This window comes from Sphingopyxis sp. Geo48 (assembly GCF_949769155.1).
In the GTDB taxonomy this organism is placed as follows: domain Bacteria; phylum Pseudomonadota; class Alphaproteobacteria; order Sphingomonadales; family Sphingomonadaceae; genus Sphingopyxis.
Window position 1 is genome coordinate 56754 of record NZ_CATKPA010000002.1, and the last position, 220586, is coordinate 277339.

Sequence of the window (220586 nt, forward strand, 5' to 3'; positions counted from 1 at the left end):
AGGCGGCGACCATCGGCACGATTGCTGCCGATCCCGTGCCTGCTCCCGCAACGGCCGACATCGATGCGCTGGTCGCCGCTTTCACGGTGGCCGAAAAACCCGTTCTGGCAATCGGCCTCGGCGCCGTCCATGCGCGGGTCGAGGACCGCATCGTCGCGCTCGCCGAGCGTTTTGGCCTGCCGGTGCTGCTGACCCCGATGGCGAAGGGCATGGTGGCCGAGGATCACCCCAACTATGCCGGCGTGCTGTTCCATGCGCTGTCCGACATGGTCGGGAAAACCCATGCCGAGGCCGATCTGGTCGTCGCGGTCGGCTATGACCCGATCGAGTTCAATTATGAAAGCTGGATGAAGGACGGGCTGGCGCTTGCGAGCATCGACGTCGTCCCCGCCGATATCGATCGCGACATGCATCCCGTCGTTGCCGAGGTTGTCGGGACGATCGCCCCAGCGCTCGACGCGCTGCTCGCGCTGCCGGCCGGGCCGAAGGCATGGGATCTCCTGGCACTTGCGGAGCGCAAGGCGGCGATGTTCGCCAGACTAGTCGGCCGCGACGGGCCGTTCGGTCCCTGCGCCGCGCTCGATGTGCTGCGCGACGTCCTGCCCGACGAGGGCATCATGACCTGCGACGTCGGCGCGCACACGCATCTGATCGGGCAGCATTGGCGGACGCCGAAGCCCGGCACGCAGATCATGACCAACGGCTGGTCGGCGATGGGCTTCGGACTTCCTGCCGCGATCGCGGCGAAGCTCAGCCGCCCCGATACGCCGGTGTGCTGCGTGCTCGGCGATGGCGGCTTCCTGATGACCGCCGGTGAATTGGCGACCGCGGTGCGCGAGAAGCTGCCGCTGGTCATCGTGATCTTCACCGACAATGATCTCGCGCTGATCCGCATCAAGCAGGAAAAGAAACAGAACCCGATTTACGGCACGCCGGTGCGCGCTGAAGGGACGATCGGCGGCCCGTCGCTGTTCGGCGTTCCGGTGACGGTCGCGCGCGATCCCAACGAGTTCCGCGCGGCGCTCGAGGCGGGCTTTGCCGCCGACGGGCCGGTGATCGTCGAGGCGCTGCTCGACAGCCGCGAATATGACGAACTGGTGCTGCGCAGGGACAAGCCATGATGCATGCCGCGGTGGGCGGGGGCCGATCGCTGCTGATCGACGGTCGCTGGGAGGCGGCGGACGAGACGATGGCGGTGGTCGATCCGTGGACAGGGCGGCCGATCGACGCAGTTGCCTGCGCGGACGCCGGGCATGTCGAGCGCGCCGTCGCGAGCGCGCTGCGCGGGGCCGAGGCGATGCGCCTGCTGTCGACCGGTGAACGCGGGCGCATCCTCCATGCCGCCGCAACCGCGCTCGAAGGCGATGCCGGACGATTTGCCGCCGCGATCACGTCCGAGACGGGCAAACCGATCCGCAGCGCACGGCACGAAGTGGCGCGTGCGGTGAACACGCTGCGCCTCTCCGCCGAAGAGGCGGTACGGCTCGCGGGCGAGACGATCGCGTTCGACGGCTTTCCGGGCGGCGAAGCACGCTCGGGCCATTATGTCTATGAGCCCGTCGGAGTGATCGCAGCGATCACGCCGTTCAACGATCCGCTCAACCTCGTCTGCCATAAGCTCGGTCCGGCCTTCGCCGCAGGCAATGCGGTGATACTGAAGCCTGCCGAACAGGCGCCGCTCGTCGCGATCATGCTGGCGCGGCTGTTGCTCGCCGCCGGACTGCCCGAGGAAGCGCTCTGCCTGCTGACCGGGCGCGGCGAGGATTTCGGCGACACGCTGACGGGTCATGCCGACGTCGCGATGATCAGCTTCACCGGCGGCGCGCGCGTCGGCGAGGCGATCTGCCGCGCTGCCGGGATCAAGCGTCTCGCGATGGAACTCGGCGGCAACGGGCCGGTGATCGTGATGGACGACGCCGATATCGAACGGGCTGCCGCCGCCTGCGCATCGGGCGCATTCGGCGCTGCCGGGCAGAATTGCATCGGCGTCCAGCGCATCTATGTCCACGACGCGATCTACGATGCGTTTCGCAATGCGCTGGTCGCGGCGGCGCGCGCACTGCATGTCGGCGACCCCACCGTTCCCGCGACCGACGTCGGTCCGATGATCGGGGTAGCGGAGGCCGAGCGGATCGTCGCGTGGACGGTTGAGGCGGTGTCGCGCGGGGCGACGCTCCTGACAGGCGGCGAGCGGGCGGGGACGCTGGTTCGGCCCACGCTGCTCGAAAATGTTCCGGGCGATGCGCGCGTCGCGTGTGACGAAGCCTTTGGTCCGGTCGCCAGCCTGTTCCGCTTCGCCGAGCTTGACGAAGCCATCGATGCGGCCAATCGCGCCGATTATGCGATCCACGCGGCGGTGTTCACCGAATCGCTCCGCACTGCGCGCCATGCCGCCGGGCGGCTGCGCGCGGCGGGGGTGATGGTCAATGATTCGACCGACTACCGGCTCGACGCCATGCCGTTCGGCGGAGCAGGGCGGGGCAATATGGGACGCGAAGGCGTGCGCTTCGCCGCGCGCGAAATGTCGCAGACGAAGGTGATATGTTTTCATGACGCTTGATGCCGCCAATCTCGACCGCGCTGCCTGCGCGGCGCTCGATCGCGCCGACCCCCTGGCGCCGCTGCGCGACCGTTTCGCCCTGCCCGAGGGGATGATCTATCTCGACGGCAATTCGCTCGGCGCGATGCCGAAGGGGGCAGCGGCGCGCGCGCAGGATGTGGTGACGCGCGAATGGGGCATCGACCTCATCAAGAGCTGGAACAGCGCCGGGTGGTTCGACCTGCCGGTGCGCCTCGGCAACAAGCTGGCGCCGCTGGTCGGCGCCGCGCCGGGCGAGGTCGTGATCTGCGATTCGACGAGCCAGAACCTGTTCAAGGTGCTGTCCGCTGCGGTCGCGCTGCGCCCCGACCGCAGCGTGCTGATCCTCGAGGGCAGCAATTTCCCGACCAACAATTATATCGCAGAGGGCGTCGCCGCGGTGACCGGAGGGCGCGTGACGGTGCGTCTCTGCGAAAAGGACGAGATTGCGGGCGCCATAGACGGGGACACGATTGCGGTCGCGATCACCCATGTCCACTACAAGACGGGTCATATCCACGACATGGCGGCGATCACCGAACGCGCCCATGCCGCGGGCGCGCTCGCGCTCTGGGATTTGTGCCACAGCGCGGGGGCGATGCCGGTCGACCTGAATGGCGCGGGCGCCGACTTCGCGGTCGGCTGCACCTATAAATATCTGAATGGAGGTCCGGGCTCGCCCGCGTTCCTCTTCGCGGCGGAGCGGCACCAGGGACAGGCGCTGCAGCCCGTGACCGGCTGGTGGGGTCACGCCGCGCCCTTCGCTTTCGAACCCGGCTATCGCCCGCAGCGGGATATTCGCCAGTTCCTGATCGGCACCCAGCCGATCCTGTCGATGGCGCTCGTCGAAACCGGGATCGACATCCATCTGGCAGCCGACATGGCGGCGATCCGCGCCAAGTCGATGGCGCTCACCGATCTGTTCATCCGCCTCGTCGAGACGCGCTGCGCGGGGCACGGCTTCGCGCTCGCCTCGCCGCGCGAGGCGGCCGCGCGCGGCAGCCAGGTATCCTTCGCGCACGTCGAGGGTTATCCGATCATGCGTGCGCTGATCGCGGCGGGCGTGATCGGCGATTTCCGCGCCCCCGATACGGTGCGTTTCGGCTTCACCCCGCTCTATGTCCGCTTTGTCGATGTATGGGACGCCGTCGACCGTCTCGTGGCGATCATGGACGGCGACATCTGGAAACAATCCGAATATCAGGCGCGCGAAGCCGTCACCTGAACGGCGCGCGAGGGGAGCGAAAATGGAAGAACAGGCCTATCTGGACCGCGAAGCGGGGCTCGAGCGCGGGCTGAGCAAGGCGCAGATCATCATGATCGGCCTGGGCGGCGCTATCGGCACCGGCCTGTTCATGGGGTCGGGCATCGCGATCGGCTATGCCGGGCCGGGCGTCCTCGTCAGCTATATGATCGCGGCGCTGATCGCGGTGATCATGGTGTTCAGCCTGTCCGAAATGGCCGTCGTCCATCCGACCGCGGGGTCGTTCGGCACCTATGCCGAAATCTACCTGGGGCCGCTCGCAGGCTTCGTCGTCCGCTATACCTACTGGATCCAGCAGATGCTGCTGATCGGCAGCGAGGCGGTCGCGGTCGGCATCTATATGGGCTGGTGGTTCCCCGATATGCCGGTGTGGATGTGGGCGCTCGGTAGCGCCGCAACCGTCGTCTGGGTCAACACGCGCGCAGTGCATAATTTCGGCTCGGTCGAATATTGGCTGACCGTGATCAAGGTATCGGCGATCGTCGCCTTCATCATCGTCGGGCTCAGCCGCATCGCCGGGATCGTCGGCGATCCGATCGGCCTGCACAATGTGACCGGGCTTCCCGGCGGTTTCCTGCCCAATGGCTTTTCGGGTGTGTGGCTGGCGGTGCTGATGGCGCTCTTCTCTTTCATGGGACTCGAGTTCGTGGTCGGCACCGCGAGCGAGGCGAAGGATCCGAAGACCGCGATTCCTGCCGCGCTGCGCACGATGGCGGGACGATTGTTCCTCTTCTACATCCTCGCGCTCTTCATCATTGTCGCCTTCCTGCCGTGGACCCAGTCGGGGGCGAAGGTCGTCACCGAAAGCCCCTTCGTGAAGATGTTCGCGAGCGCGGGCATCCCCTATGCGGCGGGGATCATGAATTTCGTCGTCGCCTCGGCGGCGCTGTCGGCGATGAATACCAGCATCTACCTCGGGTCGCGGATGCTCTTTTCGCTGGCGCGCGGCGGTTATGCGCCGCGCGCGTTCGGCGAACTCAACGCGCAGCATGTGCCGATGCGCGCGACGATCGTCACCGGCATCGGCATCCTTGCCGCGGCGTCGCTGTCGATCCTGACGCCCTACGCCTATAACTACCTGTTCGGGATTGTGCTTTTCGGCGGGCTGCTCGTGTGGAGCGCGATCCTCGTCAGCCACCTGCGGTTCCGGCGCCGGCATCACGCGAGCAGCTTGCCCGTGCGGATGCCATTCTTCCCCTATGCGCAGATTTTGGGTCTCGGACTGCTCGGCGCGATCACGGTGACGATGGCGATCGACGCCGACTGGCAGGTCGCGGTGTTCGCGGGCGTTCCATGGCTGATCGCGATCACTGCGGCCTATTTCGTCTGGCGGCGACTGGCGGGCGGCTCGGCGAGCCCGTCCTGATCCTGGCCCAGCTCGGCGCGGATCTCCGCAGCGACCTCACCGACGACCTCCATGAAATAGGCGGCCGCCGCGGATAGCTCGACATTGGCGTGCATCGTCGCGCCGATTCTGGAGTTCGCGCCTTCGAGCGTCACTGGCAGCGCGACGAGCCCGGCCTGTCCGATGCCAACCTGATGCGGCATCGCCGCGAGCATGTCGGTATTTTTCAACAGGGCGTGGTTGGTCAGGATCGAGACCGATTCGATCACGTCGAGCGGCGGTTCCAGGTCTTCGTGGCGAAACGCCTGGTCGATCTGGCGACGTAGGGACGTCTGCGTCGGCGGCATCACCCACGCCTGATCGACGAGGTCGGCGAGGGTGAGCGATGCACGGGTCGTGAGCGGGTGGCCTTCGCGAACCATGATCGACACGGTGTCGAGATAAAGCACTTCCTGCCTCAGTCCCTCGCGTTCGCGATATTCGGGCAGGCGTCCCAACACGACATCGATGTCGCCGGTGCGCAGGCCCGGCATCAGCCGGTCGATCGTCCCCTCGGCCACGGTCACCGCGATCCCCGGCCGTCGCTCGCGGAGCCGCGCAAGCGCGCGCGGGAGCAGCGAGGTCGACGCCGCGAGCAACGTCCCGACATGGACGCGCCCCGACAGGCCTTCCTCGAGCGATTGCAGTTCCTCGCTGGCGTGGCGGAGCTGGGCGAGGATCAGCTTGGCGTGCTTGATCATCACGCGGCCGAAATCGGTCGGGGTCACACCGCGCGACGAGCGTTCGAAAAGCTGGACGCCGAGCGCGTCCTCCAGCTCCTTGATGCTTTTCGTCGCGGCGGGCTGGGCGATGTTCAGCGCCTGCGACCCCTTGAGAACCGTGCCCTCGTCGGCGATCGCGGTGAGCAGGCGGAGCTGGCGCAGCTTCAGTCGGCTCAGCAGGAAATTCTCGTGAAATTTAGGCATCGTGCATCTCCCGCCCCGTCCGGGACAGCTATAGCCTTTTTGTAATAGCGTGGGCAAGTCTCTGGATTATAGTTGATAGCTGAGCGGGGTTACTCACCCTCATGACCCGCGCGCATCGGCGACCGACGGGATGACCATGGGACAGGGGTGCGGCGACAATCATGACGGACGATGGCGCAAGGCAGGCGGCGGTGATCGACATGCACAGCCACTTCTTTCCCGCGATGGACGCGGCCTATCGCGCGCGTGCGCAGGCGGAGGGACTGCCCTGGCTGCGTGACGATGGGGCGGGGAAGGGCTTCATCATGCAGGGCGACAAGGAGTTCCGCCCGGTCGACGATATTCTCTGGGATCCGGCGCGCCGGGTCGAGGCGCTCGACGAGCAGGGCATCGACCTCCAGATCATCTGCGCGACCCCGATCATGTTCGGCTACAGCCGCCCGGCCGGTCTGGCGCTCGACTGCGCGCGCCGCTTCAACGACGAGGCGCTGGTCTTTTGCAGCCATGCGCCGAGCCGGATGAAGGCGCTGGCGCAGGTGCCCTTGCAGGACATCGAGCTGTCGTGCGCCGAAGCGAGCCGGGCGATGGAGAGCGGTCATCTGGGGGTCCAGATCGGCAACCATATGGGGCTGCGCAACCTCGACGACGAGGGCATCCTGACCTTCCTGACGCATTGCGCCGAGATCGGCGCCGCGGTGCTGGTCCATCCGTGGGACATGATGGCGCGCGAGCGGATGCCCAAATATATGCTGCCCTGGCTCGTCGCGATGCCCGCCGAGACGCAATTGTCGATCCTGTCGCTGATCCTGTCAGGTGCTTTCGATCGCTTGCCCAAGAGCCTGCGCATCTGTTTCGGCCATGGCGGCGGCAGCTTCGCCTTCCTGCTCGGGCGGGTCGAGAATGCGTGGAAATATCGCGACATCGTCCGCGCCGACTGCCCCAATCCGCCCTCGAGCTACGTCGACCGTTTCTTCGTCGACTCAGCGGTTTTCGATCCGCGCGCACTGAGCCTGCTGATCGACGTCATGGGCGAGGATCGCGTGCTTCTGGGCTCCGACCATCCGTTTCCGCTCGGCGAGCAGGACATAGGCGCGCTGGTGCGCGGGCATAACGGGCTGACCGCGGCACAGAAGGCGAAGATCTTCAGCGGCAATTCGCGCGCCTTCCTGAATCTTTGAACCTCAGCAGCGAACAAGGAAAGGCCGCCGGAGCGATGCTACGGCGGCCTTCGAGTTTCGAGGGGGAGGCCGCGCCTGTCAGGCGGCCGGCGGCGCGCCCTTGAAGCTCTCGGTCCCGGCCCAGCCGCGTTCGGAAACGTCGACCATCACATTCTCCGGCCCGGTCATCTTGTATTCGGCGTTGTCCTTCGCCGGATTCTTGCCAAGACCCTGTGCCAGATTGACGTCGTGGCGCGGCGCGTAGCCCGAATTTTCGAAGCGCTCGACGACCGCAGCGATGTCGTCGCACTGAAAGCCGATGTGGTGCAGCCCCGTGTAGCCCTCGGGAAACTCCATCCCGGCGGCGGGGCGGTTCTTGAAGCAGAGCAGCGCGATATTGATGTGGCCGTCGGTCACATAATAGCCGCGCGCATTGCGGCTATCGATCTTGCCGGCGAGGGTCCAGCCGAGCACGTCGGTGAAGAAGCCGACCGAATTGTCTGGGTCGGCGGATGCGATCGCGACGTGGCGGAGACGGGTGGTCATGGGTTTGGCCTTTCTAGGTTCCGATGCGGATGGGGCTGACGAGATCGTGGAGCGCGGCGACGATGCTTTGCGCGGTGATCCGGCCGGTGCCGGGGTTCTCGACAGTGGGAATATTCTCGATCGCGAGTTCGAGGCGCGCGCTGTCGGAATCGACGACGATGCGGTGCGTGTTACGTTCGAGCGCGGGGTCGGCCCAGATTTCGAGCCGCGTCCGGTCGGGGCCGATGCCCGCGAGGCCGAGCGCCGCTGCAACATTGACGTTGGCGGGAAAGGCGATGGCGCCCTCGCGCGCGCTGCCCTCGAAGATCTTGAGCGGTTCGGCGAGGGCGGTGAGGTCGATGTTGTTGCGCACGACATGCTCGGCCTTGACCAGCGACTTTACCGGCTTGCGCGTCACCATCGTCACCGAGTGGATCGTGCCGATCGCGGCGGCGCGGACGGCATCGAGGCCAAGCAGGGCGCCGGTGGCAAGGACGATGCGCCCGCCATGATCGCGTGCGATATCGATCGCCTCGGGCCATTGCATCAGCGCCGCGCCGCTGACCGTGACCAGCGTCTTGCCAGCGGCAAGCGTCGCGGTGGCGATATCGCGAAAGGCCGCCGTCGGTGCACTGTCGACGACAACGTCGGACAGCGCGACAAGCTCTTCGGTGCCGACGACCGGCACCGGACCTTTCAACGCGGTCATCGCGGCTTCGGCGCGCGCGCGGTCGCCCGCCGATACGGCGGCGAGGGTCAGCGGCGGCCCGCCTGCTTCGATATGGCGCGCGACGACGCGGCCGATGGTGCCGAATCCGGCGATGCCCACTTGTGTCATGCCGACCGCGCTACGGTGTTCGCCATATACAGGATAATATTGATTGGCGGGGGCGCTATTTCCAAAATCATATAAAGAAAGCGGTTGGGGTTAGATATATAAATTTGATTATAGATATCCCACATTTCTATCTTTGACCGCATATGCAGTGCGACGCACAAGCAAGGCCGACCTTTGGGGGAAGCCGATGCTGGATGTGCTGGACGGGGAAATGCTGACGCTCGCGGCGATGATGCTCGTCACCGGCGCGGCAGGCGGCGTGATCGCCGGCATGCTCGGTGTCGGCGGCGGCATCGTGATCGTCCCGGTTCTCGACCTTGTTCTGTCGTCGCTCGGGATCGATTCCGACATTCGGATGCATGTTACCGTCGCGACCTCGCTCGCGACGATCATCCCCACTGCCATCTCCTCGTCGCGCGCGCACGAAGCGAAGGGCGCGGTCGATCACGACCAGCTGAAACGCTGGGGCATTGCGATCTTTCTCGGCGCGATCGCCGGGGTCATCCTGGCCTCGCGCGCCTCGGGCGATACGCTGTCGGCGGTGTTCGGGATCGTTGCGCTGCTCGTCGCGATCAAGATGCTCTTGCCGCTTGAGGGCAAGCATATTGCCGAAGCGGTGCCGGGCGGTGCGGGCGGCCAGTTCATTCCCTTCGCGATCGGCGGTATATCGAGCATGATGGGGATCGGCGGCGGCACGCTCAGCGTGCCCGTAATGACGCTGTTCAACGTCCCGATCCATCGCGCGGTCGGCACGGCGGCGCTGTTCGGTCTGATGATCAGTGCGCCCGCGACCGTCGCCTTCATTGTCACCGGCTGGAATGTCGAGGGATTGCCGCCGGGCAGCCTCGGCTATGTCAACCTGATCGGCCTCGCGATCATAGCGCCGGTTTCGTACCTGACGGCACCGCTCGGCGCACGGATCGCCCATGCGCTGTCGAAGCGGCAGTTGAGCCTGATGTTCGGCCTGTTCCTGACCGTCGTCGCGGTGCGGATGCTGCTCAGGGCGTTCGGGTGAGATGCGATGCCCAGGCCCCGCAAAAACCCGCCCTATAAGAAAATCGGCCCGCTCTATGCGCAACGCATATTGGATCGCCGCGCCGCGCTCGCGCAGATCGGGGGCGCCATCGCGCTCGGCTGCGCATCGCCGGCGTTCGCCCATTCCACTGGAAAGAAAGATCGACGCATGACCCGGTTTGCCCTTGCCACTCGCGCCACGGCCGAAGGCCCGCGCCCCACGATCCAGGTCGGTGACGCCTTTCACGATCTCGTCGATGCCGCGGCGGCGCACGGCTATTCTGCCGTTGCGGGGGACGTCACCACGATCATCCGCGACTGGGACGCGCGCCGTGACGGCTTTTTCGCGCTCGCCAGCGCGGTGGGCGGTTCCTCGGCGGCGCTCGACGCGCCGAAGCTTGTCGCGCCGTTCGAGCCGCGCCGCATCTTCGCCGCCGCGTCGAATTTCATCGAACATGCCGAGGAAATGCAGACCAAGCTCGCCGCGAAGGCCGAGAGCGAGCCCTATATCTTCTTGAAGACGATAGAGAGTGTTGTCGGGCCGGGCGATACGGTCGTGGTGCCGCCGCAGGTCTCGCGTCCCGACTGGGAGGTCGAGCTGGGTGTCGTGCTCGGCAAGCCGGGCAAGAATGTCGCCGTGGATGCCGCCCACGATCTGATTGCCGGCTATACGATCGTCAACGACGTGTCGGCGCGCGACCGCACCCGGCGGACCGACTTTCCCTTCTCGCACGACTGGTTCCGCGGCAAGAGCTTCGACAGCTTCACGCCCTTGGGCCCGGTGTTTGTGCCGCGCGACTGCCTCGGCGATCCGCACGACATCCGCCTTGGCCTCAAGGTCAATGGCGAGGCGATGCAGGACGGCAATACGTCCGAGATGATCTTCAACATCTACGAACAGATCGCCTATCTCTCGACGATCCTCGAACTTCGTGCCGGCGACCTGATCGCGTCGGGGACGCCCGCCGGGGTCGGAATGGGGCGGGGCGTCTTCCTGAAGGATGGCGACGTCATGGATGCGTGGGTCGAGGGGATCGGCGAGCTGCGCAACCCCGTCGCCGCGCCGCACCTGCCGAGGGGGTGAGTGAGATGGTCGCCTTTCATCGCCGATCGCTGATCGTCCCGCTGCTCGTCGTCGCGGCGGTCGCCGCGCTGACCCTGTGGAGCGCCTTCGGCGGCAACACGCCGCAAGCCGCAAAGCAGGCGGAAGACACACGCAACGTGCAGTTCAACATGGCCTGGCTGCCGCAGGGCAGCATGGCGGGCATCTTCGTCGCGATCGACAAGGGCTATTTCGCCGAAGCGGGGATCAACGTCGAACCGGTGCGCGGCTTTGGCGGGATGCGCACCGCGAACGAGCTCGATCAGGGCATGTTCGAATTCGCCTATATCGACCCGCTGTCGGTCGCGCTCAATCGTTCGAAGGGCGGCAAGGTGCGGATGATCGGCGGTATCAACATGCGGCTTCCCGCCGGCGCCTGCTTCGTCAAGGAACGCCACCGGATCGAAAGGCCGGCCGACCTTGCGGGGCTGCGTTTCGGTGCAGGGCAAAGCTCGATGATCCAGGCGCTGCTTCCAGCTTGGCTCCAGGCCAATGGCGTCGATCCCGCGCGCGTCGAACGGATCCAGCTCGACCCCGCGATCGTCGTCTCGTCGCTCGTCGAGGGACGGATCGACGCCGCCGAATGCTGGCTCGGCAATTCGCTTGCGCTGTTCGACAAGGCGGCGAAGGCGAAGGGCGTGACGATCGGGCGCATCGGCTACGCCGACTACGGGCTCGACGTCTACGGCAGCGGCTTCGCGACGCGGGACGCGCTGATCGAGAAGGATCCCGAACTGGTGCGTGCCTTTCTGAAGGCCGCCTATCGCGGCTATGCCGACGCCGCGCGCGACCCCAAGGCGGCGCTCGCGATCATCCGCAAAGCCTATCCCTTGCTCGACGAGGCGGTGACCGAGCGCCAGATCCGCGAGACCGCCGAACTGATGACGGCCGAGGGCGGATCGCTTCGCCTGAAACCCGAAAAGGTCGAGCGCACGGTCGCCTATCTGCAGGCGAGCGGCCAGCTTCAGGGCTTCGATCAGGCGCCGCAGCTCTTCACGAACGCCTTCGTTCCGATGGGAAACCAGCCATGACCGATCCTGCTTCCTACCGCCCGCGTCCGACGCGGCTCGGCCACCTCGTGCTCAAGGTGCGCGACATCGACCGCAGCCTTGCTTTCTACACCGAGGTGATGGGGCTCGAGGTGTCCGACTGGATCGATCATAACATGGTCTTTTTGCGGGCCAGCGCGGATCATCACGATCTTGCGCTGCTCCAGCTTCCGCCAGGACATGGTGCTGCACCCGAGGGGCACTACCCGGCGGTCGAGCATTTCTCCTACCGCCTCGAAACGATCGAGGAGATGGAAAGGGTCGCCGCGATGCTGATCGCGCGCGGCATCCCGATCGACCGCGGCATTGGCAAGCACGGGCCGGGGGCGAATAGCTTCCTCGTCTTCCGCGACCCCGACGGCAACAATGTCGAATTTTACACCGACATGACGCAGATCACCGCCGACAGCCCGTATGAGCCGTCGGTGTGGGACGGGAAGGACCTCGAAACCTTCGACCGCTGGCATCTCGATCGCTTCCTCGTGCCGCCACCGGCGCGCATCCAGGCGCTGCTGGACGCGGCCGAAAAGAGGGAGGGCGACGCGTGAGCAGATGGTTCAATCGCGATACGGCGATCAGCGCGGGCTTCTTCCTCGCGCTCGGGCTGGCATGGGAATATGGCGTTCGCTGGTCGGGCGTCCAATCCTATCTGCTGCCGCCGCCGAGCGCGATCCTCGGCGAGCTTTGGGCATCGCGCGGCGCGATCCTGTCGCAGAGCCTCGTCACGCTGACCGAGGTTTTCTGGGGCTTCCTCATCGCGGTGGCGCTCGGCGTGCCGATCGCGGCGCTGATCTATTTCTCGCCCACCGCGAAACGGACCGTCTATCCGCTGTTCGTCGCGCTGCAGAGCATCCCGAAAATCGGGCTGGCGCCGCTGATCGTGGTCTGGTGCGGCTATGGCCTTGCGTCGAAGCTGATCATGGCGTTCCTCTTCGCGTTCTTCCCGATCATCATCGCGACGCTCGGCGGGCTCGCCAGCACGCCCGCGCATCTTGAGGAGCATTTCCGCGCGCTCCGCGCGACGCCGATGCATAGCTTCTGGCGCCTCCGTGTTCCCGCCGCGCTGCCGAGCTTCCTCGACGGCTGCAAGGTTGCGATGCCGCTCGCGGTGATCGGCGCGGTGGTCGGCGAATTCGTCGGATCGAACGACGGGCTCGGCAATCTCATCCTGACCGCATCGGGATCCGGGCACACGACCTTGACCTTCGCGGCGCTGATCGCGGTGACGGTCCTGTCGCTTCTTCTCTTCTACGGCGTCGCCTATTGGGAACGCTTCATCTGGTGGCGCGCAGCATGAAATCGGTGATCTCTCTCTCCGGCGCGGGCAAGCTGTTCGGTGGCCTCCAGGTATTGAAAGACGTCAGTGCCGAGATCGGCGCCGCGGAATTCGTCTCGATCCTCGGCCCCTCGGGCTGCGGAAAGAGCACGCTGCTGCGCCTGATCGCGGGGCTGGTCCCCTTCGAGCAAGGTCATATCCGCTTCGGCGGGGCCGAGGTCACCGCGCCGACCGCCGAAATGGGCTTCGTCTTCCAGACCTCGAACCTGCTGCCCTGGCTCACAGTTCGCGACAATCTGCTGCTCGGCGTCGATCTCGACCGGCAGGCGCGACGTCCCGACGAAGCGGCGATCGCTGCGCTCGTCGAGACGCTGGGCCTCACCGGCTTCGAAGCGAGCTATCCCAGCGAACTCTCGGGCGGGATGCGTCACCGTGTCGCGATCGGGCAGGCGCTCGCCCGCGACCCGCAGGTTTTGCTGATGGACGAGCCCTTCGGGGCACTCGACGCGCTGACGCGCGACCGGCTCAACATGGAGCTGCTCCGCATCTGGCAGCGCGACCGCAAGACGGTGCTGCTCGTCACCCACAGCATTTCGGAAGCGGTGCTGCTCTCCGACCGCGTGCTCGTGATGTCGGAGCGGCCCGGGACGATTATCGAGGATGTCCGCATCGACCTGCCGCGCCCGCGCGATCCCAGCGCCACGCGCGAGGATCCGGCGTTCGGCGACTATGTCGTGCGGCTCAGCAAATTGATGGGGGTAGCGTGATGGAAAGCGGTGTGCTGGCGACCGCGGGCGCCGAGATATATTGGCAGGCGCTTGGCGAAGGACCAGCGGTCGTGCTGGCGCACGGGATCGGCGGCAATCATGCGATCTGGTATCGCCAGATCGATACCCTGTCGCGGTCGAACCGCGTCATCACCTTCGACCATCGCGGTTTCGGGCTGTCGCGTGATCTCGACGGGCGCGGGCGCGACGCCTTTATCGACGATCTGGCCGCGCTGCTCGATCATCTCGGCGTGGAGAAAGCGGCGCTCGTCGGCCAGTCGATGGGCGCGGGCACCTGCATCGGCTTCGCTCATCGTGCGCCCGGCCGCGTCGCCGCGCTCGCGATCTGCGACAGTCTTCATGGCATTGCCGAGAGTGCGCAGGTCAAGGCGATCATGGACGCGGCGCGCGCGAAGGCCACGACGCTCGGCCAGATAGAACGCGTGCTCGGGGCGGGGGCGCCACCCGAGCTGGCGGTGCTCTATCGCCAGATCGCGAGCTTCAACGCCGTCGACCGGCACAGCCTGACCGGCAGCTTCGATGCGCGTCCTGCCGCCGAGCTCGGCGGCAAGGGCTTCCCGATCCTCTTCCTTGCGGGCGTCGACGACATCCTTTTCCCGATCGAGGCGGTGCGACTCGCGCAGGCCGAAGTGCCTGGCTCCTTCCTCGTCGAGGTCAATGAGGCGGGGCATTCGGCGTTCCTCGAAGCGCCGATGCAGTTCAACGACACCATATTGTCGCTGCTCCAGATGGCTGGCCATGTCGGCACGGCAGGCGCTGCGCATAGCAATGCCGCGGGCTATGTTCCGGTCGGGGGTGCGGCATGACCGGCGCTGCCTATCCCTTCTCTGAGCGCCCGGTGCTGAACTATGTCGACGGCGCTTTCGTCGAGGGCGATGGCTGGTTCGACAATGTGAACCCTGTCGATGGCAGCGTCGCGGCCCGCGTATCGCTCGCGAGCCGCGACCTCGTGGACCGCGCCGTCGCTGCCGGGCGCGCGGCGCTCAAGGGGCCGTGGGGCAGGATGTCGCAGGCCGAGCGCTGCAAGCTGCTTGTCCGCGTTGCCGAGGGGGTCGAGGCACGCTTCGACGAATTCGCCGCCGCCGAGATCGCCGACACCGGCAAGTCGCTGCATCAGGCGCGGACGATCGACATTCCGCGCGGCGCCGCCAATTTCCGCGCCTTCGCCGCGATTGCCGAGGCGCGCGCGATGCCGAGTTTCCGTACCGACCTTGCCGACGGGCGCAGCGCGATCAACTATGCGATCGCGCGGCCGCTAGGGGTTGTTGCGATCGTTTCGCCCTGGAACCTGCCGCTGCTCCTTATGACGTGGAAGGTCGCGCCCGCACTCGCGTGCGGCAATGTCGTCGTCGTCAAGCCGAGCGAGGAGACGCCCTCGACCGCGACCCTGCTCGCCGAGGTGATGGATGCGGCGGGCGTGCCGCCGGGGGTCTTCAACCTCGTCCACGGTTTCGGGGCGAAGTCCACCGGCGAATGGCTGACCGCGAATCCCGATATCGACGCGATCACCTTCACCGGTGAGTCCGCCACCGGCGGTGCGATCATGCGCGTCGCGGCTGCGGGCGTGAAACCCGTGTCGTTCGAACTCGGCGGCAAGAATGCCGCGCTCGTCTTCGCCGACTGCGATTTCGACGAGGCGGTCGCAGGGACGGTGCGCTCGGTCTTCTCGAACTGCGGGCAAGTGTGCCTCTGCACCGAGCGCGTCTATGTCGAGCGGCCGATCTTCGACCGCTTCGTCGCCGCGCTCGCCGAACGCGCGAGGGCGCTCACCGTCGGCGATCCCTGGTCGGGCGCCGACATGGGGCCGCTGATCTCGCACGATCACCGGGAGAAGGTGCTCTCCTATTATGCCTTGGCGCGTGAAGAGGGGGCGACTGTGGTGACCGGGGGCGGGGTTCCCGAACTCGGTGGCCCGCTAGCGCATGGTGCGTTTGTCGAGCCGACGATCCTGACCGGGCTCGGGCCCGATGCGCGCTGCGTGCGCGAGGAGATTTTCGGTCCCGTCTGCCACATCGCACCCTTCGACCGCGAGGACGAGGCGATCGAGCTCGCCAACGACACCGACTATGGTCTCGCCGCGGCGATCTGGACGCGCGACGTCGGGCGCGCGCACCGCGTCGCGGCGCAGATGGAAACGGGGATCGTCTGGGTCAACGAATGGTTCCTGCGCGACCTCCGCACACCCTTCGGCGGGATGAAGCTCTCGGGCATCGGGCGCGAAGGCGGCGAACATTCGCTGGGCTTCTATTCGGAGCCGACCAATATCTGCGTAAAACTGTAAGAGGAAAGTATGGCAGACATTGCCGCAATCGCTGCAAGGCTCGACGATGCCGCAAGGCAGGCGAGGGCGATCCCGCAAATCACGGGCGAGGGGGGCGAATTGCCGCTCGCCGAGGCCTATGCCATCCAGCGCGCCGCGATCGATCATCGCCTCGCGCGCGGCGCGACGCTGGTTGGCGTCAAGATGGGCTTCACCAGCGAAGCCAAGATGGCGCAGATGGGGCTCAAGGACCAGATATGGGGCCGGCTGACCTCCGACATGGTCGTCACCAACGGCGCGACGATCAACCGCGCACGCTTCATCCACCCGCGCGTCGAGCCCGAGGTCGCGGTGCGGCTGAAGGTGCCGCTGTCGGGCGAGGTGTCGCGCGAGGAGGCGTTCGCGGCGGTCGATGCGGTCGCTGCGGCGCTCGAGATCATCGACAGCCGCTACGAGAATTTCCGCTTCGCGCTCGGCGATGTCGTCGCCGACAATGCGTCTTCCTCGGCCTTCGTCGTCGGGCCATGGCTTTCCGCCGACACCGACATGTCCGATGTGGCGATGGTGATGCGCGTCGATGAAGCCGTCGCCGAAACCGGCACGAGCGCCGCAATCCTTGGCGATCCGGTCCGATCGCTCGTCGCCGCGGCGCGGCTGGCGGGCTCGGGGGGGCTGATCCTCCAGCCCGGCTGGACGGTGATGCTGGGCGGGGCAACCGCGGCGGCGGCGATCGGTTCGGCACGCACCGTGTCGCTCGACGCGGGCCACCTCGGCCGGGTAGGGTTCACCATCGAGGGGGATGCGGCATGAGCAGCGAAGGAAGGGTCATTCCGGGCAAGGCGCGCCCGCGCGGGCGTTTTCCGCACTATCGCCGCGCGGGCGATTTCGTGTTCGTGTCGGGCACCAGTTCGCGCCGCCCGGACAACAGCTTCGCAGGCGCATCGGCCGACGAGTTCGGGACGGTCAGCCTCGATATCGCCGAACAGACGCGCGCGGTGATCGAGAATATCGGCGCGATCCTCGCCGACGCGGGCGGCTCGCTTGCCGATGTCGTCGACGTGACCAGTTTCCTCGTCAACATGAACGATTTCGGCGGCTATAACGGCGTCTATGCCGAATATTTCGATGAGGCCGGCCCCGCGCGCACGACCGTCGCTGTCCATCAGCTTCCGCACCCGCATTTGCTGATCGAGATCAAGGCTACCGCCTTCATTCCGCGCCCCCCGAAAGGATGACACCATGCTGACCTATGGATTGCCCTTCAACTTCCGCGACTGGATCGAGGCGCATCGCGACGTGCTGAAGCCGCCGGTCGGAAATACGCAAATCTGGGAGGACGCCGATTTCATCGTCACCGTCGTCGGCGGCCCCAACCAGCGTACCGACTATCACGACGATCCGCTCGAGGAGTTTTTCTACCAGATCGAAGGCGACATGAACCTGCGGTTGTGGACCGACGACGGGCCGAAGGACATGCCGATCCGCGAGGGCGACATCTTCCTGCTGCCGCCGCATGTCCCGCACTCACCGCAGCGGCCGGTCGCAGGGAGCGTCGGGCTCGTCATCGAGCGCAAGCGGCCCGACGGAATGGTCGACGCCTTCCAATGGTATTGCGACGATTGCGGCCACATCGTCCACCGCGTCGAGGTCCAGCTCCAGAGTATCGTGCGCGACCTGCCCCCCCTGTTCGAGGCCTTTTATGCCAGCGAGGACCTGCGGACCTGCGGGCACTGCGGAACGGTCCACCCCGGCAAACATGGCGCGCGCGCCGAGGGCTGACGACGAGGGCGAACGCCATCACTTATTCGCCTCTCTCGCTCCCCAATCGCACGAAACGGATGTCGCCGTCCCTGCGGTGCAGGACGACGCCGCGATCCGTTTTTTCGACGCACGCATTCTCCATGTCGACGACGCCGATATCATTGGGGATTAGCGTAAGGCGGAGCTTGCCGCGGTCGGCGCCGGACAGCTCGAAGCGCGGTGCGGTAACGCCGTAGATCGGCTCGCTCACCTCGACCCAGCGCGGCACGCGATGGTCGTCTTCGGGCATCGTCCAGCCATAATATTGGGTATAGCCTTCGGCGGGATCGCCGCTGTCGAACCCGATGCGGAAATCGACTCCCGGAATGCCTTCGCCGTTCGGCCAGGTGACGAGGAGGGTGGGGATGGCGCCCTCGACAGCGATCGGCCCCCCCTTCTCGAAGGCCGGCGGCACCGGCTTGGGTTCGGTCGTCAGGCAGATGCCGTCGCCCCGCGCCTCCCAGCGTCCCTCGGCGCGTTCGTCCAGCGCGCCTGCCGCGAGCGCATATTGGAAGCGGCCGTCGCTGCGGATCAGCAGCCCGCCGCCGACGTCGGGCCCTTCTGCGATGCCATATTCGCCGACGAAGGCGTTGTCCTGTGCGATCGCTGGAGCGGCGAGAAGGGTGATGGCGAGGAGAAGCTGGCGCATGGTGCGATACTGCGCGTGGCGACGGCATCGCGCCAGCCCCTTTCCACTTGCCCCGCACCCTGCTAGGCGCCCGCGCCATGTCCAAGCATCCCGACCGCCGTACCTTCGCCATCATCTCGCACCCCGACGCGGGCAAGACGACGCTGACCGAGAAACTCCTCGTCGCGGGCGGCGCGATCCATATGGCCGGTGAGGTCAAGGCGCGCGGCCAGGCGCGGCGCGCGCGCTCGGACTGGATGAAAATCGAGCAGCAGCGCGGGATTTCGGTAACCTCGTCGGTGATGACCTTCGAGCATGACGGGCTCGTCTTCAACCTGCTCGATACGCCGGGGCACGAGGATTTCAGCGAGGATACTTATCGCACGCTGACCGCCGTCGACAGCGCGGTGATGGTGATCGACGCCGCAAAAGGCATCGAGCCGCAGACGCTGAAGCTGTTCGAGGTCTGCCGCCTGCGCTCGGTGCCGATCATCACCTTCGTCAACAAGGTCGACCGCGAGGGTCTGCCGCCGTTCGAACTGCTCGACGAGGTCGCTGACCGGCTCGCGCTCGACGTTTGCCCGATGAATTGGCCCGCGGGCATGGGCGGGCAGTTCGAGGGGATTTACGATCTGGTCGATCCCGCGATCATGAAGCCCGGCGGCGATGCGTCGCGCATGTACGAGGGTGATCGCGTCAGCGTCACGGGGCTCGACGACGACGCACTCGCGGCGCAGCTGAGCGCCGACGCGCTCGCGCACCTCAAGGAAGAGACCGAGCTGGCGTCGGCCTGCTATGCGCCCTTTGACCCGGCGGCGTATCGGAATGGTGATCTGACGCCGGTCTATTTCGGATCGGCGCTCAAGGAATTCGGCGTCGTCGACCTGCTCAATGCACTGGCGGCGCACGCCCCCGGACCGGGCGCGCAGCCCGCCGAGCCCGCGCCGGTGCAGCCCGACGACGAGGCCGTCACCGGCTTCGTCTTCAAGGTGCAGGCGAACATGAACCCGGCGCACCGCGACCGCATCGCCTTCATGCGTCTGTGCTCGGGCAAGTTCGAGCGCGGGATGCGGCTGATGCAGGGCGGGACGGGCAAGGCGATCGCGATCAGCCGCCCGATGCTGTTCCTCGCGCAGGACCGCGAAATGGCCGAAGAGGCCTATCCCGGCGACATCATCGGCATTCCGAACCACGGTACCTTGCGCGTCGGAGATACTTTGTCGGAACGCACCGACATCACGATCACGGGCCTGCCGAACTTCGCCCCCGAAATCCTGCGCCGCGTCGCGCTCGTCGATCCGACCAAGACCAAGCAGCTTCGCAAGGCGCTCGACGATATGGCCGAGGAGGGGATCATCCAGGTCTTCTATCCCGAGATCGGGTCGAACATGATCGTCGGGGTGGTCGGCCAGCTTCAGCTTGAAGTGCTGATCAGCCGGCTCGAGGTCGAATACAAGGTCGAGGCGAAGCTGGAGGCGTCGCCCTGGGACACGGCGCGCTGGATCGCGAGTGACGATCCCGCCGCGCTGAAAGCCTTCCAGGCCGACCACCGCGGCGCCTCGGCTGCCGACCGTGATGGAGCACCGGTGTTCATGGCGAAGGATGCGTGGGAAGTCGGCTATGTGACCCAGCGCCACCCGGCGATCCGCTTCACCGCGACGAAAGAGCGCGTTTTCGCCGACGCGGGTTGATCGGGTCCGCCAAGTCCGGCACCATGACGTCAAGATCGGTCATGGCGGGGGTATCGATGCGCGGATGGATTTTGGCGCTGGCGCTGGCCGCGGGCACCGCGCCGGTGGCGGCACAGGGGATCAAGCTTCCGGTCGCGCCGGGGTTCTGGACCAACGACACAGAAAAATGCGCGACCGTCCGTCACGGTTATGTATTCGACGGCAAACGATGGGGCACCCTTTATTATTACGGTCCCGACGGCAGCATGGGGCCGGCCGCCGAACTCGAGCCGATCACGCAGGCGCGGGCTGTCGCGGGCGGCTTCACCCAGATGCAGTTCGGCGGCTATGACGGCGCGGGCTATTTCCGCATCAAGCCGCTTGGCCCCGACCGCGCACTCTATCGCGTCGGGGCGCCGTTTCAGGACGAGATACAGGAATCGGACGAGACGCTGATCCGCTGCGATTTCAGGACGCTGTCGCCAAAGATGCAGGCGGCGATCCGGCGTTTTGCGCCCGCACTGGCGGCGAGTCCGGCGGCCCGGCCATAAGCAACGCGGCGATCGACGCGGCGATCTGCTGGCCGGTGTCGAGCTCGTAATAGGAAAAGGCCGGGCTCGGATTGACCTCGAAGCAATAATAGCGCCCGTCGGGGGCGCGGCGCAGGTCGATGCCCGACAGCGACAGGCCCATGGCTGCGGTCATCGCGACGCAGCGTTCGGCGATCTCGTCGGGAAGCGTGATCGCCGAAAGGTCGGTGCGGCCGCCGCGCTGCGATGCATAACGATAGTCGACGCCGTCACTCGCGATCTCGGTCGCGTGCACATCCTCGCCGACAACATGGACGCGAATATCGGTTCCCGCGACGCGCTGCTGGAACTGCACCGGGCACCAGCGAATGCGTTCAAGCCGGTCGCGGTCGGTGACGTCGAGCTCGGCGACGATCGAGCGTACCCCGCTGATCGATTTGTAAATGAGCGGGCCGTGGTCGGCGTGGAAGGCGCGCACCGCATCGGGATCGTTGCTGATCAGCGTTTCGGGAATGTCGAAGCCGTGGCGGCGCACGATCTGCCCCTGAAAGGGCTTCGACATGTTCGATCCCTGCGGGTCAGACCGGTTGACGATCCGCGCCGGCGCAACCTCGAACCAGCGGTAGAGCGCGTCGTGGAGGGCGCGCGCGCGGCGGCGCGGCGGGGCATCGGGCGCGAGCGCCTTGACCTCCGGCAACCGGTTATCGTCCATCATCCGATGATAGACGGCGGCGATGTCGCCGAGCGCGATGCGGTCGCTGCCCAGGGTAAGCCTGCCGTCCAGACCGCCGTCGTCGATGTGAAAGGCGAAATCGCAGACGGCGACCTCGCGCTGGTTGAACAGGCGATAATCGGCGCCGCGCGCGTCGAGTGCCTCGCGGACGAGGCGGAGCGGCGTTTCGCTGGGGATGCCGGCGAGCAGGATCATGACGCAAAGGCCGCGTCGATGGCGTCGACCATCGGTTCGCCGCCCGCGGCGAGATCGGGGAGCAGGTTGGCGCCGACGAAGCGCCAACCTTCCGGAATGGCGTCGTCGGGGATCAGGCGCACGCCGAGCAGGCGGACGCCCGCCGCGCGCGCGAGCGCGATGCAGCCATGCTCGACCGCCGCAGTCAGATCGATCGTGGCGGGCCAGCCCGGTTGCACCAGCCGGCCACCGACCGCCACCACGCAAATCTCGCCGGGTTGCTCGGCGATCGTCCAGTCGCGTTCGGGCTCGCCCGCGCTGTCCTGCCGCCACGCCACCACGGGCAGTCCGGCCGCCTGCGCGAGCATCGTCCACGCCGACGGATGGCGCCAGTTGCCTGCGAGCCCCTGCGGCGTCGGCGGATTGAGGATGGGGGTGGGGAGCGCCGCCATCCAGCTCAGGAACAGCGCATAAAGTTCGCTGCGCGCATAATCCTCGTCTTCGCCGCCGATGCGCGCGAGCAGTGCGAGGGGAAGATAGTGGAGGCGGTTGACCACGCCGCCGCAATCGTCCGGCGACAGGGTTTGCCCGTTCGAATGGGTGAGGATGAAATCGACGCCGCCCGCGCCGAGCCGGTGATGCCAGCGCAGCGTTTCAGCACCGAGCGTCGCGGCGGTCAGCGCGCGGACCGCGCGGCCGCGGGCGCGGAGCCTGTCCGCGAGCCATGCCGCGGACAGGTCATACTCTTCATACAGGATGAGCAGGGGCTTCATTGCCGGTGCCTCCGCCCCGTGTCAGCCGCTCTTGTCCTTTTCATTCTTGAGCGCACCCTCGCCCAGGTCGGGACGTTCGGCGCTTTCGATGAAGTGCCGGACTTCGACGGCGGCCTTTTCGAGCTGTTCGAGATGCGCCTTCAGCGCCTCGATCTGGAGCACGGGGTCGAAGATGTCGCCGGGATTTTCGACGAGTTCCTTGCCGTCCTTTTCCTTGATCGGCTTTTCGCCATGCTCCTTGAACTCTTTGAACTCCTTGAATTCCTTGTGCTCGATCTTCTCGTTCTTGTTCTCCTTGAGCTCATTCTTTTCGAGCTTTTCGTGCTTCAGTTCCTTGTGCTCGATCTTTTCGATTTTCTCGATCTTCAGCTCCTTGTGGAAGTTCTTGCCTTCCACAATTTCGATCTTTTTCTCGAGTCTTTTGGGTTGCTTGGCCATGATGTCTCTCCAGTTTGTCAGAAAACCGGACGTGCTGCCCTTTGAGGGGGCGGGCAGCGATGCGACCTCATGATCGTCCGCGGCGAGGGCTGCGCTCCGCCCCTGGCCCGGTCAAGGCAAAGACAGGGTCGGCGTGCGCTAATCGCGACGAGAATCGGCGTTAATTTCGCCTTGGCGATAAAGGCGGCCAGCGATGGCACACTATCCCGCGGCGGGCGATCGCGGGGTGGATGTCAGAGCAGGCTGAGGAGATCGGCGGGTGCGGCTTCTGCCGCTTCCTCATCCTCTTCGCCCTCGAATTTGCTCAGCGTGATGCCGAGCAGCCGGATGCCTTGCCCGGTCGGCAGCAGCGCGGCCAGGATCGCCTCGCCTGCGGCGAGCAGCGCCGTGCCGTCGACGATCGGCGCGGGAACGGTCCGCGCGCGCGTAATGGTCTGAAAATCGGCGTAGCGCAGTTTCAGCGTCACGGTCCGCCCGCGCGCGCCTTTCTTTGCCGCGCGGTCCCACACCACGGTGCAGACATGCGCCAGCGCCTCGCGGATCTCGGTGTCGGTGATCAGGTCGTTGAAGAAGGTGCGCTCGCCGCCGAGCGACTTCAGCGGCCGGTTCGATTTCACCCGCCGATGATCAATTCCGCGCGCCAGATTGTGGAGCCACGCTGCGCTGTTGCCAAAATTCTCGGCAAGCCAGGCCATGTCCTTCGCCGCGAGATCGGCGCCGGAAAAGATGCCGAGTCCCTCCATCTTCGCCGCGGTCACCGGGCCGATGCCGTGAAAGCGGCGGATCGACAGCGTCTGCACGAAGGCCGCGCCTTCGCCGGGGCGAATGACGGTCAGCCCGTCGGGCTTGTTCTGGTCCGACGCGAGCTTGGCGATGAACTTGTTGTACGAGACGCCGGCCGAGGCGGTGAGCCCCGTCTCCTCGCGGATCCGCCGGCGGATCAGCTTCGCGGTCGCGGTTGCGCTGCCGAGTCCGGCCTTGTCGCGGCTGACGTCGAGATAGGCTTCGTCGAGTGACAACGGCTCGACCTCGTCGGCATAGTCGCGGAAGATCGCGCGAATTTGGTGGGAGATGTCGCGATAGACCTCGAAGCGGGGGGGCACGAAGATGAGGTCGGGGCATTGGCGCTTCGCGGTGATGCTCGGCATCGCTGATCGCACCCCGAACTTGCGCGCTTCATAGCTGGCGGCGGCGACGACGCCGCGCCGCGACGAGCCGCCGACTGCGACGGGCTTGCCGCGGAGTGCCGGATCGTCGCGCTGTTCGACCGACGCGTAAAAGGCATCCATGTCGACATGGATGATCTTGCGAACGGGCGGGTCGGGCCCGTCGTTGGGAACTGGATCTTCGCCATTTTTCACGCCGATGGTCTAGCATGTTGCCGAAATGTTCTCAATGTTCCGTGCAAGGGCGCGCTTGACGCCGCGCGGTCAAACTGGCAATCGCCGCCGACCTTGGAGATGCGGGTATAGCATAGTGGTAATGCTCTAGCCTTCCAAGCTAGCTAGGCGGGTTCGATTCCCGCTACCCGCTCCATCCCCTTTTTATCGTCTGAATTCCTCGCAAGGCGGCTTTGATCGGCCGCTGCGCCGTGCCGTTCCTCTGCCGGGCGTGCCACGTGGCTTGACCAGGAGCCATATTGACGTTAGTAAAACTATCATTGTGGTATCGGAACAAACATCAATTGAACCGACCAAGCCTTCGCTGCGCAGGGCGCAGACGGCGCTGACCCGCGAACGGATTTGCGACGCCGCCGCCGGGCTGCTTGGCGAGGACGGGGACCAGAGCGCCATTACGTTCAGGGCGGTTGCAGAGCGCGCGGCGGTTACCGAAATGACAGTCTATCGCCACTTCCCCAATCGCGAAGCCTTGCTGCGTGGCATATGGGAACGCATCAACTCCCGGATGGGGCCCGGGATCGGTATGCCGACGAGCGTCGGCGAACTCCGGAGCCAGCACGACAAACTCTATGCGGGTTTCGATCGGGTCGCCCCCCAGATCATCGCCGCCATCGCGACGCCGCAGGGACGCGAAATGCGCGCCGCGCTGAACGGGGAACGACAGGAAGCCTTTCTTGCCATTGTGGCGGATGCCGCGCCCGAGCTTGAAGGCAAGCGCAAGCGGCAAGTCGCCGCGCTGCTCCAGCTTCTCCACAGCGCCTATGCCTGGGCCTCGCTGCGCGAGCAGTGGGACTTGCACGGCGCCGAAGCGGCCGAGGCCACGCGCTGGCTGATCGAACTGATTCTAGAACAGATCAAGGATCCGATGAAATGATTGCTCATGTTTCGATTCCCTCCGCCGACCCTCAAGCGACCGCGCTTTTGTTCTCGGCCCTCATCGATGGACAGGCTTTCACATTTCCTGTCGTGCCGGGCGCGTGGATCGCCGTTGCGCGCGATGGGTCGGGAACGGCCGTGGAGGTCTATCCCGTCGGCATCGCTCATCATCCCGGCGTCGGGGAAGCCGACCCTCTGCTCGTTCCCGAGGAACCGGCGCAGATGCCGTGGGAGGATCAGATTATTTCCGATGGCGACCCTATGCGCCCGTCAGCCTTCCATATCGCCATCGTCACGGGCCTCGATGACGAACAGATTTTCGCGCTGGCGCGGGAAGCGGGGATTCGGGCGATCCGCTGCGAACGGGGCGGCGTTTTCGGCCTGATCGAGCTCTGGATCGACAATATGACCCTCGTCGAAGTCCTGACCAGCGTCGATGCCGCACGCTATCGCGATTTCATGAATCCGGCACAATGCGCAGTGATGTTCGGACCTGGGTCTGCGCCGGCACTGGCCGCCTGAGTCCGCCGTTGGCCAATGCAGGCCGGATCGGTTGCACGCCTTCAGCCGGTCGCGCGGTCCATCGCTTCCATATGCGCCTCGGGCGGTTCGCACGGGGCGGGTGGATCGCCTTCGGCCGTCGTAAAGCGCGCGCCGCGTTCGAGCGTCTTGTGAACGGGACAGCGTTCGGCGATCTCCATCATTCGGGTGCGCTGCTCGGCGTCGATCGCGCCTTCGATCGAGATGCGGACGTTGAAAAGGTCGGGCTGGGGATCGGCGAGCTCCTTCTGGTGGCCGACCGCGGTGCGGATGCGCGTTACCGGCCATTTCTTGCCGTCGGCATAGAGGCGCAGCGTCATCGTCGTACAGGCGGCGAGCGCGGCGGAGAGGAGGTCGAAGGGGCTGGGGCCCGTGCCGCCGCCGCCGACGCTGACCGGCTCGTCGGCCAGGAACACATGGTCGCCCGTGCTGATCGCAACCTGGAACTTTCCGTCGCCCGTCTCTTCGGCTTCGGCATCAACCGGCGGCAAGGGTGCTTCGGGCGGCGGGGTCAGATAGGGGCTCGCCCAAGCCGCGATCATCGAACCGACGCGCTGAACGTCCTGCGGGCGGCTGAGCAGATGGTCGGCGTCGTCGAGCGAGAAGAAGCTCTTGGGATGGCGCGCCGCGACGTAGATTTTGGTGGCATTTTCGATGCCGACCGTATCGTCGAGCGGGGCGTGCATGACGAGTAGCGGACGACGAAGCGCCGCGATGCGCGCGCCCTGATCCTGCGAGCGCAAATCGTCGATCAGGCCGCGCCCGACGCGGAAACGCCGCCCGGCGAGCAGGACGTCGGCGGCGCCCTCGGCGTCGATCGTCGCGATTGCCGCGGGATCGAACTGATGGAGCGTATGGGCGACATCGAACGGCGCATTGATCGTCGCGACCGCGCGGATCGCGGGCAGGTCGACCGCCGCGGCAATCGCGGCCGCACCGCCAAGGCTGTGGCCGATCAGCAGCGACGGTGCCTTGCCGTCGTCCGCGAGCGCCCGCGCGGCCGCCTTCAGATCCTGCACGTCGAACGAAAAGCGGCTGTCGGCGAAATCGCCCTCGCTCTCACCGAGACCGGCGAAGTCGAACCGCAGCACGCCGATGCCCTCGCGCGCGAGCAGGCGCGCGATCCGCACCGCCGCGCGGTTATCCTTTCCGCAGGTGAAGCAATGGGCGAAAATCGCCCAGCCGCGCACGCGCCCGCCGGGAAGCTCCATCCGTCCCGACAATGTCTTGCCCGCCGAGCCGGGGAACCGAAACGGCTGCGTGACCATGCGCCTTCTCCTTCTTCGGTGACGGGGCCATGCTACGCGTGTTGCGGCGACGGGTCACGCGGAATGCGCCGATGCCGATCGGCCGACAGGAACTTTCGGCGCGTCCTCTCGTTCTAACAGCGCACACGAATTGCAGGAACAGGCGGCGCGACGATGGATCGCCCGGCTTTTGGAGGGCCGTTTTACTGCCTCTCCGGAAGGCGGCTTTCCGTGCCCGCCGGTTAGGAGATGTCTGATGTTCAAATGGGCTTTGATCTTTGCGGTGATCGCGTTGCTGGCGGCACTTCTCGGGTTCGGCGGTGTCGCCGGGGCCGCCGCGGGCGTAGCAAAGATATTGTTCTTCGTCGGTTTGGCGCTCGTCGCGCTTTTCCTCGTTCTCGGCGTGGTCGCTGGACGCAAGGTCGTTTGACGGCGACCGGTCGTTTCGCAATCCTCGACGATCGGGACAGGCGGCATTGGTGCCGCTCCCCGGACGGAATCGACGAGCCCCACCGCGGGAAGGCGGTGGGGCTTACCCCTTTTGGGCATTTGTGCCCCCATTTCGCGCGATGGTAGGATGCCGCCTTCAAAACGGGTGAGGGGGGTGCGGTGCATAAATCTTCCGTTGTAACCATGTCGATACCGAAGCCGGCGTTCGGTGTCCCGGCGCCCTGGTTCAAGGCGCGGGTGCTCGACGGGAATCCGAAATATTCCTTCCATACGGTAGCCGGGCGTGTCGCAATCCTGTTCTTCATGGGATCGGCGCGCGATGCGGCGATCAAGGCGGCGCTCGATGTGCTTCTTTCGTCGGACCGCTATGACGATTCGCGCGTCTGCCTGTTTACCGTGACGCACGATCCCGGCGATGTGTCGTCGGGCCGGATCGCTTCAGGGCAATATGGGGTGCGCCACTTCCTCGACCACGACCGTGCGATAAGCACGATCTATGGCGCGTGCCGCGAAGGCTCGGATCGCTACGAAGCCTATATTGCCGTTCTCGACCGCCAACTGAGGGTCGCGGGCCGCTATCCGCCGTCTCAGGCGACCGAGGCGCTGGCGCTCGCAGGCCGTCTGATCGACGAGGACCAACCCGAAGACTGGGCGCCGGTGCTCCGCATTCCGCGCGTCCTCGATCGTGCGACTTGCCGGCACCTCATCGATCTCTACGAGGCCGATGGCGGCGCGGATTCGGGGTTTATGCGCGAAGTCGACGGGAAAACCGTTTCGATCATCGACCATGGCCACAAAAGGCGATCGGACTATACCATTACCGATATGGAGCTCCGCCGCTCGCTCGTCGGCCGGATCAACGACTGTGTGCGGCCGGCGATCAATCTGGCCTATAATTTCGACGCGTCGCGCATGGAGCGCTATATCGTCGCCTGCTACGACGCATCGGTCGGCGGACACTTCCGGCCGCATCGCGACAACACGACCAAGGGTACAGCCCATCGGCGCTTTGCGGTCACCATCAACCTCAACGATGACTTCGACGGCGGCGAACTGCGCTTTCCCGAATTCGGGTCGCGTACCTATCGCGCTCCGCCGGGCGGTGCGATCGTGTTCGGCTGCGGCCTGCTTCACGAAGCAACGCCGGTGACGCGCGGACGGCGTTATGCCTTTCTGCCGTTCCTGTACGACGACGCCGCGGCTGCGCAGCGTGAGGCGAACAACGTCTATCTGGGCGACGGCGTCGGAGCCTATAGCGCGGGCTAGGGTCCTGACCCTAGCCATACCGGACCGCAACGACTTGCGCCCCGATGAACGCAGCGGCCCTTTTGCGACAATTTGCGACAAAATTTCGCCCATCCGGCAATTCGCTGGGACAAATCGTAATTAGAACGCCCTTATCGGAACAGCGCTTGTTCCCGCATGAGGAGTTCGTGACGTGAAAAAGATTTCGCTTTTGACGCTGGGTGCCGCGTTGATCGCCGCACCCGTTTTCGCCGCCCCCGGTCAGGTGGCAAAGGGCGACGCCGATGCCAATGGTACGCTGACGCGCGCCGAGGCGCAGGCGCATGCGACCGAAATGTTCGCCAGGATGGACGCCAACAAGGACGGCAGGCTCGACGCCAGCGACCGTAGTGCCAAGCGCGCGGATATGCAGGCCAAGATGTTCGAGCGTCTCGACGCGAACAAGGACGGCAATATCAGCAAGGCCGAATGGGACCAGCACAGCGCCGATCGCGTGGCGAAGCGCGCCGAGAAGCGCGCCGATGCCGGTGACGGCAAGCGCGGAATGCGCGGTCATCACGGCAAGCGTGGCGGTCACGGCATGATGATGGCGCGCGCCGATGCCGATGGCGACAAGGTCATCAGCCAGGCCGAGTTCCAGACCGCAGCGCTCGCGCGTTTCGACGCGGCCGACGCGAACAAGGACGGCCGGGTGACCGCCGAGGAACGCGCGGCGCAGCGCGAGGCGTGGAAGGCGAAGGCCGGCGAATGGCGCGCGAAACGCGCCGCCGCTCCGGCTGCTCCCGCCAGCGAATAACCCCATGGCGCGGGGCCGCGGTGACGGGCAGGCTATCCTCCCCCTCCCGGCATTGCCTTTGCCGCCGGCCCCTGCCAGCATCGCCCACCGGTCGCAATCGACCGGTGGGCGAACTACTGCATTTTACGGACAGATAATGACCGACACGCCGCGCATATTGCTGATCGACGACGAGCCCTCGATCCGCGAACCGCTATCCGAATATCTCGAAGCGCAGGGCTTCGCCGTTACGGATGCCGCCAATGCTTCGGAGGCGCGTTCGGTGCTGCGCGCGCAAACGGTCGACCTTGTCGTCAGCGATATCATGATGCCCGGCGAGGACGGCCTGTCGCTCACGCGGCACCTGCGCGAGACGAGCAGTATTCCCGTCATCCTCCTCACCGCGCGCGCCGAGGATACCGAACGGATCATCGGGCTGGAAATCGGCGCCGACGATTATGTCGTCAAACCCTTCAACCCGCGCGAACTGGTGGCGCGCATCCGCACCGTGTTGCGCCGCACCCAGACGGCCGGCCGCGCACTGGACCGCAACGGCACGAGTTATGCGTTCGGGCCGTGGGTTCTTCGCGAGGTCGAGCGCGTGCTCGTCGACGAGGCGGGGGAAGAGGTCGCGCTGTCGTCGGGCGAATATCATCTGCTGCACGCGTTGGTGCGCCATCCCCGGCAGGTGATGAGCCGCGACCGGTTGCTCGACCTCGTCCGCGGGCGCGAGGCCGATATCTTCGACCGCGCGATCGACAATCTCGTCAGCCGCCTGCGCAAGAAGATCGAGGACGATCCGGCGCATCCGCAAATCGTCAAGACCGTGTGGGGCGGGGGCTATACGCTCGCCTGCGAGGTCAAGCGCCTCGGGCCGGCCGCGTGAAACTCCGTCTCTGGCCCCGGAGCCTTGTCGGCCAGCTCGTCTTCGCGGTCGCGGTGATGCTGTTTCTTGCGCAGGCGATCAATTTCGTCCTGCTGTCGCGCGGGATCAAGCAGCAGACGCTGGCGCACGGCGGCGGCATGGCGGTCGCGCGCGTCATCGACGCGATCGAGCGCGACCGGCGCGGCGAGTTTCGCGGGCCGCCGCGTGACGAAGAATCACGCGAGCGCGCGCAAAAGCTGATGATTTCCGAAACGCCGCCGCGGCTTCCTGCGGGCGCCGTGCGTCTTCCCGAGCTTTCGAACTATGTTGCGGGGCTGCTCGACGACACGAATATCCATGCCGATATGGTCGAGGCCTGGGCGCTCCCGCCGAGGTCGCGGCAGCGGCTGCAGCGCGCGGCGTTCCCCGACCGTGCGGTCGTCGTCGTCGCCAAGGTCGACGGGCGGTATTTCGCGGTGCGCTCGCGCATCGCGGCCGGGGGCAACCGTCTGTCGGGTTTCCTGGTCTGGCAGACGTTGACGCTCTACCTGCTGCTTTTGATCCCGATCATGGTGATCGCATATCGCGCGGCGCGCCCGCTGCGCGACCTGACGCGCGCGGCGCGCAGCAATCCGGCGTTGCGCGACACGACCCCGCTCGAGGAGGAAGGGCCGTCCGACGTGCGCGACCTGATCGCGGCGTTCAACGCCTATCGTACGCGCATTGCGACCATGCTGTCCGACAAGGACCGGATGCTCGGTGCGGTCGGCCACGATCTTCGCACGCCGCTGGCCAGTCTCCGCGTCCGCGTCGAGGGAGTCGAGGACGACAGATTGCGCGATAAGATGATCGCCAGCATCGACGAGATGACCGCGATGCTCACCGACATATTGGCGCTCGCGCGATCGGGCGCCGGCACCGAAGCGCAGGAACGCGTCCCGATCCGGGAACTGATCGGCGAACTTGTGGCCGATTATCAGGAGCGCGGCAAGGATGTGGCGGTCGGCGATGTCGCCGACGTCCATGTCCTGGTTCGCCCGATGCTGCTCAAGCGCGCGCTGCGCAATCTGTCGGACAACGCCCTTGCCTATGGGGCGCGCGCGCGGCTGTCGGTGACCGCTGCAGCCGGCCTGACGCAGATCATCGTCTCCGACGATGGTCCGGGTCTGACCGAGGAACAGATACGGACGCTTGTCGAGCCCTTCGCGCGCGGCGAGCAATCGCGCAACCGGGCGACCGGCGGTGCGGGGCTCGGCCTCTCGATCGCGCGCGAGATTGCCGAGGGCGAGGGCGGGGCGCTGACGCTGGCGAACCGTGCCGGCGGCGGGCTCGATGCAGTGATCGAGCTGCCGGTTCAGGCGTAGATCGCGATCGCCTGGCTACCGCTCAGCACCGGTTCGCCGGCGCGGTTCCACAACATCATGTCCTGCACCGACACGCCGCCGCGCGCATAGCCCGTCTTGGCCGAAAGCAGCCACCAGCCGTCATCGGTCGTCGGGGTGCCGCCGAGCATGTTGACGGTCCAGTTCATGGAGCTGATCGGCCCGAACTCGGTGAACAGCGCCATCGCCGCAGGCGGCAGGGCATCGCCGAGCGCGAGCAATTGGATCGCCGGGTGGCATTCGGGCTGCTCGACAAAGCGTACCCAGGTCAGATATTCGCCGACATCGCTTTTCCAGGCGAAGCGCGGACCGGTGGTCGGGCGCATGTCGAAATGCCGGACGAAAGACGGGCGCGCCTTGTGCTCGGGGACCGGCTCGAGCGTTTCGGGAGCAGGCGCGTCGGGCATCGTCAGCCGGTTGTGATCGAGGTGGCTCTTGCGCTCGCCCGAGAAGGCGAAGACCGCAGCGGTGCCAAAGCCCTGGTCGCTCGACACGCCCGCGTCGATGAAGAGGCTCGACTTCGACTGGCGCAGCACGCGGGTATTCACCGTGCAATCGCCGCCGACCGGGCCGACGAAGCTGATCTGCGCATAGCGCAGCGGCGCCTCGGTGGGATGGAGCGCCATCGTGCCTGCCAGCGCAACCGCAGAGCTGATCCCGCCATAGGCGGTGCGGCCCTGCATCCAGCCCTCGTCGATATGCGCGGTCGCGGCGTCGCCTTCGACGCGCAGCGTGGAGAGAAGCGCGTCGAGCGCGCCGGGAGAGGTCGTCATCTTTATCCTATTCTTCGATCTGGAACGTCAGTCCGGCATTGGCGGTGAGCCGTTCGATCAGCTTGTCCCCAAGCAGCGCCCCCGGCGTCCAGATACCGCCCGCGCCCTTGTTTTCGAGCAGCGCCATCCCTGTCTCGGCGAGCATCTTCGACGTCGAACCGTAGCCCGGATCGCGGTCGCCCTGCACGCTGGCGCGCACCGTCGCGCCGTCGGGATATTCGCCGATGAACAGGATATCGTAGAAGCCGTTCTCGCGCTCCTCCTTGCTCGGGCCTTCACCGGGCTTGATGCTCGGATCGAACGGGTTCGCCTTCGCCATCGCTTCGGCCATCGCCTTGCCGGCGTCGCCGATCGTCGTCATCACCATCTCGTCATAGACGAGATCCTCGCCCCACGGGTGACCGAGCAGGAAGTTGGTGCGATGGACATTTTTGGTGTTGATCGGCGCCATCACGAAGGGCGCGGTCCAGGTGCCGGTCGCGCTGTCATATTCGGGGACGAGGCCGGTCGGCTGCGACGGTCCCTCGAAGCCCGGGGTCAACGCGAAGGAGGATTTGAGCAGCAGCGCGAGCGAGGGCTTTTTCGCGATCGCCTTGAGCGTTTCGGTCAGGCTTGCGATCGTGCCGCCCGAAGCGCCGCCCGCCATCTTGCGGACGCGCCCCTTGACCCGCGGCGCGGGCTTGCCGCGACGCTTGATCGCTTCCGCCTGCAGGAAATGGACCCCGAGGTCGAAGGGGATCGAGTCGAACCCGCAGGAGAAGGTGATCCGCGCGCCCGACGCCTTGGCGGCGGCCTCATGCGTATCGATCATCTCGCGCATCCAGCCGGGTTCACCGCAAAGGTCGGCATAAGCGGTGCCCGCGCGGACGCAGGCGGCGACGAGTTCGTTGCCGTAAAGCTGGTAAGGGCCGACGGTGGTCAGCACGACCTTGGTGCTCGCGGCCATTGCATCGAGGCTCGCGGGATCGCTGGCGTCGGCGACGATCAACGGCGTTTCCTCGTCGGCGCCGATCAGGTCGCGCACCTCGGCCAGCTTGGCGAGGCTGCGCCCCGCCATCGCCCACTTCGGCGCGTCCTTGCGGCCCTTGTAGTGATGCGCCAGATATTCGGCGACGAGGCGGCCGGTGAAACCGGTCGCGCCGTAAACGACGATGTCGAGATCGCGGGACGCCATGGCAAACCCTCCCTTTACGTAAACGTTAAGTAGAGGCTAGCGCAGACGACACGCGATGCCAAGCGCGAAGCGTCAGCGGCGCCACCAGGGGCGGCGGGCGACCACCGGCGCATCGATGGCTTCGGCGCGCCCTTCGGCACGCGCGGCGCGGAGTTCGGCTTCATGCGCCGCGATCTCGTCGTGCCGCCGGCGGCGGAGTGCATCATAGCTCCAGCGCGTGTTGCCATAGCCGAACAGGCAAAGGAGGCCGCCCGCGATCGCGAGATTCTTCATCGCCGCCATCGCCTGCATCGGGTCGGTGAAGTCGCGGTGGAAGAAGAGAATGGTCAGGAGCACGAAACCGGCCAGCAGGATCGAGAAGAGACGTGCGTAGATGCCGAGCGCGATACAGATGCCGGCGATCAGCTCGAACAGTCCTGTGGGAACAGCGAGGCCGCCGGGGAGGCCCGCGGCGGATATCATCGCGTTGGTGTCGGAAACATGGATCAGCTTGTTGATCCCCGACACGACGAAAATCACGGCGATGAACAGGCGGCCGATGAAGACGGCGATCATGGACATAGGGCATCCTCCACGTGCGCCCCGCCCGCTGGTGCAGGCAGGACGCGCGGCGAAGGCAATCGGTTCCCGATCAGCGGGGTGTGAAGCTCAGACTCTCGACCTCGCAGTCGGTGCAATCGATTGCGCGCAGCATCGCGCTACCGGGGCCGGCGGGCAGATCGATCTCGGCGAGTTTGATCGTCTGCCATGCGGCGCCGGCAGGGATTATGACGCCGCGCTCGTCGATGCCGATGCGGCCGCCCTTGGCGGAGCGAACGCGCGCGGTGACGGTCCAGCGACCGGGCCTTGTGACGTCCGCGCTGTAACGCATGAATTCGCCGGTGACGAAGTCGCCGACATAGGGGCTGCCGTCCGCGGCGCGCGCGATGTCGACGCCATCGTTGCGATAGGTCGTACCGTTGTTCCACGGCGTCCGCTCGCCGCCGGTCGCGACATGATAATTGGCGTCGGCGCTGTCCTGATAGGCGACGCCGGCGGGGCCGAGGTCGTAATTGACGGCGCGGATCGTCAGCACGCCCTTGTCGAGCGTGCGCGGAGAGAAGGGCCTGTAGCTTGCGTCACGCGGCTGACGGAACATCGCGTCGATGACATCGGGCTTTGGAACATTCCGGTCGAAACGGCTGTTGCGGGCGAGCGTCATCATCGCCGCATAGGCGGTGTCGGCATCGGGCTTCCGGCCCTTGCCGGTCGCCCAGGCGACGATTTTTGCCCAGCCCGGGCCGGGGTCGATCTCGAGCGGCTGGTTGAAACCGATTTTCTTCAGCGGCCAGAAATTCCAGCCGATGCCTTCGCCTTCGACCAGCGCGATCGCGTCGCGATACCAGACATTGCTGTTCTCGCCCGACTCGCCGAGCCAGATCGGGCGGCCGTAGCTTGTGCGCAGCTTCGTGATGTCGGCGATGCTCGCTTCGTCGTTGCGGTTCCAATATTTGTGGAAGCTGATCGCCATATTGGCGTCCCACGCGGGCGGCAGGCCTTTGTAATTATTGCCCCAGCAATTGCCCTCGATGATCACGATATGCTTTTGGTCGACCTCGCGGATCGCCTTGGTGATGCGCTGCTGGAGCTCCCAGACGCCCTTGCTTGCCGTCTCGTCGCAGCCATTGCCCTTGCCGGGCGTCGCGAAGCTCCAGTTGGGCTCGTTGATCATGTCATAGGCGCCGATCCACGGCTCGTCCTTGTAGCGGGCGGCGAGCTTCTTCCACAGCGCGACGGTCTTGCGCTGGTTCTCCGCGCTCTCCCATAGCGAAGGCTTGGTCGGGTCGCGGTCCGAGATGGCGAGATCGTTGCCCTGACCGCCGGGCGCTGCGTGGAGGTCGAGGATTAGGTAGATGCCGTGCTTCCTGCTCCATTCGAGCAGGCGGTCGATGCGCTGGAAGCCTTCCTCCAGCCATGTGTCCTGACCACGCTTGGGTTCCTTGTCGGCGGGCAGGGTGAGCTGGTCGAAATGGATCGGCAGGCGCACCGAATTGAAGCCCCATTTCGCCATTTGGTCGATATCGGCCTCGGTCGTGTGATTATCGAGCCAGGCGCGATAGAATTCGGCGGTACGCTTTTCGCCGACCAGTTCGACGAGCTTCGCGCGGATTCTGTGTTGCTGCCCGATCTCGCCGAGCTTCAGCATATAGCCTTCCTGCAGCATCCAGCCGCCGAGACCGATGCCGCGCAGGATGACCGGCTGGCCGCTTTCATCGACGATCTTCGTGCCGTCAACCTTCAACCAGCCTTCGGCGTGCGCGTTGGTGGAAGATAGCAGCGCGACGAGAGCGAGCGCGACCGTGCAGAATTTCATGACCTCATCCCCATTTATTGATTTATGGGAACGTTATCAATTTTCGCAGGCCACGCAACCGCCGTTCGTCATTGCGAGCGCAGCGAAGCAATCCAGCGTGGCATAAACCGCTCTGGATTGCTTCGCTGCGCTCGCAATGACGATGAATTAGAGTTTGGGGAGCGTGACGCCCTTCTGCCCCATATATTTGCCCGCGCGGTCGGCGTAACTCGTCTCGCACGGCTCGTTGCCCTGCAGGAACAGAAACTGGCACGCGCCTTCATTGGCGTAAATCTTGGCCGGCAGGGGCGTCGTGTTCGAGAATTCGAGCGTCACATGCCCCTCCCAGCCGGGTTCGAGCGGGGTGACGTTCACGATGATGCCGCAGCGCGCATAGGTCGACTTGCCCAGGCAGATGACGAGCACGTCGCGCGGAATCCGGAAATATTCGACCGTCCGTGCGAGCGCAAAGCTGTTCGGCGGAATGATGCAGACGTCTGTTTCGCGGTCGACGAAATTTTTGGGATCGAACGCCTTGGGATCGACCGTGGTGCTGTCGATGTTCGTGAATATCTTGAATTCGGGCGCGACGCGCGCGTCATAGCCATAGGAGGAGAGGCCGTAGCTGATGCAGCCGTCGCGGCGCTGCGCCTCCACGAAAGGCTCGATCATGCCCTGATTGAGGGCGGCGTCGCGAATCCATTTGTCCGAAAGAATGCTCATGCCGCTGTCTTGTCGAGCAGCCGCGCTTCGCGCAAGCAGTCAGTGCTTCCATGTGCCCCTGCGAAGGCAGGGGCCCATCTTCTGCCGTGGCGTTCACCACCGAGCGTGCTGTAAAAGGAGAGCGCCGGTGATGGGCCCCTGCCTTCGCAGGGGCACGGCGATTATTTGACGAGCCCTAAGTCCTTCGGTCCGAAGGCGGCTGGAAGCAATTCGCTGAGTCTGTAGCTCTTCACCGCCGAGCCGTCGCCAGAGGCGCAGTGGACGAGTATGTCGGTCTTCGACCGCTCGGCCGCCTCGTTCAATATCTGGCGGCAGCGGCCGCAAGGGTTGACCGGGTCGCTGCCGATCAGATCGTCGCCGTCGGGGCGCCCGCCGACAATCGCGACCTCGGCGAGTTCGCCGATCCAGCCTTCGTTGGCGATCTTCGCGACCGCAGCCGTCTCGGCGCAGAGCGTCAGGCCATAGCTCGCATTCTCGACATTGGCGCCGGTGACGACGTCGCCGTTCTTGAGCAACAGCGCTGCGCCGACGTGAAAGCCCGAATAAGGGGCATAGGCGCGGCTCGCGGCGTCGCGCGCGGCGGCGATCAGGGCATCGCGGGTCTCGCTCATGGCGTCTCTCCTTCCGGGCGCAGCACGTTCCAGCCGACGGTGCCGTCGGCGCCGGTCAGGCGAATATAGTGGTTCGCCTGCCACATCGCCCAGGGGTGCGCGCCATAGTCTGGCTCGAAGAAATCGCGGCGTAGCCAGGTGGTGCGCGCGATTCCCTGCGTCACCTTGTAATCGCTTTCGAACGACGGGCCGGGCGCGATCAGGCTGCGCTTGCCGGTATGCGCCTCGATCTGCGCGAGGAAGGTCGCGAGCTCGGATAGCAGCAGCGCCCGCGTCGGCCGGTCCGGACAGCGATCGTCATAGTCGAGCCAGACGACGGCGGGCAGCGCGTCGGCGCGGCGCGGGACGTGGCGGATGAAGTTCGCGGCCTGATCGGTCGCAAGCTGGCAGAGGCTGTAGCGATGGATCGCGCCTGCCTGGATCCCGACCTCGCGCGCGCCCGACAGGTTGCGTGCGAACATCGGGTCGACCCCGCTCGTGCCATCTGTCGCGGCGACATAGGCGAAATCGGCGCCCGCGGCCTTGATCGATCCCCAATGAACCTCGCCATTGTCGGCGCTGATCGTCACGCCCTGCAGCGGATAGAGGTCGCGGCTCGGGGTCCAGCGCGCCGCCCACCACAGGGCAAGGCCCGCCAAGAGTACGGCGAGCAGGATCAGTCCCGCGGTGCGGCGCAGGAAATGCGCGATCGCGCCGCGCCAGTTGCCGTCTGCCTTGACCGGTCGTTTCGCTGCGCGCGTCGCCATGCTCAGCCCTTGATGTGGAGCACGCAGATCAGCGTGAACAGCCGCCGCGCCGTGTCGAAATCGACCGCGATCTTGCCGTCGAGCCGGTCCATCAGCATCTCCGCCGCCTCGTTGTGGAGGCCGCGGCGCGCCATGTCGACGGTCTCGATCTGCTGCGCGGTCGCGGTCTTGATCGCCTGATAATATGAGTCGCAGATCGCAAAATAGTCGCGGATCGGACGGCGAAAGCGGCCAAGGCCGAGGATGATAGCCTCCAGCGGCGAACCGTCCTCGCGGCTGATCTCGAAGATCAGGCGCCCTTCCTCGACCCGCAACCTCAGCCGATAGGGGCCGGCATAACCGTCGGGGTGGCCGCGCTGGGGCACGAACTTATTCTCTTCGAGCAGGTCGAAGATCGCGACGCGCCGCTCCTGCTCGACATCGGGGTTGCGCCAGACGATAGACCCCTCGTCGAGGTCGATCGAGATGATGCGCTGCTGCGAGGGATCGGCGTCGGTCATGTTGCGAAGAGCTTCTACTTGGCCGGGCGTGAAGGGCAAGGGGGCGACTTATTCACAGCAACCCACAACTATGTTAGGGAAGCGGGCATCGCTTGTTGCACCGCCAGAGGTGGCAACGCATGAAGGTCGCCATGCCAGAACTAGCCCTGATTCCCACCCCGGCCCCCGCCGGGGAAGAACGCCAATTACCCCGGAATATCGAGGCAGAAGCGGCCTTTCTCGGTGCGATCCTGATCGACAACCGAGTCGTCGAGGATCTGCCCGTGCAATTGCACGCCGCACATTTCTTCGAGCCGCTGCACGGCCGCATCTTCGCGCAGACGATGGCGCTGATCGAGCGAAACAGCATCGCGACGCCGGTCACGCTGAAACCTTTCTTCGAGAATGACGAGGCGATGAAGGCGGTCGGCGGGGTCGGCTATCTCGCACAGCTGACCGGCAGCGGCGCGGGCCTGATCGGCGCGCGCGACTTCGCTCGGCAGATTTTCGATCTCGCGCTGCTCCGCGAACTGGTCGGTGTCGGCCGCACGCTCGTCGACAGCGCGCTCGACACGAGCGAGAGCGTCGATCCGCACGCGCAGATCGAGGAGGCCGAAACCGCGCTCTATCGCGTCGCGGGCGGCGAGGCCGAGATGGGATCGGTCAAGAGCTTCAGCACGGCGAGCCTCACCGCGCTGCAGGCGGCGGAACGTGCGCTCAATTCGGGCGGCCACCTGTCGGGGATCACCACCGGCATTGCCAGCATGAACGCCAAGATCGGCGGTATGCACAATTCGGACTTGATGATCCTCGCCGGGCGTCCGGGCATGGGCAAGACCTCGCTTGCGACCAACATCGCGTACAATGCCGCCGAGCGTTTCCGCCGCGATGAAGAGGACGGTATTCCGCCCGAGAAGAATATGGGCGCGAAAGTCGCCTTCTTCAGCCTCGAAATGTCGGCCGATCAGCTCGCGACGCGCGTCCTCGCCGAACAGTCGGGGGTGTCGGGCGAGGCGCTGCGTATGGGCAAGATCAGCAAGGAGCAGTTTCAGCAGCTCAGCCGCGCCGCGCAGGCGCTGCAGACCCTGCCGCTGTTCATCGACGATACGCCGGGCCTGACGATCGCGAGCCTGCGCACCCGCGCGCGCCGCCTGCAGCGCCGTCACGGCATCGGCTTCATCATCGTCGACTATCTGCAGCTGCTCCAGGGTTCGTCGAAGAGCGGTGATAATCGCGTGCAGGAAATCTCGGAAATCTCACGCGGTCTGAAGACGTTGGCGAAGGAACTTAATGTCCCTGTGATGGCGCTGTCGCAGCTCAGCCGACAGGTCGAAAGCCGCGAGGACAAGCGCCCGCAGCTCTCCGACCTTCGTGAATCGGGCTCGATCGAGCAGGACGCCGACATGGTCCTCTTCGTGTTCCGCGAGGATTATTATGTCGCGGCGCGCGAGCCCAAGCGCCCGGTCGAGGGCGACGATGTGAAGATCCACGCCGCGCACGAGGAATGGGCGGCCGAGATGGAACGCGTCTTCGGCCTCGCCGAGGTGATCGTCGCCAAATCGCGTCACGGTTCGACGGGCAAGATTCGGATGCACTTCGAGGCGAAGACGACCAAGTTCAGCGATCTGGCGGACGAGAGTCAGGCCTATGCGGATTATGAGTAGGCGCTGACCGCTCGCTCGCAATGACGAGGTGATCAGAAAGCCGGATCGTTCGCCGGATCGTCGTCGATCGGTGTCACCGCGGTGTGGATACCGCATTCGGTCTTGTCCCAGCCGCGCCAGCGGCCCGAGCGCGGGTCTTCGCCCGGCTGGACCTTCGATGTGCACGGCGAGCAGCCGATCGAGGGATAGCCTTGCGATTCCAGCGGATGGCGCGGCAGGTCGTGCGCGTCGAAATAGGCGTCGAGGTCGTCGCGACTCCAGTTGGCGAGCGGATTGAACTTCAGACGTCCGGTGCTGCCGTCGAGCTCGAAACGCGGCAGACCGCTGCGCGTCGAGGACTGGAAACCCTTGCGCCCGGTGATCGAGGTATAGAAATCGGTCAGCGCCTTTTCGAGCGGCTTCACCTTGCGGATTTCGCAGCAGCCGTCGGGATCATAGGACCAGCGCAGCTCGGTGCCGTCCTTTGCCGCCAGCTCCTCGGCGTCGGGCGTCAGATTGACGATATTGAGGCCGAGCTTCGAAGCCAGTTCGTCGCGATAGGCGAGCGTCTCGGGAAAATGCTTGCCGGTGTCGAGGAAGAGCACCGGCATGTCGGGCGCAACGCGGCTCATCAGATGCAGCAACACCGCGCTTTCGGCACCGAAGCTCGACACGATCGCGGTCTCGCCCAGCAACCCCGCGCCGATCACGCTCACGACGACCTCCGCCGCGTCCTGGCCGCGGAAAAGATTGTTGAGGCGGATGACGTCGGCCTGCGTGAAACGCGGTGCCACGTCGATCCGGTCGCGGGTGCGGTCGCCGGCCTCGGGGGGAGAGACTTTCACGTCAGCCATGCCTTAATTTCCATATCGGCACCGCGCCGTCGGCGGCGCCCTGATAATGTTCGGGCCAGCGCGTCAGCGCCGCCTCGACATCGGCCGGATTGAGCGGCTTTTCGGGCGCGAACGTGTCGAAGCCGCAGCGCTTCATATAGGCGATCTGGTCGACGAGGACGTCGCCCTGCGCGCGCAGTTCGCCCGTATAACCGGCCTCGCGCAGAATGCGCGCCGAGCTGTAGCCGCGGCCGTCGCGGAATTTCGGGAAGGCGACTTCGATCAGCGCGAGCCGGTCGAGATGCGGGATCAGCGCGCGCGCATCCTCGTCGGGCTCGAGCCGCACCGCGGTGGCGTTCGACTGCGACAGGAAGGCGTCGAGCGTGACGCAGGGTTCTTCGCCGTCGCTATGCAGATGCTCAACCATAGATCGCCTCCTTGAAGGGGGCCATGCCGACGCGGCGGAAGGTGTCGACGAAGCGTTCGCCTTCTGCGCGTTCGGCGAGATATCTGTCGGTCACGCGCTCGATCGCATCGACGATGCCGTCCTCGTCGAAGCCGGGTCCGGTGATCGTGCCGAGCGACACGTCCTCGGCGCCCGATCCGCCGAGCAGCAGCTGGTAATTTTCGGTGCCCTTGCGATCGACGCCGAGAATGCCGATGTGCCCGGCGTGGTGGTGTCCGCAGGCGTTGATGCAGCCCGAAATCTTGAGCTTGAGCTCGCCGAGTTCCTTCTGGCGGCCGAGGTCCGAGAAGCGCGCCGCGATCTTTTGCGCGACCGGGATCGAGCGCGCATTGGCAAGGCTGCAATAATCGAGTCCGGGGCAGGCGATGATGTCGCTGATCAGGTCGAGGTTCGGCGTCGCGAGCCCCGCAGCGTCGAGCGCCTGCCAGATGGCATAGAGGTCCGCCTTGCGGACGTGCGGCAGCACGATGTTCTGCGCGTGGGTGACGCGGAGTTCGTCGTGACTGTATGTCTCGGCGAGGTCGGCCATCAGGTCGATCTGCGCCGAGCTGGCGTCGCCGGGGATGCCGCCGATCGGCTTCAGGCTGATGTTGACGATCGCATGGCCGGGTACCCTGTGCGCGGCGACATTCTGGTCGACCCAGACCGCAAAGTCGGGATCGCTGCGGTCGATCGCGTCGGGGGCAGCGGCGTCGAGCGCGGGCGGCGCGAACTGCGCGGCGATACGGTCGAATTCAGCCTTGGGCGGGTCGATGCCGAGCGACTTCACATGCGCATACTCTTCCTCGACCTGCCGGCGATATTCGTCGGCACCGAGTTCGTGGATGAGGATCTTGATCCGCGCCTTGTAGATATTGTCGCGGCGCCCGTAGCGATTGTAGACGCGCAGGCACGCTTCGGCATAGCTCAGCATGTCCTCGAGCGGTACGAAATCCTTGATCAGCGGCGCGATCATCGGGGTGCGGCCCATTCCGCCGCCGACGTAGAACGCCGCGCCGTGGACGCCGTCGCGTTCGACGATCTGGATTCCGATGTCGTGCAGCCGCATCGCGGCGCGATCCTCGTCGGCGGCGATGACGGCGATCTTGAACTTGCGCGGCAGATAGCTGAATTCAGGGTGGAAGCTCGACCATTGGCGGAGCAGTTCGGCCCACGGGCGCGGATCGGTGATCTCGTCGGCCGCGGCGCCGGCCCACTGGTCCGAGCTGATATTGCGGATGCAATTGCCGCTCGTCTGGATCGCGTGCATCTCGACCGATGCCAGATCCTCGAGGATTGCGGGCGCGTCCTCCAGCTTGATCCAGTTATACTGGATATTCTGGCGCGTGGTGAAATGGCCGTAATCGCGGTCGTATTTGCGCGCGATGTGGGCGAGCATCCGCATCTGGCGGCTGTCGAGCGTGCCGTAGGGCACCGCAACGCGTAGCATATAGGCATGGAGCTGAAGATAGAGCCCGTTCATCAGGCGCAGCGGCTTGAACTGGTCCTCGGTGATTTCCCCGGCAAGGCGGCGCTTCACCTGGTCCGAAAACTCGGCGACGCGGGCGGCGACCATCGCATGGTCATATTCGTCATATTTATACATGTCAGATCACCCAGTCGCCGGCCGTGGGATCGGCGGGTTTCAGTGTCAGGTCGGGGCGCACGGTCGGGCCCAATGCGCGGATGCGGTCCTTGATGTGCGCGGGGCGGGGGCCGTCGGCGGTTTGCTCGCCCGCAATGATATAGGGTGCGTTGACGCGGCGCGCGGCCTCCTCGATGGCGAGGATCGCTTCGCCATGCTCGCCGACATCGGCGGCGTCCTCGATGTGGAGGGACCAGTCGGCGCCGGTCCACCAGGTGACAAATCCTGTCTTCAGGTCGTTGCCCGTGAGCAGTTTCATGTGAAGTCCCTTATTTGAGCCGCGACGCCAGGTGCGCCGAGGCAATCGAGCGCGTCCGCGCGCGCCACAACCTTGCCGACGATGATCAGCGCCGGACTGGCGACCCGTTCGCGCGCGACAAGGTCGCCGAGGTCGGTCAGCAGCGTGCGAAGGACGCGCGCTTCGGCGGTGGTCCCGCGCTCGACCACCGCGACGGGCAGGTCGGGTGAAACGCCGTCGGCGATCAGCTTGTCGGCGATCGCATTGGCGGTCGCAAGGCCCATGTAGATGACCAGGGTGCGGCCATGTCCCGCGAGCCCCGACCAGTCCTGATCGGTCAGATCCTTGCACTGACCCGCGACGAAGGTGACCGCGCTCGCATCCTCGCGGTGGGTGAGGGGGAGGCCGGCCTGCGCGGCGCAGCCCGCCGCGGCGGTAATGCCGGGGACGACCTCGACCGCGATGCCCGCTTCGCGCGCCGCGTCGAGTTCTTCACCGCCGCGCCCGAAGATGAACGGATCGCCGCCCTTCAGGCGCACGACCTGTTTGCCCGCGAGCGTTTCACGCACGAGCAATTCGTTGATCAGCTCCTGCTTCATCGTATGGCGGCTGCGCTGCTTGGCGACGCTGATCCGTTCGATGGGCGCGGGGATCAGCGCGAGTACGCCGTCGCCAACCAGCCCGTCATGAACGACAAGGTCGGCGCTCTGCAGCAGTCGCGCGGCGCGCAAGGTCAAAAGGTCTGGGTCGCCCGGACCGGCGCCGACGAGCCAGAGCTTGCCCGCAGAAGGGAGAGACTTTTCCATGGCATGATAGGTGGTCCAGCATGCCGCGAATGGCAAAGCAGGCTTTATTGACGGTGATGAAGGTAAAATTGCCTCAATACGCCGTCACCCCGGATCAAGTCCGGGGTGACGAGACTGTCTCAGGGTCAGGACACTAAAGATACTTCTTGGTTACAAGCTGCGACCCTTCGGGATCGCGAAGCCCGACCCCGATCGACGCCCGCATCGCGTCGCTTTCGGCGCTCGCGACCGGGTAGGCGCAATAGTCGGCGGCGTAGAAGGCGCTCGGGCGGTGGTTGCCCGACAGCCCGATGCCACCAAAGGGGGCTGCCGATGACGCGCCGTTCGTCGGGCGATTCCAGTTGATCACACCCGCGCGCGCATTCGCCCAGAACTGGTCGTAAAGCTGCGGCGTGCCGCCGATCAGCGAGGCCGAGAGGCCGAAGCTCGTATTGTTCGCCTCGGCGATCGCGGCCTCGAAACTTTCGACGCGAACCACCTGTAACAGCGGGCCGAAATGCTCGACATCGGGCCGCTCCGGCATTGCCGTCACATCGATAATGCCGGGCGTGAGGAAAGGCCTGCCGGCGACCGGCCGCGACATATGGCGGATGACCTGCCCGCCGTTCGACATCAGGATCAGGAAGCTTTCGGTCAGATGGTCGGCCGCCTCATTGTCGATCACCGGCCCCATATAGGGCGCGGGGTCGGCGTGCGGATGGTCGACGATCAGCCGGTTCGACAGCGTCTTGACCGCTTCGAGAAGCGGCTCCGCCATGCTTTCCTTGACGATCAGGCGGCGCGCGTTGCTGCAACGCTGCCCGGCGCTCAGGAAAGCCGATTGCACCACCAATATGGCGGCGGTCGCGATGTCGGCGGTGTCCCACACCACGATCGGATTGTTGCCGCCCATTTCGAGCGCGAGGATCTTGCCCGGCTTGTCGGCGAACTGGCGGCTGAGCGCGACCCCGGTGCGCGCAGACCCCGTAAACAGCAGCCCGTCCAGCCCGTCATGGCCGGCAAGCGCCTTGCCGGCGTCGGGGCCGCCGATGACCAGGCGCAGCACCTCTTCGGGCACGCCCGCGCTGTGGAACAGCTCGACGAGTTTCGCGCCAACCGCGGGCGTCTTTTCGGAGGGCTTGAACACCACCGAATTGCCCGCGAGCAGCGCGGGGACGATATGGCCGTTCGGCAGATGCGCTGGAAAATTATAGGGACCGAGGACCGCAAGCGTGCCGTGCGGCTTGTGGCGCACTGCATTGCGTAGCCCCATGGCGCCCTCGATACGGCGGTTGGGCGTGCGTTCGGCATAGGCCTTGATCGAGATATCGACCTTGTTTGCGACCGATTCGACTTCGGTCCGCGCCTCCCACAGCGGCTTCCCCGTCTCGCGCGCGATCAGGTCGGCGAGCACTTCGCCTTCGGCCTTCACCCGGTCGGCAAAGCGGCGGAGCGCTTCGGAGCGGAAGGCAACCGCCTTCGACGCCCATGCGGGCCAAGCGCCGCGCGCGATCGCGACTTCCCGGTCGACATCGCTCGCCGCCCCGCGCCACAGTTCGTTGCCGGTCGCGGGTTCGAAGGAAAGCAGCGTGTCGCTCATGGTCCCCCGCCTCTTATCGGTGAAAGCAGATGGCGGCAACCGGCCTGACCGCGCCGATGCGACGGATGGCTTGCGCCGGGCGCGCTGGGCGGCGATAGACGCGCGAGGGGCGATGGTTGCGGCGACGAGAAGGGGACGCGCGATTTCGGCAAGGCAGGACATCATGCGCGACTGGGACGACCATTATTGGTGGTCGCACGACGGCGTCCGCCTGCACGCGCGCATCTATGCGGGGCCGAAGGGCAGCGAGGCCGCCCCGCCGATCCTCTGTATGCCGGGTCTCGCGCGTAACGCCCGCGATTTCGAGGCGCTCGCCCCGCACATGGCGGCGAAACGGCGGGTGATCGTCGCCGAATTCCGCGGTCGCGGCGAGAGCGCCTATGCCAAGGATCCGATGACCTACGTCCCGCTCACCTATGTGCAGGACGTGGTCGCGCTGCTCGACGAGCTGGCGATCGAGCGGTTCGCGACGGTCGGCACGTCGCTGGGCGGGCTCGTTTCGATGCTTCTCGCGGCGACCCAGCCGGGACGGATCGTCGGGGCGGTGCTCAACGATGTCGGGCCCGAGCTGGAAAAGGCGGGGCTCGACCGTATCCGCGACTATATCGGCGCGGGCGGCAGCCAGCCGACGTGGATCCACGCGGCGCGCGCTTATGGTGAGCTTAACGCCGCTATCTATCCCGCCTATGACATCCACGACTGGCTGCGCATCACCAAACGCACGCACCGGCTGACGCAGGAAGGGCGGATCGTCACCGACTACGACAAGCAGATCGCTGCACCGCTCCGCGTGCCGAACGGCGGCGACGCGGGGGTCGACCTGTGGCCGGCCTATCAGGCGCTCGGTGATGTTCCGGTGCTGATCCTGCGCGGGGCGCTGTCGGACATCGTGTCGGCCGGAGCGGCACGCAAGATGGCGGATGCCTTGCCCAAAGCGCGGCTCGTCCAGGTGCCGCACGTCGGCCACGCCCCGACGATGGACGAGGGCGAAGCGCGCGCCGCGATCGATATGTGGATATCGGACCTGCCGCCGACGTGACGGGCAACAGCGCCCCCGTGCGGATCTTGCACCTCCATTCCGGCTTTTCGCTGGGCGGGAAGGAGGCGCGCGCTGTCCGGCTGATGAACCTGATGGGGCCGCGTGCACGGCATGTCATCCTGTCGGCGATGCCCGACGCGCTGGACGCGCGCGCTGCGATTGACCCCGGCATCGACGTGCGTTTCCCAGCCGATGCACCTCCGCTCTATGGCAAGCCCGGGCCGTCGCGTTATCGCGCGCTCGCGCGCTATATGCGGCGCTTCGATCTGGTACTTAGCTATAACTGGGGCGCGATGGACGGGGTGATGGCGCACCGGATATTCTCGCCCTTCCTGCACCTGCCGCCGATGATCCACCACGAGGACGGCTTCAACGAGGATGAAAGCCTCCGTCGCAACCGGAAGCGCAACTGGTTCCGCTATGCCGCGCTGCCGACGACCGAGGCGCTGGTCGTGCCGTCGATGCAACTCGAACGGATCGCCGCCGACGAATGGCGCAAACGGCGGCGCGTGCAACTGATCCGCAACGGGATCGACGTTGCCGCTTATGCGCGCGGTCCCGACGTGCCGATCCCGGGGTTCGAGCGGCGGAAGGGGGAAGTGGTGATCGGCACCGTTGCCGGGCTGCGCAAGGTCAAGGATTTGCCGCGGCTCGTCCGCGCCTTCGCCACGCTGCCCGGCAATGTCCGGCTGGTGATTGTCGGCGAAGGGCCCGAGCGTGCGGCGATCGCTGCCGAGGCGGCCGCTGCCGGGATCGCCGACCGGCTGGTCATGCCCGGCTTCATGGCCGAGCCCGCACGCTGGATCGGCCATTTCGACCTGCTCGCGCTGTCGTCGCGGAGCGAACAGGCGCCGATCGCGGTGATCGAGGCGATGGCGGCAGGCTTGCCCGTGGTCAGCCCCGACGTCGGCGACGTCGCGGCAATGGTGTCGGGGCAGAATTTCCCCTTCGTCGCTGCCGACGAGGCCGCCTTCCGCAAGGCCTTGGCAACATTGACCGAAGACGCTGCGCTTCGCGCGCGCATCGGCCATGCAAACCGCGATGTCGCGGCGGCGCGCTTCGACGAATCAATCATGGTCGCGGCCTATGAAAATCTCTATGGTCGCGCGCTCAAGGGTCGCAGCCTTTTCTCCGGGGAATAGGGGGCGCCCCCATTGACTTTCATGGCCGGCTTCCGCTTACGGAAGCGGTAAACGGGGGTTCCGGCGCGACGAAGGCCGGGCGGAGAGAAAGAGGTTTAGTGTGTTCAAAGGTTTGAAGCCCATCCTTTACGGTGGCCGTGAAGTGTGGCCGCTCGTGGAGGGTGGCAAGGGCGTATCGGCGACCAACCATATGTCGAGCGGCGCATGGGCGGCGGCGGGCGGGATCGGTACCGTTTCGGCGGTCAATGCCGACAGCTACGACGCCGACGGCAATGTCATTCCGCAAATCTATCGCGCTGCGACGCGCAAGGAGCGTCACCAGGAACTGATCCAATATGCGATCGACGGCGCGGTCGAACAGGTGCGGCGCGCCTATGACATCGCGAGCGGCAAGGGCGCGATCAACATCAATGTGCTCTGGGAAATGGGCGGCGCGCAACAGGTGCTCGAGGGCGTGCTCGAAAAGACCAGGGGCCTCGTGACCGGCGTGACCTGCGGCGCGGGGATGCCGTACAAGCTCAGCGAGATCGCGGCGAAGCACAATGTGAATTACCTGCCGATCATCTCGTCGGCGCGCGCTTTCCGGGCGCTGTGGAAGCGCGCCTATCACAAGGTCGCCGACCTGATGGCGGCGGTGGTGTACGAGGATCCGTGGCTTGCGGGCGGTCACAACGGCCTGTCGAATGCCGAGGATCCGCGCAAGCCCGAGGATCCCTATCCGCGAGTCAAGGCGCTGCGCGACACGATGCGCGCCGAGGGAATTTCGGACGACGTGCCGATCGTGATGGCCGGCGGCGTCTGGTACTTGCGCGACTGGGAGCATTGGATCGACAATCCCGAACTCGGCCAGATCGTCTTTCAGTACGGCACGCGTCCGCTGCTGACCGAGGAAAGCCCGATCCCGCAGGAGTGGAAGGACCGCCTCCGCACCCTCGACGAGGGTGACGTGCTGCTCCATCGCTTCTCGCCGACCGGCTTTTATTCGAGCGCAGTGCGCAACCCGTTCCTCCGCGACCTCGAAGCGCGCTCGGAGCGCCAGATTCCCTATTCGAAGCAGGAAGCGGGCGACCATGTCGTCCAGCTCGACGTCGGGGTAAAGGGCAAGAATTTCTGGGTCACCCCGCACGACCGCGACCGCGCGCGCGACTGGGTTGCGGAGGGCTACACCGAAGCGCTCAAGACCCCCGACAACACCGTTGTCTTCGTCACCGACACCGACAAAAGCGTGATCCGCAAGGACCAGGCCGACTGCATGGGCTGCCTCTCGCACTGCGGCTTTTCGGCATGGAAGGACCATGACGATTATTCGACCGGCTACCTCGCCGACCCGCGCAGCTTCTGCATCCAGAAGACGCTGCAGGACATCGCGCACGGCGGCGACGTCGAACAGAATCTGATGTTCGCGGGCCACGCCGCGTTCAACTTCAAGACCGATCCCTTTTATTCGAACAACTTCACCCCGACGGTGAAGCAGCTGGTCGACCGGATTTTGACGGGGGATTGATCTCCCCCGTCCTTGCGAGCGAAGCGAAGCAATCCAGAGCGGTCTTGCGCCCCCCCGCGAGGCTGGGCTCAGGCCCAGCCCTCCAGCACCTGATCGGGCGGGCGATGCCCGTCGCACCAGGCGCGGATGTTGGCGATGACCTTTTCGCCCGACGCCTCGCGGCCCTCGATCGTCGCCGAGCCGAGGTGCGGCAGCAGCACGACATTGTCGAGCGCGAGCAGCGCCGGGTCGACCGCGGGTTCGTGCGTATAGACGTCAAGCCCCGCGCCCGCGATACGGCCGGTCTGGAGCGCCGCGATCAGCGCCTTCTCGTCGATGATCTCGCCGCGTGCGGTGTTGATGAGGTAAGCGGTCGGCTTCATCGCCCCGATCCGCGCGGCATTCACCAGCTCGTGCGTTTCGGACGTATGCGGGCAATGGATCGTCACCACGTCGCTGATGCGCAGCAGCGTGTCGACACTGGCGTGATAGCTCGCGCCCAATTCCTCCTCGATCGCTTCGGGCAGGCGGCGGCGGTTGTGGTAATGGATCGACAGGCCGAAGGCGCGGGCGCGGTGCGCGACCGCCAGCCCGATTCGCCCCATGCCGATGATGCCGAGCAGCTTGCCGCCGACGCGGTGGCCGAGCATCGCGCTCGGTGCCCAGCCGGCCCATTTGCCCGATCGCATCAGCTTCTCGCCTTCGGCGAGGCGGCGGGGAACGCTCAGGATCAGCGCCATCGTCATGTCGGCGGTGTCCTCGGTGAACACGCCCGGCGTGTTCGAGACCATGATGCCTTTCGCGCGCGCGGCGGCGAGGTCGATATGGTCGACGCCGGCGCCGAAATTGGCGATAAGCTTAAGCCGTTCGCCGGCCGCGCCGATCACTTCGGCGTCGATCTCGTCGGTCACCGTCGGCACCAGCACGTCGCAGTCCGCGACCGCGGCTTTCAATTCGTCCTTGGTGAAGGCGTGATCGTGCGCCGAAAGCTGGGCGTCGAACAATTCGGCCATGCGCGCCTCGACATGCGGCATCAGCTGGCGGGTGACGATGACGCGCGGGCGCTTCGGGCGGGATGAATCGGGCATGGCCGCGGGTAGAGCGCGCCGCGGCACGGGGGTCAAGAGGGGGCGGCGCGAAAAGGCTGGGGACGAACGCATCCTTTTGCGCGGCGAACGGTTGAAATGCCGGCACGACTTTGACAAGGCAGGGGTATGACCAGCCGCCAGATCCTGACCAGCCTGATGCTGCTTGCCGCCGTGGGACCGGCCGCCGCGCAATCCGACGTTGAGCTACCCTATTGGGCGTCGATCAGCGTCGACGAAGCGCGGATGCGCAAGGGGCCGTCGCCCGACGTGCCCGTGACGTGGGAATATCGGCGCAAGGATCTGCCGGTGAAGGTGATCGCGCGGCACGAGACCTGGCGCAAGATCGAGGATCCCGACGGCACACAGGGCTGGATGGCGGCACGGCTGCTGAGCCGCACGCGCACCGCGATCGTGACCGGCGAGATCCGTCCGATGCGCGAGGAGCCCGATACGTCCGCCGCGGTCGCCTTTCGCGCGCAACCGGGGGTCGTCGGCCGGATCACCGACTGCCAGAAGGGTTGGTGCCTGTTCAACGTCGGTGGCCGCAAGGGCTGGATCCAGACCGACCATATCTGGGGCGACTGATCGCGCCCCTGCGGCAGACGTCAGGCGCGCCTCGTCATTGCTTCTTCGGGGTCACCGTCACGACCGTACCGTCGTCGGCGGTGGCGGTGAAGCTGCCGTCGGCGGCGGGTTTCGAAACCGCCCAGCACATGCCCATCTCGTCGCCTTCGGGATCGAAGCAATCCTTGCCGTCGTGGGTGGCGAAGAGTCCCTTCACCTGCTTGCCCTTGGCATCGGTGTCGACATAGGTGCCGTCGGCGTTGATCGTGGTCGTACCCATCGTGCCGTCGGCCATCTTCACGTCATAGGTGCCCGGAGCCGTTCCCGAGTCGGCTGCCGGTGCCGGCGCCGCTTCGGCGACCGGTTCGGCAGGCGTTTCCTTTTTCTCTTCAGTCTTTTGCGAACAGGCGGCGAGCATCGAAAGCGCAGCCAGCAGGACGATTTTCTTCATCGGACCTCTCCCCATCCAAGGTGAGGCGAGGCTACGCCGATCGACGCGGCAAGCAAATGCGAAAAGGGCCGGACGATTTTCGCGCCCGGCCCTTCCCGATCCGCCGTCATTTAGCGCCAGCGGAACTCGTTGCGATACACCTTGACCACCTTGCCGGTTCGCACGTTGACCAGCAGCAGATCGTTATAGTGGCGGACATAGGTCAGGCCCGCACCCGCCCGCGGCACGCCCCAACGGCGGTCCCATGCGGGGCGATAGGCCGGGGCGTAATAGGTGGGACGCAGCGCCTGCCCGACCCGGAACTGCTGATAGCGGAACGGAGCGCGGTAATTCTGATAGCGCGCGTCGCGGCGCCAGTCGCGCTTGTCCTCGCGATATTCGCGCTTCGCGTCGCGCACATCGTCACGTGCATCGCGGACGTCGCCGCGATCGCCGTAGCGCTTGGCGTGGTTCAGGTCGCGCTGTTCCTGGCGGATGTCCTGACGGTCGCGACGGAGTTCGCCGGTCTGGGCCTGTGCCATCGCCGGGACCATCATCGCGGCGATCAGGCCGGCGGTGAGAATTTTGCTCTTCATTGTGCCATTCCTTTGCATCGTCAGGGGGAGGGGATCTGCCCGATGACAAGCATGGAATAGGCGCGCCGGTTTGAACCAAACCGGAATGACGCGTTTATTTTCAGGTCATTAGTGTCGCAATTTGTCGCGCGCCAAACGACGAAAGCGCGCCGTCTTGCGACGACGCCCCGGAACTTTCGCCGAAAACGGTTCAGACCAGCTCGACCGCCACCGCCGTCGCTTCGCCGCCGCCGATGCATAGGCTGGCGATGCCGCGCGTCTTGCCGTGGCGCTGGAGCGCGGCGATCAGCGTCGTGATGATGCGCGTGCCACTCGCGCCGATCGGATGACCGAGCGCGGTCGCGCCGCCATGGACGTTGATCTTTTCGCGCGGGATGCCGAGGTCGTGCATCGCGAACATCGCGACGCAGGCGAAGGCTTCGTTGACCTCGAACAGATCGACGTCGCCGATCGACCAGCCCGCCTTGGCAAGCAGCTTGTTGATCGCGCCGACCGGGGCGACGGTGAAGTCCTTTGGTTCCTGCGCATGCGCGGCGTGCGCCACAAGCCTTGCGACGGGCTTCGCGCCCTTGGCGTCGGCGACCGACTGGCGCGTCAGCACCACCGCGGCGGCGCCGTCCGAAATCGACGAGCTCGTTGCGGCGGTGATCGTGCCGTCCTTGGCGAAGGCGGGCTTCAGCGTCGGGATCTTGTCGGGCATCGCCTTGCCCGGGGCCTCATCGGTGTCGACGATCACGTCGCCCTTGCGGCCGGCGATCGTCACCGGTGCGATTTCGGCGGCGAAGGCGCCGTCGGCGATCGCGGCCTTGGCGCGGCTCAACGATTCGAGGGTATATTCGTCCTGCGCCTGGCGGCTGAGCTGATAGGCGTCGGCGGTATCCTGCGCGAAGGTGCCCATCGCGCGCCCGGCTTCATAGGCATCTTCCAGCCCGTCGAGGAACATATGGTCATAGGCGGTGTCGTGGCCGATGCGCGCGCCCGAACGATGCTTCTTGAGCAAATAAGGAGCGTTGGTCATCGACTCCATGCCGCCCGCGACGACGACGTCGACGCTGCCCGCGGCGAGCGCTTCGGCGCCCATGATCACCGTCTGCATGCCCGAGCCGCAAACCTTGTTCACGGTCGTCGCCTGCACCGACTTGGGCAGGCCCGCCTTGATCGCGGCCTGACGCGCCGGCGCCTGGCCGAGCCCGGCAGGCAGCACGCAGCCCATATAGATGCGCTCGATATCGTCGCCGGCGACGCCGGCACGTTCGACCGCCGCTTTCACCGCAGTCGCGCCGAGATCGGTCGCGCTCGCGTCCGACAGGGCGCCCTGCATGCCGCCCATCGGGGTGCGGGCATAGGAGAGGAAGACGACGGGATCGGTGGCGGTCATGGCATGAGACTCCGTAGGGGAAAACTGGATCGGCGGCGCGTTTAACCCAAATGCTGCATCTGCGAAAGGGGCATCACGCCGCCGACACCGACCCGTCAAAGTTCAGGAAAGGTCAGCCCAATGCCGATACCGTCGAATCTGTGCCGCGCGGGGTGCGGACGAATGGGTGGCGTGGCGGATCGGGAAGGGACTGTTCATCCGCCAGCTTGAAGCATGGCCGGACATTGTAGGAAAGCGGTTTTTGGGCATGGCGTTTGGGGAAGGGCGGCGAAGATCGATATGGCTTGTTGAAGGTCCGGAAAGGGGTGGTGAGCGTCACAGTCTGCCACTCTTCGTCATCCCGGACTTGATCCGGGATCCACAGCAGCGCCGAAGGCATGGACCCCGGATCAAGTCCGGGGTGACGATGATGGTTAGGGCGGCTTCCGGCCGGTTTTCGGACCGCCCGCTTTCCCCGCTTTTCCGATGCCTCCCATCGGAACCCCAACCGCAAACGCCTTGGTCACACCCCGCGCGGGTTTCAACTTGCAACTAACCGCGCGGCATGATCAAACAGCGCCCGCAGATCATAAGGGGAGACGGGTCATGGCCACCGCGATCAAGCAGGATATTGCCGGCGAAACCGCGCGTATGCACGCGGTGCTCGCGGCACAGAAGGCGAGCTTTACGGCTGCGATGCCCGAAAGCCTCGCCGTGCGGACCGACCGCATCGACCGCGCGGTCGCGATGCTCGTCGATCATGCCGAGGAATTCGCCAAGGCCGTCAGCGAGGATTTCGGCCACCGCAGCCGCGAACAGACGCTGATGACCGATATCATGCCCTCGGTCAGCGCGCTGAAGCACGCGAAGAAGCATATGGCGGCCTGGTCGAAAGGCGAAAAGCGCAAGCCGACCTTCCCGCTCGGTCTGCTCGGTGCAAAGGCCGAGGTAGTTTACCAGCCGAAGGGCGTCGTCGGCGTCGTCGCACCGTGGAACTTCCCCGTCGGCATGGTCTTCGTGCCGATGGCCGGCATCCTCGCGGCGGGCAACCGGGCGATGGTCAAGCCATCCGAGTTTACCGAACATGTTTCGGCGCTGATGGCGCGGCTCGTCCCCGACTATTTCGACGAGAGCGAGATGGCGGTGTTCACCGGCGACGCCGATGTCGGTATCGCTTTCTCGAAACTCGCCTTCGACCATATGATCTTCACCGGCGCGACGGGCGTCGGGCGGCACATCATGCGCGCGGCGGCGGATAATCTGGTACCCGTGACGCTCGAACTCGGCGGCAAGTCGCCGACCTTCATCGGACGCAGCGCGAACAAGGATCTCGTCGGCCAGCGCGTGGCGCTCGGCAAGATGATGAACGCGGGCCAGATCTGCCTCGCGCCCGACTATCTGCTCGTGCCTGAGGACCAGGAAGGCGAGGTGATCGACAGTGTCGTCAAGGGCGCGACCGCGCTCTATCCGACGCTGCTGTCGAACGACGATTATACGTCGGTGGTCAACGGGCGGAACTACGACCGTCTGCAGGGCTATCTCGCCGACGCGCGCGAGAAGGGCGCCGAAGTGATCGAGGTCAACCCGGCAAGCGAGGATTTCGCGAGCGCGAACGGCCACAAGATGCCGCTCCACATCGTCCGCAATCCGACCGACGAGATGAAGGTGATGCAGGAGGAAATCTTCGGTCCGATCCTGCCGGTGAAGACGTACAAGACGATCGACGACGCGATCGACTATGTGAACGAGCGCGACCGCCCGCTCGGCCTCTATTATTTCGGGCAGGACAAGAGCGAGGAGGACCGTGTGCTGACGCGGACGATCTCGGGCGGGGTCACGGTCAACGACGTGCTGTTCCACAATGCGATGGAGGATCTGCCCTTCGGCGGGGTCGGGCCGTCGGGGATGGGCAATTACCATGGGCTGGACGGCTTCAGGACCTTCAGTCACGCGCGCGCTGTTTACCGCCAGCCGAAGCTCGATGTCGCGGGGCTCGCGGGCTTCAAGCCGCCTTATGGCAAGGCGACGACCAAGACGCTGGCGAAAGAACTCAAGAAATAGCTTGGCAAGCGGCGGCGCTTCGCCCTAGGGGAAGCGCCGCGCTTTCGGCACCATGCCGATGCTGTGCCCCTGTGGTGAAATTGGTAGACGCGCTCGACTCAAAATCGAGTTCCGCAAGGAGTGCTGGTTCGAGTCCGGCCAGGGGCACCATTTCGGACTCATCGTAGTCCGATCCACATAAACAGTTGAAAAGGTTGAATGGAATCGTCGTTTCGGCGGTTCTAAAACCTTCTTCGCGGTTATAGCGGATTCGGTTCTCAAAAGTCAGTTTGAGTACGGCTCTCTTCTCACTTAAATCACCGAATTCCCACCGTTTTGCGGGGTTTCCGAGAAATTCCAAAGCGGTTCTATAAGTCGTATCGAAGTCGTTCAGCGGACGACCGCAATTTGCGATCATTTCCTTCATCTCAACCTTGCTCGCTTCGAGCGCGCGCAGGCGATTCTCATACGCGCCGATGAGCGTTTCCGATTCCGCGTTCACGATGCGATCCACCAGTTGTTCAATCTGGCCTTCGAGACGCAACGCTTCTGTCATGAGATGCGCACGGCTGTTTTGTGAGCCAGCCGTTTGCGCTTCCCACAAATCGCGGAATACCATCGTCGCGAGGTCGAACAATTCGGTGGTGGGCGTGATCGCGTTCAGCACATCGCGGAATCCGCTTTCCAGCACATCGCGCTTGATCGACTTGCCGTAGGAGCGACAGCCCTTCGTCTGGCAGTGATAATAGGGATAGCGTTCGCTTCGCCCCTTTGCCCAGCAGGAGGTCAGGGGATTGCCGCAATCGTCGCACTCGACAAAACCGCGTAGCGGGAAATCCTCATGGATGTCCTTGCGAGCGGGAACCTTGGCATTGCCGTTGAGGCGTTCGCGCACGGCATTGAAGGTGGCGAGGCTGACAATCGGCTCATGCTTGGCGGGCTGCATGTGAATGCCCCACTCGGGGTAATTCAGATAGCCCGCATAGTGGACACGTTCGAGCAGTTCCATGACGCGCTCAATCGTCATAGTTTCGCTACGCGAGCGCGGCCAGACGGGATGCGCGACGAGATAGCGCATGATTTCGGCGGGACCGCCGAAACGTCCCGACGCATAGCCCTCAAAAATTTCTTGGATCAGCGATGCCACAGGTTCATCGCGCACCAGCAGATTACCGTGACCAGCCACGCGCTGGAACTTGTAACCAATCGGCGCACGGAACGACCAATAGCCGTTCATCATGCGACCCCGCATCCGATTACGGGTTGTCTCCCTGATCTTCATGCGGGCGTGCTGCGACACGGACGCGAGAACATGCTCCATCAAGGAGCTGTCGGAATCTTCGTCCGAAAAATCGATGGTGGGCGATTGCAGGATGCCGCCCGCTTTCCTGATTTTGTCGCGGAGCGCCAAATGCGCTTCGAGACTGCGTGCGAGGCGCGAGATGTCGTCGATGATGACGACATGCGGCTCCTTGCGGGATTTGAGGAATGCGATCATCGCCTTCATCGCAGGGCGATTGATGAGCGAACCCGACGCATCGTCTCTGAAAATCTCGACGACCTGAAGTCCGCGATATTTCGCGAACTCTTCACAGCGCACGCGCTGGCTTTCAAGTCCGTCGCCTTCGCGCATTTGCTTCTGGCTGGAAACTCGACAGTAAATTACGGCTTTGTCCGTATGCGTGTCCATCATGGCGCACATCCTTTTTCTTCGTTCTGTTTTGGAGTGTTCGCGCCCTCGCGCCGATGATCGGCAAGGAGGTCCATTCGTTCGGCATCGTAGCCGTCCGAAACCATAGCATTTCCGCTAGCATTTTGGAAGGATTTTGAGAGCTTTGCGGCAAGCGCGAGCTGGGTGGGATCAACCCCGAACGCGGCATCGACGAAGCTCTGCATCATGGTCACGACCATGCGGATCATTTCGTCTTTGCGTTCCATCGGAACGTCGATGTGAGCGATAATCTCGCGATAACGCGCGAGCGTTTCGGGCTTGATGTCAAGCACGATCCACCACCTTCATGTCTGGCGGCTGGCGTGACTGCCAAGCCGTTCGACACGAACACTATGTTTGAAGTTAGAACCCAGTGGGGGAAACCGATGCGATCAGATCGATCTTTGGTTTCCCGCTATGCCATCCGCCCCGAGCGGATTAACACCACCCCATATACTAATTTTATTATAAAATTTTGTTCAAATTCAACACTTATCTACAACATCATGTTGTGCATTGCGATCAGCGTTCGAGGTCATGGCCCTTATCTCTCATTCGCTGCGCGACCTTCATGATCTTTGAGCACCGCGAAAAATGATCCTGTTTCACCTGAAATTTCGCAGTCCGCCACAGCCGTTCGGTTGGATTCTCATTCCCGAAATCGGGTTTGAGTTCCTGTGTCATTCCCTGTTTGGTGAGGAGGTCGCGATATTTCGCTTGCGTCAGATGTGGCTCATTTTTCTGGAAGCTCTTCGCCATGCGGCGCATCGCTTCGTCGAGACGAAATTGCACATCTGATTTTGGAGACGAAGGTTCAGCCGAGCGATTAAAACGCGGCGTAATCGACATGACATCACTCATTCGGAAATTCCTTTGTGCAGATCGCGCACGTCGCGCACTTGGGTCCGCCACGGATCGACGGTGTAATAGGGAACTGCATCGCTAATCAGCAGGTGCGGCATGGATGCCACGCGGATCACTTGACGGCTGGGGCCAAGTGCGATCACGTCGCCCGCTTGGAGAACGGGACGCTTGGTTTCGGAGAGATTGGCGTTCGCAGTTTGCACGACGCCGCCCGCGTGACTGACACCACCTTGCAGGATGGTGGACGTGCCACTCCAGAGTTCGATGTCTTTCAGGAGGTCAGGCTCCCACACCGATTTCATGGTGATGATGCCGACCTGATCTTCAATGTCTTTGACCTGCTCACGGCTCCACTGGCTTGTGAGAGCATGACGGCCTTGGCTGAACAGCCAGTAGGAAATGCCAAGACCCCGATAGAGACGCAGCGCGCGCAGGATGTTCGGTACGCGGGGCAGGTTCGCAAATTCATCGACGATGAATGTCGTGCGCACGGGGCCGCGCGCAGCGGCGATCACTTCCGTCATCATCGCAATCAGCATGGAGACCCACGCCTTTGCGACATCGATCCGATTGGCGGGGAGGATGATATAGATGGTGAGCTTTTCGCGCTTGGCACGGGTGAGATCAAACTCATGGCCTGCGCAGGAATCGCCCAAGGACTTTCCCGGCTCGAACGCATTGAAGGCGGTGGCGGCTTCGCTGCGAATGGCTTCCCATTGTTTCGGGGCTTCGATGCGCATTGATGCGAAAGATTGCGCACGGCGTTCGATGGACTCGACGCCGCATGTCGCCATCATCGAGAACGCCATCCCGAAATGTTCATCGTCGCCGTTGAGGAAACGCCAGAGGTCGGGGAGCGTGCAGTTCTCAGGGAAATAGCGCGCGAGATATTCCGCGCGCAAAACCGAGAGCTGGATAGCACTCTTGCGCGGCCAATCTTCGGTAGGGCGCGATGGTGCGGGCATCGCGATCTCGCAGATGGATTCCGCTTCGCCATCGGGAGAGCCACCTGCGCGCATCACGTCGATCAATCGGAAAAGCGGATTGATCTTGGTATTCGGAAATCCATGCAACCCGTATGGATTGAGATAGATGACTTTGGCGTCGAGCGTTTCGGCGCGATGCTTTGCAGATGAGAATGCAAGTTCTCCGTCTTTAATATCGACAACTATCAAAGTTCGATCTCGACTATGGCAGAGGGCCGGTTGAATAAGCGTTGTGCCTTTACCGCCGCCTGCGCGGTTGTAGGTCAGCAACGATTCTTCACCGTTGTGAAACAGGAATCGGCCCGTCGCTCCGAACGCGCCGAGGAAGAGGCCATTGCTGTTTAGCAGTCCTGCTTGTTCGCAATCGTCGAGATTGGCGAGCCGCCCGTCACCAAGCGCTCCCGAGGGTTTCGCATCGCGCATCGCATCTTCGAGATCGAGCGCGCGCATCCGCGCTTCATGGGCGTGATCGGCTTCCGCCCAATTGCGATGGAGCGCGAAACCGCGCTCCATCCAGTTCAGCAAGTTTAAATTGCGCATGTCAGTTACCGCGTCGATCAAAGCGAGGCGGCGGCGGAAGTTCGAGCGTCGGAATGCTATCGAGCTGACGCTGCAACGCATCGGCACTCGGAAGCTGATTGACGTAGCCCGAAAGATCGGTGCGCACGCTGTCGGTCGCCGTATCGCGCAAACGGTTAGCTGCAATCGCGCGTTGACGCTGCGCTTCGTTCAGCGCGGCATCGCCCGATTGCGGCTCCACAAAATTTTGAACCTGTCCGAACAATTCGGAGAGATTCGCGAGCGCGAGGTTCGTGCCGTTCGCCTGCATGGTCTGGCTTGACTGCCGATCCATGTAGGAGCCGCGCAGTCGATTATTCGCTTCCATCTGCTGCTGATTGAGCGCGACCGACGCCTTATAGGCTTCAAGGATTCCTTCGGCGGCACGGTTGTAGCGGATATTCTGCTGTTCGACGCCCGCGCGCACAGCGGCGGTATAGGCATCGAGTTCAGCCTGAATCTGCGCCTCATTCGCTTTCACTTCGCCCGCAACATCACCGACATACTGGCCTGTGAAATCCTGCGGTCGCCATCCTTCGGGCGCAAATGCAACGGCCCCGAAAAACAGCGCGCCGCATATGGCGACGGTGAGCGCGGTTTGCACGGAGCTGGGAAGTCTCCTGCGCCGATGCTTGGGCGTTTCGCTGCGAACGCGCGGCGCGGCGGCAACGACGATTTCTTTTCCGACCTGATGAGCGCCGTTCTCATCATAGTCGATCTTGTATTGAACATTGGACATGAAAAACCTCCACCCACGAGATTGCGAGTGGAGGTTTCAAATCATCGATTGCAGCGCGGCGTGGGGGAAACTCGTGTCAGCGCATCACGTCGCGGGCAGCGGCTGAATTGTGAATATCGGAATATCGCATTCATACGCCGTTTCTGGCCCCTTTAAGCGCGCAAGCCATCGCGCGGGCTGAATGTTCCGATCCCTGCGCCCGTCCACGTGCTAGGGCGCGCAAGCCCCAGCCCGCACCACTCATTTTCGATGACCGAGTAGGGGCGTTGCGCGCGCACAGCGGCGTGCGCCGACGGTCTCCATCAGCCCGCGCGAATGGTCGCGCGGCAACAAAAGGAGACCATTATGGGACTTGATATGTATGCCTACACCTTGCCGAAAAACCTTGATCGACCATGCGTTGATTTCGATCTTGACGACATCCCAGACGAGGAGCGCCGACGCCTTCACTATTGGCGCAAGCATCCGAACCTTCACGGTTGGATGGCGAGCATCTACTTCGAGAAGGGCGGTGCCGATGACGAGTTCAACGTGAACACCGTCGAGCTGACATCCGCCGACATCGATGCGCTCGAACGCGCGATCATCGATGGAACGCTTCCCGATACATCAGGATTCTTCTTCGGCGAAACGACAGGCGAAGAGCGCGAGGATGATTTGGAATTCATCCGCAAGGCGCGCGCCGAACTCGCCCAAGGGCGCACCGTCGCTTATTACGCTTGGTGGTAACACCAAAAACGCGGAGCGATATGATCGCCCCGCGTTCTCTTGCCTCACAGGATGTGCTTACGCTTTCGGCGGTCGCCCGCGTCGCGCCGTGGACGGCGCACGCGGTGCGCGAGGTTTACGAGGGCCATCACCTGGCTCCGCAGGTGCGCGGTTTCCGTTCATCCCTTTTTCTATGATCGACATACCGAGCAAGATCCCGCCGAGCGGGATCAGCTCGATAATCGCGCCGATGGCGAGCGCGCCCATCGTCGCATCGGGATACATGACAAGATAGGCGACGTTCGAGACGACAGGCACGTTAGGGAGCGGCTGGGATTTCAACGCTGCAATGTCGTCGATACCTTCGACGAGTGTATCTGCGAGGCCGTCGAAATTCTGCGTGATCGCGTTGGCCGCGCTTGGCGGCAAACCCGCCGCGTGCCAATCCTTGCGGATCGCGTCCGAAACTGACTGCATCGCTTCGACCGCGAGCGCATCATTCACGCCGCGCATGATGCGCTGAAACTCATCGGCATGGCGGCGCACCGCGACGAGCTTTTCATGACGGCTCATATCGGAGTCGATAGCGCGGCGCATTTCGATCAGCACGCGATCCGCACGCGCGAAAAGACGCGCGAGCTGCGCACGACTGGCAAAGACAGCAGCGCGTGCGGTGGAGCAGCCGCCCCCGATATTGGCGAGCGTGATCGCCACGCGGCCGACATCGCCGCCTTCGCGGCTAAATGCGCCGGTCGCCGCTTCCTGCGTGCTCATGGCGCGTGCGACATCGGCACAATCGGTCAGTGCAGATACGCGGTTTTGAATCGACGCCGCCGCACGGCGACGCGATTCAACGGCAGATTTCATCTCGGTAGCACCGTGTTCCATATGCGCGTGCTCGCCGGCGGACGCGGCCAACACGGATGCGGCGGCAATCGCGAGCACGAACGCGAGCAGCGCATAGGCCGCGATGAACGCGATCTTCGCGATGCGGCGCTGCGCGGACGGTAATGTCGGAATATGACGAAGCGCGATATAGGTGCAGACCGTCAGCCCGACCGAGATCGCAATCACCGCAAGGACGGTTTCAAACCATGCAAGCGGCGTCATGCCTCCCGATGTCGAAACCAGCTCGCTAATCCACACGCCCGCCATGCAGGCGGAGATCGTGTGCATGACCACATTCGCGATCAGCAATCCGCTTGTGTTCACTGTCTTGTTCATGGCGGAACTCCTTTCCGCCACCAAGCGTGACATCGATCATTTTATGTTGTGGGGGGAAGTCCGCTCAACAAGGAAAAACCCGCAATCACCTCAGCGATTGCGGGCCTCCACATTCCCGTTGAATCTGTTGTTACGGTTTCCGACTCCACCAGTTCACGCGTGCGATCATTCGCGCGACGAAGGAACGCGGCATCAACGGGAAAAGATAGGTCATGATCCACGTCGCATAGCGACGACGAATCGTCGCAGGGTCGAAAAGTAGATAAACGAAACCGTGATCGACATCGTAGGTGCGCGAGCTAAGCTCATCGCCCTTGCGGCCGATATACAGGCTGAACTGGGTATCATTCTGCATCCGCTCCTGCGGACGCATATCGCTACCCATTGATCGGTCCGTTGCGCGGTGGGACGGTTTGAGATCGTCGAACGATTCCCGAAAGCCATATCGGAACTCGTGGACAGCAGCGCCCATCGTCAAAAAGCGCAGTCGCGCGACGATGCGCCCCTGCGCACGCTGTTTTGGCGTCATCTCGCCCCACAGAACCATATCGCTGATCCACCGAAATTCGCCGTCATCGTTGAAGGCGTCATAGAGTTCTTCAACATCGATATCGAGGACATCGCCATTGGCGCTGCGCACTTCGCCGCCGAAACCATAGACGGTGTTGAGCAGCCAGTCGGGAACTTCGCGCCGTGAAAGATCGAGATAGACGATCAATCGCGCTAGCCGCTGCATGTGCCGGATGCTGCCGATGACTTTATCATCGTGCAGTTGGATAACGACATCAGCGTCGCTCTCTTTCGGTTCTCTGAGGATGGTCCAAGGTTTTGAATTCAACATATGCTGCCTCCATCATGGAAATGGAGGCAAGGCTAGGCAATCAGATTTCTATCGGTGGGGGGAAGTTGAGATTATTCCGAGCCCTTTGAGACAGCGGATTTTATTGGACGGGGCCGCTTGGAACTGAAGTCAGACCATCGCGTGCCGCGCGTGCGCGGATAACTTTCCCGTGTCGTTCAGCGCGACTCAGAATGTGATGGCAGTTTGAACGAAGGCGCTTCTCAAGTCTCCCTAGCTCTGCTGCGAGGCCGTCAGCCAGAATGGGCCATCTTTCCGCAACTGCCTTTGCGAACGCAGCTACCCCGACTTGAGCGGATTCAAGGAACAAGCGGTTTTCATCATGGACAGTCGATGGTGTTGGAATAGGTGCAGGCCATCGGTCGCTGACAGTGAATGTCCGATCATCGATTTGCAAAGTTAGCGTTTTGGCAATTCGAGGTGCGGTCAGACCAGATCGTTCCGATCCTATTTGCGCGTCTTGGTCAATGCGGTGAACCAGTTCTGCGGTTCGACTTACGAACGTTTCGATAGGTGTCACGCGATGATGAAATGGATCGTATCGACGATCAAGAGAAGTGTGCTCCGTGCCCGTATTGTCCAAAGCACCTTTGAACGATCTAACCAAATGAATCTTGTAAGCTTTGTCTGATTTCATCTCTCCTCTTTTCAGGCCATATGGGCCGATGGGAAATATATGCATAATTCACATAGAATATGTCAAGAAAACAATTATTTACATAAGCTCCCATCCTGTAGCGATGGCTATTCTTCGCCAAACTTGCTCTTGAAGTTGGGCATTGCAGCTAGCCGCGCCATCACGAATTCCCAATGATCGCGGCGCGTGGTTTTGACATGGCGGTAGCGCCACGCGCGCATCACGCGCAGCGTTAGCCCTTCGGGAGCATTATCGGCGCGTAGAATGTCTCGATCAAAATCGGCATTGGTGCGCGCCATTTCCGATATGAACTGCGCTGACATTTCCGCCGTAAGGGGAATCCAGATTTCACCCACTTTGCGCCGTGGACGACCCGGCCCCTTTTGTCGGGATGCGCGACGTTGCCGATGATATTCGCCATCGGGGAACGACGCCCATTTCGTGAGCACAAATTGCCAATGATCGGCACGGGCCTCGTGAATCTTGTTCGCGATCCAGTCATTGACCATCGCCACAGCCAATCCTGCGGGAGCGGCGGGATCATTCTCGATTATGCGCCGCGTAGATAGGCCAGTGCGTTTCCAATGGGAGCGCAGTTCCCGTTTCATCTCATGGCTTATCTTGATAATGTCGGCAGACGGATCGGAGAAATCAGGCATTGCAGGTTAAAAAAATGGGGCGGCAGGGGGTTGGAGGATTGCCGCCCCACATTAAGTTGAACAAGATAGTATCTTAATTGAATATTACTTTCGTATAAAATGAAAGATGAATTTGTTTCAAATTTTATGTATTTGTCATAATATATTAAATCAGTCCTGATATTCTCATGTCATGACTTTGGAGAGAACTTCCAACAATTTCGACATTGATTCCATCCGCCGTGCAGCGGATGCCATAGAGAACGCGGGTGCAATCGATCCTGCGATTGCCTTTGCAGCCGATGTCGAGGAAATGATCGATGATCTCCGCTTTAATCCATCGACCAACCTTGCCGAAGAGGCCGCACAGATTCTGAATTCGCCAATGGCAGCACGGTTAGATTCGGGTGTGCTTATGAATCTGCGCGCAGCCGTCAACCTTCAGGAAGAAAAACAAGAAAATGGCAGCGGCGCAATTATGCGCGGCGATACGTGGAACGAACGTCGCGAGCAGGCCGAGCGTGAGCGTAAAGAGCAGGCGCGTGTTACCGACATGGCAGACGATGCGATGGGCAATCAACTCAGCACAACGCCTGACCGCTACGGCGTAAGCCAGCGCGATTATGCGGAATTGAGTGACGAGTTCAAAACCCGCGACGGGCAAGAGCGCTTCATGAATTTCTTGCGCATGATGTATCCAAACATGAGCGATACCGAGCGGGAACGCTTTGCCGAAGATGCGCGCGTGATCGCTGCGGTTCGTTCAGGCAACGCTACCGATGCTGACCGAACCGCATACAATAATATGACCGAAGGCCGTCGCGATGACGTGTCGGGCGCATTGGGTCAGTACCAGCGAATGGATCGTCTTAACCCGACCTCGACATTGACAAACCGCGTTGACGGGCAAGCCGTTGGCGTTTCAGCAAATGCGTCAGCATTCGATCCGCGAGCTTCGACAGGCGCTAGCTTAAATTTGCTAGCCGATACCACAGGCGTAACACCAATTTCCGTTGCATCATCGGTTGATGGGCAAACCAGCATTTCGGGAGCGCAGCCCTTGCGTGTGAATTTTGCGGCGGCAAATGCAGCCACCGTGCCATTGGATCAGCCCGCATCTCCGCAAATTGTCGCAAGCGTTTCGCCGCCAGCACCATTGCCAGCTGCTAGTGCGGGATTGGATGTTTGATTATTATTGTGTTCCGCCAGCGATGGACGGGGAGAGCATTGCAACCGTGCGGGTGCCGTTAAGGCGTTCAAGTGCGGCGGGTGTATAATCGGTATCCACCATCAATGCCAAGCGCGCGGCTTCGCCATTGGCGGTATAGGTCATAAGAGACGCACCGCGCACCTCCACATTTCCAAAGAGAACAATTGGGCGACCAAGGCGGTCGCCACCGCTGCCGTTTGAAAATACGGTATTGGCCACGACCATCGGTCGTGTGCCGAGGGCGGCATTCTGATCCACCACTTGATTGAATGATCCGCCGAGATAGGCATCGCGGGGAATGGACGGCTGGCGCGCATCATATAGGCGCACGTTCGTCAAACGCGCGCGCACGCACATCTCGGTGGACGCTTCCTCGCGTGGACGATTGCCAGCAAGATTATAGCCGACGCTTCCATCAGCATTTGAGGTAATGACTTCCGCGCTTTCTGTTACGCGGCTAGCCTCTCCGCGTGCGTCACGTTCCTGAACGCCGCTTCGGTTGCCGATAATCATCGTGCGTTGGCCTTGAGCGCGAAGTGCCGCGTTCATATCGGCCATCGGGAGACATTGGCCCGCTTGAAGCTGAGGTGCCGGAGTCGATTGCGCGAGCGCAATGGTGGACGGGGTTGCACAAGCCAGTGCGCCGCTAATAGCGGTGCCTGCCACTAATTTCATCGCGTTTGATAAAGTTGCCATCGCAAACCTACTTGTCTTGTCTTTAATTCGCCTGCACGGCGTCTCGTATTCCATAGTCATTGAGACTTTTTTTTCTTGGCTATATTCGCTACGTATGGTATCTTTTCATCGTTGAATTTCGGCGGTTTTCCGTCTTGGTGAGCATCCCTCGCGGGACAAAAAGAACAGTCTCACAAAGGATGGTTTGTGAGACTCGCCAGCGAGAGGTCGCATGACAGCCAAAAACTCTAGGAAATCCCTGCTTTTGCGGGCGGATTGCGACGCCATAAGGGTGGCGTCCGCACCGTCTGAAACCCTCAAACGGGTGGGCTATGTGCGCGTCAGCACGGGGGAACAGAATACCGATTTACAGTATGACGCGCTCAAAAAGGCGGGGTGCGATCCGATCTTTGAGGATCGGATCACTGGCGTCGCGTTCACGCGCGACGGGCTGGATCGCGCCTTGGCCTATATCGGCCAGGGCGACAAATTGGTGGTGTGGCGATTGGATAGGCTTGGTCGCTCAATCCCGCACGTCATGACGATCGTGGGCGATCTGGCCAATAAGGGCGCGAGCCTTGTCAGCATCGGCGAGGGATTCGACACCGGCAACGAGGCCGGTGAACTATACTCGACAATTCTTGCCATGATTGCGCATGTCGAGCGTCGCATGATCGTCGCGCGCACCAAGGCTGGCCTCGCCGCCGCAAAAGCGCGCGGCGTCCGCCTTGGCGCGAAACCAAAAATGCACCCATGTCAGATTGCTGAGGCGGCATCGTTGATGCGCACCGAAAAGGCCGAAGCCGTTGCGCACAGATTTTCAATCAGCCGCGCGACTTTGTTTCGACATCTGCGCACTCATCGCGGCGCGCAGAATCTTCTGAATTGAATTCGTCGATGCATCCGCCAATAAGCGGCATATAGAAAGATGGGGTAATGTCGGAAGCAAACGAAACACTCATCACGCTGACTGCCGACATTGTGGCGGCGCATGTGAGCAACAACAGCGTCGCGATCAGCGACCTGCCGCTATTGATCGCGAGCGTGCACGGCTCGCTCGCGGGATTGGGACAGGCCACGGAGGCCGAGGCCCCCAAGCAGGAGCCAGCGGTCTCTATTCGCACATCGGTCAAGCCAGATCACATCGTGTGCCTTGAGGACGGGAAGAAACTCAAGATGCTCAAGCGGCATCTGATGACTCACTATGGCATGAGCCCCGATGATTACCGCGCCAAATGGGGACTCCCTAAAGACTATCCGATGGTCGCCCCGAACTATGCCGCCATGCGCGCCGAGCTGGCGAAGGTGATCGGCTTGGGCAAGAAGGGCGGTCGCCGCAAGCAGCCCGCAGCGGCAGCGCCTGCAAAGCGCGGACGGAAACCTGCCGCCTCATAAAGAGGCGGCGGGCTCTATCGGCTCAGCCCGTCAATCAATGCCTTCGGCTTCGACAACATCGAATGTGAGGCTTCCCGAAAAGAAGCCGCGCGTCCGCCGTGCCTCAGCAAGCATCGCGTGAACCTCATCGACGCTTTGGCGGACGATGTGGACATGTCTTGTCCCAAACATCGGCGCGACAATTATGGTGCCGTGCTCGCCCTTCGCGACTGACCTGATGCACAGTGTACTGAGACGGATCGTCTTTGATGGTTCAGCTTCGCACTGCATGACATTCCCCGAAACGGTCGAGTGCCCTTCATTCCTGCAATCGCACTTTGAGCGCAAGGATGAATGGCAGGCGCAATGACAACGTGTCGTTTCAATAGCCTCCGCATGAGGTAAAACAGACGTCCAACGCCGACCATCAACGTGCTTGCCAATGCAATTTGTCGTAGCACGTAATGGTCGGCGTTATTTAGATGTCCCGCACTCTCAGTCGAACTTGACGAGGTTGAGCGCAGGAAGCGGGCCACCCGGAAACTGCACGAGTTGACCGCCGATTGCGAGCGAACCCAAATCGATGCCGAAGAATCCGAGACGGTCGATCAATGCACCGATCTCGGCTTTCGCCGCTGCATCGTCACCCGAATAGAACAGCACACGTTTACCGCCTTCGGTCGCGGGATCGCCAGCAACCAGCGGCGGAGCCAGATGGTTGAAGGCTTTGACGACGCGCGCACCCGGAACGAGTTCGGCAAACACCTGTGATGACACGCGCCCGCCGAGATCAGCCGGTTTGAACAACGGCGCTTCAATCGGATTGTTCGCATCGATCACGATGCGCCCTTCGAAATCGGGAAGGCCAGCGAGGGCAGCGGGCAGTTTCGACCAGTTGACGGCGACGAAGACAATATCCTTCGAGGCCGCTTCCTCGCGTGTTCCCGCCGTGATGCTGGGACCGATTGCCGCAACCGTTTCGGTCAGGCTTTCAGGGCCACGGCTATTCGAAAGCGTCGCAGGAATATTGTGACGTGCGAGAGCTGTGGCGAATGCGCGGCCGATATGACCTGCGCCGATGATTCCAATGGTGGACATTTGATGTTCTCCTTGTGTTTGGGTTGAAAGGTTCAGGCCGTGAGACCGCCATCGGCCACGATGTCTGCGCCGGTGACGAACGCCGCTTCGTCGCTTGCGAGGAAGGCAACGACACTCGCAATTTCATGCGGTTGACCGTAGCGGCCAATGGCCATGCCGGGGCCGACAATGGATGCGATTGGACCGTCCGCCGGATTCATGTCGGTATCGGTCGGGCCGGGATGCACGGTATTGACCGTGATGCCCTTCGGCCCGAGGTCGCGGACGAGCGAGCGGTTGAAGCCCGTCACCGCGCCTTTGGTCAGCGTATAGACCGATGCGGTAGGGAATGCCGCATAGCGTGTCATCGACGAGCCGATATGGATGATGCGCCCGCCTGCCGTCATATGACGAACGGCTTCCTGCGTCGCGACGAACACGCCGGTCACATTGACCGCCAGCATCCGCTCATAATCTTCGAATTTGAACTCTTCGATGGGCGCGTTGACCGCAACACCGGCATTGTTGACGAGAATATCGATGCGACCGAGCGTCTCGACCGTTTGCGTAACGGCGGCGCGAACGGCAGCGGGATCGCCAGCATCCGCCTTGATGGCGATGGCCTTGCCGCCTTCGGCTTCGATGTCGGTGACGACTTGCGCAGCCCGGTCAGGCGAGGCGCTGTAGGTCAGGGCAACGGCGGCTCCGTCGGCGGCGAGACGCTTGGCGATGGCGGCTCCGATTGAGCGCGAGCCACCCGTTACGAGGGCGACTTTTCCGGCGAGGGGATTGAGGGATTGGGTCATGGTTTCACTCCTTTGGTTGGTTGATGGAGTGATTATGGCGCGATTATTCCCCTTGAATTAGACGGTATTGATTTGGTATCATTTCAATGATTGCTTGAAAGTAAGTGCGTGGAAACCTTAGCCAACCTTGAATCCTTTGTGCGTAGTGCGGAATATGGCAGCTTCTCGGAAGCTGCCCGCCGACTGATGCTGACGCCTGCGGCCGTCAGCCGCAACGTCGCTATGCTGGAGCGGAATTTGGGGGTTCGACTCTTCCATCGCTCGACCCGCAAGCTCACACTGACCGAGGCGGGCGAAGCATTTCGCCTCTCGATTGCTGATAATCTCGGCCATATTCAGGCGGCTATTGCGGGGATCGCCTCGGATAGCGGGGAGCCGGTTGGCACGCTGAAGATCAGCATCGCGCCCACATTCGGCATGATGCACATCCTTCCGATGTTGCCGAAATTTCTTTCGCGCTATCCGAGGATAAAACCCGAGTTTCATTTCGAAAATCGCGCGGTCGATTTGATTGCAGAAGGCTATGATGTCGCGATCGGCGGCGGCTTCGAATTGTCACCGGCGATAGTGTCGCGCACGCTTGCTCCCGCGCATATCATTGCAGTGGCGTCGCCCGATTATATGAACGGTCATGTATCTCCTAACGATCCGGCTGGGCTGCAATCGCTGACAGGGATCGTGATGCGTTCTCTACAGACAGGTCGCATTCGCCAATGGACCATGCGCAACGCGGCGGGCGCTGAAATGCCCGCGCCGTTATCCGAATCCATCGTCGTCAATGATCCCGCTGCGATGCGGGAGGCGGCATTGCTCGGCCTTGGCGTTGCCATGCTCGCGGTGCCAGACGTTCAGCCTCAACTTGAAAATGGCAGCCTTATCCGCCTTGTTCCGCGCTGGTATTCGGACGCGGGGGCGATCTCAATCTATTATGCGTCGAGGAGTCTGCTGCCCGCTAAAACGCGCGTCTTCGTTGATTGGGTAGCCGATGCGTTCAAACGGGAAAAACTGGCGGAGCGGTTCGCTGGCAGTCTGTCGTAGGAGCGAGAGGCTCATTGCAATGCTCGGTTCTATCGACTCCGCATTGGGCGAAACAGGCGTCTAACGCCGACTGCAAGATGTGTGCGTAACTACAAACTGCGTTCTTCGTTTCACACATCTTGGCAAGGGAGACGCTGCGCTCTCCCGTTGCATCCCTCTCGCCGCTGGCACATTTCCCAGCCCTATACCGCACACGGATCTGCATGACGCAGATCGGCGGCAGGGGCGTGAATGTGCCAGTGCAACCTGTGGCCGTTGCATCGCCAGTCAGGGAGCGTTCCTGCTTCCCCGACACCCCATGACCGAAGGGAGACTTCGTTCTCCCTTGGAACCCATCGACCAACCCTCGCGGATTGGATGCGCACCATCGTCATACCGATGGACCACGAACAGGAGTGTGCCTGCCCCTTGCAACCCCGCTTGATGATCCTGAATGCATGTCCGCGAACGATCTTCCTCAGCCTATTTTCGATTGGCAGCAGATGACGGTAGCGGATCGATTCATCACTCGCTAATGACAAAATCATGGCCAGCTAACGTGACCACAATTCCTTGCATTCAGGTTTTGTTCTCGTTATGTGCCAACGAGAGAGAAGTCTGACAAGGAAGTGAACTAAATATGCCATCAGCCTCACCGGAGAGTGCCTCACTTTCGCGATCAAAGCGTTCGCCGAAAGTCGTCAAGGACTGCTACGGCTACGAGGGGGCTACGGGGCATTGCGCCGCCCTGATGCATGGCGATTCGGCTAAGATGCTAAAGTCGCTTCCCGGCGACGTGTTCAATGTGGCCGTGACTTCGCCTCCCTATTTTTGGGTGCGCGACTACGGGTATGATGGCCAACTCGGACATGAGGCGTCCGTGGATGCCTACATCGATGCTCTGATGGAGGTGTTCGACGAAGTGAAGCGAACCCTCCACCCCGAAGGTGTTTTCTTCCTCAACATCGGTGACACTTATTACTCTGGGAACGGCCAGCCACACGGCAGCGATCCGAAATGCGCGTCCCGAAATTTTCTCCGTCAGAAGGTCAGGCCGGTTGATGTCAGCGGATGGGATATCCCGAAAAAAAGCATGATCGGCATTCCGTGGAAGGTGGCCTTTGCCATGCAGGAGCGCGGCTGGACACTTCGCAGCTCCATTATTTGGAATCGCTGCAACGCCTTCGTCGAACCCACAGCTCGCGACCGCCCTTATCGGCAATACGAGTTTGTCTTCATGTTCTCGAAAAGCCGCTTTTACAGCTTTGACCGATCAAAGCTTGTCGAAGAGGACGTGTGGAACATACCGATTGAGCGGAACCGTCGTGCGAAACATAACGCGGCATTCCCATCGGAATTGGTGCGCCGCTGTATCGAGGTTGGCAGCCCGCCGAACGGGCATGTGCTTGATCCATTCGTGGGAAGTGGCACGACTGTTCTCACGGCGCTTGCAAATCATCGCAACGTGGTCGGGATCGATATGAGTGACGGCTATATCGACTATATCCAAAGTGCTGTTGAGGCCGAAGGCTTCACCCCCGCTGAATGGTCGACAATCGAGAAGAGACTCAAGAACCCCTCTGCGCTATGGCGGAGTTGGGATGGAAATCGTATGAACTTCCGCAAACCGGGAACCAAAGGATAAGAATCATTCGTGCAATACTTTGACGTGTCGACCCTCAAAGGCGCCATAACGGCCCTTGAGGGGATTAGTGCGAACTGGCTTATCCCTGCGTTCGTGTTCGCAGCGAACGACGTCGGCACAAGCGATTTGGTCGATATTTCCAAACGCAAAGGCACGGATCAGTTTCTAGACCACTATTTCAATGGCGAGCTGATTGGCCTTCCGCCGTTTGCGAGCGGCAACAATCTCATGCGGCCCCGTTTGAAAGGGGTGAAGCGGGAATACCCAGATGACTACGTGATCCGTCAGGACACGAAGATGTGGGGCAACCTTTTTTCCAGTCGCGGCTATCGCGAAATGCGTCAGCGCGGGGAACTCGAAGGTGAAAAAGCGAATGTTCGCTTAACCGAAAATTTTCAAACGGCTTTCGAGCAGCAGATTCCGGCAACGTTCGAGTTTGAGGATTTTATCGTTTGGCTTTTTGCATTCGAAGGATTCCCAGACGAGATTTCGTCGTGGCAGGAGTTGTTTGACCGTCTTCTCGTTGAGAAACTTGGTCTGACGGAATTCCAAGAACCTTATCGGGGACGTTTCAAGCTAACCGCTAATCGTGATTGGCCCGCCACCATCAACGTCAGACCAACAAACGATGAGTTCCAAGCGGAGTTAGCGGCCGGCATCATGGCGGCATTGGCTGCGCCTCTGCCCCCCGTGCCTGTAACCGAAGAGACAACATCGCTCAGTCTCGATGATCCAGCATTGGCGACGGTGCAAAATGCGATTGCAAAAGATACGAGCAGATCGTTTTTGCTTGCTGGGCCGCCCGGAACCGGAAAAACCCATCTTGCACATCAGATTGCCGCAGCGCTTGCAGGCGGTGATGTCGACCGCGTCCTGTTTCTACAGTTTCATCCAGCCTTTGGTTATGATGATTTCGTTGAAGGGTTTCGCCCTGCCGAATCCAAAGGCAGCGATGGTTCAAAGGGCGTCACCTATGTCCTCGAAGATCGCCACTTTCTGAAATTTGCGGAGAAGGCCAGCAAGGCTCAAGATCAGCTTTTCGTCGTCGTGATCGACGAGCTTAATCGCGGTGACGTTGCGCGGATTTTTGGCGAGCTGCTGACCTATCTCGAACTCGATTACCGCGATAAAGAGTTTACGCTTGCAATCTCAGGACGCCCGATCTCGCTGCCGAGAAATTTGGTGGTCTTGGCGACAGCAAATCCGTTCGACCGGTCAGTGACCGATCTTGATGACGCTCTTTTGCGTCGTTTCATCGTGATTATGATGGAGCCTGATAAGGCGTTTCTCGAAGCACATCTCAAGAGTGCGGGCGTCGAGGAACGAGTTTGGCGGCGCACCCTTCGGCTGTTTGACATCCTCAACGATGCTTTGCCGGTTGGTTTCGGCCACACGAATTTCCTCAAAGTCCGCTCCATTGAAGACTTGGCGGAAGTATGGACAGGGCGTGTCCAACTCGGATTGCAGCGCGCACTTTTCCATGAGCGCCAACGGTACGAGGGGCTGCAAACCGAAATTGAGGAACTGCTCAAAATTGATGAAGCGGCGGAGGCGGCTGGAGAAGACGATCCAGCAGTCTGAGCAATGGCGCGTAATGCATGACCACCGCCGCGCGCATTGTCGAAATTCAGGAACGGGGTCAACGCTACTTTCCTCGCGCTGACCTCGTTGACGCGCAAGGTCGGTCTTTAATTCTCCCCGAAACGCGGCAACTCAGTGCCATCGAAGTGACAGATGTTACCGATGGCGCGAGACTCGTGGCACTCGGATTGATTGGCTATCTGCCGCTCACTGCCGACATCACTCTAAACATCGTTCCGAAATTTCCTATCCAGAACCTCTGGACTATGCTCGACATCGGCGGAGAAAATTATCGGAATATCCTCCCAACAATTCGACGTTACCAGACGAGCGCGAACCCCGCTCCGATCCAAATGTTGGCGCGGAGTTTTTGCCACTATCTACGGCAAGCCGTCGCCTCAGGTTTCGAGCGTAGCTATTATGCGCGACGCCAAACGGGCTATTACAAGCCGCGCGTGGAATTTGGCCCGACGATCAACCAGTTTATCTCGCGAGGCAATCCGGTCGATACCGTTTCAAACGTCTTTGAATTCGGTCTCGACAGCCCCGTAAATCGCGTCGTCAAATCTGCCTGCGTCCGCTTCGCGAGCCTTCTACCTGCTGAGGAAGCATGGAACGAAGAACGCCGCCTTCTTCGTTATGCGCTTGAGACGCTCCAGCGAGTCCAGACGCGCGAACCTTCGGCTTTGGATTTCGACACCGAAGCGTCGGTATCGCGAAGACTACGCCCACAATATTCGGGGATGCTGCGCATCTACCACCTCTTGCTGACTGGTGGTGGCATTTCGTTCACGTTCGAACCTGGTGGTAAAGAATTGCCGTCGTTCCTCTTCAATCTCGATGACATTTTCGAGCGATTTGTGAGGCGGGCAATCGCGACGGGCTTTCGCACGCACGGGATCAGCGTCCTTGACGGCAACAAGCATCAAGGGCGATTGTTCGAGGACAGTCGCGTATATCCTACCAAATCCGACATCATATTTCGCAGGTCGAAGCATGAGGTCATCGGCATTGGCGAGGTCAAATACAAACCGAAGCTCAAGGAGGCCGATCGCTATCAGATCATTAGTCATGTGACGTCTGCGAAATCGCCTATCGGCATTCTGTTTACGCCCGCCAATATCGGTGAGAGCCAACGATTGGAGCGAATTGGCCGCATGGCGACAGGAGCGCAGTTCTATCACTACCGTGTCGACATTCAGGGCGACATACAAGCAGCCGTTGACCAGATGATCGTAGACATCGCTGGTATTCTGCCTCCGGGAGCCGTTTAACAATTTTCCGGTTCAAATGATCCGACGCTTCGTTCAGCTAGCGGCCACCATTCCTTCCACTGCACCCTGAGTTTCATCCGCGAATGTGGCTGAGGCCGTCTGCCCGTCAACAGGCTGCCCGATCCATTCGCTGCGCTCCCGTGTTGCCCGTTCCGCCTGCGGCTGACTGAGCCGACTTACCCCCAGCCCGATCCCTTCGCGTCCTCAGGATACAGCGAAAGGAGATCAGGACATGACCACCTCATCACATGAACGCTTCGACGTTTACACCGCCATCACCAATCAGATCATCAACGCCATCGAGGCCGGTTCCGGCGACAATGTGCAACTGCCTTGGCACCGCAACGGCGGATCGATCCAACGCCCGACCAACATCGCGAGCCGCAAAGCCTATCGCGGCGTCAACACCGTCGCTCTCTGGGCCGCCGCCGATGCTTGCGGGTTCGAGCATGGCATGTGGGGAACCTACCGCCAGTGGCAGGAGAAGGGCGCGCAAGTCCGCAAGGGCGAGAAATCCTCGCTAATCATCTTCTATCGCGATCTTGATCCGAGCGAGTCTGCATCATCGGATAATGGCGATGAGCAGCAGAGCCGTTTCTTCGTCGCCCGTGCATCGCGGGTGTTCAACGCGGCGCAGGTCGATGGTTTAGACATTGAACCTTCGGAACCCGCCGTTGACCGCATCGACCCGTGCGAACGTGCCGAGCAGTTCATCCAAGCTACCGGCGCGACTATCATGACCGGCGGCACCCGTGCATTCTACAATACGGTCAGTGACAGCATCACGATGCCGGATCGTCATCGCTTCGTCGGCACCGCGACGAGCAGTGCATCCGAAGGCTGGTATTCGACCTTGCTCCACGAGCTGACCCACTGGTCAGGCGCATCGTCCCGTTGTGATCGCACGTTCGGCAAACGCTTTGGCGACAATGCCTATGCGATGGAAGAGATGGTTGCCGAGCTTAGCGCGGCATTCCTCTGCGGCGATCTTGGGATCACCGCAGAGCCGCGTGCAGACCATGCCGAATATATCGGTCACTGGCTTCGCATCCTCAAAGCCGACAGCAAGGCGATCTTCACGGCGGCAAGCGCAGCCAACAAAGCCGCCGAGTTCCTGACCCGTCTTGCCGACACCGAACAACGGGAGGCGGCATAGCCGCCTTTCGATATCGATACTGTCCTAACGTGGGGCCGCTTGTCGGCCCCTTTTCATTGCTGCCTCGCATTTGGGATCATCCGTTGATGATGCCGGTGAGAGTGGCGGGCGCTGATCGCCCGTCAACGGGTTGCCCGATCCATTCGCTATTCGCTCCCGTGTTTCCCGTTTCCCGCCTGTGGCGGTGACGGACGACCGACCGCGCCCGCCGCTTTGCCTCCCCGTCCACCGGACGAACCCAAACGCCAAAGGAGGCAGACATGAAAACCGACTACGCAATCATTCACAAAAACTGGAACGGCATCGAGATCGAAATTCGCTGGAACGCCGATTACGTCGCGTTCGACGATGGGGAATCAATGGCCCATCTCGAAGTCCAGAGCATCAAGCCAGCCCGCGCGCCGTTGCCGATTACCGAAACCGGCTATCGCTCGCACTTCATCCCCCGCAGCAGTGTCGATCATATGGGCGGTCCCGAAGCCTATGTCGAAGCATGGATCGCCGAGGTCGCGAATACGCCTGTATGGCGCAATGCCGAGGCCGCATCCCGCCAACTCGCGCTCTTTTGAGCGCGGGTTATCCGTTGAGCTTCGTTTCCAGTGCGGAAATCGCAGTCATCAACTCGTCGAATGAGGGCGGCGGCGTCATGAACATCTCCGACATGGCGGCATAGTCGTCCGCCAGACGCGCGCGCAGTTCGTCATTCGGGGCAAGGCGGAGCGTGCCGAGTTTCGCCGTGCCATAGGATGCCTTATTGTCCGCGAACATCAGGCTCTTGTTGAGCACGACCTTGGCGAGCAGATCAGGCTCTTGCTTGGCTGCATCGTCAATGCCTTTCGCCGCCAGCATCATCGTATCGTAATAATGGCGGGACATTTCGGGCAGCAGTTTGGTGCCGTGATGAAGGGCGTGGAGGATCGTCACCTTCTCCCAAAAGGTGCGCTCCACCGATAGCGTTGACACGGACACCGATGCATCGGGCAGCTCATCGGGAAATTCGGCTGCGAGATAGGGCGTGATCGTTCGGGTTTCCGAAGGTTCGGTTTCACCGCGCGCGCCGAATTCGAGTTTGATGCGCGGCTTGATATAGCCATCTTCGCCTTCGCCGAAGGCACCGACGCCGAAACGTCCCGACCCGAAGCCGCGACCATAGTTCAGCAGCTTCGGATAGCGGAACAGGATCGTTTGCGCGTCCCGATCATCGGGATCGAGCACCACGTCCCATCCATCCTTTGTGCCGAACGCGCGTTCAATCGCGGTCGCCATCTCGGCAAGAGCAATAGATTCGACATAGGATTGCGCGGCGGCTTTGAGCGCCTTCGTGCGGCGATCCCGTTCCTTGCCGCTTATCCCGTCCTCCATCGGCGGGAGAGTATCGACGATCAAAGGCGCATCGCGCCCGATGGTGAGGTCGATGTCCTCCGAGAAGCGTTCTATGATGCCATAGGCTTTCGAGAGAGATGTGCCGCCCTTGAAGGTGAGGTGATCGCGCAGCACCGACACTTCCATCAGGCGGCGCAGTGTCCAGCAGACCCAGAAATCCTTTTCGATGATGATCGGCGTGACATCACGCCGCGCTGCCGCCTCATTGATGAAGGCGAGGCGATCATCGGCGGGTCTGCGCGCAAATTCATCCATGTCGAACCAAACCTATCTTGAGCACCGCATCGCTCATCCAGCCCGGCATAAGCGGCTGCGCTTTCGTCAGGGCTTTGAAATCGCGGTCATCGATCTGTGCCGACAGGCGTTGGATAAGATCGTCGTCGATCTTATCTTTGCCGACATGGGCGAGCAGTTGCAGAACCGCGTTCGCATCGGGCGATGCGTCATCAAGGATCGGGGCGCGTGACCGCTTGAGCGCGATGGTGCGACCGGCGACTTTCTTGACGCGCGTCTGTCCGCTGGTTGCATAGCTTGTCTTGGCCGGAACTTGCGTGGAGATGCCGAGACGGTTGGCAGCCTGCGCACCTGAGGAGGAGAGTTTGTCACCGCTTTGCGTCGCAACCGCCTGCGCAATGGTGTCGGCATCGGGGGTGAGTGCGCCGAGCTTGTCATGCAGCTTGGGGTAATCATAAAGGCCACGCCCGATGCGCCGAATCTGGCTCGCCTGCACGAGACGGGTCAGCGCCATGTCGATGGACGCACGGGTGCCGAGGTCGAGAAAATCCTTGGGCGTAAAGGCCCAGCCGCGCCCTTTCCCGCGCACACGCTTCATGATTTTGTCGGTTACGGCAGACATTTTTCTCATCCTTCTTGTTAGATAATAGCACGTTATTTTCTAACAAGCAATTGAGCATTTGGAGCCATAAAATACAGCCGTTTCATGTGGAAAGCCTTGTCGTGAGACGGGCAGAGGCCCGCGTTGTTCAGTCCGTGGAAACGCGCACACCGCCAAGCCGCATAGGCACGGTTCGGTTGCATTCGTGTCGGGCCACATTCTCCTAAGATCACCACCGAGCAGGGGACATTCCTACCGGCATTCATTCATGGGTTTTTGACCAGCCGCGTCTCGGATCAAGGCCGCTCGCTTCCGCACTGCGTTTGTGCAGCTCCGCGCGATTGTTCGCTGCGCTCAGCCTTTGATCCTCGTCTCCATCGTCAGGTCACGAGTCTCCCCATGAAGCCGAGGGAATTATCCTTCGGCGGAAACCAAGGAGAACTGAAATGTCTGACACAAACGCAAACCGCCCGAGCCACCGCCTGTTCAACGTCATGGGTGACGGCGACAACGCCCGCTGGACCGACATCGGCGTCGCATGGGCCACCAAGGACGGCAAGGGCTTCACGCTCGCGCTCAATGCGATCCCCGTAAATGGTCGGATCGTCATGCGGATCAACGAGGAAAAGCCAGCAAAGAAGGGGAGCTAACGCTCCCCTTCGGGGCTTGTGGCCAGCGTCGCTATGGCGCTGGACCACGGCGACCGAGTTCTTGCGCGATCATCGCTAGAAGCGATTGCGCCGATGCGACGGCGGCTTGGTTCGCCGCGATGGCTGTCGACGCCTGTTGGAACAGAGCCGCAAGCTGCGATGTCGATTTGGTTGCAAGATCGTTGTAGGTGAGATTGAAGTTCATGGCTTCCTCCATTTGCTATGCGCCGCTCACCATGAGCCGCGTTGGAGGACGTGCATTTGCACATCGATTGCCGATGCATCACCTGTGATCGCAACGACTGTGGAGAAGGCCAGGGATCACGATCCCGCCTTGCATCATGTTCAACCGAGTGCAGATAGGTTCTGTCAGCCAGCGGATCATGTGGCGGTGAAGAAAGGGAGGAAGGCGAACGAGGATCAAAAACCGCAAGATCAATACGCGAGAGTATAAAATATCGCAGCCTGTAGATCTAGGTTTGCCCAGTTTGAAGACGTCGAACTCGGATTGTCATTGCAGACGAAATTTTGAATTCGGCCCGTTGTTGGACGTCCATCGTCGCCCTTTATATCAAGTTGCTGAACAAGACGGCAATCTGCTGCATCTTGGAGTTGCGTGCCGGTAGGTGCAGCTTGGAATGCGTCGCTATATCGCTCGGAAATCCAAAATAGATGTTTCCCCACCATTTGCCCCGTTCCCATTATCGAATAGGGTTGAAAGCCGATCAATCGGTATCCTCCAGCCATTGGGTTGGCGGGCTGGCCCTCGCCAAAGCGAAGATCGTTTGTGGGGGTCACATTTGAAATCAGATTGGCGGCCAAGAGATGCTGCCAGAACACGAACCGCTCGCTCGTTGCGCTTAGAGCAGCGTCATAGGGATCGTCGCCGATCCTTCTGTTTCCGTTACCTCCCACCGAACAAGGCGCTGCGGCGCAGCTCGGTAAACGGGTGCTCGGATTGGGGAGGTCGCCGGGAAGGCGGCCATATATATCTTTGAAGGTCAGACCGGCAGAGTCGAATGACTTCAAATCCTGCACGGTCTTGTTCACCTGCATATTCTCGACGAGCTTCATCCCGCCGAATGTGCCGCCGATCAGCAGGCCGATTATAATCATCGCGATGGAGATTTCGACGAGCGTGAAGCCAGTCTGATTTTTGTTATGCGCGCATTTCATGCAGTTCCTTTTGTTAAATCAAATCTAGCAAATTGAGATATTTAATTCAATATTGGCGGCTCGGCCTGTTTCGACCGATCCAGCGTACCTCACATCATTTGATCGAGCGCTGTCATGGTCTCTGCCAGTAGGCGTTTTAGGGACAACAGGCTTGCTCCCAGCGACATTTCGGGGCGTTCCGCCATCAGCATCAGCGCCTTCAGGACGGCATTGGACTCCCTCGCCAGCATGACGAGATGCACACCGCTGGGCGCATTTTTGCCGCTCAGCCAGTTTTTGGCCGTGCGCTGACTAACGCCGGTCCATTGCGTGATGATCTTAATTCCGTTTCGGGCTGATCCGAATTCGACCTTCAGGGCCGATGCGATCACTTGCGCGAACTCCGCTTCCGTCAACCCAGCGCGACCAATTGGAAATGAACTTCCCTTCTTCGGCAACATGTTACCTCTCCTTTGCTGTTAGGAGGGCGACAGCAGCCGACAGGAAAGCGAACGATCAACACCAAGGCGTATCAATGGTTATCGAGTGGAGGACAGATAAGGACGGGTCAGACGACGAAAGGCCGCTGAAACGGGCAGCCGAATATGTCCGCATGTCCACCGATCATCAGAAATATTCGACCGATAATCAGACCGCCGAAATTCGCGCCTATGCCCAGCGGCGCGGTTTCGAGATCGTCCGCACCTATGCAGATGAGGGGAAAAGCGGCCTGAGCATCGACGGGCGCGATTCCTTCCAGCAGCTTTTAACGGACATCCAGAGCGGGAACGCCGATTTTGAAGCGGTCCTCGTTTATGACGTAAGCCGGTGGGGTCGTTTTCAAGACCCCAACGAATCCGCGCATTATGCTTGGCTTTGCAAAAGCGCGGGCATCGCTCTTCATTTCTGCGCCGAGCAGGTCGAGAATGACGGCTCTATGGGGTCGTCCATTGTAACGACCGTCAAGCAGGTGATGGCGGGGGAATATAGCCGCGAGCTTTCGGTCAAGGTGTTCAAGGGGCAGTGCCGCCTCATCACCCTTGGCTTTCGGCAGGGTGGCCCGCCGGGATTTGGATTGCGGCGGATGCTCGTCGATGAGCACGGCCAGCATAAAGGCATTTTAGATCGAGGCGAGCACAAGAGCATCGCGACGGATCGCGTTGTGCTCGTTCAGGGGCCGGATGAAGAAGTCGCTATTGTCCGCGAAATCTATCGACGGTTCGTTGATGAGCAGCAGACGGAACGGCAAATCGCCGATTGGCTCAACGCCCAAGGGATCATGTCCGATCTTGAGCGTCCGTGGTCGCGCGGCGCGGTCCATCAGATTCTTATCAACGACAAATATGCGGGCCATAACGTGTGGGGCCGCACATCCTTCAAGCTGAAAACCAAGCATGTCCGCAACGATCCATCCCAGTGGATCAGGCACGATCAGGCGTTTCCCGCCATCGTGTCGCAGGACGTTTTCGATGCCGCGCGGCTCATCATTGAGCAGCGATCACAGCGCCTTTCCGATGAAGAAATGCTCGCCTTGCTCGCTGACATTTTTGCGAAGAACGGCACGCTGTCTGGCCTGATTATCGACGAGTGCGAGGATGGACCATCGAGCAGCGCGTATCAGTCGCGCTTCGGCAGTCTCCTCCGCGCCTATTCCTTGGTCGGATATGTCCCTGACCATGATTACCGCTATCTCGAAATCAATCGCGCGCTGCGCAGAATGCATCCCTCAATTGTGAAAAGCGTGATCGAGGGCGTGCGCGCGGCTGGCGGCTCGGCCATCCAAAACCTCGAAAACGATACGCTGCTTATCAACGAAGAGATCACCGCATCCATCGTGATCGCGCGTTGCAAGCTCACACGCGGCGGCAATCGCCGCTGGAAAATCCGGCTCGACGAGAGCCTTCGCCCCGACATCACCATCTGCGTCAGAATGGACGAGGATAATATGAACGCGCACGACTATTATATATTGCCGCACATGACGCTTGCCGAAGGCGTATTGCGGCTCGCGGAGCATAACGGTCTTTCGCTCGATGCTTTCCGATATGAATCGCTCGACGGCTTCTTCGCGCTCGCGGAGCGCGCGCCGTTTCGGCGGGCGGCGTGACGATGGCGCGCCCCGCACAGCGCGTCGAGATGATCCCGATTGATCGGATCACCATCGTCAATCCGCGCCTTCGCAGCAAAAAGACTCACAAAGGCATCGTCGAGAATATTGCCGAGATCGGTCTCAAACGCCCGATCACGGTGACATCGCGGCAGGGTTCGGATGGCCCCCTCTACGATCTTGTGTGCGGACAAGGGCGATTGGAAGCCTTTCGCGAGCTAGGGCAGACCGAAGTTCCCGCCCTGATCGTGACCGCGGACACGGAAGATTGCATGGTCGCGAGCCTCGTTGAAAACTGCGCTCGCCGCCAGCATCAGGCCGTTGACCTTTTGCAAGACATCGTGGGGATGCGGCAGCGCGGTTATTCCGACAACGAGATTGCCGAGAAGACCGGCTTGTCGGCCAACTACGTCTATAGTGTCGGGAAATTGCTCGAACGAGGAGAGCGGCGGCTCGTCGCCGCCGTCGAGGCGGGGTATTTGCCGATCTCGGTTGCGCTCGAAATCTGCGAGGCAGACGATCAGGGCGTGCAGGCGGCGCTTCATAAAGCCTATGAAGACAAGCTCCTGCGGGGCCGTGCGCTCATCGCGGCACGGCGCTTGGTCGAGGTCAGAAAGCGATCCGGCAAGGCATCGAAGCTGCGTGGCATGGTCGAAAAAGGCGGGGCCACAACGCCCGAGGGCTTGGTGAAAGCCTTTCAGGAAGACACCGAGCGTAAGCGCATGATGATCCGCAAGACAGAGGCGACCCGGAACCGCCTTGTGTTCATCGTCGAAGCATTGAGCCAGCTCTCGAACGACGAGACCTTCATCGCGCTTCTCGAAGACGAAGGCTTGGAATCGATGCCGAACCGCCTCGCCGAGCGAATCCAGAATGTCAGGATCAATCTCCAATGACCGGCAGCCCGCGAAACCGAAAAATCAAACTCGCTTTTGAAACCACCAGCTTGCGCATCCCGCTTGGCGACATCGAGCCGATGCGCGTCGTCACCTCGACGATCAAAAAGTCGGTCAAATATGCGCAGATCGCTGCATCGATCCGCGAGGTCGGCATTATCGAGCCTCCTGTCGTGGTGAGGGTGAAGGGCAAAGAGGATCGCTACCGGCTATTGGATGGCCATATGCGCATCGAAATCCTGAAAGAGCGCGGCGACAAGGATGTCGTCTGCCTTATCGCCACTGACGATGAGGCCATCACCTACAATAAGCGCATCAGTCGCATGGCTATCGTGCAGGAGCACAAGATGATCCTGAAAGCCCTTGAGAAAGGGGTTTCGGAAGAGCGGCTGGCTCGCGCGCTCAACGTCAATATCACCACGATCCGAGATAAGCGCCGTCTGCTCGACGGCATATGCCGGGAAGTGGAAAAGCTGCTCCAAGATCGCATGGTGCCGATCAACACATTCAGTGAATTGAAGAAGATGCGCCCGATGAGGCAGATCGAGGCCGCCGAAACCATGATCGCGATGAATAAGTTTTCATGGCCCTATGCCAAATCGCTCGTGGCGGCGACGCCGCAGCATCAGCTCGTGAGCGATAAGAAGAAGGCCGTTCGCGGCCTCAGCGATGAACAACTCGATCATATGGAGCGGGAAGCAACGAACATCGACCGCGAGTTCCGCATGATCGAGCAGAGCTATGGCACCGATCATCTCGATCTCGTTCTGGCAACCGGCTACCTATGCCGTTTGATCGAAAATGTGCGCGTGGTGCATCACCTTGCGCGGCATCATCCCGAGTTGCTCGCTGAGTTCCAGCGGATCGTGCAATTGAGAAATGCGGCCTAACCCAAGTCCAATCCGCGATCCCGTTTGGGACGCAGGGTGGCGGAGCCGTGACCACGATCTTTGTCGCGCTCGCCCTGCATACGCCGGTATGCGGCGGCGTCGCGATAGAGGCTGAGAATGCGTTCGGCTTCCTTGCGGCGGTTCTCACGGATGAGGTCTTGAAGGGCTTGCCGATCCTGTAGCTGTCGCTGGATCAGAGCCTGCCGCTCATGGCTATCGCGCTCCCGCGCAAATTTGGCTTCCATCTCATTCTGTTTGCGGGTTCGGAAATACCGCCCCGTCAGAATATCCCACGCGCCCGTAAACCCCTTGCGGATGCGGGCAGCTCGGGTGCGTTGCTCATTGTCCCAACGCGCGGAGAGAGACTTATCTTTGGCTTGGCGTTCAGCTTGATGCTGAACCTTGAGCGCTTCGCGCTTGGCTATCAGGGGTTCCATATTGGTGCGGGCGATGCGCTTGGCCTCCGCGATATAGCGCGACAGGCGCGGCGCGATGTCGGATGCGATGCGGACGCGGGCATCATCGACCGATGGCAGGCGTGATGGATCGCCGAGACGCGCGGCAACATCTTTGGCCTTGCCGCCGATCAGGCGCGAGATAGCGAACACATCGCCATCGATATTGATCGCGACGAATCCGCGCCGATCACCACGCGCCAGAAACAGGCCGCGTTCTTCGAGCGCAGCGGCGAACGCGCCGACACTATCGGCATGTTTCCAGCAATCTTGAACGGCGGATTTGAGTTCGCGCGGATCAAGCCCCGCGCGCTTCGCCTGTTGCCATTCGTCCAATGTGAAGTTGCTTGGGTTTCGCAGCTTCGGACTTTCAAAGCCCTTCGGCATCGCCCAGCCATTTTCGAGATAGAGCTGTTTCCCGATCTCATTGAGCTTGTTCTTGAAGAAGGGGAGTTCCTTCGCTGTCATCGTGTCCGCGTCGATGCGCGACCAGACGGCATGACAATGGCGACGCCCTTCCTTTTCGTGGAACACGACGATGCGCGGCTGACCGATAAGCCCCAGCCGTTCCTCAATGTCGGATAGGGCTTTCTCGAATGTTTCGACGCGGACGGATTCGAGCGCGGGCGGGCTGAGCGAAAGCGAGAAGAGATATTGCTGGCACTTCGTCCCGCGCGCGAGCGCATAGGCTTCGTTCATCGCGCCCATCACCGTGTCAGATATGAACCCCGACACTTCATGAATCTCGACATGCTCATTCTCTTCGGTTTTAAGCAGATGGAGGCCGAGCTGTTTCCCGCCGCTGCGCTGTGAGCCTTTGAGGATCATGGCATCACATCCACGCCAAGCGCCTCAATCAGCAGAGAGCGCATATGCGCCACTTCCCGCACGGCGGTCAGCAATGCGGCTTCGGTTTCAGGTGTGACGGGCAGGCTTCCCGAGTTCGCGGCTTTGGCGAGCTGGTTCATATTGTTCGCGAGGCGCGATTGCCCGAGCATGGCGAGGAGCTGCGCCAGCGCACGAAAATCCTTCACGGGAAATGCGCCGCGCCGTTGCGGCGGCGGCGATGTCGGATCGAACAGCTTCCAGCGAATATAGGCGGACAGCGACATGCCATCCGCTGCCTTTTCGAGATTGGCCTTTTCCTCGAATGTCATACGAAGGGAAATAGGATGGAGCGGGGGCTTGCTCATCTCGCACCCCCGATTTTGCGACGGCGACGAACGGGCGGCGTTGGCCTCGCTTTGGCATTCGGCAGGCTGCCGCCCGCCATGATGATCTTCGACCTTTTGAGGCCCGAGAGAATCTCGTTCCACTGATCCAATGTGCGGAACAGGACTTTCGAGTCCTCAATCGGGACTGGGTTCGAGTCCCTGTTTTGGTTCAATGGCGCTCCGTATGTGGGCACCATAATCACCGCGCAAATCCTCCATTCATCGTGCGACGAACCGCTCGTCCGGTCTGGAAAACGGCCGGGCTCATGAATCGGGCGCGCCGCCTCCTGTAACAATTGACGCCATGACGGCCAGCCAACATGCGTGGGTTTAGAGGCGGGGGCCTTGGGGCGGGTCTGCCCCTTACGGGCGCTTTTTTTGCGCCCCAGCAACAGGGTGTCGCCTCGCTTATGAATATGTTCCGGCGCTTCTCATCGGCCGCGCATGATATCGCCATCGACCTCGGGACCGTGAATACCGTCATCTACGCCCGCGACCGCGGGATCGTGCTCAACGAACCGTCGGTCATCGCGCTGGAGACGCGCGACGGCGTCCGCCGCGTCAAGGTGGTCGGCGACGAGGCCAAGCTTATGATGGGCAAGACGCCCGCCAATATCCAGGCGCTGCGCCCCTTGCGCGACGGCGTGATCGCCGACATCGACATTGCCGAGCAGATGCTCAAGCATTTCATCGAGAAGGCGGTGGGTGTCGCCGGGCCGCTCCGCTCGCGCAGCCATATCGTCGTCTGCGTGCCGTCGGCCTCGACCGCTGTCGAGCGCCGCGCCATCCGCGATGCCGCGACCAATGCCGGCGCGGCGAGCGTGCGGCTGATCGACGAACCGCTTGCCGCCGCGATCGGCGCCGGCTTGCCCGTCACCGAGCCGCGCGGGACAATGGTCGTCGATATCGGCGGCGGGACGACCGAGGTCGCGGTGCTGTCGCTGAGCGGGGTCGCCTATTGCAATTCGGTGCGCGTCGGCGGCGACAAGATGGACGACATGATCGCCTCCTACATCCGCCGCAAGCACAATATGATGATCGGCGAAATGACCGCCGAGCGCGTCAAGCTGCTGCTCGGTTGCGCGCTCCCGCCCGACGGCGCGGGGATGGCGATGGCGGTCAAGGGCCGCGATCTGGTCAGCGGCCGTCCGTCCGAAATCACCGTGTCGGAGGCGGAAATCGCCGAAGCGCTCACCGAACCCGTCGGCCAGATCCTGATGGCGGTGATGGCGGCGCTCGAGGAGACCGCGCCCGAACTGTCGGCCGACATCATCGACGACGGCATCACGCTGACCGGTGGCGGCGCGCTGCTCGGCCGGATGGACCAGGCCATTGCGAAGCGGACGGGCCTGCCGGTACGGGTCGCGTCCGACGCCCTGATCTGCGTCGCGATGGGGGCGGGACAGGCCATGGAAGAAGTCGTGTTTCACGGAGCTTTGGCTGCCGCCTGACCCGCCGCGTCGAGGCGAGTGCCCGCACCGGCCGTCATTTACCCATTTCTTCACTTAATGCCGCCGTTCTGGCGCCGTTAAATTTAGCAAATTGGGGATTTTATTCATATTCGGCAGGCAATGTCGCGGTGGGATCAGGTTAACTCGTTGATGAACCGTTAACTGCGGGACGCGACGGCGTTGAGTAATAAGAAGATTTTCGCTATGCATATGGTGGCGTTATTCATGCGTACTGAAGTATAACGATGACCTATTCCCGCTCTCCCGGCGCTATTCCGAATGAGGATGGCATGAAGAAACCGATCGCTGCCAATGCCGTGTCCCAGCCGGTCGCCGGAGTGGACGCCGATCGTCGCGGCGGCGATCGCTATCGCACCGTCTGGCGCATCGCAAAGGTGACGCGCGACGGCGACGTCGGGCTGTGGCGCGTCCGCAACATGTCGGATCGCGGGATGATGCTCGCCGCCGACGTGCCGGTTGAGGTCGGCGAGAAGCTCGAAATCGCGCTGTCGGACGCCGTCGTCGTCCGCGGCAAGGTCGTGTGGTCGGAGGGCGGCCGTCTCGGCGTCGAGTTCGACCGGGAAGTCGATGTCGCCGACGTGCTGAAGCAACTCGCCGCCGAACAGCGTGCCAGCGGCTATCGCCAGCCGCGCTTGCCCGTGCACACTCGGGCGAAGGTCACGACCGAAGAGGGGACGAGCGACATCGAACTCGTCGACCTGTCGCAGAGCGGCGCGGGGTTCGTCCACGACGGTGCGCTCGAGGTCGGCAAGGAAGTCGACCTGGCCCTCGCCAGCGGCATTCACCGCAAGGCGATCGTCCGCTGGGCGCGCGGGACGCGTGGCGGCTTGTGGCTGACCCAGCCGCTCGACCGCGCCGACCTTGAGAGCATCCGCCGTTTCCAGAGCTGATCGTTATGCCCCGCCTTTGGCGATTTTCGCCCAGGGATTGAGGTCGGGCTCGCCGATCTTGCTCAGCCGGTTATGGTCGCGGTGAAGGAAAGGCTCGTCACGGCCCTTCACCATCAGCATCGTGTCGGAGACATAACTCCACGACCCGTCGTCGTGAAAATCGACCGTCAGCTGGTAGCTGTCGGTGCGAAAGGCGAGGTCGAGGAAAGTCGTCGAACAGATGCCATATTCGGTCTGGCCGCGCTCGGCTTTCAGGACCAGTTTCCTGTCGCCGGGCTTGGCGTGGCCCGCCGCGATCGCGATCTGCCCGCGCGGGATCGCCAGCGTCTGCAGGATCACGCCGGTCGCGGCTTCATAAAGCCAGTAGCCGACCTGATCGTGAAAGGTGATGTCCTCTTCGCGCGTGTTGATATGGACGTGATAGCGCAGGCCATAGAAAAGCTGCGGTCCGTTCGCCTGCGGGTCGATCGGCTGCATCTCGATCCGCTCATAATATTTGCGCGTTTCGGGGCCGTCGGCCTTCGGATTGACGTCGACGCCGCGCTGGCCCTCCCATATGCCGGCCAGCCGGCGCAGCGGGCCGAGATTGTTCAGCGTTTCGGGATCGACGTCCTCGGGCTCGGTGAAGATATCGTCGGGTAATTCCATCGCTTGCCCCCTTGGTCGCAGTCAGATGTCCTCGACCAGCCGCCCGTAAAGCTCCGGCCGGCGGTCGCGGAAGAAGCCCATGCCGGCGCGGTGCTTCGCCGCGCGGTCGAGGTCGATCGTTTCGACCAGCACGCCGGTTTCGCTGGCGCCGAACGCCTGCGTCATGTCGCCCCATTCGTCGGTGATGAAACTGTGGCCATAGAAGTTCGCATCGCCCTCGGCGCCTATACGATTGGCGGCGATCACCGGCATACAGTTCGACACGCTGTGCCCTTGCATCGCGCGGCGCCACATGCGGCTGGTGTCGAGGTCGGCGTTATAGGGTTCGCTGCCGATCGCGGTCGGGTAGAAGAGCAGCTCTGCGCCCATCAGCGCCATCGCGCGCGCGCATTCGGGATACCATTGGTCCCAGCACACACCGACGCCGATCCGCGTCCCGAACACGTCCCAGACCTTGAAGCCCGTATTGCCGGGGCGGAAATAGTATTTTTCTTCATAGCCGGGGCCATCGGGAATGTGGCTCTTGCGGTACGTCCCCATAATCGCGCCATCGGGTCCGATCATCGCAAGCGTGTTGTAATAATGCGGCCCGTCCTTCTCGAAGAAGCTGGTCGGGATCGCGACCTTCAGCTTCGCAGCGAGCGCCTGCATCGCGATGACGCTCGGATGCTCGGCGGTCGGGCGCGCGGTTGCGAAGAGTTCTTCCTCCTCGACCTGGCAGAAATAGGGGCCTTCGAAGAGTTCGGGCGGCAGGATCACTTGCGCGCCCTTTGCCGCCGCTTCCTCGACGAGCGCCGTTACGGCGTCGATATTGGGCTGGAGGGGGCCGGGCAGGCGGAGCTGTAGCGCGGCGACGGTGATGGTGCGGGTCATGGTTCGTCCGTGGTGGCGCGAGAATCGAGCCGGAATATAGGGCGCTTCGCCCCTTATGCTAGGCCGGAAGCTGCTGGCTCGAGCAATGGAAGCTGCCGCCGCCGACGATGATCCCGCGCGCGGGCACGCCGACGGCGCGGCGATCGGGGAAGAGCGCGGCAAGCATGTCGACCGCGGCCTGATCGTTCGCCACGCCATAGGTCGGGACGACAACGACCGTATTGCCGATGTAGAAATTCATATAGCTCGCGGCCGCGAATTCGCCGTCGATTTCGACCCGGCCCGGCGAGGGCAGGTCGACGATCTCGATTCCGCCGAACGCCGCGGTCGCGGTGCGGGCGCGGGCGTCGGCATAGACATGGGCGTTGGGGTCATCGTTGCCCGCGGCAACGGGAAGCGCGAGGCGACCTTCGCCGACGAAGCGCGCGAGATTGTCGACATGGCCGTCGGTGTGATCGCCGATCAGCCCGTTGCCGAGCCACAGCAGCCGGTCGATGCCGAGCGACTGGTGCAGGCGCACCGCGATATCCTCGCGCGTCAGCACCGGGTTGCGGTTGGTGTTAAGGAGGCATTCCTCGGTCGTGACGCAAAGCCCGGTACCGTCGACGTCGATCGCGCCGCCTTCGAGCACCCAGTCCTGATCGTCGACCGGCAGGCCCGAAGCGGCGGCGAGCGCCGCGCCCACTTCCTGATCGCCCGGCATGACGAATTTCTCGCCCCACCAGTTGAATTCGAAGTTGCGCGCGCGCCGCGCAGCGCCGGTGCCTGCGATGATCGGCCCGGTGTCGCGCAGCCAGATATCGCCGAGCGGCTGGACGAGGATATGGACGCCCGTGTCGACCAGCTGCGCCGCGATCTCCGCCTGTCTCTCGTCGTTGACGACCAGCCGCACTTCTTCGCCGCGCCCGCCGTCATGGACGGCGTTGGCGAAGGCGGCGACGTCGGCGCGGGCCGCGTCGATCGCGCCCGCCCATTCGTCATCGAGGTGCGGAAATCCGATCCATACCGCCTCGTGCGGCGCCCATTCTGCGGGCATCTTGAGCGTCATGGGCGCTTGTCCTTTATCTCGTCATTGCGAGGAGCGAAGCGACGCGGCAATCCAGAGCTGCCTATACCGCTCTGGATTGCTTCGCTTCGCTCGCAATGACGAAGCTCTACTTCGCCGGGCGCGATTTGTCGCGCGCAGCGCGGAACTCGTCGCCTTCGTTCCAGTTCGGCCACGCCGTCGTCGATGCGAGCATCCGGCCGGCGGCATAATAGAGCTTCAGGTCGGCGAGCATCCCGTCCCAATTGCCGATTGCATCATATTCGTCGGCGGGTGCGTGATAGCGGTTCTTTTCATAATCTTCCGCTGCTTTCTTGCCGGCTTCCTTGCCGCCCGCGACCAGGTCATCGCCCGCGCCGAAGTTGAAGAAGGGCACGCCAAGCTTCGCAAAGCTGAAGTGATCCGAGCGGTAGTAGAAGCCCTTTTCGGGAGTCGGTTCGTCGACGATCGTGACGTTCGCAGCCTTGGCGACCTTTTCGAGATAGGCGTCGAGCTGCGACTTGCCGCGGCCGACGACGACGATGTCCTTCGCGGGGCCATTGGGGTTGAGCGAGTCCATGTTCACCCCGCCGACGGTCTGGCCGAGCGGGAAGATCGGGTTCTCGGCATAATATTTCGAACCGAGCAGCCCCGATTCCTCGGCGGTGACGGCCAGGAATACGATGCTGCGATCGGGCGCGCCGGCCTTTTTATAGGCCTGTGCCAGCGTGACGAGACCCGCGATGCCGCTCGCATTGTCGACCGCGCCGTTGCAGATGCCGTCGCCGTTCACCGGCGTGCAGCGGCCGAGATGATCCCAATGGCCGGTATAGAGCACATATTCGTCGGGGCGCTTGGCGCCCGGCAGCACGCCGATGACGTTATGCGACATCTTCTTGGCGATCGCGTTGTCGAAGCTGAAGTTGGCCTTCACGCCGGTCAGCGCGACGGGCTTGAAGCCCTTTTTCGCGGCGGCGGTGCGCAGCGCGTCGAAATCCTGTCCCGCGCTCGCGAACAGCTCCTTCGCCTTGCCGAGCTGGATCCAGCCGTTCGCGGCGGTTTCCTTGGCGCCGCCGTCCTTGCTTTCGGCCAGATAATTGGCTCCGGTGTTGCTCGATTCGACGACGTTCCAGCCATAGGCGGCGGGTTCGGTGTCGTGGACGATCAGCGCGGCGGCGGCGCCCTGACGCGCCGCTTCCTCATATTTATAGGTCCAGCGGCCGTAATAGGTCATCGCGCGGCCGTTGAATTCGCCCTTGGCTTCCTTCGTCTGCCAGTCGGGGTCGTTGACGAGGATGATGACGGTCTTGCCCTTGACGTCGAGCCCGGCATAGTCGTTCCAGCCCTTTTCGGGCGCGTTGATGCCATAGCCGACGAAAACGACGTCGCTGTCCTTGATCTCGGTCCTCGGCTGCACGCGGTAGCTGAAGGCGACATAGTCCTTCGCATATTGCGCGGTCACCGGGGTCTTGCCGCCGGAGAAGGTAAGCGGGGTCGCATTTTTCGTCGTGATCTCGACCAGCGGGACATCCTGCGTCCACTTGCCTTTGTTGCCGGGCTTCAGCCCCGCCGCCTCATATTGCTTGATCAGATAGGCGATCGTCTTTTCCTCGCCCACGGTGCCGGGCGCGCGGCCCTCATAGGCGTCGGAAGACAATTCCCTCGTGACGTCCTGCAGCGTCTGCAGCGACAGGTCGGGGAACTGGACGTCGGGCAGGGCGACGGCGGTGGCCGCCTTGTCGGCACCGCCGCACGCCGCGACGGACAGGAGGAGCGCAAAGGCTGCGGTGGTTCGGGGGAAGCGAAGCATGGAATTCCTTGGGGTTTCGTTTGCGGGCGACCGGGCTTGTGCCAGTCGTCGCGTGTCGATGCAAGGCGAACAGCCAAGCGATGAAACCGCCGATAAGGTTCCAAAGACGCTTGATAATTTCGGTGCGGGTGGCAGTCATTGCCCATAAGATTCTAACGGGGGAATATATCTTGGTTTCGCATAAATTTTTCGTTCGGGGCCTGTCGGTGCTGGCCCTGCAAGCCTCGCTTGCGCAGGTTCCTGCGGCGCAGGCGCAGGAGAATGATCTCGCGGCCCGGTTCGGCGCGCTCGAATCGATCCTCGACGTCAGCCTGTCGCCCGATGGTCAGCATCTTGCCTTCATCGGGCAGGGTGCGAAGCAGAAGCGCCAGCTGTTCATCGTCGATACGGCCGAAGGCGCGCAGCCGCGCGTAATCCTGTCGAGCGACGGCGGCGCCGACGGCAGCCTCGGCTGGTGCGGCTGGGTGACCAATGCCCGCCTTGCGTGCCAGACCTTCCAGCGCGATGTGGTGGCGGGCGACATCATGGGGGCGAGCAATATCATTGCCGTCGACGCGACGGGGGGCAACCTTCGCCTGCTCAGCAATCGTCGCAGCGATCGCTCGCTCTACGCCGATTTTCGCGGCGGCAATGTGATCGACTGGTCCTCGACCGACAATGGGTCGCTGTTGATGACGCGCAGCTATGTTCCCGAGGCCGCCATCGGGACGAATCTCGCGAAAAAGGCAGAGGGGCTGGGCGTCGATCGGGTGGATTCGGTGAACGGCACGGCGCGCCGTGTCGAATCGGCCAACCGTGATGCGACCAACTATCTCTCGGACGGGCAGGGCAATGTCCGCATCATGGAGACGCAGGGCTATACCAGCAGCGTCGGGCAATATGATCCGGTCGTTCGCTATTCCTTCCGGCCGAAGGGTGGCGGAAGCTGGCAATATCTGGCGCAGCGCGACGTCGTGACCGAAGAGGGGTTCCGGCCCGCAGCGGTCGATGCGGCGACGGATCGCGTCTATGGTTTCCAGAAGATCGACGGCCGCCAGGCGGTGGTCGCGATGGCGCTCGATGGCAGCGGGACGACGACGACCATCTACAAACATCCCGAGGTCGATGTCGACGATATCGTCCGCGTCGGGCGCAACGGCCGGATCGTCGGCGTATCCTATGCCACCGACCAGCGCACGGCCGTCATGACCGACCCCGCCATCGCGAAGATGACGAACGCGCTGTCGCGGGCGCTGGGCGGCAAGCCGGTGGTGATCGTCGACGCATCGGCCGACGAGAGCCGCTATATCGTCCGCGCCGAATCCGACACCGATCCGGGAGCCTATTATCTTTACGTTCCCGCGGCGAAGGAACTGCGGCCGCTGCTGCTGTCGCGCGAACAGCTGGCGACCGTGAAACTGTCGCCGGTGAAGGCGATCACCTATCCCGCGGGCGACGGCACAATGGTGCCCGGCTATCTGACGCTGCCGCCGGGGCGCACCGATGCGAAGGGGCTGCCCGCGATCGTGATGCCGCACGGCGGACCCTCGGCGCGCGATGAATGGGGTTTCGACTGGCTGGCGCAATATTTCGCGCAAAGCGGCTATGCCGTGCTGCAGCCCAATTATCGCGGCTCGGCGGGCTTCGGCGACCAATGGTATCAGAACAATGGTTTCCAGTCGTGGCGCATTGCGGTGGGCGATGTGACCGACGCCGGCCGCTGGCTGGTCAAAGAGGGCGCCGATCCCGCAAAGCTGTCGATCGTCGGCTGGTCCTATGGCGGTTACGCCGCGCTGCAATCGGGGGTACTCGCACCCGACCTGTTCAAGTCGATCGTCGCGATCGCGCCGGTCACCGACCTCGCGCAATTGAAGGATGAGGCGTCACGCGATGGCACCGGCCGTATCGAGGGCAAGTTCATCGGGACGGGGCCGCATATCCGCGAGGGATCGCCCGCGGAAAATGCGGGGGCGATCAAGGCGCCGGTGCTGATGTTCCATGGCACGCTCGACCAGAATGTCGCGATCGCGCAGTCGCGGACGATGAAGCGCGTACTCGAGGGCGCGAAGAAGCGCGTCGAACTCGTCGAATATCCCGACCTCGGCCACGCGCTCGAGGCGTCGGAGGCGCGCACCGACATGCTGCGGAAGATTTCGGCCTTCCTGCCGCATTGAGGCCTGCCGACTTGAGGAAGGCGCGTTAAACGAAAAGGGGCGGCCCGTTTCCGGACCGCCCCTTCTTGAATTCGATAGCGAAACCGATCAGCGCGAATAGAATTCGACGACGAGGTTCGGTTCCATCTTCACCGGATAGGGCACTTCGTCGAGCGTGGGCACGCGGACGAAGGTCGCCTTGGTGCCGTCGAGCGCCAGATATTCGGGCAGGTCGCGCTCGGGCAGGCTCTGCGCTTCGGCGACCAGCGCCATTTCCTGCGCCTTCTTGCCGAGGGTGACTTCGTCGCCCGGCTTCACGAGGCGGCTCGCGATGTTGCACTTCACGCCGTTCACATAGACGTGGCCGTGGCTCACGAGCTGGCGGGCCGAGAAGATCGTCGGCGCGAACTTCGAGCGATAGACGATCGCGTCGAGGCGGCGTTCGAGCAGGCCGATCAGGTTCTGGCCGGTGTCGCCCTTCATGCGCGACGCCTCGAAATAGTTCTTCTTGAACTGCTTCTCGGTGATGTCGCCGTAATAGCCCTTCAGCTTCTGCTTCGCGCGGAGCTGGATGCCGAAGTCCGACATCTTGCCCTTGCGGCGCTGACCGTGCTGGCCGGGGCCATATTCGCGGCGGTTGACCGGGCTCTTCGGGCGACCCCAGATGTTTTCGCCCATCCGGCGGTCGAGTTTATACTTGGCGCTCTGGCGCTTCGACATATGTCGTCTCCAATTTGCTGTGTGCCGAAGGATTTCGGCGTTTATCCCGGATCGCACCACATAGGCTTGCCATGTGCGACCACCGCTTCACCGGGGTGCGGGGTCAATCTGCGAAGGCGCGCCGTTAGACGGTGGGGAGGTAGGAGTCAAGCCCGCGTCCCACGCTGGACGGCGCGGAAAAAGCCGCTAAAGGCAGCGCGCATGACCGTCATCAAACTACCCGACGAATGCGAAACGATGATCGAGGTGCGCGCGGGGGTCGACCAGATCGACCGCGAACTCGTCGCGCTGCTGGCGCGCCGGTTCGGCTATATGGATGCCGCAGCCCGGATCAAGACCGACCGGAATTCGGTGCGCGACGAAGCCCGCAAGGCCGAGGTTCTCGACAATATCGCGCGTGCAGCGGAAGCCGCGGGGCTGGAGCCCGCACGGCTGCGCGCCGTCTGGAACGAACTGGTCGAACAGTCGATCGCCTATGAAGCGATCAAGTGGGATGCCCTTCGCCGCTGACGCCCGCCAAGACCCTGTTCCTTGCCGAAACAGGGTCCAGGGCTCAGTTGCCGCCGCCGGCGCCGTGGGTCAGGCGCGCATCGCTGCCGACGTTGGTCTGCTGCTCGCTTTCCCACTCCTGCTGCGTCTTGCAGGTCTGGCGCTTCATGCGCGAGCCGGTGTTGGTGTGGCTCTGGCAGATCTTCTTGGGCTTCTTGGCCTTGATGGTGGTCGTCGCGGGATCGGCAGGGGACGCGGCTTCGGGGGCGGCCGCGGACAGCATCAACGAAAGAACGAGAGAGAGCATCATAATCTCCGCATGAGGATGCGCTCCGTTATCGCGGCCGGGGCGTCCTGCCAAGTATCGTAATGATGCCGTGCATCATCCTGATATCATTATACGACCAGCCGGTCTTGGTGAGCGCGGTCCGCAAGGTGCGCAGCGTCGCTTCGGTGCGGTCGGCGGGAAAGAAATAGCCCGCGGCGTCGAGGTCGCGGATGAAATGCTGGATCAGCTGCTCCATCTCGCCATGCTCGGCGGGCGGGTCGAGCGGCACTTCGGGCGGACTCGCCAGCGCGACGCCCTTCGACCATTCATAGGCGAGCAGGATCACCGCCTGCGCGAGGTTCAGCGAGCCGAATTCGGGGTTGATCGGCACCGTCACGATGGTGTGCGCGAGCGCGACATCGTCGGTTTCCAGCCCCGATCGTTCGGGGCCGAAGACATATGCCGATCGGCCCGCCGTCGCGTGGACCTGCTTCGCCGCCTCCTCGGGCGTGAGGACGGGCTTGCTCACGCCGCGCTTGCGCACCGTGGTCGCGTAGATGGTCGTGCAATCGGCCACTGCGTCGGCCAGCGTGTCGAAGACCTCGGCCTTTGCCAGCACGATGTCGGCGCCGGACGCCGCTGGCCCCGCATCGGGGTTTGGCCAGCCGTCACGCGGCGCGACGAGGCGCAGCTCGGTCAGCCCGAAATTGAGCATCGCGCGCGCCGCCTTGCCGATATTTTCGCCAAGCTGCGGTCTTACGAGAACGATGACGGGGGGCGGTGCGGCCGCGCTCATTTGCCGGGCCGTGCTGCCTCGGTGATCGAAGAGGCGAATTCCTCGAAATCCTTGGCTTCGGTGAAATCGCGATAGACGCTGGCGAAGCGGATATAGGCGACATTGTCGAAGCCCTTGAGCGCTTCCATCACCATCGCGCCGATTTGCGCCGCCTGCACCTCATTTTCGCCCGAGGTTTCGAGCTGGCGCTGGATGCCCGACACCAGCCGCTCGATCCGCGCGCCGTCGATCGGGCGCTTGCGGCAGGCGATCTGGACGCTGCGCATCAGTTTTTCGCGGTCGAAGGGCTCGCGGCCGCCGCCAGCTTTCAGCACGGCGACCTCGCGGAGCTGGATTCGCTCGAAGGTCGTGAAGCGCGCGCCGCAGTCCTCGCACTGGCGGCGGCGGCGGATCGCAGCGCCGTCCTCGGTCGGGCGGCTGTCCTTCACCTGGCTGTCTTCATGTCCGCAATAGGGGCAGCGCATCGGTCAGCGTTTCACCCGGCTGTACAGTGCGATAGCGGCGCCCGCGAGCAGTCCGACCGGCCACGTGACGACCGGCAGGATCGCGCCCGCAACCGCCCCCAGCCCGCCGCCGATCAGCACCGGGCGCGTCGAGGGATGGTCCATCCCCTGCTTGCCCATCGCCTTGACCTCTTCGATCGTCAGCTCGACGAGCGTCGGTTCCTCGGGGTGCTGCCGCGCCATGGACTTATCCCTGATAGATGGGGAAGCGTTCGCAGAGCGCGCGGACGCGGCCGCGGACGTCGGCCTCGACATCGGCGTCGCCATGCTCGCCCTTGTCGCGCAGCGCTTCCAGAACGTCGGCAACCATGTCGCCGATCTCTTCGAACTCGGCGATGCCGAAGCCCCGCGTGGTGCCCGCGGGCGATCCGACGCGGATGCCGCTGGTCTTGACCGGCGGCAACGGATCGAAGGGAACGCCATTCTTGTTGCAGGTGATCGCGCTGCGTTCGAGCGCCTCGTCGGCGTCGCGGCCCGTGATGCCGAGCGGACGCAGGTCGATCAGCGCCAGGTGCGTGTCGGTGCCGCCCGCGACGACATCGGCGCCGCGCGCCTTCAGCCGGTTCGCGAGTGCCTGTGCGTTCGCGATCGTCGCCTTCGCATAGTCCTTGAACTCGGGGCGCAGCGCTTCGCCGAACGCCACCGCCTTGGCGGCGATGACATGAACCAGCGGCCCGCCCTGCAGGCCGGGGAAGACCGCCGAATTGATGCGCTTGGCGATCGCCTCGTCATTGGTCAGGATCATGCCGCCGCGCGGGCCGCGCAGCGTCTTGTGCGTCGTCGTGGTGACGACATGCGCATGCTCCATCGGTGACGGATGCGCGCCGCCCGCGACGAGACCGGCGAAATGCGCCATGTCGACCATCAGCAACGCGCCGACGTCATCGGCAATCGCACGGAAGCGCGCAAAGTCGAGCGTGCGCGGATAGGCCGAGCCGCCCGCGATGATCAGCGAGGGACGGTGTTCTTTCGCGAGCGCCTCGACCTGGTCGAAATCGACGAGATGGTCGTCGGCGCGGACGCCATACTGCACCGCATTGAACCATTTGCCCGACATGGCGGGCGGCGCGCCGTGGGTCAGGTGGCCACCGGCGTCGAGGCTCATGCCGAGGATCGTCGCGCCGGGCTTGGTCAGCGCGAGCATCACCGCACCGTTCGCCTGCGCCCCCGAATGCGGCTGGACGTTGGCGAAATTGCAGTCGAACAGCTTCTTCGCGCGGTCGATCGCCAGCGTTTCGACCTCGTCCGACGGCGCGCAGCCCTGATAGTAGCGCTTGCCCGGATAGCCTTCGGCATATTTGTTGGTGAAGACCGAGCCCTGCGCCTCGAGCACCGCCTTCGAGACGATATTCTCCGAGGCGATCAGTTCAATCTGATACTGCTCGCGCTCGAGCTCATGCTTGATCGCAGCGGCCACCGCCGGATCGGTCGCGCCGACGCCATCGGTGAAATAGCCGGCCGACTTGATGGGCTTGGCGAGCGTTTCGGTGGTCATCGGCTGGTCTCCAGAATGGGAGGGTGGGAAAGCTTGTCGACGCGGCGTGCGTGGCGGTCGCCCGCGAAGTCGGTGGTCAGGAAGGCGGTGATGCACGCCTTCGCCATGTCGATGCCGGTCAACCGCGCGCCGAGCGCGATGACATTGGCGTCATTGTGCTCGCGCGACAGTTTCGCCGACAGCGGTTCGGATACGAGCGCGCAGCGGCACGCGGGATTGCGGTTGACCGAGATCGAGATGCCGATGCCCGATCCGCAAAGCGCGACGCCTTTTTCGGCGCTGCCGCTCGCCACGGCTTCGGCTAGGCGATAGCCATAGTCGGGATAATCGACGCTGTCGGGACCGTTGGTGCCGAGATCGGTGACCTCGTGCCCGTCGGCGCGCAGCCAGTCGGCGAGCAGGGCTTTCAGCTCGTAAGCGGCATGGTCAGAGGCTATCGCGATGCGCATGGCGCGGCTCCCGTAAGGTCGAAGGGAATCGATGAGCGCGCTTTAGGCGAAGCGTCGCGAATTGGCCATAAGCCGCGATCCATTATTTTGTCACAAAGCGGGCCTGACCGGAGAGCGCGTTTGACCGGGCAGGGGACGCCGCGTAGAGCGCCGCCATGGGTGACACGCTGCTTTCGATCGCCATGCTCGGCGGTTTCGCGCTGCTCGGCGGCGCATTGATGGTCTTCCGCCACGGCGACCGCCGCCGCGCGCTCCTGATGGTGGTCGCGGCGCTGGTGCTGTTCGCCAATGTGGCGATCTGGATGATCCCGACCAAATAGCCTTATCGTCATTGCGAGGAGCCGAAGGCGATGCGGCAATCCAGGGGCGGCATTGCACCGCTCTGGATCGTTTCGCTTCGGTCGCAATGACGAGAGGAGCTGAATCAGCGGATTGGCGAATCGGGGGCGAGCCGCATATCCAGATAGTTATCGAGCGACTTCATCAACTGGTCGAGCTCATGTTCGAAGAAGTGATTGGCGCGCGGGATCTCGTCGTGATGGATCGTGATGCCCTTTTGGGTGCGCAGCTTGTCGACGAGCTTCTGGATTGCAGCCGGGGGCACGATCTCGTCCTGACCGCCCGCAACGATGATGCCCGACGAGGGGCAGGGCGCGAGGAAGCTGAAGTCGTACATGTTCGCCGGCGGTGCGACCGACAGGAAACCGCGGATTTCGGGGCGGCGCATCAAGAGCTGCATCCCGATCCACGCGCCGAAGCTGAAGCCAGCGACCCACGTCGTTTGCGCCTCGGGATGGATCGACTGCACCCAGTCGAGCGCCGAGGCGGCGTCGCTGAGTTCGCCGATGCCGTTGTCGAACGTGCCCTGGCTGCGGCCGACGCCGCGGAAGTTGAAGCGGAGTACCGCGAAACCGCGCGCGACGAAGCTCTTGTACATCGCCTGCGTGATGCGATCGTTCATCGTGCCGCCGCCCTGCGGATGCGGGTGAAGGATCAGCGCGACGGGCGCGCGCGGACGCGGCGGGGGCGAGAAACGGCCTTCGATACGGCCCTCGGGGCCGGGGAAAATCACGTCGGGCATGGGAGCACCTCTTATCTTTTTGAGCTCAAGGCCGAATCGCCGGCTGGCGGGGTGGCGGAGCGAAGATGGCGCCTATATAGAAATCGGGTGGCAAGTTGCAACTTTTGCGAATCGCTCGCAATAAGATGGCATTCAGCCGGGTTCGTTATCCCGGACTTGATCCGGGATCCACTATTCCGGCGCCGCGGCAATGGATCCCGGATCAAGTCCGGGATGACGACGATCCAGAGCATCGCTCGACACCAAAGAGATTAATGGGCAAATGCCACAGATGATTTACCTCGACTATCAGGCCACGACGCCGCTCGCTCCCGAGGCGCGCGAGGCGATGCTGCGCTGGCTCGGAGGTCCGGGGAATGACGATGGTTTCGCCAATCCTTCGAGCACGCACAAGGCCGGGCGTGCGGCGGCGGCGGCTGTCGAGGTCGCCCGCGATCAGGTCGCGGCGCTGCTGCCCAAGGGCGGGCGCGTCTTCTTCACATCGGGCGCGACCGAGGCGCTCAACTGGGCGCTGTTCAGCGGCCCCAGGGCGAAGCCCGGCGGGGTCGCGGGGCTGAGCATCGAACATGCCGCCTCGCTGCAATGCCTCGAACGGCTGAATGCGAATATTCTGCCGGTGAACGGCGAGGGACTGGCGCTGCCGCCCGACGACGCGCTGATCCCGGAGAACGGGATCGTCGCGACGATGCTGGTCAACAACGAGGTCGGGACGATCCAGCCGGTCGCCGATTTCGTCGGAGCCGCGCATGCGAAAGGCAGCTTGCTGCTCTGCGATGCGGTGCAGGGCTATGGCCGCGTTGCGATCCCCGACGGCGCCGACCTGATCGCACTCTCGGCGCACAAAATCCATGGACCGAAAGGCATCGGCGCGCTGTGGGTTCGCGACGGCATCGACCTTGGGCCCTTGATGTTCGGCGGGGCGCAGGAGCAGGGGATGCGATCGGGCACGGTCTCGCCCGCGCTCTGCGCCGGTTTCGGCGCCGCGGCGGCGCTCGCCGCCGAGCGGTTCGACAAGGATGCCGAGCATGTCGAGCGACTATGGTCGCTCGCGATGGACGCCCTCCCCGAATGGGCGCTCAACGGCGCGGGAAGCCCACGCTATCGCGGCAATCTCAACATCCGCCGCGAGGGTGTGAACGGTCTCCGCCTGATGTCCGACGCCCGCAATGTCGCTTTCTCGCTTGGCAGCGCGTGCGGCAGCGGGTCGGGCAAGGTCAGCCATGTTCTCCGCGCGATGGGTATCAGCGAAGCCGATGCGCGTGCCTCGATCCGTCTCGGTTGGGGACGCTACACCACCGAAGCCGAGTTGCGCGAGGGGCTGCAGGCGATCAAGGATGCCGCGCGGCTCCAGGGGGTTAATTGATGCGCGTCACCTTCATCCACGCAGACGGCAAGGGGCGCACCGAGGCCGAGGCGAAGCCGGGCGATATCCTGCTCGACGTCGCGCAGGCGCATCTGATGCCGCTCGAGGGAACGTGTGAGGGCCAGATGGCCTGCTCGACCTGCCATGTCATCGTCGCGAAAGAAGATTTTGACCGTCTGCCCCCCGCGAGCGAGATGGAGGAAGATATGCTCGACCTCGCCGCCGGGGTGCGCCGCACCAGCCGACTGTCGTGCCAGATCGTGCTGACAGAGGATCTTGACGGGCTGACCGTCCATATTCCCCCCGAAAGCCGCAATATGCAGGGGCCGCGCTGACAGCTAACGACCGGGGTGGACGTGAGCCCAACCTGATCCGTTCGCATCGAGCGAAGTCGAGATGCGCCTCGGGCTAGGCGCAAGGCTGCCGGATGTCTCGACTTCGCTCGACACGAACGGAATTAGGGGACGGTCTGGAATCCACCCCAAAACAGACGAAACGCCGGTCGACCCGGCCGATCTTGCATTTTATCACCATCCCCGCCATATGCGCGGCGGGAGTCGGGCGGACGCAGTCTTCGCCAACCCGGTCAGGTCCGGAAGGAAGCAGCCGCAACGAATTCGCTGCGGGTCGTTCCGGCTCCCACCCTCACTACAGTCTACCTATTCTCGTCACCCTGAACATGTTTCAGGGTCCATGGCCCCTTGCTCTCGTTCGGCGCTGCGTCGGAGGACAACGGCGCGCCATGGATGCTGAAACAAGTTCAGCATGACGAGGCAGGAGCGAGCATTCCCCTTCGACAATAACCCGCTGGCCCCTTAAGACGGGGCTATGGACGATTCCGCCGACGACGAACCGACGATGCTGGGAATGGATTTGCCGGAGACGCCCGCGTCCGCCGCATCGAGCGGCCCGTACCGCGTCCTCGCCCGCAAATATCGCCCGCAAACCTTCGCCGAGCTGATCGGTCAGGATGCGATGGTGAAGACGCTCGCCAACGCGATCGCGCGTGACCGGCTGGCGCATGCCTTCCTGATGACCGGGGTGCGCGGGGTCGGCAAGACCTCGACCGCGCGCCTGATCGCCAAGGCCTTGAACTGCATCGGCCCCGACGGGCAGGGCGGGCCGACGATCGACCCGTGCGGCGTCTGCGAACCATGCCGCGCGATCACCGAAGGCCGCCATATCGACGTCATCGAGATGGACGCCGCGTCGAACACCGGCGTCGACGACGTGCGCGAGATCATCGAGGCGGTGCGCTATGCCGCGGTGTCGGCGCGCTATAAGATCTATATCATCGACGAAGTGCATATGTTGTCGCGTAACGCGTTCAACGCATTGCTGAAAACGCTCGAAGAGCCGCCGCCACACGTCAAGTTCCTGTTCGCGACCACCGAAGTGAACAAGGTGCCCGTGACGGTGCTGTCGCGCTGCCAGCGGTTCGACCTCCGCCGCATCACCCCCGACATGCTGTTCGCGCATTTCAGCGCGATCCTGCAGAAAGAGGGCGTCGAGGCCGAGGCGCCCGCGATCTGGCTGATCGCCAACGCTGCCGAAGGATCGGTACGCGACGGGCTGTCGATCCTCGACCAGGCAATCGCGCACGCCGACCTCGATGGCGGAGGCAAGATAAGCGCCGATCAGGTGCGCACGATGCTGGGGCTGTCGGACCGCACCGCGATCGCGCAGTTGATGGCGGCGATCCTCGAGGGCGACAGCGGCGGCGCGATCGATCTCGCCCGCGCGCAATATGCGCTGGGGATCGAGCCCGTCGCGATGGTGCGCGGGCTGATGGACCTGACGCACGCCGTGACGCTCGCCAAAGTATCGCGCCACGACGATCCCGCGCTCGCCGCGAGCGACCGCGAACGCATCGGCGACTGGGCGAAGAAGCTCGGGTTCGCACCGCTCAACCGCCTGTGGCAGCTCTTGCTCAAGGGGCATGACGAGGTGCTGCGCGCGAACAATCCGCTCGAACATCTCGAAATGCTGCTGCTTCGTGTAATTTACGCCGCGTCGCTGCCCGATCCGGGCGAGCTTGCGAAGCTGCTCGAATCGGGCGGCGTGCCCGCGATGCCGCTCGGTGCGCCGCCCGCACCGACCGGGCGCGAGAGCGCGGCTGCGGCCGCACCGGTGCCGGAAGGCGCCGAAACGCCGACCTCGGCGCTCACCATCGCGCAAATCCACCAGCTTCTGGAAAGCACCGGTAATCATCAGCTTGCGCGCCAGGTTTATGACGACCTCAAACTTGTCGAGCTCGAACCCGGCTTGCTCGTCTATGCCCCCGTTCCGGCGCTCGACGGCGATTTCGCGCGCCGGCTGGGCGAGGCGCTGCATGCCCAGACCGGCAGCCGCTGGCAGGTGCGGGCGGGCGAGGGCGAGGGGCGCCCGAGCCTCGGCCAGATGCGCGCCGCGAAGCTTGCCGACAATGAGTCCCGTATTCGCGAACTGCCGGTCGTGAAGGCCGCGCTCGCGGCTTTCCCCGACGCAAGGCTTGTCGAAGACGACGCCAACCATAAAAGGCTGAACCCATGAAATCGATCGAAGAAATGATGAAGGCGGCGCAGGAAGCCGCCGCGACCGTGCAGGCGCAGATGCAGGAGGCGCAGGCGAAGCTCGACACCGTCGAGGTCGAGGGCGTCTCGGGCGGCGGCCTCGTTAGGATCACGGCGACCGCCAAGGGCCGGATCAAGGCGATCAGCATCGACGACAGCCTGATGGTCCCCTCCGACAAGCAGATGCTCGAGGATCTGCTCGCCGCAGCCTTCAACGACGCGCGCGAAAAGGCCGATGCCGCAAGCAATGAGGAAATGGGCAGGATGACGAGCGGCCTGCCGCTCCCGCCGGGGTTCAAGCTGCCGTTCTGACGGTCTTGTCCCCAGCTTCCGCCGTCCGTTCAGGCTTGCGTCATTGAATGCGCGGCAAGTTACGCCATATTAGCGATGAACCGCCTATAAGAAGGATGGCGCGCCGGGTCGCGGCGCGCGTCCAGGAGCCCTGATGACGCAATCCTATCCCCTGTTGCCGCTGCGCGATATCGTTGTTTTCCCGCACATGATCGTTCCGTTGTTCGTGGGCCGCGACCGCTCGGTCGCCGCGCTCGAAACCGCCATGGAAAGCGACAAGGAAATTTTCCTCGTCGCCCAGCTCGATCCCGGCGAGGACGACCCGCAGCGCGACGATCTTTATGACACCGGCGTAATTGCCACCGTTTTGCAGTTGCTTAAGCTTCCCGACGGCACCGTGCGCGTGCTCGTCGAGGGCAAGGAACGCGCAAAGCTGACGAGCCTTGCCGATGACGGCAAGGCGGTGATGGCGACGGTAAAGCCGATCTCCGACACGCTCGACGACAGCGTCGATACCGCCGCGCTGATGCGCTCGGTCGTCGACCAGTTCGAAAGCTACGCCAAGCTCAACAAGAAGATGCCGGCCGAGACCGCGGTGCAACTGTCGCAAATCGACGACGCCTCGCGCCTTGCCGACTCGGTCGCGGGCAATCTCAACATCAAGGTCTCCGACAAGCAGGCGTTGCTCGTCGAGGATGCGCCCGCGAAGCGGCTCGAGATGGTTTTCGCCTTCATGGAGGGCGAACTCGGCGTGCTGCAGGTCGAGAAGAAGATCCGCGGCCGCGTGAAGCGCCAGATGGAAAAGAGCCAGCGCGAATATTACCTCAACGAACAGTTGAAGGCGATCCAGCGCGAGCTTGGCAACGACAATGGCGAAGGCGGCGACGACCTCGCCGAGCTGCAGCTCAAGATCGACAGCCTCAAGATGTCGAAGGAAGCCAAGGCCAAGGCGAACGCCGAGCTCAAGAAGCTGCGCGCGATGGCGCCGATGTCGGCCGAAGCGACCGTCGTTCGCAATTATCTCGACACGCTGATCGGCCTGCCTTGGGGCAAGAAGTCCAAGCTCAAGAAGGATATCGCGAAGGCGCAGGCCGTCCTCGACGACGACCATTATGCGCTCGAAAAGGTCAAGGACCGGATCGTCGAATATCTGGCGGTGCAGGCGCGCACCAACAAGCTGAAGGGGCCGATCCTCTGCCTCGTCGGCCCTCCGGGCGTCGGCAAGACCTCGCTCGGCCGCTCGATTGCGAAGGCGACGGGCCGCGAATTCGTCCGCCAGTCGCTGGGCGGCGTGCGCGACGAGGCCGAAATCCGCGGCCACCGCCGCACCTACATCGGCTCGCTGCCGGGCAAGATCGTGACGAACCTCAAGAAGGCTGGCACGATGAACCCGCTGTTCCTGCTCGACGAGATCGACAAGCTCGGCCAGGATTTTCGCGGCGATCCGGCCTCGGCGCTGCTCGAGGTGCTCGACCCCGAACAGAATGCGAAGTTCCAGGACCATTATCTGGAGGTCGATGTCGACCTGTCGGACGTGATGTTCGTGACGACCGCCAACTCGCTGAACCTGCCGCAGCCGCTGCTCGACCGCATGGAGATCATCCGGCTCGAGGGCTATACCGAGGACGAGAAGGTCGAGATCGCCAAGCGTCACCTGATCGCGAAGCAGATCGAGGCGCACGGCCTGAAAGCCGGTGAGTTCGAGCTGACCGACGAAGGCTTGCGCGACCTCATCCGCTACTACACCCGCGAGGCAGGCGTCCGCACGCTCGAGCGCGAGATCGCGCGTCTGGCGCGCAAGGCGCTGCGCAAGATCCTCGAGGGCAAGGCGGAAAGCGTCGTCGTTACCCCCGACAATCTCGCCGAATTTGCCGGCGTGCGGAAATTCCGCCATGGCGTTTCGGATCGCGAGGATCAGGTCGGCGCGGTCACCGGGCTCGCCTGGACCCAGGTTGGCGGCGAACTGCTGACGATCGAGGCGGTCACCGCGTCGGGCAAGGGCCAAGTGCGGACTACCGGCAAGCTCGGCGAAGTGATGACCGAATCCGTGCAGGCGGCGCTGTCGTTCGTGAAGGCGCGCGCCCCGGCCTATGGCATCAAGCCCAGCCTGTTCGCGCGCAAGGACATCCACATCCACCTGCCCGAGGGCGCGGTGCCGAAGGACGGTCCGTCGGCGGGCGTCGGCATGGTCACGGCGATGGTCTCGACCCTCACCGGCATCGCGGTCCGCAAGGATGTCGCGATGACCGGCGAGGTCACGCTGCGTGGCCGTGTGCTCGCGATCGGCGGGCTCAAGGAAAAGCTGCTCGCGGCGCTGCGCGGCGGGATCACCACCGTTCTCATCCCCGAGGAGAATGAAAAAGATCTGGTCGAGATTCCGGCGAACATCACGTCGTCGCTGAAGATCATTCCGGTCAGCCATGTCGATCAGGTACTCGCCGAAGCCCTGGCGGCGCCGGTCGAACCGATCGAGTGGACCGAAGCCGACGAACTCGCCGCATCACCGCCGATTTCGCCCGGCAGCGACCCCGAATCCGCGATTCGGCACTGACCCCGAAGGGCCGGCTCGCGCCACCGGCCCTTTTTGGACCCAAATTCGTCGCATAATCGGCCTTTTGGGGCGTTTTTCGGCCTTTTTTGCTTTGACAAGGCGGGGGGAAACATCGTTAGTGGCGCGCCATGGCTTCGGGCCATGAATCGATTATCCAACCATAATGCAGGGGTTCCTTAGGCATGAACAAACAAGACCTGATCGCCGCCGTCGCTGACTCGAGCGGCCTGACCAAGGGCGACGCGAGCAAGGCTGTCGAAGCCGTGTTCGATTCGATCACCGGCGCGCTCAAGAAGGGCGGCGAAGTTCGCCTCGTCGGCTTTGGCACGTTCGCGGTCAGCAAGCGCAAGGCCTCGACCGGTCGCAACCCGCGCACCGGCGAAACGATGACCATCGCGGCGTCGAACCAGCCGAAGTTCAAGGCCGGCAAGGCCCTCAAGGACGCCGTCAACTAAGTTGGTCGGACCCTTTTGGTGAAAATATCTCGGGCCGTGGCGCAAGCTGCGGCCCGATTTGCATCGCCAGGCGAGATTACGGCAAATGGGCGTTGCATTACCGGCGCGAGCGGCTATGGCCGTCCGGCTTTCGGACGTCGGCTATCAGCGGGCATCGGAATGGGCGCGTAGCTCAGCGGTAGAGCACACCCTTCACACGGGTGGGGTCACAGGTTCAATCCCTGTCGCGCCCACCATTCCCCGAAGCGCATCGATGCGAGGCGGCAAAGGCCGCCTATCGCCTGTCGGCCCCATTCATCGCCTATTCAATGCGTTCGCACTAGGACCATGGGCATGTTCCGCATTCTGACCATAACCCTTGCATCCGCCTCGCTGCTCGCCGCGGGCACGCCCGCGTTCGCCCGCGGCGATCGTGACCAGGACAATCTGCGCGAAGCCGCGGCGCAGGGGCAGGTGATCCCGCTCAACCGGCTGGTCGCCGACGTCAAATCGCGCCCGCCCTACAGCGGCATGACCTATCTCGGCGGGCCGCAGTTCGATGCCGGCCGGATGCTCTATGCGTTGAAATTCATGGACGGCGCGCAGGTCGTCGTCGTCTATGTCGATGCGCGGACCGGCCGGATCGTCGGACGCAAACCCTGACATTTTTCGAGCGCAACGACATTTTGCGATGATCGTTGGGACTTGGTACAGAGTTGCACCATCGCGGCGCGGGACGCACCGGCCGCGCAAAGGAAAGGCGCCTGAATGCGGATTTTGATTGTCGAGGACGAACCCACGCTGGGTCCGCAGCTCAAAGCGACGCTCGAAGGGGCCGGCTATGCCGTTGACCTCGCCACCGACGGCGAGGATGGCCATTTCCTGGGTTCGACCGAAAATTACGACGCCGCGATCCTCGACCTTGGGCTGCCCGAAGTCGACGGGCTGACGGTGCTCGACCGCTGGCGCAAGGAAAAGCGCAACTTCCCCGTGCTCGTCCTGACCGCGCGCGACAGCTGGTCGGACAAGGTTGCGGGGCTCGACGCGGGCGCCGACGATTATCTCGCCAAGCCCTTCCAGACCGAGGAATTGATCGCCCGCCTGCGCGCGTTGATCCGCCGCGCCGCGGGCAATGCATCGAGCGAGCTGATTGCGGGCAATGTTCGCCTCGACACGCGCTCGGGCCGCGTGACGCTCGACGGCGCGCCGGTGAAGCTCACCGCGCAGGAATATAAGCTCCTGTCGTACCTGCTCCATCACAAGGGCAAGGTCGTGTCGCGCACCGAGCTGATCGAGCATATCTACGATCAGGATTTCGACCGCGATTCGAACACGATCGAGGTGTTTGTGACGCGCATCCGCAAGAAGCTGGGCGCCGATATCATCACCACCATCCGCGGTCTCGGCTACCAGCTCGACGATCCGCAGTAAGGCATGGCGGAGGCCGATGCCGCCCCTGCGATAGCGACCGAAGCCGCAAAGCCCGCCGCGCTGACGCGCCGTATCACCGGCTCGCTCGCGCGGCGCATGATCGCGATCGCGACGATCTGGATCTCGGTGCTCCTGATCGGCGGCGGCTTCGCGCTCGACCGTGTGCTGACCGGCGCGATCACGCGCAACTTCGACTCCAGCCTCGAATATGTGCTGATCGCGATGATCCGTTCGTCGGAGATCGGGCCCGATGGCGAGGTGCGGCTGATCGAACCGCTCGGCGACCAGCGATTCCTCGAACCCTATAGCGGCCTTTACTGGCAGATCAGCGGCGGCGGGCAGGAACCCTATCGTTCGCGCTCGCTGTGGGAACGCACCCTGAAGCCGCCGCAGCCGCATATCGACAATGCGCTCCACACGTATAACAGCAACCAGTTTCCCGACGAACAACTCCGCGTCCTCGAACGCAATGTCATCCTGCCGGGCAGCAAGGTGAGCTGGCGGTTCCAGATCGCCCAGTCGCGCGACGCGCTCGACCTGCAGATCCGCGCGGTGCGCGCGACGCTGATCCCCAGCCTCGGTCTGCTCGGGCTCGGGCTGATCGTGCTTGCGGCACTCCAGACCTTTTACGGCTTGCTGCCGCTGCGCCAGATCCGCCGCGCGATCGCGGCGATGCGCGGGGGCGAGAACCGCCGGATCGTCGCGCCGCTGCCGCTCGAGGTGCAGCCGATGGTCGACGAATTGAACGCGCTGCTTGCGCACAACGAGAAGCAGGCGGAGGAGGCGCGGCTCCACGCCGGTAATCTCGCGCACGCGCTCAAGACGCCGCTGACCGTGCTCGTCAACAGCGCGACCGGGTCGGACAGCGAGCTTGCGCAAACGGTGCGGCGCGAGGCGGCGACGATGCAGCGGCAGGTCGACCATCATCTTGCCCGCGCGCGTGCCGTCGGGCGCCGCGGCGCTGCGCAGGCACGCGCAAATGTTCGCGACAGCGTCGACAGCGTATCGCGCGCGGTGGGGCTGCTTTACCCCAACGTCCGGCTCGATGCCGAGGGCGACAAGGCGCTGGTCGTGCGCGTCGAGCGGCAGGATCTCGACGAACTGATCGGCAATCTCCTCGAAAATGCCGCCAAATATGGTGGCGGCAGCGTGTTCGTCACCATCCTGCGCGCCGGCACGATGGCCGAAATCGTCGTCGAGGACGACGGCGCGGGCATATCGCCCGCCGATCGCCAACGCATCTTCGATCGCGGCGTCCGGCTCGACAGCGGCAAACCCGGAACGGGACTGGGTCTCGCGATCGTGCGCGACGTTGCGGAGATCTACGGCGGCAGCATCGCGCTCGAAGAGAGCGAGGATCTGGGCGGGCTGCTGGTACGGTTGAGGTTGCCGGCGGGGTAGGCGGCATTGGGTGGATTCCAGACCCTCGTCATCCCGGACTTGATCCGGGATCCATTTCAGCGCCGCAGTCGTGGACCCCGGGTCAAGTCCAGGGTGACGAAGAAGGAGTTATCCTCCCTGTGGCGCAGCCATGGGGAGGGGGACCGCTCGCGAAGCGAGTGGTGGAGGGGCCGCGACGTCGGCGCCATAGCCCCTCCGTCAGCCCTTCGGGCTGCCACCTCCCCATCGCTGCGCGACAGGGAGGAGCTAATGTCCACTTCCGGTCAATCAGCGGACATCTCCCGCCCTGCCGAAAATGCTTTCCTACATTATTGCGCCGTGAGACCGTCTGCTCGGCTCTTTGAAAATGTCCGCAGATCGCAAGGTTGTCCGACGAAAGCCTCGCTAAAGCGACAAAGGCGACATTTTCACGCGCTCCATCCGTCGCTTTTGTCGCGTTAAAGGCACGAAGGTTGCAGTCCCGGCACTTCTACGCACGGCGTTTGTGATTTTAGGTCGCGCACACCACAAGCCCGCGCTGCACCGCCGGCCGCGCAAGGCCGCGATCGAGCCACGCCTGGACATGCTTGAAGCGGTCGAAGCCGACGATCTCGGCGGCGTCATAGAATCCGATCAGGTTCCGCACCCAGCCGAGCAGCGAAATGTCGGCGATGCTATAGTCCTCGCCCATGATCCACGCCCGTCCGTCGAGCCGAGCGTCGAGAACGCCCAGCAGGCGCGCGGATTCGGCGGCGTAGCGGTCGCGCGGGCGCTTGTCCTCATAGTCGCGCCCCGCGAATTTGTGGAAGAAGCCGAGTTGGCCGAAGATCGGCCCCGCGCCGCCCATCTGCCACATCAGCCACTGGATGGCCTGATAGCGAGCCCCGGGATCGGCGGGCAGGAACTGGCCGGTCTTGTCGGCGAGGTAGATCAGGATCGCGCCCGATTCGAACAGTGCCAGCGGCTTGCCGCCCGGCCCGTCGGGGTCGTAGATCGCCGGAATCTTGCCGTTCGGGTTGAGGGCAACAAACGCCGGGTCGTGGCTTTCGTTCGCCATGATGTCGACGCGGTGCGCTTCATAGGGCAGGCCGGTCTCTTCCAGCATGATGCTGACCTTGACCCCGTTCGGCGTCGGCGCGCCGAACAGTTGCAGCCGATCGTGATGCTGCGCGGGCCATTTGGCGAAAATCGGATGCGTCACGCCTCGGTCTCCCGCTTCGCCTGCTGATGGTGGCGGATCACCTCGTCGATGATGAAGCGCAAAAACTTCTCGGTGAAATCGGGATCGAGATCGGCATCGCGTGCCAGCTCGCGCAGCCGGCCGATCTGGCGCTCCTCGCGGCCGGGGTCGGCGGGCGGCAGGCCCTCGCGCGCCTTCAGCTCGCCGACCGCCTTCGTTACCTTGAACCGTTCGGCGAGCATATAGACGAGCGCAGCGTCGATATTGTCTATGCTCTGGCGGTAACGGCTGAGTTGGTCGACCATGCGCGGCTCCTCTTATGTAGGGAACGCTTGGCACCGGCGAGGGGCGCAAGGCAAGCCGAAAGTCGTTGCAAAATACCGGTCCTCCGGCCAAGGCGGCGCTTGTCATGACTGCGGAAATCCACCTCCTCCACGGCGACCGGCCGCCCTCGCTCGACCCGATGATGGCGCTCGTCGCCGCCGATATGAACGAGGTGAATGCGGTCATTCTCGACCGGATGCAGTCCGAAGTGCCGCTGATCCCGGAGCTGGCGGGGCATCTGATCGCGGGCGGCGGCAAGCGGATGCGCCCGATGCTGACGCTCGCGTGCGGCAAGCTGCTCGACTATCCGGGGCGCCGCCACTGCAAGCTCGCCGCCGCAGTCGAATTCATCCACACCGCGACCTTGCTCCACGACGATGTCGTCGACAAATCGGACCTTCGCCGCGGCCGCAAGACCGCGAACACCATCTGGGGCAACAGCGCCTCGGTCCTCGTCGGCGACTTCCTGTTCAGCCGCGCGTTCGAGGTGATGGTCGAGGACGGGTCGCTGAAGGTGCTGAAGATCCTCAGCCGCGCCTCGGCGGTGATCGCGGAGGGCGAAGTCAACCAGCTCTCGGCGCAGCGCCGGATCGAGACGAGAGAAGACCAGTATCTCGCGATCATCAACGCCAAGACCGCCGAATTGTTCGCCGCCGCGTGCAAGATCGCGGCGGTCGTCGCCGAACGCGACGACGCGACCGAAGCGGCGCTCGACACCTATGGACGCAATCTCGGTATCGCGTTCCAGCTCGTCGACGATGCGATCGACTATGTCTCCGATGCGGAGACGATGGGGAAGGGCGTCGGCGACGATTTCCGCGACGGCAAGGTCACCTTGCCCGTCATCCTCGCCTATGCGCGGGGTAGCGCCGAGGAGCGCGAATTCTGGAAGCAGGCGATCGTCGGGCACAAGACGTCCGACGAGGATCTCGCCTACGCCAAGTCGCTGCTGCTGAAGCATGACACGATCGCCGACACGCTCGCACGCGCGCGCCACTATGGTCAGCGCGCGGTCGACGCGATCGGCGGCTTCCGCGCGAGCCAGGCGAAGTCGGCGCTGACCGAAGCGGTCGCCTTCGCGGTCGCGCGCGCCTATTAGCGCGGTCTCGGGTAACGTTATGTTTCTGTGCCCCTGCGAAGGCAGGGGCCCATCACCTGCCGGTGCTATCTTGACCTACCCGGGGATGGATCCCTGCCTTCGCAGGGGGCACGGGATGGAAATGCTTCGGGGACGACAAATGCCGATGATGGGTCCAGCCGCCGAAACGCCCGACGCCTATATCGCCGCCCTGTCCGGTTGGCAGCGCGAACGATGCGCCAGTATGCGCGCCGCGATCATGGGCGCCGCGCCCTTCGAGGAAACGATCAAATGGACCAACCTCGTCTTCATGGCGAACGGTCCGTGCATCCTGATCCGCGCCGAACAGCATCGCGTGCTGCTCGGTTTCTGGCGCGGCAAGCGGCTGCGCGCTCTTGATCCACGGATAAAGGCGAGCGGCAAATATGAACTCGGCAACCTGGTGATGACCGAGGCGACCGAGGTGACGGCCGAACAGGTCGCGCGCCTCGCCGTCGAAGCCTTCCGCCTCAACGCCGAGCTGGGCAATCCCGCAGCACGCACATGACGCAGCCGCTTCCGATCGATGCCGTGCTGCCCGACATTATGGCGGCGCTCGTGCTCAAACCCAATGTCGTCGTCGTCGCGCCGCCGGGTGCGGGCAAGACGACGCGCGTCGCGCCGGCGATGCTCGACCAGCCGTGGTGCAAGGGGACGGTGTGGCTGCTCTCGCCGCGCCGGCTCGCCGCGCGCGCCGCGGCGGAGCGGATCGCCGAGGAAATGGGCGAGGCGGTCGGCGGCAAGGTGGGTTATGCGACGCGCCTCGACAGCAAGCAGTCGGCGGCGACGCGGCTGCTGGTGATGACGCCGGGCCTGTTCCGCAACCGCATCCTTGCCGATCCCGAGCTTCACGGCGTCTCGGCGGTGCTTTTCGACGAGGTCCACGAACGCAGCCTCGACGGCGATTTCGCGCTCGCGCTCGCGATCGACGCGCAACAGGGGCTCCGCGACGACCTGCGCCTCGTCGCGATGTCGGCGACGCTCGACGGCGCGCGCTTCGGCGCACTGCTCGGCGGTGCGCCGGTGGTGAAGAGCGAAGGGAAGAGCTGGCCGCTCGACTTGCGCCATATCGGCCGCCGCGCCGAGGATCGGCTCGAGGCGTCGGTGTTGGCGGCGGTGCGGCACGCGATGGCCGACGAGGCGGACGGTGACATGCTCGCCTTCCTGCCCGGCGCCGCCGACATCGAGCGCGCCGCGGCGGCGGTCGAGGCGGCGGGGCTGCCGCTCGTCGTCCACCGCCTGCACGGCCAGATCGACCCGGCGCAGCAGCGAAAAGCGCTCGTCCGCGATCCCGACGGCGGCCGCAAGCTCATCCTCGCGACGAGCATTGCCGAAACCAGCCTGACGATCGAGGGCGTGCGCATCGTGATCGACGCCGGCCTGTCGCGGCGCCCGCGCTTCGACAAGGCGGCGGGGATCGCAAGGCTCGTGACCGAACGCGCCAGCCAGGCGTCGGCGACGCAGCGCGCGGGACGCGCGGCGCGGCAGGGGCCGGGCGTGGCCTATCGCCTGTGGGAAGCCGCGGCGACCGCGGGGATGCCGCCGTTCGACCCGCCCGAAATTCACGAGAATGACCTGATGCCCGTGGTGCTCGACTGCGCGAGCTGGGGCATCATCGATCCGCGCCAGCTCGGCTGGCTCGATCCGCCGTCACCCGCCGCGATCGCCGAGGCGAAAATGCGCCTGCGGGCGATCGGCGCGCTCGGCGACGACGGGCGAATCACGGCGCACGGCAAGGCGCTTGCTTCGATCCCGTTGCCGGTACCGCTCGCGCACATGCTGCTCGATGCGGCGCGGGCAGGCGAGGCCGACCTCGCCGCGAAGCTGGCGGTGCTGCTCACCGAACCGGGGCTCGGCGGGCGCGGCGTCGATGTCGAGGCGCGGCTCGGGCGCTGGCAGGCCATGCGCGGCGACCGCTCCGAAGGCGCGTGGCGGCTGGCGCGGCGCCTCGCCGAGCTTGGCAAGAAACGCGCATCGGGCGAGAGCAAACTCGGCGAACGGTCGGTGGGTGGCTGGATCGCGACCGCCTGGCCCGACCGTGTCGCGCGCCGGCGCGCCGGCCAGCGCGGCGACTATCTGAGCGCGGGCGGCCGCGCCTACAAGCTCGACCCGCTTGATCCGCTGGCGAACAGCGAATGGCTGGCCATCGCCGACGCGCAGGGCCACGCCGCCGGGGTGCGCATTCTGGGCGCGGCGCCGATCGGCTTGGCCGAGGTCGAAACGATCTTTGCCGATCAGATCGAAAGCCGGTCGGCGAGCCGCTACGATGCCGAGGCCGACCGCGTCGACCATCGCCGCGAACGCCGCCTCGGCGCGATCGCGCTGTCGAGCGGGCAGACGGCGCGAAGCGGGGGCGCCGAGGATGATGTCGCGGTGCGCATCGCCGCGGTGCGCGAAAAGGGCCTCGGCCTGATCGGGTGGGGGCCGGTGTCGCAGGCATTGCGTCAGCGCGCGTCCTTCGCGGGGCTCGATGCGCTGTCGGCGCCCGCGCTTTCCGACAGCCTCGATATCTGGCTCGCGCCGCTGCTCGGAAAATCGCGCGGCCTGCGCGACATCGGCGACCAACGGCTCGCGGATGCGCTCTCGGGCCTGCTCGACTGGCCCGCGCGGCAGTTGCTCGAAAAGCTCGCGCCCGCCGATTTCATCACTCCCGCGGGCAGCCGCCATGCGATCGATTATGGCGCCGACGGCGGCCCGACGGTCAGCGTGCGCGTGCAGGAAATGTTCGGCCTCGCGCGCCATCCGGTGATCGGCGACCCGCCGATCCCGCTCGTTCTCGCGCTGACCTCGCCCGCGCATCGCCCGATCCAGACGAGCCGCGACATCGTCAGCTTCTGGAGCGGCAGCTGGTCCGAGGTCGCGAAGGAGATGCGTGGCCGCTATCCCAAGCATAGCTGGCCCGACGATCCGGCGAACGCGCGGGCGACCTTGCTCACCAAGGCGGCGCAGGCGCGCCGTGATACGCAATAGGCCTCTCCATCATTCGTCACCCCGGACTTGATCCGGGGTCCACCGGCGCGATGTTGGATAGATGGATCCCGGATCAAGTCCGGGATGACGAAGAGGGAGCGCACGGCTTTCCCTCTTTTCGTCTGAAATGCTTGACGCTAAGGCGACGGCAGAAGCATCCCAGTCAGGACGACCACCCATGAAAGCGCGTATCTTCCAGAAGCCCAAGAATGCGATGCAGTCGGGCCGTGCGGGCACGCAGCGCTGGTTCCTGGAATTCGCGCCCGCCGAGGCGCGCAAGGCCGATCCGCTGATGGGCTGGGCCGGCAGCGGCGACACGCAGCGCCAGCTTCGCCTCGGCTTCGCGACGCAGGAAGAGGCGGTCGCCTATGCGCAGAAGAATGGCATCGAGGTGGAGGTTATGCCGACGCCCGTCCGCAAGCTGAAGATTCAGGCATACGCCGACAATTTCCGTTGATCAAATAAGCGTCGCCCCCGCGAAGGCGGGGGCCGTTGGAGAAGTGGCGCGGAGCTTGCTAGCGGCCCCCGCCTTCGCGGGGGCGACGGATCATTCCGCCTCGGGCTGCAGCAGCTTGTGCAGGTGGACGACGACATATTTCATCTCGGCGTCGTCGACGGTGCGCTGCGCGGCGCTGCGCCAGGCCTTTTCGGCGGACTTGTAGTCGGGATAGAGGCCGACAATATCGAGGTTGTGAAGGTCGACGAAGTCGAGGCCTTGGGGGTCGCTGACGCGTCCGCCGAAAACCAGGTGGAGCTTGCTCATCTCGGGATTCCTAAGCGTAAAGAGACTGGGGAGGGGAAGCGCAGCCCCCTATTCCCGAACGAGCCAATAGGCAAGCTAGCTGTCCGCAACCTGTCCGTCGAAGCCCGGCTCAATCGTCCTTCGTGCCGCCTTTCGGCAGCAGCGAGCCGAGCAGCGCCCCGATCGCGACCGCGCCGGCGACCAGCGCGAGCGGCTGCTTTTCGGCGACGTCCTTCAGCTTGCTGTTCGCGCGCTTGGCCTGGACCTTGCCCTTCTCATAGAACTCGCCCGCGACTTCGCGCGCAGCCTCGGCCTGTTCGCGGCCTTTCGCGGCGAGTTCGCCAGTCGCGGTGCGCGTGCGGTCGGCGAGATCGCTCGTCACGGCGCGGGCGCGGCCATAGCCGTCCTGGATGCGCGCCTTCGCAGCCTCGGCCGTCGCGCGAGCATTTTCTGCGGTTTTCTCTGCAAGCTCGCTCGCTTTTGCGCGGGCTTCGTTGGCGGTTTCACTCAGCGGCTTCATCCTGATCCTCCGTCAAATCTTCGTCGTCCGTCGGCTCTTCATCTCCGACGGGCTGAAACTTCGCCATCGCCGCGTCGGCCAGCTCCTGCGCCTTTTGCACCAGTTTCGGCGCATTTTCCCTGATCGGCTCGCGAAAAATCCAGGCGAGCCCGGCCACGGCGGCGATCGCGATCGGCAGGCGGTTGTCGCGGAACTGCTGCCGGACGGTCTGTGCGGCTTCGTCGACTTTCACGTCGACATTATATTTCCCGCGCGCATAGAGCGCGGTTGGCTTGAACGCCGCCTTCGCGACGTCGAGCCGCCGATGCAGCTCGGCGCGCTGGAGCATTGAGCGCCGTGCGGCGTTGATCAGGCGGTTGCGCGTGCGCGGCATCAGTCGTCGGGCTCCTCGTTCGTCAGGTCGCGGCGTAGCGCGGTGCGGATGTCGCCATAAGCGACCTGCGCCCGCCATCCGGCAAAGGCCGCGATCGCCAGCAGCACGCCGACGACGATCAGGGTCGCGAGCAGCGGTCCGACGTGCGGCAGCAGCACCAGGATCGCGCCAAAGGCCAGCGCCAGCATCGCAATTCCTGCCGCCGACGCGGCGACCGCACCCCAGCCAGCGGTCCAGCTGACGCCATGCAGCGCCAGCTCGCTCCGCGCCTCAAGCAGCGCGATCTCGGCCTTCGCCGTCCCCGAGAGATTGTCCACGACCTCGTCGACAATGTCCTTGAGCGGAACGGGCGGCGTCGCGAGCGGCCGCCCGTCCGGCGCATAGCCGTGGCTCACGCGGTCATAGCCATGCGCATCGCCCTGCAGCGGCGTATCGGAATCGGGTGGAGGCATCGCCGGGCGACTGTAGCGGTCAGTCGCTGCTCGAACCACCCTTGAGCAGGCGGGCGAGCACGAAGCCGACCACCGTCGCCGCGCCGACCGCGATCGCCGGGTTCTTCTTGACGAGGTCGCGGGTCGAAGCCGCGAGTTCGTCGAGATCCTTCTTGTCGAGGCTCGAGGCGAGGCCGGCGACGGTCGCGGCGGCCGAGCGGGCGTAGTCGCCGTACTGCTTGCCGAACTTGCTGTCGACGGTGCCGGCGCCGTCCTCGAGCAGCTTCGCGAGGTTGCCGACCGCTTCGGCCGCCTTGTCCTTGCCCTTGGTCGCCGCATCGCGCGCCTTGGCCGAGGCCTGGCTTTTCAGCGCCGCGGCTTCTTCCTTCAGCGAAGCCGCCTTTTTCGAGGCTTCGGACTTGATGGTGTCGCGCGTCGCGGCGATTTGATCGCGGATCGGATGATCCTTGGCGACGGCCTTCTTCGCCGCGGGCTTGCGCGCGGGCGCAGCCTTGGTTGCGGCGGGCTTGGCAGGGGCCTTGGGGGCGGGTTTCTTGGTGGCTGGAGTAGCGGCTTTGGCCATCGGTCGTCCTCTTCTTCTTATGCCGGGCGTCGCATAAGCGCGGCGGTTTTTCCTCTGTCTGCCTTAATATAGCAACACGCGATGAATGGTTCCATCCCCGCAGAAAAATCCGCCGAAATTCCCGTGCGGACGGTTGCACTGGCGGCGAGGCGCCGATAACAGGCGGGCGCCTTTCCCACCCGGCCCGTCGTGGGCCGTTCAGCAGGACGATCCTCCATGACCGCCATCATCGACATCCACGGCCGCGAAATCCTCGACAGCCGCGGCAATCCGACTGTCGAAGTCGATGTGCTGCTGGAGGACGGCAGCTTCGGACGCGCCGCGGTGCCCTCGGGCGCATCGACCGGCGCGCATGAAGCGGTCGAACTGCGCGATGGCGACAAGGCGCGCTATCTCGGCAAGGGCGTGACCAAGGCGGTCGACGCGGTCAACACCGAGATCGCCGACGCGCTGATCGGCCTCGATGCTGAGGACCAGCGCGAGATCGACATGGCGATGATCGACCTCGACGGCACGCCCAACAAGGCGCGCCTCGGCGCCAATGCGATCCTCGGCGTCAGCCTCGCCGCCGCAAAGGCCGCGGCCGATGCGCGCGGCCTGCCGCTCTATCGCTATGTCGGCGGGGTCTCGGCGCGCACGCTTCCGGTGCCGATGATGAACATCATCAACGGCGGCGAACATGCCGACAATCCGATCGACGTGCAGGAATTCATGATCATGCCCGTCGGGGCCGGCAGCCTCGCAGAAGCCGTGCGCTGGGGCAGCGAGATTTTCCACACGCTGAAGAAGGGCCTGTCGGCGAAGGGCCTCGCGACCGCCGTGGGTGATGAGGGCGGCTTCGCCCCGAACCTCGCCTCGACGCGCGATGCGCTCGACTTCATCGCCGCCTCGATCGACCAGGCGGGCTTCAAGCTCGGCACCGACGTCGTGCTCGCGCTCGATTGCGCCGCGACCGAATTCTTCAAGAACGGCAAGTACGAGATCAGCGGCGAAGGCCTGTCCTTGAGCCCCGAACAGATGGCCGACTATCTCGCTGCGCTTGTGAACGATTACCCGATCAAGTCGATCGAGGACGGAATGAGCGAAGACGACTTCACCGGCTGGAAGGCGCTGACCGACCTCATTGGCGACAAGTGCCAGCTCGTCGGCGACGATCTGTTCGTCACCAATCCGTCGCGTCTGGAGGACGGAATCAAGACCGGCCTCGCCAATTCGCTGCTGGTCAAGGTCAACCAGATCGGCACCCTGTCCGAAACGCTCGACGCGGTCGATATGGCACACCGCGCACGCTACACCGCCGTCATGTCGCACCGCTCGGGCGAAACCGAGGATTCGACCATCGCCGACCTCGCGGTCGCGACCAACTGCGGCCAGATCAAGACCGGCAGCCTCGCGCGCTCGGACCGGCTCGCCAAATACAACCAGCTGATCCGTATCGAGGAGGAACTGGGCGACATGGCGCGCTATCCGGGCGCGTCGATCTTCGGATAAGGCCATACTGACGGATAAGTGCTGTTTGACGCCTTGACGCCGCGAATCAACTCTGATTCAAGGGCTGAAATGACGCAGCGGCACAAATTCCGGAAATCGATGAATCGGGCGGTTGGCCCTGCGGTGGCGCTGATCGCGGTGCTGGCGATGATCGGCTATATCATCTTCGGCCCGACCGGGCTCTATGCCTGGGGCGACTACAGCCAGTCGGTCGAGAAGAAGCGCGTCATCCTGAGCGAACTGACGAAGAAGCAGATCGAGCTGCAGAACCGCGTCAACCTGCTCGACCGGCGCCGCGTCGATCCCGACCTTGCCGACGAATATGTGCGCGAGAAACTGGGCGTAATGCACCCCGACGAGATCGCGATTCCGCTGGAGCCCGGCGCGAAGCCCTGAGCGGCATCGCTGCCTTCGCTGCATACGAAAACAGCAACATTGCTATACCCAAGCGGGCGTTGCCAAACAGGGCTTCGCGCTCCTATAGGGGAGCCCTGCCGTAACGGCTAACCGTAAAGGAAACCCGCCTTGGCCAAAGCCCCAGCGCGCAAAACTGCTGCGCCGAAAAACACCGCCTCCACCCCGGCTCCCGCGACCAATCGCGAGTCCCCGCGCGATCCCGCTCCCTATGACGCGACGCCCGCGGAGCTCGAGAAATTCTATCGCGAGATGCTGCTGATCCGCCGCTTCGAGGAAAAGGCGGGCCAGCTCTACGGCCTCGGCCTGATCGGCGGCTTCTGTCACCTGTACATCGGGCAGGAAGCCGTTGCGGTCGGCCTGCAGTCGGCGCTCGACGGCGACAAGGACAGCGTCATCACCGGCTACCGCGACCATGGCCATATGCTCGCTTACGGCATCGATCCAAAGGTCATCATGGCCGAACTGACGGGCCGCGCTGCGGGCATTTCGCGCGGCAAGGGCGGTTCGATGCACATGTTCAGCGTCGAGCATAAATTCTACGGCGGCCACGGCATCGTCGGCGCGCAGGTGTCGCTCGGCACCGGCCTCGCCTTCGCGCACAAGTACCGCGGCGACGGCGGCATCGCGATGGCCTATTTCGGCGACGGCGCCGCGAACCAGGGCCAGGTGTACGAAAGCTTCAACATGGCCGAGCTGTGGAAGCTGCCGATCATCTTCGTGATCGAGAACAACCAGTACGCCATGGGCACGTCGGTCAACCGCTCGTCGGCCGAAGACCAGCTTTATCGCCGCGGCGAAAGCTTCCGCATTCCCGGTATGCAGGTCGACGGCATGGACGTGCTCGCGGTGCGCGGCGCGGCCGAGGCGGCGATAGAATGGGTCCGCGCGGGCAAGGGCCCGGTGCTGATGGAGCTCAAGACCTATCGCTATCGCGGCCACTCGATGTCCGACCCCGCGAAATATCGCAGCCGCGAGGAAGTGCAGGCAGTGCGCGACAAAAGCGACGCGATCGAACATCTCAAGAAGCTGATGGAAGAGGCCGGGATCGGCGAGGACAAGTTCAAGGCGATCGACAAGGAAATCCGCCAGATCGTCAGCGACGCGGCCGACTTCGCCGAAAGCGCGCCCGAACCCGAACTGCATGAACTTTATACCGACGTGCTGGTGGAGCAATATTGAGATGGCCATCGAACTGAAGATGCCGGCACTGTCGCCGACGATGGAAGAGGGCACGCTCGCCAAGTGGCTCGTCAAGGAAGGCGATACGGTCAAGTCGGGCGACATCCTCGCCGAGATCGAGACCGACAAGGCGACGATGGAATATGAAGCCATCGACGAAGGCACGATCGCGTCGATCCTGGTCGCCGAGGGCACCGACAATGTGAAGGTCGGCACCGTGATTGCGACGATCGCCGGCGAGGGCGAAGAGGCTGCCGCTCCGGCACCTGCGCCCGTTGCTGCCCCGGCGCCTGTCGAAACGCCTGCACCGGCCCCGGCGCCGGCCGCCGCGCCGGCACCCGCCGCACCGGCGCCGGTCGCCCGCGCGGCCGATCCGTCGGTCCCGGCGGGCACCGCGATGGTCAAGCTCACCGTCCGCGAGGCGCTGCGCGATGCGATGGCCGAGGAAATGCGCGCCGACGACCGCATCTTCGTGATGGGCGAGGAAGTCGCCGAATATCAGGGCGCGTACAAGGTGACGCAGGGGCTGCTCGACGAATTCGGCGCACGCCGCGTCATCGACACGCCGATCACCGAATATGGCTTCGCGGGGCTTGGTTCGGGCGCCGCAATGGGCGGTTTGAAGCCGATCATCGAGTTCATGACCTTCAACTTCGCGATGCAGGCGATCGACCACATCATCAACTCGGCGGCGAAGACCAACTATATGTCGGGCGGCCAGATGCGCTGCCCGATCGTGTTCCGCGGGCCCAACGGCGCCGCTTCGCGCGTTGCCGCACAGCACAGCCAGAATTATGCGCCCTGGTACGCGAGCGTCCCCGGCCTGATCGTGATCTCGCCTTACGACGCCGCCGATGCGAAGGGACTGCTCAAGGCCGCGATCCGCAGCGAGGATCCCGTCGTCTTCCTCGAGAACGAGCTGCTCTACGGCCGCAGCTTCGAGGTGCCAGACGTCGCCGACTATGTCCTGCCGATCGGCAAGGCGCGCATCATGCGCGAGGGTCGCGACGTGACGATCGTCAGCTATTCGATCGGCGTCGGATTGGCGCTCGAAGCCGCCGACGCGCTCGCGGGCGAGGGGATCGAGGCCGAGGTCATCGACTTGCGCACGCTGCGTCCGCTCGACACCGCGACGGTGCTCGAAAGCCTCAAAAAGACCAACCGCCTCGTCGTCGTCGAGGAAGGCTGGCCGGTCTGCTCGATCGCCAGCGAACTCGCGATGGTCGCGATGGAGCAGGGCTTCGACGATCTCGACGCGCCGGTCGTGCGCGTCTGCAACGAGGATGTGCCGCTCCCCTATGCGCACAATCTCGAAAAGGCGGCACTGGTCGACACCCCGCGCGTCATCGCGGCCGTGAAGGCGATCACCAATCGCGCCTGACGCACCGGAAGCGGTAGCCTATCCGGACATTCGTGATCCGCGGGTGATGGTGGCGGTGCCGCGCGAGCGGCGCCCTGCTATCGCTGGGCTGTGGGCGCTTGCCGAACGGCTGACCAAGCTGCTGCAGGATGCGCGCGAGCCGCTGATCGGGCAGATCAAGCTCGCCTGGTGGCGCGACATGATGGCAATGCTCGCGAGAGATCCCGCGGCGCTGCCGAAGGGCGAGCCGCTGCTCGCCGAGCTTCAGACGACATGGGCGGGGCATGGGGGGCTCGACACGCTTGTCGATGCCGCCGAGGCGATGCTGCTGGCCGAGGATGCGACGGCGCGCCGCGATGCTGCGGCGGCATTCGGCGACGCGCTGTTCACCCTGTCGGGCGGCGGCGGCGGCGCCCGCTGGGGCCTGGTCTGGGGCGCGATGCTGCAGGAGGGCGAGCAGGAAGGCCGCGATTTGTTTGCCGCCGCGCGTAACCGGCCCGCGCCGCCGCGCGTATCCTTCGGCGGGAACCGTGCTTCGGTGATGCTTGACCGCTGGGCTGCCGCCATCGCCAGACATGACGGCGAACGGCGCTGGCGAGGCGAAGGGTTGTTGCTGTTGCGGCTCGGGCTGATCGGCCGCTGACCGAATAAATGCGGTCGGGACTGGAAAAGCCGCTGCCGAACATCTATCTTGCGCGGTACAGAAATAGGGTCGCAGGGGACATAGGGATGTTCAACGGGCTGATCGCCTATCTGGATTCGATCAAGGCGCGCGATCCGGCGCCGCGGTCGCGCTGGGAAATCCTCCTTTATCCGGGGCTGCTCGCCGTGGGTATGCACCGCGTCGCGCACTGGCTGTTCGAGGCGGACCTGTTTTTCCTCGCGCGTTTCGTCAATCATTTCTCGCGCTGGATGACGGGTATCGACATCCACCCGGGTGCGAAGATCGGCCGCCATCTTTTTATCGATCATGGTTTCGGCGTCGTCATCGGCGAGACCGCCGAGATCGGCGACAATGTGTCGATCTATCAGGGCGTGACCCTCGGCGGCACCGATCCCGCCAACGGCATCGGCGGCAAGCGCCACCCGACCCTGGCCGATGACGTGATCGTCGGTTCGGGTGCGCAGGTGCTGGGCCCCATCACCGTCAACCCGCGCGCGCGCGTCGGCGCCAATGCGGTTGTTACCAAGGATGTGCCCGAAGGCGCGGTGATGGTCGGCATTCCGGCGCGCTCGACCCTGGTCGATGCAGCCGAATATGCGCGCGAATTCGTGCCCTATGGCACCCCGTGCAGCGAAACCTTCGATCCGGCGACGCAGAAGCTCGAAATCCTGCAATGCCAGCTCGAGCAGATGCAGAAACAGCTCGCGACCCTGCTCGAGGAGCGCGACGCGCTCGCCGCCGAACTCGACGCGCCGCGGCGCAAGGGGAGCCGGAAAAGCGCCTGATGGGGACTGTCACGCCCCTGCCGTTCGCTAACAACAGGGCGGCACCGCAGCAGACCGGCTTCGAGCGCACCGAGCTTTTACGCATTCTCGATCTCTATGGCCGGATGGTCGCGGCGGGGCATTGGCGCGACTATGCGATGGATTTCCACCGCGACGTCGCAATCTTCTCGGCCTTTCGCCGCACCGCCGAGCGTCCCGAATACCGGATAGAGAAACGCCCCGCCTTGCGGAGCCGGCAGGGCATGTGGGCCCTTGTCTCCGAAGCCGGGGCGATCCTGAAGCGCGGGGACGAGCTTTCGAACGTGCTCGCCCCCGTCGAACGCAAGCTTATGAAGCTGGTTGGGGGCTGATCGCGCGGATCGTTGCGGGCAGCTGGTTCGCCAGATGGTCGGGAAGCAGCCCGACGACCGCCGCCCGCGCATTCTGCCAGAAGGCCGAGAGCAGCAGCAGCGCCGATCCGATCACGAACGCGGTCAGCGCGACGTTGAGCTCGACCGCGCCGAAGGTGCGGAACAGCTGCGTCATCGCGAACAGCACATAGGCGAGCGCCGAGACGAGCAGCGCGCGGCGGTCGATCGCGAGCGCGATCAGGCCGAAGGCGATATAGATGCCGACCACCAGGATCGCGGCGCCGCTGCCGATATCGTCGCCCCGCGTGACGCCGAGCAGGTGGAAGATCGGGTGGACCATCATCGGCGCGGCGAGCAGGTGGAGCCAGAAGGCGACGTCGCTGCGGCGCGTCTGGCGCAGCCGGTCGCTCTTGTCCCACCACATGGCGAGCGCGAAGACGCCGATGCCCGCGATGAGGACGAGGATCATCGGCAGCGTGCCGTCGGGGCTGGGGACGCCGGTGATCGCGAGCACCAGCGCGACCGCGGTCGCGGCGAGCGCCGCGGTGCCAGCCGCAACGGTGATCGGCACCATGAAGCGCTTCCAGTGGAACCAGGTCGCCGCCGCAGTCACCGCGGCGATCGTGCCCGCCACCACGGCAAGCGTCGTTTCGCCGGGGTCACGGCCGAAGATATCCTCGCCATGCTTGACGAGGAAGCCGATCATCGTCGCGCAGACACCCGCCGAAAAGGCGAGGACGAGGACGATGCTGGGCAGCGCCATGCGGCGCACGCGGGTGAAATATTCGGCGAGGAACCAGGCCGATCCCGCAACGAACGCGCCGGCGAGGGCCGGGTGGATCGATTCGCCGATCCACGCCACCGCGACGAGCAGGATCACCGCGGCGATGCTGACGAAGATATCGTTGAACCCGGTGATCAGGCGGAACGATTCCTCGTCCGCTCCGGGGGCGGCTCGCACCGATGCGATATGCGACCGGAAAGCCGCGGCGGCCTCCGGCGTCAGTACCTTTGCATCGACCGCGGCTTGCAGGTCGGTTTCACTATACATCGGGGTCGTCCTTCTTAGACCGATCCCCTTGCCCCGCGCGCAGTCTATCGCACCTGTGTTACTGATGCAATACGATAAATCAGCTGAAGATATGCGATGCGCTGAGCCGCTCGCGCTGCGCCGCGGTGATCCGGTCGACCAGCCGATACGCCGCCGGGTAAAGCGCGAGGCTGACGAGCGCTGCGAAGGCGCCGATCTGCTGGCCCAACGTCAGTTGTTCGACCGAATCCGGGTTCATCGACAGCCGGAACGAGATGTTCGAGGCGATGTTCGAAATCAGCCAGGTGGTCCACCAAAGCGTGAGCAGCCCTTCGCCTTGGTCGAGCTGGTCGCCCTGGCCGCCGTGGCTGGCGTTCCAGATCTGCCGCATCGCGGCGAAGGGCTTGTAGAGATTCGCGAAGGGGATGAAATACCAGCCGACCGCCCAGCCCGCCGTATAGTCGAAGCCGGTCGTTCCTGCCGCGACGATGTTCGCGGCGGCGCGGTATATCCACATCGAGAAGAACACGATGGTGACGATCGTCAGCAGACCGTCGGCGAGCGCCACAGCGGCATAGATCGCGGCACCGCTGCTGAGTTCGGCGCCTTCCTCAAGCGAAATCAGGCCCTGCAGCTCGGCGACCTGACCGATCAGGACCGCCGCGATCGTCACGAAACCCGCAATCAGCAATATCTTGAGCAGCTTCGCCCGCTGTCCCAGCAGGTCGATACCCTCGGCAAGGCCCATCTCCGCCATAGTGTCCCCCTTTGCGGGGGACGCCGCCCCGGCGTCCCCGTGGAGGGCGATGCTATCAGGCTCCGGCCAGCGCCTGCAAGGCGCGCATCACGCCCATCGACTGCTCGGCGCCCGATTGCGGGACAATCTCGCCGTTGCGGTCGATGATCTTCTCCCACGCCGCCGCGACGCCCTCGGGCGTGCGCTCGCCTTCGGGCAGAGCGACGCCGGGGGTCATGGTGACATAGGCGGCGTGGAACGCCCCCGCGCCCGCGCCCACGATCATGTTCGTCGGGGCATCCTCGCTCACCAGATACAGCGCCGCCGGGACGACATTCTCGGGCGTGAACTTCTCGAACAGTTCGGGCGGGAAAATGTCTTCGGTCATGCGCGTGCCCGCGACCGGCGCGATCGTGTTGCAGCGGATATTGTACTTCGCGCCCTCGAGGTGGAGCGTCTTGGTCAGCCCGGCAAGGCCCAGCTTCGCCGCGCCGTAATTGGCCTGCCCGAAATTGCCGTAGAGGCCGGTCGAGGAGGCGGTCATCAGGATGCGGCCATAGGCCTGCTCGCGCATGATGTCCCACGCGGCCTTGGTGACATTGGCGCTGCCGAGCAGGTGGACCTTGACGACGAGGTCGAAGTCGGCGGGCTCCATCTTCGCGAAGCTCTTGTCGCGCAGGATGCCCGCGTTGTTGATGAGGACGTGGACGCCGCCCCATTCTTCCTTCGCGCGTGCCACCATCTCGACCATCTGCTCATATTCGGTGACGCTGCCGCCGTTCGACATCGCGGTGCCGCCCGCCGCACGGATTTCCTCGACCACGGCGAGCGCCGCATCCGAATGGCCGGTGCCGTCGCGCGCGCCGCCGAGGTCGTTGACGACCACCTTCGCCCCGCGCCGTGCGAGTTCGAGCGCATAGGCGCGGCCGAGCCCGCCGCCCGCGCCCGTCACAATGGCAACACGTCCGTCAAATTTGATCGTCATGATGGTCTCCCTGGGGGGCAGCGAAAGGTTGCCCGATAAAACCGGAATGTCCTTACCCGTTCGGGCCCGGCAGGCAAGGGGTCAGGAAAATGAGTCGATGCAACAAAAATGTCATCGAAATGACGTGCAACTGTCATTCTGGTGTCATAGCGGCGCAGCGAGATTGTCACCTTTCGCAACGGAGCAAATCCCCCATGCGTCACGTCCTTGCCGCCAGCCTGCTGGCGACCACGATGCTCAGCCTGCCGTCGACCGCCCATGCGCAGGCGATGTCGGCCGACGAAGCCGCCGCGCTGCGCGCCGAACTCGGTGCGCTGAAGGCAAAGGTACAGACTCTCGAGGCGCGGCTCGACGCGGCGACGACCCCGTCCGCGCCCGCTCCGGCCGCCGTGATTGCTGCTCCGGCGCCCGCCGCGCCGAGCGTCACGGCCAAGCCCGCGACCGAAATCGCGTGGAAGGGTGCCCCCGAGCTCAAGACCGCCGACGGCTGGAGCTTCAAGCCGCGCGGCCGCCTGCAGGTCGATGTCGCCAGCATCGACGCGCCCGCGGGCGTGACCGGCACGCACGGCGGCCTCGCCACCGAATTTCGACGCGCCTATCTCGGCATGGAAGGCAAGATTCCGGGCGGTTTCGGCTATCGGATCGAGGCCGATTTCGCCAATAGCGCGGTCGACCTGACCGACGTGTATCTGACCTATGCGACCGGCCCGCTGACCGTCACGGCCGGGCAGCAAAAGCCCTTCTGGTCGCTCGACGAGCTGACCAGCGACCTCTTCACCTCGATGCTCGAGCGCGCGGCCTTCACGCAGGCCTTCGGCTTCGAACGCCGCGTCGGGCTGTCGGCGCAATATAAGGGCAAGGCGCTGCTGCTGCAGGGCGGGGTGTTCGGCGACAATGCGAACGACCTGAACAGCGATTCGAACAACAGCGTCAGCCTCGACGCGCGGGCGATCTGGATGCCGAAGTTCGGCAACACCCAGCTCCATCTCGGCGGCTCCGGCCACTGGCGCAACATCAACGACGCGCCCGCCGTCCGCTATGCGTCGCGGCCCTTCGTCCACACGACGAACAGCCGCATCGTCGACACGGGCACGTTCAACGCGACCAGCGAACGCGGCCTCGGCGTCGAAGCCGCTGCCCTCGCGGGTCCGTTCCACGTCGCGGGCGAAGGCTTCTGGCAGACCGCGCGCCGTCCGGGCTTTGCCGATCCGACCTTCTTCGGCGGTTATGCCGAGGTCGGCTATGTGCTGACGCGCGGCGACGCGCGCATCTACAAGGACGGCGCCTTCGACCGCCTCGCCCCGTCGCGTCCGATCAACGCGGGCGGCCCCGGCGCGATCGAGGTCAATGCGCGCTACGATTATCTCGACCTCAACGATGCGGGGATCGTCGGTGGTCGCCAGCGCACGCTCGGCGTGTCGCTCGTCTGGGCCCCGATCTCCTACGTCCGCCTCACCGCGAACTACGGCCGCCTGATGTTCGACGACGCGGCGATCGGCACCCCGACCGGCGACCGCGACTATTCGGCCGACGCCTTCGGCCTCCGGACGCAGATCGACTTCTGACAAGGTCGAGTTTGGGGTGGTTACCAGACCGTCCCCTATTTCCGTTCGTGTCGAGCGAGTCGAGACACCCGGCAGCCTTGCGCCTAGCCCTAGGGGCATCTCGACTTCGCTCGATGCGAACGGATTAGGTTGGGCGTCACGTCCATTTCCGGTCGGTAGCCGTCATTCGATCCAGATCGTCGGCGAACCGCCGAAATGGGGTGGATTCCAGACATTCGTCACCCCGGACTTGATCCGGGGTCCACGACTTCAACGCCGCGATGGATCCCGGATCAAGTCCGGGATGACGAAGAGGGGATGTCTAAATTGGGGTGGGGAGCGGACGTCAGCGGACATTCGCTAATGTTTGTGGCTCGTTTGGCGCCCACTTGTAGAGCGCAACGATTATCCGCCAACCGGCCAAAGCTAAGATGGCCACGCCCACTGGAACCAGCAACTGCAACAACACGTTCGGCGAAAACGACGTGATGACTACCTCAAAAAGGACCACCCATGCCAAGGCTCCGAGCAGCATGGCAATTATGAACGCAACGGCGAAACGGCGAATCCATATCCTCATTCGCGAACTATGAGCTTCAATCCGCATGCCCGCAATCGGTCGTTAGCCGCCGTCCCCCGTATCCGTTCGCTTTGAGCCAAGTCGAGACACCCATCGACTTCACGCCACGACGAGGTGCATCCCGACTTCGCTCGATGCGAACGGAGTTAGTTAGGGCCGATTCCGGCCGAAAACCTCAGATGCTCTTCCCCGCATCCAGCGCATAACCCGCCGAGCGCACGGTGCGGATGATATCCGCCGTGCCCGGCAGGTTGATCGCCTTGCGCAGGCGGCGGATATGGACGTCCACGGTGCGCAGTTCGATGTCGCTGTCCTGGCCCCACACGCTGTCGAGCAATTGCCCGCGCGAAAAGACGCGCCCCGGATGCTCCATGAAATGGCGCAGCAGGCGAAACTCGGTCGGGCCCATCGCGACGATCTGGCCGCCCCGTACCACCTTGTGCGCGACCGAATCGAGCTCGATATCGGCATAGGCGAGCAGCTCGCCCGCCAGCGCCGGGCGCAGGCGGCGGAGGACTGCCGAGACGCGCGCCACCAGCTCGCGCGGGCTGAACGGCTTGGTCACATAATCGTCGGCGCCGGTTTCGAGGCCGCGGATGCGATCCTCTTCCTCGCCGCGCGCGGTGAGCATGATGATCGGGACATTCGCCGACTTGGGGTTGCGGCGCAGGCGCCGGCAGACCTCGATCCCCGGCAGGCTCTCGATCATCCAGTCGAGCAGGACGATGTCGGGGACGCGTTCCTCGACGAGGACGAGCGCCTGCTCGCCGTCGGGAGTCTGGCGGACCGAAAAGCCCTCGCGCGCGAAGTGCCAGACGATGAGTTCGGCGATCGCCTCGTCGTCCTCGATCAGCAGCAGGTCGGGCTGCGGCATCAGCCCTTCTCCTGCCCCGAAGAGGCGGCGCTTTCGGGCGTCTCGCCGCGTTCGCGTTCCTCCATCCGTTCGCCGGTCACGACATAATAGACCATTTCGGCGATGTTCGTCGCATGGTCGCCCATGCGCTCGAGATTCTTGGCGACGAACAGCAAATGCGCGCTCTCGGTGATGTGCTTCGGATTTTCCATCATGAAGGTGACGAGCGTGCGGAAGATGCTGTTGTAGAAATCGTCGACATTCTTGTCGCGAACCGTCACGCGCACGGCGAGTTCGGCGTCGCGCGCCGCGAAGCTGTCGAGCGCGTCGTGGATGAGTTCGGCGACGTTCGACGACATCGACATCAGCAGCGGGATCGACTCGATCGACCGCGTCTGGTCCATCAGCGCGACCCGCTTCGCGATATTCTTCGCATAATCGCCGATCCGCTCGACGACCGAGACGATCTTCAGCGCCGCGATCATCTCGCGCAGATCGTCGGCCATCGGTGCGCGCAGCGCGATCGTCTGCGTCGTGAGCTGCTCGATCTCGGCTTCGAGCGCGTCGATCTTCTTGTCGTCGCGCACGACCTGCGCCGCGAGTTCGAGGTCGCCATTGTTCAGCGCGCTCATCGCCTGCAGCAACGCCTGTTCGGCGCGCCCGCCCATTTCGCTGATCAGGCCGCGGAGGCGGTTCAGATCCTCGTCGAACGCCTTGACGGTATGATCGTTGGTAACTGCCATTGCTTCGTCCTTGTTCGGCCGGGGTTTAGCCGTAGCGGCCGGTGATATAGTCCTTGGTGCGTTCTTGCTTCGGGTTGGTGAAGATGTCGGTGGTCCTGCCGTACTCGACCAACGTCCCGAGGTGGAAAAAGGCGGTGCGCTGCGACACGCGAGCCGCCTGCTGCATGTTGTGGGTGACGATCACGATCGCATATTTGCCGCGCAGTTCGTGGATCAGCTCCTCGATCTTCGCGGTCGCGATCGGGTCGAGCGCCGAGCAGGGCTCGTCCATCAGGATGACTTCGGGATCGACCGCGATCGCGCGCGCGATGCACAGGCGCTGCTGCTGGCCGCCCGACAGCGCGGTGCCGCTCTCGCCCAGCCGGTCCTTGACCTCGTCCCACAGGCCGGCGCGCACCAGCGCGCGCTCGACGATGACGTCGAGGTCTGCCTTCGACGGCGCCAGGCCGTGGATGCGCGGGCCGTAACCGACATTGTCATAGATCGACTTGGGGAAGGGGTTCGGTTTCTGGAACACCATGCCGACGCGCGCGCGCAGCTGCACGACGTCCATCGACGGCGCATAGATGTCCTCGCCGTCGAGCAGGATCGTGCCGGTGACGCGCGCGCTGGCGACCGTGTCGTTCATGCGGTTGAGCGAACGCAGGAAGGTCGACTTGCCGCAGCCCGACGGGCCGATGAAGGCGGTGACCAGGTCGGTCCCGACGTCGATCGACACGTCGTTGATCGCCTGCTTTTGCCCATAGAAGACGTCGACGCCCTTGGCGGTCATCTTGGGGTCGGCGATGGTCAAATCATCTTGGGTCATGGTCACCAGCGTTTTTCGAACTTGTTGCGAAGATAGATCGCCAGCGCGTTCATCGACAGCAGCACGATGAGCAGCACGATGATCGCGGCGGAGGTCTTCTCGACGAAGCCCCGGTCGACTTCGTCCGACCAGAGGAAGATCTGCATCGGCAGCACCGTCGAGGGCGAGCAGATGCCGCCCGGCACGTCGCCGATAAAGGCGCGCATCCCCACGAGGAGCAGCGGCGCGGTCTCGCCCAGCGCGCGCGCCATGCCGATGATCGTGCCGGTCAGGATTCCGGGCAGCGCGAGCGGCAGCACATGATGGAACACCACCTGCACCGGGCTCGCCCCGACGCCGAGCGCGGCGTCGCGGATCGAGGGCGGCACCGCCTTGATCGCGTTGCGGCTGGCGATGACGATCACCGGCATCGTCATCAGCGCCAGCGTCAGCCCGCCGACGAGCGGGCTCGCCTGGCAAATGCCGAACCAGTTGATGAACACCGCGAGCGCGAGCAGGCCGAAGATGATCGACGGCACCGCGGCGAGGTTGTTGATCGACACTTCGATGAGGTCGGTCCAGCGGTTCTTCGGCGCATATTCCTCAAGATAGAGCGCCGCGAGTACGCCGGTCGGGAAGGCGATCAGGAAGGCGATGAAGATCGTCAGCACCGACCCCTTGAGCGCGCCCCAGATGCCCGCAACCGCGGGATCGGTCGCGTCGGCGTTCTTGAAGAAGGGCCAGTGAATGCCGGTCGACAGCTTGCCGTCGCGCTGCAGCGCGTCGACCTTCGCCCCCAGCGCGCCTTTCGCGCCTTCCTTGGCGGCGATGTCGACTTCGGACGAGGCGGGGAGATGGAAGACCGTCTTGCCCTGCAGGATCGCGGGGTCGGCCTTGATTTGCTTGCGCACTTCCTTCCACGCATTTTCGCTGATCATCTTCGCGCCGTCGGCGCCCAGCGCCTCGTCGGCGGCGAAGGCGACAATGTCGGCGAGCCCGGCATTCGCGATCGCCTGATCGGCATCGGCATCGCCGAGCCGCGACGCATCGACCGTCAGCGGCATCGCCTTGAAGTCGATCGGCACCTCGACGTTCGTATAGGTGAAGCCGCGCAGGCCGTTGCCGACCATCACGAACAGCAGGAAGGCGAGGAAAAAGCCCGACAGCAGCACCGCGCCCAGCCCGAACAGCTTGAAGCGGCGCTCGGCGGCATAGCGGCCCGCGATGCGCTTTTGCATCGCGGCGCCTTTCCAGTCGGTCGGGGCGGTGTCCCTATTCATAAGCTTCGCGATACTTTTTGACGATGCGCAGCGCGACGATGTTGAGCAGCAAGGTCACGATGAACAGCACGAGGCCGAGCGCGAAGGCGGCGAGCGTCTTGGCGCTGTCGAATTCCTGGTCGCCGGTCAGCAGCTTGACGATCTGCGCGGTCACCGTGGTGACGCTGGCGAAGGGATTGGCGGTGAGGTTGGCGGAGAGGCCCGCGGCCATCACGACGATCATCGTCTCGCCGATCGCGCGGCTGACCGCGAGCAATATGCCGCCCATCACTCCCGGCAGCGCGGCGGGGATCAGCACCTGGCGGATCGTCTCGTTCGGCGTCGCGCCCAACGCCAGCGATCCGTCGCGCATCGCCTGCGGTACCGCGTTGATGCTGTCGTCGGCCATCGACGAGACGAAGGGGATGATCATCACGCCCATCACAATACCCGCAGCCAGCGCGCTTTCGGTCGAGGCGTTCGGAATGCCGAGCATCACCGCGAACTCGCGCAAGGCAGGCGCCACGGTCAGCGCGGCGAAATAGCCATACACCACCGTCGGCACCCCCGCGAGGATCTCGAGCAGCGGCTTCACCCAGCGGCGCACGCGCGGCGCGGCATATTGCGTCAGATACACCGCGGTCATCATCCCGATGGGAATCGCGACGATCATCGCGATGATCGCGCCGATCAGCACCGTACCCCAGAACAGCGGGATGCCGCCGAAGGTGTCGGGCTGCGGCGCGCCGCTGGTCGGCGCCCATTCGGTCCCGAACAGCAATTCGGCGGGCGAGACGAGGCGGAAGAAGCGGATCGATTCGAACAGCAAGGACAGCACGATGCCGAAGGTCGTCAGGATCGCCACCAGCGACGCGAGCAGCAGCACCGCCATGACGATCTTCTCGACCCGCGTCCGCGCGCGGAAATCGGGCCGGATCCGCGTGAAGGCGTAAAGCCCGCCCGCCAGCGCCAGCGCCAGCATCGCGGCGATGCCGATCCACGCATAGAAATGCGTCGCGTCGGCATAGGGCTGGACCAGCGGCGCCGCGGCGGGAATCCGCACCGCGGCCTGCGCCCCCTGCGCGACATTGCGCGCATCGCTCAGGATCGCCCCGCGCTCGAAGCCGAAGGCGGGCAGGCCCTGCGCCGCCTCGCTCGCGAGCACGCTGTTGGTGATCAGGCCGGGCGACACCGCCGACCAGACGGCAAGGAAGATCGCGGCGGGGGCGAACAGCCACAGCGCGACGTACCAGCCGTGATATTGCGGGCGCGAATGCAGCTTGGCGTGCGCGCGGCCCGCCAGCATCAGCGAGCGCGCCCGGCCGGCAAGCCAGCCGATCAGGGCAAGCCCCGCGATCAGCAGCAGTAAGGCGGCGGCGTTGAAAGTCACTGTGTCCCCGTTATCCTGTCCGGATCCCCCCGTCACCCCAAGCGGTATGACGTGGCAGTTTCATGACTCTGCGTCACAATTTCCAAAATCACCGGATCTGCCAATCCCGTTCGCATCGAGCGAAGTCGAGATGCCCCTCGACCATGCGCCGACCCGATGGGTGTCTCGACTTCGCTCGACACGAACGGGGTGGGAAGGTGACGTAAAAAGCGGCGGCCGGGGAAGGGGATGTGGGCCCCTCCCTCCGGCCACCCGCGGGGGAGATTACTTCAGCTCCGCGCCGTCCAGCACGGTCATGCCCTTGGCGTTCGCCGCGGCCTTGTCCGCGACGTCCTTCGGCGACACGACGAGGCCCTTGGCGGCGAGGTAGCCGCCCGCCGCCGCGCCCTTCAGGAATTCGGTGACATATTCGGCGAGGCCGGGGATCACGCCGACATGCGCTTTCTTGACATAGATGAACAGCGGGCGCGAACCCGGATAGCTGCCGTCGGCGATCGCGGCATAGGTCGGCGCCACGCCCTGCACCGGCACCGCCTTGATCTTGTCCTTGTTGGCGTCGAGATAGCTGAAGCCGAAGATGCCCAGGCTGTCGGGGTTCTTGTCCAGCTTCGAGATGATCAGGTTATCATTCTCGCCCTGCTCGACATAGAAGGGCGCGCCGCGCAGCGCGGTGCACACCTCTTCATGCTTGTCCTTGTCGCTGTCCTTCAGCGCCTTCATCTCGGGGTTGGCGTCGCAGCCCTTGCCGAGGATCAGCTCCTTGAACGCATCGTACGTGCCGCTGGTCGACGGCGGCCCGAAGACCGAGATCGCGACCGCGGGCAGCGCCGGGTTGACGTCTTTCCACGTCTTCGCGGTGTTCGGCTTGCCATAGGGGTTGGCAGCCAGAGCCTTATAGACGTCTTCTTCCGACAGCTTGAAGCCGGGGCCGCGCTGCGCTTCGCCGAGCGCGATGCCGTCGATGCCGACCTGGATTTCGACGATGTCCTTGACGCCATTCTTGGCGCAGGTGTCGAATTCCTTCTTCTTCATGCGGCGCGATGCGTTCGCGATGTCGGGGGTGTCGCCGCCGACGCCGGCGCAGAACCGCTCGAAGCCGCCGCCGGTGCCGGTCGAATCGATCTTCGGCACCTTGTTGCCGGTCGCCTCGGCGAACTTCTCGCCGACCGCGGTCGCAAAGGGATAGACGGTCGAGGAGCCGACCGCGCTGATATAATCGCGCGCCGCGCCGCCCGAAGACGCCTGGTCCTGACAGGCGGAAAGCGCCAGCGCGGCAGTCGCGACGCAGGCGGCGAGGGCAAATTTCTTGGCCATGGGATATGTCCTGTAGAGGGGGTCGTTACCGAACCAAGCCGCCACCCCTGCAGCGACTCGCTGACTGCCCTCTGATGGATTTGTGTGACGTGTTTGTGACAGGAGGTGTCATGGAAGTGTCACGATTAGTCCGAAGATTCTAGATTCTCTGAGAGAATGCAAGAAAGGCCTCGACGATTTCATGAACCTCAGTGCTGGGATTCAGCTCACCAGTCTTGTTTGCGTCGTCCAACGATTTCTTTGCGTTTTGAATTGCGGTTTGGGTTTTGTCAGCTAGTCCTAAGATAGAAGCTTCATCAGATTTCTTGTAGTTAGGAATAAATTTTTCAAGCTCCTTTATGAGGAGGTCGGCCGACGAATGATTCCCAGCGCCGTTGTATGGTTTTCGAGAATAGGAAAAATGCAAAAGAAGCCAATACTCAAAACAAGGATAAGATTTTATGCTCCTGAAAGTTCGATCGTTTCCTATTTTTATCTGTATTTTTTCCGCAGATTGAACGGCTTGATCGAAATTGGCATGGCTATCTCTGTCGAACACGCAATACAGAATGTCGATGCCTTGGTCTTCATTGCGGATTTGGTCCGCGTACCCAACGACGGAGCCGGGATCGGAGCCGCATTCCTTTCCCAGCACCTTTAGCTGGATATTTGCGGCCCGTAGCGCATCGAGGAACTGTCCGAAATAAATTGTCTCAGTTTTCTCGCCTTCGCAAACTATCACTATCCGCTTTGCTGGTTTGCGGGATGCTGGTTTACGATTTAGCTGGCTAGCAAATTTACGGGATCTCACGCCACAACTCTTCAGATTTTTCGAACGCCCTCACGACTTCTCCGACATAGGGAACTCCCCCGTAGCGGCCGGTCAAATATCCTTTTTCTAACGCTTCATCTTTCCTAGGCGAAAAATCAGTCAATGGAGTGAGACTGGTTTCACCGTGCTGGCTCTTGTCCACGAACCAAACTTGATCGCGCCTAAAGTAATGATCTCTCAAGAGGCTCGTGTCGTGAGAAGTGAAAACGATCTGAGCTCGCTTCCTGTTGAGGTCGGGATTCGAGAAAATGTCGATCAAAGTGTGAACGATCAGAGGGTGAATAGATGTGTTTATCTCGTCTATCACCACGCAATATCCGTTCTGAAGCGTATCAAATAGTGGTCCTGCAAGGCCAAATAGCGCATTCGTACCTGTAGATTCGTCGTTAGGCGTCATAGGCACATCCGACCCATCATCGCCAGTTCGAATAAAGGCGACCTCTCTCTCCTTTAGCTCTCCAGCCTTATTAATAAATTCGCTAAAAAGCTCCGGTTTCATCAAATCATTCAATGCCGATGTATCGAAGTCCGACTCCTTAACGTCTATACGCTTTATCCCTAGGTCTAATTTTGACAAGAACTTGGCCACGACTTCCGAATTTTTCTCAGAAGTGCATTGCTTAGTAGTGTAACCTGTCGCGGGATGAGAGGAGTCGTACATCTGAAAATACTCCGTAATCCACACATATGGATCACGAAGTGATTTAGAATTTAGAAAATTTGCTGTAGACAGATACAATGAATTGTCGGTTGTCGCGTTTTTCCAAACTATCTTATTGCCTTTAAGCTCATTTCCAAATATATATCTATAGCTTTTACCCTGAAGTTTTCTCGAAAAGATATTTTTGAATCTCTTTGATTTTTTGAGAGAGCTTAGCTTTTCTTCTGTTATTTTTTCCGAGTTAAAGCTTAGTTCGTACTGATAAATCGTTTCTTTGTACGAGAAGAGGATGCGAAAGGACGTGTCTTTGTCTCGTAGCGTTGATACAAGTCGGTTTGGATGCCATTCTATTTTATCTTTCGCATCGGATTTTGCCGAATTTTCTACCATTTTTCTTAATGTTGCCATCGCGGCAATTAGGTTCGATTTGCCTCCTCCGTTTTTGCCGAGAACAATGACGGAGGTCAAAAGTTTGATATCGAAGCCTGGCACCGCGACTTCTCGCCCCGTGCTCTTCTCCTTAAGTTTGGACGCGACGAGCGAAAGGGTCTGCTCTGCGCCAATGGAGCGAAAGTTCGATATTGAAAATTCTATGAGCATGGGAAACCCAAATAAATGTGGCAAAATTTGACAGGATTGATTTTCCCGCATTCTATGAATGTTCGGATCGATCCGCAATCGTTTTCCTGCTTCAAATGCTATGCATCAATCAAGGCGCTAAGAAGATGATCCTCATCACCGGCCACGTCATCCTCACCCCAGAGCATCGCGAGCGCATGATCGCGATAGGCGCCGAGCATAGCGCGCGGTCGCGGGGCGAGCCGGGGTGTCTGGCGCACAACTGCCACATCGATGTCGAGAACCCCGACCGGCTGATGTTCGTCGAGGAGTGGGAGAGCATCGACGCGGTGCGCACCCATTTCGCGGTCCCCGCGTCCGCCGCCTTCGTCGCCGAAATGCGCGCGCTCTCGCCGCAGCCGCCCGCGATCCGCATCTACGCCGCCGAGGATATCACGGCAAAGCTGATGGGGGCTTAGACAAGATTATCTCACGCGAAGGCGCGAAGGGGGTTGCGTGGGGTTTCTGGCGGCGGGTTTGGCCGCTGGCGGCGTCAAGTCTCACACAAAGACACAAAGACACGAAGAGGGCGGTTGGAGACGCTGAGGCCGCGTGTCGGCCGGACGTCGGCGGGATTATAGCCGGACTTTGTCCGGCCTTGATCGACGCAGCCGTCGTTCGGCAATCGAGTGGTCGCGCCCGAAAACAGCCCCCTTCGTGTCTTTGTGTCTTTGTGTGAGAAATCCCTTCCTTCTTCTTCGCGCCTTCGCGCCCCTTCGACTGCCCTGGCGGGCGCTCGGGACAGGCTTCGCGTGAGATAATTCTTCCATCACTCACGAAGCAGGGTAACGGAATGGCTTCGCCTTGCCCGCCACGCCATTGTTTGCCACAGCTTCGCAGCGCGGCGCGCGCCGCATCGGGGGGCAAATGAGCGGGTTCGAATTCATCTTTTCGCTGTTCGGGCTGATCCTCGGCCTCGCGCTCGCCGAGGGGCTGGGCGGATTGAGCCGCGCGCTGAAGGCCAGCCACCGCGTCCGCATCGGCTGGCCGACCGCGCTGCTCGGCCTGTTCGTGTCGTGCGACGTCGTCACCTTCTGGATGTACGGCTGGTCGTTGCGCGACCTGCTGCCCTTGAGCTGGCCGGTGCTGTTCGGCGGCTTCATCGTCACCGCCCTCTATTTCGTCGCGGCCAGCCTCGTCTTTCCCGACGACCCGGAGGCGTGGCACGATCTGAACGCCCATTTCGACGCGCATCGGCGCAAGGTGATCGGCGGCGTGTTCCTGTGCAACGTCGCATTGCTGGCCACCGTCGGCTGGCTGCACGGCCTGCCGGCGGCGACCAGCATCCGCACCGTCATCGTCGCTTGGAGCTTCTTTCCCGTCGCGCTGCTCGCGATCTGGACGAAGGACCGGCGCGTCGCCTGCGCCTGCCTGATCTGGCTGATCGCGCTCTACCCGCTGTCGGCGGTGTGGCACTAATCTCTCCCCTCCCATTTATGGGAGGGGTCGGGGGAGGCGATGTCGATGTCGCGCGGGAGGCTGCAGGCCCTCCCCAAACCCCTCCCTGAAGGGAGGGGCTTTCGTCATTTCCCCAACAGCGGCGCCAGATACTGGCCGGTAAAGCTCCGCTTCTCCTTCACCACCTGCTCGGGCGTCCCCGCCGCGACGATCTCGCCGCCCTTGACCCCGCCTTCGGGGCCCAGGTCGACGATCCAGTCGGCGGTCTTGATGACGTCGAGGTTATGTTCGATCACCACCACGCTGTTGCCCTGATCGACCAGCGCCTGCAGCACTTCGAGCAGCTTGCGGACATCCTCGAAATGCAGGCCCGTCGTCGGCTCGTCGAGGATGTAGAGCGTCTGCCCGGTCGAGCGCCGCGACAGTTCCTTCGCCAGCTTCACCCGCTGCGCCTCGCCGCCCGACAGGGTCGTCGCCTGCTGCCCGACCTTGATATAGCCGAGCCCCACGCGGACGAGCATTTCCATCTTGTCGCGGATCGCGGGCACCGCCTTGAAAAACTCCGCCGCATCCTCGACCGTCATGTCGAGCACGTCGGCGATGCTCATCCCCTTGAACTTCACCTCCAGCGTTTCGCGGTTGTATCGTTTGCCGTGGCACGTCTCGCACGTCACATAGACGTCGGGCAGGAAGTGCATCTCGATCTTGATCAGCCCGTCGCCGGTGCAGGTTTCGCAGCGCCCGCCCTTGACGTTGAAGCTGAAGCGTCCGGGCTTGTACCCGCGCGCCTGCGCCTCGGGCAGCCCGGCGAACCAGTCGCGGATCACCGTGAAGGCGCCCGTGTACGTCGCGGGGTTCGACCGCGGGGTGCGGCCGATCGGCGACTGGTCGATGTCGATCACCTTGTCGCAATGTTCGAGGCCGGTCAGCGCGTCGTGCGGCCCCGCGACCAGCCGCGCGCCGTTCAGCGTCCGCGCCGCGCTGGCATAGAGCGTGTCGATGACCAGGCTCGACTTGCCCGACCCCGACAGGCCGGTGACGCAGGTGAAGGTGCCGAGCGGGATCGTCGCGGTGACATTCTGAAGATTGTTCGCGCGCGCGCCCTTCAGCACCAGGTCGAAGCCGTTGCCGGGGCGGCGGCGCGCCGGCACCTCGATCTTCTTCGCGCCGGTCAGATACGCCGCGGTCAGGCTCTTCTTGTTCGCCAGCACCTGTTTCAGCGTCCCCTCGGCGACGATCTCGCCGCCGTGGACGCCCGCGCCGGGGCCCATGTCGACGACATAGTCGGCGTGGCGGATCGCGTCCTCGTCATGTTCGACGACGATCACCGTGTTGCCGAGGTCGCGCAGGCGCTTCAGCGTCGCGAGCAGCCGGTCGTTGTCGCGCTGGTGCAGGCCGATGCTCGGTTCGTCGAGCACGTAGAGGACGCCCGACAGGCCGCTGCCGATCTGGCTGGCGAGGCGGATGCGCTGGCTTTCGCCGCCGCTCAAGGTGCCCGACGTGCGGTTGAGGTTCAGATAATCGAGCCCGACATTGTTGAGGAAGCCGAGCCGCTCGTTGATCTCCTTCAGGATCGCCTTCGCGATCTGCCGCTGCGTCTCGTTCAGCTTCTCGTCGAGCGTGCTGAACCACGCGAGCGCGTCGGCGACCGAGCGCTGCGCCGACATGCTGATATTCTCGCCCGCGATCTTCACCGCCAGCGGTTCGGGGCGCAGCCGCGCGCCGTGGCACGTTTCGCACGGTTGCGCGGTCTGGTACTTGCCCAGTTCCTCGCGCATCCACGCGCTCTCGGTCTGCAACATCCGGCGGTTGAGGTTGCCGATGACACCTTCGAACGCCTTGTGCGTCGTATAGGTGCGCTTGCCGTCCTTGAAGGTCAGCTCGACCGGCATCCCGCCGGTGCCGAAGAGGATGATCTGCTGCACCGCGCCGGGCAGGTCCTGCCACGGCGTGTCGAGGCTGAAGTCATAGGCTTTGCCCAGGCTTTCAAGCACTTGCATATAATAGGGCGAGGGCGGGTTCGATTTCGCCCACGGCACGACCGCGCCCTTCTTCAGGCTCAGCGCATGGTTGGGGACGACCAGGTCGGGGTCGAACTCCAGCCGCTCGCCCAGGCCGTCGCACGCGGGGCAGGCGCCCTGCGGCGCGTTGAAGCTGAACAGCCGCGGCTCGATCTCCGCAATCGTGAAGCCCGACACGGGGCATGAGAACTTCTCGCTGAATATCAAGCGGTTGGCCGGTATTCCCGCGCCCTTCATCGCCCCCCCGGCATCTTCCTCCTCGCGCCCCGGCACCGGCCCGTCGGCCATGTCGACATACGCGACACCTTCGGCAAGTTTCAGCGCCGTCTCGAAACTGTCGGCAAGCCGCGTCTCGATCCCCTCGCGCACCACGATGCGGTCGACCACGACCTCGATGTCATGCTTGTATTTCTTGTCGAGCGCCGGGGCATCCTCGATCTCGTAGAACTCGCCGTCGATGCGGACGCGGGTGAACCCTTCCTTCTGCCACTGCGCCAGCTCCTTGCGATACTCGCCCTTGCGCCCGCGCACGACCGGCGCGAGCAGATACGCGCGGGTGCCCTCGGGCAGCTCCATGACCCGGTCGACCATCTGGCTCACATTCTGCGCCGAAATCGGCTCGCCGGTAACGGGCGAATAGGGGATGCCGACGCGCGCCCACAGCAGGCGCATATAGTCGTAGATTTCGGTCACCGTCGCAACGGTCGAGCGCGGGTTTCGGCTCGTCGTCTTCTGCTCGATGCTGATCGCCGGCGACAGCCCGTCGATATGCTCGACGTCGGGCTTCTGCATCATCTCGAGGAACTGGCGCGCATAAGCCGACAAGCTCTCGACATAGCGCCTCTGACCCTCGGCATAGATGGTGTCGAAGGCGAGGCTCGATTTGCCCGAGCCCGACAGGCCGGTGATCACGATCAGGCTGTCGCGCGGCAGGTCGACGTCGACGCCCTTAAGATTATGCTCGCGCGCGCCGCGCACCGAAATATGGGTGAGACTCATGGGAGGGGTATGTTCCAGATTTGTTCTATTGGCGCAAGAGGCGGTTCCGCGCCGGTTCGCCGGTAAGATAGGAGGCCCGGCGCCGCACCGCAATGTGGTGGCATTCCACCAACATGCCAAAGGCTTCGACCAATGCCGGGCGGCTTGCTTGACCCCGTGACGTCGCAGGCGGACAAGAATGGCCATTCGCGCCGCCTCGACCCGGCGGTGCAGAACAATCAGGAGACGGGGTAATGAAAAGCTTTCTAACGAGCGCCGCAGGGCTGGCGATCGCTGCCGCCTTGGCTGCGGCGCCTGCAATGGCGAGCGACAACACAATGTCCGCGACGCTGGTCGCCAAGGCCGATGGCGAAGGGGACGCCGCGGTGAAGGGCGATGCGTCGCTGAAAGCGCTGACCTTCGGGACATGGGGCGTCGACCTTGCCGCGCGCGACACCAATGTGAAACCCGGGGACGACTTCGACAGATATGCGAACGGCGGCTGGTTTGCGCGCACCGAGATCCCGGCCGATCAGGCGTCGGCGGGTGTCGACTATGATGTTTACAACCTGACGCAGCGCCAGCTCGGACAGCTTGTCACTGGAGCTCCCGCGACGTCGCAGGTCGGCGGCCTATACCAGAGCTTCATGGACGAGAAGCGGGTCGACGCGCTGGGCGCCAAACCGCTGATGGCCGACGTCGACGCTGTTGCGGCGATCAAGGACAAGGGCGCGATGGCGCGCTTCATGGGCTCGACGCAGGGGACGTTTGGCGCGACGATCGTCTCCGGCGGCCCCTATGCCGACACAAATGATCCGACGGTGAACGTCCTGTGGCTCGGCCAGGCGGGGCTCGGGCTTCCCGAACGCGACTATTATCTGAACGACAGTTTCAAGACGCAGCGCGATGCCTATCGCGCCTATATCGTGCGAACGATGAAGATGGTCGGCAATGCTGCGCCCGAGAATGCGGCGGATGCGATCATGGGCTTCGAAACCGAGATCGCGAAGGTCAGCTGGGCGATCGCCGACCGCCGCGACATCGGCAAGATCAACAATCCGATGTCGTCGGACGAACTCGCGGCCTTTGCTCCGGGACTCGACTGGAAGGCGTGGTTCGAAGGCGCCGGCATCGGACCGCAGAAGCGGATCATCGTCAACGAGAATACGGCGGTGCGCGACATTGCGGCGCTCTATGCAAGGACGCCGCTCGACACGATCAAGCTGTGGCAGCAATTCCACATCGCCGACAATGCGGCGCCCTATCTCTCCAAGGCATTCGTCGACAGCCGCTTCGAATATACCAAAGTGCTGAGCGGCGTCGGCGAACTTCGTCCGCGCTGGAAGCGCGGGCTGACGCTGGTCGACGGGAGCCTCGGCGAACTGGTCGGCGAAACCTATGCGAGGCAATATTTCCCGGCGAGCGCGAAAGCGAAGATGGAAGCGCTGGTCGCGAATCTGAAGCTCGCGATGGGCGATCGCATCCGCAGCAACAGCTGGATGGCGCCCGAGACCAAGGCGGCGGCGCTCGACAAGCTGGCGAAGATGGACGTCATGGTTGGCTATCCCGACAAATGGCGCGACTATTCGGGGCTCAAGATCGATCCGACCGACCTCTATGGCAATGTGAAGCGCAGCGCGGCGTTCGAATATGCCTATTCGCTGTCAGACCTGAACAAGCCCGTCGATCGCAAGAAATGGTCGATGAACCCGCAGGAGGTAAACGCCTACAACGGCGGCCTCGAGAACAAGATCGTGTTCCCGGCCGGCATACTGCAGGCGCCTTACTTCAGCGAGAGCGTCGACGATGCAGTCAACTATGGCGCGATCGGCGCCGTTATCGGCCACGAGATCTCGCATGGCTTCGATGATCAGGGGCGCAAGATCGACGCCAATGGCGCGGTGCGCGACTGGTGGACCGCGGCAGACGCGGCGCGCTTCGAGGCGCAGGCGAAGGCGTTTGGTGCGCAATACGCGACCTTTGAGGCGGCGCCCGGCGCCTTCATCAATCCCGACCTGACGATGGGTGAGAATATCGCCGATCTCGCGGGGCTGGAGATTGCCTATGACGCCTACCACCGCTCGCTGGGCGGCAAGGAGGCGCCGGTGATCGACGGTCTGACCGGCGACCAGCGCTTCTTCCTCGCCTTTGCGCAGGCGTGGCGCGACAAGGCACGCGAGGATTCGATCAAGCAGCAGGTCGCAAGCGATGAACACGCCCCGGCGCGCTGGCGGATCATCGGCCCGGTGCGCAACGTCGATGCCTGGTACAAGGCGTTCAACGTCACGCCCGACAATAAATATTATCTGAAACCCGAGGCGCGCACGCGCATCTGGTGATCAGCCGGAGACGACGGGGGCGACCGCCGGTCGCCCCCGTACCAGCATCACCGTGAGCGACAGCGCCGCGCCGATGATGACGAACAGCGCGGGAAAGCCGCCCAGCACCGACATCATGCGGATGCCGTCGAGCCCCGAGCCCGCGACGAGAACGATCGCGACGAGCCCGACCGCAATTCCCCACACGCTTTGCACGCCCATCGGCGCTTCGGGCGCGTCGGGGGTGATGCCGCGGGTCGAAAGCGCACTCATCGCCGAAACATTGGCGTCGGCGCCCGCGACATAGGACAGGAAGATGGTGAAAAGAATGAGCCCCGTCGCAGCTGGGCCGCCGCCGAGCGCGTCGAACAGGCGGAAGAGAACCGAGTCCGGGCCCTTCGCCGCGATCACCGAATAGAGGCTGGCGCCGCTCTGCTGGTCGATGACGATGGCCGAGCCTGCGATGGCGGTCATCCACAGCGCGCCGAACAGCGATGGCAGGACGAGATTCATCAGTATGAACTCGCGCACGCTGTAACCGATGGCCAGCCGTCCGAGGAAGAGCGCGGTGACCGGCGCCCAGGCGAACCAGTTGCCCCAATAGAAAATCGTCCACTGCCGGCTCCACGCGCCGTCGACGTCGAGGCCGAGATTGCGGGGAATGAAGGTGGTGAAATATTCGCCCGTGGCGCGCAGCGACAGGCCGAACATCTTGGCGGTCGGGCCAGCGACGAGTGCGAAGGCGATGATCGCGAAGAACAGCCAGGTGTTCAGCACCGACAGGCCGGCGATGCCCTTTTGCAACCCCATCGCAGCCGAGATCAGAAAACTCGCGACGATCAGCGCCGCAATTCCCCATTTGAGCGGCATTCCACCGCTGAAATGGCCCAGATTCTCCACGCCGCCTGCCAGCGCCAGGATTCCGGCGCCCATCGACGCTGCCATTCCGGCGACGAGCGCATATAGGCAGACGATGTCGATGCCCGTGCCAACCGGTCCGTGCGCGCGATTGCCGAGCAGCGGGACGAACAGCGAAGACAGGCTGAACGGCTCGCCGCGGTTATAATAGACAAGCGCGAAGGCGAGCGCCGCGACGGTGTAGATTGCGTAGGGCGTTAACGTCCAGTGCAGGAACATCGTCGACATGGCGAAGGTCGCGGCAGCATCGCTGCCCGGTTCCATTCCCAGCATCGGAGGCGGCGCGTTGAGATGGAACAGCGGCTCGGCCGCCCCCCAGAAGAGGATACCGGTCGCGATCGTCGTGCAGAGCATCACCGCGAACCAGCGCCAGCGCCCGAGCAGCGGCTTGGCGCCCGCTCCGCCGATGATCGTCTGGCCGAATGGCGACAGCGCTGCCAGCGCGAGAAGAGCCAGAAAAGCCAGACCGGCACCCGCGAAGAGCGGGCCGAAATGCTCCAGTATCCAGTCGTTGGCCGCAGCCTCAGCCGCGACGAAACGCGTGCCCTGCCAGAGGCTGAGGACGAGCGCCGCAGAAAGGGTCGCCAGCGGAACAAAAAAGACCGCGCGATTGATGGGGTGACGGGTTGAGGCTGGCAAATGTTCCGCCGTTCGGACATGGACAATGTCGTCAGCATGGCCGCTACCGGACCCGGCGTCAAATGATGTGCCGGGAACGGGATTTGCCGCAAGACGTTGGACGCACAGGTGCCTTGATGGAAGGAGAGCTTCGATGATCAGGACGATTTTCACGGCAACAGCGGCCATGGCGCTGCTGGCGGCAGGACAGGCAGCCGCGTGGCAGAAAAATCCAGACGGCACGACTGCGGAGGAAAAGGCCAATACCGCGAAGCTGAATGCGGACCAGCTGGCGAAGGCGCAGGCGGAAACCGACGCCTACAACGCCCGTGTCGCGGCTAACGCGCAGCAGGAGGCCGCCGCGCAGTCGACCTTCCTTGAGGAAACCTCGGCTTATGAAGCGGAAAAGGCGCGGGTCGCCGCCATGTCCGCCGAAGAACGGATCCAATGGGAAGCCGACGTCGCGGCCTGCAAGGCCGGCGACAAGACGCGCTGCGCGCATCCGGAATCCAAGCCCAAATAGGCCTTGTGTTTCCTAATCGCGATTTTCTGAAGGCTCCGGCGTTGCGTCGGGGCCTTTTCGTTGTCCGTCGGGGGGCGGTCCAGCCTCCGCCACCGGCGGCAGCGCGACGGGGATCACCATCGCCGGCCGCGGCAAATCGGGAAAACGACCACCATAGCGGTAGTCGTCATCCGTCCCCTCTGGCGGTGAGGGGACGGCGCCTTCGTTGACCTCGCCGAGCCGGCGGAACGGCTCGCTGAGCCGACTTACGCGTTCCGCCCTCAGCCGCGCACCCACACCATAGCTGTCGGCGCATTCGAGGCATGGCGGCGCCGAGGTCGCATCGGCGACCGCCGCCTTGGGGTTGGCGCTGAGGTCGGCAAAGGACGCCGAGCCGGCCCCCTTGCCGCTCAGCCCCTGGCCGATGACGATGAAGGCCAGTAACGCGCCGGCGCCCAGCCCGGCGACGACGACGATCAGCCCGAATGCCAGGCGATGGCCCAGCCGGTCGCGACTCGAAGGATGTCGACGTTTCCCTGCCATGGCCGAAGAAGGCCATGATGACAGCTTCGTTGCAAGCTTTCGGCCACTGGTCGATGCGGGAACGCCTTTCGTCTCCACATCGACCGCACGACCGGCCCCGTCGAACCCGACGTGCGTGGCCGTGGCAAAGCGGGCATCCAAGGATCGCGGGATGCGGGAGGATCCGGTCTTCCCCGGTTTCGGATCAGCTCGTGTCCCGCATCATCCCCCCAGATGAGAGGACTCCCCATGTTGAAATCCACCCTGATCACGATGGCGGCCATCGCCGTTTGTGGCGCAGCAGCTCCCGCCGTGGCGCAGGAAAGCGATGCGCCGCAAGTCGCCGTCCGCTACGACGACCTCAATCTTTCGACCACCGCCGGTCGCGATCGGCTCGACACACGGGTCCGCACCGCGATCCGCGCGATGTGCACCGACAGCAGCCGTCTTACCCTGCGCCAGCGAGCGGTCGCGCAGGAGTGCATGGCGCAGGCCAAGCGCAGCATCGAACCGCAGCTCGCGGCCTTGTTGAACGGCAGCACCGCCAAGTTCGCGAGCGACAAGCCGCCCGTCGTCGCTGCTCCCTGACGACATCCGGTGACGCGGCCGTCCTGAAGCAGGTGGCGGCGGCCGAAGAAGGCGATCATGCTCCGTGCATGATCGCCTTTACGTCATGAAGATAGGTGCGGCCGATGCGGTGCACGCCGCCTTCGCCCAGATCGACACTCCAAGCGCCGTCGCCGTGGTGTTTCAGCCCGACGATGCCTTCGCGGCGGATCATCTTCGACCGATGGATGCGCATGAACTGGTCGGGGTTCATGCGCGCTTCGAGTGATTTGATCGTCTGATGGATCAGCCAGCTGCGCCCGCCGACGTGGAGGCGCATATAATCGCGCTCGGCCTCGATCAGGTCGACCTGGGCTGCATCGATGCGCAGCATCTCGCCACGGTTCTGGACCCAGAACTCGCTGATCCACTTGCTTTTCGGCGCAGGAGCGCGCTCGCTGGCGCGCCATTCGCGAACTCGCGTCAGCGCCCGACCAAGCCGGTCGGGCGAGACCGGTTTCAGCAGATAGTCGACCGCGGCGACGTCAAAGGCGGCGACCGCGTAGCGATCGAACGCGGTGACGAATACCACGGCGGGCGGATTGTCGAGCTTGTCGATGGCAGCGGCGACCTGCAACCCGTCGAGATCGGGCATCGCAATATCGCAGAGTACCAGGTCGGGCGCGAGGGCGTCGACCATGCGCAGCGCGGAGGCGCCGTCGCTCGCCGTCCCGACAAGCGAGACGCCGTCTTGCTGACCTGCGAGAATCTGCAACCGTTCGATTGCGAGCGGTTCGTCGTCGACAATCAGGGTCCGAAGCGTCTGGAGCATGTCAGCACCTCTCTCGTGCCAGGGGGAGCCACAAGGATACGAAGAAGCCACCGGTGTCGGACCGGCCCCATTCGCATCCTGCGCTGGGGCCGTAGCGCGTCAGCAGCCGTTCGCGGACGTTGCCAAGGCCGAGGCCGGTGCCGGGGGCGGGGATCGGCGCCTTCGGGTCGATGTCGTTTTCTATCCGCATCACCAGCAGGCCATATTCGCTGCTCGCGGTCAGACGGATCGCGATCGTTCCCTTGCTGGGGGCGACGCCATATTTGATCGCGTTTTCGATGATCGGTTGCAGGATCAGCACCGGGACGCAGGCGTTTTCGAGCTCGTTCGGCATCGTCACCTCGACATGCAGCCGGTCGGGGAAGCGAACTTGCTCGATATCGAGGTAGAGGCGCTGGAGCGCGATTTCCTCGTCGAGGCTGACGAGCTGTTCGGGGTCGACGGCAAGGCTCGAGCGGAGGAAGGACGACAGGTTCATGATCATCGTCTCGGCCTCGCTCTTCGATCCCTTGAGGACGAGCGTCGACAGCGAATTCAGCGTGTTGAACAGGAAGTGCGGATTGACCTGATAGTGCAGCGCGCGGAGCTGAGCCGCCTGCGCCTCGATCCGGAAATGGTTCGCGCGGCGTTCGACTGCACGCATCTCGTTCGCATATCCGAAGGCGACATAAAGCGCGGCCCAGACCGCGAAGAAGAAATACCAGCGGATCGAGCTGTCGAGGATCAGCACGGTTTCCCACGATACCGGGAATTTGGATTGCACTTCGGCGATGATCTTTTCGGCGTCGGGGCCGGGAAACCAGTAGAAGAAGACGAGCAGGTTGATGGTTGCATAGACGGCGACGAGCGGAACCGCCGCGCCCAGCGCGACGGCGAGCCGCGCCCCGAAACCGCGCGGCTGGACGCGCTGGATAAGCTGGTAAAGCACGAAGGTGCAGAGGATGCCCGCGACGACGACAAGGGCGCGGCGGCCGGCATATTCCCACTGCTCGGCGCCGGCGAGGATGCCGAGGCCGGTAGTGATCAGGAAATAGAGGAACCACATGGCGAGTATCGAGCCGATCGCGACGCGCGGGTTGACGCGGGCGTCGGAGGCGCGCCAATCGGGCGCCGCGGCCAGCATCTTCGCCCGCTGGTCGCGCAGCGCCTCTTTGCGGATGGTCATGTTCATCGGGGCTGCTTTAGCGTCGGTCATCGCGCCGACGCTAGCAGACGCCGGGCCGCCAGTCGAAGGGGTGGGTGCTTTGGTCGAAGAAAAAGGCTTTGGATCCGGGAAAGCTCAGGACAAGTCGGGCCGGGTCAACGTCCGGCGCCAGTTTCCGCGCTTGTAAACTATCCATGCCATCGCCAGCGACGCGAGCGAAGAGAGAGGGAAGCTCCACCACAATATGTCGCTGCCGATGATCGGATAGCCGAAGTAGTAGATGCCGAGGCGGATCGGGAACATCGACAGGAACAGAATAATCAGCGGCGGGACGACCGATCCATTGGCGCGGAGCGTGCTGATCAGGACGATCGTCGTGCCGAAGGGCAGGAAGGTCCATGTCGCGATATACTGGATGTTGCGTGCGACATCGATCGCCTCGCTGCCGCTGCCAAGGAATAGCGACAGGGCTGCGCGGTCGAACAGCAAAAGCAGCGCGATGAGCACGCCCGTCATCGTCAGGTTGATCGCGATGCCGCTGTTGGTGACCCCGCTGACGCGGTCCCAGCGCTGCGCACCGATATTCTGCGCCGCCATCGAGCTGACGGCCGCCCCGACCGCGAGCGCGGGCATCTGGACATAGTTCCAGAGCTGAAGCGTTGCACCATAGGCAGCAGCGGTAATGAGCCCCTCGCGGTTGACGAGCCCGACCATGATCAGCCCGGCGCCTGAAATGACGAGCATCTGCGCGCCCATCGGCAGGCCGCGCCCGACAATGAATCCGAGCTCGCGCCAGTTGGGAAGAAGATAGGCGAATTCGCGGCCGCGCAGCCGCAGCACATGGTTCCTCGCATAGAACCAGCCGATCATCGCGATCAGGCTGATCGTTCCGGCGATGGCGGTCGCGAGCGCGCTGCCAGCGATGCCGAGGCGGGGCAAGGGCCCGATCCCGAGGATCAGCATTGGGTTCAGCACGATGTCGAGGACAACGGTCAGGATCATGAAGCGCAGCGGCGTCACGGCATCCCCTGCGCCGCGCGAGGCCATCGAGAGCATGACCATCAACATGCTTGCCGGCACCGCGATGAAGGTCACCCGCAGATAGTCGTGCGCGAGCGTGAAGGCCTCGGGCGGGGTTTCGAGCCAGCGCAGGATGCGATCGGACGCGAACCAGCCGATCACGGCGATGACGAGCGAGAAAGCAACCGCAAGTCCGATCGCGGCGCCGCTGGCGCGCCGGGCGGCGTCGATGTCGCCGCGCCCGATCGACTGGCCGATGAGGACCGTCGCGGCCATGCCGAAGCCGAAGAAGGCACCGAACATGAGGAACATGATGATGTTGGCGTTGGCGGTCGCAGCAAGCGCGCTTTCGCCGAGAAATTGCCCGACCCAGATCGAGTTCACCGACCCCGACAGGGTCTGGAGAATGTTCGACGCGAGCGTCGGCAGCGCGAAGAGGATCAGCGTTTTGGCGATGGGCCCGTGGGTCAGGTCCATCCGCCCGCCGCCGCGCGCAGTCTGGCGCGGCGGGACCGGGCTGGCCGCAGGATCGGCAGCCGCCGCGACGGGTGTCGGCGTGGCGGGCGTTTCGCCGTCGGTCACCCCAGACGCGCCAGTGCGGCGGTCAGGCGGTCGGCCTCGGCTTCTTTCGCGGCGTGGTCCATGCGGGCCTTCTCGACGGCTTCGGGTTTCGCGCGTTCGACGAAAGACGGGTTGTTCAGGCGCCCGGCGAGGCCGTCGCGTTCCTTCGTCGCGGCGGCGAGCGCCTTGGTCAGGCGGTCGCGTTCGGCGGCGATGTCGATCACGCCTTCGAGCGGGACGGTGATCGTCTCGCCCTCGACGACGAGCTGCGCCGATGCGCCCGCGGGGGCGGGGTCGAAGCGGATCGCTTCGAGACGCGCGAGGCGATCAAGCTGGGCTGACAGCTTGTCGGTGCGATCCTTCAGCGACGCAGGAAAATGCGCGGTCAGGCGCGCGCCGGGCGGAAGGCCCAGTTCGGCTTTCGCGGTGCGCAGTTCGCTGACGAGCTTGATCAGCCAGTCGATGTCGGCGCTGGCATCGGCGTTGCGCGCGGCGTCCGGCGCCGGCCATTTCGCGGTGATCAGCGGATAGTCGGCGCGATCGCCAAGGCCCGTCCACAGCTCTTCGGTGATGAAGGGCATGAAGGGGTGGAGCATGACGAGGATCTGGTCGAGTACCCAACCGGCAACGGCCTTGGTCTCGTCGTCGATCGCACCCTTGATCAGTTCGAGATACCAGTCGCAAAAACGGTCCCACGCGAAGCTGTAGATCGCGTTCGCGGCCTCGTCGAAGCGATAGGCGGCAAAGGCGGTTTCCATCGCGGCGACGGTATCCGCGACCTCGCCGATGATCCAGCGATTGACCGGCAGCGTCGCGGCGGGCGCCTCGAAGCTGGTAGAGGCCGCAATGCCATTGGCTTCGCAGAAGCGCGCAGCGTTCCACAGCTTCGTCGCGAAATTGCGATAGCCCGCGAGGCGCGCGTCATCCATCTTGATGTCGCGGCCCTGGCTTTCCATCGCCGCCATGAAAAAGCGGAGCGCGTCGGCGCCGTACTGGTCGATCAGGCCGAGCGGGTCGACGACATTGCCCTTCGACTTCGACATCTTCGCGCCGTCGGGCGCACGGACGAGGCCGTGGAGGTAGAGCGTCCTCCACGGGATATCGCCCATGAACTCCATCCCCTGCATCGCCATGCGCGCATCCCAGAAAAAGAGGATGTCGAAGCCGGAGATAAGAACGTCGTTGGGGTAGTGGCGTTTGAGAAGGTCGGTGTTCTCGGGCCAGCCGAGCGTCGCGAAAGGCCAGAGTGCGGAGGAGAACCAAGTGTCGAGTACGTCTTGGTCCTGCCAGAGACCAATTCTCGCGCTATTGCCGCCCGTTCCTGTGTAGGCAGCAGCCGCAGTTGGGGCTTCAAAAAATTCTATGCCTTCGCCTTGATAGTGGGCTTTGGCTTGTCGGACTGCGTCATCGTAGCTTTCGGCCACGAAAATAGCATTCTGCACTGATGCGTCGCCAACGACATAATTCGGCGTTCCATCTACAACGGCGGGCCCATACCAAGCCGGAATCCGGTGACCCCACCAGAGCTGGCGCGAGACGCACCATGGCTGGATATTCTCCATCCAGTTGAAGAAGGTCTTTTCCCACGTCTTGGGGACGATGTTGATCCGCCCGTCGCGTACCGCGGCAATCGGCGGCTGCGCGAGCGTTTCGGCGTCGACATACCATTGGTCGGTCAACCAAGGCTCGATGACCACGCCGCCGCGGTCGCCGAAGGGCGTCTGGATCGTGCGCGGCTCGGCGTCATGCTCGCCGCCGTCTTTGTCGATATGCGGGATCAGGAAGCCCTGTTCCTTCATCCGCGCCACGACCAGTTCGCGCGCGCCGTCCTTGCCGTCGCGCTTGAAGCGATGGAGGCCGAGATATTCTTGCGGGATCAACCCGTCGCTCGTCTGGATGACGTTGGCGTCGCCGTCGAGCATGTTGAGCATCTCGCCGGGCTTGAAGCCCGCGCGCTTGCCGACGTCGAAGTCGTTGAAGTCATGGCCGGGCGTGATCTTCACCGCGCCGCTCCCAAGATCTGGATCGGCATGTTCGTCGGCGACGATCGGCACCCGGCGTCCGGTGATCGGCAGCTCGACAAACTTGCCGATCACGCTCCTGTAGCGCGCATCGTCAGGGTGCACCGCGACCGCCATGTCGGCGAGCATCGTTTCGGGGCGCGTCGTCGCGACCTCGATATAATCGCGCCCGTCGTCGAGTTTCACCCCGTCGGCGAGCGGATATTTGAAGTGCCAGAAGCCGCCCTGGACCTCGTGCGTTTCGACCTCGAGGTCGGAGATCGCGGTCTTGAGCTTCGGGTCCCAGTTCACGAGGCGCTTGTCGCGGTAGATCAGGCCCTTCTTGTGCAGGTCGACGAAAACCTTGACGACGGCCTGCGTAAAATGCGGGTCCATCGTGAACTGTTCGCGGCTCCAGTCCATCGAGCAGCCGAGGCGGCGGAGCTGGCCGGTGATCTGGCCGCCGCTTTCCGCCTTCCACTGCCACACCTTCTCGACGAATTCGTCGCGCGTATAGTTGGTGCGCTTGTCCTGCCGCTCCTCGAGCTGGCGTTCGACGACCATCTGCGTGGCAATGCCGGCATGGTCCATGCCGACAACCCACAGCGCATCCTTGCCGCGCAGCCGCTCGTAGCGGACGAGCACGTCCTGCAGCGTGTTGTCGAGCGCATGGCCGATGTGGAGCGCGCCGGTGACGTTCGGCGGCGGGTTGACGATCGTGAAGGGGGTGGCGTCGGGACGGTGCGGGCGAAACAGCCCGCGGCTTTCCCATTCATGGGCCCATTTCGCCTCGATAGCGGCGGGATCGAAGGTTTTTTCCATCGGCATAGCCGCGCGCCTTTGCCAGCCGGGGGCGAAGGCGGCAAGGGGGAACAAGCCCACTACTCGTCATGCCGGACTTGATCCGGCATCCATCCCACCCGCGCGAAGATGGACCCCGGATCAAGTCCGGGGTGACGAAAGAAGGGAGCCCAGTCTTACTTCTTCAAATAGCTTCCCAGCCAGTTGAACACCGTCTGGTGCCACTGGACACTGTTCGCGCCCTTCAGCACCCAGTGGTTCTCGTCGGGGAAGACCAGAAGCTGCGACGGAATGTTGCGACGCTGGAGCGCGGTGAAGGCGGCGAGACCCTGCGTATAGGGAATGCGGAAATCCTTTTCGCTGGTGATGACCAGCATCGGGGTCTTCCACTTGGCGACATGATTGACCGGGTTCCATTTTTCATATTCTTCGGGAACCTCGAAATAGGGGCCGCCATGCTCCCATTCGTCGAACCACAGCTCCTCGGTTTCATAGGCCATGGCGCGCGCGTCGAAGACGCCGTCGTGCTGGACGAGACATTTGAAGCCGTCGGTCCACTGGCCGGCGATCCAGTTCATCATGTATCCGCCGTACGACGCGCCGAGCGCGCAGGCGTTGGCGATGTCGAGCTGCGCATCCTGCTTGCCGGCCGCTGCCAGGCCCAGCTTCAGATCTTCGAGCGGCTTGCCGCCCCAATCCTTGTTGATGCTGTCGGTGAAGGCCTGGCCGTAACCGGTCGAGCCGTGGAAATCGACGCTGACGACGCCATAACCCCGCTGCGCGAAAAGGCGCGGGTTCCAGCGCGTCGACCAGCCGTTGCCGAAGCTGCCCTGCGGGCCGCCATGGACGATGAACGCGACCGGCAGTTTGGCTGTGGCATTCGCGGGCTTCAGGATGATGCCCCAAACCTTGTCACCGTTGGCGCCGGCGAACTGCATGCGGTCGAATTTTACCGGATCGAATTCGGCGAGCGTCGCGGAGTTCACGGCCGTGAGCTGCTTCACCTTGCCCTTGGCGTCGCGGACATAGAGGTCGGTCGGAAGCAGCGCGCTGTTGCGCGTGTAGAGCAGCGCCCCGCCCGGCATCACCGTGACGTCGCCCACCGTGCCGTCGAATGCCTCGGCGGAAGCCTTGAGCTTTTCGACTTTGCCCGTCGCAGCGTCGACCTTGAACAGCGGATGGTCGAGCACATCCTGAGCGGTGACGAAAAGCGACTTGCCGTCCGCCGCCCAAGCGATCGAATCGACCGAGCGATCCCATGCATCGGTGAGCTTCTTGGTCTCGCCGTTTTCGAGGTTGCGCAGCATCAGCACCTGCCGGTCCGCTTCGTAGCCGGGACGCGCCATCGCGGCATAGGCCAGCCACTTTCCGTCGGGCGAGGGGGTGGGCAGCGTATCGGTCGCTTGATTGCTCTCGGTCAGGTTGACCGGCATCATCCGGCTGTCGACAAGCCAGCTGTAGATATCGAGATTGGTCGAGGTCGGCTCGTGGCGGTCGGCCTTGCGCAGCGTGAAGAAGACGGTGCGACTGTCTGCGCCCCACGCGAGTTCCTCACCGCCGCCGAACGGTTTCGAGGGGCTGTCACCGATCAGTCCGGCGTCAATCGGGCGCGCGACGCTGGCCTTGCCGCCTTCGAGATTGAAGACGAACGGGCGGCTATAGGTGCCCGGGGTCTCCCATGCGTCCCAGTGGCGAACGAACCCGGTGCCATCCTTGTAGAGTCGGCCGCTGCCTGGGCCGACGAGCGCGCCCTTGTCTTTCGCATCGCAGCCGAAGTCGGTGCATTCCTTCGGAATGTCGCCCCATGCGAGCAGCTTCTTGCCGTCAGGAGAAATCTTGAAGCCGGAAACGTCGGCCTGGGTGTCGGTGACCTGCGTCGCGGTGGCGCCCGCAGCAATGTCGACGCGCCAGATCTGGTCCTTGCCCGACGCGTTCGAGAGGAAATACAGGCTGCCGTCGGGCGCGAAGGCGGGCGCGGTTTCGTTCTTGCCCGGCATGTCGGCGACACGAACGGGTTTTGCATCCTTCGCATTGCGGTCGATCAGCCAGAGCCCGGTCGAGCGCTTGTAGCTCTCCTTCTCGGTATCGGTCTGCTGGAAAACGACCCAGCGCCCGTCGGGGGATGCGGCCGGCGCGGCGACGCGCTTTATCGTCGCGAGGTCGACCTCGGTCATCGGGCGAGCAAGCGCGGGGGAGGAAAGGGCGGCGGTGAGCGCGATGGCGCTGGTGAGGAGCATGGTACGCATGGACGCGGTTTAGCGATGCGGTGAGTGCGTTCAAGCCGTTACGTTGTTGAACTGCCCGTCGGAGTTCGGTTTTGGGGTGGATTCCAGCCTTTCAATTCTCGTCATGCTGAACTTGTTTCAGCATCCATGGCCGGGCCTTGCATCCGGCGCGGCGCCGAAGGAAACGGCAGACCATGGACCCTGAAACAAGTTCAGGGTGACGATGCAGGATGGGTCAGCTTCCGGTCGTTAGCTACCGATACTCATCCAACGACCGGACTCTGCCGCAACGGCCGTTAGCGCACCAACGCGCCGCCCTTCATCACATGGTCGATCTTTTCGAGCGACCTTATGTCTTTCAGCGGATCGGCCTTCACCGCGATCATGTCGGCGTAACGCCCTGGGACGATAGCGCCGACGTCGCTGCGGCCCATTTCCTCCGAAGCGCGGCCGGTCGCGGCCTGGATCGCCTGCATCGGGGTCATTCCATATTTGACCATATAGGCGAACTGCCTGGCGTTGAGGCCGTGCGGATAGACACCCGCGTCGGTCGCGAAGCCGATGTTAACGCCGAGTTCGACCGCGCGTTTGAAGGCCGCGCGCTGGGTGTCGGTCGTCTCGCGGTTCTTCCGCAAATATTCCTCGGGCCAGCCCTCCTTCCGGCCCTGATCGTCGATATAGTCGCCGTTGTAGATGTCCATCGCGAGCCAGGTGCCGTGCTTCTTCGCGAGTTGCAGCGTCGCTTCGTCGGCAAGGCTGGCATGTTCGATGCTGTCGACGCCGGCGTTGATCGCGTTCCGGATGCCGATCGCGCCGTGCGCGTGCGCCGTGACGCGTTTGCCGCGCGCATGCGCGACCTTGACGATCGCGGCAAGCTGTTCGGGCGTGAGTTCGGGCGCGCCGGGTTCGGTACCGATCGCGAGGACGGCGCCGGTTGCGATCGTCTTGATGAAGTCGGCGCCATGGTCAAGCAAATATGCGGTCTTTTCCGCCGCTTCCTCGGGCGTTGCGGCGACGCCGAGGCGCATGTCAGCGGGCAGTTGCTCATTCGGAACGACGCCGTTCAGCTCGCCGCCGCCTTTCGGAATCGTGAGATAGGCGCCCGCAACCCACATGCGCGGCCCCGGGACGTCGCCGCGGTCGATCGCGTTGCGCAGCGTCACGTCGGTCAGCCCGCGATAGGTGCCGACGTCGCGGACGCTCGTGAAACCGGCGTTCAGCGTGACCCGGGCGTTGCGCGCGCCGACCAGAGCGGTCTCGGCGGGAGAGGCCTTCATCGGGGCGGCGAGATCGGCGCTCTGACCGAGATCGGCGAGATGGGTATGGAGATCGATCAGCCCCGGCAGGACTGTATAGGCCGACCAGTCGACAATTGTCGCCCCGTCGGGCGCCTTGCCGCAAGGACCGATTGCCTTGATATGCTCGTCGAGGATGGTGACGCACTGACCGGTGCGCACCTCGTTCGACAGGCCGTCAATCAACCGTCCGGTCTGGACATAGACGGTTTCGGCGGCAGCGGGGGCGGCAGAAAGCGCAGCGGCCGCGATCAGAGCGACGCGTTGAAAGTGTCGCACTGACGCGGATCCCCCGTTTGCAGCCCGCGGCGCAGCCAGGTCATGCGCTGCTCGCTCGTCCCATGGGTGAAGCTTTCGGGCACCGGACGCTGCCCCGCCGAGCGCATCAGCGTGTCGTCGCCGATCGCGTTGGCGGCGCGCATCGCTTCTTCCATGTCGCCCGGCTCCATCACGGTCTGCCCGTCCTTGTTGCGTGCGCGGTTCGCCCACACACCGGCGTAACAGTCAGCTTGCAGTTCCATGCGGACCTGCAGCGCATTGCCCTCGGCCTGCGACGCGCGTTGCTGTGCGCGGCGGACCTGATCGGAAATTCCAGTGATCGTCTGGATGTGATGGCCGACCTCGTGCGCCACCACATAGGCCTGCGCTGCGTCGCCCGCAGCGCCGAAGCGGTTCGCGAGTTCGCTGAAGAATTCGGTATCGAGATAGATGCGTTGGTCGGCGGGGCAATAGAAGGGGCCCATCGCCGACTGCGCCGCGCCGCAGCCCGAGGTGTTTTCCTTCGTAAAGAAGCGGAGCCCCGGTTCGCGATAGCCGTTGATTTCGCTGGCCCAGAAACGGTTGGTCGAGCTGAACACCTGACAGGCGAAGCGTTCGGATTGCGTGTCGCACGCCGCGGCGCCCGCCGGTGCGCTGCTGCTGTCGACGGCGGGGTCGGACGTGCTGCTGCCGCTGAACATGCTGAGACCGGGACCGAGCAGGAAAAAGGCAACCACGCCGAGCAGCAGGATCGTCCCGCAGCCCATCCGGCGCCCGAGCAGCATCGGCAGCAAACCGAAGAGCAGGCCGCCCATTCCGCCGCCTCCACCGCCCCCGAACCCGCCGCCTCCCCGTCCGAGGTCCTGAATGTCGTCGCCGGGATCATAATCGTCGAGGCGCATGGGGCTCTCCCGCCGCTAAATGTCTGTGCGGAGGCGATTGTGGCAGCAGCGCGTTGCAATTGGAAGGGTCTTCGCGCCGTGACACATGCCTTGCAATTGTTCCTGCTGCGGTGCACAAAAGGCGAGGGTGCCGAACGCAGAAAAGGATCGTCCGAGTCCATGCCCCGCCGTGCCGCCCGCGCCTCCCTTCCGCTTCCCGATCTGGTCGTGCTCGTCCTGCAAGGCGGAGGGGCGCTCGGGGCGTTTCAGGCCGGGGTTTACGAGGCGCTGATCGATCTCGGCATCGAGCTGGACTGGGTCGCTGGCATCTCGATCGGCGCGGTCAACGCTGCGATCATTGCCGGGAATCCGCGCGACGAGGCGGTTGGCAAGATGCGGCAATTCTGGGAAGGCGTGTCGTCCGCGCTGCCGCCGCTGCCGATCGCCGACAATGATCTGCTGCGCGAATGGACGCATCTGGGCGCGGCAGCGCAGGTCGCGACCTTTGGCGTGCCGGGCTTCTTCATCCCCCGTATCCCGCCACCGATGTTCGCCGAGAAGCAGACGCCGGCAGCGGTGAGCTTTTACGACACGGCGCCGCTGGTCGCGACGCTCGACCGGCTTGTCGACTGGGACCGGCTCAACAATGGCAAGGTCCGCCTGTCTGTCGGCGCCGTGGCCGTCGAGACCGGGAATTTCCGTTATTTCGATACGACCACCGACACGATCGACGCCCGGCACATCATGGCGTCGGGCGCGCTGCCGCCGGGACTGCCGCCGGTCGAGATCGACGGCGCGTGGTATTGGGACGGTGGGCTCGTGTCGAATACTCCGCTCGAACATGTCGTCGAGAGCGCGAAAGAGGATATGCTCGTCTTTCAGGTCGACCTGTTCCCGGCGCGTGGCGAGCGGCCGCACGATCTGGAAGAAGCGTGGTCGCGCGAGAAGGACATTCGCTTTTCGAGCCGTACGCGGCGCATTTCGGACGGGCTGGTCCGGCGGCGCAAGGAGCATCGGCTAATCGACCGGATGCTTAGGAAACTGCCGCCCGAAGCCCGCGACCTGCCCGAGGTGAAGGCGGTCGAAAAGATGGTCGACTGCAAGGCGCTCAATGTGGTGCAATTGATCCACCAGCCCCCCGCCTGGCAGACCGGAGCGCGCGATTTCGAATTTTCGCGTTCGACGATGGAGGTCAACTGGGCGCTCGGCCGCGACGCGGTCGAGGCGGCGATGAAGGAAGGGCAATTGCTCGCCGAAAGCATCGCCGAGGGGCGTTCCGACAGTTTCGCCGTCCAGTCGGACATGCTGCGCCCGAAAAACGGCTGAATCTCCCCGAAAAATCCCCCCGCCTGAAAGGAAATATCATGCGTCTCCAAGGAAAGACAGCCCTTGTCACCGGATCGACCTCCGGCATCGGCCTCGGCATCGCCAAGGCCTTCGCTGCCGAGGGCGCGAACATCATCATCAACGGCTTCGGCGATGAAGCGGCGATCGAGGCCGAGCGCGCGGCGCTGGCTGTGCTGAACGGCGGCAAGGCCGTCTATGACGGCGCCGACCTCACCAAGCCCGACGAGATCGAGGCGATGTTCAAGCGCGCCGACAAGGATCTCGGCGGGGTCGACATCCTCGTGAACAATGCCGGGATGCAGTTCGTCTCGCCGGTCGAGGATTTCCCGCCCGAGAAATGGGACATGATCATCGCGCTCAACCTGACCGCGGCGTTCCACACCATCCGTCACGCCGTGCCGGGGATGCGCGAGAAGAAATGGGGGCGGATCATCGGCACCGCCTCGGCGCACTCGCTCGTCGCGTCGCCGTTCAAATCGGCCTATGTCACCGCGAAGCATGGGCTTGCCGGCCTGACCAAGACCGTCGCGCTGGAGGTTGCCGACGCCGGGATCACGGTCAATTGCATCAGCCCCGGCTATGTCTGGACCCCGCTGGTCGAAAACCAGATTCCCGACACGATGAAAGCGCGTCACATGACGCGCGAGCAGGTGATCAACGATGTGCTGCTTGCGGGGCAGCCGACGAAGCAGTTCGTCACTGTCGAACAGGTCGCGGCGATCGCCGCCTTCCTGACGCGCGACGAGGCGGCGAACATCACCGGCGCGAACCTCAGCGTCGACGGCGGCTGGACCGCCGCCTGAGCATCGCGCTTGAGCATTGACCTTTCGCCTCCTAAGCTCCGGCAAAACGCCGGGCAGGAGGCAAAGGCAATGGGGGGTCGCATCCCGAAATTTTTCATGTTTTGCGCGGGTGCGCTGGGACTCGGCGCTTGCACCACGATCGCGGCGCAGCCGCCTTCGGCCACCGATGCCCCGGCGGCCGCACCGGCGGCGGAAACCGCCGGAACCTGGCGCGCGACCGCGACCGATCGGGATCGCGAGCGCGTTCGCAACTGGTATTCGAGCTGGACCGCCGCCCTCGCCGATGCGCGCGCCAAGGGTTTTGGCGGGGACGTCGATCGCGAGGGCGTCCTGCTGCAGCCGGCGGCGGCACTGCCCAACCCGCATCTTCCCGCGGGCGATTACCGTTGCCGCACGGTCAAGATCGGGACGCAGGGGCGCAGTACGCTCGCCTATGTCGCCTATGGCTGGTTCGACTGTCGCGTGGCGTCCGAACAGGGGCTGATGAGCCTGACCAAGCTGACCGGGTCGCAGCGGCCGGTGGGGCTGATCTTTCCCGACAGTCTCAACCGGCAGATCTTTCTCGGCACGCTCGAACTCGGCGACGAGACGATGCCGCTGAGCTACGGCACCGACCGGATGCGCGACATGGCGGGGCTGGTCGAGCGGATCGGCGACAATCGCTGGCGGCTGGTGCTGCCGGCGCCGGCTTATGAATCGTTGCTCGACGTGATCGAACTCGTGCCTGCAAGCTGAACAGGGGAATGACGATGCGGATATGGTGGACCGGCGTGGCTGCGCTCGCGCTTTCGATGCCCGCGGCGGCGCAGGAGCTGGCGCCCGAGGTGCAGAAGCAGATGCCTTCGCTCATGGAGATCTACCGGGATCTTCACGCCAATCCCGAACTCAGTTTCATGGAAGTCCGATCGGCGGGGATATTGGCGGCCGAGGCGCGCAAGCTTGGCTATAAGGTGACCGAAAAGGTCGGCGGCACCGGCGTCGTCGCGGTGCTGGAAAACGGACCCGGTCCCGTGGTGCTCGTCCGCGCCGACATGGACGCGCTGCCGGTGATCGAGCAGACCGGGCTTCCCGGCGCTTCGAAGGTCCGCGTGACGACTAAGGAAGGCGTCGAGACGGGCGTGATGCATGCGTGCGGGCACGATACGCATATGACCGCGTGGATCGGCGCCGCGCGGCTGATGGCAGCCAACAAGGACAAATGGTCGGGCACGCTGGTGATGATCGGGCAGCCCGCAGAGGAGCGCGGCGCGGGCGCGCGGATGATGCTCGCAGACGGGCTCTATACCCGCTTCCCGCGACCGCAATATGCGCTCGCCTTCCACGACGCCGCGCAGTTTCCGGCGGGGATGATCGGTTATACGCCGGGCTATGCGCTCGCCAATGTCGACAGCGTCGACATCCTCGTGAAGGGGCTGGGCGGACATGGCGCCTATCCGCAGGCGACGAAGGATCCGATCGTGCTTGCAAGCCGGATCGTCACGACCTTGCAGACATTGGTTTCGCGCGAAATCAGCCCGCTCGACAGCGCGGTGGTGACGGTCGGCAGCTTCCACGGGGGCGCCAAGCACAACATCATCCCGGACGAGGCGCGGCTGCAACTGACCGTGCGCAGCTACACCGACGAAGTGCGCGCGAAGCTGCTCGACGGAATTGCGCGGATCGCGAAGGGCGAGGCGATCGCGGCTGGCATGCCAGAGGACAAGATGCCGGTGGTGACCGTCGAAAAGGACGAATTCACGCCCGCGATGTTCAACACGGTCGACTTCACGAACGAAATGGCGGGCTTCCTCAAGACCCGCTTCGGCGAGAAGCGCGTCATGCAGTTGCCGCCGGTGATGGGCGGCGAGGATTTCAGCCGTTTCTCGCGCGAAGAGAATAAGGACATCAAGAGCCTGATCATCTGGGTCGGCGGGGTCCCGCAGGCCGAATATGATGCGGCGAAGAAGGAAGGCCGGACGTTACCGAGCCTGCATTCGCCCTTCTGGGCGCCCGACGCCCCCGTCGTCATTTCGACAGCGACCGAGGCGCTGACGGCGATGGCAATGAAGCTGATGCCGAAGACATAGCGAACCCGGCGGGGCCACCAGCCGCTTTGCCGGGCCGCGCTGCCGTATTCCAAATAAATTGGGATGGACCTGTCCGTGACGCTGTGGTCAGCAAACGACATGCCTGCCCATGAATCTGCTCCCGGCTTGTCTGCATGCCTCACCGACCGGGAAATGGAAATTCTGCGCCTGTTGGCCGCCGGGCATACAGTGAAGACGATCGCCGCGCGTCTGGATCGTTCGGAAACATCGATCAACGAGCGTTTGCGCTCCGCCCGCCGCAAGACGGGGGTCGGCAGCAGCCGCGAACTGGCGCGCCTTCTGGAACCCCAAAAAACTTGTGACGAAAATATCGGTCTTTCGAACCAGCGTGCCGCCGGAAAGGATCCGGAGCACACCGCGGCCATCGGGGTTCGCGGCTCGAAAGGAATGATCGTCATGCTCATCGCACTACCCATTGCCGCTGCCGGATTGATGATCGCGGTCGCACCGTCCGCCGATCCGATCGCGAAGCGGGACACGGTTTACAGCACGGCATGGCGGCGACCGCCGCTCGCCGGAAGCTGGTCGCTGGACGCATCGCAGCTGCCGGAGGAGGAGCGCCCGCAACGGGTGACGATGACCTTCCGGGCGTCGCCAGACGGCAAATGGACGACGCGCGTCGAAATCGTCGCGCCCGACGGCTCCAGCCGTCACGCGGAATCGACCGCTGCCCTGGACGGCGTCCCGGTACCGGTCTCCGGAAATATGGAACTCATCGACAGCGTTGCGCTGCGACAGCCGGCTCCGAACACACTGGTCATGACGCTGGGAAAGGCGGGCGCGCGGGTGTCGACGCGCGTCTACACCGTCGCCAAGGATCGAAAATCGATGACGGAAACCATCGTCTGGTCCGGCGATAGTCGTCAAAAACTGGAAACCACGCATTTCAATCGCGTCGATTGATCGCAACCGCCAGTCCCCCCACTTTCGCGCTCCCGGGCTTGTCCCCGGGGGCCGCCGCTTCCCATCGTGATCGGGGCGCGGCGGAAATGCGGCGGCCGCGGGCTAATGGTCCTACTTCCCCTTGAAAGCGTCGAAGCTGCCACCGCGACCGGCGCCCTCGGTAAACTTCTTGGCTCCCGCCGCCGCGCCTTCGCGAAGCGGCGCGACGCCGGCGCGGGCTTCGTGCGCAAGCGCGGCTTCGATGTCGAAATCCCATTGGCGGTAGGCGCTGAGCCGGTCGCTGTTCATGCAGATTTGCGGGAAGGCGGCGACCTGTTTCGCGAGAACAATCGCGGCGACGAGCGCTTCGCCGTCGGGCACAATGCGATCGGCAAGGCCGATGCGCAGCGCTTCGTCGGCGGCCACGGGCCGGCCGGTCAGGATCATATCCAGCGCGCGTCCTTGCCCGACGATGCGCGGCAGGCGCACGGTGCCGCCGTCGATCAGCGGCACGCCCCAACGGCGGCAATAGACGCCGAATATGGCGCCTTCCGCCGCGACGCGCATGTCGCACCAGAGCGCGAGTTCGAGCCCGCCCGCGACAGCGTGACCCTCGACTGCCGCGATAACCGGTTTCTCGAGCAGCATGCGGGTCGGCCCCATCGGGCCGGGGCCATCGGGGTCATAGCGCGACGTGCCGACCGCGCCGAGGTCGAACCCCGCGCAGAACTGGCCCGAACTGCCGGTCAGGATGGCGACGCGCGCGCTATCGTCCTTCGCAAAGGCGGTGAAGGCCTCGCGGAGAGCCAGCGCGGTGAGCGGATCGACGGCATTGCGTTTGGCGGGGCGGTCGATGGTGACGATCGTCACCGGGCCATCAAGGTCGATCCGGACGGTCATATTTTCTCCCCAAAGCTCGGTGACCCGATAGCCTGACGGGCTAGCACGACCGGAGGGGGAGGGGCAAAGCCTTGCAACGCATCCGCCGTTACCCTATGTAGTGCGTATGCGGGCCGGGCCCCTCTGGCGTCGGCGGAAGTCTCTTCCGCCACGTGATGTCGGACCGCATCGGGTGACACCGATGCTTGGCCTACCTCCCCCCTCAATCCCGGGTCCGGCATCGGCGTCACCTGCTTGATTTTATCAATCAGGAGGCCCTTCATGACTTTCAAATCGCGCTTCTACCGGCTGACCGAACTGCATCGCCAGATCGACGATGCGCTGCGCCTCGAGCATCGGCGCAGCGGCGCCGATCCGTTCCGGCTTTTGCGGCTGAAGACGCTGAAGCTCGCGGTGCGCAAACGCCTGGCGAGCCTGTCGCGCCAGCCCGCGCCCGCCATCTAATCACCATAAGATAGAGCCGGAGACGCTGCCCCGCTCCCCGCCAAGGGAAGGGGCGGCGTCTTTGGCGCATCCCAGGGATCATCATCATGGAATTTCTCTTCGCGGACTGGCTGGGAACCCCGGTCTGGTTCTGGCTCGCCTTCATCAGCCTTGTCGTCGCGCTGACCGCGTTCGACCTCGGGATCCTCCACAAGGAGAACAAGGAGATGGGGATCGGCGAGAGCCTGAAACTCTCCTTGCTTTACATCACGATCGCGCTCGCGTTCGGCGCGTGGATCTGGATCGAGAAGGGCGGCGAGGCCGGCCTCCAATATTACACCGGCTTCTTCATCGAGAAGGCGCTGTCGATCGACAACATCTTCGTCATCTCGTTGATCTTCGCGACCTTCGCTATTCCGCCGCGCTACCAGTATCGCGCGCTCCTCTGGGGCATCGTCGCGGTCATCGTGCTGCGCGGCATCATGATCGCGGGCGGCGCGGCGCTGGTTACCGAATATGGCTGGCTGCTCTATGTGTTCGCCGCCTTCCTCGTGTTCACGGGCATCAAGATGCTGTTCGCGGGCGAGAAGCCGATGGATGTCGCGGGCAATCCGGTCGTCAAATGGCTGTCGCGCCATATCCCGATCACGCACGAACTGCATGGCGAGAAATTCTTCGTCCGCGTGCCCGATACGAAGACCGGAAAGCTCGCGCTTGCCGCGACGCCGCTGTTTCTGGCGCTGGTCGTCATCAACCTTGCCGACCTGGTGTTCGCGGTCGACAGCGTGCCAGCGATCTTCGCAATCACGACCGACACCTTCATCGTCTATACGTCGAACATCATGGCGATCCTCGGCCTGCGCGCGCTTTACTTCGCGCTCGCGGCGATGGTGCATCGCTTCCACTATCTGAAATATGCGCTCGCGCTGGTGCTGGTGTTCATCGGGTCGAAGATCTTCGTCGCCGATTTCGTGCTGGGCGGCGGCAAATTCCCGCCGCTCATCAGCCTGGGCGTGACCGTGGCGCTGATCGCGGGGGGCGTAGTCTGGTCGCTTGTGAAGACCAGGCCCGGCGAAGCGGCTGCGGGTTGATGGGGCAGGGGGCGGGCGCAGCGCCCGCCCCTTATACCGCCATCAGCAGGACGTCGTCATCGCGCGGCGCCGCGGCTTCGAATGTCGGCAACGGATCGAAGCTCGTTTCCTCGACCTCTGCAGCGCCCAAGCCATCGAGCTTGAACTGGCCGAGCCTCGGCTCCTCATCCTCGCGCCAGCTCTTGCCGAGGTTCAGGGCGCTGACGAACAGGTCGCCGTGGCGTTCGAACAGCTGGTGCGGCGCGAGGGTCATGCGGTTGCCGTTATAGTCGGCGGTCACGGTGCGGCGCCGGGCAATCGCTTCCATAATCTTGAGGCGCGTGTCGCTCATGCGCCAGACGCCCGGGAAAGGGGATTCTTGTTGTGCATCGCAACATGATGCCGGCGCCGGCCGCGCGGGGCAAGGGTAAACGTTGTCATATTCAAGTCACAAACGACGAAAATGCCCGCCGGAGGCCAAATGGCTTCCGGCGGGCAGGCTTTCCTCCCCAGGAAAGCTCGGGAGGCGCGGAGCGTTTGTGCAAGGGCTCCGCGCCAAACCGGGTGGCACGAGGGGGTGCAACGGGCCCCTCGCGCCGAACTGGTCAGGCCGCGAATTGATTCATCGTATTGTCTTTGCCCGCGGCCTTCAGGGCTGCCTCGCCGGCGAAGTATTCCTTGTGGTCGTCGCCGATGTCGCTGCCCGACATATTCTGGTGCTTCACGCAGGCGATCCCCTCGCGGATTTCCTTGCGCTGAACGCCCTTGACGTAGCCGAGCATCGCTTCGTCGCCGAAATATTCCTTGGCGAGATTGTCGGTGCTGAGCGCCGCGGTGTGATAGGTCGGCAGCGTGATCAGGTGGTGGAAGATGCCCGCCCGCTTCGCCGCGTCGCGCTGGAAGGTGCGGATGCGGTTGTCGGCCTCTTCGCCCAGCGGCGTCGCGTCATAATCGACGCTCATCAGCTTGGCGCGGTCATAGGCGCTGACGTCCTTGCCTTCCTTCTCCCACGCATCGAACACCTGCTGGCGGAAGTTCAGCGTCCAGTTGAAGCTGGGCGAGTTGTTGTACGCGAGCTTCGCATTGGGGACCACTTCGCGGATGCGATCGACCATGCCGGCGATCTGTTCGATGTGCGGCTTTTCGGTTTCGATCCAGAGCAGGTCGGCGCCGTTCTGCAGGCTGGCGATACAGTCCATGACGCAGCGATCCTCGCCGGTTCCGGGGCGGAACTGATAGAGGTTCGAGGGCAGGCGCTTCGGGCGCAGCAGCTTGCCGTCGCGGTTAATGAGGACGTCGCCGGGGTTGCCCGCGCCCTCGACCTCTTCGCAATCGAGGAAGCTGTTATACCGGTCGCCAAGGTCGCCGGGTTCCTTGGAGAAGGCGATCTGCTTGGTGAGGCCTGCGCCGAGGCTGTCGGTGCGCGTCACGATGATCCCGTCCTCGACGCCGAGTTCCATGAAGGCGTAGCGGCAGGCGCGGATCTTCGCGATGAAATCCTCGTGCGGCACCGTGACCTTGCCGTCCTGATGGCCGCACTGCTTTTCGTCCGAAACCTGATTTTCGATCTGCAGCGCGCAGGCGCCGGCCTCGATCATCTTCTTGGCGAGCAGATAGGTCGCCTCGGCGTTGCCGAAGCCCGCGTCGATGTCGGCGATGATCGGCACCACGTGCGTTTCATGATTGTCGATCGCGGCCTGGACCTGCTTGGCCTTGAGCTCGTCGCCTTCGGCGCGCGCGGCGTCGAGGTCGCGGAACAGCATGCCGAGCTCGCGCGCGTCGGCCTGACGCAGAAAGGTGTAGATTTCCTCGATTAGCGCCGGAACGCTCGTCTTTTCGTGCATCGACTGGTCGGGGAGCGGACCGAATTCGCTGCGCAGCGCGGCGATCATCCAGCCCGAGAGATAGATGTAGCGGCCCTTGACGGTTCCGAAATGCTTCTTGACCGAGATCATCTTCTGCTGCGCGATGAAGCCGTGCCAGCAGCCCAGCGACTGGGTGTAGTTGGCGGGGTCGGCGTCGTAGGCGGCCATGTCGGCGCGCATGATGCGCGCGGTGTAGCGGGCGATGTCGAGCCCGGTACGGAACTTGTTCTGGGCGCGCATCCGGGCGACGCTCTCGCCGCTGATGCCGTCCCAGGTGCCGTCATAGTCGCGGATGAGGCGGCCTGCCTGCGCCATATCTTCGGTGTAGCCCATCGTTCGAGTCCCTTGTCGAGAGGTGATGGGTGGAAGTTGGCGAAGGTGCCGCCCAAAGTGAAAAGCTTTGTCAATAATATTTGTGAAATATACCGGTTCGGTGTAAATCGTCGTGTAAAATAGTAAAGAAAGTTACAGACGATGGCGGAGCGGCGGGTGTTTGCGGGGCCGGCGGTGCGAAAGGTGCGGCGCGAGGCGGGGATTACGCAGGCCGCTATGGCCGACGCGCTCGACATCTCGCCGAGCTATCTCAACCTGATCGAGCATGGCCAGCGGCCGCTGTCGGCGACGGTGATCGTGCGGCTGGCCGAGCGCTTCGGGTTCGACGCGGCGAAGCTGGGCGCCGAGGATGTGCCGGGCGGGCTTGCGGGCCTGAGACGCCGGCTCGCCGATCCGCGCTTTGCCGACTTGGGCATCGGGCCGCAGGAGGTCGAGGAGTGGCTGCAGACCGCGCCCATGACCGCGGCTGCGTTCGCCCGCCTGTTCGATGCCGCGCCCGAGGGGCGCTCGGAAGGCGAAGGTGACGCGCCCGAAGTTGCCGCGGTGCGCCGCGCGATCGAGAAATGGCGCAACCATTTCCCCGACCTCGACGCGCGCGCCGAGGAACTGGCCGACGAGCTGCGGCTCGCGGGCGGCGACCTTTATGGTACGATTTCAGAGCGTTTGCGCACGCGGCACCAGCTCGGCATTCGCATATTGCCGAGCGACGTGATGCCCGACCGGCTGCGCTGGCTCGACTGGCACGCGCGGCAGTTGATGCTGAACGAGCTGCTGCGCCCCGCGTCGCGCACCTTCCAGGCGGCGGCGACGCTGGCGCAGATCGAGGCGAAGGACGAGATCGACGCGCTCGTCGCGGGCGCGGGGTTCGCCGAAGCGGCGGCGGCGCGGATGTTCGAGCGCCACCTGGTCCACTATTTCGCGGCCGCGCTGATGATGCCGTACAGCCGCTTCCTGCGCGCGTGCGACGCGACGGGATATGATTTGCTGTTGCTCCAGCGGCGCTTCGGCGCGGGCTATGAGCAGGTCGCACACCGGCTGACGACCTTGCAACGCGTCGGCGCGCGCGGCTTGCCCTTTTTCATGCTGCGCATCGACCGCGCGGGGCAGGGGAGCAAGCGTTATGCGGGGGCGAGCCAGTCGCCGCTGGTCGATGGCGATGCGCGCTGCCCGCTGTGGGGCGTTCACGAAGCCTTTTCGCGCCCCGGCGAGGTGATCGCCGATCTGGTCGAGCTGGAGGATGGCTCGCGCTGGTTCACCCAGTCGCGCTCGGTCGCCGCCCCCGGCGCGACGGGGAGCGGGACGCCCGCGCGCTTTGCCGTGTGTGTTGGGGTCGATGCGAAGGTCGCCGCACCTTTGATCGCGGCACGAGGGCTCGACCTGATGCGCAGCCCCGCCACGCCGATCGGGCTCGGCTGCCGGCGGTGCACGCGCAGCGGCTGCATCCAGCGCTCGATGCCGCCGCTCGGCCGCCCGCTGCGCTTCCGCGAAGGCGAGCGCGGCGTGAGCGCGTTCGACTTCGCGGGCGACTAGAAGACCAGCCAGCGCGGCGTCGCGCGGCGGAAGTCGTGGTGGCGTGCGCCAAATTCGCGGGCGAGATGCGCTTCGTCGACGCGCACCTGCAGCGCGCGGGCGATCACGAAGATTCGTCACCCCGGACATGATCCGGGGCCCACGACTTCAACGCCGCGCTGGATCCCGGATCAAGTCCGGGATGACGAAGAGGGGATGTCTAAATTGGGGTGGGGAGCGGACTTGAGGCATTGCTGTGCGAACTCATCCTCGTAAGCTGAGCATATGGAATTGAAATATGTGCATCTGGGCCCAAACGAGGCTCCCCCGCAGCTTCCAACCGGTCCACTTCGTGTGGTTATCATATCGGAAACCACAGGCGGTGATGACTGGCGAAACAGCACCGCCCGATGGTTGGTGGACGGCGGCTGCCTCTATGCGGTCGCTTGGGGTAAAGAGTGCGAAATGTGGCACGACGCTGTAGATTGGGCGGTGCTTGAGACCTTCGACTACGGCGACATTCCTGAAGATAAGTTTGTGATGACGACGTGGCACGCCGATGAGCCTCTCTCCGAAGCGCTATGGTTTGCCGGAAACTGTGCGTTCCATCCGGACGTGGCACTCAAGCAGACTATCCTCCTTCACGTTGCCAACGAAGCCAAGGAGGTCGAGATGATTGCCGCTTATGTGGGAAGCCAAATCGATAAATGACCCGAACGTCTGTTTTCGGTCGCCAGCTGCCCTGTGCGATCCCCGGCAGAGGCCGGAGCGCAGCCACGCCGGGAAGCCGAATGGCTTTGCGCTCTGGACTCGACGCATCGGGGCGATAAACAAGTGTAAAATTAACCGACAGTTGAGCGCAACCGTTAAAAACGTGCGGTTTCGGAGCCGTTTTGTAAGTGTTTTCCAGAGTCACCTTACGTTCCTTTCCCATTTCAGTACCGCCGCCGCCGACAGTTTCCCTTGGTCGCGGAGCTTCGCGTAGTACTCGACCATCTGGAACGACTGGCCAGAGATCGACGCGGTTTCGGCAACCGAGCAGCCCGCTTCGAGCAGGGCGATGACGGCGTTCTTGCGGAGGCCGTGCGGGACGAGATCGAGCCCGAACGCGGCGCAATGGCTCTTGAGCGCGATGCGGACGCGCTGCGGGCCGATGGGCTTGCCGTCCTGCGTCGTGAGGATCGTGATAGCCCGTTTCGGTGTGCGAGCCAGTTCATCGGCAAGCGCGCGGTGGATATGGATGCGCATATCCTTGCCGGTCTTTTGCTGGCTAATATGCAGCACGCCGTCGCGAATGTCTGACCAGCGCATGTTGACGACATCGCCGATCCTCTGCGCGGTGTAATAGAGCAGATGCGTTGCCAACCGGACACGCTGGTTTTCGCTTTCAAGAGCGGCGTGCAGGATATGGTCTGGCCAAGGCTTATGCTCGCCGACTTCCATCTTTTCGATGTCGCGGGTCGGATCGCAGCCAGCGGGGACATATTGCCGATGACCGGCGCGCGCCCACGAATACATCGCGCTCACTGTGGCGAGCACCAGGTTGGCCGTCGCTGGCTTGTCGCCCAGCTTGTCCATCATGCGGGCGATGTCGCGGGGCTCTACCCGTCCGGCGGGCGCGTCGCCCATCTCATGCGCGACCTTGGCTAAGTGCAGCGAATAGAGCCGCTGCGAATTGGCCGCCAGCTTCCGAAAACCCGACGACTTCTCATAGAGCGCGATCAGGTCGGTGACGCTGGTCTGCGCCTTGATACCCGCCCGCCGGTTGCGGTGGCCGAGCAGGGCTGAATAGACCCCGCCAAACTCGCGTGACTTCGGATCGGGCAGGCGCTTGTAAACGGGCTTTCCGTTCTTGACGGCGCCGGTGTCGAAGTAGAGATATTCCTTGCCGCGAGCCTTTACGCGCTTGATATATTTGAGATTATGCTGCATAAAGATTGCTCGATGCGCGCCAGTCTCCCGCGCCCGACATATCGGCAAGATGCTGGTCGATTTGCTCGCGGTGCCAATGCGGCTTCCCGCCGAGCAAGACTGGCATAGGCAGCGCCCCACTGGCAACTTCGCGCTCGAACGCCGCCTCCGACAGCTCGCAATATGCGGCAGCCGTCTTTCGGAGCATCATCGCTGGCCAGTAGGGAGCCGTCACCTCTCGCCCCCGGCATAAATGGGCACCTTATCTGTCATGGGGGATAGTCCTTGCTTTGAGGGCGGCGGACAGCAAAGCCAGCACAGGATCACCGCCCTTATGCTCGCCGCATCCGGGCCATGCTCCTTGGTGATCGCGATTGAGTCCGACCTGCGCGCGCGCTATATTGTAGATGGTCGACAGTTCCCACTCGTCGGCGGGGTCGATCAGGGTGCGTACAGCGTCGAGAGAGGCGGTGAACGGCGGGACCGCGACGGCTTGCGCGCAGTGTGGACCATAGTAGACCCGGTCGACATCAACGGCCCCATGGCCCGTGTTCTCGTTCATCGGCACCCAGTATCTGAAGGGCGCGCGATCACAGGGGACGGCGGCTAGCATAATGTCACGGTCCAACTCCCGATCCGGCCCCGTCGCCGCCTCGATCCGTTCGATGAGACTATCCACGTCCACCTCCCCAGCGTTCGCGCTGACGTTTCGCCTGCTTGACGCGGGCTACCAGCACAGGAAATTCCCGATGCAGATACTCTGTGCGGATTAGACGGGAGACTATGTAGGGCTCTGGGTGGGTCATGGGTGGTCTCCTTTGGGCGCATCGGCGTTGCCGACCGCGCTCTCGTGAACGGAACCCGTTCCGGTTTCCGCCCTACGGGCTTCGATCGCTTGCGCGATATGTCGCGACAACGCCGTATTGAAACACCAGCAATTGCCGTCGTGTGGATAGGAGCATTCGAAATCGCCACCGCATCCATATTGCTGGGATTGAATCTCGCGAAACAACTGCCCCAACTTTGCCGCATCCTCTGCATCGACCTCCCACGGACAATCGCTTGGCAATTCGTCCGCGCTAGGGACGGAAGCCCGAAGGGGCGAGACGGGAACCGGCTCGACTTGCGACGGCCCGGTCGCCGTAGGCGAAGCGCCCTTATCCATTGACCTTCCCCTTCCTACGATCCCTATCCCTCTCCCTCTTGAGGCGCATGGCTTCGGCGTCGGGGCGGAGTGAGTTAGCTTCGGCGCGCCAGTGGTTGCGGTCAGCATCGAGGCGCTTCTCACATTCATCGAGGTGCGCAATCTCCTCCCTCGCCGCAGCGAGGTCGGTGATGGCCTTCTTGAATTTGGCTTCCCAGTCGGTTTCAGGATCGACGGGCTGCTCTGACACCCGCATAAGGCCGAGCGCTTGGAGAAGGCGGTTCATGCGAGCACCTTCGCGATAGCCGCGATGCCTTCATCAGCGACTTCGGTGCAGCGCTTGGCGGTAGGGCCGTGCGGATAAGTGTAAGCACCCGGCGCGATATAGCCCTTCAGTGTGGAAATCGTGCTGGACGCCATACTCAGCGCGCGCTCTAAGGTTTCGACGCGGGACAGTACCGCTGCCATGTTCGACTGTGCGTTCTTCATTGCCTTGACGGAATCCCGTTCGCGGGCAATCTGATCTTCGGTCTTGTCGCTCATCTCTCATTTTTTCTACCCGCCGGTCCAAGGGGGCAATCGGTGCGAGCTGGACCGGCGGGGCTGTGCCGCTCGCTTGGCGGTTGAGGTTAGGCGGCCAGAGTTTGCGGCTCCGACCAGCGGATGTTGTGCTCGGCGCCAAAGGCCAGCATGTATTCGATCATCGCGCTCATCTGGCGCTTGGTCATTTGCGAGCTGCGAAAGCCTTGCGGGAAGGGGCGGCCGTCCAGACCCTCCAGGAATTGGCATTCCCAACCGCAGGCGTTCATGAAGATCGCCTTCCAGTCGTCGGGGGTGTGCATCCGGCCCATCGGCTTTTGATGGCTTATGTCGGTCAGCATGGCCCACATGCGGTCATTTTGCTCGCGGGAGCGCTTAGGCTCGCTCAAGGTCACGACATAGCCGTCAGGGGCGCGCAGGATCAGTTTCTGGGCACGCTGGCGCTGCTCGCCGCCGACAAGGGTGATCTTATGCATGTTCGCGCTCCCGCTGTGCGTCTCGGATTTGAGCGGCGCGCGGGCTGGCAGCGTTGAAAGCAGTAATGAGCGCTTCAACGTCAACCCCTCGCCAGAATGTCTCTTCCCCGACACGATGCTGCTCGGCGTGGCAGTCACGGCAAAGGCTCACCGTGCGCCAGTCGTCCGGCTTCTGCCCGATGCCTGCCCCGCTACCGAGACGGACGTGCGCAACCTCGATCGGTCGGCCGCCGCACCCCCGAACGCTGCATTCATGCGAGCGCACGAAATTGCAGTGGGCTTGCGATCGCCACCGGCTGGCGCGCTTGGGCTGTTTCGGAATGCGGCGGGGCAGCATCGATCAATCCCAACCCGGAATGTCGTCATTGAGGTCATAGGAAAGGTCGTGGTCCGTCCCCATCGCGTTCTGATTGCGATGCCGGTTGCTCGACCCTTCGCCGCTTGGCGCGCCGTCCAGCATCGTGAGCGAGCCGCCCATGCCTGCAACGACAACCTCGGTTGTGTATTTGTCGTTCCCGTCGCGGTCCTGCCACTTGCGAGTGCGCAGCTCGCCTTCGACATAAATCTTGCTGCCCTTTTTCAGATAGCGCTCGACCACGCCGACGAGGCCGTCGCCATTGATGACGACGCTATGCCACTCGGTGGCCTCTTTCACCTCACCCGACTGACGATCTTTCCAGCGCTTCGACGTAGCGATGCGAAGGTTCGCGATCTTGCCGCCGTTGGTGAAAGATTTAATTTCAGGGTCCGCCCCCAAATTCCCGATGATAATTACTTTATTGACCGAACCACTCACGCCGCTTTCTCCTTATTTGAAACTGGACCAGCGCCGTGGAAACCGGCCTTGCCGGGGCGCAAATTGAGATAGGAAAGGGGATTCATCCTCCCCTTGGCAGCCATGTCGCGAGCATTGTCCCTCTGCGTCCCGGCAAACAGGTGCGCAGGGTTCACGCACGACGGAGTATCGCATTTGTGGCAGATAACCGCTCCGTCAGGGATGCCACCGTTCGCTAGGTGATAAGCCAGCCGATGCGCCTTCCAGCGCTTGCCTTCATGCTGTACAAATCCGTAGCCGCCGCCATCCTTCGGGCCATCCCAAATCAAGCATGTCGTTTCGCCTACATGCTTGAAAAATGCTTGCGCGAGGGGGCGCTTCTTCTTTTCGACGTTGGCGCAGGCGCAGCCACAATACCGCCGAGCCGCCCACTGGTCGTGACTGTCTCGTGCGCGACGCTCGAAAGTCGCACCGCATACCTGGCAAGTCTTGCTGGCATTGGGCATTATGCTGCTTTCTTTCTTTCGTGATAGAGTACGCCGGGAACGGGCGGGCGAGCGCCGCGCGCATCGCGGTCGGCAAGGGTCTGGATCAGGTCCGAGAACTCGTCCGGCTGCGTTTTCAGGTAATGGCGAAGCGCCGCCGTCTTGTCGGTAAGCTCGGCTTCCCAATGGGTGCGCAGGCCAGTTGGGGCGCGGTCGATCTTGTTCGCGACCGCCGCCAGCTTCTTCGCTTGCTCCAATTCCTGCTCGGCGGCGAACTTCGCCTCTAGGTCATCGGACTGGCGTAACGCTTCCTGAGCGGCCCGCTGCTTCGCCTCTGCATCCTCTCGGGCCTTGCGTGCGGCCTCGTCAGCGATGCGCTGCTTTTCGACACGATAGGGCGTCAGGGCCTCTTTGCAGGCGTCCGTGCCGCGATCCGCTTTGGCGATGATCGGCTTCCACTTTTCCTGCACAGCCTTGCCCGCGTCATCGTGCGGCTTCTTTTCGGCAGCCCGCGCCTTGTCGGCGTCCTTCGACGCCTTGCGGAACTCGTCCATGAGCGCGTCGATGGCCGCTTCTTTCTCGTCGCTGTCCACCGTTCCGCCCGCGAGTGTATTGGAGAGCATCGAGAACAGGTCATCGATATGGAGGCCGAATGTCGCGTCAGCGGGCGGCGCGTTGTGCCCAACGCCGCTCACTGTGCGAACTCCACGTCATCCACATTGCCAAACTGATCGGCAGGCGGCGCGGATTTCGACTTTTCTGCAATCGCGCTGTCGAGACGCTTCATTGCATCACCGTACTGGTCCTGCGAAAGCAGCCGCAGATTTCCGACACCATACTGCTTGAAAAGCTTTGCCTCGGTGACGCCTGCGACCTTCATCTTGCCGACGAGCCGGTTATATTCTTCATCGGGCATTCCATTGGCGACGGGCGCAGATGCCTTCGGCTCTGGCGTGACATCGACAAACCCGCCTTCCGGCACTTCTTCTGCTGGCGTCGTGGAAAGGTCAGCGTCGATCATCACGACGACGTGCGCGAATGCCGAGCGGCACGCGCGACTGATAGCGCGAGTCTGCGCCATTGCGCGGATCGCATAATCGGCACGCTTCGGCAGCACCTTGCGCTTGCCATAGGACACGCTTTCGCCGCCGTACCAGGTTGGTTCATCTTCACCGACAAAGCCCTCGGCTACGGCGATGATCTGGCCATCACTCATGCGGCGGATTTCACCGACAGCGCGCACGCCCCCATCGACCTTTTCGACATCGCGAGCGCCCGCTGCGCAGCCGTGAGCGATGGCGATGGCCTGCCATCCCTCGACCGACACGAACTTGCGGCCTTGGATCGGCTTTGCGGTCTTGAGGACGATTTCGCGGCACAGGCCAGCGGCGTCGGTGGACTGGCGATAGACTTCACCGCCATTGTTAATTGGAACTAGCGCGTTCATGCGCGTTCTCCTTTCGCTAGGGGATTGAAGCGGGAACCGGCGAGACAGCGAAGCTGGCTCGATCCGAAGGACGAAAGCCCCGGTGCCCGAAGGGCAAGCGCCAAAATCATGCGTTCACCCCCACAACAGTAAGGATAACAGCCAACCCGAAGGCCATGAGGTACAAGGACCAGTGGGCTCGATAGCCGGTGAGGGGCTGGCGGCGGTGATGGTTGAAGGCGTCCATCAGTTGTCGAACCAAAAGACGAGGCGGGTCGCCTTGCCCCGACGCTCGATTTCTTCGAGCATTGCCAGCAAGCCCCAATAAGGCTCATCTATTGCCCATTTACGTGAGGCTTCCAGAACAGCGCGAAACTCGGCAGCCGTGCACCACGAATGCGAATGATGGTCTGGATGGGTGACGAACAGCTTGCGCTCGTCGGTGTATCGCGATCCGTACTCGATCCAGCTTTCAGCCTGCTCGCGGGTGCAATACCCCTCATTGTCTGTTGGTCCATCAACGATGTAGAGTTCGTTGGCGCTCTTGGATTCATAGGCGGCGTCATCCGGCATCCCGCGCGTCGGGATCATCTGGTTGCCCTCATCGCCGCGCAGGCCTGCCAGCTTGGAAAACAGGTCATAGTCTCGACCCGGGTGGCATTCGCTTGCCAGCGGCGACCAATGGGTTCCGCCTCCCTCTTTCTCAAAGAGGGCGTATTCCGGGTAAACATGAATGTCACAGCCCATTGTTTTTCTCCCCAAAGTCCGCCCCATATCGAGCGCGACAGTCTGCACGGTGCGCTTCAAGAGCGTCGGTCATTTGCTGCTCAAGAGCCTCGCTCTCGGCGATCAGGAAGTCCCAGCGATCGGCGAGCGGGGTGTCTGCCATCACGCTTTCAAAGAAGCGGATGAAGGTTGCGGGGCGGGCGATCACTTCACTTTCCTTTCCGCAAAACGGCGCTCGATCTCACTCAGTCCAGTTCCGGCGATGTTGTTTGCGATGATCGACAGGAAGTTTTCGCGCTGCTCCGAAGGCATCCGCTTGCTATCGACCAGCGTAAGCGCGCAAAGCATCGCAATGCTGTACTTGCCAGCGCGATCCCGCTGACGTTCAAGCGCCTCGTTCATGCCCGTCATGCAAGCCTGCATGAGAAAGCTGCCATCTTGGGGGCGGTCACGAAGGTGGCTGACAATTGCGGCCCCGAGTTCAGGCAAGCGAGGCTCGCTCATCGTCCCGCTCCCATCTGCATAACCCGATATTCGCCGCGCACCTGCTCCACGAAGTCACAGCGCACCCCTGAGGGCTCCATGTCCCGCATGGCAGGGTGAATAGCGTCAACGGCTTCCACAGCGTCTGCAATGGCGTCCAGATCGCCGACACGCTCGCCGGTGATGGTGTCCGTCCAGTTGTCGGGAAGCGCGCGCAGGGCGGCTAGGGCGAGGTCCACCAGCACTGCCGGATCGAGGCTCGCAAGCTGGTCAGCCTTGAACGCGCGGGTTGCTGCGTTGAGTTCGGTGAGGGCGTTCATCAGTGAGCCTCCGCTTCAAGGCGGCTGATGTAGAAGTGCACGCCGCCAGCGCATTCATCTTCCCACTTGTCCGACCAGTTGGGCGCTTCGACGCGCTCGCCAGCGGTGTAGGTGAATTTCGGATCGCGGCTGGACACAGCCTTGTCTGCGCCGAAAATCTCCAGCACGTCGGCGAACTTGGCGCGGCACTTGCGGCCGAAGGCGTGTGAGCGTGGGCTGTCCTCTGGGATGCGCAGCTTGACGATCACGTCGTCTCGGCACTTCTTCCAGCCGATGATGTCGCCCTCGGGCAAAATGCGGGTCCGAGCGATAGCGAGGCCTGCATTTTTGGCACCCGCGAGGTTGGCATCCGCGAGGTTGGCACCCGCGAGGTAGGCATCCGCGAGGTTGGCACGCGCGAGGTTGGCATCCGCGAGGTAGGCATCCGCGAGGTTGGCACGCGCGAGGTTGGCACGCGCGAGGTTGGCACCCGCGAGGTTGGCACCCGCGAGGTAGGCATCCGCGAGGTTGGCACGCGCGAGGTTGGCACGCGCGAGGTTGGCACCCGCGAGGTTGGCACCCGCGAGGTTGGCATCCGCGAGGTTGGCACGCGCGAGGTTGGCACGCGCGAGGTTGGCACCCGCGAGGTTGGCACCCGCGAGGTTGGCATCCGCGAGGTTGGCACGCGCGAGGTTGGCATCCGCGAGGTAGGCATCCGCGAGGTTGGCACGCGCGAGGTTGGCACGCGCGAGGTTGGCACGCGCTTTAACCGCCCACTTGACCGCCAGACCCAGCTTGACGCTGTAGGTCATGTCGGGGGTGACGCTGATCTCTGCGGTGAACTGGACCGCGTTGGTGAAGCGGTTCCTTACCTCGAACTTCTCAAGCGTCTCGCTGATTGCCATCTTCCATCTCCAAACTCGGCAACGGTGTTGCCCTGTCTGGAGTGATAATGCACAATGCATCACATAAGCACAAGTGCAAAATGCATCAGCGGCAAAAAAAGTTTGCCCCATCTCGGAGAAGGCAGGATTTTTAGCCTGTTAGGTGGCGGTCTCTTCGGTTGCGTAGCGCAATATCGCGCGGTCAACCGAATCTTCGTATGCCGCCCGGCGGTAGGCAGGCATTAGCGATGCGCGCCCCTTCACTATCCCGAAAAGCAGTGCCGCGCCAACTCGATCCCGAGTTTCCTGATAATCCGCATTAACCAAATTGTAGAGGCCGTCGAGCCGAAGGGGATGGATGGCCTTCGGTTCGACCTTCATTCTGCGAAGGGCATTGAGAATGGCAAGGTTTTGGAAGCCAATCTTGCCCTCGTCGGCTCCGCCAATAACCGCATTTGCGAACCAGTTTCTAATCACGAAATATGCGCCGAAACCTAGGGTTATTCCCATCAAGGGGGCTATCCCTTCCTTGATGTCTCCGTCCCCCGAGAAATAGAAAATCGCGACAATGACCGCTGCGTCAATGGCGCGGTTGGCGGCCCAAATTCTCCACGTGACGGCCCACCAGTCCCGCTTCCCAATGATATAGGGATCGTTCGCAATTTCCTCCATGCAGCCCCCTCATTCGTACCGGATCGATGCCACGACCCAAGCGATAATTTCGATCTTTTCTATCTCATCCCCCGGCTGGTCGCAACGAAAGGGCGCCTGAAACTCGGGATGCGTCGAGCGCGGCACGAGCCATTCTATCCCGTTCGCGTCGCGCTGGTATTCCTTCACCGTCGTTTCCAGCTCGCCATTGAACCGCGTCCGCTGGACGACCACGCGCTTTCCGTTGGGGATCGGTTCATCTCCCCAATAGCGCACACACTCGATCACCGTGCCTGGTGGGTAGGGAATGTCCATTGAATGCCCCTCGACCTTGAGGCCGAAGCGGTGATTGAGCGGGGCGCGAACATCGGGTGATCCGGTGAAATAGGACCATTCCTCTTCTGGATACTGCAGGCTTTCCTTCCAGACACCGGCAGCGACCGCGCCTTGAACGGGAAGCTGGGGGCCGAGCTGCACCGCCTCCAGATTGTCGGCCTTGTCGCGGCCATAGAGTAGCCATTCGGGCGTCGTGCGAAAGAAGCGCGCATAACGCTCGGCACGATTGGCGGGGAAGCCCCGCGATCCGTTTTCGTGCTGGATGTATGTAGCGATGGCAACGCCCATAGCTTCCGCTGCGCTCTTGGCGCTTTCGTAGCCCGATTTCTCTCGGGCAGCCTTGAGTCGGTCGGCGGGCGATTCCATTGGATCGCGATAGACGGTGCGATGATGCAAAAGGCACTTGCGCTTTGCTGGTGCATTATGCATTATGGGCAAATGCAGACCCATCCTGACATCATTCGCAAGGCTGGCAGTCCCGAAGCGGTCGCTGCCAAGCTGGGCGTGTCGGTTCATACCGTCCGCTCTTGGTTGCAGCGCGAGCGCATCCCAGTCGAACGCTGGGGCGATTTCGTGGACGCGAAGTTTTGCTCCACGAAAGAGCTTCTTGAGGGCCAGCCGCCCCGCAAGCAGCGGGACGCAGCGGCATGATCGTCCGCAAAGACAACAGAACCTCGGTTGGGTCGCACCTCCGAGAGGGGGCCAGTACGTCCACTGTGCTGGCCCCCGAACGTCACCTCGCCGCCCCAAAGCCAAGCGCGATTGGGGCCGAGTTCCGCGACAAGATCGGCGACAATCTCACCAATCGACCGCGCATCTTCATTCAAACGGGGACCGGCACAATCGCCGGTCTCTTCGAGTTCGTCCCTTTCATCCATAACGGAGGAAATAGCCGTGACCGTCAACAGTAGGTTGGGGGCTTCGATGCTCCTGACACAAAGTTTGCTTGAAGCCTTGGTGTCCGATGCGGTGCGCCGTGTGCAGCTTTCGACCGGCGCGACCGATCAGGACTTGGCCGATGTTATCGGTTGCAGCGCAGCCACCATCGGCAATGCCCGCAACCGCAACGGCAAGCTGTCGGCGCACACGCTGTTCAACCTGCTCGCGGTCGATCCTCTGGCGCTGGAAAGCCTGCTCGGTCACTTCGACCGCCGCAGCGTTCCCATCGTTGCCAAGTGCGACACGGACGCCCTGCCTAGCACGGCTGGCGCGGTTCACAAGCTGGCGGTGGTGACGGCGGAAGCCAGCCCAGGCGGCAAGACGATCACCGACAACGAGGCTCTTGAGTGCGAGCCCGAGATTGACGCGGCGATGGAAGCGCTCGCGAGCCTCAAGGCCCGCTGCATCGCCATTCGGAAGGCGAGGGCAGCATGAGTGATATCCTAATCGGGGTGACGATTGTCAGCCTCTACATCGCCCTGCTTTTGTGGATCGTCTGGCGCGTCGAATCCATGCTGAAAGGCAAGCTGGGAGACGAGACAGCCGCCCACAAGCGCGTCACCGATGCTCTGGCGGCCAAGAGCGCCCGCATCCAGACCCTTATCGACATCGCCCGCAACCAGAAATCGGTCAAGAGCGGTCGCATCATCGACGTGCTGGAGGGCTGAGGGGATGGAACCCGTCACCATCGGGCGCGCTACGCTGTATTGCGGGGACTGTCGCGACATTCTGCCTACGCTTGCAGACGATTCCGCCGGCGTTGCCTTCACTTCGCCGCCCTACAATTTGGGCGAGGGCATGGAGGACAAGGGCGGCTTGAGGGTCGGCCATGCGGGAAGCAAATGGGGCGATGGCAAGCTGCGTGATGGCTATGGCGAATATGCCGACAATATGCCTTACGCGGAATACTGCGAGTGGCAGCGCGAAACCCTAAACGAACTCTGGCGCATCTGTTCGGGCGCGGTTTTCTATAATCACAAGCCCCGTGTCGTGAAGCGGCTTCTCAGGCTCCCGCTATTTTGCGACCTGCCGCTGCGTCAAGTTATCATATGGGATCGCGCCAGCGGTTTCAACGCTATGGCTGGCGCATTCGCTCCGATGTGCGAGTGGATTTTGCTCTACGCCAAGCCGGACTGGTCGCTGCGGGACAAGGCAGCGTCGATGCTCGGCGATGTTTGGCGCATTCCACCAACTTCCGACCCAGAACATCCCGCCAGCTTTCCGCTCGCCCTGCCGTTGCGCGCTCTCGCCGCGTGCAACGATGAAGTAATCCTCGATCCTTTCATGGGCAGCGGCACCACTGGCGTCGCGGCTGTTCAGATGGGCCGCGACTTCATCGGGATCGAGCGCGAGCCCAAGTACTTCGACATCGCCTGCAAGCGCATCGAGGATGCCCAGCGTCAAGGCGATCTGTTTCTTGAGGGAGCAGCCGCATGAACTGGTGGCCCTTCACCCGCAAGCCGCTGGTCATTCAGCACGTCCGTTACGTCTCCAAGCCCTGCATCGACCCTCTCGACAAGGCTTTGGCAATGGCCCGTCAAATGAACGACCCCGATCTTATCGGTCGGGTGGAAGCGGTGAGGGCGGGCAAATGATCCCCACCGGAGAAGATTGGCGCATCCGCAAGGCGCTCGGCTACATGAAGCCGGAAAAGGTGCTGCAATGGGCACAGACCACCATCTGCCCGACGATCAACGAGAAGGACATCGCCCGCATCGCGCGCGACATGCCGAAGGGAGATGGCCGGCGCATTGGCACGGCAAAGGACGCTAACGCTGGCCCCTACGCCCCACACTGCGGACTGGTCGATAACGGCACTCTCGGCCGCAAGATCGATGCCCTGATTGCCGCCCGCTCCAAGGAGTGCGGCGTTCATCCCGACCTTTACCGGAGATCGCTCGGATGGCGATGACCTGCATCAAATGGACCGACGAGGAACTGGCGGCGCTTCGCGAGATGCGCGACCGTGGTCTGTCGTTCACGCAAATCTCCCGCAAGCTCGGCCACCGCAGCCGTAACGCTGTGGCAAGCGTGCTGTTCAGGGGGCGCGCATGATACCCTCCTGGTACTCCCCGCCCACGCTCGCCCGCTACACCGGACGCGAGATAATCGACCGCGTTGCCAAGCTGCATGACGTCGATCCTGACGATCTGACCGGCCCGTCTCGGATGCCATGCCTTTGCGCTGCCCGCCGTGAGGTTATGCGCGAGCTGCGCGCCAAGGGCTGGTCCACGCCCCGCATCGGGCGGCTTCTCAATCGTGATCACTCGACGGTGGTCAAGGGTATCGGGAGCGCAGGGTGATCAAGGAAGCCGGTGTCCAGCGCATGATCCGCCAATATCTCGCCGTGCGCGGGATCGAGAGCATCCACGTTCCCAATGGGGCGGTGCTTGCCGGTGACAAGGCTGCGCGCGGCCGTCAAATGAACAGGTTGAAAGAGCAGGGCCTTAAACTCGGCTTCCCCGATCTTATAGCATTTTGTCCCAAGGGGCGCATCGGTTTTATCGAGGTAAAATCGGAAGGCGGGCGCGTCTCTGACGAGCAAAAATCCTGCCACGAATGGCTTATCTGCCTTGGCCACAAGGTGAGCGTCTGCAGGTCCGTTGAGGACGTGCAAGAGACGCTTGAAGGGTGGGGCTGGGCATGACGACTCCCGTCACAATCGGGCGCGCTACGCTGTATTGCGGGGACGCGCGTGAAATATTGCCGACGCTGGGGCCGATTGACTCGTTTGTCAGCGACCCGCCTTACGGCATGAAATTCCAATCGAACCATCGCATCGATCAGTGGCGTGAGATCGCGCACGACGACACCGATGAGCTTCTGCTGTGGGCCTGCGGGCTCGAGCCGCGCCACTCGTCCTATATGTTTTGCCGCTGGGACAACCTCGGCGCCGTGCCGAAGCCGAAAAGCACGATTGTCTGGGTGAAGGACAATCACTCGATGGGCGACCTCGAACACGAACACGGGCGACAATACGAGATTGCGCTATTCTATCCAGGCGCGGAGCATGACTTTCCCGGCAAGCGCCCAACCGACATAATCCGCTGCCCGCGCACTAACAATGATTTTCATCCGACCGAAAAGCCGGTGCAGCTTATGCGGTCCTTCATCGAGTGGACGCGCGGCACGGTATGCGATCCCTTTATGGGGTCTGGATCAACCGGAGTCGCTGCCCAGCAAATGGGGCGCCCATTTATCGGCATTGAAAAAGACCCTGATCATTTTGCGACCGCCTGCCGCCGCATTGAAGAGGCGCAGCGCCAAGGCGACCTATTCATTGAGAGCGCGGCATGAGTATCCGCCTCCTGTCCGCAGCTTGGGATTTGGACATCGGCAGCACCGAGAAAATGGTGCTCATGTGCCTCTGCGATCACGCGAATGATGACGGGATTTGTTGGCCCTCTGTGGCGCGCATTGTCCGCAAGACCAGCAAGTCGGAGCGCACCGTGCAGTCGGCGCTTAAATGGCTACGCGATAACGAATATTTCCGCATCGACGGTTACCACGGCGCAACGCCTAAGTACGTTCTTGACCCCCGCAAAATCTGCACCCCCGCAGAAATTGCACCCCCGCAGAAATTGCGCCGTACCCCCGCAAAATCTGCACCCAAACCGTCAGGAACCCCCATTCCCCCTGTATCAGCTAACGCTGATACACCCCCCGCCGCAAATGACGATGTTCTGAAACCGGAGCATGTCGTCGAGGCATGGAACGAGACGGCAAGCCGTGTCGGCCTCTCCAAGGTGGTTCGCCTCACTGACGCGCGCCGCAAGCGCCTGCGAACCATGATTGCGCAACATCCGCCCGATGACTTTGCGGCGGCGCTGGACGCCCTTGAGCGCTCCCCTTTCTGCCGGGGCGAGCGGAGCGACTGGAAGGCAGACTTCGATTTCTTCCTGCAAACCAAATCATTCACGAAGCTCCTGGAGGGCGCATATGGCTAGCAATGCAATCATCGAGCGCCGGAACAACGCCGACAGCGGCGGCGCCAAGCACACCGTGGACAGCCTGCACCAATACTGCCGCGACATGAACGCGATGAACTTCGTGATAGCCAATGGCTGGGAGTATTTCGTCAACAAGCGCACGCTGCCGGATGGCAAGACGCAGCACTACGTTGACCGCCGCGACGGGCATCGCACCGTGCCGCCGCAGATTGCGCGACAGGCCGCGAAGGCGCTGGAGCCACCGCGCGAGCCGCCGTTCGGCCAGTGGCATCCCGGCCATGCCGACTGACTGGCAGCCCACCACATGGACACCCCCGAGAGCCGAGCGCGTCCGAGTGCGCTTTCGTCAGGGAGACACGAGCAAATGGGACTATCCCCCCAAAGCCCTGAACTGGACGGATCGCGGGGAGCCGTTCGACATCATCGCGTGGCGCGTTGTCCGCACCTAATCAAATGGAGGGAAGAATGAGCGAGGTAGTCGAGACAATCGCGCGGGCGATGCAGGAAAGCGATGCATGGCCTGTCGTGTTTGCTCCGGGCAGCGCGGAGTCTCTTGCCCGCTCCGCCATCACCGCTCTGGAAGCCAACGGATACGCCATCGTACCGATAGAGCCGACCGATGAGATGATCAGCGCGGGCATAATCGAGCGCCACGATCAGCCGACACCGGAAGCCTGGTCGCTCGCCACCGCCAACATCTACCGCGCCATGATCTCTACAGGAAAGGCAAAGGCATGAGAGGGGCTCGGCACTGATGCGTCTCGAGCACCACCTCATCCTGAGCGAGGCCGAGAGCCAAAAGGTCATTGATGAGGTCAATGCCTGGTGTCGCAGGACGGGGACGAATTACAACAAGCTCGTCATTGCGGCGCGCGTCAATCCGTCGACCCGCGGATGGGTGAGGCGAGGGCGCAGCCGGTTGACCATCGCGACGGCCGCGAAGCTCCGTGAGGCAATGCGCGCCAACCCGAACGGCATATCGAAGGGCGAGCACAAGACGCGCCTCGCAAACTTTCGGGCAATGTACGTTCCGCCCCCACCACCTCCTGCCCTCATCGATCGCTCGCCTTGCTGGAAATGCGGCGTCCCGATGGATCGACACGGGCCAAGGTGCCCGAGATTTTGAGTTCAACCCCAACCGTGAAAGGATAAGCAGATGACCACCACGATCACCAAAACAGGACGCCTGTTCAAGAAGGACGAGGGGCCTGTCGATATCTCGGTGACGCTCGACCTTGCAACAATCGAGGGCGGCATTGATCCGCTTGTTGCGATTGAAGAAGAGTTCGCCGCTGCTGTTTCGGAAGATGAACGCGAAGACGCCTGATGCTCAACGCAAAGCAACAGCGGTTCGTCGATGAGTATCTGGTCGACCTGAATGCGACGCAGGCCGCTATGCGCGCTGGCTACAGTGAGCGCACTGCGAACGAGCAAGGCGCGCGTCTGTTAGCGCATGTTAGTGTAGCTGCGGCAATCGCATCCGGCATTGCGGCGCGCTCCGAGCGTACCAAGGTAAGCGCCGATTGGGTGCTGCGTCGGCTCGAAATGGAAGCAGAGGCTGATCTTGCAGACCTGTACGATGATGGCGGGAATCTTCTGCCGGTAAAGCAATGGCCGCTCATTTGGAGGCAGGGTCTCGTTGCCGGCGTCGAGACAGTACGAGAGAAGGGCAAGGAAGGCGACGACGAGAGCTTTGTTGACAAGATCAAGATCAGCGATCGGGTGAAGCGGATTGAGTTGCTCGGCAAGCATGTCGACGTGCAGGCATTCAAGGAACGCGTTGAGGTCGATTTCAACGACGATATCGCCAAAGCGCTGGCCGATGCGCGAAAGGCTGCTGGTCGCTAATGGCAGACATGCTGACGCCTGCCGAGTTCCGGCGCGAACTGCTCACCGATCTCGGCAGCTTTACGCATGATCCGCTTGGTTTCGTCATGTGGGCATGGCCTTGGGGCATTGCCGGAGGTCCGCTCGAACATGAAAGCGGGCCTGACGATTGGCAGCGTGAGCAGTTGCAGGAGATAGGCGCTCGTCTTCGCAGCGATCCGTTTCGCCTCATCCGTGAGGCCACAGCGAGCGGTCACGGCATCGGCAAGTCGACCGAAGTCGCCTTCCTCTGCCATTGGGCGTTGATGACGCATGAAGACACTCGCGGCGTCGTTACGGCAAACACCGATACCCAGCTTCGCACGAAGACATGGCCTGAACTCGGCAAATGGTATTCGATGCTGCGCTTCCCCATGCTGCGCGATATGTTCCGTCTCGAAGCAACCAGCTTCTTTTCGACGCAGCGCGGACATGAGCGCAACTGGCGCATCGATGCCATTCCGTGGAGCGAGCGAAACACAGAGGCCTTCGCCGGTCTCCATAATGCGGGCAAACGCACCATGCTCATCATGGATGAGGCCTCGTCGATCATCGATCCTATCTTCGAGGTGTCGGAAGGCGCGCTGACCGATGCCGATACCGAGATGCTGTGGGCTATCTATGGTAACCCGACCCGCAACACAGGACGCTTCAAAGAGGCTATCGAGGGCAAGTTCCGCCACCTCTGGAACCACCGCCAGATTGATAGCCGCAACGTAAAGCGCACCAACAAGGAGCGCCTTGCCGAATGGGTCACGGCCTATGGCGAGGATAGCGATTTCGTGCGTGTCCGCGTCAAAGGACAATTCCCGCGTGCTGGCTCGATGCAGTTCATCGCAGGCGATATTGCTGAAGCTGCGATGACGCGCCCTGAAATGCAGACCCCGACATCGGCTGTCATCTTTGGTGTCGACGTCGCCCGCTATGGTGATGACAAGTCCGTGATGGCGGTCCGCCAAGGCCGCGATGCGCGATCCATCCCGTGGCTTGAATGGTCTGGCACCGACCTGCAGCGCGATTTGATGCGTGTGGCAGGGGATATCGCCGTCTATGCGAAGAAGTACCAGGCCGATGCGATATTCGTCGACCGCGGCGCAATGGGCCCGGGGCTGATCGATCGCTTGAACCAGCTCAACGTCCCCGGCGTTATCGGCATCAACTTCGGCGACACTGGCGGCAAGGTCATGGTTGGTGAGGGATTGCAGATAGAGGCTGCAAACAAGCGCTCGCTGATGTGGGCGGCAATGCGCGAATGGCTGACCGGCGGCTGCATTCCGAACGACGATGAGTTGAAGGCCGATCTCACGGGCGTCGAGTACGGCTATGGCGCCGATCAGGTTGCCCTGCAGCTTGAGCGCAAGAAGGACATGAAGAAGCGTGGCCTCGCTTCCCCCGATAAAGGTGACGCTCTCGCCCTGACGTTCGCGGCGCCGGTCGAGCGCAAGACCTATGCGGATCAGGTCGCTCTCCCCCGCCGTGTCTATGACCCATATGCGGACCTGCGATAATGGACGAACATTGCAGCATCGGGCTTCACGCGTTCAGCGATTGGCGTGAGCAGCAGGACATGACATGGCTGCGCACCTGCAAGCGCTGCAACAAGGCCGAGCGCAGGGCATGGATTGATGACCCAGCCCCGAAGCAATGGCCAGACCCGTATCGTGACCTGCGGTAATTTTGAGTTCCGTCCCCCGGCATCTTAGGTTGCTCTTAAAGGAGCGGCGCATATGTCCACGCTGAGTATCTGGGAAACGGTGCGATCGGATAGCGGGCTTCCGATCATTCGCCTTGATAAACGGATGACAAAAAACTCTGTGACCTTCACCGGAACGGCAGGACAATCTGCTGCATTCGACGCTGCTACGTCCGTCATCACTGTTCGCGCTGACGTGGCTTGCGCGCTGGCTGTCGGCGCTAATCCCACAGCGGTTGTTACAGACTACCCGCTGCCAGCCGATACCTTGATGGATATCGAAGTGCGTCCGGGGCAGAAAATCTCGGCCATCGCGACGTAATGCGTGGTCTGCGTCGCCTCGGGCTTGGGCTGCGGACGCAGAAGGTTGGCGCTGGAGAGGCCCCACTCCCCGCCTTTTCGGACTATGGCTTCGAATATTACGATGATTTCGAGACGGCGCGCGTGCTTCACGGCACGAACAGCTTCGAGGTCATCACGGCGGGTGAGACGAACAACGTCCTGTCGGACAATGGCTACGCGCATCTGCGCGCCAAGTATCAGCCCAACACGCAAATCCTCTTCGGCCCCGTGGCAGGCTTCCCTGAGAATATCCATTTCCGATGGGGCTATAACGCTGGGGTCAACGCCCCGGATACCGAGGCCTTCAGAACTGGCTTCTTTAACGCCTACGTCTGGTGGGTCGACGCAAACAATTATATCGCCCTCGAAGCCGACTTGGGGATTGGTCGCATCAGCCTCGTGGTCCGCGTCGCCGGCTCAAATACGTCGAAGTATTTCAAAAACGTGCCTCTCACGACGACGGGCGTCATCGATATCTACATCATCGCAGGCAAGCTGTATGCGATGGTCAACGGCAAATGGGTGCCCGACGCCAATGTCCTGACCTATCCTTTCGACGCGCAGGACGTGAGTACGGTTTCCGCGCCCAACCGCATCGGCCGCGTCGGTTTTCGAGGGGATTTCTATGCCTGGCCGCTGATGTACGAAATCGGGGCGGCACCGGTCTATGTGACGCTCGACGATCACCCCAATTTCTTCCCCCGCGACAGCCGCACTGCGACCAAGGTTTCGGCGCGGGCGCTGACCGGAACCTATGCGACAAAGACGCCTGCTCAACTGGTCTATCGCCTGCGGACCAGCGGAACGCAAACCGTCGTGCAGGACTGGCGCGAGATGGGGTCGCCATCGTTCGGCGCTGGCGTCTGGAGCGGCACGATCTCGGCGCCCGTAGGCGGGCCGTACATGGCCGATGTGGGCTATATAGACACGAACGGCAAATATCACTTCATCCCGTCGAAGCCCTTCTGTGTCGGCGCGCTCTATGCCTATGACGGGCAGAGCAATGCGGGGGGGCGGGGCACAGGGCAGGCCATCACAAAGACCGACACGGCCTTTACCGGCGCGCTGTCAGTGACGCCGAACGGCTTTGTCTCGTCGAATTTCAACACGCTTGCCACGGTCGCGGCACTCGCTGGCGCCAAATCTGCGGCGGCGGCGATGGGTATCCCTGTCTGCATCGTGCCTATCGGGGTCGCTGGTGTCGCTCTCGAAGCATTGATCCCTACCGGCGGCAACTGGTCGCGCGTCACCGATTTGCTTTCCAAATACGGGAAGCCCGAGGGCGTCATCTGGGATCAGGGCGAAGGGAACGCTGACAACACGGGCTCAATTCTCGCGACTTATGCGAGCCTCTTTATCTCTGACCTCCTGCCGGGCTGGCGCAGCACGACCGGTGACACGAGCCTGCCATTTCTACTCGTCCATCCGGGCCGCTTTGCCAGCGCCACCGCTCCGAACGCCGGAAACGCAGCGACAATCGACGACCGGCGCAGGCAGCTTGCCCAGCAGTTCGAGGCCATCGCTACCGCAGACGCGCTTTGTAAGTTTGGGCCTGCGCATCTTGGGCAGGAGCATCTCGACGCCTATCACTATACGGGGCAAGGCTATGCCCGCGCTTGTGAGCGTGACGGTTATAGCATCGCCAAGGTATTCGGGGGCATAGCTACCGCCGACGGTCGCGGGCCGATCTGCACCGGCGCATCGCTCAACGGCGGGCGCGATGTCATTACGCTGACGTTCGACCTCAACGGGGCGACGACGCTGACCGATGTCGTCAATCTCGCGACTGGTACGGTGCCGACGCCGACGCTGGCGGGGGGTCTCTACGGCTATCAGGTGTCGATCGACGACTTCGCCACGCTGCGGACCATCTCCAGCATCGTCCGTTCCGGCACGAACCAGCTCGTCATCACATTGTCGGCCGCGGCCCCGGCTGGCACGGTAAAGGTCCGGTCGATGTACGGCTGGTCCTATGACGACACGAACCTCTTCTACGGGAACGGCTATGCGGACGGGCGGGCTAACATCCCAGTCGACCTGATCCGGACGGCGCTGGTGGCGGCATGATGGATAACACCTATGCCTAGCATTCCCCTTCTTGGCGGCATGGCCTGTAATTTTGAGTTCCGACACCCTCTAAAATAGCACCATGCGTGAAAGGTGTCCCGTAATCGCCGACCGCAAGTAATAGGAGGTTAAAATCTGCCTTCCGAAAGCCCCAGATGTCCCGCCGCCTCCGGCGCAGCGCCAGCAGATGAAGGAGCCTGAGTACAAGTCAGCCGCGATCGATGACCCGATGCGCCGCCGTCGCGGCTATGCTGCGCTCGTTGCTCGTGCGGCGCCGTCACTCAACACGCCGATGACGACATCGACCCTCGGTGGATGAGCGCATCGACATCCGCGGCGAGACCTATCTGCGCTTCGAATGCGAGTGCGGGCAGCGTCAGCAATCACCCGAGCCAGAAGACGGCAAAGTGAAGTGCGCGCGCTGCAACAAAGAACATACCGCAGATGAGTGAGACGCTGACTCTTCGCCATCCGAAGGCGCCCAGCGGCGAAAAGACAAGGCGCGAGCATGTCGAGAAGGTTGCCAAGGCGCTCGCTGCCCAGCGGAGCGATGCCGAAAACGACTGGTACTCGATCGCGGATTTCTCTGGCTACGGCTCGCTGCCCAGCCTTTCTTACACGGCGCAGGGAACGCAGCGCCCGAAGATGCGCCAGTTGATCGATGATCATCCGAAGCTGGCTTTCCGCACGACCGAATCCGGCATGTATTCCGGGCTTTCCTCGCCAAACCGGCCATGGATCGAGTTCAAGTTCGCCGATCCCGAGATGGCGGATTATCAGCCTGCGCGCGTCTGGCTCGATAGTTTCCAGTCCGTGATCTACTCGCTGTTCGACGCCTCTAACTTCTATCAGGTCGCCCGCAAGAATTACGGCTCGATGGCTCGCTTCGGGCCCGGCGCCGGCATCATGTCCGAGCACCCGCTCAAGATTGCCCCCTGCCTTAGCCTGCCGATTGGCTCCTACTGGCTTGGCCTTGATGACGCGTTCGACGTCGACACGTTGATGCGCAACTGCCCGATGACGGTCGACCAGGTGGTGAAGCGCTTTGTCGGCCGCCCCGGCGGAAAGTACGATTGGACTGCCGTCTCTCCCACGGTCAGGACCAAGTGGGACAACTCCGACTATCAGCATATTGTGCATTGCAGGCAGTTGATCGAACCGGGCGCTAACGGTGCTTGGGATTCGGTCATCTGGGACTGCAACGACGACCGCAAGACGGCTTTGCTGGAAGCGAAGCGTTATAGCGAGCAGCCTTTCTGGGCGCCGCGCTGGGACACGACGGACACCGGCCCGACCAACTACGGGCGCGGCGTAGGGCATGACAGCCTTGGCGCGATGCGTGAGCTGGCGCTCATCAACCTGCGCGAGCAGGGAATGTTCGACCTTCTGGCGAAGCCGCCGACGGCTGGGCCCGCGCGCGATCTCGACATGCGCCCCGGCGCTCACACGCATGTCGCGGACATGAGCCAGGTGCAGGCGGCCAAGCCGATCTATGAGGTCAATCCTCTGGCGCTGCAGGCCGCCGAGAAGAAGATTTTGCGCCTGCATGATGTGATCGACCGGCTGACCTATGCCGACCTGTTCATGGCCATCACGAACATGCCCGGTGTCCAGCCTCGCAATGTCGAGGAATTGCTCAAGCGCGATGAAGAGAAACTGACCCAGATCGGCCCTGTCGTCGAGATGGTGAACGACGACATGCTGCCGGTGGCAGTCGAGCGCATGATTGGCATTGCGCGCCGCGGTGAATTGATCCCGCCCGCCCCTGAGGAATTGCAGGGCAAGGAGTTGAAAGTCGAGTTCGTTTCCGTGCTGGCGATGGCGCAGAAGATGCTCGGGCTGTCGACCACGGAGCGCGTTGTCGGGTTCGTCGGGTCACTCGGTTCGATCTTCGGTCCGCAGGTTCTCGACAAGATCGATCCTGACGCGATTGTCGACGATTACGCCGAGCGGGCGAACATGCCGGCGAAGGCCATCCGTGACAGCCGCACGGTCAACAACATCCGTCAGCAGCGTCAGCAGCAAGAGCAGATGGCGCAGATGGCCGCGCTCGCCCAGCCAGCAAAGGACGCAACCACGGCGGCTCTGAATATCGCCGAGATGTCCAACGATACGGCCCGATACTGATGATTCCCAAGGAAGTTTTACGCGCTGATCGCGACTGGCTGATCCAGCAGCCACAATTCCAGCGCTTCATTTTTGAGTTCTATAGGGAGAGCGGTATTACCCGCTGTACTCGCGAAGAGCAGCAGCGCCTTTTTCACGAAGGCAAGCGCTCCTTGGGGCTCGAAATTCTCGGCTGGTTCTCTGCAACACCTGCGGAACCGAACGACGCAATCGCGTTGGCAATCAAGGCCGGGACACAGTTCACCCCACAAGGAGCGAAGCATGACGACCGAGACGAATCCCAATGATGCAACCGCCGATGTCGCTGAAATTGCGACGACTACGGCGCTGGGCGATGCAGCGACTACAGAAGCCGCGACCGACACCCCTGCGGAGGACGGAGAAACCGCGGGCGAGGTGACGGAGGCCGAAACCCCCGAAAAGACCGAAGAGGCCCCAGCAGACACCATCGTCGGCGCTCCGGAAGAATATGACGCGAGCGCGTTTACCATGCCGGAAGGCGTGGAGTTCGACACCGAGATGTTCGATCTCGTGAAGGACGACCTCAAGGGCATGGACCTCAGCCAGAAGGGCGCCGAGAAGATCATCGGTATCTTCGCTGAGAAGGTCGCCCCGAAGATCGCTGAGCGCACGACGAAGGCGATCGATGACGGGGCAGCCCAGCTGAGCGCCAATCTGGCGCGCGACCTGCAGGCCGATCCAGAAGTCGGCGGCGCGAAGCTCAAAGAGAGTCAGGCTTATGCCGCCAAGGCAATCGCCCAGTTCATCCCCGACCCTGCAGAGCGGTCGGAGTTCTCGAAATTCCTCAACGAAAGCGGCCTCGGGAATCACCCGCTGCTGACCCGCGTCATTGCCGGTGCGGGCCGTGCGCTTTCGGAGGCAAGCACTCCCGGTCTCGCCACAGAGGCGGCCGAGAAGACAGCGTCTGAAAAATTCTATGGTAGAAAGGCATAAACATGACTGTACTCGGTACGCAGCTCCACACGCTCGCCGACGTTACCCAGCGTCTCGATCCCGACGGTAAGGTCGCGGTCATTGGCGAATGGCTGTCACAGCAGAACGAAGTCCTGCAGGATCAGCTTTGGGAAGAAGGCAACTTGCCGACCGGCGAGCGCACGACCGTTCGCACCGGTCTGCCCACGGTCTTCGCCCGCGGTCTCAACCAGGGCGTTCCGCGCTCCAAGAGCCGCGTTGCGCAGATCGATGAAGGCGTGGCATGGTTTGAGGGCCAGAGCGACATCGATCGTCAGGCGGCCATGATGTCGGGCAACCCCGATAACTATCGCCTCACCGAAGCTTCGGCCTTCTATGAATCGCTCGGTCAGGCCAATGCGCAGTGCATCTTCTACGGGAACGCCGCTTCGAGCCCGCAGCAGTACACTGGCATGTTCCCGCGCTATAACAGCCTGTCCGGTTCGACGAAGGACCAGATCATCGACGGCGGTGGCACGGGTACCGACAACTCGTCGATTGCCCTGATCGTCTGGTCGCCGATGGGCTTCAAGGGGATTTACCCCAAGGGCTCGAAAGCCGGTATCACGCACATCAACGTGACCGCTGGCACCGGCACGGCTGACGACGGCTACGAGACGGGTTCGTATGTCACCGACGCCGACGGCAACCGCTTCCTTGCGGTGTCCGACAACTTCATCTGGAAGGTCGGTCTCTCGATCAAGGATTACCGTTACGGTGTCCGCATCGCCAATATCGACAAATCGCTTCTGACGCCGAACTATTCGACCGGTGCGCAGATCGAGATGCTGATGGCGGCCGCTGTCGAGCGCGTGCAGGGTCTGTCGATGCCGGGCTCGCGCGCTGCTTTCTACATGCCGCGCAACATCCGCGAGAACTTCCGCAAGCAGCTCATCAGCAACAAGAACAACTCGAATTTCTCTTACGAGGAAGTCGGCGGAAAGCGCGTGATGATGTTCGGCGAAGTGCCGGTTCGCGTCTGCGACGTGATGAAGGCCGACGAAGCCCGCGTCGTCTGATCGATACAGGAAAGGAATTAAGCCATGCTTTTTGATCGTGAAATGATCTTCTCGAAGGATCAGGCGCCGACCACCGGCACTCAGTACTCGACCGATGTCTATGACCAGGGTCTTGCGGGCGTGAACATCAACACGAACCGCGAGCTTCAGGTTGTCTGCTCGGTGACCACGGATTTCGCCAGCGGGACCAGCCTTGCCGTGAACTTCGTCCAGAGCGCCAACTCGGACCTTTCGTCGCCCGACGTCCTGATCGGCTCTGGCGTCATCGCCGAAGCATCGCTGCTCAAGGGCACCGTGCTGCTCCGCGCAGCCGTACCGCGCACGACCAAGCGTTATCTCGGGTTCCAGTTCGTCACTGTCGGCACGCATACCGCCGGCAAGGTGTTCGGCGGCATTGTCCGCGGCACCGACGACACGGCGATCCCGGCCTTCAACACCGGCTACTAAGAAAGGCCAGAAACATGGGTAAGATCGTTCAAGCAATCGTCCGCGGCCCCGAGCCATATTTCGATGGCGAGATGCACGAACCGGGCGAGGTCGTGCAGGTTGACGAGGATTTCGTCTCGGACGAGGATTTCGTCGAAAAGGATGTCGAGGTTACGCTGGACCAGCCTATCGTCGTCGATGGCAAGCTGCAGCGCACGTTCACTGAGACGGTCAAGGTGCGCACGCGCTTTCGCCCTCTCGGAAGCGAGCCGACCATCGGCACGCCGACCGGCGCAACCCCGCTCACCGGACGTGACCTTGACAGGCTGAATGTCGCCGACTTTCTGAAGGGCGGCGCCGATGACATCGTTGCGGCTATCACGAACGGCAACGTCGACGAGTTTCTCGGCGCGATCGAGCAGGGCGAATTGTCGCGCAAGGGTCCGGCTCGCGCTGCGGTACGGAATGCCATCGCTGCTCGTCAGGCCGCGCTGAACGGCTGATTACGCCAGTCTGGGGGCAAAGGGTCGGGGTAATTCCCGGCCCTTTGTTTTGAGTTCCGATGCGCCGCGACATAGCGTCCGGTAATGGCCTCGCATCCCTCTCGCCCGCGCGGGACACCCCGCAAGCCGAAGCGCTCGACCGAACGGGGGCGCGTTGCGGCGCTTGAAGAGGCTGTGCAGGAATTGCAGGAGACTGGCGGTGGCGCGTGACCTCGTTCAAATCTGCAATGAAGCCATCTCCGACCTGCCGGCGCATCCGATCTCGGGCCTTGACGATGACAAGAAAGAGGCGCGCGAGTGCAGTCGTCATCTGAACGGGGTCGTGTCCGACCTCATCGGGATGCACGACTGGGCGCATGTCAGGCGCCGGGCAGCGCTGGCGGAAGTCGCCAATGATCGCGAAGGAGAATGGGCGCACGCCTATGTGCTTCCTGATGAAATTGTGTCCCCCCTTGTTCTCGTCCGCGATCTGAACGCCACGTCGGTCCCCGACATCATCGTCACGCCGATGCTATACTGGCCCTCATTCAATGCCGGATATGAGCTGATCGATTACACGCTTGCCGACAACAAGCTCTATACCAACCTCGATAGCGCGATCCTCGAATATTCGGTCGACGCGGTGCAGCCGAACAAGTGGCACCCGCTGTTCGCTCAGGCGGTTATTCGCACGCTGGCGGCTCGGATATATCGGCCTATTCTGGGCGAGAAGGCCGATACGCAGGAATGGCTCGTCAAGCAGCGTGTCGCCGAGCGCGCGATGTACGAGGCTATTGCCGACGATCTCAACCGCTTTCCCCGTCGCCGGAAGGAATTTGTTCCCGAAGCTGTGCTGGCGCGCGGTGCCTATGGGGGCGTTGTGTGGCCACGGTAAGCAAACTCAATTTCACGCGCGGCATATTGTCGCCGGTTGTCCAGTCTCGTCGGGACGTGGAGGCGTGGAATGCCGGGGCTCGCCGCCTCACGAATGTGACCATCCTCAAATACGGTGGGGTTCGCAAGCGTCCGGGAACGCGTTTCGTCTATAAACTGCCCGCCGATGACGATGAAGCGCGCCTGCTTCCGTTCACCTATTCGCCGGGTCAAAGCTATGCCCTGCTGATGAGCCAAGCCACGATGCGACCGCTGGCGTTAGGAGGCGCGGTACTGGCTGAAGGATACGGCATCACAGGCATAACCAAGGCGAACCCCGGTGTCGTCACTGCGCCCTATCACGGCCTTTCCGACGGAGACGAAGTTTACCTGTCTGGCATCGAGGGGATGGTAGAGTTAAACGGCCGCGTCGTGACCGTCACGGTCATAGACCCCGACAAGTTCAGCATCGGTGTCGACACGACGGCCTATGGCAGTTTTACCGCTGACGACGGCACGGTTCGCGTTGCGCCGCCGACGCCTGCGCCTTCACCGCCGCCTGTCCCCGCGCCGACGCCCGCTCCGACGCCTGCTCCTACCGTTCCTCCCGGAGGCGGTGGTGGCTGGGGTGGCTTTACTCCCGGCTTCCCGATCCCCTGATGGCCGTCTATCCGCTCTACAAGATGGCGACGCCCTACAATGCCTCCGAACTGGGGGACATGGACTATGCCCAGTCGTTCGACACCATATACCTGACGCACGAATATTATCCGGTATCGAAGCTGACGCGCGCCGATCACGCTGATTGGTCGTACAGCGCGGTCACCTTCAGCCCGGGCATAGGCGCGCCGACCAGCGTGAGCGCGGTCGCGACAGTGGCCAACACCGATACGGCTAATTCGGGCGATAGCTACTTCCCGCAGGATTACAATTACATCGTCTCTGCGGTGAATGCAGACGGGCAGGAAAGCCGTGGCTCGGCCCCGGATGGAGCCTCTAACGATACCGAACTGCCGCGAAACTATACGACCATCTCTTGGGTCGCCCCTGCGGGCACCGTGGACTATTACCGGGTTTACAAGTCTCACGAGAGCGGGAGCTTCGGCTTCATCGGGGAAACGACCACCACATCCTTTGTCGACGACGGGTTCCAGCCTGATTACGCTGACGCTCCGATCGAGGCTTACACTCCGTTCAACGCCACCGGGAAATATCCGTCGCGTGTTGGCTTCTGGGAGCAGCGGCTATGGTTCGGCGGAACGACGAACAATCCTAACGGGGTCTTCGCCAGTCGCTCGGCGGACTTCGAGAACATGGACTTTGCACGGCCGCAGCGCGAGAACGACAGTATCGCCATGTCTATTTCGACGGGCCAGAGCAATGTCATAGAGGCCTTCATCCCGATGGACCGGCTCATGGTCGGAACCAGCGACAATATCTTCTCTCTGGTCGGCCCGAATGACGACGTGCTTGTCCCTACGCCTCCACCGGGAGCGAAGCGCCACGTCGGGCGAGGTATTGCCTTGCCGAAGCCTATCATGGTCGGGGAGGTGGCCTTCTATCAGCCGCGCGTGGAATCGGGCCTGCGCACGCTGGGTTATACCTTCGAGATCGACGGCTACCGCTCGAATGATGTCTCTATCTTCGCCCCGCACCTGTTCGAGGATTTTCGCCTTGTCCGCATGGCGTACCAGGCCGAGCCCTCGTCGATCTTGTGGTGCGTCCGCAGCGACGGCGCCTTGCTGGCTTTCACTTGGGAAGCCGAACAGCAGGTCTGGGGCTGGACCGAAATGGATGTCGGCGGGAAGGTGCTGGATGTCTGCTGCATTCCAGAGGGCGACAAGAGCAGGCCGGGCAGCGAGGAAGGGCGGATTTATATCATCGTCGAGCGCGAGATCGGAGTCGAGACGGTGCGCTATGTCGAATATCTCGACCGGCTGAAGTGGACGGATTACCGAACAGCGTCATTCCTCGATTGCTCCCGCATCTATGCCTTCGAGACCCCGCAGACCGAAATCAGGGGGCTGGCGCATCTGGAGGGCGAGGAGGTCACCGTTCTTGCTGACGGCTTCACGCTCACCGCGACTGTAACCGATGGGGCCTTCACGCTAGAAGACCCTGCCCAGTTCGTCGTCGTCGGCTTGCCATATGACGCGATCATCGAAACCCTGCCGCTCCCGCCCGAGCCGCGGAAGAAGATCACGGGCGAAATATATGTTGAGATGGTGGACAGCTTCGACGTGCGCGCCGGTAGAGTTGAAAGCGAGTTGGAATTGCTGGCGACGCGGAAAGAGGGCGAGATAGGTGCGCCGATCATGTTTACTGGCCAGCCTGAGCCTGCGCGCCCCGATCAACTTGTTGACCGCGATTCCACGATAATCATCAAGCAGTCGTCGCCTTATCCCATGACGATCACGGGCATTCATTACGGTGTCGAGCCGAAGTGAGACTGGTTGAAGCCAGTCCCTCGCATATCCCATTTCTTGCCGAGCATATGCGCTCTGCCGACGTGATGGAGTGCACAGCGATAGGCCGGTCACCACAAGAGGCTTTATCGACCGCGCTTCGCTCTTCGCTTTGGGCGCTAACGGCAATCGTCGATGACGAACCCCATGCGATGCTCGGGGTAACATCCCGGAACATGATCGAGGGCGTCGGGGTGCCGTGGATGCTCGGGACAGAGCGCGTGTACGACCACGGCCGCGACCTGCTCCGGTATTCCCCGCAAATTCTGGCGGAAATGCACGCTTCCTTCCCGGTGCTCGAAAATCTCGTTTCGGCCGATAACGTTCGGGCACTGCGTTACATTCGCCGCGTTGGTTTTGAGTTCCGGCTCGAACCCCACATTATCGGTGGGATCGCGTTCGTCCATTTCCGCAAGGGAGCGTCATAGCTGTGTGCAACCCCGGATTGCTGGCGCTAGGCGCTGCGGCCGTCTCAGCCGCGGGCCAAATTCAGGGCGGCATCTATCAGAACCAGATGTCGCGCTATCAGGCGCAGGTCGCCGAGCAGAACAAGCAGCTAACCCGCGAAAATGCAGCTGATGCCATCGTTCAGGGTCAAGAGCAGCAGCGCCAGCTTGGTCGCGAGGTCGCGGGACGTCTCGGGGCGCAGGCGGCGCGTATGGCAGGCAACAACGTCGACATCACTGTCGGTTCAGCCGCCCGCCTTCTCGATGACACCCGCATGATTGGCCGCGAAGACAGCGCATCTCTGAGCGAGAACATGCGCCGCAAGGTCAAGGGCTATCAGATAGACGCCTGGAATTATGAGAGCGAGAAACGCGCAGCCAAGGCTGAAGGAAAGCAGGCTCTTGTCGCGGCAGGCTTCGGCGCTGCCACAACGCTACTCGGAGCGGCGCAGCAATATTCGAAGTTCCGCGCCGGGCAGAAGACAGGCTAATGGTCAGCGTCCCCGTTACTCCCGGTCGGCTTGTCCAGGTACAGGACGAGCCACAGGCACGCTTCCGCTATGCTGAATCCCGCAACTTCGTAGGGCGGGCGCTCGAACAGAGCGGCTCGGCGCTGAGCCAGATTGCCGAAAACTGGGACGCCGTGCGGGCGGTCGAAGATACGGCCGCGGTCAAGAAGTACATGGTCGGCGCTACCGACGAAGCCCGTAACCTGATGTGGACGGGTGAAGACCCGTATTTCAACCGGCAGGGTCTCGATGCTTCGAACACGCGCCCTGAGGTTGAGGAGCGCTTGCGAGAGATACGCGAGAAGGCCCTTTCTCAAGTCGGCAATGAGCGTCAGCGGAATATGCTTACGGCTCAGCTGGACAACCAGTTCGACGGCTATCTTGTCGATGTGGCGAAGCACTCGATCTCGCAGCTCAATGTCGAACTCGACAGGCAGACCGACGCGCGCCTTGCCGGGTTCCGGGAAGATGCCGTCCTCCTTTATTCTGACCCTGAGCGCTATGCCGACAACATCGCGGGCGGCCTCGCGGAGGTAAACAGCCGTGCGGATCGCTTGGGGTGGTCGGAAGAACGGCTCGATGACGAGGAGCAGAAGTTCGTTTCGAGCGTCCACAATGCGGTGATTACTGGTCGGCTGACCGATGACGACATCGACGGCGCCATTGGGCTGCTCGACAAGTATCGCGACGACATGACTTACAATGATGTGCAGGCGATTGAGGCAAAGCTTCAGCCGGCCATCCAGTTTCGCCAAGCCGAAGATGACGCGCTCGTGGCGCTTGGCGCGGCGCCGACAGACGGACCTGACGAGGCCCCGACGCCGGGTGTCGCCTCCGATCTCTACACCCAGCTCAAGGCTATCGAGAGCAACGAAAGCGGGGGCAAGCAATTTACCGCCTCCGGTGCGCCGCTCCGATCTTCGGCGGGGGCGATCGGAGTTATGCAAGTGATGCCGAGCACTGGCCCTGAGGCGGCTCGCCTTGCCGGTCTCGCGTGGGATGCCGAGCGCTTCCACAAGGACGAGGCCTATAATCGTGCGCTGGGGCAGGCCTATTACAAGGACATGCTGCGTCGGTTCGGCGGCGATCCCATCAAGGCTGCGGCCGCGTACAACGCTGGTCCGGGCAGTGCCAGCAAAGGGACCGGTGTGAATGGCGCCATAGCGCGAGCCCGCAAGGCTGGGGAGCCAGAGAATTGGGTGGCCTATCTCCCCGCCGAGACCCGCAATTATGTGGCGAAGTTCCAGAAGAAGACTGGCGACAAGGCAGCAGCGGGAAGCGCGGAGCGCAAATGGGATTTGACAGCCGTCTATACTGATCTTGAAGGCAGGGCGAAGAGGGAAGGGTGGACTCCCGAGCGCCTTGAGCGTGCCCGCCAGCGGATCGACGAGCGCGTCAAGCGTGACGAAATGTTGCAAGGCCGCCGCGAGAACGACGAGTTCGAGCAGGCGCTTGGCGCGGCCGATGCGCTTGGCGACAATTTCACCGACGTCAGCCAGATTCCCAATTTCGAGCGACTGTCGCCGGATCGCCGCTTGCAGCTTCGTAATATGGCCGATGCCAATAAGAAAGCTGTGCTCGCCGGGTCTGCACCGAAAGCGAACAGCGATCTTGCCATTGCTCTGGATGTCATGGCGACGGAAGAGCCGCAGAAATTCCTGCAGCAGGATTTGCGCCTCATCAAGCCACAGGTCACGCCTGCGGAATATGCCGCACTGCAACAGAAAGCCGCGGCTATTCGGGCGAAGCCGCAGCAGGAAGTCGCTTTCCGTGGCGCGATTTCCAGCACGATCAGCATGTACGCGACGCCTGAAATGAACCTTGACGGCAAGCAAAACGCGGATCGCAAACGCAAGGTCTATAACATCATGGAGACGTGGCTGCGCGGCCACGTCAAAGAGGGCCAGCAGCCTACACAATCGCAGCTCAACGAGGCGATGCGTTTCGCTACCGGAAGTATCAGGAAGCCGCAGGGCGGCCTCAAGGGCTATGTATTCGGGGGCGAAAAGGAAATTCCTCGCACCGATCTTCCCGAGTTCGACGTGCCCTCGGATGTTCTGACAGCCTTTATTCGCGGGTATCGCGCCGAGCATGGTGGACGTTCGCCGACGAGCGAGGAAATCGTGACGTGGTGGGATAAGAACAAGGGTCGTTACTGATGCTGATCGACCCTGAAGACTATCTGGCGCCGCGCCCGCGCAAGAAGGGCGAGACGCTTGTCGATCGCGTTCGCCTTGATATCCGAAAGGATGCAGCGGAATCCACCGCCATCTCGCTTCTGGCTGCTCCACCGCCTGAGACGGTTGCCGACGCGACAAAACTTGCCCAGCGATTTGGCTTCAATGCCCTGCAGATTGCCGGAAATCTCGACGAGTTCAAGCGCCGCCAGCGCATCGAGGATATGTCGTCGACGATGCTCAGCGTTGCCGGTTTCGGCTCGTGGGCAGAAGATCCCCGGAATGCCGCGATTGCAGCGGATGATACTGAAAATGTCGGGGTACTGGGCGAGATATGGCAAGGCATCAAGAACATCGGCTCGTCCCTGAAGGCGGGCACCTATGACATGATCGGCAACGTGGGCGACCTCACGGCCGGCGTTATCGAGAACGAAATCGCTCAGACCCGCGCCAACTGGGCGGACCCGAACAGCGACATCAACAAACTGGGGCTCGGCGCGCTCGATCAAAAGCTGACCGGCCCCGTCCTCGAAATGCTTGAGGAATATCAGAAATGGAATGAGCGCGAGGCCAAGGGCTTCACGAACAAGGCGGATGCAGCCGGGCCGGAATCGTCGGGATTTGTAGTTGATAACCTGCTTATGGGCGTGCGGTCGATGCCGAACACGCTGTTCGGCATCGGGCTCGGCCTCGCGACCCGCAGCCCCGGCGCCGCCTCGACGTTCATTGCCGTGCCGACCGCGGGCGCCGCATATCGGCAGGCCCGCGACAAGGGGCTCGATCCTGGCAAGGCGATGGATTTCGCCATCACGCAGGGCGGTATCGAGTATCTGACGGAAAAGCTTCCGGCGTCTCGCCTCATTGGCGATATCGTAGCGAAGTCCCCAGTCGGCAAGAAAATCATTGGCCAGCTCGTCACGGAAATTCCGGGCGAACAGGCGGCGACGTTGCTGCAAGACCTGTCGACATGGGCGACGCTCAACCCGGAAAAGACCCTCGGTGATTTTGCGCGTGAGCAGGCTGGGCGCCAGCTAAGCACCGTGCTTGCGACGGTTGCAGGGGTGGGCGGGACCATCGGGGCGGTGACTGCTGTCGAGCAGGCTGCGGGCGCCGGCAAGAAGCTTCTGACGAAGCTTGATCGATCGCAGCGCGCGGAGACTGAAGGCGCGCTACTCGATGTGGCGGAAGAGGCTGCGGTAAAATCAAAGGTTCGCGAGCGCGATCCCGAAACCTTCAAGTCGATGCTGGAGGCGATGGGCGAGGATAGCCCGAACAATCGCATCTATATCCCTGCCGATGCCGTCGTGGCCTACATGCAGTCGGACGGGTACGATGGTTCGTTCGATGAGTGGTCGTCGCAGGCGTATGAAGCGCAAGCGCTGGGCGGTGATGTGGTCATTTCGATCCCGGACGCGCTGTCGCGGCTCGCCGGGACTGAGGGGTGGAAAGCAACTCGCCCTTCGATGCGGCTGTCTCCCGGCGGGGAGTCGCAAAGCGAGGCGCTATCGTTCGACCAGGCGCTTGCCGACGTTGTGGCAGAGTTCACCGATGAAGCCGTTCCGGCTCCGACGGGTCGCGATGCCCTGTTCCAGTCGATTGCCGACAAGCTGATGAACGCGGGCTACACCCCGACAATCGCGCGGGCGCAGGCAGAATTGCTGGCGCAGCGCTATACGACAAGGCAGGAGCGGCTTGGCCGCCACGTCGGCGGGGACGAGTTCGCAGGCGTTACAGTCGCTCAGATTTTGCCTGAGAAAATCGCCATCGCGCAAAAAGCGTCGGGGCTGGATCAGGTGATTGATGCTCTGAAGCGCAATGTGAAAGGCGAAAGCCTCGGCCCGTCTCTCTTGGAATTTATTGCCAAGCGCGGTGGTGTCGATGATCTCGGAGGTGACCTTGCTTCGATGGGCGCAGATGCGTGGCACCGTGGCAAGCCTGGCACGCGAAAGCTCCTCACGGCAACCAACGCTCGCCAAGGTGAGATGATGGCGCCGGCAGGCCCGCGTGACACCTCGCATGCACTGGTGCTGCGGGCAGCGATCGATGCAGGGTATTTCCCGGAATATGAGGGCACCAGCGACAAGATCGATAACCGGGTTCTGATCGACGCCATCGGGGCAGAGTTGGCCGGGACCAAGCGTTATGCGCGCAGCCCTGATAACACCCTCGCGGAGGGCGCTGCGGAGCTTGAGCAACTGCTTCGCGAGCGCGGTATCGATCCCGCCAAGGCTACCCGCAAAGAGATCGCCGCGGCGGTCGACGCTTACACTGCCGAACAAAGCGGTGGGAACGCTTTTGACCAGTCCTATGGAGACGGCCCTCGTGGGCGCATCCTGTTTCCAGAGACGGGCTTCGACGGATTCAACGCCACTATCGAATTGTTCAAGGCTCGCGACCTGTCGACGTTCCTGCATGAGAGCGGACATCTGTGGCTGGAGGAACTGCGCTTCGATGCTCAGGACATGGGCGCAAGCGACCAGTTGCAGGCCGACTGGATGGCCGTTCAGCAATGGTTCTCGGACAACGGCCACCCGGTCAGGGATGGTGTTATCCCAGTAGAGGCGCATGAGATGTGGGCGCGCGGCGTCGAGCGCTACCTGATGGAGGGCAAGGCTCCCGTGTCCGGGTTGCAGCGTCTGTTCGAGACGTTCAAGACGTGGCTGGTCGGGATTTACCGGACGGTCAACCGTCTCAACTCCCCTATCACCGATGACATTCGTGGGGTCATGGATCGTCTCGTCGCGACCGACGAAGAACTGACGCTCGCCGCAAAAGCGCAGAATATCGAATTGCTCTTCAAGGACGCTGAAAGCGCCGGCATGACGCCGGAGGAATTTTCGGCGCTGCAGGCTCTTTCCGATGGCGCGCGCTCCCGTGCGAATGAGGCGATGCTGGCCAAGGTCATGGCGCCCATTCGGGCACGGGTCACGAAGGAGTGGAAAGAGCGAGCTTCTGTAGTCCGCGCAGAGGTGACAGAGGACGTCGACAACCGGGCGGTATTCCGCGCAGTCAAGATGCTTCGCGATTCCCCGATGGACAGCGAATGGCTCAAGTCGCGGATGGGTGAGGACGTAACAGGACGCCTGCCCCCGAACGTTCCGCCACTGGTTAAGCCCGGTGGGGCGAACCCTGCCGATATCGCGGAGATGGCCGGTTTCAATACGCCTGAGAGCATGGTCGAAGCCCTGCTGGGTCTTGAGGTCACCCGAAAGGAAATGCGCGACGCAGGCGACAAGCGTTCGGTGCGGGCGGCGACGATCGATCAGGAAGTCGACCGCATCATGAACGAACGTTACGGCGATCCGTTCACCGACGGCTCCATCGAAGAAGAGGCGCTCGCCTACATCCACGACGATGCGCAGGGCGAGGTGATGGCTGCCGAACTGCGGGTTCTGTCCCGGACGACAGGGCAGGCGCCGACGCCCTACCGCGTGGCCCGCGAATGGGCGCGTCAGCGCGTTCGCTCGGGGATTGTGAATGATGTCGCGTCTCGCGCCGCGATACAGCGCTATCAGCGCGCCTCGGCACGGGCTGGCAAGGAGGCGGCCGAAGCCATGATGCGCGGCGACCGCAATGCGGCCTTCCGGGCAAAGCAGCAGCAGATGCTGAACAATGCGCTGGTTTCTGCCGCAAAGGCGGTCGAGGAGGAAATCGGCTCTGCCCTGAACCGGCTATCGAAGGTCGCGAAACGGCGCACCTCGCCGAGCATTGACCAGGACTATCTTGAACGCGCTCAGGCGCTTCTGGAGCAGGTCGACCTCCGCGCACGATCGCAGGCCAACATTAATCGCCAAGCTGGCTTCGAGGCATGGGCACGCGAGCAGGAGGCGCTTGGCGTCGATGTTGTCGTGCCTCCGTCCTTTGCCGCTGGAATCGGCACGACACATTGGTCACGGCTTTCGGTGGAAGAGTTTCTCGGTCTTGACGCCGCGGTAAAGCAGATCATCCATCTTGGCCGGCTCAAGCAAACCCTGAGCGACGGGGCCGAGCAGCGCGCGTTTGACGAACTCGTGGGCGAGGCCACCGACGGAATGAGCGGTATGCCGACCAAGCCGCCCAGCGATGCATTCGAGCCGTCGTGGTGGGATAATCTGAAATCCGGCATCGCGAGCGCAGACGTCGCGCTTCTCAAGATCGAGACGATTGTCGACTGGCTTGACCAAGGCAACAGTAACGGCGTTTTCAATCGTGTCGTCTTCAAGCCGATTTCCGATGCTCAAGACCGGGAAAATGACATGCGCGCCGATTATCAGGCGCGCCTCGGGGATATTATCGGGAAGCTGACACCGCAGGATTTGCGCCGATGGTCTGAACCCGTCGAATCCCCTGAACTCCGCAATCGCGAAACAGGGAACGCGTGGAAGGGTGACAGGTCTAACCTGATCGCAATGGCCCTGAACATGGGCAACGAGGGCAACCGCCAGCGTCTCGTCGACGGTTACGGATGGTCCGAGCAAGGCGTGATGGATGCGCTCAACCGCAACCTGACCGAAGCGGATTGGCAGTTCGTGCAGGACGTGTGGGATCTAGTCGACACGTTGTGGCCGGAGGTCGCTGCGATGGAGCGCCGCGTCAACGGCATCGCCCCCGACAAGGTGGAAGCGGTGGCGGTGGAGACGCCTTTCGGTGTTCTTCGCGGGGGTTATTACCCCGCGATCTATGACAGCACGAAAGACTATGAGGCGGAACGACAGGCCCAGCGTTCGGAAGATTTGTTCACGACAAAATACACGCGCGCAACGACGGTGGCCTCCTCCACGAAGGAACGCTCCGAGCGCGTCAGCCGTCCGATCCTGCTGCAGCTCGGTGTCATCAATCGTCACTTGGGCGAGGTGATCCACGACATCACGCACCGCGAAGCCGTGATGCAGGCCCACAAGTTCCTGAGCGACCCGCGCATCAAGCGAAGCATCGACCGGACGTTGGGGGCTGAGTATCGCAAGGCCTTTACTCCATGGCTCAAATTCGTCGCGAACCAGTGGGCGCAAGAGCGTGCGGGCAACGAGGGCATCGGTCGGCTGATGTCATCCCTCCGCTCGAACACGACCGTCGTGGGCATGGGGTTCCGCTTTTCGACTGTCATCATGCAGGCCGCCGGTTACTCGAACAGCTTGGAATATATCGGCGCGGGGTGGGGCGCGAAGGGGGCCGCTCAGTTTGCGGCGCATCCAGTCGAGACCTTCGATATGGTCATGGAAAAATCGGGTGAGATGCGGCATCGCATGGATACGCTTGACCGCGATATCCGGCAGACGATCGCGACGATGGCAGGCAAGAAAAATCCGCTGACTGCGGCCAAGCGGTTTGCCTTTCATGGCATCGGCTACATGGATCGCATGGTGACCATCCCGACTTGGGTCGGTGCCTATAATAAGGCGCTGTCTGAGGGGATGGCCGAAGATCAGGCGGTCTATGCTGCCGACAAGGCGATCCGCTCGACGCAGGGCTCGGCATCGGCGAAAGACCTCGCGGCCGTTGCAACGGGGCAGGGGCAATGGGGGCAGGCGCTAAAGCTGATGACCCTGTTCTATTCCTATGTTTCGACCGTCTATCAGCGTCAGCGCACGCTTGCGCGCGATGTGCGCCGCGCTGGCGTCAAAGACATACCGCAGTTGATGGCGCGGGCATGGTGGCTTGTGGTCGTCCCGCCTCTACTGTCGGAGTTGCTCGCAGGCCGCGGCCCTGATGATGACGAGGACTGGGGGGCGTGGGCGTTCAAGAATATGCTGTTCCAGACGGTCGGCGCGATCCCTGTCGTTCGCGACGCGGCGCGTCCGCTCTATGATCAGTTGGCTGGCAATCGGGCTTTCGATTACCAGCTTTCTCCGATCCAGCGATCGATCCAAACCATTATCGACGCTGGCGGGGTGGCCGGGGATATCGTGACCGGCGAAGAAACCGACAACGCGACGCGCACCATGCTGGAGGCGACGGGCTATGTGACTGGCATGGTTCCCGGGCAGTTGGCTCAGGCGGCACAGTTTCTCGTCGACGTCAGCTATGGCGAGCAAGACCCGCGGACGTTCGGAGACTGGTTCGAAGGGCTGACCAAGGGCAAGATTTCCTGAAGGGCGTGATGTTGTAACCAGTCGTCCGCATAGCTATGAAGGCGTCGGGAGGCGGCATGCTCGGTAAGCAACTAAGGCAAATCAGACTATGGCAATTTTGCGCGGTGACGTTTTTCGTCACCCAAATTCTATACGGGGTCGAAGGGTGGCCCGTATGGGGAGTTTCGGCTATTGTGGCGTGGCTTCTCACTCGCAATGAGCCCGTTGGGGAAAAAAATTTCCTGCCGCCCTCCGCAGTCTGGCTCGTCTTGATGTTCATAATGTATTTGGGTCGCGTGGCCCCCTGACTTTTTGAGTTCCGACACCCTGCGGCTTACCTCAACCCATGAGGTGAGCCGATGCCCGTTTCCACTGAAACTTCCATTGCTGGTCCATATTACCCGAACGGCTCGACAGTCGATTTCCCTTTCGCCTTCAAGGCCTCTTCGGCTGGCGAGGTGGTGGCGTGGGATGGAGATGGCAATCTAATCTCCACTGCGCTCTACACCGTCACACTGGATGACGACGAAGGGGGGATGTTGACGTTCGGGACAGCGCCTGAAAGCGCGGACTATCCGGTCATATACGTTGTCAGCGATCCCAACCTTACGCAGACGGCCAATTTCGACAACGCCGGCCCCTCCTTCAACCCGGCTGCCCTGACGCGTGCCATCGATCGTGCTGCGATCCGCGACCTGAAGCAGCAGCGAGAGATCGACCGCGGGTTCCGGGTCCCGTTTGGCGAAACCGGATTTGTTCTGCCGCTTGCGGCGGACAGGGCTAACAAGTTCCTGTCCTTCCTGCCCAGCGGGGCGCCATTGCTATCGGCGGGGACTGGCGCGGACATCGGCCTTCGAACCGACCTGGCCTCAACCTCTGGCGCCGCCCTCGTCAGCTTTCGCCGTGCGGCGGGCGCGAATCTCCGCACTCAGACGCTCGATGAGTATGTCGAGGGGGGGCATTTGCTGCCCTCGCAATTTAGCGGCACCGGCGAGCAACAGCTTACCCGCGCCATCACCGAGGCGACGGCAAGCCGTAATGGCGGGCAAGGACAGACGGTCCTTCTCCCGCGAGGCGAGATCGAGGTCTCAAGTTCCTTCAACATCGACAATCGCGTTACTCTCATGGGGGTGAACAAGCGGGGCTCCCGTCTCAAGGCTGTAGCTCACAGCGGCCCATATATGGTTACCGCCGACAACGGTACGTCGAGCATGTTCGACAACGCGCTTGAACGTCTGACCCTTGACTGTAACGATATCGCTGGGCTCGGCGGGGTTTACAGCGAAGCGTGGCAAGAGGGCGGTGGGCTTCGTAGAGTGTTGATCCAGAAGTTTCGCACGGTCGGGGCGAGCTTTCAAAATGGCGAGGGTGGCGCGGCTGTCTGCCTGATCGAGGACAGCGAGATTTTCGGCTCGACGCTGGGCAACACGGCGGGAATTGTCCTCAATCCGACACTCTCGTCCAACTTCACTCTCCGGGTGGTCAACACGACAATCACCGGCGGCGGTAATGCCGGAGGCGCAGGCGAGATGCCAAAGGGCATTCACGTCATGGCGGGAAACCTCAAGGTGGACACGGTTCATTTCGAGGTTTGTACCAGCGGCGTCTATGTTGACGGCGGGGGCGATGTGACATTGGAGAACGTAACCGGCGGGGGCTCGACCTCGCTGGTGACCAATCTTGTCGAGGTCGCCTCCACGTTCACCGGCACGCTTCGTATGCGTGGTTGCCGCAGGAACGGCGCCACAAACTTGCTCAAGGACAACCGCTCTGGCGGGTTCGGGACAATCAGCGGCTACGACACCGACATCACCATCACCTCTGAAAGAGACTTGGGGCAGGGCGCCATCGTCGCATCCGCGAGCATCGACGGCACTGGCACCCCTGCTGTCACCAAGGGCTTCGGCATTGCCTCGATCACCGACAACGGGACCGGTGATTACACGATCACCCTGACCCGCTCGGCGCAGGCTGCGTCGGACTTCACGGTGTTTGCCTCCACCAATCAGGGGGCTGGCAATGTCCGCTGCGACCTCAACGGGGTGAACACAGTTCGCGTCAGGTGCTTTGCGGCGGACGGGACGACGGCGACCGACGTGAACGAACTCAAGATACTCGTTCTGAGGGTGGCATGACCCAATCCGCTGAACTCAACGCACTAGCAGTAAAGGTCGGGGAAATTTCCGGGCAGCTTCGCGAGGTCGTGCATAGCGTCAACAACATGGCCCAGAAGGTCGATGGGATGTCGGAAAGGATGCTGACATCCCCGACACAAGCCGACTTCCAGTCGCTCGCCGCGCGGGTGGCGCTGCTCGAAGCGGAGAAGAACCGAACCGACGGTGCCAAGGGCGTGTTTGCAGCCGTCATGCGCTCCCCGATGGCCGCTTGGGCCGCTGCGATCATCGCCGCGATATGGGGCGCCTTCAAGGGGGGACTCCTCAAATGAAGCCGATGAACATGCTGGAAACGGCATTCCTCGCCGCGCAACACGTCATGCGCCCCCCTCCGCCGGTGGCGCCGGTTCCGATCCCCGCCGCTCCGGTTCATGTCCCGGACGGCAAGCGCGAGATGATGGACCCGGGCGCGTTCTTCGCCGCGGTTCGCAAGATCACCGGCTCGCTCGACCAGGTGCAGGTCGACGTCATCAACCGCATGCTCACCGCGGCAAACCATTGGCCGTCGTCGTGGCTGGCCTATGCGCTGGCGACTGCTTGGCACGAATGCCGGTTCCGCCCTGTCCCTGAGATCGGCAAGGGGCGGGGCCGCAAGTACGGCAAGCCCGGCAAATGGTACGGGCAAATCCCCTATGGTCGCGGACTGCCCCAGCTCACTTGGGATTATAACTACGAGTGGGCCGACGCGGCGCTCGGGCTAAATGGAAGCCTGCTTCGCAATTTCGACCTTGCGCTCGATCCCGACATTTCGGCCCGCCTGATGGTCATCGGCATGGAGACGGGGGCTTTCACGGGCAAGGCGCTCAAGCATTACCTGTCGGGCGAGTTCGCGACATATGAGCAGTTCGTCCCCTGTCGGCGCATCATCAACGGGACTGACCGCGCCGAGAAGATCGCCTCCTATGCGGTCGGGTTTCTCGCGGCTGTCCGCGCTGGCCGTTGGGAGGATTGATGGTGAACAGCCGCATTCCTCATCTCCGCGTCGTGGTGGCTGTCTCGGCGGCCGCAATCATCGGCTTTGCGGTGATCAGCTTCTACATCCTCCGGTACAGCACGGATGACGTGACCAAGGGGGCGATTGTCGGGACGTGGCAAAACGTCGCGCTGCTGGCTTTCGGCTTCTGGCTCGGCAGTTCTTCGGGCGGGAAGGTCAAGGATGACGCGCCCACTGGCAAGCCGGAAGACCCTGTCAGCGTAACGGAGACCACCCTATGATCTCGCTCATCGCCATGCTCTTGCCAGGCACTTGGTCGCCGCGCCTCGCCCGGATAGCCTCATGGGGCATTGTCGGGCTTCTCGCCGCCCTCCTGATCGGGGGCGCGATATGGTGGTTCAACGATACCGTCGACGATGCTCATGACGCCGGGGTCGGGCAGGGTGTCACCGCAGAGCGCGTACAAGCGCAAGCGGAAGTCATCAAGAATGTGGAGAAAGCCAATGAAGCGCGCGCCGATGTTCGTGATGCTCGTTCCTGTGCTGCTTATGTCGAGTGCATGCGGTCAGCGCGAAGCAGTGCGAACTGTATCCGATACCTGCCTAACGATGAAGGTTGTCCGCTACAACCCGGCGCCGGCGCCCAGCGCTGACGATCCGGGCAATCAGTACGACACGGACGAGACGGTCAAGGATCTGATCGAGCAGAACGCGGCATGGCGTAAGCTCTGCGAAACCCGCTGATTCCCTTGCCCCCGCCACCCTATCAGTGTATAGGATAATGGCGCAGCGTTGCCCGACGAGCGCTTAAGTCGGGATCGCGAATATCGCCGCCGCGCAACGAGGTTAGTCCTTCGCCCATGGCGCAGAGACTATAGGTGGACCGCGCTGGTGTGCCGCGCCGCCTGAAATCCGGTGAAGGCCCGGTGTCCGCAGACCAGAGGCGGTCTAGAACGTCGCGAGAGGTGGAAGCCCTCACTCAATCACCCCCGCCCACATCAACACCCCCACGACAAATCCCCCTACCAGAGCAAAGCCCAAGCGGATGGCAAGGTGGCGGCCTGCGCGGTCGAGGTCAGGCATCGTGGTCTTTCAAGAGTAGAGCGCGGACTGCGAGGCCGTCTGGCGAAAGCTGCCCGCCCCAATCGACCAGACCAAGACGACGCAGCACCATGTGCGTGTTCGGTGGCGGGAAGGTCATCCATCGCTTGTCATAGCCACAGATCGGAGACTTGAGTACCGCCTCGCGCAGATACCGTTTCTGCGCCTCGCTCAGCCCCTTCGCAACAGTCTCAGCGTCCACGATCATCCTCCACTACCTCAACCCATCCGCTAAACTCGTATGGCTCACCGATAGCAGAGGATAGGGCGGCGCGGGCGCGTTCAACGGCAAGCTGTCCTGTCGCTATGCCGCGCGCCCTGCACACGTTGTCGGCCCATTTCAGCAGACCACTTAGGTCCGCTTCCAGTTCCTCTATCCTCGCCTGCATTGCGGATTGGGTGGAGAGGCGGGCGAACGTGTGGATCACCAGCGCCTTTTCATGCGTCGCGAGACTGGTCCATTTCCTGACATGTGGCAGGCAGGCCCATAGCGTCTCGGCAGCTTCCACGCTGGCACCGTCGAACCCGCCATCAACAGGCGCCTCCGTCACCACGACATCAGGGGCTTGGGTATCGGTCATGGCCTCAGCGCCTTTCGCGATTGTTTCGTAGCGCCTCATTCGCTCGTCTCCTTGATATGCTCTGGGCGAGCCAAAAGGCGCGCGGTCATCTCGACAACCTGTTTCAGGCGATAGCGGTTTGCCCCGGCTCCGATGCTGTCGAAAATGAACCAGCCGCCCTCATAACGGATGTTGTGCGTCGGCTCGAAACCGTTGGCCCTTTCGTATGCGGCCCGCCACGCGGCCACCACAGCCGCGCGCTCCTGCTCTGCGGTCATGGCGTGTCTCCTTGAGAGAGGGCGGGGTCCAGATCAAGCAAGCCATCTGCGAGATTGGTGCGGTCGTAATCAGTCAGGTCGAGCATCTCGATCATGTCGGGCGTGGCACCGATTGCCTCCAGCAGGGCGCGGCTTTGAGTGCTACGACCGAACCCTCCGATCAGATTGCTGACAGCGACGAGATAGCCGCGCGTAAATTCATCGAGTTCTTTTTGCATCACGCGGCTCCCATCGGAGGCAGGCTGCGCGGATCGACATAGACCGGCGGGTTCTCCCGCTCGCGCGCTTCCCGCTTCTCGCGCACGGCCTTGTTGAGCGCCTTGACGAGAGTGTGATCGATTGGAACCTCGGCGCGCCCGACATCATCGGCCATCAGCGCCCTCCATCCCACCGTATGCTTCACTTCTTCTGACATGGGGTTTCTCCGAATGGACGATGACGGCGGAAGCGATGTTGCTCGTCGGCTGACAGGCGCGCCCAGTCGCGGGCCGAATAATGGAAGTTCATTACCGGTGTGCTCCGTTCTCGATCAGGTGGCGGATCGTGTCGATCATTGTGATGGCGTTGGCCGGGATTTCCTGCCGTTCACAGGACCCGGCGTACTCAGCGCGCAGCCAGTCCACGATCCTTCGCTCGTCGTCGCTCAAAGGCATCCATCCCACTTGTTCCGGTGTATCAGTCATCGAAAGCTTCCTTGGTGTAGCGAAGGCGGTCGTAATCGTATTCCATCTCGGTGAAGCGCTCATAGACTTCGCGCAGAAATGCTTCGTCTGCGGCTCCCTTGATGGCTTCGTCGAAGCGCCGGTCGCGGGTGCAGAATTTGCATTTGCAGCCGCGTGGCTTTTTCTCCGGTGTATCAGTCATTGGGGTGGTCCTTGTTGGCGAGTCCGAGCGCACGCTTTTGGACCGCGCGGGCTTCCTTTTCACCTCCGCTCAAGCGTTCCGTAAGCGGCCATTTGATTGCCGGATCGCCGTCGTGTTCGACCAGCAGCTTGAAGGCCCAGCGGAAGTTGGTCAGAGGGCGATAGACAAGGCCGCCGTATCGATTGAACGGCTCCACGGAAAGAAGGTGAGCGGCAACGAGTTCGGACAACGCATCAAGCGCGCGATCGGTCGGGCGAAGCTCGGCAAGGCTAAAGGTGAGTTGCCCCTTGCCGGGGTCCATCAGCCCGAACCACGCGCCCGCGACCATCTTGGCGTCGAAAGTCAGTTCCTCATTCGACATGGGCTGTGTCCTTGTTGGGGTGGGGCGAAGATCAGTGGCCGCGCGGACAGGTTCTTTCGATCCCCGGCGAATGCGGTCCAAGGTCGCGATGTTATGCGCCTTCGTTCCCCGCGTGTTGCGCTCGTGGAAGAAAACGCAGGGTCCGGGAAAGCATGTGGTTTTGCCGGTCACCGCCTCGCACTTCATGCACGCTGGCGCCAAGGGTTCGTCACCCATTCCCATAATCCTTATCGTTTCCCTCACGGAGAGGGGGTGTTGAGGGGAGGGGCGCCCACTTGTCGGGACCAAATTCGCCAGCGCGCCATGTGAATGATCGATCCGGAGCTTCCCAGATGCCGATCTCGCCGGGGGCAAACATCGGGTTCGTGCCGATTGGGTTCCACGCCATCTCGAAGGCGCCCATTTCATCGTGCGCTACAATGATGACGCGCCCGTCCTTTGGCGCGGTCTCTATAGGCTGCCAGCCTTGCGGGATGGAATCGTGGCGGGTATCTGAATCAGTAGCCATGCGATGTCACCTCATCGTTATGGTGGGCCGGGGGCGATGCCAGTCGCTTTCCGGCCCGATGTGTTTTCCATCCATCGCGTAAGTGTCTGGCGTTGTTGACGATGATTTTCCGTCGTAAGCCGCAGAAACCCGCGCGATTGGCTACTTCTACATTAACCGACAGTTGACGCCTGCGCGCTAGGTATATCCGCGAAAGGGCCAGACTTTCCGATGTTCCGACTGTTCAAACATTATGTGCCGCACGCGGTCGTCTGGCTGGCGCTCGTAGAATTCCTGGCCTTGCTGGGGTCGGCCGAGGCCGCGTGGCATCTTTATGCCCGTTATGCCGATTTCGACCCCGGTGCGCTGACCGATCGCTGGTTGCCGCTTGCGACGTTCGCCATTTCCAACTCGCTCGCGATGATGGCGACCGGGATGTATGGCAACGAGGCGCTGCGGTCGATGAAGTTCGCGACCGCGCGGCTGCTCGCGGCGATTTCGCTGGGGGTGATCTTTCTTGCGGTCGTCGGCTTCCTGTTGCCGACCGCGACCTTGTGGCGCGTCAACAGCCTGTACGCGATGGCGTTCGCAATCGCGTCGCTGTCGCTGATCCGGCTGGCGCTGACGCAGAGCGCGGGGGCCGAGGCGTTCCGCCGGCGCGTTCTGGTGCTGGGGGCGGGCAAGCGCGCGATGCGGCTCAAAAAACTGGCCGAAGCGCCCGGAAGCGGGATCGTGATCGCCGGTTTCGTCGCAATGACCGAGGGCGAGCGCGCGATCGCGGACGCGATGCCGCGCGCGATGATCGCCAGCATCGCCGACCATGTCGTCGACCTGCGCGTGGGCGAGGTGGTGCTGGCGCTCGAGGAACGGCGCGGCGCGCTGCCGCTCGACGACCTGCTGCGCGTCAAGACGACGGGCGTGCAGGTCAGCGACATTGCGAGCTTTATCGAGCGCGAGACCGGGCGCGTCGATCTGGCGACGACGAACCCGAGCGCGCTGATCTTTTCCGACGGCTTTTCGGCGGGCCAGCGGATCTCGCGCGTCGGCAAGCGATTGTTCGATATCGGCGCGAGCCTTGCGGTGCTGGTCGTCGGGCTGCCGCTGATCCTGATCGCGGGCGTCGCGGTGAAGCTCGATAGCCGCGGGCCGGTCTTTTATCGCCAGTCGCGCGTCGGGCGGTACGACCAGCCGTTCGAGGTCGTGAAGATCCGGTCGATGCGCACCGACGCCGAGGCGGCGGGGCAGGCGGTGTGGGCGTCTGAGAACGACCCCCGCGTCACGCGCGTCGGCCATGTCATCCGCAAGCTGCGCATCGACGAGCTGCCGCAGCTCTGGTGCGTGCTGAAGGGCGAGATGAGCATCGTCGGCCCGCGCCCCGAGCGCCCGGCCTTCGTCGAGGAACTCGAGCGCGAGCTGCCCTATTATGCCGAGCGTCACATGGTGAAGCCGGGGCTGACCGGCTGGGCGCAGATCAACTATCCCTATGGCGCGTCGATCGAGGATGCGCGGGCGAAGCTGGAATATGATCTTTACTACACGAAGAACTACTCGCCCTTCCTCGACCTGCTGATCCTCCTCCAGACCGTCCGCGTCGTGCTGTGGCCGGAGGGCGCGCGCTGACCATGCCGACGCTGGGAGCCCTTGCCGACATTTTATCCGCGCTGGCCTTTGTCGGATATGGCGGGGTAACCTTGTGGCTGCTGGCGCGGCCGCGCGAGCGGATGGCGGCGCTGATGCCCGCACCGCGCTGGCTGGCGATCGCCGCCGCCGCGACGATGGCGTGGAGCGCGTCGCTCTATGTCTTTGCGCCCGGCGCGTCGCAGGTGCTGGTCGCGCAGGCGCTGCGCGACATGGCGATCCTCGGCTGGCTGGCGGCGACCTTCTGGCCGAAACCCGCCGCGATGGCGGGGGCGCAGCGGCTGATCTTTCGCCTGCTCGTCACGATCAGCGGCATTTCGCTGGTCGCGGGCCTGATCGCCCATTGGCGGAGCGCGGTGGCGAGCGAGTGGCTCGGGCCGTCGCTTGCCGTCTCGACGATGCTCGTCGCGATCGGCGGGCTGCTGGTGATCGACAGCGGGGTCCGCCGCGCGAGCGCGGGCCTCCGGATGCCGGTGATGGCGGTCGCGGGCGGCTTTGCGATGCTGTGGGGCTATGAGCTCAACGTCCAGCTGATCGGGGCGATGACCGGCAGGGCGGCGACGACGCTGATCCATCTGCTGCCCGCGGTCGCGCTGGCGATTCTGCCGACCTTCGTGATCGCGGCGATGGATATCGGGCGCGAGCGGATGCGGCTGTCGCGCCCCGCCGCGGTGCGCACGCTGATCCTGCTCGGCGCGGCGCTCTATCTGGTCCTGATCGGGCTGTCGGGTGCGGTCGCGCGGCAGCTCGGCGGCGATTATGGCGACCTCGCGCAGGGGGTGTTCCTGACGCTGGCACTGGGGGCGGGCGGGCTGCTGCTGCTGTCGGCGCGCGCGCGGGCGTGGCTGTCGGTGATGATCTCGAAGCATTTCTTCGAGCATCGCTATGACTATCGCGCCGAATGGATGCGCTTTACCGCGACGCTTGCGCAAGGCGACGGCGAGGACGATCGCAACCTGCATCGCCGCGCGGCGCGCGCGCTGGCCGAGCTGACGGGCAGTCCTGGCGCGCTGCTGATGCTGCCCGATCCGCTCGGCGCGTTTCGCGTCTCCGACCAGTGGCATTGGCCGGCGGGTATCGATGAGGGCGCCGAGCTGCCGCTGCGATCGGCCTTCATGCTGCAGGAAACGCGGCACATCGTCGACCTCGATGCCGAGCGGCGCGGCGAGAAGGGCGAGCAGGATCTGGCGATTCCGGGCTGGCTGCTGGCCGACCCGCGCGCGTGGGTCGTCGTGCCGGTGCTGCATTTCCACCGGATGATCGCGGTCGTCGTGCTGCATCGCCCGCCGGTGTCGCGCGCGCTCGACTGGGAGGATCTCGACGTGCTGCGCATCGCGGGTCAGCAGGCGGCAAGCTATCTGGCCGAGTCCCACAGCCAGGCGGCGCTGTCGGAGGCCAAGCGTTTCGACGAGTTCAACCGCCGCTTTGCCTTCATCATGCACGACATCAAGAATCTGGCGAGCCAATTGAGCCTGCTGGCGAGCAATGCCGAGCGTCATGCCGAAAAGCCGGCGTTCCGCGCCGACATGATCGAGACGCTGAAAATCTCCTCGCGGCGGCTGTCCGACCTGCTCGTCCGGCTGTCGCCGCGCGAACGCGGGCCGTCGGCCGATGCCGTGCGCACGCTGGTCGAACCGCTGATGCGCGACGTCGCGGCCGAGGTACGGACTCGGCGCGCGCTGTTCGTCGGATGTCAGGCGGGTCTTGCGGCGTGGGGCGATACGGGATCGATCCGGCAGGTCGTCCAGCATCTGGTGAGCAATGCGATCGACGCCTCTGCCGACGACACGCCGGTGCAGCTGATCGCGGTCGCCGAGAATGGGCGCGTCCGGATCGACGTGATCGACCAGGGGGCGGGCATGACCCGCGCTTTCGTCCGCGACGAGCTGTTCAAGCCCTTCGTCTCGACCAAGGAAGGCGGCTTCGGCCTGGGGGCGTTCGAGGCGCTGCAGCTCGCGCAGGCGATGGGCGGGTCGATCGAGGTCGCGAGCGAGCCGGGCAAGGGCAGCAATTTCACATTCTGGCTGCCGCTGGCCGAGGCCCATGCGGACGCGGGAATGCCGGCAGGAAGAGTGGCATAGACATGAACGACAGCGGGACCGCGCCGAAGAAATTGCTGGTCGTCGAGGACGACCCGGGGCTGCAGGCGCAGCTCAAATGGGCGTATGACGATTATGAGGTGCTGATCGCGGGCGATTTCGACAGCGCGATCGAGCTGCTGCGCGCCGAGGAGCCGGGGGTGGTGACGCTCGACCTCGGGCTGCCGCCCGATCCCGACGGAACGCGCGAGGGATTTCGCGTGCTGAAGGCGATCCTCGAGGTGAAGCCCGATACCAAGGTCATCGTCGTGTCGGGGCATGGCGAGCGCGCCAGCGCGCTGGCGGCGATCGCGAGCGGGGCGTGGGATTTCTACCAGAAGCCGATCGATATCGAGGAACTGGGACTGATCGTCCGCCGGGCGTTCCATGTCCACGAGCTGGAGGTCGAGAACGGGCGGCTCGCCGAGCGGGGTTCGGGCGACAATCGCGTGCTGGGCGGGATGATCACCGGGGCGCCCGAGATGCTGAAGGTTGCGCGGACGATCGAGCGCGTCGCGAACCTCGACGTGTCGGTGATGCTGCTCGGCGCGAGCGGGACGGGCAAGGAATTGCTGGCGCGCGGGCTGCACGAGGCGAGCGGGCGGCGCGACGGGGCGTTCGTCGCGATCAACTGCGCCGCGATCCCGGAGAATCTCCTCGAAAGCGAGCTGTTCGGGCACGAGAAGGGCGCGTTCACCGGCGCGGTCAAGACGACCGAGGGCAAGATCGAGCTGGCGCATGGCGGTACGCTGTTCCTCGACGAGGTCGGCGACATTCCGCTGCCGCTGCAGGTCAAGCTGCTGCGTTTCCTGCAGGAACGGACGATCGAGCGGATCGGCGGGCGCAAGGCGATCGCGGTCGATACGCGCATCGTCTGCGCGACGCACCGCGATCTCGACGCGATGATCGCCGAGCAGCGCTTTCGCGACGACCTCTACTATCGTCTCGCCGAGATGGTGGTGAAGATCCCGTCGCTCGCCGAGCGGCCGGGCGACGCGGTGCTGCTGGCGCGCCATTTCCTGCACCATTATGCGCCCGAGATGAACCCGTCGGTGCGCGGCTTCGCGCCCGACGCACTGCAGGCGATCGACGAGGGGCGCTGGCCCGGCAATGTCCGCGAACTCGAAAACCGGATCAAGCGCGCGGTGATCATGGCCGACGGCAAGCTGGTGATGAAGGACGACCTCGACCTTGCCGGCGGGAGCGAGGCGGACGGCGAGGATTATCTGAACCTTCGCAGCGCGCGCGAGGCCGCCGATCGCGTCGCGATCCGCCGCGCGATGACGCAGAGCG

At 63.2% G+C, this 220586-nt stretch carries 240 protein-coding genes, 3 tRNA genes, 1 other RNA gene and 1 pseudogene (2 of these 245 cut by a window edge); 129 read left to right on the forward strand and 116 right to left on the reverse strand.

Annotated elements, in window-relative coordinates; genetic code table 11:
- The 4 genes in view from QOL79_RS06860 to QOL79_RS06875 are tightly spaced (at most 22 nt apart) and all read left to right on the forward strand, a layout consistent with a single transcriptional unit that may run on beyond the window.
- Positions 1-1121: the 3' portion of a thiamine pyrophosphate-binding protein gene (locus QOL79_RS06860; protein ID WP_283419078.1), read on the forward strand. 508 nt of this gene lie to the left of the window's left edge; 1121 of the gene's 1629 nt are visible here — the last part of the coding sequence; the start codon falls outside the window, past its left edge; it ends in the stop codon at positions 1119-1121.
- Positions 1118-2560: an aldehyde dehydrogenase family protein gene (locus QOL79_RS06865; RefSeq protein ID WP_283419079.1), complete on the forward strand. Its 1443-nt coding sequence runs from the start codon at positions 1118-1120 to the stop codon at positions 2558-2560. The genes QOL79_RS06860 and QOL79_RS06865 overlap by 4 nt, the downstream gene beginning before the upstream one ends.
- Positions 2550-3803, forward strand: coding sequence for a kynureninase (gene kynU / locus QOL79_RS06870; RefSeq protein ID WP_283419080.1), 1254 nt, complete (start codon positions 2550-2552; stop codon positions 3801-3803). The genes QOL79_RS06865 and kynU overlap by 11 nt, the downstream gene beginning before the upstream one ends.
- Before the next feature lie 22 nt (positions 3804-3825).
- Complete coding sequence (locus QOL79_RS06875) at positions 3826-5208, forward strand: amino acid permease (RefSeq protein ID WP_283419081.1); 1383 nt, start codon at positions 3826-3828, stop codon at positions 5206-5208.
- Here QOL79_RS06875 and QOL79_RS06880 read toward each other — a convergent pair.
- On the reverse strand, positions 5160-6152 hold the full coding sequence (locus QOL79_RS06880; protein WP_058454810.1) for a LysR family transcriptional regulator: 993 nt from the start codon (positions 6150-6152) through the stop codon (positions 5160-5162). The genes QOL79_RS06875 and QOL79_RS06880 overlap by 49 nt on opposite strands.
- 161 nt (positions 6153-6313) lie before the next feature.
- On the opposite strand from QOL79_RS06880, the gene QOL79_RS06885 reads away from it, so the two are divergent.
- Positions 6314-7330: an amidohydrolase family protein gene (locus QOL79_RS06885; RefSeq protein WP_283419082.1), complete on the forward strand. Its 1017-nt coding sequence runs from the start codon at positions 6314-6316 to the stop codon at positions 7328-7330.
- A gap of 78 nt (positions 7331-7408) precedes the next feature.
- Here QOL79_RS06885 and QOL79_RS06890 read toward each other — a convergent pair whose 3' ends face one another.
- Both QOL79_RS06890 and QOL79_RS06895 read right to left on the reverse strand, forming a co-directional pair.
- A complete protein-coding gene (locus QOL79_RS06890) occupies positions 7409-7855 on the reverse strand; it encodes a VOC family protein (RefSeq protein ID WP_058454809.1) in 447 nt (148 codons plus the stop codon).
- A gap of 13 nt (positions 7856-7868) precedes the next feature.
- Positions 7869-8672, reverse strand: a complete 804-nt coding sequence (locus QOL79_RS06895) for an aspartate dehydrogenase (protein ID WP_283419083.1) — start codon at positions 8670-8672, stop codon at positions 7869-7871.
- A gap of 187 nt (positions 8673-8859) precedes the next feature.
- Here QOL79_RS06895 and QOL79_RS06900 point away from each other — a divergent pair, with 187 nt between their 5' ends.
- The 11 genes from QOL79_RS06900 (at position 8860) to QOL79_RS06950 (ending at position 17940) form a co-directional block, all read left to right on the forward strand.
- Positions 8860-9687, forward strand: a complete 828-nt coding sequence (locus tag QOL79_RS06900; protein ID WP_283419084.1) for a sulfite exporter TauE/SafE family protein — start codon at positions 8860-8862, stop codon at positions 9685-9687.
- A 168-nt stretch (positions 9688-9855) separates the two neighbouring features.
- Positions 9856-10770 carry a fumarylacetoacetate hydrolase family protein gene (locus QOL79_RS06905; protein ID WP_283419085.1) on the forward strand — a complete coding sequence of 305 codons (915 nt, stop codon included), beginning with the start codon at positions 9856-9858 and terminating at the stop codon, positions 10768-10770.
- 5 nt (positions 10771-10775) lie between these two features.
- Complete coding sequence (locus QOL79_RS06910; protein WP_283419086.1) at positions 10776-11819, forward strand: ABC transporter substrate-binding protein; 1044 nt, start codon at positions 10776-10778, stop codon at positions 11817-11819.
- Positions 11816-12385 carry a VOC family protein gene (locus QOL79_RS06915; RefSeq protein WP_283419087.1) on the forward strand — a complete coding sequence of 190 codons (570 nt, stop codon included), beginning with the start codon at positions 11816-11818 and terminating at the stop codon, positions 12383-12385. Before QOL79_RS06910 ends, QOL79_RS06915 begins: the two co-directional genes overlap by 4 nt.
- Positions 12382-13134, forward strand: coding sequence for an ABC transporter permease (locus tag QOL79_RS06920; RefSeq protein ID WP_283419088.1), 753 nt, complete (start codon positions 12382-12384; stop codon positions 13132-13134). Before QOL79_RS06915 ends, QOL79_RS06920 begins: the two co-directional genes overlap by 4 nt.
- Positions 13131-13880, forward strand: coding sequence for an ABC transporter ATP-binding protein (locus QOL79_RS06925; protein WP_283419089.1), 750 nt, complete (start codon positions 13131-13133; stop codon positions 13878-13880). Before QOL79_RS06920 ends, QOL79_RS06925 begins: the two co-directional genes overlap by 4 nt.
- Positions 13880-14707, forward strand: coding sequence for an alpha/beta fold hydrolase (locus tag QOL79_RS06930; protein WP_283419090.1), 828 nt, complete (start codon positions 13880-13882; stop codon positions 14705-14707). Before QOL79_RS06925 ends, QOL79_RS06930 begins: the two co-directional genes overlap by 1 nt.
- Positions 14704-16182: a 2-hydroxymuconic semialdehyde dehydrogenase gene (locus QOL79_RS06935; protein WP_283419091.1), complete on the forward strand. Its 1479-nt coding sequence runs from the start codon at positions 14704-14706 to the stop codon at positions 16180-16182. Before QOL79_RS06930 ends, QOL79_RS06935 begins: the two co-directional genes overlap by 4 nt.
- Positions 16183-16191: 9 nt before the next feature.
- Positions 16192-16971, forward strand: a complete 780-nt coding sequence (locus tag QOL79_RS06940; RefSeq protein WP_283419092.1) for a 2-keto-4-pentenoate hydratase — start codon at positions 16192-16194, stop codon at positions 16969-16971.
- Positions 16968-17396: a RidA family protein gene (locus tag QOL79_RS06945; protein WP_058454800.1), complete on the forward strand. Its 429-nt coding sequence runs from the start codon at positions 16968-16970 to the stop codon at positions 17394-17396. The genes QOL79_RS06940 and QOL79_RS06945 overlap by 4 nt, the downstream gene beginning before the upstream one ends.
- A gap of 4 nt (positions 17397-17400) precedes the next feature.
- A complete protein-coding gene (locus QOL79_RS06950) occupies positions 17401-17940 on the forward strand; it encodes a 3-hydroxyanthranilate 3,4-dioxygenase (protein WP_283419093.1) in 540 nt (179 codons plus the stop codon).
- Positions 17941-17962: 22 nt separating this feature from the next.
- Here QOL79_RS06950 and QOL79_RS06955 read toward each other — a convergent pair whose 3' ends face one another.
- Positions 17963-18610 carry a hypothetical protein gene (locus QOL79_RS06955; protein WP_283419094.1) on the reverse strand — a complete coding sequence of 216 codons (648 nt, stop codon included), beginning with the start codon at positions 18608-18610 and terminating at the stop codon, positions 17963-17965.
- 77 nt (positions 18611-18687) lie between these two features.
- On the opposite strand from QOL79_RS06955, the gene QOL79_RS06960 reads away from it, so the two are divergent.
- Both QOL79_RS06960 and QOL79_RS06965 read left to right on the forward strand, forming a co-directional pair.
- Positions 18688-20280 carry a peptide chain release factor 3 gene (locus QOL79_RS06960; RefSeq protein WP_283419095.1) on the forward strand — a complete coding sequence of 531 codons (1593 nt, stop codon included), beginning with the start codon at positions 18688-18690 and terminating at the stop codon, positions 20278-20280.
- 23 nt (positions 20281-20303) lie between these two features.
- Positions 20304-20810, forward strand: a complete 507-nt coding sequence (locus QOL79_RS06965) for a hypothetical protein (protein ID WP_283419096.1) — start codon at positions 20304-20306, stop codon at positions 20808-20810.
- Here QOL79_RS06965 and QOL79_RS06970 read toward each other — a convergent pair.
- The 4 genes from QOL79_RS06970 to dinB all read right to left on the reverse strand — a co-directional run bounded on the left by QOL79_RS06970 (position 20728) and on the right by dinB (position 24268).
- Positions 20728-21717, reverse strand: a complete 990-nt coding sequence (locus QOL79_RS06970; protein ID WP_283419097.1) for an ATP-grasp domain-containing protein — start codon at positions 21715-21717, stop codon at positions 20728-20730. The two genes, QOL79_RS06965 and QOL79_RS06970, sit on opposite strands and share 83 nt — an antisense overlap.
- A complete protein-coding gene (locus QOL79_RS06975; protein WP_283419098.1) occupies positions 21714-22469 on the reverse strand; it encodes a hypothetical protein in 756 nt (251 codons plus the stop codon). The genes QOL79_RS06970 and QOL79_RS06975 overlap by 4 nt, the downstream gene beginning before the upstream one ends.
- A gap of 21 nt (positions 22470-22490) precedes the next feature.
- Positions 22491-22907, reverse strand: a complete 417-nt coding sequence (locus QOL79_RS06980) for a hypothetical protein (RefSeq protein ID WP_058454793.1) — start codon at positions 22905-22907, stop codon at positions 22491-22493.
- 233 nt (positions 22908-23140) lie between these two features.
- On the reverse strand, positions 23141-24268 hold the full coding sequence (gene dinB, locus QOL79_RS06985) for a DNA polymerase IV (protein WP_283419099.1): 1128 nt from the start codon (positions 24266-24268) through the stop codon (positions 23141-23143).
- A 101-nt stretch (positions 24269-24369) separates the two neighbouring features.
- Between dinB and QOL79_RS06990 the strand changes: the two genes are divergently transcribed.
- The 3 genes from QOL79_RS06990 (at position 24370) to QOL79_RS07000 (ending at position 25705) form a co-directional block, all read left to right on the forward strand.
- Positions 24370-24443 (forward strand) — tRNA-Gly (locus QOL79_RS06990).
- Between the two features lie 126 nt (positions 24444-24569).
- Positions 24570-25181 carry a TetR/AcrR family transcriptional regulator gene (locus QOL79_RS06995; protein WP_283419100.1) on the forward strand — a complete coding sequence of 204 codons (612 nt, stop codon included), beginning with the start codon at positions 24570-24572 and terminating at the stop codon, positions 25179-25181.
- 140 nt (positions 25182-25321) lie between these two features.
- On the forward strand, positions 25322-25705 hold the full coding sequence (locus QOL79_RS07000; protein WP_204994060.1) for a hypothetical protein: 384 nt from the start codon (positions 25322-25324) through the stop codon (positions 25703-25705).
- Between the two features lie 41 nt (positions 25706-25746).
- Here the strand turns inward: QOL79_RS07000 and QOL79_RS07005 are convergent, their stop codons facing one another.
- Positions 25747-26991 carry a bifunctional alpha/beta hydrolase/OsmC family protein gene (locus QOL79_RS07005; RefSeq protein ID WP_282950121.1) on the reverse strand — a complete coding sequence of 415 codons (1245 nt, stop codon included), beginning with the start codon at positions 26989-26991 and terminating at the stop codon, positions 25747-25749.
- Positions 26992-27226: 235 nt separating this feature from the next.
- On the opposite strand from QOL79_RS07005, the gene QOL79_RS07010 reads away from it, so the two are divergent.
- The 5 genes from QOL79_RS07010 to QOL79_RS07030 all read left to right on the forward strand — a co-directional run bounded on the left by QOL79_RS07010 (position 27227) and on the right by QOL79_RS07030 (position 31669).
- Positions 27227-27400 carry a DUF1328 family protein gene (locus QOL79_RS07010; protein ID WP_283419101.1) on the forward strand — a complete coding sequence of 58 codons (174 nt, stop codon included), beginning with the start codon at positions 27227-27229 and terminating at the stop codon, positions 27398-27400.
- Between the two features lie 203 nt (positions 27401-27603).
- Positions 27604-28686 carry a 2OG-Fe(II) oxygenase gene (locus QOL79_RS07015; protein WP_283419102.1) on the forward strand — a complete coding sequence of 361 codons (1083 nt, stop codon included), beginning with the start codon at positions 27604-27606 and terminating at the stop codon, positions 28684-28686.
- A 172-nt stretch (positions 28687-28858) separates the two neighbouring features.
- Positions 28859-29461, forward strand: coding sequence for an EF-hand domain-containing protein (locus QOL79_RS07020; RefSeq protein WP_283419103.1), 603 nt, complete (start codon positions 28859-28861; stop codon positions 29459-29461).
- A 136-nt stretch (positions 29462-29597) separates the two neighbouring features.
- Positions 29598-30326 (forward strand): response regulator, encoded by a 729-nt coding sequence (locus QOL79_RS07025; protein ID WP_283419104.1) that lies wholly within the window; start codon positions 29598-29600, stop codon positions 30324-30326.
- Positions 30323-31669 (forward strand): sensor histidine kinase, encoded by a 1347-nt coding sequence (locus QOL79_RS07030; protein WP_283419105.1) that lies wholly within the window; start codon positions 30323-30325, stop codon positions 31667-31669. Before QOL79_RS07025 ends, QOL79_RS07030 begins: the two co-directional genes overlap by 4 nt.
- On the opposite strand, the gene QOL79_RS07035 is transcribed toward QOL79_RS07030, so the two are convergent.
- The 8 genes from QOL79_RS07035 to QOL79_RS07070 all read right to left on the reverse strand — a co-directional run bounded on the left by QOL79_RS07035 (position 31660) and on the right by QOL79_RS07070 (position 38546).
- Positions 31660-32460 (reverse strand): acyl-CoA thioesterase, encoded by an 801-nt coding sequence (locus QOL79_RS07035; protein WP_283419106.1) that lies wholly within the window; start codon positions 32458-32460, stop codon positions 31660-31662. The genes QOL79_RS07030 and QOL79_RS07035 overlap by 10 nt on opposite strands.
- Positions 32461-32467: 7 nt before the next feature.
- Entirely contained in the window at positions 32468-33634 is a 1167-nt protein-coding gene (locus QOL79_RS07040; RefSeq protein ID WP_283419107.1) for a saccharopine dehydrogenase family protein, read from the reverse strand.
- Positions 33635-33706: 72 nt separating this feature from the next.
- Positions 33707-34195, reverse strand: a complete 489-nt coding sequence (locus QOL79_RS07045; protein WP_283419108.1) for a DoxX family protein — start codon at positions 34193-34195, stop codon at positions 33707-33709.
- Positions 34196-34265: 70 nt separating this feature from the next.
- Complete coding sequence (locus tag QOL79_RS07050) at positions 34266-35987, reverse strand: cellulase family glycosylhydrolase (RefSeq protein WP_283419109.1); 1722 nt, start codon at positions 35985-35987, stop codon at positions 34266-34268.
- A gap of 147 nt (positions 35988-36134) precedes the next feature.
- The gene (gene dcd / locus QOL79_RS07055; protein WP_283419110.1) at positions 36135-36689 is read right to left on the reverse strand and encodes a dCTP deaminase; all 555 of its coding nucleotides are present in this window, start codon (positions 36687-36689) and stop codon (positions 36135-36137) included.
- Positions 36690-36850: 161 nt separating this feature from the next.
- Positions 36851-37300, reverse strand: coding sequence for a cytidine deaminase (locus QOL79_RS07060; RefSeq protein WP_283419111.1), 450 nt, complete (start codon positions 37298-37300; stop codon positions 36851-36853).
- Positions 37297-38046, reverse strand: coding sequence for a glycoside hydrolase family 25 protein (locus QOL79_RS07065; protein ID WP_283419112.1), 750 nt, complete (start codon positions 38044-38046; stop codon positions 37297-37299). Before QOL79_RS07065 ends, QOL79_RS07060 begins: the two co-directional genes overlap by 4 nt.
- A 2-nt stretch (positions 38047-38048) precedes the next feature.
- Positions 38049-38546, reverse strand: coding sequence for a UPF0262 family protein (locus QOL79_RS07070; protein WP_058454780.1), 498 nt, complete (start codon positions 38544-38546; stop codon positions 38049-38051).
- A 131-nt stretch (positions 38547-38677) separates the two neighbouring features.
- Here QOL79_RS07070 and QOL79_RS07075 point away from each other — a divergent pair, with 131 nt between their 5' ends.
- Positions 38678-40189, forward strand: a complete 1512-nt coding sequence (locus QOL79_RS07075) for a replicative DNA helicase (protein ID WP_058454955.1) — start codon at positions 38678-38680, stop codon at positions 40187-40189.
- Between the two features lie 32 nt (positions 40190-40221).
- Here QOL79_RS07075 and QOL79_RS07080 read toward each other — a convergent pair whose 3' ends face one another.
- From QOL79_RS07080 to astD, 6 genes are all read right to left on the reverse strand, one after another.
- Positions 40222-41022, reverse strand: coding sequence for a phosphoadenylyl-sulfate reductase (locus tag QOL79_RS07080; protein ID WP_283419113.1), 801 nt, complete (start codon positions 41020-41022; stop codon positions 40222-40224).
- On the reverse strand, positions 41015-41428 hold the full coding sequence (locus QOL79_RS07085; RefSeq protein WP_058454778.1) for a DUF934 domain-containing protein: 414 nt from the start codon (positions 41426-41428) through the stop codon (positions 41015-41017). The genes QOL79_RS07080 and QOL79_RS07085 overlap by 8 nt, the downstream gene beginning before the upstream one ends.
- Positions 41421-43052 carry a nitrite/sulfite reductase gene (locus QOL79_RS07090; protein ID WP_283419114.1) on the reverse strand — a complete coding sequence of 544 codons (1632 nt, stop codon included), beginning with the start codon at positions 43050-43052 and terminating at the stop codon, positions 41421-41423. The genes QOL79_RS07085 and QOL79_RS07090 overlap by 8 nt, the downstream gene beginning before the upstream one ends.
- Before the next feature lies 1 nt (position 43053).
- Positions 43054-43350 (reverse strand): DUF2849 domain-containing protein, encoded by a 297-nt coding sequence (locus tag QOL79_RS07095; protein ID WP_282950134.1) that lies wholly within the window; start codon positions 43348-43350, stop codon positions 43054-43056.
- A complete protein-coding gene (cobA, locus tag QOL79_RS07100; RefSeq protein WP_282950135.1) occupies positions 43347-44135 on the reverse strand; it encodes a uroporphyrinogen-III C-methyltransferase in 789 nt (262 codons plus the stop codon). Before cobA ends, QOL79_RS07095 begins: the two co-directional genes overlap by 4 nt.
- A gap of 133 nt (positions 44136-44268) precedes the next feature.
- Positions 44269-45714 carry a succinylglutamate-semialdehyde dehydrogenase gene (gene astD, locus QOL79_RS07105; RefSeq protein WP_283419115.1) on the reverse strand — a complete coding sequence of 482 codons (1446 nt, stop codon included), beginning with the start codon at positions 45712-45714 and terminating at the stop codon, positions 44269-44271.
- A gap of 163 nt (positions 45715-45877) precedes the next feature.
- Here astD and QOL79_RS07110 point away from each other — a divergent pair, with 163 nt between their 5' ends.
- From QOL79_RS07110 to QOL79_RS07120, 3 genes are all read left to right on the forward strand, one after another.
- A complete protein-coding gene (locus QOL79_RS07110) occupies positions 45878-46753 on the forward strand; it encodes an alpha/beta fold hydrolase (protein WP_283419116.1) in 876 nt (291 codons plus the stop codon).
- Between the two features lie 17 nt (positions 46754-46770).
- Positions 46771-47895, forward strand: coding sequence for a glycosyltransferase (locus QOL79_RS07115; protein ID WP_283419117.1), 1125 nt, complete (start codon positions 46771-46773; stop codon positions 47893-47895).
- Positions 47896-47995: 100 nt separating this feature from the next.
- Positions 47996-49399, forward strand: a complete 1404-nt coding sequence (locus QOL79_RS07120) for an NAD(P)H-dependent flavin oxidoreductase (RefSeq protein ID WP_058454773.1) — start codon at positions 47996-47998, stop codon at positions 49397-49399.
- A gap of 68 nt (positions 49400-49467) precedes the next feature.
- On the opposite strand, the gene QOL79_RS07125 is transcribed toward QOL79_RS07120, so the two are convergent.
- Positions 49468-50466, reverse strand: a complete 999-nt coding sequence (locus tag QOL79_RS07125; protein ID WP_204994077.1) for a 2-hydroxyacid dehydrogenase — start codon at positions 50464-50466, stop codon at positions 49468-49470.
- A 126-nt stretch (positions 50467-50592) separates the two neighbouring features.
- On the opposite strand from QOL79_RS07125, the gene QOL79_RS07130 reads away from it, so the two are divergent.
- On the forward strand, positions 50593-51051 hold the full coding sequence (locus tag QOL79_RS07130; protein WP_058454771.1) for an SH3 domain-containing protein: 459 nt from the start codon (positions 50593-50595) through the stop codon (positions 51049-51051).
- A 34-nt stretch (positions 51052-51085) separates the two neighbouring features.
- Here the strand turns inward: QOL79_RS07130 and QOL79_RS07135 are convergent, their stop codons facing one another.
- From QOL79_RS07135 to QOL79_RS07150, 4 genes are all read right to left on the reverse strand, one after another.
- Positions 51086-51481: a hypothetical protein gene (locus QOL79_RS07135; protein ID WP_204994078.1), complete on the reverse strand. Its 396-nt coding sequence runs from the start codon at positions 51479-51481 to the stop codon at positions 51086-51088.
- 110 nt (positions 51482-51591) lie between these two features.
- Positions 51592-52056 (reverse strand): RcnB family protein, encoded by a 465-nt coding sequence (locus QOL79_RS07140; protein ID WP_058454769.1) that lies wholly within the window; start codon positions 52054-52056, stop codon positions 51592-51594.
- A gap of 190 nt (positions 52057-52246) precedes the next feature.
- Entirely contained in the window at positions 52247-53434 is a 1188-nt protein-coding gene (locus tag QOL79_RS07145; protein WP_058454768.1) for an acetyl-CoA C-acyltransferase, read from the reverse strand.
- A 112-nt stretch (positions 53435-53546) separates the two neighbouring features.
- Entirely contained in the window at positions 53547-53813 is a 267-nt protein-coding gene (locus QOL79_RS07150) for a hypothetical protein (protein ID WP_283419118.1), read from the reverse strand.
- A gap of 206 nt (positions 53814-54019) precedes the next feature.
- On the opposite strand from QOL79_RS07150, the gene QOL79_RS07155 reads away from it, so the two are divergent.
- Entirely contained in the window at positions 54020-55474 is a 1455-nt protein-coding gene (locus tag QOL79_RS07155; protein ID WP_283419119.1) for a coniferyl aldehyde dehydrogenase, read from the forward strand.
- A 65-nt stretch (positions 55475-55539) separates the two neighbouring features.
- Positions 55540-55624, forward strand: a tRNA-Leu gene (locus tag QOL79_RS07160).
- Positions 55625-56132: 508 nt separating this feature from the next.
- Here QOL79_RS07160 and QOL79_RS19580 read toward each other — a convergent pair.
- The 5 genes and pseudogenes from QOL79_RS19580 to QOL79_RS07185 form a co-directional block, all read right to left on the reverse strand.
- A pseudogene (locus tag QOL79_RS19580) lies at positions 56133-57155 on the reverse strand (recombinase family protein); the annotation flags it as partial.
- Positions 57143-57457, reverse strand: coding sequence for a hypothetical protein (locus QOL79_RS07170; protein ID WP_283419121.1), 315 nt, complete (start codon positions 57455-57457; stop codon positions 57143-57145). The gene QOL79_RS07170 and the pseudogene QOL79_RS19580, both read right to left, overlap by 13 nt.
- A 229-nt stretch (positions 57458-57686) precedes the next feature.
- Positions 57687-58025: a hypothetical protein gene (locus tag QOL79_RS07175; protein WP_283419122.1), complete on the reverse strand. Its 339-nt coding sequence runs from the start codon at positions 58023-58025 to the stop codon at positions 57687-57689.
- A complete protein-coding gene (locus QOL79_RS07180; RefSeq protein WP_283419123.1) occupies positions 58022-59575 on the reverse strand; it encodes a type IV secretory system conjugative DNA transfer family protein in 1554 nt (517 codons plus the stop codon). The genes QOL79_RS07175 and QOL79_RS07180 overlap by 4 nt, the downstream gene beginning before the upstream one ends.
- Positions 59556-60311: a hypothetical protein gene (locus QOL79_RS07185; RefSeq protein WP_283419124.1), complete on the reverse strand. Its 756-nt coding sequence runs from the start codon at positions 60309-60311 to the stop codon at positions 59556-59558. The genes QOL79_RS07180 and QOL79_RS07185 overlap by 20 nt, the downstream gene beginning before the upstream one ends.
- A gap of 315 nt (positions 60312-60626) precedes the next feature.
- Between QOL79_RS07185 and QOL79_RS07190 the strand changes: the two genes are divergently transcribed.
- Positions 60627-61040 carry a hypothetical protein gene (locus QOL79_RS07190; protein ID WP_283419125.1) on the forward strand — a complete coding sequence of 138 codons (414 nt, stop codon included), beginning with the start codon at positions 60627-60629 and terminating at the stop codon, positions 61038-61040.
- Between the two features lie 57 nt (positions 61041-61097).
- Here the strand turns inward: QOL79_RS07190 and QOL79_RS07195 are convergent, their stop codons facing one another.
- The 3 genes from QOL79_RS07195 to QOL79_RS07205 form a co-directional block, all read right to left on the reverse strand.
- Positions 61098-62243 (reverse strand): hypothetical protein, encoded by a 1146-nt coding sequence (locus tag QOL79_RS07195; protein ID WP_283419126.1) that lies wholly within the window; start codon positions 62241-62243, stop codon positions 61098-61100.
- Between the two features lie 130 nt (positions 62244-62373).
- On the reverse strand, positions 62374-63084 hold the full coding sequence (locus QOL79_RS07200) for a hypothetical protein (protein WP_283419127.1): 711 nt from the start codon (positions 63082-63084) through the stop codon (positions 62374-62376).
- Positions 63085-63846: 762 nt separating this feature from the next.
- Complete coding sequence (locus QOL79_RS07205) at positions 63847-64398, reverse strand: hypothetical protein (RefSeq protein ID WP_283419128.1); 552 nt, start codon at positions 64396-64398, stop codon at positions 63847-63849.
- A gap of 172 nt (positions 64399-64570) precedes the next feature.
- Here QOL79_RS07205 and QOL79_RS07210 point away from each other — a divergent pair, with 172 nt between their 5' ends.
- Entirely contained in the window at positions 64571-65566 is a 996-nt protein-coding gene (locus QOL79_RS07210) for a hypothetical protein (protein ID WP_283419129.1), read from the forward strand.
- Positions 65567-65569: 3 nt separating this feature from the next.
- Here QOL79_RS07210 and QOL79_RS07215 read toward each other — a convergent pair whose 3' ends face one another.
- Positions 65570-66145: a hypothetical protein gene (locus QOL79_RS07215; RefSeq protein WP_283419130.1), complete on the reverse strand. Its 576-nt coding sequence runs from the start codon at positions 66143-66145 to the stop codon at positions 65570-65572.
- A gap of 349 nt (positions 66146-66494) precedes the next feature.
- Here QOL79_RS07215 and QOL79_RS07220 point away from each other — a divergent pair, with 349 nt between their 5' ends.
- Both QOL79_RS07220 and QOL79_RS07225 read left to right on the forward strand, forming a co-directional pair.
- Positions 66495-67151, forward strand: a complete 657-nt coding sequence (locus QOL79_RS07220; RefSeq protein WP_283419131.1) for a recombinase family protein — start codon at positions 66495-66497, stop codon at positions 67149-67151.
- 47 nt (positions 67152-67198) lie between these two features.
- The gene (locus tag QOL79_RS07225) at positions 67199-67657 is read left to right on the forward strand and encodes a Ros/MucR family transcriptional regulator (protein ID WP_283419132.1); all 459 of its coding nucleotides are present in this window, start codon (positions 67199-67201) and stop codon (positions 67655-67657) included.
- Positions 67658-68131: 474 nt separating this feature from the next.
- On the opposite strand, the gene QOL79_RS07230 is transcribed toward QOL79_RS07225, so the two are convergent.
- Both QOL79_RS07230 and QOL79_RS07235 read right to left on the reverse strand, forming a co-directional pair.
- Complete coding sequence (locus QOL79_RS07230) at positions 68132-68734, reverse strand: NADPH-dependent F420 reductase (protein WP_283419133.1); 603 nt, start codon at positions 68732-68734, stop codon at positions 68132-68134.
- Between the two features lie 32 nt (positions 68735-68766).
- Positions 68767-69519 carry a 3-oxoacyl-ACP reductase family protein gene (locus QOL79_RS07235; RefSeq protein WP_283419134.1) on the reverse strand — a complete coding sequence of 251 codons (753 nt, stop codon included), beginning with the start codon at positions 69517-69519 and terminating at the stop codon, positions 68767-68769.
- A 108-nt stretch (positions 69520-69627) separates the two neighbouring features.
- Here QOL79_RS07235 and QOL79_RS07240 point away from each other — a divergent pair, with 108 nt between their 5' ends.
- The 6 genes from QOL79_RS07240 (at position 69628) to QOL79_RS07265 (ending at position 76761) form a co-directional block, all read left to right on the forward strand.
- Complete coding sequence (locus tag QOL79_RS07240; protein ID WP_283419135.1) at positions 69628-70557, forward strand: LysR family transcriptional regulator; 930 nt, start codon at positions 69628-69630, stop codon at positions 70555-70557.
- A gap of 751 nt (positions 70558-71308) precedes the next feature.
- Positions 71309-72181, forward strand: a complete 873-nt coding sequence (locus QOL79_RS07245) for a DNA-methyltransferase (RefSeq protein WP_283419136.1) — start codon at positions 71309-71311, stop codon at positions 72179-72181.
- A gap of 24 nt (positions 72182-72205) precedes the next feature.
- A complete protein-coding gene (locus QOL79_RS07250) occupies positions 72206-73762 on the forward strand; it encodes an McrB family protein (protein WP_283419137.1) in 1557 nt (518 codons plus the stop codon).
- 17 nt (positions 73763-73779) lie between these two features.
- Positions 73780-75036, forward strand: a complete 1257-nt coding sequence (locus tag QOL79_RS07255; RefSeq protein ID WP_283419138.1) for an McrC family protein — start codon at positions 73780-73782, stop codon at positions 75034-75036.
- Positions 75037-75268: 232 nt separating this feature from the next.
- Positions 75269-76192 carry an ArdC family protein gene (locus QOL79_RS07260; protein WP_283419139.1) on the forward strand — a complete coding sequence of 308 codons (924 nt, stop codon included), beginning with the start codon at positions 75269-75271 and terminating at the stop codon, positions 76190-76192.
- Positions 76193-76452: 260 nt separating this feature from the next.
- Positions 76453-76761, forward strand: a complete 309-nt coding sequence (locus tag QOL79_RS07265; protein ID WP_283419140.1) for a hypothetical protein — start codon at positions 76453-76455, stop codon at positions 76759-76761.
- Between the two features lie 7 nt (positions 76762-76768).
- On the opposite strand, the gene QOL79_RS07270 is transcribed toward QOL79_RS07265, so the two are convergent.
- On the reverse strand, positions 76769-77830 hold the full coding sequence (locus QOL79_RS07270) for a nucleotidyl transferase AbiEii/AbiGii toxin family protein (protein WP_283419141.1): 1062 nt from the start codon (positions 77828-77830) through the stop codon (positions 76769-76771).
- Positions 77823-78431, reverse strand: a complete 609-nt coding sequence (locus QOL79_RS07275) for a DUF6088 family protein (protein ID WP_283419142.1) — start codon at positions 78429-78431, stop codon at positions 77823-77825. Before QOL79_RS07275 ends, QOL79_RS07270 begins: the two co-directional genes overlap by 8 nt.
- A gap of 425 nt (positions 78432-78856) precedes the next feature.
- Between QOL79_RS07275 and QOL79_RS07280 the strand changes: the two genes are divergently transcribed.
- The gene (locus tag QOL79_RS07280) at positions 78857-79060 is read left to right on the forward strand and encodes a hypothetical protein (protein WP_283419143.1); all 204 of its coding nucleotides are present in this window, start codon (positions 78857-78859) and stop codon (positions 79058-79060) included.
- Between the two features lie 31 nt (positions 79061-79091).
- Here QOL79_RS07280 and QOL79_RS07285 read toward each other — a convergent pair whose 3' ends face one another.
- The 3 genes from QOL79_RS07285 to QOL79_RS07295 all read right to left on the reverse strand — a co-directional run bounded on the left by QOL79_RS07285 (position 79092) and on the right by QOL79_RS07295 (position 80676).
- Positions 79092-79265 (reverse strand): hypothetical protein, encoded by a 174-nt coding sequence (locus QOL79_RS07285; RefSeq protein ID WP_283419144.1) that lies wholly within the window; start codon positions 79263-79265, stop codon positions 79092-79094.
- A 230-nt stretch (positions 79266-79495) separates the two neighbouring features.
- Complete coding sequence (locus QOL79_RS07290; RefSeq protein WP_283419145.1) at positions 79496-80236, reverse strand: type II secretion system protein; 741 nt, start codon at positions 80234-80236, stop codon at positions 79496-79498.
- Positions 80237-80325: 89 nt separating this feature from the next.
- Positions 80326-80676 (reverse strand): hypothetical protein, encoded by a 351-nt coding sequence (locus tag QOL79_RS07295; RefSeq protein ID WP_283419146.1) that lies wholly within the window; start codon positions 80674-80676, stop codon positions 80326-80328.
- A gap of 74 nt (positions 80677-80750) precedes the next feature.
- Here QOL79_RS07295 and QOL79_RS07300 point away from each other — a divergent pair, with 74 nt between their 5' ends.
- The 3 genes from QOL79_RS07300 to QOL79_RS07310 are packed head-to-tail and all read left to right on the forward strand — an operon-like array spanning position 80751 to position 84108.
- Positions 80751-82322 (forward strand): recombinase family protein, encoded by a 1572-nt coding sequence (locus QOL79_RS07300; RefSeq protein WP_283419147.1) that lies wholly within the window; start codon positions 80751-80753, stop codon positions 82320-82322.
- A gap of 2 nt (positions 82323-82324) precedes the next feature.
- Positions 82325-83218, forward strand: coding sequence for a plasmid partitioning protein RepB C-terminal domain-containing protein (locus QOL79_RS07305; RefSeq protein ID WP_283419148.1), 894 nt, complete (start codon positions 82325-82327; stop codon positions 83216-83218).
- Positions 83215-84108 (forward strand): plasmid partitioning protein RepB C-terminal domain-containing protein, encoded by an 894-nt coding sequence (locus QOL79_RS07310; protein WP_283419149.1) that lies wholly within the window; start codon positions 83215-83217, stop codon positions 84106-84108. The genes QOL79_RS07305 and QOL79_RS07310 overlap by 4 nt, the downstream gene beginning before the upstream one ends.
- On the opposite strand, the gene QOL79_RS07315 is transcribed toward QOL79_RS07310, so the two are convergent.
- Complete coding sequence (locus QOL79_RS07315) at positions 84105-85391, reverse strand: relaxase/mobilization nuclease domain-containing protein (protein ID WP_283419150.1); 1287 nt, start codon at positions 85389-85391, stop codon at positions 84105-84107. The genes QOL79_RS07310 and QOL79_RS07315 overlap by 4 nt on opposite strands.
- Positions 85388-85720 (reverse strand): MobC domain-containing protein, encoded by a 333-nt coding sequence (locus QOL79_RS07320; protein ID WP_283419151.1) that lies wholly within the window; start codon positions 85718-85720, stop codon positions 85388-85390. The genes QOL79_RS07315 and QOL79_RS07320 overlap by 4 nt, the downstream gene beginning before the upstream one ends.
- A 467-nt stretch (positions 85721-86187) precedes the next feature.
- On the opposite strand from QOL79_RS07320, the gene QOL79_RS07325 reads away from it, so the two are divergent.
- Complete coding sequence (locus QOL79_RS07325; RefSeq protein WP_283419152.1) at positions 86188-87228, forward strand: rod shape-determining protein; 1041 nt, start codon at positions 86188-86190, stop codon at positions 87226-87228.
- Positions 87229-87518: 290 nt separating this feature from the next.
- The gene (locus QOL79_RS07330; protein ID WP_283419153.1) at positions 87519-88139 is read left to right on the forward strand and encodes a PilZ domain-containing protein; all 621 of its coding nucleotides are present in this window, start codon (positions 87519-87521) and stop codon (positions 88137-88139) included.
- Between the two features lie 3 nt (positions 88140-88142).
- On the opposite strand, the gene QOL79_RS07335 is transcribed toward QOL79_RS07330, so the two are convergent.
- From QOL79_RS07335 to QOL79_RS07350, 4 genes are all read right to left on the reverse strand, one after another.
- The gene (locus QOL79_RS07335) at positions 88143-88787 is read right to left on the reverse strand and encodes an FABP family protein (RefSeq protein ID WP_283419154.1); all 645 of its coding nucleotides are present in this window, start codon (positions 88785-88787) and stop codon (positions 88143-88145) included.
- Positions 88788-88808: 21 nt separating this feature from the next.
- Positions 88809-89660, reverse strand: a complete 852-nt coding sequence (aguB, locus tag QOL79_RS07340) for an N-carbamoylputrescine amidase (RefSeq protein WP_283419155.1) — start codon at positions 89658-89660, stop codon at positions 88809-88811.
- Positions 89661-89718: 58 nt separating this feature from the next.
- Positions 89719-90708 (reverse strand): agmatine deiminase family protein, encoded by a 990-nt coding sequence (locus QOL79_RS07345; protein WP_283419156.1) that lies wholly within the window; start codon positions 90706-90708, stop codon positions 89719-89721.
- Positions 90709-90814: 106 nt separating this feature from the next.
- Complete coding sequence (locus tag QOL79_RS07350; RefSeq protein WP_283419157.1) at positions 90815-92494, reverse strand: M28 family metallopeptidase; 1680 nt, start codon at positions 92492-92494, stop codon at positions 90815-90817.
- A gap of 170 nt (positions 92495-92664) precedes the next feature.
- Here QOL79_RS07350 and QOL79_RS07355 point away from each other — a divergent pair, with 170 nt between their 5' ends.
- A complete protein-coding gene (locus tag QOL79_RS07355) occupies positions 92665-94647 on the forward strand; it encodes an alpha/beta hydrolase family protein (RefSeq protein ID WP_283419158.1) in 1983 nt (660 codons plus the stop codon).
- A gap of 87 nt (positions 94648-94734) precedes the next feature.
- Here QOL79_RS07355 and rpsD read toward each other — a convergent pair whose 3' ends face one another.
- Positions 94735-95346 carry a 30S ribosomal protein S4 gene (gene rpsD / locus QOL79_RS07360; protein WP_058453872.1) on the reverse strand — a complete coding sequence of 204 codons (612 nt, stop codon included), beginning with the start codon at positions 95344-95346 and terminating at the stop codon, positions 94735-94737.
- A 201-nt stretch (positions 95347-95547) separates the two neighbouring features.
- Here rpsD and QOL79_RS07365 point away from each other — a divergent pair, with 201 nt between their 5' ends.
- Complete coding sequence (locus tag QOL79_RS07365; protein ID WP_058453871.1) at positions 95548-95856, forward strand: chorismate mutase; 309 nt, start codon at positions 95548-95550, stop codon at positions 95854-95856.
- 43 nt (positions 95857-95899) lie between these two features.
- Here the strand turns inward: QOL79_RS07365 and QOL79_RS07370 are convergent, their stop codons facing one another.
- The 6 genes from QOL79_RS07370 to rpiB are packed head-to-tail and all read right to left on the reverse strand — an operon-like array spanning position 95900 to position 99346.
- Positions 95900-96145 (reverse strand): hypothetical protein, encoded by a 246-nt coding sequence (locus QOL79_RS07370; RefSeq protein ID WP_058453870.1) that lies wholly within the window; start codon positions 96143-96145, stop codon positions 95900-95902.
- 25 nt (positions 96146-96170) lie between these two features.
- Positions 96171-96899 (reverse strand): RNA methyltransferase, encoded by a 729-nt coding sequence (locus QOL79_RS07375; RefSeq protein ID WP_282949545.1) that lies wholly within the window; start codon positions 96897-96899, stop codon positions 96171-96173.
- Positions 96896-97363, reverse strand: coding sequence for a transcriptional regulator NrdR (nrdR, locus tag QOL79_RS07380; RefSeq protein WP_058815301.1), 468 nt, complete (start codon positions 97361-97363; stop codon positions 96896-96898). The genes QOL79_RS07375 and nrdR overlap by 4 nt, the downstream gene beginning before the upstream one ends.
- A gap of 3 nt (positions 97364-97366) precedes the next feature.
- The gene (locus QOL79_RS07385; protein ID WP_283419159.1) at positions 97367-97585 is read right to left on the reverse strand and encodes a hypothetical protein; all 219 of its coding nucleotides are present in this window, start codon (positions 97583-97585) and stop codon (positions 97367-97369) included.
- Positions 97586-97589: 4 nt separating this feature from the next.
- Positions 97590-98897, reverse strand: coding sequence for a serine hydroxymethyltransferase (gene glyA / locus QOL79_RS07390; RefSeq protein WP_058453866.1), 1308 nt, complete (start codon positions 98895-98897; stop codon positions 97590-97592).
- Positions 98894-99346, reverse strand: a complete 453-nt coding sequence (gene rpiB / locus QOL79_RS07395; protein WP_283419160.1) for a ribose 5-phosphate isomerase B — start codon at positions 99344-99346, stop codon at positions 98894-98896. The genes glyA and rpiB overlap by 4 nt, the downstream gene beginning before the upstream one ends.
- Positions 99347-99501: 155 nt before the next feature.
- On the opposite strand from rpiB, the gene QOL79_RS07400 reads away from it, so the two are divergent.
- The gene (locus tag QOL79_RS07400) at positions 99502-99666 is read left to right on the forward strand and encodes a hypothetical protein (RefSeq protein ID WP_283419161.1); all 165 of its coding nucleotides are present in this window, start codon (positions 99502-99504) and stop codon (positions 99664-99666) included.
- A 104-nt stretch (positions 99667-99770) separates the two neighbouring features.
- Here the strand turns inward: QOL79_RS07400 and QOL79_RS07405 are convergent, their stop codons facing one another.
- Positions 99771-100427 (reverse strand): alpha/beta hydrolase, encoded by a 657-nt coding sequence (locus QOL79_RS07405; protein ID WP_058453864.1) that lies wholly within the window; start codon positions 100425-100427, stop codon positions 99771-99773.
- Between the two features lie 271 nt (positions 100428-100698).
- Here QOL79_RS07405 and QOL79_RS07410 point away from each other — a divergent pair, with 271 nt between their 5' ends.
- The 11 genes from QOL79_RS07410 (at position 100699) to QOL79_RS07460 (ending at position 110450) form a co-directional block, all read left to right on the forward strand.
- On the forward strand, positions 100699-101790 hold the full coding sequence (locus QOL79_RS07410; RefSeq protein WP_283419667.1) for a cysteine desulfurase family protein: 1092 nt from the start codon (positions 100699-100701) through the stop codon (positions 101788-101790).
- Positions 101787-102125 (forward strand): 2Fe-2S iron-sulfur cluster-binding protein, encoded by a 339-nt coding sequence (locus QOL79_RS07415; RefSeq protein WP_283419162.1) that lies wholly within the window; start codon positions 101787-101789, stop codon positions 102123-102125. Before QOL79_RS07410 ends, QOL79_RS07415 begins: the two co-directional genes overlap by 4 nt.
- A gap of 214 nt (positions 102126-102339) precedes the next feature.
- An RNA gene (ffs, locus tag QOL79_RS07420) (signal recognition particle sRNA small type) lies at positions 102340-102437 on the forward strand.
- A 181-nt stretch (positions 102438-102618) separates the two neighbouring features.
- Entirely contained in the window at positions 102619-104322 is a 1704-nt protein-coding gene (locus tag QOL79_RS07425; protein ID WP_283419163.1) for a DNA polymerase III subunit gamma/tau, read from the forward strand.
- Complete coding sequence (locus QOL79_RS07430) at positions 104319-104654, forward strand: YbaB/EbfC family nucleoid-associated protein (RefSeq protein ID WP_282949553.1); 336 nt, start codon at positions 104319-104321, stop codon at positions 104652-104654. The genes QOL79_RS07425 and QOL79_RS07430 overlap by 4 nt, the downstream gene beginning before the upstream one ends.
- A gap of 133 nt (positions 104655-104787) precedes the next feature.
- Entirely contained in the window at positions 104788-107184 is a 2397-nt protein-coding gene (lon, locus tag QOL79_RS07435; RefSeq protein WP_058456076.1) for an endopeptidase La, read from the forward strand.
- A 182-nt stretch (positions 107185-107366) separates the two neighbouring features.
- A complete protein-coding gene (locus tag QOL79_RS07440; protein ID WP_003044445.1) occupies positions 107367-107639 on the forward strand; it encodes an HU family DNA-binding protein in 273 nt (90 codons plus the stop codon).
- Between the two features lie 161 nt (positions 107640-107800).
- Positions 107801-107875 (forward strand) — tRNA-Val (locus QOL79_RS07445).
- A 97-nt stretch (positions 107876-107972) separates the two neighbouring features.
- Complete coding sequence (locus tag QOL79_RS07450) at positions 107973-108281, forward strand: hypothetical protein (RefSeq protein WP_282949554.1); 309 nt, start codon at positions 107973-107975, stop codon at positions 108279-108281.
- Positions 108282-108386: 105 nt separating this feature from the next.
- Positions 108387-109049: a response regulator transcription factor gene (locus QOL79_RS07455; protein WP_058456077.1), complete on the forward strand. Its 663-nt coding sequence runs from the start codon at positions 108387-108389 to the stop codon at positions 109047-109049.
- A gap of 96 nt (positions 109050-109145) precedes the next feature.
- Entirely contained in the window at positions 109146-110450 is a 1305-nt protein-coding gene (locus QOL79_RS07460) for a sensor histidine kinase (protein WP_283419668.1), read from the forward strand.
- A 490-nt stretch (positions 110451-110940) separates the two neighbouring features.
- Here the strand turns inward: QOL79_RS07460 and QOL79_RS07465 are convergent, their stop codons facing one another.
- Together QOL79_RS07465 and QOL79_RS07470 are read right to left on the reverse strand one after the other, a co-directional pair.
- Positions 110941-111630, reverse strand: coding sequence for a glutathione S-transferase N-terminal domain-containing protein (locus QOL79_RS07465; protein WP_283419164.1), 690 nt, complete (start codon positions 111628-111630; stop codon positions 110941-110943).
- Positions 111627-111914, reverse strand: a complete 288-nt coding sequence (locus QOL79_RS07470) for a chorismate mutase (protein ID WP_058456080.1) — start codon at positions 111912-111914, stop codon at positions 111627-111629. The genes QOL79_RS07465 and QOL79_RS07470 overlap by 4 nt, the downstream gene beginning before the upstream one ends.
- 104 nt (positions 111915-112018) lie before the next feature.
- Between QOL79_RS07470 and QOL79_RS07475 the strand changes: the two genes are divergently transcribed.
- The 4 genes from QOL79_RS07475 to QOL79_RS07490 all read left to right on the forward strand — a co-directional run bounded on the left by QOL79_RS07475 (position 112019) and on the right by QOL79_RS07490 (position 116477).
- On the forward strand, positions 112019-113032 hold the full coding sequence (locus QOL79_RS07475; protein WP_283419165.1) for a polyprenyl synthetase family protein: 1014 nt from the start codon (positions 112019-112021) through the stop codon (positions 113030-113032).
- A gap of 145 nt (positions 113033-113177) precedes the next feature.
- Positions 113178-113558: a DUF1801 domain-containing protein gene (locus tag QOL79_RS07480; RefSeq protein WP_283419166.1), complete on the forward strand. Its 381-nt coding sequence runs from the start codon at positions 113178-113180 to the stop codon at positions 113556-113558.
- Positions 113555-116020, forward strand: coding sequence for an ATP-dependent helicase HrpB (hrpB, locus tag QOL79_RS07485; protein WP_058456082.1), 2466 nt, complete (start codon positions 113555-113557; stop codon positions 116018-116020). The genes QOL79_RS07480 and hrpB overlap by 4 nt, the downstream gene beginning before the upstream one ends.
- Before the next feature lie 178 nt (positions 116021-116198).
- Entirely contained in the window at positions 116199-116477 is a 279-nt protein-coding gene (locus QOL79_RS07490; protein WP_282949558.1) for an ETC complex I subunit, read from the forward strand.
- Positions 116478-116567: 90 nt separating this feature from the next.
- On the opposite strand, the gene QOL79_RS07495 is transcribed toward QOL79_RS07490, so the two are convergent.
- From QOL79_RS07495 to QOL79_RS07515, 5 genes are all read right to left on the reverse strand, one after another.
- Positions 116568-116783 carry a DUF4170 domain-containing protein gene (locus QOL79_RS07495; RefSeq protein WP_058456084.1) on the reverse strand — a complete coding sequence of 72 codons (216 nt, stop codon included), beginning with the start codon at positions 116781-116783 and terminating at the stop codon, positions 116568-116570.
- Between the two features lie 109 nt (positions 116784-116892).
- On the reverse strand, positions 116893-117282 hold the full coding sequence (locus tag QOL79_RS07500; protein WP_058456085.1) for a hypothetical protein: 390 nt from the start codon (positions 117280-117282) through the stop codon (positions 116893-116895).
- A complete protein-coding gene (locus tag QOL79_RS07505; RefSeq protein ID WP_283419167.1) occupies positions 117266-117655 on the reverse strand; it encodes a hypothetical protein in 390 nt (129 codons plus the stop codon). The genes QOL79_RS07500 and QOL79_RS07505 overlap by 17 nt, the downstream gene beginning before the upstream one ends.
- On the reverse strand, positions 117655-118107 hold the full coding sequence (locus QOL79_RS07510) for a hypothetical protein (RefSeq protein ID WP_283419168.1): 453 nt from the start codon (positions 118105-118107) through the stop codon (positions 117655-117657). The genes QOL79_RS07505 and QOL79_RS07510 overlap by 1 nt, the downstream gene beginning before the upstream one ends.
- A 19-nt stretch (positions 118108-118126) precedes the next feature.
- Complete coding sequence (locus QOL79_RS07515; protein ID WP_283419169.1) at positions 118127-118669, reverse strand: hypothetical protein; 543 nt, start codon at positions 118667-118669, stop codon at positions 118127-118129.
- A 216-nt stretch (positions 118670-118885) separates the two neighbouring features.
- On the opposite strand from QOL79_RS07515, the gene eno reads away from it, so the two are divergent.
- From eno to QOL79_RS07550, 7 genes are all read left to right on the forward strand, one after another.
- The gene (gene eno, locus QOL79_RS07520; protein WP_283419170.1) at positions 118886-120160 is read left to right on the forward strand and encodes a phosphopyruvate hydratase; all 1275 of its coding nucleotides are present in this window, start codon (positions 118886-118888) and stop codon (positions 120158-120160) included.
- Positions 120161-120259: 99 nt separating this feature from the next.
- On the forward strand, positions 120260-120556 hold the full coding sequence (locus QOL79_RS07525; RefSeq protein WP_283419171.1) for an FtsB family cell division protein: 297 nt from the start codon (positions 120260-120262) through the stop codon (positions 120554-120556).
- 129 nt (positions 120557-120685) lie between these two features.
- On the forward strand, positions 120686-121756 hold the full coding sequence (gene pdhA, locus QOL79_RS07530; protein ID WP_058456090.1) for a pyruvate dehydrogenase (acetyl-transferring) E1 component subunit alpha: 1071 nt from the start codon (positions 120686-120688) through the stop codon (positions 121754-121756).
- Between the two features lies 1 nt (position 121757).
- The gene (locus QOL79_RS07535; protein WP_283419172.1) at positions 121758-123137 is read left to right on the forward strand and encodes a pyruvate dehydrogenase complex E1 component subunit beta; all 1380 of its coding nucleotides are present in this window, start codon (positions 121758-121760) and stop codon (positions 123135-123137) included.
- 46 nt (positions 123138-123183) lie between these two features.
- Entirely contained in the window at positions 123184-123759 is a 576-nt protein-coding gene (locus tag QOL79_RS07540) for a hypothetical protein (RefSeq protein WP_231729136.1), read from the forward strand.
- A gap of 86 nt (positions 123760-123845) precedes the next feature.
- Positions 123846-124565: a serine O-acetyltransferase gene (gene cysE, locus QOL79_RS07545; protein WP_204994346.1), complete on the forward strand. Its 720-nt coding sequence runs from the start codon at positions 123846-123848 to the stop codon at positions 124563-124565.
- Positions 124565-124915 (forward strand): DUF2794 domain-containing protein, encoded by a 351-nt coding sequence (locus QOL79_RS07550; RefSeq protein ID WP_282949562.1) that lies wholly within the window; start codon positions 124565-124567, stop codon positions 124913-124915. The genes cysE and QOL79_RS07550 overlap by 1 nt, the downstream gene beginning before the upstream one ends.
- On the opposite strand, the gene QOL79_RS07555 is transcribed toward QOL79_RS07550, so the two are convergent.
- The 3 genes from QOL79_RS07555 to QOL79_RS07565 all read right to left on the reverse strand — a co-directional run bounded on the left by QOL79_RS07555 (position 124893) and on the right by QOL79_RS07565 (position 127666).
- Entirely contained in the window at positions 124893-125966 is a 1074-nt protein-coding gene (locus QOL79_RS07555) for a hypothetical protein (protein ID WP_058456095.1), read from the reverse strand. The two genes, QOL79_RS07550 and QOL79_RS07555, sit on opposite strands and share 23 nt — an antisense overlap.
- Positions 125967-126045: 79 nt before the next feature.
- A complete protein-coding gene (locus QOL79_RS07560; RefSeq protein ID WP_283419173.1) occupies positions 126046-126702 on the reverse strand; it encodes a DUF4328 domain-containing protein in 657 nt (218 codons plus the stop codon).
- Between the two features lie 55 nt (positions 126703-126757).
- Positions 126758-127666: an SDR family oxidoreductase gene (locus tag QOL79_RS07565; protein ID WP_058456097.1), complete on the reverse strand. Its 909-nt coding sequence runs from the start codon at positions 127664-127666 to the stop codon at positions 126758-126760.
- 194 nt (positions 127667-127860) lie between these two features.
- Between QOL79_RS07565 and QOL79_RS07570 the strand changes: the two genes are divergently transcribed.
- Positions 127861-129231, forward strand: a complete 1371-nt coding sequence (locus tag QOL79_RS07570) for an OprO/OprP family phosphate-selective porin (protein WP_283419174.1) — start codon at positions 127861-127863, stop codon at positions 129229-129231.
- A 325-nt stretch (positions 129232-129556) separates the two neighbouring features.
- Here the strand turns inward: QOL79_RS07570 and QOL79_RS07575 are convergent, their stop codons facing one another.
- The 9 genes from QOL79_RS07575 to QOL79_RS07615 form a co-directional block, all read right to left on the reverse strand.
- Positions 129557-129790 (reverse strand): hypothetical protein, encoded by a 234-nt coding sequence (locus QOL79_RS07575; protein ID WP_283419175.1) that lies wholly within the window; start codon positions 129788-129790, stop codon positions 129557-129559.
- Positions 129791-129965: 175 nt separating this feature from the next.
- Positions 129966-130664, reverse strand: a complete 699-nt coding sequence (gene phoB, locus QOL79_RS07580; RefSeq protein WP_058456099.1) for a phosphate regulon transcriptional regulator PhoB — start codon at positions 130662-130664, stop codon at positions 129966-129968.
- Entirely contained in the window at positions 130664-131386 is a 723-nt protein-coding gene (gene phoU / locus QOL79_RS07585; RefSeq protein WP_283419176.1) for a phosphate signaling complex protein PhoU, read from the reverse strand. The genes phoB and phoU overlap by 1 nt, the downstream gene beginning before the upstream one ends.
- Before the next feature lie 25 nt (positions 131387-131411).
- A complete protein-coding gene (gene pstB, locus QOL79_RS07590) occupies positions 131412-132194 on the reverse strand; it encodes a phosphate ABC transporter ATP-binding protein PstB (RefSeq protein ID WP_058456101.1) in 783 nt (260 codons plus the stop codon).
- Between the two features lie 2 nt (positions 132195-132196).
- Positions 132197-133453, reverse strand: coding sequence for a phosphate ABC transporter permease PstA (gene pstA / locus QOL79_RS07595; protein WP_282949566.1), 1257 nt, complete (start codon positions 133451-133453; stop codon positions 132197-132199).
- Entirely contained in the window at positions 133446-134822 is a 1377-nt protein-coding gene (pstC, locus tag QOL79_RS07600) for a phosphate ABC transporter permease subunit PstC (protein ID WP_283419177.1), read from the reverse strand. Before pstC ends, pstA begins: the two co-directional genes overlap by 8 nt.
- Positions 134823-135086: 264 nt before the next feature.
- Positions 135087-136136 (reverse strand): substrate-binding domain-containing protein, encoded by a 1050-nt coding sequence (locus QOL79_RS07605; RefSeq protein WP_283419178.1) that lies wholly within the window; start codon positions 136134-136136, stop codon positions 135087-135089.
- Between the two features lie 139 nt (positions 136137-136275).
- Complete coding sequence (locus QOL79_RS07610) at positions 136276-136926, reverse strand: RloB family protein (RefSeq protein WP_283419179.1); 651 nt, start codon at positions 136924-136926, stop codon at positions 136276-136278.
- Positions 136913-138286, reverse strand: a complete 1374-nt coding sequence (locus QOL79_RS07615; RefSeq protein ID WP_283419180.1) for an AAA family ATPase — start codon at positions 138284-138286, stop codon at positions 136913-136915. Before QOL79_RS07615 ends, QOL79_RS07610 begins: the two co-directional genes overlap by 14 nt.
- A 47-nt stretch (positions 138287-138333) precedes the next feature.
- On the opposite strand from QOL79_RS07615, the gene QOL79_RS07620 reads away from it, so the two are divergent.
- Positions 138334-138645 (forward strand): putative quinol monooxygenase, encoded by a 312-nt coding sequence (locus QOL79_RS07620; protein WP_283419181.1) that lies wholly within the window; start codon positions 138334-138336, stop codon positions 138643-138645.
- A gap of 448 nt (positions 138646-139093) precedes the next feature.
- Entirely contained in the window at positions 139094-139645 is a 552-nt protein-coding gene (locus tag QOL79_RS07625) for a hypothetical protein (RefSeq protein ID WP_283419182.1), read from the forward strand.
- A gap of 104 nt (positions 139646-139749) precedes the next feature.
- Here the strand turns inward: QOL79_RS07625 and uvrA are convergent, their stop codons facing one another.
- On the reverse strand, positions 139750-142644 hold the full coding sequence (uvrA, locus tag QOL79_RS07630) for an excinuclease ABC subunit UvrA (RefSeq protein ID WP_283419183.1): 2895 nt from the start codon (positions 142642-142644) through the stop codon (positions 139750-139752).
- 233 nt (positions 142645-142877) lie between these two features.
- Between uvrA and QOL79_RS07635 the strand changes: the two genes are divergently transcribed.
- Positions 142878-144962: a M13 family metallopeptidase gene (locus tag QOL79_RS07635; RefSeq protein WP_283419184.1), complete on the forward strand. Its 2085-nt coding sequence runs from the start codon at positions 142878-142880 to the stop codon at positions 144960-144962.
- Here QOL79_RS07635 and QOL79_RS07640 read toward each other — a convergent pair whose 3' ends face one another.
- Complete coding sequence (locus QOL79_RS07640) at positions 144963-146498, reverse strand: BCCT family transporter (protein ID WP_231729131.1); 1536 nt, start codon at positions 146496-146498, stop codon at positions 144963-144965.
- Positions 146499-146664: 166 nt separating this feature from the next.
- Here QOL79_RS07640 and QOL79_RS07645 point away from each other — a divergent pair, with 166 nt between their 5' ends.
- Positions 146665-147000: a hypothetical protein gene (locus QOL79_RS07645; protein ID WP_058800330.1), complete on the forward strand. Its 336-nt coding sequence runs from the start codon at positions 146665-146667 to the stop codon at positions 146998-147000.
- Positions 147001-147012: 12 nt separating this feature from the next.
- Here the strand turns inward: QOL79_RS07645 and QOL79_RS07650 are convergent, their stop codons facing one another.
- Positions 147013-147663 (reverse strand): hypothetical protein, encoded by a 651-nt coding sequence (locus tag QOL79_RS07650; protein ID WP_282949575.1) that lies wholly within the window; start codon positions 147661-147663, stop codon positions 147013-147015.
- A gap of 87 nt (positions 147664-147750) precedes the next feature.
- Between QOL79_RS07650 and QOL79_RS07655 the strand changes: the two genes are divergently transcribed.
- Entirely contained in the window at positions 147751-148089 is a 339-nt protein-coding gene (locus QOL79_RS07655; protein WP_282949576.1) for a UrcA family protein, read from the forward strand.
- A gap of 55 nt (positions 148090-148144) precedes the next feature.
- On the opposite strand, the gene QOL79_RS07660 is transcribed toward QOL79_RS07655, so the two are convergent.
- The 7 genes from QOL79_RS07660 to ypfJ all read right to left on the reverse strand — a co-directional run bounded on the left by QOL79_RS07660 (position 148145) and on the right by ypfJ (position 159085).
- Positions 148145-148879: a LytR/AlgR family response regulator transcription factor gene (locus tag QOL79_RS07660; protein WP_058456114.1), complete on the reverse strand. Its 735-nt coding sequence runs from the start codon at positions 148877-148879 to the stop codon at positions 148145-148147.
- A gap of 1 nt (position 148880) precedes the next feature.
- The gene (locus tag QOL79_RS07665; RefSeq protein WP_283419185.1) at positions 148881-150074 is read right to left on the reverse strand and encodes a sensor histidine kinase; all 1194 of its coding nucleotides are present in this window, start codon (positions 150072-150074) and stop codon (positions 148881-148883) included.
- A gap of 84 nt (positions 150075-150158) precedes the next feature.
- Complete coding sequence (locus QOL79_RS07670; RefSeq protein ID WP_502957485.1) at positions 150159-151520, reverse strand: MATE family efflux transporter; 1362 nt, start codon at positions 151518-151520, stop codon at positions 150159-150161.
- Between the two features lie 101 nt (positions 151521-151621).
- Positions 151622-154432, reverse strand: a complete 2811-nt coding sequence (locus tag QOL79_RS07675; RefSeq protein ID WP_058456116.1) for a valine--tRNA ligase — start codon at positions 154430-154432, stop codon at positions 151622-151624.
- A 149-nt stretch (positions 154433-154581) separates the two neighbouring features.
- Complete coding sequence (locus QOL79_RS07680; protein ID WP_283419187.1) at positions 154582-156651, reverse strand: S9 family peptidase; 2070 nt, start codon at positions 156649-156651, stop codon at positions 154582-154584.
- 275 nt (positions 156652-156926) lie between these two features.
- The gene (locus tag QOL79_RS07685; protein WP_283419188.1) at positions 156927-158204 is read right to left on the reverse strand and encodes a metal-dependent hydrolase family protein; all 1278 of its coding nucleotides are present in this window, start codon (positions 158202-158204) and stop codon (positions 156927-156929) included.
- On the reverse strand, positions 158177-159085 hold the full coding sequence (ypfJ, locus tag QOL79_RS07690; protein ID WP_283419189.1) for a KPN_02809 family neutral zinc metallopeptidase: 909 nt from the start codon (positions 159083-159085) through the stop codon (positions 158177-158179). Before ypfJ ends, QOL79_RS07685 begins: the two co-directional genes overlap by 28 nt.
- A gap of 159 nt (positions 159086-159244) precedes the next feature.
- On the opposite strand from ypfJ, the gene QOL79_RS07695 reads away from it, so the two are divergent.
- The 5 genes from QOL79_RS07695 (at position 159245) to QOL79_RS07715 (ending at position 164204) form a co-directional block, all read left to right on the forward strand.
- On the forward strand, positions 159245-160390 hold the full coding sequence (locus tag QOL79_RS07695; protein WP_282949583.1) for a patatin-like phospholipase family protein: 1146 nt from the start codon (positions 159245-159247) through the stop codon (positions 160388-160390).
- A 38-nt stretch (positions 160391-160428) separates the two neighbouring features.
- Entirely contained in the window at positions 160429-161214 is a 786-nt protein-coding gene (locus QOL79_RS07700; RefSeq protein ID WP_204992635.1) for a 3-hydroxybutyrate dehydrogenase, read from the forward strand.
- Between the two features lie 69 nt (positions 161215-161283).
- Positions 161284-161949, forward strand: a complete 666-nt coding sequence (locus tag QOL79_RS07705) for a DUF4893 domain-containing protein (protein ID WP_282949584.1) — start codon at positions 161284-161286, stop codon at positions 161947-161949.
- A gap of 14 nt (positions 161950-161963) precedes the next feature.
- Complete coding sequence (locus tag QOL79_RS07710; RefSeq protein ID WP_282949585.1) at positions 161964-163280, forward strand: amidohydrolase; 1317 nt, start codon at positions 161964-161966, stop codon at positions 163278-163280.
- Between the two features lie 63 nt (positions 163281-163343).
- The gene (locus QOL79_RS07715) at positions 163344-164204 is read left to right on the forward strand and encodes a helix-turn-helix domain-containing protein (RefSeq protein ID WP_283419190.1); all 861 of its coding nucleotides are present in this window, start codon (positions 163344-163346) and stop codon (positions 164202-164204) included.
- A 111-nt stretch (positions 164205-164315) separates the two neighbouring features.
- Here QOL79_RS07715 and QOL79_RS07720 read toward each other — a convergent pair whose 3' ends face one another.
- Positions 164316-165083, reverse strand: coding sequence for a crotonase/enoyl-CoA hydratase family protein (locus QOL79_RS07720; protein ID WP_283419191.1), 768 nt, complete (start codon positions 165081-165083; stop codon positions 164316-164318).
- A 261-nt stretch (positions 165084-165344) separates the two neighbouring features.
- Between QOL79_RS07720 and QOL79_RS07725 the strand changes: the two genes are divergently transcribed.
- Together QOL79_RS07725 and QOL79_RS07730 are read left to right on the forward strand one after the other, a co-directional pair.
- Positions 165345-165527 carry a hypothetical protein gene (locus QOL79_RS07725; protein WP_283419192.1) on the forward strand — a complete coding sequence of 61 codons (183 nt, stop codon included), beginning with the start codon at positions 165345-165347 and terminating at the stop codon, positions 165525-165527.
- Positions 165528-165613: 86 nt separating this feature from the next.
- Complete coding sequence (locus tag QOL79_RS07730; protein WP_283419193.1) at positions 165614-166597, forward strand: TerC family protein; 984 nt, start codon at positions 165614-165616, stop codon at positions 166595-166597.
- Positions 166598-166628: 31 nt separating this feature from the next.
- Here QOL79_RS07730 and QOL79_RS07735 read toward each other — a convergent pair whose 3' ends face one another.
- Together QOL79_RS07735 and QOL79_RS07740 are read right to left on the reverse strand one after the other, a co-directional pair.
- Positions 166629-166928: a WYL domain-containing protein gene (locus QOL79_RS07735; protein WP_058456127.1), complete on the reverse strand. Its 300-nt coding sequence runs from the start codon at positions 166926-166928 to the stop codon at positions 166629-166631.
- A 253-nt stretch (positions 166929-167181) separates the two neighbouring features.
- Positions 167182-168774 carry an isocitrate lyase gene (locus tag QOL79_RS07740; protein ID WP_283419194.1) on the reverse strand — a complete coding sequence of 531 codons (1593 nt, stop codon included), beginning with the start codon at positions 168772-168774 and terminating at the stop codon, positions 167182-167184.
- A gap of 141 nt (positions 168775-168915) precedes the next feature.
- Between QOL79_RS07740 and QOL79_RS07745 the strand changes: the two genes are divergently transcribed.
- Together QOL79_RS07745 and QOL79_RS07750 are read left to right on the forward strand one after the other, a co-directional pair.
- Positions 168916-170304, forward strand: a complete 1389-nt coding sequence (locus tag QOL79_RS07745; protein WP_283419195.1) for a helix-turn-helix domain-containing protein — start codon at positions 168916-168918, stop codon at positions 170302-170304.
- Positions 170305-170568: 264 nt separating this feature from the next.
- Positions 170569-170994, forward strand: coding sequence for a DUF7684 family protein (locus QOL79_RS07750; protein WP_283419196.1), 426 nt, complete (start codon positions 170569-170571; stop codon positions 170992-170994).
- Positions 170995-171195: 201 nt separating this feature from the next.
- On the opposite strand, the gene QOL79_RS07755 is transcribed toward QOL79_RS07750, so the two are convergent.
- From QOL79_RS07755 to QOL79_RS07835, 18 genes are all read right to left on the reverse strand, one after another.
- Positions 171196-172215, reverse strand: coding sequence for a tyrosine-type recombinase/integrase (locus QOL79_RS07755; RefSeq protein WP_283419197.1), 1020 nt, complete (start codon positions 172213-172215; stop codon positions 171196-171198).
- Entirely contained in the window at positions 172205-172405 is a 201-nt protein-coding gene (locus tag QOL79_RS07760) for a hypothetical protein (protein WP_283419198.1), read from the reverse strand. Before QOL79_RS07760 ends, QOL79_RS07755 begins: the two co-directional genes overlap by 11 nt.
- A 51-nt stretch (positions 172406-172456) precedes the next feature.
- Positions 172457-172873, reverse strand: a complete 417-nt coding sequence (locus tag QOL79_RS07765) for a hypothetical protein (protein WP_283419199.1) — start codon at positions 172871-172873, stop codon at positions 172457-172459.
- Positions 172874-173351: 478 nt separating this feature from the next.
- Positions 173352-173624 carry a hypothetical protein gene (locus QOL79_RS07770; protein WP_283419200.1) on the reverse strand — a complete coding sequence of 91 codons (273 nt, stop codon included), beginning with the start codon at positions 173622-173624 and terminating at the stop codon, positions 173352-173354.
- Positions 173621-173881, reverse strand: coding sequence for a hypothetical protein (locus tag QOL79_RS07775; RefSeq protein ID WP_283419201.1), 261 nt, complete (start codon positions 173879-173881; stop codon positions 173621-173623). Before QOL79_RS07775 ends, QOL79_RS07770 begins: the two co-directional genes overlap by 4 nt.
- A gap of 86 nt (positions 173882-173967) precedes the next feature.
- Positions 173968-174354 carry a recombination protein NinB gene (locus QOL79_RS07780; RefSeq protein WP_283419202.1) on the reverse strand — a complete coding sequence of 129 codons (387 nt, stop codon included), beginning with the start codon at positions 174352-174354 and terminating at the stop codon, positions 173968-173970.
- Positions 174347-174691 carry a DUF968 domain-containing protein gene (locus tag QOL79_RS19585; RefSeq protein WP_502957476.1) on the reverse strand — a complete coding sequence of 115 codons (345 nt, stop codon included), beginning with the start codon at positions 174689-174691 and terminating at the stop codon, positions 174347-174349. The genes QOL79_RS07780 and QOL79_RS19585 overlap by 8 nt, the downstream gene beginning before the upstream one ends.
- Positions 174692-174694: 3 nt before the next feature.
- Positions 174695-175150, reverse strand: coding sequence for a single-stranded DNA-binding protein (ssb, locus tag QOL79_RS07785; protein ID WP_283419203.1), 456 nt, complete (start codon positions 175148-175150; stop codon positions 174695-174697).
- Positions 175147-175635 carry an HNH endonuclease signature motif containing protein gene (locus QOL79_RS07790; protein WP_283419204.1) on the reverse strand — a complete coding sequence of 163 codons (489 nt, stop codon included), beginning with the start codon at positions 175633-175635 and terminating at the stop codon, positions 175147-175149. Before QOL79_RS07790 ends, ssb begins: the two co-directional genes overlap by 4 nt.
- Positions 175635-176309: a hypothetical protein gene (locus tag QOL79_RS07795; RefSeq protein ID WP_283419205.1), complete on the reverse strand. Its 675-nt coding sequence runs from the start codon at positions 176307-176309 to the stop codon at positions 175635-175637. The genes QOL79_RS07790 and QOL79_RS07795 overlap by 1 nt, the downstream gene beginning before the upstream one ends.
- Positions 176306-177061 carry a hypothetical protein gene (locus QOL79_RS07800; protein ID WP_283419206.1) on the reverse strand — a complete coding sequence of 252 codons (756 nt, stop codon included), beginning with the start codon at positions 177059-177061 and terminating at the stop codon, positions 176306-176308. Before QOL79_RS07800 ends, QOL79_RS07795 begins: the two co-directional genes overlap by 4 nt.
- 225 nt (positions 177062-177286) lie before the next feature.
- Positions 177287-177787 (reverse strand): hypothetical protein, encoded by a 501-nt coding sequence (locus QOL79_RS07805; protein ID WP_283419207.1) that lies wholly within the window; start codon positions 177785-177787, stop codon positions 177287-177289.
- Positions 177777-177974 carry a hypothetical protein gene (locus tag QOL79_RS07810; RefSeq protein ID WP_283419208.1) on the reverse strand — a complete coding sequence of 66 codons (198 nt, stop codon included), beginning with the start codon at positions 177972-177974 and terminating at the stop codon, positions 177777-177779. The genes QOL79_RS07805 and QOL79_RS07810 overlap by 11 nt, the downstream gene beginning before the upstream one ends.
- A complete protein-coding gene (locus QOL79_RS07815; protein ID WP_283419209.1) occupies positions 177971-178270 on the reverse strand; it encodes a hypothetical protein in 300 nt (99 codons plus the stop codon). Before QOL79_RS07815 ends, QOL79_RS07810 begins: the two co-directional genes overlap by 4 nt.
- Entirely contained in the window at positions 178267-178569 is a 303-nt protein-coding gene (locus tag QOL79_RS07820; RefSeq protein WP_283419210.1) for a hypothetical protein, read from the reverse strand. Before QOL79_RS07820 ends, QOL79_RS07815 begins: the two co-directional genes overlap by 4 nt.
- The gene (locus QOL79_RS07825) at positions 178569-179453 is read right to left on the reverse strand and encodes a pentapeptide repeat-containing protein (protein ID WP_283419211.1); all 885 of its coding nucleotides are present in this window, start codon (positions 179451-179453) and stop codon (positions 178569-178571) included. The genes QOL79_RS07820 and QOL79_RS07825 overlap by 1 nt, the downstream gene beginning before the upstream one ends.
- A 138-nt stretch (positions 179454-179591) precedes the next feature.
- Positions 179592-180104 carry a hypothetical protein gene (locus tag QOL79_RS07830; RefSeq protein WP_283419212.1) on the reverse strand — a complete coding sequence of 171 codons (513 nt, stop codon included), beginning with the start codon at positions 180102-180104 and terminating at the stop codon, positions 179592-179594.
- Between the two features lie 9 nt (positions 180105-180113).
- The gene (locus QOL79_RS07835) at positions 180114-180785 is read right to left on the reverse strand and encodes an XRE family transcriptional regulator (protein ID WP_283419213.1); all 672 of its coding nucleotides are present in this window, start codon (positions 180783-180785) and stop codon (positions 180114-180116) included.
- A 21-nt stretch (positions 180786-180806) separates the two neighbouring features.
- Between QOL79_RS07835 and QOL79_RS07840 the strand changes: the two genes are divergently transcribed.
- The 37 genes from QOL79_RS07840 to QOL79_RS08015 all read left to right on the forward strand — a co-directional run bounded on the left by QOL79_RS07840 (position 180807) and on the right by QOL79_RS08015 (position 212670).
- Positions 180807-181070: a carph-isopro domain-containing protein gene (locus tag QOL79_RS07840; RefSeq protein ID WP_283419214.1), complete on the forward strand. Its 264-nt coding sequence runs from the start codon at positions 180807-180809 to the stop codon at positions 181068-181070.
- Between the two features lie 243 nt (positions 181071-181313).
- Positions 181314-181793 (forward strand): hypothetical protein, encoded by a 480-nt coding sequence (locus QOL79_RS07845; protein WP_283419215.1) that lies wholly within the window; start codon positions 181314-181316, stop codon positions 181791-181793.
- On the forward strand, positions 181790-182026 hold the full coding sequence (locus QOL79_RS07850; protein ID WP_283419216.1) for a hypothetical protein: 237 nt from the start codon (positions 181790-181792) through the stop codon (positions 182024-182026). The genes QOL79_RS07845 and QOL79_RS07850 overlap by 4 nt, the downstream gene beginning before the upstream one ends.
- A gap of 4 nt (positions 182027-182030) precedes the next feature.
- Positions 182031-182795, forward strand: coding sequence for a DNA-methyltransferase (locus QOL79_RS07855; RefSeq protein ID WP_283419217.1), 765 nt, complete (start codon positions 182031-182033; stop codon positions 182793-182795).
- Positions 182792-182953, forward strand: a complete 162-nt coding sequence (locus tag QOL79_RS07860; protein WP_283419218.1) for a hypothetical protein — start codon at positions 182792-182794, stop codon at positions 182951-182953. Before QOL79_RS07855 ends, QOL79_RS07860 begins: the two co-directional genes overlap by 4 nt.
- Positions 182950-183270, forward strand: a complete 321-nt coding sequence (locus tag QOL79_RS07865; RefSeq protein ID WP_283419219.1) for a hypothetical protein — start codon at positions 182950-182952, stop codon at positions 183268-183270. Before QOL79_RS07860 ends, QOL79_RS07865 begins: the two co-directional genes overlap by 4 nt.
- Positions 183267-183413, forward strand: a complete 147-nt coding sequence (locus QOL79_RS07870; protein WP_283419220.1) for a GcrA family cell cycle regulator — start codon at positions 183267-183269, stop codon at positions 183411-183413. The genes QOL79_RS07865 and QOL79_RS07870 overlap by 4 nt, the downstream gene beginning before the upstream one ends.
- Positions 183410-183661 (forward strand): helix-turn-helix domain-containing protein, encoded by a 252-nt coding sequence (locus QOL79_RS19590; RefSeq protein WP_502957477.1) that lies wholly within the window; start codon positions 183410-183412, stop codon positions 183659-183661. Before QOL79_RS07870 ends, QOL79_RS19590 begins: the two co-directional genes overlap by 4 nt.
- Positions 183658-184005: a VRR-NUC domain-containing protein gene (locus QOL79_RS07875; protein ID WP_283419221.1), complete on the forward strand. Its 348-nt coding sequence runs from the start codon at positions 183658-183660 to the stop codon at positions 184003-184005. Before QOL79_RS19590 ends, QOL79_RS07875 begins: the two co-directional genes overlap by 4 nt.
- On the forward strand, positions 184002-184655 hold the full coding sequence (locus tag QOL79_RS07880; protein ID WP_283419222.1) for a DNA-methyltransferase: 654 nt from the start codon (positions 184002-184004) through the stop codon (positions 184653-184655). Before QOL79_RS07875 ends, QOL79_RS07880 begins: the two co-directional genes overlap by 4 nt.
- Entirely contained in the window at positions 184652-185305 is a 654-nt protein-coding gene (locus QOL79_RS07885; RefSeq protein WP_283419223.1) for a helix-turn-helix domain-containing protein, read from the forward strand. The genes QOL79_RS07880 and QOL79_RS07885 overlap by 4 nt, the downstream gene beginning before the upstream one ends.
- Positions 185298-185597 (forward strand): hypothetical protein, encoded by a 300-nt coding sequence (locus tag QOL79_RS07890; RefSeq protein WP_283419224.1) that lies wholly within the window; start codon positions 185298-185300, stop codon positions 185595-185597. Before QOL79_RS07885 ends, QOL79_RS07890 begins: the two co-directional genes overlap by 8 nt.
- A 176-nt stretch (positions 185598-185773) precedes the next feature.
- Complete coding sequence (locus tag QOL79_RS07895) at positions 185774-186046, forward strand: hypothetical protein (protein WP_283419225.1); 273 nt, start codon at positions 185774-185776, stop codon at positions 186044-186046.
- 418 nt (positions 186047-186464) lie between these two features.
- Complete coding sequence (locus tag QOL79_RS07900) at positions 186465-186635, forward strand: PH domain-containing protein (RefSeq protein ID WP_283419226.1); 171 nt, start codon at positions 186465-186467, stop codon at positions 186633-186635.
- Positions 186635-187156, forward strand: a complete 522-nt coding sequence (locus QOL79_RS07905) for a terminase small subunit (protein ID WP_283419227.1) — start codon at positions 186635-186637, stop codon at positions 187154-187156. Before QOL79_RS07900 ends, QOL79_RS07905 begins: the two co-directional genes overlap by 1 nt.
- Before the next feature lie 8 nt (positions 187157-187164).
- Positions 187165-188682, forward strand: a complete 1518-nt coding sequence (locus QOL79_RS07910; RefSeq protein WP_283419228.1) for a terminase — start codon at positions 187165-187167, stop codon at positions 188680-188682.
- 219 nt (positions 188683-188901) lie between these two features.
- Positions 188902-189189 (forward strand): hypothetical protein, encoded by a 288-nt coding sequence (locus QOL79_RS07915; RefSeq protein ID WP_283419229.1) that lies wholly within the window; start codon positions 188902-188904, stop codon positions 189187-189189.
- Positions 189189-191276, forward strand: a complete 2088-nt coding sequence (locus QOL79_RS07920) for a hypothetical protein (protein WP_283419230.1) — start codon at positions 189189-189191, stop codon at positions 191274-191276. Before QOL79_RS07915 ends, QOL79_RS07920 begins: the two co-directional genes overlap by 1 nt.
- A gap of 311 nt (positions 191277-191587) precedes the next feature.
- Positions 191588-191728 (forward strand): hypothetical protein, encoded by a 141-nt coding sequence (locus tag QOL79_RS07925; RefSeq protein ID WP_283419231.1) that lies wholly within the window; start codon positions 191588-191590, stop codon positions 191726-191728.
- Positions 191721-193403, forward strand: a complete 1683-nt coding sequence (locus QOL79_RS07930) for a portal protein (protein ID WP_283419232.1) — start codon at positions 191721-191723, stop codon at positions 193401-193403. Before QOL79_RS07925 ends, QOL79_RS07930 begins: the two co-directional genes overlap by 8 nt.
- Positions 193403-193690: a hypothetical protein gene (locus QOL79_RS07935; protein WP_283419233.1), complete on the forward strand. Its 288-nt coding sequence runs from the start codon at positions 193403-193405 to the stop codon at positions 193688-193690. The genes QOL79_RS07930 and QOL79_RS07935 overlap by 1 nt, the downstream gene beginning before the upstream one ends.
- Complete coding sequence (locus QOL79_RS07940; RefSeq protein ID WP_283419234.1) at positions 193665-194357, forward strand: hypothetical protein; 693 nt, start codon at positions 193665-193667, stop codon at positions 194355-194357. The genes QOL79_RS07935 and QOL79_RS07940 overlap by 26 nt, the downstream gene beginning before the upstream one ends.
- A 2-nt stretch (positions 194358-194359) precedes the next feature.
- Entirely contained in the window at positions 194360-195394 is a 1035-nt protein-coding gene (locus tag QOL79_RS07945; RefSeq protein WP_283419235.1) for a major capsid protein, read from the forward strand.
- Between the two features lie 24 nt (positions 195395-195418).
- Positions 195419-195841 (forward strand): Bbp16 family capsid cement protein, encoded by a 423-nt coding sequence (locus QOL79_RS07950; RefSeq protein WP_283419236.1) that lies wholly within the window; start codon positions 195419-195421, stop codon positions 195839-195841.
- 14 nt (positions 195842-195855) lie between these two features.
- Positions 195856-196323, forward strand: a complete 468-nt coding sequence (locus QOL79_RS07955) for a hypothetical protein (RefSeq protein WP_283419237.1) — start codon at positions 195856-195858, stop codon at positions 196321-196323.
- Positions 196324-196522: 199 nt separating this feature from the next.
- On the forward strand, positions 196523-197197 hold the full coding sequence (locus QOL79_RS07960) for a phage connector family protein (protein ID WP_283419238.1): 675 nt from the start codon (positions 196523-196525) through the stop codon (positions 197195-197197).
- Positions 197185-197835 (forward strand): ubiquitin-activating E1 FCCH domain-containing protein, encoded by a 651-nt coding sequence (locus QOL79_RS07965; RefSeq protein ID WP_283419239.1) that lies wholly within the window; start codon positions 197185-197187, stop codon positions 197833-197835. Before QOL79_RS07960 ends, QOL79_RS07965 begins: the two co-directional genes overlap by 13 nt.
- Positions 197835-199622: a phage tail protein gene (locus tag QOL79_RS07970; protein ID WP_283419240.1), complete on the forward strand. Its 1788-nt coding sequence runs from the start codon at positions 197835-197837 to the stop codon at positions 199620-199622. The genes QOL79_RS07965 and QOL79_RS07970 overlap by 1 nt, the downstream gene beginning before the upstream one ends.
- A gap of 194 nt (positions 199623-199816) precedes the next feature.
- Positions 199817-200068 (forward strand): hypothetical protein, encoded by a 252-nt coding sequence (locus QOL79_RS07975; protein WP_283419241.1) that lies wholly within the window; start codon positions 199817-199819, stop codon positions 200066-200068.
- An 86-nt stretch (positions 200069-200154) separates the two neighbouring features.
- A complete protein-coding gene (locus QOL79_RS07980; RefSeq protein ID WP_283419242.1) occupies positions 200155-200577 on the forward strand; it encodes a hypothetical protein in 423 nt (140 codons plus the stop codon).
- A complete protein-coding gene (locus tag QOL79_RS07985; protein WP_283419243.1) occupies positions 200577-202754 on the forward strand; it encodes a transglycosylase SLT domain-containing protein in 2178 nt (725 codons plus the stop codon). Before QOL79_RS07980 ends, QOL79_RS07985 begins: the two co-directional genes overlap by 1 nt.
- Complete coding sequence (locus QOL79_RS07990; protein ID WP_283419244.1) at positions 202754-208840, forward strand: LPD22 domain-containing protein; 6087 nt, start codon at positions 202754-202756, stop codon at positions 208838-208840. Before QOL79_RS07985 ends, QOL79_RS07990 begins: the two co-directional genes overlap by 1 nt.
- A gap of 338 nt (positions 208841-209178) precedes the next feature.
- A complete protein-coding gene (locus tag QOL79_RS07995) occupies positions 209179-210954 on the forward strand; it encodes a hypothetical protein (RefSeq protein ID WP_283419245.1) in 1776 nt (591 codons plus the stop codon).
- An 86-nt stretch (positions 210955-211040) separates the two neighbouring features.
- Positions 211041-211265 (forward strand): hypothetical protein, encoded by a 225-nt coding sequence (locus QOL79_RS08000; RefSeq protein ID WP_283419246.1) that lies wholly within the window; start codon positions 211041-211043, stop codon positions 211263-211265.
- On the forward strand, positions 211262-211945 hold the full coding sequence (locus tag QOL79_RS08005) for a lysozyme family protein (protein ID WP_283419247.1): 684 nt from the start codon (positions 211262-211264) through the stop codon (positions 211943-211945). The genes QOL79_RS08000 and QOL79_RS08005 overlap by 4 nt, the downstream gene beginning before the upstream one ends.
- On the forward strand, positions 211945-212208 hold the full coding sequence (locus tag QOL79_RS08010) for a hypothetical protein (RefSeq protein WP_283419248.1): 264 nt from the start codon (positions 211945-211947) through the stop codon (positions 212206-212208). The genes QOL79_RS08005 and QOL79_RS08010 overlap by 1 nt, the downstream gene beginning before the upstream one ends.
- Positions 212209-212430: 222 nt before the next feature.
- Positions 212431-212670, forward strand: coding sequence for a hypothetical protein (locus QOL79_RS08015; RefSeq protein WP_283419249.1), 240 nt, complete (start codon positions 212431-212433; stop codon positions 212668-212670).
- Positions 212671-213001: 331 nt separating this feature from the next.
- Here QOL79_RS08015 and QOL79_RS08020 read toward each other — a convergent pair whose 3' ends face one another.
- The 8 genes from QOL79_RS08020 to QOL79_RS08055 form a co-directional block, all read right to left on the reverse strand.
- Positions 213002-213229 carry a hypothetical protein gene (locus tag QOL79_RS08020; RefSeq protein WP_283419250.1) on the reverse strand — a complete coding sequence of 76 codons (228 nt, stop codon included), beginning with the start codon at positions 213227-213229 and terminating at the stop codon, positions 213002-213004.
- The gene (locus QOL79_RS08025) at positions 213219-213647 is read right to left on the reverse strand and encodes a hypothetical protein (protein ID WP_283419251.1); all 429 of its coding nucleotides are present in this window, start codon (positions 213645-213647) and stop codon (positions 213219-213221) included. Before QOL79_RS08025 ends, QOL79_RS08020 begins: the two co-directional genes overlap by 11 nt.
- A complete protein-coding gene (locus QOL79_RS08030; protein WP_283419252.1) occupies positions 213644-213865 on the reverse strand; it encodes a hypothetical protein in 222 nt (73 codons plus the stop codon). The genes QOL79_RS08025 and QOL79_RS08030 overlap by 4 nt, the downstream gene beginning before the upstream one ends.
- The gene (locus tag QOL79_RS08035; RefSeq protein WP_283419253.1) at positions 213862-214083 is read right to left on the reverse strand and encodes a hypothetical protein; all 222 of its coding nucleotides are present in this window, start codon (positions 214081-214083) and stop codon (positions 213862-213864) included. The genes QOL79_RS08030 and QOL79_RS08035 overlap by 4 nt, the downstream gene beginning before the upstream one ends.
- Entirely contained in the window at positions 214083-214238 is a 156-nt protein-coding gene (locus QOL79_RS08040; RefSeq protein ID WP_283419254.1) for a hypothetical protein, read from the reverse strand. Before QOL79_RS08040 ends, QOL79_RS08035 begins: the two co-directional genes overlap by 1 nt.
- A 133-nt stretch (positions 214239-214371) precedes the next feature.
- Complete coding sequence (locus tag QOL79_RS08045; protein WP_283419255.1) at positions 214372-214548, reverse strand: hypothetical protein; 177 nt, start codon at positions 214546-214548, stop codon at positions 214372-214374.
- Positions 214541-214729: a hypothetical protein gene (locus tag QOL79_RS08050; protein ID WP_283419256.1), complete on the reverse strand. Its 189-nt coding sequence runs from the start codon at positions 214727-214729 to the stop codon at positions 214541-214543. The genes QOL79_RS08045 and QOL79_RS08050 overlap by 8 nt, the downstream gene beginning before the upstream one ends.
- Positions 214722-215306: a hypothetical protein gene (locus QOL79_RS08055; protein WP_283419257.1), complete on the reverse strand. Its 585-nt coding sequence runs from the start codon at positions 215304-215306 to the stop codon at positions 214722-214724. Before QOL79_RS08055 ends, QOL79_RS08050 begins: the two co-directional genes overlap by 8 nt.
- A gap of 502 nt (positions 215307-215808) precedes the next feature.
- Here QOL79_RS08055 and QOL79_RS08060 point away from each other — a divergent pair.
- The 3 genes in view from QOL79_RS08060 to prsR are tightly spaced (at most 2 nt apart) and all read left to right on the forward strand, a layout consistent with a single transcriptional unit that may run on beyond the window.
- Entirely contained in the window at positions 215809-217197 is a 1389-nt protein-coding gene (locus tag QOL79_RS08060; RefSeq protein WP_282949591.1) for a TIGR03013 family XrtA/PEP-CTERM system glycosyltransferase, read from the forward strand.
- Between the two features lie 2 nt (positions 217198-217199).
- The gene (gene prsK / locus QOL79_RS08065) at positions 217200-219296 is read left to right on the forward strand and encodes an XrtA/PEP-CTERM system histidine kinase PrsK (protein WP_058456131.1); all 2097 of its coding nucleotides are present in this window, start codon (positions 217200-217202) and stop codon (positions 219294-219296) included.
- A gap of 2 nt (positions 219297-219298) precedes the next feature.
- On the forward strand, positions 219299-220586 hold the 5' portion of the coding sequence (gene prsR / locus QOL79_RS08070; RefSeq protein ID WP_282949592.1) for a PEP-CTERM-box response regulator transcription factor. It continues 89 nt past the right edge of the window; the window shows 1288 of its 1377 coding nt (coding positions 1-1288); its start codon is at positions 219299-219301; its stop codon lies off the right edge, out of view.

What these genes read in the sequence shown, in the direction of transcription:
- QOL79_RS07075 (WP_058454955.1), top strand. Translation starts at nt 38,678, where the DNA reads ATGCCAGAACTAGCCCTGATTCCCACCCCGGCCCCCGCCGGGGAAGAA.
- phoB (WP_058456099.1), bottom strand. Translation starts at nt 130,664, where the DNA reads ATGCCGCAGCCCGACCTGCTGCTGATCGAGGACGACGAGGCGATCGCC.
- QOL79_RS07315 (WP_283419150.1), bottom strand. Translation starts at nt 85,391, where the DNA reads ATGATCCTCAAAGGCTCACAGCGCAGCGGCGGGAAACAGCTCGGCCTC.
- QOL79_RS07245 (WP_283419136.1), top strand. Translation starts at nt 71,309, where the DNA reads ATGCTAAAGTCGCTTCCCGGCGACGTGTTCAATGTGGCCGTGACTTCG.
- QOL79_RS07110 (WP_283419116.1), top strand. Translation starts at nt 45,878, where the DNA reads ATGCGCGACTGGGACGACCATTATTGGTGGTCGCACGACGGCGTCCGC.
- QOL79_RS07635 (WP_283419184.1), top strand. Translation starts at nt 142,878, where the DNA reads ATGAAAAGCTTTCTAACGAGCGCCGCAGGGCTGGCGATCGCTGCCGCC.
- QOL79_RS07920 (WP_283419230.1), top strand. Translation starts at nt 189,189, where the DNA reads ATGCGTGGTCTGCGTCGCCTCGGGCTTGGGCTGCGGACGCAGAAGGTT.
- QOL79_RS07975 (WP_283419241.1), top strand. Translation starts at nt 199,817, where the DNA reads ATGATCGAGGGCGTCGGGGTGCCGTGGATGCTCGGGACAGAGCGCGTG.
- QOL79_RS06890 (WP_058454809.1), bottom strand. Translation starts at nt 7,855, where the DNA reads ATGACCACCCGTCTCCGCCACGTCGCGATCGCATCCGCCGACCCAGAC.
- QOL79_RS07780 (WP_283419202.1), bottom strand. Translation starts at nt 174,354, where the DNA reads ATGCATAAGATCACCCTTGTCGGCGGCGAGCAGCGCCAGCGTGCCCAG.
- QOL79_RS07695 (WP_282949583.1), top strand. Translation starts at nt 159,245, where the DNA reads ATGCCCCGCCGTGCCGCCCGCGCCTCCCTTCCGCTTCCCGATCTGGTC.
- QOL79_RS08060 (WP_282949591.1), top strand. Translation starts at nt 215,809, where the DNA reads ATGTTCCGACTGTTCAAACATTATGTGCCGCACGCGGTCGTCTGGCTG.
- QOL79_RS06885 (WP_283419082.1), top strand. Translation starts at nt 6,314, where the DNA reads ATGACGGACGATGGCGCAAGGCAGGCGGCGGTGATCGACATGCACAGC.
- QOL79_RS07220 (WP_283419131.1), top strand. Translation starts at nt 66,495, where the DNA reads ATGACAGCCAAAAACTCTAGGAAATCCCTGCTTTTGCGGGCGGATTGC.
- QOL79_RS07760 (WP_283419198.1), bottom strand. Translation starts at nt 172,405, where the DNA reads ATGATGCTCCGAAAGACGGCTGCCGCATATTGCGAGCTGTCGGAGGCG.
- QOL79_RS07275 (WP_283419142.1), bottom strand. Translation starts at nt 78,431, where the DNA reads ATGTCTGCCGTAACCGACAAAATCATGAAGCGTGTGCGCGGGAAAGGG.
- QOL79_RS06935 (WP_283419091.1), top strand. Translation starts at nt 14,704, where the DNA reads ATGACCGGCGCTGCCTATCCCTTCTCTGAGCGCCCGGTGCTGAACTAT.
- QOL79_RS07060 (WP_283419111.1), bottom strand. Translation starts at nt 37,300, where the DNA reads ATGAGCGAGACCCGCGATGCCCTGATCGCCGCCGCGCGCGACGCCGCG.
- QOL79_RS07570 (WP_283419174.1), top strand. Translation starts at nt 127,861, where the DNA reads ATGCGTCACGTCCTTGCCGCCAGCCTGCTGGCGACCACGATGCTCAGC.
- QOL79_RS07890 (WP_283419224.1), top strand. Translation starts at nt 185,298, where the DNA reads ATGGCTAGCAATGCAATCATCGAGCGCCGGAACAACGCCGACAGCGGC.
- QOL79_RS06965 (WP_283419096.1), top strand. Translation starts at nt 20,304, where the DNA reads ATGACGTCAAGATCGGTCATGGCGGGGGTATCGATGCGCGGATGGATT.
- QOL79_RS07955 (WP_283419237.1), top strand. Translation starts at nt 195,856, where the DNA reads ATGGGTAAGATCGTTCAAGCAATCGTCCGCGGCCCCGAGCCATATTTC.
- QOL79_RS06910 (WP_283419086.1), top strand. Translation starts at nt 10,776, where the DNA reads ATGGTCGCCTTTCATCGCCGATCGCTGATCGTCCCGCTGCTCGTCGTC.
- QOL79_RS07040 (WP_283419107.1), bottom strand. Translation starts at nt 33,634, where the DNA reads ATGGCGTCCCGCGATCTCGACATCGTCGTTTACGGCGCGACCGGTTTC.
- QOL79_RS08030 (WP_283419252.1), bottom strand. Translation starts at nt 213,865, where the DNA reads ATGACCGCAGAGCAGGAGCGCGCGGCTGTGGTGGCCGCGTGGCGGGCC.
- QOL79_RS07230 (WP_283419133.1), bottom strand. Translation starts at nt 68,734, where the DNA reads ATGTCCACCATTGGAATCATCGGCGCAGGTCATATCGGCCGCGCATTC.
- QOL79_RS06930 (WP_283419090.1), top strand. Translation starts at nt 13,880, where the DNA reads ATGGAAAGCGGTGTGCTGGCGACCGCGGGCGCCGAGATATATTGGCAG.
- QOL79_RS08005 (WP_283419247.1), top strand. Translation starts at nt 211,262, where the DNA reads ATGAAGCCGATGAACATGCTGGAAACGGCATTCCTCGCCGCGCAACAC.
- uvrA (WP_283419183.1), bottom strand. Translation starts at nt 142,644, where the DNA reads ATGAGTCTCACCCATATTTCGGTGCGCGGCGCGCGCGAGCATAATCTT.
- QOL79_RS07455 (WP_058456077.1), top strand. Translation starts at nt 108,387, where the DNA reads ATGCGGATTTTGATTGTCGAGGACGAACCCACGCTGGGTCCGCAGCTC.
- QOL79_RS06945 (WP_058454800.1), top strand. Translation starts at nt 16,968, where the DNA reads ATGAGCAGCGAAGGAAGGGTCATTCCGGGCAAGGCGCGCCCGCGCGGG.
- QOL79_RS07900 (WP_283419226.1), top strand. Translation starts at nt 186,465, where the DNA reads ATGACCACCACGATCACCAAAACAGGACGCCTGTTCAAGAAGGACGAG.
- phoU (WP_283419176.1), bottom strand. Translation starts at nt 131,386, where the DNA reads ATGGCAGTTACCAACGATCATACCGTCAAGGCGTTCGACGAGGATCTG.
- QOL79_RS07025 (WP_283419104.1), top strand. Translation starts at nt 29,598, where the DNA reads ATGACCGACACGCCGCGCATATTGCTGATCGACGACGAGCCCTCGATC.
- QOL79_RS07300 (WP_283419147.1), top strand. Translation starts at nt 80,751, where the DNA reads ATGGTTATCGAGTGGAGGACAGATAAGGACGGGTCAGACGACGAAAGG.
- QOL79_RS07270 (WP_283419141.1), bottom strand. Translation starts at nt 77,830, where the DNA reads ATGGATGAATTTGCGCGCAGACCCGCCGATGATCGCCTCGCCTTCATC.
- QOL79_RS07050 (WP_283419109.1), bottom strand. Translation starts at nt 35,987, where the DNA reads ATGAAATTCTGCACGGTCGCGCTCGCTCTCGTCGCGCTGCTATCTTCC.
- QOL79_RS07915 (WP_283419229.1), top strand. Translation starts at nt 188,902, where the DNA reads ATGTCCACGCTGAGTATCTGGGAAACGGTGCGATCGGATAGCGGGCTT.
- QOL79_RS07410 (WP_283419667.1), top strand. Translation starts at nt 100,699, where the DNA reads ATGATTTACCTCGACTATCAGGCCACGACGCCGCTCGCTCCCGAGGCG.
- QOL79_RS07090 (WP_283419114.1), bottom strand. Translation starts at nt 43,052, where the DNA reads ATGTATAAATATGACGAATATGACCATGCGATGGTCGCCGCCCGCGTC.
- QOL79_RS06940 (WP_283419092.1), top strand. Translation starts at nt 16,192, where the DNA reads ATGGCAGACATTGCCGCAATCGCTGCAAGGCTCGACGATGCCGCAAGG.
- QOL79_RS07425 (WP_283419163.1), top strand. Translation starts at nt 102,619, where the DNA reads ATGGACGATTCCGCCGACGACGAACCGACGATGCTGGGAATGGATTTG.
- QOL79_RS07065 (WP_283419112.1), bottom strand. Translation starts at nt 38,046, where the DNA reads ATGGCGACGCGCGCAGCGAAACGACCGGTCAAGGCAGACGGCAACTGG.
- QOL79_RS07745 (WP_283419195.1), top strand. Translation starts at nt 168,916, where the DNA reads ATGGCGGAGCGGCGGGTGTTTGCGGGGCCGGCGGTGCGAAAGGTGCGG.
- QOL79_RS06905 (WP_283419085.1), top strand. Translation starts at nt 9,856, where the DNA reads ATGACCCGGTTTGCCCTTGCCACTCGCGCCACGGCCGAAGGCCCGCGC.
- QOL79_RS07805 (WP_283419207.1), bottom strand. Translation starts at nt 177,787, where the DNA reads ATGGGCTGTGACATTCATGTTTACCCGGAATACGCCCTCTTTGAGAAA.
- QOL79_RS07135 (WP_204994078.1), bottom strand. Translation starts at nt 51,481, where the DNA reads ATGAAGAAAATCGTCCTGCTGGCTGCGCTTTCGATGCTCGCCGCCTGT.
- QOL79_RS07815 (WP_283419209.1), bottom strand. Translation starts at nt 178,270, where the DNA reads ATGAGCGAGCCTCGCTTGCCTGAACTCGGGGCCGCAATTGTCAGCCAC.
- QOL79_RS07500 (WP_058456085.1), bottom strand. Translation starts at nt 117,282, where the DNA reads ATGAAGCCGCTGAGTGAAACCGCCAACGAAGCCCGCGCAAAAGCGAGC.
- glyA (WP_058453866.1), bottom strand. Translation starts at nt 98,897, where the DNA reads ATGACCACCGAAACGCTCGCCAAGCCCATCAAGTCGGCCGGCTATTTC.
- QOL79_RS06880 (WP_058454810.1), bottom strand. Translation starts at nt 6,152, where the DNA reads ATGCCTAAATTTCACGAGAATTTCCTGCTGAGCCGACTGAAGCTGCGC.
- QOL79_RS06955 (WP_283419094.1), bottom strand. Translation starts at nt 18,610, where the DNA reads ATGCGCCAGCTTCTCCTCGCCATCACCCTTCTCGCCGCTCCAGCGATC.
- QOL79_RS07320 (WP_283419151.1), bottom strand. Translation starts at nt 85,720, where the DNA reads ATGACATTCGAGGAAAAGGCCAATCTCGAAAAGGCAGCGGATGGCATG.
- dcd (WP_283419110.1), bottom strand. Translation starts at nt 36,689, where the DNA reads ATGAGCATTCTTTCGGACAAATGGATTCGCGACGCCGCCCTCAATCAG.
- QOL79_RS07015 (WP_283419102.1), top strand. Translation starts at nt 27,604, where the DNA reads ATGTCGATACCGAAGCCGGCGTTCGGTGTCCCGGCGCCCTGGTTCAAG.
- QOL79_RS08050 (WP_283419256.1), bottom strand. Translation starts at nt 214,729, where the DNA reads ATGACTGATACACCGGAGAAAAAGCCACGCGGCTGCAAATGCAAATTC.
- QOL79_RS07510 (WP_283419168.1), bottom strand. Translation starts at nt 118,107, where the DNA reads ATGCCTCCACCCGATTCCGATACGCCGCTGCAGGGCGATGCGCATGGC.
- ypfJ (WP_283419189.1), bottom strand. Translation starts at nt 159,085, where the DNA reads ATGCGCCTCGACGATTATGATCCCGGCGACGACATTCAGGACCTCGGA.
- QOL79_RS07470 (WP_058456080.1), bottom strand. Translation starts at nt 111,914, where the DNA reads ATGGTCGACCAACTCAGCCGTTACCGCCAGAGCATAGACAATATCGAC.
- QOL79_RS08055 (WP_283419257.1), bottom strand. Translation starts at nt 215,306, where the DNA reads ATGGGTGACGAACCCTTGGCGCCAGCGTGCATGAAGTGCGAGGCGGTG.
- QOL79_RS07325 (WP_283419152.1), top strand. Translation starts at nt 86,188, where the DNA reads ATGAATATGTTCCGGCGCTTCTCATCGGCCGCGCATGATATCGCCATC.
- QOL79_RS07775 (WP_283419201.1), bottom strand. Translation starts at nt 173,881, where the DNA reads ATGAGCGACAAGACCGAAGATCAGATTGCCCGCGAACGGGATTCCGTC.
- QOL79_RS07525 (WP_283419171.1), top strand. Translation starts at nt 120,260, where the DNA reads ATGAATCGGGCGGTTGGCCCTGCGGTGGCGCTGATCGCGGTGCTGGCG.
- QOL79_RS07995 (WP_283419245.1), top strand. Translation starts at nt 209,179, where the DNA reads ATGCCCGTTTCCACTGAAACTTCCATTGCTGGTCCATATTACCCGAAC.
- QOL79_RS07705 (WP_282949584.1), top strand. Translation starts at nt 161,284, where the DNA reads ATGGGGGGTCGCATCCCGAAATTTTTCATGTTTTGCGCGGGTGCGCTG.
- QOL79_RS06980 (WP_058454793.1), bottom strand. Translation starts at nt 22,907, where the DNA reads ATGGCCAAGCAACCCAAAAGACTCGAGAAAAAGATCGAAATTGTGGAA.
- QOL79_RS07840 (WP_283419214.1), top strand. Translation starts at nt 180,807, where the DNA reads ATGATGCAAAAGGCACTTGCGCTTTGCTGGTGCATTATGCATTATGGG.
- QOL79_RS07515 (WP_283419169.1), bottom strand. Translation starts at nt 118,669, where the DNA reads ATGGCCAAAGCCGCTACTCCAGCCACCAAGAAACCCGCCCCCAAGGCC.
- QOL79_RS07980 (WP_283419242.1), top strand. Translation starts at nt 200,155, where the DNA reads ATGTCGCGCTATCAGGCGCAGGTCGCCGAGCAGAACAAGCAGCTAACC.
- QOL79_RS07310 (WP_283419149.1), top strand. Translation starts at nt 83,215, where the DNA reads ATGACCGGCAGCCCGCGAAACCGAAAAATCAAACTCGCTTTTGAAACC.
- QOL79_RS07200 (WP_283419127.1), bottom strand. Translation starts at nt 63,084, where the DNA reads ATGTTGAATTCAAAACCTTGGACCATCCTCAGAGAACCGAAAGAGAGC.
- QOL79_RS07305 (WP_283419148.1), top strand. Translation starts at nt 82,325, where the DNA reads ATGGCGCGCCCCGCACAGCGCGTCGAGATGATCCCGATTGATCGGATC.
- QOL79_RS07885 (WP_283419223.1), top strand. Translation starts at nt 184,652, where the DNA reads ATGAGTATCCGCCTCCTGTCCGCAGCTTGGGATTTGGACATCGGCAGC.
- QOL79_RS07575 (WP_283419175.1), bottom strand. Translation starts at nt 129,790, where the DNA reads ATGAGGATATGGATTCGCCGTTTCGCCGTTGCGTTCATAATTGCCATG.
- QOL79_RS07825 (WP_283419211.1), bottom strand. Translation starts at nt 179,453, where the DNA reads ATGGCAATCAGCGAGACGCTTGAGAAGTTCGAGGTAAGGAACCGCTTC.
- QOL79_RS07870 (WP_283419220.1), top strand. Translation starts at nt 183,267, where the DNA reads ATGACCTGCATCAAATGGACCGACGAGGAACTGGCGGCGCTTCGCGAG.
- QOL79_RS08045 (WP_283419255.1), bottom strand. Translation starts at nt 214,548, where the DNA reads ATGACTGATACACCGGAACAAGTGGGATGGATGCCTTTGAGCGACGAC.
- QOL79_RS07475 (WP_283419165.1), top strand. Translation starts at nt 112,019, where the DNA reads ATGACTGCGGAAATCCACCTCCTCCACGGCGACCGGCCGCCCTCGCTC.
- QOL79_RS07010 (WP_283419101.1), top strand. Translation starts at nt 27,227, where the DNA reads ATGTTCAAATGGGCTTTGATCTTTGCGGTGATCGCGTTGCTGGCGGCA.
- QOL79_RS07480 (WP_283419166.1), top strand. Translation starts at nt 113,178, where the DNA reads ATGATGGGTCCAGCCGCCGAAACGCCCGACGCCTATATCGCCGCCCTG.
- QOL79_RS07205 (WP_283419128.1), bottom strand. Translation starts at nt 64,398, where the DNA reads ATGCCTGATTTCTCCGATCCGTCTGCCGACATTATCAAGATAAGCCAT.
- QOL79_RS07655 (WP_282949576.1), top strand. Translation starts at nt 147,751, where the DNA reads ATGTTGAAATCCACCCTGATCACGATGGCGGCCATCGCCGTTTGTGGC.
- QOL79_RS07755 (WP_283419197.1), bottom strand. Translation starts at nt 172,215, where the DNA reads ATGCAGCATAATCTCAAATATATCAAGCGCGTAAAGGCTCGCGGCAAG.
- QOL79_RS07490 (WP_282949558.1), top strand. Translation starts at nt 116,199, where the DNA reads ATGAAAGCGCGTATCTTCCAGAAGCCCAAGAATGCGATGCAGTCGGGC.
- pstB (WP_058456101.1), bottom strand. Translation starts at nt 132,194, where the DNA reads ATGACCCAAGATGATTTGACCATCGCCGACCCCAAGATGACCGCCAAG.
- QOL79_RS06925 (WP_283419089.1), top strand. Translation starts at nt 13,131, where the DNA reads ATGAAATCGGTGATCTCTCTCTCCGGCGCGGGCAAGCTGTTCGGTGGC.
- QOL79_RS07440 (WP_003044445.1), top strand. Translation starts at nt 107,367, where the DNA reads ATGAACAAACAAGACCTGATCGCCGCCGTCGCTGACTCGAGCGGCCTG.
- QOL79_RS07370 (WP_058453870.1), bottom strand. Translation starts at nt 96,145, where the DNA reads ATGATGCTCTCTCTCGTTCTTTCGTTGATGCTGTCCGCGGCCGCCCCC.
- QOL79_RS07430 (WP_282949553.1), top strand. Translation starts at nt 104,319, where the DNA reads ATGAAATCGATCGAAGAAATGATGAAGGCGGCGCAGGAAGCCGCCGCG.
- QOL79_RS07605 (WP_283419178.1), bottom strand. Translation starts at nt 136,136, where the DNA reads ATGGCCAAGAAATTTGCCCTCGCCGCCTGCGTCGCGACTGCCGCGCTG.
- QOL79_RS07155 (WP_283419119.1), top strand. Translation starts at nt 54,020, where the DNA reads ATGGCCACCGCGATCAAGCAGGATATTGCCGGCGAAACCGCGCGTATG.
- QOL79_RS07505 (WP_283419167.1), bottom strand. Translation starts at nt 117,655, where the DNA reads ATGCCGCGCACGCGCAACCGCCTGATCAACGCCGCACGGCGCTCAATG.
- QOL79_RS07345 (WP_283419156.1), bottom strand. Translation starts at nt 90,708, where the DNA reads ATGACGCTCAAGATGCCCGCAGAATGGGCGCCGCACGAGGCGGTATGG.
- QOL79_RS07365 (WP_058453871.1), top strand. Translation starts at nt 95,548, where the DNA reads ATGACCGTCATCAAACTACCCGACGAATGCGAAACGATGATCGAGGTG.
- QOL79_RS07085 (WP_058454778.1), bottom strand. Translation starts at nt 41,428, where the DNA reads ATGGTTGAGCATCTGCATAGCGACGGCGAAGAACCCTGCGTCACGCTC.
- lon (WP_058456076.1), top strand. Translation starts at nt 104,788, where the DNA reads ATGACGCAATCCTATCCCCTGTTGCCGCTGCGCGATATCGTTGTTTTC.
- QOL79_RS19590 (WP_502957477.1), top strand. Translation starts at nt 183,410, where the DNA reads ATGATACCCTCCTGGTACTCCCCGCCCACGCTCGCCCGCTACACCGGA.
- rpsD (WP_058453872.1), bottom strand. Translation starts at nt 95,346, where the DNA reads ATGTCGAAGCGCCAGAGCGCCAAGTATAAACTCGACCGCCGGATGGGC.
- QOL79_RS07910 (WP_283419228.1), top strand. Translation starts at nt 187,165, where the DNA reads ATGCTGACGCCTGCCGAGTTCCGGCGCGAACTGCTCACCGATCTCGGC.
- cysE (WP_204994346.1), top strand. Translation starts at nt 123,846, where the DNA reads ATGTTCAACGGGCTGATCGCCTATCTGGATTCGATCAAGGCGCGCGAT.
- QOL79_RS07235 (WP_283419134.1), bottom strand. Translation starts at nt 69,519, where the DNA reads ATGACCCAATCCCTCAATCCCCTCGCCGGAAAAGTCGCCCTCGTAACG.
- QOL79_RS07095 (WP_282950134.1), bottom strand. Translation starts at nt 43,350, where the DNA reads ATGAAACTGCTCACGGGCAACGACCTGAAGACAGGATTTGTCACCTGG.
- nrdR (WP_058815301.1), bottom strand. Translation starts at nt 97,363, where the DNA reads ATGCGCTGCCCCTATTGCGGACATGAAGACAGCCAGGTGAAGGACAGC.
- QOL79_RS07330 (WP_283419153.1), top strand. Translation starts at nt 87,519, where the DNA reads ATGAAGAAACCGATCGCTGCCAATGCCGTGTCCCAGCCGGTCGCCGGA.
- QOL79_RS07970 (WP_283419240.1), top strand. Translation starts at nt 197,835, where the DNA reads ATGGCCGTCTATCCGCTCTACAAGATGGCGACGCCCTACAATGCCTCC.
- QOL79_RS07215 (WP_283419130.1), bottom strand. Translation starts at nt 66,145, where the DNA reads ATGGCCGATATGAACGCGGCACTTCGCGCTCAAGGCCAACGCACGATG.
- QOL79_RS08035 (WP_283419253.1), bottom strand. Translation starts at nt 214,083, where the DNA reads ATGCAAAAAGAACTCGATGAATTTACGCGCGGCTATCTCGTCGCTGTC.
- QOL79_RS07905 (WP_283419227.1), top strand. Translation starts at nt 186,635, where the DNA reads ATGCTCAACGCAAAGCAACAGCGGTTCGTCGATGAGTATCTGGTCGAC.
- kynU (WP_283419080.1), top strand. Translation starts at nt 2,550, where the DNA reads ATGACGCTTGATGCCGCCAATCTCGACCGCGCTGCCTGCGCGGCGCTC.
- QOL79_RS07070 (WP_058454780.1), bottom strand. Translation starts at nt 38,546, where the DNA reads ATGACCGACGCCGATCCCTCGCAGCAGCGCATCATCTCGATCGACCTC.
- QOL79_RS07400 (WP_283419161.1), top strand. Translation starts at nt 99,502, where the DNA reads ATGGGTGACACGCTGCTTTCGATCGCCATGCTCGGCGGTTTCGCGCTG.
- QOL79_RS07790 (WP_283419204.1), bottom strand. Translation starts at nt 175,635, where the DNA reads ATGCCCAATGCCAGCAAGACTTGCCAGGTATGCGGTGCGACTTTCGAG.
- hrpB (WP_058456082.1), top strand. Translation starts at nt 113,555, where the DNA reads ATGACGCAGCCGCTTCCGATCGATGCCGTGCTGCCCGACATTATGGCG.
- QOL79_RS07210 (WP_283419129.1), top strand. Translation starts at nt 64,571, where the DNA reads ATGACTTTGGAGAGAACTTCCAACAATTTCGACATTGATTCCATCCGC.
- QOL79_RS07835 (WP_283419213.1), bottom strand. Translation starts at nt 180,785, where the DNA reads ATGGAATCGCCCGCCGACCGACTCAAGGCTGCCCGAGAGAAATCGGGC.
- QOL79_RS07285 (WP_283419144.1), bottom strand. Translation starts at nt 79,265, where the DNA reads ATGAACTTCAATCTCACCTACAACGATCTTGCAACCAAATCGACATCG.
- QOL79_RS07670 (WP_502957485.1), bottom strand. Translation starts at nt 151,520, where the DNA reads ATGGACCTGACCCACGGGCCCATCGCCAAAACGCTGATCCTCTTCGCG.
- QOL79_RS07460 (WP_283419668.1), top strand. Translation starts at nt 109,146, where the DNA reads ATGATCGCGATCGCGACGATCTGGATCTCGGTGCTCCTGATCGGCGGC.
- QOL79_RS07225 (WP_283419132.1), top strand. Translation starts at nt 67,199, where the DNA reads ATGTCGGAAGCAAACGAAACACTCATCACGCTGACTGCCGACATTGTG.
- QOL79_RS07565 (WP_058456097.1), bottom strand. Translation starts at nt 127,666, where the DNA reads ATGACGATCAAATTTGACGGACGTGTTGCCATTGTGACGGGCGCGGGC.
- QOL79_RS06950 (WP_283419093.1), top strand. Translation starts at nt 17,401, where the DNA reads ATGCTGACCTATGGATTGCCCTTCAACTTCCGCGACTGGATCGAGGCG.
- pstA (WP_282949566.1), bottom strand. Translation starts at nt 133,453, where the DNA reads ATGAATAGGGACACCGCCCCGACCGACTGGAAAGGCGCCGCGATGCAA.
- QOL79_RS08015 (WP_283419249.1), top strand. Translation starts at nt 212,431, where the DNA reads ATGAAGCGCGCGCCGATGTTCGTGATGCTCGTTCCTGTGCTGCTTATG.
- QOL79_RS07945 (WP_283419235.1), top strand. Translation starts at nt 194,360, where the DNA reads ATGACTGTACTCGGTACGCAGCTCCACACGCTCGCCGACGTTACCCAG.
- QOL79_RS08025 (WP_283419251.1), bottom strand. Translation starts at nt 213,647, where the DNA reads ATGAGGCGCTACGAAACAATCGCGAAAGGCGCTGAGGCCATGACCGAT.
- QOL79_RS07820 (WP_283419210.1), bottom strand. Translation starts at nt 178,569, where the DNA reads ATGAACGCCCTCACCGAACTCAACGCAGCAACCCGCGCGTTCAAGGCT.
- QOL79_RS07540 (WP_231729136.1), top strand. Translation starts at nt 123,184, where the DNA reads ATGGTGGCGGTGCCGCGCGAGCGGCGCCCTGCTATCGCTGGGCTGTGG.
- QOL79_RS07265 (WP_283419140.1), top strand. Translation starts at nt 76,453, where the DNA reads ATGAAAACCGACTACGCAATCATTCACAAAAACTGGAACGGCATCGAG.
- QOL79_RS07625 (WP_283419182.1), top strand. Translation starts at nt 139,094, where the DNA reads ATGAGCGGGTTCGAATTCATCTTTTCGCTGTTCGGGCTGATCCTCGGC.
- QOL79_RS07035 (WP_283419106.1), bottom strand. Translation starts at nt 32,460, where the DNA reads ATGACGACCTCTCCCGGCGCGCTCGACGCGCTTCTCTCCACGCTGCGC.
- QOL79_RS07620 (WP_283419181.1), top strand. Translation starts at nt 138,334, where the DNA reads ATGATCCTCATCACCGGCCACGTCATCCTCACCCCAGAGCATCGCGAG.
- QOL79_RS07710 (WP_282949585.1), top strand. Translation starts at nt 161,964, where the DNA reads ATGCGGATATGGTGGACCGGCGTGGCTGCGCTCGCGCTTTCGATGCCC.
- QOL79_RS07495 (WP_058456084.1), bottom strand. Translation starts at nt 116,783, where the DNA reads ATGAGCAAGCTCCACCTGGTTTTCGGCGGACGCGTCAGCGACCCCCAA.
- QOL79_RS07080 (WP_283419113.1), bottom strand. Translation starts at nt 41,022, where the DNA reads ATGGCTGACGTGAAAGTCTCTCCCCCCGAGGCCGGCGACCGCACCCGC.
- cobA (WP_282950135.1), bottom strand. Translation starts at nt 44,135, where the DNA reads ATGGAAAAGTCTCTCCCTTCTGCGGGCAAGCTCTGGCTCGTCGGCGCC.
- QOL79_RS07260 (WP_283419139.1), top strand. Translation starts at nt 75,269, where the DNA reads ATGACCACCTCATCACATGAACGCTTCGACGTTTACACCGCCATCACC.
- QOL79_RS07725 (WP_283419192.1), top strand. Translation starts at nt 165,345, where the DNA reads ATGACTTTCAAATCGCGCTTCTACCGGCTGACCGAACTGCATCGCCAG.
- QOL79_RS07985 (WP_283419243.1), top strand. Translation starts at nt 200,577, where the DNA reads ATGGTCAGCGTCCCCGTTACTCCCGGTCGGCTTGTCCAGGTACAGGAC.
- QOL79_RS07730 (WP_283419193.1), top strand. Translation starts at nt 165,614, where the DNA reads ATGGAATTTCTCTTCGCGGACTGGCTGGGAACCCCGGTCTGGTTCTGG.
- QOL79_RS07255 (WP_283419138.1), top strand. Translation starts at nt 73,780, where the DNA reads ATGACCACCGCCGCGCGCATTGTCGAAATTCAGGAACGGGGTCAACGC.
- QOL79_RS19585 (WP_502957476.1), bottom strand. Translation starts at nt 174,691, where the DNA reads ATGCTGCCCCGCCGCATTCCGAAACAGCCCAAGCGCGCCAGCCGGTGG.
- QOL79_RS06970 (WP_283419097.1), bottom strand. Translation starts at nt 21,717, where the DNA reads ATGATCCTGCTCGCCGGCATCCCCAGCGAAACGCCGCTCCGCCTCGTC.
- QOL79_RS07535 (WP_283419172.1), top strand. Translation starts at nt 121,758, where the DNA reads ATGGCCATCGAACTGAAGATGCCGGCACTGTCGCCGACGATGGAAGAG.
- QOL79_RS07855 (WP_283419217.1), top strand. Translation starts at nt 182,031, where the DNA reads ATGGAACCCGTCACCATCGGGCGCGCTACGCTGTATTGCGGGGACTGT.
- QOL79_RS07295 (WP_283419146.1), bottom strand. Translation starts at nt 80,676, where the DNA reads ATGTTGCCGAAGAAGGGAAGTTCATTTCCAATTGGTCGCGCTGGGTTG.
- QOL79_RS07750 (WP_283419196.1), top strand. Translation starts at nt 170,569, where the DNA reads ATGGAATTGAAATATGTGCATCTGGGCCCAAACGAGGCTCCCCCGCAG.
- QOL79_RS06960 (WP_283419095.1), top strand. Translation starts at nt 18,688, where the DNA reads ATGTCCAAGCATCCCGACCGCCGTACCTTCGCCATCATCTCGCACCCC.
- QOL79_RS07720 (WP_283419191.1), bottom strand. Translation starts at nt 165,083, where the DNA reads ATGACCGTCCGGATCGACCTTGATGGCCCGGTGACGATCGTCACCATC.
- QOL79_RS07675 (WP_058456116.1), bottom strand. Translation starts at nt 154,432, where the DNA reads ATGCCGATGGAAAAAACCTTCGATCCCGCCGCTATCGAGGCGAAATGG.
- QOL79_RS06975 (WP_283419098.1), bottom strand. Translation starts at nt 22,469, where the DNA reads ATGAAGCCCCTGCTCATCCTGTATGAAGAGTATGACCTGTCCGCGGCA.
- QOL79_RS07550 (WP_282949562.1), top strand. Translation starts at nt 124,565, where the DNA reads ATGGGGACTGTCACGCCCCTGCCGTTCGCTAACAACAGGGCGGCACCG.
- QOL79_RS07850 (WP_283419216.1), top strand. Translation starts at nt 181,790, where the DNA reads ATGAGTGATATCCTAATCGGGGTGACGATTGTCAGCCTCTACATCGCC.
- QOL79_RS07940 (WP_283419234.1), top strand. Translation starts at nt 193,665, where the DNA reads ATGACGACCGAGACGAATCCCAATGATGCAACCGCCGATGTCGCTGAA.
- QOL79_RS07125 (WP_204994077.1), bottom strand. Translation starts at nt 50,466, where the DNA reads ATGCCCGATTCATCCCGCCCGAAGCGCCCGCGCGTCATCGTCACCCGC.
- QOL79_RS07715 (WP_283419190.1), top strand. Translation starts at nt 163,344, where the DNA reads ATGGACCTGTCCGTGACGCTGTGGTCAGCAAACGACATGCCTGCCCAT.
- QOL79_RS07865 (WP_283419219.1), top strand. Translation starts at nt 182,950, where the DNA reads ATGATCCCCACCGGAGAAGATTGGCGCATCCGCAAGGCGCTCGGCTAC.
- QOL79_RS07860 (WP_283419218.1), top strand. Translation starts at nt 182,792, where the DNA reads ATGAACTGGTGGCCCTTCACCCGCAAGCCGCTGGTCATTCAGCACGTC.
- QOL79_RS07990 (WP_283419244.1), top strand. Translation starts at nt 202,754, where the DNA reads ATGCTGATCGACCCTGAAGACTATCTGGCGCCGCGCCCGCGCAAGAAG.
- QOL79_RS07005 (WP_282950121.1), bottom strand. Translation starts at nt 26,991, where the DNA reads ATGGTCACGCAGCCGTTTCGGTTCCCCGGCTCGGCGGGCAAGACATTG.
- QOL79_RS07385 (WP_283419159.1), bottom strand. Translation starts at nt 97,585, where the DNA reads ATGGCGCGGCAGCACCCCGAGGAACCGACGCTCGTCGAGCTGACGATC.
- QOL79_RS07930 (WP_283419232.1), top strand. Translation starts at nt 191,721, where the DNA reads ATGAGTGAGACGCTGACTCTTCGCCATCCGAAGGCGCCCAGCGGCGAA.
- QOL79_RS07680 (WP_283419187.1), bottom strand. Translation starts at nt 156,651, where the DNA reads ATGCGTACCATGCTCCTCACCAGCGCCATCGCGCTCACCGCCGCCCTT.
- QOL79_RS08040 (WP_283419254.1), bottom strand. Translation starts at nt 214,238, where the DNA reads ATGGCCGATGATGTCGGGCGCGCCGAGGTTCCAATCGATCACACTCTC.
- QOL79_RS06875 (WP_283419081.1), top strand. Translation starts at nt 3,826, where the DNA reads ATGGAAGAACAGGCCTATCTGGACCGCGAAGCGGGGCTCGAGCGCGGG.
- eno (WP_283419170.1), top strand. Translation starts at nt 118,886, where the DNA reads ATGACCGCCATCATCGACATCCACGGCCGCGAAATCCTCGACAGCCGC.
- QOL79_RS07450 (WP_282949554.1), top strand. Translation starts at nt 107,973, where the DNA reads ATGTTCCGCATTCTGACCATAACCCTTGCATCCGCCTCGCTGCTCGCC.
- QOL79_RS07150 (WP_283419118.1), bottom strand. Translation starts at nt 53,813, where the DNA reads ATGCCTTCGGCGCTGCTGTGGATCCCGGATCAAGTCCGGGATGACGAA.
- QOL79_RS07700 (WP_204992635.1), top strand. Translation starts at nt 160,429, where the DNA reads ATGCGTCTCCAAGGAAAGACAGCCCTTGTCACCGGATCGACCTCCGGC.
- QOL79_RS07405 (WP_058453864.1), bottom strand. Translation starts at nt 100,427, where the DNA reads ATGCCCGACGTGATTTTCCCCGGCCCCGAGGGCCGTATCGAAGGCCGT.
- prsK (WP_058456131.1), top strand. Translation starts at nt 217,200, where the DNA reads ATGCCGACGCTGGGAGCCCTTGCCGACATTTTATCCGCGCTGGCCTTT.
- QOL79_RS07195 (WP_283419126.1), bottom strand. Translation starts at nt 62,243, where the DNA reads ATGAACAAGACAGTGAACACAAGCGGATTGCTGATCGCGAATGTGGTC.
- QOL79_RS07560 (WP_283419173.1), bottom strand. Translation starts at nt 126,702, where the DNA reads ATGGCGGAGATGGGCCTTGCCGAGGGTATCGACCTGCTGGGACAGCGG.
- QOL79_RS07740 (WP_283419194.1), bottom strand. Translation starts at nt 168,774, where the DNA reads ATGGGCTACACCGAAGATATGGCGCAGGCAGGCCGCCTCATCCGCGAC.
- QOL79_RS07935 (WP_283419233.1), top strand. Translation starts at nt 193,403, where the DNA reads ATGATTCCCAAGGAAGTTTTACGCGCTGATCGCGACTGGCTGATCCAG.
- aguB (WP_283419155.1), bottom strand. Translation starts at nt 89,660, where the DNA reads ATGACCCGCACCATCACCGTCGCCGCGCTACAGCTCCGCCTGCCCGGC.
- QOL79_RS07950 (WP_283419236.1), top strand. Translation starts at nt 195,419, where the DNA reads ATGCTTTTTGATCGTGAAATGATCTTCTCGAAGGATCAGGCGCCGACC.
- QOL79_RS06865 (WP_283419079.1), top strand. Translation starts at nt 1,118, where the DNA reads ATGATGCATGCCGCGGTGGGCGGGGGCCGATCGCTGCTGATCGACGGT.
- QOL79_RS07140 (WP_058454769.1), bottom strand. Translation starts at nt 52,056, where the DNA reads ATGAAGAGCAAAATTCTCACCGCCGGCCTGATCGCCGCGATGATGGTC.
- QOL79_RS07665 (WP_283419185.1), bottom strand. Translation starts at nt 150,074, where the DNA reads ATGACCGACGCTAAAGCAGCCCCGATGAACATGACCATCCGCAAAGAG.
- QOL79_RS07175 (WP_283419122.1), bottom strand. Translation starts at nt 58,025, where the DNA reads ATGAGTGATGTCATGTCGATTACGCCGCGTTTTAATCGCTCGGCTGAA.
- QOL79_RS07645 (WP_058800330.1), top strand. Translation starts at nt 146,665, where the DNA reads ATGGCGCTGCTGGCGGCAGGACAGGCAGCCGCGTGGCAGAAAAATCCA.
- QOL79_RS07660 (WP_058456114.1), bottom strand. Translation starts at nt 148,879, where the DNA reads ATGCTCCAGACGCTTCGGACCCTGATTGTCGACGACGAACCGCTCGCA.
- QOL79_RS07735 (WP_058456127.1), bottom strand. Translation starts at nt 166,928, where the DNA reads ATGAGCGACACGCGCCTCAAGATTATGGAAGCGATTGCCCGGCGCCGC.
- QOL79_RS06900 (WP_283419084.1), top strand. Translation starts at nt 8,860, where the DNA reads ATGCTGGATGTGCTGGACGGGGAAATGCTGACGCTCGCGGCGATGATG.
- QOL79_RS07290 (WP_283419145.1), bottom strand. Translation starts at nt 80,236, where the DNA reads ATGAAATGCGCGCATAACAAAAATCAGACTGGCTTCACGCTCGTCGAA.
- QOL79_RS07350 (WP_283419157.1), bottom strand. Translation starts at nt 92,494, where the DNA reads ATGCTTCGCTTCCCCCGAACCACCGCAGCCTTTGCGCTCCTCCTGTCC.
- QOL79_RS08010 (WP_283419248.1), top strand. Translation starts at nt 211,945, where the DNA reads ATGGTGAACAGCCGCATTCCTCATCTCCGCGTCGTGGTGGCTGTCTCG.
- QOL79_RS07375 (WP_282949545.1), bottom strand. Translation starts at nt 96,899, where the DNA reads ATGAGCGCGGCCGCACCGCCCCCCGTCATCGTTCTCGTAAGACCGCAG.
- QOL79_RS08000 (WP_283419246.1), top strand. Translation starts at nt 211,041, where the DNA reads ATGGCCCAGAAGGTCGATGGGATGTCGGAAAGGATGCTGACATCCCCG.
- QOL79_RS07335 (WP_283419154.1), bottom strand. Translation starts at nt 88,787, where the DNA reads ATGGAATTACCCGACGATATCTTCACCGAGCCCGAGGACGTCGATCCC.
- QOL79_RS07145 (WP_058454768.1), bottom strand. Translation starts at nt 53,434, where the DNA reads ATGACCGCCACCGATCCCGTCGTCTTCCTCTCCTATGCCCGCACCCCG.
- QOL79_RS07190 (WP_283419125.1), top strand. Translation starts at nt 60,627, where the DNA reads ATGGTCGCGCGGCAACAAAAGGAGACCATTATGGGACTTGATATGTAT.
- QOL79_RS07045 (WP_283419108.1), bottom strand. Translation starts at nt 34,195, where the DNA reads ATGTCCATGATCGCCGTCTTCATCGGCCGCCTGTTCATCGCCGTGATT.
- QOL79_RS06915 (WP_283419087.1), top strand. Translation starts at nt 11,816, where the DNA reads ATGACCGATCCTGCTTCCTACCGCCCGCGTCCGACGCGGCTCGGCCAC.
- QOL79_RS07830 (WP_283419212.1), bottom strand. Translation starts at nt 180,104, where the DNA reads ATGGAGGAAATTGCGAACGATCCCTATATCATTGGGAAGCGGGACTGG.
- QOL79_RS06895 (WP_283419083.1), bottom strand. Translation starts at nt 8,672, where the DNA reads ATGACACAAGTGGGCATCGCCGGATTCGGCACCATCGGCCGCGTCGTC.
- QOL79_RS07555 (WP_058456095.1), bottom strand. Translation starts at nt 125,966, where the DNA reads ATGTATAGTGAAACCGACCTGCAAGCCGCGGTCGATGCAAAGGTACTG.
- QOL79_RS07880 (WP_283419222.1), top strand. Translation starts at nt 184,002, where the DNA reads ATGACGACTCCCGTCACAATCGGGCGCGCTACGCTGTATTGCGGGGAC.
- QOL79_RS07185 (WP_283419124.1), bottom strand. Translation starts at nt 60,311, where the DNA reads ATGTCCAATGTTCAATACAAGATCGACTATGATGAGAACGGCGCTCAT.
- QOL79_RS07895 (WP_283419225.1), top strand. Translation starts at nt 185,774, where the DNA reads ATGAGCGAGGTAGTCGAGACAATCGCGCGGGCGATGCAGGAAAGCGAT.
- QOL79_RS07280 (WP_283419143.1), top strand. Translation starts at nt 78,857, where the DNA reads ATGTCTGACACAAACGCAAACCGCCCGAGCCACCGCCTGTTCAACGTC.
- rpiB (WP_283419160.1), bottom strand. Translation starts at nt 99,346, where the DNA reads ATGCGCATCGCGATAGCCTCTGACCATGCCGCTTACGAGCTGAAAGCC.
- astD (WP_283419115.1), bottom strand. Translation starts at nt 45,714, where the DNA reads ATGAGCGACACGCTGCTTTCCTTCGAACCCGCGACCGGCAACGAACTG.
- QOL79_RS07800 (WP_283419206.1), bottom strand. Translation starts at nt 177,061, where the DNA reads ATGAACGCGCTAGTTCCAATTAACAATGGCGGTGAAGTCTATCGCCAG.
- QOL79_RS07130 (WP_058454771.1), top strand. Translation starts at nt 50,593, where the DNA reads ATGACCAGCCGCCAGATCCTGACCAGCCTGATGCTGCTTGCCGCCGTG.
- QOL79_RS07770 (WP_283419200.1), bottom strand. Translation starts at nt 173,624, where the DNA reads ATGAACCGCCTTCTCCAAGCGCTCGGCCTTATGCGGGTGTCAGAGCAG.